Raw genomic sequence first — 230,686 nt, forward strand, 5'->3', positions numbered from 1 at the left:
CTATCCTCTTTTGATTCAACTTTATCCGCCATGCCTACATAACCTTTTTCTGAGCTGTATACTTCTCCATCGAGTGTAAGATATATGTATTCCGATTTATTAAGTTTCTCCAGATTTTGTTGTAGATCACTATTATTTTTACTCTTTAGTGATGTACTATCTGCTGTATTCAGTAGTTCAGCAATAGATGCTTTCGGATTAACGGTAATCTTGTGTTCTTGAAGCTCATGGACGATGGCCCGCTGTTTGAGATTTTCAAAAAACGAAGCATCGTACGTAGTGGACTTAGATTCCGCATAGGCGAGGCTTCCCGAGAATGCGGAACACATGAGGATAGTTGCTAACCCCATGCCAAAAAACTTATTTTTCCTAAACATACACAAACCTCCTAGTTATTTTTCAAAACTAGCATATCTCCACAAATATATAATGTCAACCATAATTTATAATTTTTACCTAAAAAGAGAACATCGCATTTTACATATCGTAGTGTATAGAAGGGTCAACTACGTATCAAAAGAAAGTGTGGAGCAGTGGCGTCAAGGTCGCTTAAATTCTAAAATCTTCCTTGTATCTATATAATTCATAAATACATTAATAATATTTATAAATATAAAGGTATTTAGCAATGAAAGCAGAATATATCTCTGTATTCCAATTTAGAAAGGGGAAAATGTGTATGATGAGAAGTTTTGTTAAACGTAAAGTCAGGAAAAGCATTGCAATAACACTAACATTATTATTAGCAATCGCAAGCGCACCATTAGGTGCAATAGACGCGGCGGCAACGGTGCCAGACCAGAACAATAAGCAGGATGCGCCAACCTTCTCTAATGTATCGGTTCATGACCCTTCCATTGTCAAAGACGGTGACACTTATTATGTATTTGGGTCACATATCTCTGCGGCGAAGTCAAAAGATCTTACAAACTGGACTTCTTTTGCAAACGGTTACACTACGCCTGGGAACACACTTTACGGGGATTTATCGAAGAATCTGGCCGGATCTTTCGCTTGGGCGGGTGAGAATGATGCGGACAGTAAGGGAGGATTCTCAGTATGGGCGCCCGATGTATTTTGGAATGAGCATTATGTCAATGAGGATGGGACAAAAGGGGCATATATGATTTATTATAGTGCATCTTCCACCTACATTCGTTCCGCGATCGGCATTGCAGTTGCACCCAAAATCGAGGGTCCATATCAATATGTGGATACCATTATCCACACTGGTTTTACGAAGGAGACTGCATTCGATAAAGATAGCAAGGTGGATAAAAAGTGGACAAATACGCCGATTCAACAACTCATTAAGGAAGGCAAGCTTGAGGGTCCCAGACCGGGATGGTTTAATACCGATGGTTCTTATGCGAATCGGATGTTCCCAAATGCAATCGATGCAAGCGTTTTTTACGATGCAAACGGGCGCTTGTGGATGACGTATGGTTCATGGTCCGGGGGAATATTTTTACTGGAGCTGGATAAGGCAACTGGCAAACCCATGTACCCAGGTAAAGATGGAACTACAGAAGACGGTCGGCTCATTGATCGTTATTTTGGCACCAAGATCGCAGGTGGATACGGTGAGTCAGGGGAAGGTCCATATATTGAATACAACCAGGAGACGGGTTATTACTATTTGTATGTAACCTACGGCGGACTTGCAGCGGACGGGGGGTATAACATGAGGTTATTCCGTTCCAAGAGTCCGACAGGACCTTATAAGGATGCCAAAGGGCAGAATGCTGTTCTGCCGGCAAACACCAAAAATACAACTTATGGCAACAAGTTGATAGGTAATTTCTTGTTCGATAGTAAAATAGGCGACCCCGGTACAGGCACTGGCTACGGCTATGTTTCCCCTGGACACAATTCTGTATACACCGATCCTGCTACTGGACAAATGTTTGTTGTCTTTCATACCCGATTCCCTCATCAGGGGGAGACACATGAGCTGCGTGTACACCAAATGTTCATGAATCAGGAGGACTGGCCTGTCGTAGCTCCTTATCGTTACGGTGGCGAGACGCTTACAAAGCTGGATGAGAAACAATTCATTGGCGATTATCAATATATTAATCATGGCAGTGATTCTTCAGCTACGATCAAGAATACACAATTCATTCAGCTTAGAGCAGATCATACCATCGAAGGCGATGTGCAAGGAACATGGCGCAAGTCGGGGGATGCGAATATCCAATTAACACTGGATGGTGCTGTATTGGATGGGGTGTTCTTAAGACAATGGGATCAGGTTACGAATCAATACATCCTGGCGTTTACAGTTTTATCGAATAAAGATGAGATGGCTTGGGGCAGTAAGCTCCCTGATATGACCGATACGACAGTAGTGGACAGTGTGTATGGTGAATTAGATCTTGGCGATACAAGTCGGGTGACGGCTAGCCTGAATCTTCCGAAGGAAGCCAGTCGGCAATCCCGAATTACCTGGAAAACTTCAGACCAAAGCGTCATTACGGATACAGGTGAAATCAAGCGTCCAGAAAACGGAGAAAAGGCTGCATCTGCCACTTTGACAGCTACCATTACCAAAGGAGAACGTAGTCGGGACAAAATTTTCAACATCACGGTATCCCCTTATGAGAAGGCAACATTGACTGCGTCATACACATTTGAAAATAATCTGGAGGATCAGCAAGATGCTTTTGCTAATGGCGAAGTTATCGGTGACCGAATCGATCGCCAGGGAGGAAGTGTGTACTACGCTGAAGGCGTAAAAGGCCAAGCTGTAGTCCTTGATGGAAAGTCAGGCATTGCTCTGCCTGAAGGACTCATATCCAGCTCAGCATATTCCGTGTCACTGTGGGTAAAACCAAGCGAATTGACTCTGCATACACCAACTTTTTTTGGAGCTATGGATAGTAATCACTGGATTAGCCTTTTACCCAGAGGACCCGAGAAGGATAACACAATGGTCTGGTCTGGCAGCTCACCTTGGTATACTGGCAGTACCGGCCTAAAGATCAATACAAATGAATGGACCCATCTCGCCTTCACTGTAGATCGTGGGGTGTTAGCTGTGTATGTGAATGGCAAGCTTCAATTTACGGGCTCAGGATTCCCAGATGTCTTTACCTCCAAATCTGGAACATTCAGCTTAGGTGTCAACTGGTGGGACCCTGCGTTCAAAGGATCTATTGATGAGCTGAATATATTTGAAGGTGCGCTCCCTCCTGCACAGGTGGCAGAGTTAGCGAAGATTAAAGTGAATTAAGACTAATGAATCGTGAGTATCGCTAGTACCGAAAAGAAAAGCTACAAAAAAGAGAGCGCTGAATAGCGCTCTCTTCCAATGAACCATATAAAATGTAAGAAATATTAATAGGCCAATGCAAAAAGTCCTTTGATGTGGGACAAGTAACGGATGTTACTGCCTTCCTTCATCAAAGTGGCTACAGCGCCTTTCAGTTGGGTGCCATTCGCACCTACAGTACCGATCGCGTCTGTTCTGCCCAAGCTGCCCAGTGTACCGGAGAATACTGGTGTAAAGCGTTCCATTTTCGCTCCGTTGAAATAAGCGAAGATGTTGTAACCAACTAATTCGCCCATTTGCCAAGCCAACTGTGCAGTTGGAGGGTATGGACGCTCGCCTTCACCCGGGAACACCACTGCGCTGTCGCCAGCGAGGAAGATGTCTTCGTGAGAAGTCGATTGCAGTGCACCATTCACAGTTGCGCGACCACGGTTTACTTCGATACCAGATGCGCCAACCAGTGCATTACCTTGTACGCCGCCTGTCCAGATCAGTGTGTTCGTTTTGATCGAACGTCCGTCTTTCAAGAGAACTTCGTCAGCTTTCATTTCTGTAATCGGTACACCCGCTACGATTTGAACGCCACGTTTTTCAAGGCTTGTTACTGCACGATCAACCAGTGGTTGAGGGAATCCTGCCAAAATAGATGGTCCAGCTTCTACGCAATACAAGTTGATGTCTTCGTAGTTAATACCTTTTTCGCGACAAATTGCAGGCAATTTGTCAGCATATTCGCCCACCAGCTCAACGCCAGTCAGACCGCCACCACCGATAACGATTGTAGCGTCCGCTTGGTTACCGGATTGCTTGTAAGCATCCAGACGAGCTTCCACATGTGCACGAATGCGATTGGCTTCTGCCACGGATTTCAGCGTGAAGCTATGCTCTTGCAGTCCTGGAATACCGAAGTAAGCCGTTTCGCTGCCCAGGGAAATAACGAGAGCGTCATAGCTCAACGTAGCGCCACTGGCCAAGGTTACTTTTTTATCGTCAGGCTTGATTTCGGAAACAGTATCCACTTTCAGGATAATTTCTTTGTTACGCAGCAGTTTTTCCAAAGGAAGCGCAACAGCTTTTTCAGCAATTGTACCTGCCGCCAAACGGTGCAGTTCCGTAATAATTTGGTGCGACGCAAAGCGGTTAACCACTGTAATGGTTGCTTGGCTAGCGTCCATATGCTGGCGTGCTGTAAGAGCGGCCAGCAATCCGCCGTATCCGCCGCCCAAGATCAAAATTTGCTTCGACATGTCCATCCTCCGTTCTTGATCAGGTAATTATTTGCTTTCGCGTTGGCGCTCATTCAGAATATCCAGGAAAGCCTGGCTGAAACGCAGCGTTTTTTGTACATTCGGATCTTTAAGCATTTTGAGCAGGCCAAACAGACCTACACTGCCGTCCGTAGTTTGTACACGGTCATTTGCTTCAATTGCAGCAGAAGCCAATCCTTTAGCCGAATCTGTAACAGGCTTCACAAACTCTCCCATGGAGCTTTTCATATCTCCGATAAAGACAGGGTCAGTCGCCAGACTGCGAGCTACATCATAAGCGTCGGTCATCAAAGTAACCATCTCAGTTAACTTGGGCAGATTTTCTACCAGCACGGTCAGCGATTGCTGAACCTCTGGTTTCATCAATTGGTCCAATACATCCCGAGACTCTTTGGTAGCTTCTTGTGTTACTGCCACCTCTTGTTGGTTTTCAGACATGCGTGAACGTCCTCCTTTACTGTGAAAATAGAAGTCCATTCCTTTCTCGTAACCTGTATCCATAAACTCTAGCAATAAAACGTTCATTGAATTCGCGCCCCTAAACATGCAAGAAGCACAGCTAAAACCGGCCTATACCCTAAAGGGCAAGACTGATTTATCGCAGATGCCAATTGTATATTGCTCAGACGGTATTCTGTTGTTACTGCTGCGGAATATCCCACGAAGCGCTCCTTCGTGACTACAACAGGCCGAAACGGAACCCTATACCTCTATATTACACCTTTCACAACACAATCGTCGAAGAAATTTTAAATTTGCACAAATTTCTGCAAAATTTTTATTGTTATTTTAGATAAAAATTAGAATAAGCTCGATTTTTGTCCAAGTTTCCCTTAAAAAAAGGGTCATTTTATGCTAGAGGAGGGTAATAGAGAGCGTACGTTTCAGTTCAACAATATGAAAATAACACAAAATATATTCATACGGAGGTTTACACGATGGCTAAAACATTTGGAGATATGGTTCAAGAAGCGAGACAGCACGTTCAGGGCATTGATTCACAGGAGGCACGTCAGCGAATGGAGGCAAATCCTGATACATTCGTTATCGATGTGCAGGACTCCCATGATGCAGGCGCTTGCGGTCTGATTCGCGGAAGCGCCAATATTTCATTGGGCATGCTGCCCATCCGCGCTGACTTGGAGGTTCCACAGGATTTGCGTGACGAACGTCTACGTGACCGCAACCGGCCGATTATCACCACTTGTGGGGCAGGCGGACAAGCTGCATTGGCAGCTTATACACTCCAGCAGATGGGCTTTACCAATGTAGCTTTTATCGAAGGTGGAACAACAGCCTGGAAGGAATCCGGCTTTGAAGTAGAACTGTACTAAGGGACCTACGCTCCAAGAATCGCCCTACGTATGCAGGGTGTCTTCAGAAGCATCAGGATTATCAGGTGCCTCGAAATCATCAGGAGACGGCTGCGGCACACCAGACTCAATGAACTCATCTACATCGCGGGCAGCCTTAACTTGATTGCATTCATTGCAAGCACATACACAATTGACCGGCGTCGTATGCCCCCCTTTTGCCCGAGGCAGTAAATGATCAATCGTGTCGCCGTAGCCCCCGCAAAAAAAGCAAGTATAGCGGTCACGCTTAAGCACATATTGACGAAACTCCTTATTGCTATACAGTCTGCGCACGGTGTATGGATTAACAATCACCGCCATACGCTCTCTGACCAAGGTCATGGCCAGATCAAGCTCAATCTCTTGATGCCAGCGTCTCCCCTGGTCGGTTTTGCCTCTTAGCCGAATCATGCCATTGCGATTGAGCCTCAACGCCCGGGTATCCGCAGGCTTCAGCCTGCTAAGCAGATGCCGAACCCGTTGCCGGTGGCGCTCACGCGCTTTATCCGTGACCGGCTTCCTGCGGGGGCGTTGTGCCTCCATAGGTAGTGACGCCTCCAGGCTGTGCGCAGCCGTATTTACTTCAAGGCTATGCTGCGTCACGGGAGCAGCCGAGGGGTTCGTTTCCTCGCCGGAAGGAGCGGACGTAGCCGCACGTTCTTGCGGGGCCAACCCCCGACAGGAACGGCAAGGACCACGCCGGGAATAAGGACCAGCCCGGCGACCCGTTCTGCGCTGAAAGTCCGTTAAAGGTTTCATCTCCTGACAATACGTACATTTTTTTATCAGCGGTTTGCTCGCTTCATCCTTGTTCTGCTGCGGTTCTGTCACGTCCACCCCTCCTTTCCTCTGTTGCTCGTGCTTTACGGTTTTCACCAAAACCCGAACTATTGTTAAGTTAGATTCATTTTACCGTTTTCACGTTCCCTTTTCTAGCTACCCGAGTCGTTGTGAACACTTAGGTATAACAAATTTTAATGATTTAGCATACGTTATACAGCGATCCTTGTTCTTCATTCAGCATCATATTGACCGTCTGACGTTTAGCCCCCCTCACTTGGTGGGTAACTTGTTATATATGAAGGAGGGACGCACATGAAAAGGAACCATACGATGATGCAATTTTTCGAGTGGAATGTCGAAGCTGACGGTTCTCACTGGAAGAAGCTTACCCGCCTGGCACCGGAACTGAAGGCCAAAGGAATTGACGCGATATGGATTCCACCTGTCACCAAAGGCCAATCGCCCGAGGATACGGGATACGGCGTCTATGACCTTTACGATCTGGGCGAATTTGACCAAAAAGGTGCGGTACGCACCAAATACGGAACCAGGGAAGACCTGCTGGAGGCTGTTGCCGCCTGCGTTCGCCACGGTGTGGCCGTCTATGTCGATCTGGTCATGAACCATAAGGCTGGCGCGGATGAAACCGAAGTGTTCAAGGTCGTCGAGGTCAATCCGGATAACCGCAATGAGGTCATTTCCGAGCCCTTTGATATCGAGGGCTGGACTAAATTTACGTTCCCCGGCCGTCAAGGTCAGTATTCCACATTTCAATGGAACTTTGAACATTTTAACGGAACCGATTACGATGCAAGCCAGGACCGGACAGGAATCTATCGTATTTTAGGTAAAAATAAAAGCTGGAGCGAAAATGTAGATGATGAATTCGGCAATTATGATTATTTAATGTTCGCCAATATTGATTATAATCATCAGGATGTGCGCAAAGAGATGATCCGCTGGGGCAAATGGCTGGTAGATACTCTGCAATGCAACGGATTCCGTCTGGATGCAATCAAGCATATTAATCATGAATTTGTACGAGAATTTGCTACAGAAATGATTAAAAAACGCGGACAGGATTTTTATATGGTAGGCGAGTTTTGGAAACCGGATCTGGAATCGTGTCAAAAGTTCCTGGATACCATTGATTATAAAATCGACCTATTTGACGTATCCCTCCACTACAAACTACATAGCGCTTCCTTGGGTGGCAAGGATTTCGATTTAAGCACCATTTTCGAGGATACGCTTGTTCATACCCATCCCCTGAACTCGGTTACTTTTGTCGATAATCATGATTCCCAGCCGCATGAAGCGCTTGAATCCTGGGTGGAGGACTGGTTCAAGCCTAGCGCCTATGCACTGATCTTGCTGCGCAAAGACGGTTATCCCTGCGTATTCTATGGCGATTACTACGGTATCCAGGGACAAACGCCCGTGAAAGGCAAGCAGGCTGAGCTAGACCCGCTTCTATATGCCCGGTACCATAAAGCTTATGGTGAGCAAAAAGATTATTTCGATGATCCCCATACGATTGGATGGGTTCGTCAAGGCGTTCCTGAGCTGGAAGGCTCCGGATGTGCTGTGGTGATCACCAACGCAAATGACGGGGAAAAGCGCATGTTCGTAGGCAAACAACATGCAGCGGAAGAATGGATAGATTTGACCGGGCGTCACGATCATACCGTAAAGATTGAGCAGGATGGCTACGGTATATTTCCCGTTCGTGCCGGCAGTGTATCGGTGTGGGCACTTCCCGCAGATGAAGACAGCCAGGAAACAGAAGAAGAAGCGAACGCTTAATCTATACCCAACACAAAGAGGACAGGATGCGAGGAAGCGCCCTGTCTTCTTTGTGTATGAAAAGTCACTCCGTTACCTTGCTTTGGTTGGCCACAGCCTGCTTCTTAGCCTCTACATGACTCGGATCACCGAGATAAAAGCGCCGGATGGGATCTATATGCTCATCCAGCTCGTACACCAGTGGAATGCCTGTCGGAATATTCAAATCCAGCAATGCGGTTTCGTCCAGATTCTCCATATACTTGATTAAGGCCCGCAAAGTGTTACCATGTGCAGAAATGATAACTCGATCCTTTTTGAGAATCAAAGGTACAATCCGCTGCTTCCAAAACTCACCGACCCGATGCACTGTGTCCTCCAGACTTTCCCCAAGCGGCAGCTCTTCTGGCTTAATATTGCGATAACGCTCTTCCCGATGCGGACTCCGCTCGTCCTTCTCATCCAGCATGGGTGGCCGCACTGTTAGGCTACGCCGCCAGATATGAACCTGTTCCTCGCCGTATTGCACGGCGGAATCCAACTTGCTAAGCCCTTGAAGAGCACCGTAATGGCGTTCATTCAGCTTCCATGACTTCTGCACAGGTATCCACAGATGATCCAGCTCATCCAAGATGTGATACAGCGTGCGGATAGATCGTTTTAGCACAGAGGCAAATGCCAAATCAAACGTATATCCAGCCTCCTTGAGAATACGTCCCGCCTCAATGGCCTCATGAGTCCCTTGTTCAGTCAGGTCCACGTCCGTCCAGCCCGTAAACAGGTTTTGTCGGTTATACACGCTTTCTCCATGCCTAACCAGCACCACTTGATACATATACTCACTCCTCTCCTGTCTGTCTTTATGTTTTACCCAACTTCTATGTATTTAACGTAAAATGCAATTTTTAAACCGTCTATTTAATTCAAAAAAGGACGGCATTCAGCCATCCTTTTCTTCTCACCCTGCACTTAGTCCCTCTTACTGAACTTGGCCAACAGATCCAAAATCCGTACATACAGCCATACTAGAGTCACCAGCAATGCAAAAGCACCATACCATTCCATATATTTGGGTGCACCTTGATCTGCTTGCTCTTCAATAAAATTGAAATCAACCAGCAGATTCAAAGCCGCAATGATCACGATAAACAAACTAATACCAATACCCAGCCAACCCGTTTCATGGATATACGGAACATTCATACCGAAAAAGTTCAAAATAAAATCAACCACCGTCACCAGAAAAATCGCCATCGTACACAGGACAACGAATGAGATAAAGCCGCGTGTCACCTTGATGATTCGCTGTGTGTACATAAAGAGCATCAAAAACAAAATACCCACGGTCAGCAAAATGGCATTGGCTACAATTCCAGGGTACTCATACTCCATAAAAGCTGAAATGCCACCCAAAGCAAAACCACTCAGAATCGCATATACAGGAGAGAGTAATGGAGCCATTTTTGGAAAAAAGGATATCGCAAGCGCTACGCCTGCCATACCAATAAATCCTGCCGTCAGCAAGGATAGTACCTCTACGGTTCCCTCGTAGGTCATGTACCAGGTAATGCTGCCAGAGACGATGAGCAGAACCAGCAGAAGCAACGTTTTGTTCACCGTTCCTCCGATGGTCATGCGTTGTTCGCTAACTTCTCTTTCATCTTCGCGCAAAAAGATGTCATCACGTAAAACCGGATTGCTAAAGCTCATACAGGGTACTCCTTTTCGATGTTGTTGTTTGCTATGCTATATGTATATATCGGCACAATATGAAAAAAGTTTCAGAAAATTTCAAACAAAAAAACTCTAACCTTGCCATACGGCAAAGCTAGAGTTAGAGGGTCAGGTCGTTACAGGTTAAAAATCAGCTGTCGCAATCTGGATCGTACCCGTAGCTGCTCCAGCTGCGGTAGTCTGCAGAGCAGCTACCAGCAGTAAAGCAACTTCTAACGTGAGGCTGTTAGTTGGAGGGATAACATAAGTGATCACAGGTGCATTGACACGAGTGACGACAAGATCGATCGGTGCCGGACCGTTATTATTAACGGTAATTGTAGCATTCGCGCCACCTTTCAAGTTTTCAAAGTATGATTTACCAATATTAGCAGCGAGAGAATAGAATTGCTGAGGTAATAGAATCGCCATAGGATTCACCTCCCTTGCACTTGATAGTGTATTCTATGCTTCCAATCTATGAGCGTAACGTTAAGTGACTCAGTAATAAGACACAATTCAAAAGACTCATAGATTAACGTACCCTAACCTATGCCAAAGAGGAGTTGCCCTCTCAGATCCCTTTCAGAATCTGCGGACAACTCCTTTTTTAAATAATGGAAGTCTCAAACGGTATACAAGCGGCTAGTAGGATTGTATGTTGCCTTTGCTTCCTTATTGCACGTGAATGCTCAATTCCTGCGGACTGAAACGGGAAGGGGCGGAAACTTTCACGCGGATATTGCCAGCCTCACCCTTCGTACGAATCCAGAATGCAATGCGTCCACCAATTAAGGATAAGCTTGAAGGACCGATCAATTCACCCACTCCCTCGACCTCCACCGAAACAGGATCTGCATAGAACGGCAGGGCATTGCCGTATTCGTCCAGAGCATCCACTACTACTCGGGTTACGTCCCAATCGCCAGCTTCCAGCACCATATCATCTGCAGCTACCCGTAGCTCTGTCGGCACCGGATTACGTGAATAGTATTTGCGGATCACTTCTTGCCCATCTACGTACCCAATGAATACAGCGTCTTCCCACTTCATGCCCCAGTGGCCTGTCAGCTCGTCGATCACGACAGGGGGGTGAGGAAGCGCCGGGTACTTCTCTCGGTTCGGACGATAAACACCTTTACGCTCGTCACCGTAGATGAACTCCACCTCATCGCAATTGGTGAACACCACCAGCGGCACGATGCCTCCGATATTCCGCTCGCCACGCGACCAGTAAGTGACCGGCTCCATAACGATTTCCTGTTCGACGTTCTTCTGGCTCCGGTACACACTCGCTGCAAATTTAGGCAGGCGGAACATATCCATGACACCGTGGTAGCAGATTTTATCACCGGAACCAAAATCGGCATGCGTGTTATAGTCAAAAGCACACCAGCCAATCGCTCCGGCAATGCCCTCATCGGCATAGGAAGCATTTTGGACCCGCGTATGGCGCAGTGCATGCTCCATTACCCGTTCCTCCTGGTCAAAACGCTTGGTCGGGTACATATGCCCGTTATATTCCGTTACCAGATAAGGGACCGGATAGTCCAGCTTTGTAACAAGAGACGGCTGGCGCAAGCCTGTCGTTTCGCCATCTACGCCTTCTGTATCGTCATACGTATCAAAATTGCGGATTTCCTTAGCCAAATATTTTTTGTGCCCACCATCATGAACAAAATCATTTATCGTATATACATCTTCCAATAGCTCACTGCCTACAATATAACGCACACCACCCGTAGCTCGGGTCGGATCTAGCTTTCGTGCTAGCTCATTGGTACGCGTGTACAGATCATGGTCATCCTGCGACTCATTAATTCGTACCCCCCAGATTACAATGGAGGGATGATTACGATCACGGATAATCATGTCCTCTACGTCCCTCACCGCCTGCTCCTTCCACGCTTCACCGCCAATGTGCTGCCAACCCGGAATCTCTTCGAAAACGAGCAATCCAATCTCATCACAACGGTCTAGAAAATGACGGGACTGAGGGTAGTGGGATGTCCGTACCATATTCAGCCCCAGCTCCTCCTTGAGCACATCTGCATCACGATGCTGCGCTCTTTTAGGCATAGCATAGCCAACGTACGGATAGGACTGGTGACGGTTCAAGCCAAGCAGCTTGATCTTCCGCCCGTTCAAGTAAAAACCGTCCGGCTGAAATTCGGCCTCGCGGAAGCCAAAGCGCACGGTCACCTGATCCAACTCTTCTCCGCCTCGTAGCAGCGTCAGCTTCGCTTCATACAGCTTGGGGTCATCTATATCCCAAAGCTGCAGGCCGCCCAGCTCTTTCAGCTCCAGCGTTACTTCCGCCGCCGTCACCGCTGCCAGCTTGGCCTCCGCCTTCACGCTCGCTCCGTCCAGCAATTGCAGCGCGACCGTCAAGTCGTCCTCCTGATCGCCGATCCCCTCCAGCTCCACGACCACGCGCACCGTCTTGCTTGCCGCAAGCGGATCTGGTGTCTGAATGAATACCGTTCCGAGGTGTACAGGCTCCACTATTCGCAGTTGCACCTCGCGGTAAATACCGCCGTAGGTCAGATAGTCAATGACTGCCCCAAAGGGAGGGATGTCGTCCCGTTCCGTGGAATCGACAATGACCGTGAGCACATTGGGGCCGCCATAATCGGCAAGTTCGGTCAATTCAACGTTGAACGGTGTATATCCACCTTTATGCTCCCCCGCTTTTACCCCGTTTAGATATACCTGGGCATAGGTCATGACTCCTTCAAAATCAACATACACTCGCTTACCTTTGGCATCTGCTGGAATGTTCAGCTCTCTTTTATACGTAGAAATAAACTGAAATCCCTTGTCGTCAAAATAATTATACGGAAGCTCTACATTGGTGTGTGGCAGCTGAATTGGCTCATACCGACTTGCATCAATGCCTGCGCTTACTTCGCTCTCGACATATTCAGGAAGATAAAACCATTGGTCATTCAACGGCAAAATGGTACGCATGGGCAGTCACCTCAACCTTTTATTTTTCACTCTTATACCACAGTAAAATATTTGAGTAAAAATAACGAGTAAAACTTAGTAAAATAAATATATGTTCAATGTAAGCATTTACAAGGCAATTGTCAATCCATTTTTTATATCTTTTTATACCAAAAAACAGCCCCGGTAAGCCGGGGCTGTCCAAATCAATAACGCCGATTTTATTGGGTATCGGTATGTAGCGGCGCACTGCTGTTGCGAATCATTAGCTCTGTCGGAATGATGACCTTGCGCCCCACCTCGTTTGCACCGTTGCGTACCGTATGCAGCAAGAGCTGAACGCCCGTTTCTCCCATCAGTTCGGTATGCGTTTTGACCGTTGACAGAGATGGGGTCAAATATTCCGCTGTCGGGATATCATTGAAGCCAACAATTGAGATACGTTCCGGCACCGCAAGGTGATGCTGCTCCAGCGCCTTCAACACCCCAATAGCCACCGAATCGCTCGCGACAAAGAAGGCTGTAGGCAGGCTTTCTGTTCCTGCCAGAATAGCCGCTTCCATCGCACGGAAGCCGTCTGCCGCCGTTCCGCCGCACACATGAATATCATCCGACGTGCACAGCCTGTGCTGTTCCTGATACCGCAAAAACGTTTCATAGCGGGCATCTAGCTCGACTCGTTCGGAATCATGGGACTGCTCATCCTTGCCCATACCTACATATCCGATGTGACGATGGCCCGCGCCCATCAAATAATCCAGTGCATCAGCCGCAGCGTGAGCAAGGTCAATGACCACATAGTCTGCCCCTGTACGCTCTACCGGATGATCCAGAAAGACGCAAGGAATGGGCAGTTCCAGCATACGTTCTACCTCTTCGCTGCTAAAATGCCCCAGCACGATCAGTCCATGTAGCCCTTCGGATGACGCCTTCAGCGCAGTCAGATCCTCTCTTCTGAAAATACGCTCCAGCTGCGCCCCGCTTTGGCGGCACTCTTTTTCCACGCCAAACCGGATAGACAGATAATAAGGGTCTTCCAGTTCCTCGTACGCGCTAAACCAGTGCACCATACCCAACCGGATGGGTCCCTCTGCCTTCTTGCGGGGCTGACGACCAATACCGCCATTTTTACGTTTAACAGTCGTATATTTCATGCGCTCGGCAACCTCAAAAATTTTACGCCGCGTTTCCTCAGATACAGACAGTGTTTCATCATAATTCAGCACTCGGGAGACCGTGGATATCGAAACCTCTGCCTCCTGGGCGATATCTTTTAACGTAGGCATTGCAGACTCCTTTAATGGTTTTACTCTATTTTTACTTTTATTTTACTATTATCTTACTCGTCTCCCCTGTGCAACACAACCCGTCATTCCTAAAAGGGTCAACCATTTTTTTCATATTATAAGCCTAATCATGATAAAATACGTACCATAATAGAAATGACACCAAGGAGGATACACACATGAAACAGGAACTGATTGACCGCCTGACTACATATGTTCAGGTAGATACCCAATCTGATGAAAGCAGCCACACTTGCCCCACTACACCCGGACAGCTCACATTGGGCAACCTCTTGGTGGGCGAATTGAAAGCCATCGGTATGACAGACGTGACCATTGATGATCATGGTTATGTGATGGCGACCCTTCCCTCCAATACGGATAAAGAGGTTCCCGTCATTGGTTTTCTCGCTCACCTCGATACGGCTACCGAGCTGACTGGCGCAGGGGTAAAGCCGCAATTGACGGAAAACTATGATGGGGGCGATATCACGCTGAATGCTTCGCTTGGTGTGGTTCTTTCTCCACGTGAGTTTCCCGAACTGACTCAATATAAAGGCCACACCCTGATCACAACAGATGGTACCACCCTGCTCGGTGCAGACAACAAAGCCGGGATCGCAGAAATCATGACAGCTATCCACTACCTGATTGACCATCCAGAAATTCAACATGGCAAAATTCGCGTTGCTTTTACACCGGACGAAGAGATTGGAAGAGGACCAGAACGCTTTGATGTAGCCGCTTTTGGCGCTGAATATGCCTATACGGTAGACGGCGGACCGCTCGGAGAACTGGAGTATGAGAGCTTTAACGCCGCAGCCGCCCATATTACCATTCACGGTGTGAACGTGCATCCCGGTACGGCTAAAAACAAAATGATCCACGCTGCTAAAATCGCTATGGAGCTACACAGTCGGTTACCTGCAAACGAAGCCCCGGAATATACAGACGGATATGATGGCTTCTATCATCTCTTGGAGTCTACAGGCACGGCAGAACAAGCTAAGCTATACTATATTATCCGTGATTTTGACCGCGAGAGCTTTGAAAACCGGAAAGCTTATTTAACAAATGTAGTCAAAGAGCTGCAGGCCGCTTATGGAGAAAACCGTATTGCGCTGGAGCTGAGAGATCAGTATTACAACATGAAAGAGAAAATAGAGCCTGTTAAGCATATCGTCGATGTCGCTTATGAAGCAATGACAAAGCTGAGTATCGAACCCATTATCAAGCCGATTCGTGGCGGTACAGACGGTTCACAGCTATCCTACATGGGACTGCCTACCCCGAATATTTTTACAGGTGGGGAGAATTACCACGGTAAGTTTGAATATGTGTCGGTGGACAACATGGTACTTGCTACCAAGGTTATTGTGGGAATCGCACAACTGTTCGAGCAACGCGGCAAGTGAACTACCTATACACAGCACTGACATGTTAAGATTAAATAGAAGGCATATCGTTCCGTAATGGAAACGGTATGCCTTTTTTTCTGAAGCTTTCATTTCACTTTAAATTTTCAATATCTTTATAACTTTTATCCGTCTTTAGACCGACAACTATATACGAGACTATAAAAAATATATCTAGTAAAGAAAGGTAGGTTATCTATTTGAATACAATAGATGCATTAATTGCAGCCATTCCCTACATACAACAGATTATGCGTGAGAAAGTGACCCTTGCTCTCTTTGACCGCACTCATGTCCTTATGTATACCCAATCGGAGGGTATGGATCTCGGCTTTGAAACAGGCTCGGAGCTGCTCGAGGACTATAAAGATTTTGCCATGCTTAAAAATGGACGTGAGCCCAGCCTGACCCACATTCCTGCTGAAATTCTAGGGTTTCCTCTTGATATGATCAGTATTCCTGTATTTGACGAGAAAGGTGAAGTCATCGCAGCATTTGCGGCCTCTTATAATTTGACTAACAAAAATCAACTGGATCAAATCGTATCCGAGAACCGCTCCATCACCGAGCAGCTCATTGATATGGTACAGCATGTGGCGGCTCATTCCGAGGAGCTTCAGGCAACCAGTGAACAGATTTTGAAAAACACCCAAATCGCCGTACAAAACTCGGGTAAAATCAATCAGGTAGCTGTGTTCATCAAGGAAATTTCCGATCAAACCAACCTGCTTGGATTGAATGCAGCGATCGAGGCCGCACGTGTTGGAGAAGCAGGAGCAGGCTTTGGTATCGTCGCTCAAGAGGTTCGCAAGCTATCCGTAGAATCCAAAAAGGCGACGGTCGATATTGAAGGAGCCCTTAAGGATGTACAAAACTCCATTCGTCAAATGGAGCAGGAAATTGAGCAAATTGTTTCTTCTTCTCAGGAGCAGGCGACTCTGGTAGGCTCCTTCACTGAAGTGATGGAGCGTATGCAAAAGGCGAGTGAAACGATGCAACATCTGGCCAATGACCTGACTTCGTATGCCGTAAAATAAATCTTCGGATAAAAAAGGGGAGCACACTGATCGCAAAATGCGTAAAAGTGTGCTCCCTTTATGTACAAAAGCCCTATCGGGCTTGAAGGTCTAAATCTGAAACTCAAGCAGTATAAGAAAAAACACCATGATTTGAAGGAAACACAGGGTCTAACCCTCCCAAAATATTTCCCACCGGAAGAGCAATACTAAGAAACGCCAAGACCATAGTTACCGAGATTAATGCCTTTTTCATTATGAAGCCCCCTTAATAAAATGGTTTGGTATTGCTCTTGCTGTGATGGTGTTGCCAAATCTCGATAAGTCTCAAACAGAGCAACCAATGTCCTGAAATCGGCATCCGCTTCTACATGGGCAGAGAATTGCAGAGAATCAAGGACATAATTTAAGGCAACGGAGTACTGCTTCTTCTTGAAATGATAAATGGCCAATTGGTTGACCAGTTTTAAATAATATACGCGGTTTGCTCTATCTTCATAACCTTCAAATATCTTAATATCATCAGCAAAATCATTCAGCAGGTCGTCTATATTCCAATTATTCAAGTTAGCCGCTTCGGCAATACCAACCAATCCTGGAAGTAGCTCCTCTTCATTGTCGTGAAGAAATTGAACGTACTCAGGCAAAAGTTCCCTTCTCCCCGAAAGTAATTCAATCGTAAATAAATTGGCCTTGGCGAGGAAACGGAATCTCTCTACTTCTTCGTGACCGCTCTGATCCAGCCCCATAAACCAGCCCATTTCGCTATACTTTATAATATAGTTCCTGGCTTCCTCATACTTGCCCATATTCTGATAGTAAATAGACTTCGCCAAATAACTGTAAGCATAATAAAACACTAGCGGGTGTTTGGTGTCCAATGTCTCATACTTACCGTCTGCAGCATTTCTCAGTTGGGTGTGATACAGGCTTTCAGCCAACGTATGCAGATAATCTGCTACTTTGTTCGCTTCATCCCAATCATTATGTGTGTAGCTGATTCTAAACAACTCACAAGCTTTATCGAGTTCGTGGCTGTCCGACAACAAATAAATGGCTTCCCTTTGGTTCAGGACCTCTTCCACTAAAACCCGCCTCCCTATCCTGAAAATTGCGATTACCCCTTAGCACAGCAGCTACTCTTCAGGGTAGTTATGCTCTTAGCCTCCATTTTTTACATACCAGTATATTACAAATATAGTCAAAACCTAACTTGAAGTCAATTCAATCATCGCTACCTTCTTTTTTTTGCAACCTTACATTGCTGTGTATGGTTATGGATTTTGCAAAATTCGATTTCAGTCGCTCCGAAGTGCAAGATATAGACGAACTAAACCATTTCGATCTATATCTTGTTCATTGGAAGTCGCTTATGGGATTTTTGCAAAATCCTTGGTTACGAATAATCGACTCCCCTTATAGAAATAATGCTAAAGAAGACAAAATGCAGGCTCTCTCATGAATGGTTTTTATGATGCTATAGTATCGTCTGGGTAACTACGTTACGAAATAGTGCGTACTTTTCAATCGGATATCGGGGCCTTACAATCAAACCTGTGCATGAAACCAAAGTATAGAGTAATACTCAACAGAGCATGTACCTGTTCATCAAAATATAAATTCACTTAAGGAGTGAAGTTAGTAACATGGAACTTCAATTGGCTTTAGACTTAGTAGATATCCCGCAAGGTATTGCATTGGTAAAAGAAGTAGAGTCGTATATTGATATCGTAGAAATCGGTACACCGATTGTCATCAATGAAGGACTTCATGCAGTAAAAGCAATGAAAGAAGCATTCCCGAATCTGAAAGTGCTGGCTGACCTGAAGGTTATGGATGCAGGGGGCTATGAAGTGCTAAAAGCTTCCGAGGCTGGTGCAGATATCGTTACGATTTTGGCTGTAGCTGAAGATGCAACAATTAAAGGTGCAGTAGAAGAAGCGAAAAAACAAGGCGGCAAAAAAATCCTGGTGGACATGATCGGTGTTAAAAACTTGGAGCAACGCGCGAAAGAAATCGACGCTATGGGCGTTGACTACATCTGTGTGCACACAGGCTACGATCTGCAAGCTGAAGGACAAAGCCCGTTCGAAGCACTGCAAACCGTCAAAAAAGTCGTGAAAAACTCCAAAACTGCCGTGGCTGGCGGTATTAAGCTGAGCACCTTGGCTGAAGTCGTGAAGGCTCAACCGGATCTGGTTATCGTCGGCGGTGGTATCACTGGCGAGGACGACAAAAAGGCTGTAGCTTCCCAAATGCAACAGCTCATCAAACAAGGTTAACCCCAATGGAAACCTCTCAATATTTATCTGAGGTACTCAAGGAGCTACAATTGGTTCCACAATTGATCAGTGATACGGAATCGGAACAGCTGATCCACTCCATCGCCACTGCGAATAAGGTATTCGTGGCAGGTGCGGGCCGCTCAGGGTTCATGATTCGCTCGCTGGCGATGCGGCTGATGCATATGGGGATTCAAGCCTACGTGGTCGGGGAAACTGTAACTCCCGGTTTGGGCGAGGGCGACCTGCTCATTATTGGTTCAGGCTCTGGTGAAACCAAAAGCCTGACCTCCATGGCAGAAAAAGCAAAGAAACTTGGTGCCTCTCTGGCGCTACTAACCACTTCCCCGGGTTCCACCATTGGCAAACTGGCCGATATCATCGTCAAGCTGCCTGGTGCACCCAAGGACCCGTCCAACAAGGATTACCAAACGATTCAGCCCATGGGCTCATTGTTTGAGCAAACCCTGCTGTTATACGGTGACGCATTGGTACTCAGAACGATGGAGCTGCGCAAGCTGACCTCCAAATCTATGTTTGGCCAACACGCCAATTTGGAATAAAACTGTAATTCCTTTACGATAGCAAAGCAGGCTGTCCTTTACATGTCACATGTGAAGGACAGCCTGCTTTTATGCTTGTATAAGGCGAATTTCCTATCTACACCGTTTGGACGTTTATTCTTCAGGTTTGGCTTATATGGCTTATATAGTCCAAGCCATCGTAGGAGAAATATTGAAAGTATGCGGGAGTCGCGGCGACAGATACCGATTCATCTACAGCGACGGTCGATACAGCATACATGCCAATCAGCGCTCCCGTGAAACCGCCATTGCGTTCAGGTGAGACAACAAAAGCCGGAACCGTAGCGAGCGGTACCCAGTTGCCTGGACGCACAGCATAGGATAAGGGGAAATGATACGCATCGGATAGGATGCGAAGCTCCATACCTTCACCGCTGGGTATATCAGGAGCGGCCAGCGGTACAGAGACCCATTCGGTTCGTTTTCCCTGATCTGCGACCGAGACCACTACAGTAAGCATGTCGTCTTCGCCAGCCCGACGAATACCCAGCGTAAAGTGACCGCGCTCATTAAGCCGTACCGCGAGGCCGGCTTCCTCGCCCTCATGCTGTGGTTGAAAATAAAGCCGGCTACGGACGGCGATCTGATGATGCCGCAGCCGGGTGCCGAGGAATACGCTCGGCGCTTCGTCCAGCAGCGTGTGGCGATTGCCGACGAGCGTTAGCCATCCGGGGCGTACTTCCAGGCTGATGCAGGCTTCACACAGCCTGCGCGGAGCAGCCCAGCGGAAGTCCAGCCGCTGACCACCAAAGTCATCGCGCCAGCTATGACGCTTTGCAGGCGCGAGCGGCGCAGAAGCAGGCGGGCGAGCCTGCTCCGCCAGACTGAATGGCTGACGGTCTACAGACATGTGCAATTGCACCATGCCTGCGTTGTTGTCAGCCATAGGCCATCCGTCCGTTGTCCAGCGGACGGGTGCCAGAAAGGTTTCGCGTCCGAGCACGCTATACGAAGTTGGTACGTCAGCCTGAGGCTCGACAGTCTCCAAGCGGTCAGCCACAGGCTCGATGTCTACCACCGGACGGACACCGAGAAAAAAAGCCCACCAGTCCCCGCGAGTATCCTCAACCAGTTCGGCATGACCTGTGTTCTGAATCGGATGCGCAGGGAGAGCGTTATGCGTGAGCATCGGCTCTGTCATACGCTCGAACGGACCGTAAGGGCCCTCCGCACGATACACGAGTGTTCGATGATCACGCCCCGTTCCGCCACATGCGCAGAGCAAATAATAGTGGCTGCCGATGTGATACAGATGCGGCCCTTCGGTCCATACGCCGCCATCCCCGTGAGCAATCGCTATAGGCTCTGTCAATGCCTGACCTGTAGTGATATCAATCTCATACTGGATAATATGCGACTCGGCATCAGCCCCGGATTGTACAGTCACATACACTTTCCCATCGTCATCCAATAGCAGAGACGGATCTATGTTCCCGTAAGGAATACAGATCGGGTCTGACCAAGGCCCAGCGGGGTTCACAGATGTGATATAAAAATTACCTATTCCCATCACATCTGTCGTAATCAGATAAAAAACACCTTGATGATAGCGCAGTGTGGGCGCATATATGCCTTCCGAGCTTTTCCGAGTGGACAAATCAATCTGACTGCGCCGGTTCAACGCATGCCCGATCTGCCGCCAATCGGTCAGGTTTCGGCTATGAAAAATGGGCAAGCCCGGCATGTATTCAAACGAGCTTGCCGCCATGTAATAATCTTCTCCGACGCGTATCACACTCGGATCAGGGTAAAATCCGGGAACAACCGGATTCGTATAGCGTAAGGTAGCCATAGCTCCAGCTCTCCTTTTGAACAGCTCTATTCCTCTGTTTCATTCAAACTATTCATTGGTTATTCCCCGCTGGCAACGGCGGGACTTTGGACGGATCAGCAAGTGCCCAATAGGCATATTTGGCCTTTAACCGTTCGTCGAATAGTAGCGGCTTATCCAACCGGGCTATTGGAAACGTGCTGAGCCACGTATTTCCATCATCCGTACCCCAAATCGTCACATTGCTGATATGATCCTGCTGCCTTGAAAACATATCGAACAGCGCCCGATAGCGGTGAGCCTGCCGGATCAGCATAGATTCTGGAATCGTTTCATAGCGATCTGTGTCATTGGAATAAAGGCCCATATCCAGCTCGGTAATCTGATTATCCAGACCAAGCGAAGCAAACTTTTCTATGGACTGCTCAATCTCGCTAATAGCGGGAAACTCCAGGCGGATATGCGATTGGTGGCCTACCCCGTCAATCGGTACACCTTTAGCGAGCAGATCACGTACCAAATTGTACAGAAAATCCTGTTTCTTCGGCTCATGCGTGTTGTAATCGTTAATGAATAGTCGTGCGTTCGGGCCCGCCGCTTCCCTCGTGACACGGAATGCTTTTTCAATATAATCAGTACCGGTAATCTGATACCACTTGCTGCGGCGCATGCCATCCGGCTGATCAGGATCAATGACCTCATTCACCACATCCCAATCGGTGATGACATTTTTATACCGGGCTGCAACAGCGCGAATATGCGTCTCCAGCCGATCCAGCAAAAGCTTTTTATTTTCAGCAGTCGGCGTCATCGGCTGTCCATTCTTATCCTTGAACATCCAATCCCCAGTTTGGTTATGCCACACCAAAGTATGGAAGCGAATCTCTAGTCCATGTTGCCTAGCAAACTGCACAATTTGATCTGCTTCCTCCCAATGGAACTGTCCCTCGGACGGTTGTAAGGAGATTGGCTTCATCGCATTCCCTGCAACGACGCTGTTAAAATGCTTCTGTACCAACTCTCCGTAAGCCCCTTCGGTCTGGAAAGCTTCAATCGCCGTGCCAATGCTAAACTGTCCCCCATATAATCCATGCAAAGAAGGAATGTCCTTTTCAATAGCCAGTGGTGGTACAAGTGACAGCTCGAAATCATCCATATAAAAGGAAGACGTTCCTTCTGCCGTTTCCAAATACATAGAAACAGTGTCTGCATCATGCGCAAGCGTATACGTACCAGACAAATGCATCCATCCCCCTATCGTAGTAGCCGTGTCGCCTACAACAGTTTCATACGCACTATCCCCTTGGTGATCACGCTGTACACTGAGCCTCACCTTGGCAGGCTGCTCACCCGGCGCCAGCTTCACCCAGGCACTGACCGTATATCGGCTGCCCTTTTGCATCGTAGCAGTCACATCCAGCTTGGGTCCGGCATATGTCTTTTGTCTGCCTGTTGTCAGCAGACTGTATGAGCCGCTTCGTGCATCGGCATCCGATACCTGCACGGTCTCGGCTCCCATACGGGACACCCATCCTTGAGCCGTACCATCTTCAAACCCGGATACGATACCATTAGTCGGCTCCGTTGGCGTCTTCGATACCTGTGTTATTTCTACCTCATCCACATAGTAGGCCTGCGCGGGATTCGAGCTTTCCACATACAGCTTCAATGCATCCATCCCCCCGGTAAAAGTATATTTCCCCTGAAGTTTAATCCACGATGTATCCGCCGTCTCCGTCTGCGCTACCGTCTTCCATGTCGTAGTCCCGCCTGTCGGCTGCTGCTCCACTGTAAGTTTAACCATGCTCGGAACCGCAGAATGACCATCTAGCTTCACATAGCCACTAATTTCATACTCTACATCCGGCTGCAACAGCGACTTCACATCCAGCTCCGCCCCATTCCAAGCCGCTGTGCGGGCGGTTGCCTTCAGACTGTGCGTGCCGCCATATGCTGCTTCCGTGACGGATGCAATTTGGGTATAAGTTCCCCGGGGCTTCCAGCCGTCGCTGTTCCCTTGCTCAAATCCATACGTTCCAATGGTCTTAAGGATATTACCCGCTGACAGCACCGTATCCGAAACGGGCGGGGAATGTTCTATAGACGTAGCTGCCTTCGCTACAGACGCTCCCCACCAACCAACAGGCGATAACAACAGCGCTCCAGCCAGTACCAGACAAAAAGGCTTAACCCAACATGACCGCAAAGCAATCCCTCCCGCACTCAAATTTTTTTGAATTCGTATTGGGCACCATTGGATTTCAGTTACTATCCTTTGACACCTCCCAAGGTCATACCCTTCACAAAGTATTTTTGCAAAAAAGGATAAACTAAAATAATAGGCACTGAAGCGACAATCGTCATCGTGGCCCGAATCGAGGTAGGCGTGACCGACTTCGCCAGATTTTCCGAACCAGCGAATTGGCTCGCATAGTCCTGAGTGTTAACAGACGTGTTGGAATTTTGCAGTATTTTCATCAGCTCATATTGAAGAGTGCTCCATTGCTCATATGACGAATTGTACAAAAACACATCGAACCAGGAATTCCATTGCGCGACCGCTGTAAACAGCGACACCGTCGCCAGTACGGGAACACACAGCGGCAAAACGATGCGCATAAAAGTGGCAAACTCCCCAGCCCCGTCAATACGCGCCGACTCTAGAATCCCTTCCGGCAATCCCTCAATAAAGGAGCGAATGACAATCACATTAAACACCCCGATCAATCCCGGCACGACATACACCCAGAAAGTCCCCAGCATCCCAAGCTCACGAATCAGGAGAAAGTTCGGAATCAATCCACCGCTAAAATACATCGTTAAAATAAAAGCAATCGAAACAAATTTGCGCAGCACATATTCCGGCCGGCTGATCGTATACGCCACCATCGCGCAGCAAAACACAGAGGTCACCGTACCCGCAACCGTACGTAATACAGAAATCAGCGTAGCATGGAAAATCGTTGCTTCCTTGAACACATATTCATAATTACTCCACGTGAATTCACGCGGCCACAAATAGATCCCGCCTCGAATCGAATCATTCGCTTCATTTAACGAAACCGCCAGCGTATTTAAAAACGGATACAGTGTGAACACCATCAGGCAGAGCATAAACACGATATTGCACGCATCAAAAATTCGATCCGAGGGGGCCCGAAATCGCCCGTGTATGGCCTTCCCTTTGCCCATGACTTCCGCTCCTTTCTAAAAAATAGCTTAAGCACCCAGCCATGTAATCCATTAGATTAATATTGTTGAAGCTGCTAGTGCTTTAATTGAAACGGTTATATTAGTGGCTACAATGATAGGAATTCGAGTAAAAATCTGAGTAGCTATTTGAGCAGACTCTTATTGATTATTAGTGGCAATTAGAAGTTGTAAGGTCAGCGAAGCGGCCTGCTAAAAATCCACTGACTTGCACCTGTAGTACGCATGAGCACGCACCTTCTGTTATCGCCTCGAATAGCACTGTCCCAAAGACACCCTTCAATGGCGATAGCGAAGCTGAGCCAGCTACCATGACGCATTTACCCAAGGAAGCGCGAATCACGTGCCTTCCTTAAGCTCTCCCCTGCCCCTACCCTCAGTTCTTAAAAAAGTGACTTTATGGCGGGCAACAGCGGAGCGGGCGGAATTGTTCTGAAGAAGCGGAGCGTTCGGCTAAAAGCTTTCCAGAGGAAAGCTCGCATCGTAAGCATAAGCTAGCCCCGGATTTTAACCTATAATCTTTATTCCAATAAGAAAATCCGGGGATAACAGCGATCGGAAGAACAATCCGCACGCGAAGCGACCTTCTCCCCCCATAACTCACTATTTTTTAGAACAATCTCTCCTCCCCTAACCGCTTCGCAATATGATTGGCGCTAAACAGTAAGATGAAGCTGACCACCGTTTTGAACATCCCCGCAGCAATGGAAAGCGAGAAATTACCCATCTGGATACCATATTTCAGCACGAAAATATCCAGATTCTCCGAGTAATCCACGTTCATACCGTTGCCCAGTAAGTATTGCGGCTCAAAGCCGGATTCCAGCAGATTGCCGATGTTCATAATGAGCAGGATGATAAATACAGGCTTCAATCCGGGTAATGTCACATGCCAAATCCGCTGAAAACGCCCTGCTCCATCCATCTCGGCCGCTTCATACTGCGAGGGATCAATCATCGTCATCGCGGCCAAATAAATGATGGTGTTCCATCCGACATTTTTCCATACCTCCGATGCACCGAGAATGCCCCAAAAATAGCTTCCCTCGCCCAGCCACAGAATAGGCTCCTTAATCAACCCCAGCCACATCAGCACCTCATTGATGATGCCGCCATCCGCAGACAGCGCCGTACTGATGATGCTAGCCGCGACCACCCACGAAATAAAATGCGGTAGATAGCTGATCGTCTGTACCACCCGCTTAAATACGAGCTGACGAAGCTCATTCAGCAAAACCGCTAATGTTATAGCGGTGACAAAGCCCAGCACCAGATTAATAAAGCTCATCGCCAGCGTATTTCGCATGACCCGCAGAAAGTGTTCATCCTGAAATAGAAAATGGAAATGCTTTAATCCGACCCATTGCTGATCGAGCAACTTGCGGGCAGGCTTAAAATCCTGAAAGGCAATCGTCCAGCCCCAGATGGGCAAATACTTGAAGATGAACAGCCAGATTAAAAAAGGGACGGACATCCATACCAGTGCCCGTTGCTGATTCAGCTTGTGCATAAATCCCCTAAAGCCGGTTCGCCGCGAGGGCGGCAAATGATCCGGGGAGATCGTGACTGCTAGTGGTGACGAGTGGCCCATAGCTGCTTCCTCCTTTATTTTTTACCGGGATTCTCGATTTTTTTGGCAACCTCCTTCGTGATCAGCTCCTCATACGCCTTTACATCCAGCTTGTTGAATTCAGTAGTGTATTCACTCCATATCGCATCAAACTGCTCCGGTGCAGACAGCACCAAACGCGGGAAATATTTGCGCTGCAGGTCCCCCTTCTTTTGCTGGAAGAGCTGCGCAGTTGAGCCTTGAGCAATTGGGATACTCCAGGCCGGATACCATGGACGTTCGTCAGGTGCAGAAAACATTTGTGAAAAGGACTCTACACCATAGACTTTTAGCAGCTTTTTATCTCCCTCGGTGTAGGACATACGCGCAACCTCCGGCTGCCGTCCGGCACCAACGGAGTTGCCGTCAGGCAGGGTAGAACCGCTACCGTATCGCGGCCAACTGTATTCAAAATATTTGAACCCGAATGATTCGCGGAACGCGTCCTGACCAGTCTGCTTAATTTGCTCCTCAGTCCGGTAAAAGCGTCCTTTTTTATCTACATCATAGGTTTCTCCCTTGATTCCCCAGTTGGATAACACCTGGTTTTCGTCGGTCAGCAGGTTGTCAAAAAATTTGATGATACGTACCGGGTCCTTGGCACTGACCGTAATTCCTATGCCTCGGTTATTAACGAATGACGACGGATCAATGTACTGATCCTTTATATTCTGGTCGTATACAACAGGCAGCCCTATATACTCCATATCATCATTGCCCGATTGCTTGGAAGCCTCCTGCAGATTATTCAGGGCCTGCCCCGCCTGCCAGCGGTAGTCGAAAAAGCCCAGCACCTTACCCGAGGTCAGCTTCGCCAGATATTGATCGTAATTGTCCACAAAGGACGATTTATCAAATAGGCCCTCTACATTGAGCTGATTTAGCTCTTTCAGATACCGCTTTGTGATTTCCATATCTCCATAATCCGTGGCCCGGTGTGTTTTCATATCAATAATCGTGCCGCCATCATTCGGATAGCCTGCCAGATGCATCGGCGCGTTCGTAAGAGCATAAAACCTATCCTGCGTGGTTAACGCCAGGTACCCAGTCAAGCCCTCATCTGCATGCTTTTTCGCATAGTTACGAATCAGGGCTAAATACTCGTCAAGTGTTTTGATTTTTGGATATCCCGCTTCTTTTAATACCCTGCGTTGCACCCAAAAGGCTCCTTGCTCTAAGTTAGGTGCAGGTAAATAATCGCCTACCACCGCACTGAGCGGCAGAAAGTAAATGTTCCCATCCTCCGCCTTCATCAAGTTGTAGTACGGTCCATATACACGCTTAATATTCGGTCCATACTTGTCGATCAAATCATTCAGGGGAATAAAAGCCCCGGCATCCAGCAGCTTATCGATCGTACCATCCGGTACTATCACATCCGGGTAATCGTTACTGGCAATAAATGTACCGATCTTCGTATTGGAATCACCCACCAAATGCTCCAGCTTCCAGTTTACCCCCGTCTGATCCTCCAGGATTTTGCCGATCCGCGTTTCTTTGGTATTAATGTCCCTCCCCGCAGTGGCATTAAAATACGTGAATGTGACCTTCTCCTTGCTATCTCCTGACGCCGGCTCCTTGCCCGAGCTCCCTGAGCAAGCAGCGATCATAGACGCCATCATAACCATTACCAGAGTGATGATTCCGAGCCTTTTGCTTGCCATGCCAGACCCTCCCCTTTCGTCCTCTTTTGTCGATTGTGTGTGAATATCGTGCGCACGTACCTCAAGCACTGAGAATCCCGCACACTCTAAATTGTAAGCACTTTCATTTTATAAAATGCTGTTCATTTCGTTCACCTGTCAATCTAAAGGTGTTACTTAGAAAACTATAGGTAAAGGTCCTTCAAAGCAAAATAGGTACTGCTCTCCACCTCACTCCCGATCCGCAGGAATCCTAATTCGAATCTCCGTGCCGTCGCCGGGTGCACTGCGAATGGCAAGCTCAAAGCGGCTCCCGTAGTAAAGTTTAAGACGATAGATGACATTTTGTAGACCTATACGCTCACCCATTTCTTCCTGCCTTTGCATGTAACCATATAAGCGTTGTACCTGTTCCTCAGACATGCCCACCCCATCATCCCGAACCGTTAGAATCAGTTGTCCTTTCTCATGCTCAAAATGAATCTCAATGCGTCCCCCATGCTTTAGCGGCTCAATGCCGTGGATGCTTGCATTTTCAACCAGTGTCAGCGCGACCATTTTGGGAAGCAGATTGTCCAGGTCTTCAGAGCGCGCTTGCACTTCGTACTGTATTCGCTCACCAAAGCGATATTGCTGGATTTCCAGAAAACAACGGATCAGCTCCAGCTCCTCCCGCAAAGTAACCCGATCCTTGTTCCACACCAGCGAATTGCGGAAAATCCGTGCCATGTTATGAATAATGCGTGCTGTCTCATCCTCATGCTTCATCAAGCTCCGCATGCGAATCGTCTCCAGCGCATTGAACAGGAAATGCGGGTTGATCTGGCTGTGAAGTGCATTCAACTGGGCATGTCTGCGCTGAATTTCCAGATTTTTTCGCTGAATATCGGCCATATACACATCGTTAATCAGTCGCTTTATTTTCAACGTCATTCGGTTAAACTCACCTGTTAATTGCCCGATTTCATCTCGCGACTCTGTACCAGGAATCAGCTCAAAATGCTGATTTTTCACCTTTTTCATGTGCTTTAAAATACGATGAATCCTCACGTTCAGCGAACGTGTAATCCAGATAATAATTAATGTTGGCAGCAGCATATTTACACAGGTTAACAAGAGCACAAAATTGCGGGATTTCTGCATTTCATACAGCACTGCATCTCTCGATACCGCAGCCACAATGCTCCAGCCATTCAGATTGCTCGTAAGCACATAATTCGTCTTGAACTCCATGGTGTCCTCTGGCAGCTTGAGGGTGCTATAGGACACAGTTTTGTGGTTTATATCCACTTTGGGGTCCGTTGTATATTCGATTTCCCCTCGTTCGTTTAGCAAAAAGAGACTTCCCTGCAAATTCAGGTTATTGAAAATCTCCCGAATGGACGACATTCGCAGTTCTATTTTTAGTATTTTTTCACGACCATTTTGGGAATAAAAATAGTTCATCCGCCGAATCAGGCTGAAAGGGTGCAGCTGTTCGCCTGTACTGTCATCGGTACGTACAAATATAGGCTTGGACTGGCGTCCAGGCGGGATTTTGGTATACCAGGGGAAGTTTCTGACTCTCTCATCTATAAAGCTGATTCCCCCGGAATTCAGCAGCGTTGAATTATCTGTGTAGATCGTAATTCCACCTACGGAATGGTATGCAGGACTGTAAGTATTGTTCAAGATACGACGTAAATAAGAGTCATAAGCGGCGATATAGTCAGCAGGGTGGGGATATGTTTCTTCCAATACCTCATTGAGTTGATGATCGGTATAAAAGATAGACGAGATTTCCATCGCATCTTCAAATTCACGGTGAAATTCAATTTTAATCTGTTCCAGTGCGCGCGAAATATCCTGAATACGCTGTTCTTTCACATTTTGCGAGGTAACATGGTAAAAAATCAGATTGGTCAGCACTACAGGCGTAAAAACACAGAGAAAATAAAGCAGCAGCATTTTATCCCGCAATCGCACATGATCAAGAGTCGTTCTCAGCATCTTCATTCGCTGGCCCTCTCTGGCTCATCGCCAATACTCAGGCTGTTGCGGTATTCACTAGGCGTGGCGTGCGCCATCTTTTCAAACTGGGTAACAAAATAGTCTGAACTGCCGAAGCCCACGCGCTCAGCAATTTCATAAATCCGTAAATCCGTCTGCCGCAACAAGCGTTTCGCCTCTTGAACGCGCAATTTCAGCAGAAATTCGTTAAAGTACACACCATACGTTTTTCTGAACAATTGACCGAGGTATACCGGGTTCATGTAAAAGCGAGCCGCAATACTTTTCAGGCTTATATTCTCGGCGGCATGCTGCTCAATGTAAGCACGGATGTGCTGGATGCCTCCTTGCTGACAATCCTTGCGCAGAGCCCCAATATACCTTCCACTTTCCTCTGCAAAAGCTGTAAACAATCGCTGTAGTTCACCCAGGGACAGGTTCATGTCCTGCCAGTTCATCATCGGTTCTAGTGACTGAAGTGAGCGCTCATCTCCCTGCATGTTTTGAATGACCCGAACGATACTAAGTAAGCATTGATGCAGACTCATTTTCATAGCCTCAGGAGCATAACACTCCTCCCGAAAGCTGCTAAATAAATAATCCACGGCCACACGCAGCTCATCCAACCGCAGTTCCTCGACTTGTTCCGTCAAGCGATCCAGTACGTCCTGAGGGATGGTCTTATAGTGGAGTGGTGGCATTTCCTCCTGTAGATATGCAACAATACCGCCATGGTCATAAATGTATTTATGGAGCACTGCTTCCTTCGCACAGGCGTAGGACTGCTGGATATCCTGCAACCGATTCACAGGCTTTCCTGCATAAACGAAAACTCGACTTCCCAGCTGATCTTTTAGTGTCTTCATCCCCTCTATCTCTCGTTGTAGCGCTTTCATAAAAACTTCGACCTTGCCTTCAAAACACCCCAAAAAGAAGTCCGGTACGATAAGACCAATCCGGTTACGATGCTCATGAACATAGAGAGGGTACTTGCCATCCATTAAACGATGAAGCGCTTGCTCTATAAGCTCCCTGAATTGGAAAAGCGATAACATGATATTATTGTCACCGGAGCGCCAGGGATGTTGGTCATTCAGCTCGACGAGCACATAGTACATATACGTGGCTTCCCCAAGCCATAGCTGCTGCTCCCACTGTGTCACCACTACATCATCCACTGGGTTCATCATCACAGTCTCTAACAGCCCACCTGCATGGTGATTCTGATATCGTTGTGCATTCTGTTGTTCACGATGCAGTCTTTCACTCAGCTTGCGCAGTGTAGCCGAAAAGTCACCCTCATCAATCGGCTTAAGCATAAAATCATGAACCCCATAGCGGATTGCCTGCTGCGCATAAGCAAAATCACTATAGCCGCTTAAGATAATAAACGCGGGATGTTCTGTACTCTGTTCGAGCACAGACCGAATCAGCTCTAATCCGTCCAGCACAGGCATACGAATATCGGTAATGACCAGGTCCGGGTGAATACGGCTGATTAGCTCCAGCGCATCCTCACCGTTATCAGCTTCTCCTACGATTTCAAAACCACAGGCTTGCCAATCCATGAGTTGAAGCAGCCCTTTACGAGTAAAGGTTTCATCATCCACCACAATGGCTCGATGCAGCTTCATAACACGCTTCCTCCTTTTGATGTATGCCTATTTTATTATTTTAGTTAACTATTCCAATGATCTCAGTCACTATGGTAATGTAAAACATCAGGAATTGGAAATTTTCGTTACACCTAATATATGACGAATAGAGGGGTGCAAAGCATGCGCACGCCAGCAGCCAAGCCAAAGCAGCAAATATACAAAAAGGAGACGAATCCCTGAATAGGGGTTCGTCTCCTTTATTGCTATTGCGTAAAAGCTTTATTATTCTCTTATTCGTGAATTCAGGCTATCGCTCAGCGATGATACTGACCGCTTGCAGATGGTCGGCGTACTTTACAAACTGCTTGCGCATACCCATAACCCTTGTCCGGGCAGCATGGTTACGCATAAGGTTAAAGGCAATTTTTCCAAATCTCAACCAGCCCTCGTCCTGAATGATACGTGGCAGATGCAATAAGTGCATGGGAACCGTATAGATTTTAACGACCTTAAAGCCTTCCTCTTTCAGCAGCTGCTCCCACTCTGACACCGTCAGCGGTGTCGCATTAACTCTCATGGCTACAGCCAAATCCTTGTAAATTTGTTTTCTGAGCGCAGGCTCAATATGGTTAGAAGCAAGGCACATCTCATGAATAGCATACTTCCCGCCTACTTTCAAAAGCCGCCTGGCTTCCGAAATAATCTGCGCTTTCTTGGCCCTTGTGTGCATCGTCAGCATGGCTTCCCCATATACCACCGTCGCAGAGGCATCCGGTAACGGAACCTGTTCAGCATCGGCAATAATGACTTCCCGGTTTGCTCCGCTTGCATACGTTTTTACAATAGAAGCCGCCTTCTCATTCTGTTCAATCGCAATATAACGGCGGGGATTAAGCCGCAGTGTGATTTGGGCAGTTATACCCAATCCGGGGGCAAACTCAATAACCTCATCCTGCCCGGTTACATCAAGTCCCTCTATCATCCAACGTGTCGTTTTTAACCCTCCGGGCCTAAGCACGCGCTTACCGAGACTTGCTAATATCCAGTGCCCTGGCACCTGTTTGTAATCTACTGTCTGCATTGGCTATTAACACCTCTTCTTAAAATTTGATAATGATATTCATTATCAATACGAGTGAAAAAAAATAACCATTTTCTTTTTTTTGATATGAGCATTTTGCATCATTCAATATCTATATATTGCTGATTGGAGACCCGCTCTTACGATTTATGCAAATGCTCCATTTATACAATGATGGTGCTGTGTCCTCTTTTATATGTTCTGCGCATAGCTTTCACTTGGCGTTTGGGTCAACACTACATGCAGACTGGAATTCGCCTCTGCACCGCCACGATAGGAAAAGTGCTCATCGCCCGTAACATGAATGATATCCCCTTGGACAACTTCCGTTGCTTCGCCGTTCACAGTTACAGTACCGCTACCTTCAAGAACAAGCAAATATACATTCGCTCCTGGGTGATTATGTGTTGGCAGCTCGGCATTAGGAGTAAAGTTGAGAATAAAAATTACATTGTCGGCTTCCTTATGCACAATTCGTTTTGTAAACGCAGCTTCTTTATATTCCTGAAATTGAATGAGGTTTGATTTTTTCATATTAGTTCACGCTCCTGTTTGAAATTAAATTTGCTTAAGATGGATTAATACCTTTATTGTATTGGATTATTTCGCTCGCCTTGTGATTGCAATCACAAAACTAAATTTAAGTAAAAATACTTTTAAAATATTTAAAAATTTGATTTCAATCATCTTTTTCATCGACACATCCAACTAGAATCAAATTGTGTTAGATAAACAAAACAAGCAGGAGGTTATTCCATATGAAGCCTGGATTCAAGCTCGCAAAGGATATTTATTGGGTAGGAAAAATTGATAATCGTGAGGTTCCCTTTCATCGTCTTCTACTATCTAAGGGCACAACCTATAATGCATATCTACTGAAAACTGGAAAGCCAACCATTGTGGATACCGTAGATATGGCGTTCGGTAGAGAATTTGCAGAAGCTGTAACCGAATTGATCGATCCATTGGACATTCAATATATCATCGTCAATCACACCGAACCGGATCACTCGGGTGGATTGGCGGCACTTGCTTCCAAAGCAACGAACGCCACGATTGTCTGCACTGAGATTGCCGTTCCGGAAATTCAACAAATGTACAAGCTTCAGCATCGTAACTTCCTCGTAATCAAGGACGGGGATCAACTGGATATTGGAGGCAAGACACTGCTGTTCAAGGAAACACCTTACCTTCATACAGAAGAAACCATGATTACGTATTGTATAGAAGATAAAATCTTGTTCCCTTGCGATATTTTCAGTACACACGTGGCTGTAGAGCATCTATTTGCCGATGAGGCTGGTTTTGATATCACCGAGGACTTTATCGGATACTACCAGGCTATTATTCATCCACATCGCAGATATGTGCGCACATTAATCGAAGCTGTTGCCGATCTGGATATTGAGATGATTGCACCTTCCCACGGCTTCGCGATCCGACATGATATTGCCAAGTTTATTGATTTGTACGCCTCTATGAGTACCGAAACCAAGGAGGATAAAAAAGTAGCGATTGTCTATGCCACCCTGAAAAATAATACTAAAAAAATGGCAAACATCCTGAAGGACTGCTTTTTGGAGAACCAAATCAAGGTGGAGCTATGGGACGTGGATAAAGCCGAAGAAACGGAAATATTGAATAGTATTGCCTCAGCGGATGCTGTTTTCGTCGGTAGCTCTACCAAATATGCCGACATGACAGGCAAATTGGAAGACCTATTGCAACAAATGCAAAAGATGAATCTGGAAGGCAAGCTGGCTGCTGCCTTTGGTTCCTACGGCTGGAGCGGGGAAGCCATTGAAGTTGTACAGGATTACTTGAACGGTACTAATATGAAGGTCCAAAGCACTTCAGAGGTAATCAAATCAACGGGTATGACCCATGTGGAATTCCCGGTACGTATTCGTTTCTCTCCTACAGAAGTTGAAAAAGTGAAGAAAATTAAAAATGCCGCTGAATTTGTCTCAGATCTACTGCTTAGTGTTATTTAAAACACAGTAGCGTATAGCGAATAGGAGAGATACTGAATGGGTAACCAACATTACGTTATTATCGGAGGCAGTGTCGCCGCCGTCAACGCGGCAAAAGCGATTAGAGATCATGATGATCTGGCCGAAATTTCTATTTACGGGGAGGAAGCATCCTTTCCGTATAACAGAGTCAAACTTTCCAAGGGACTATTCACTGATTTGCACAGTGACAAAATCCTGATCAAAAAGGAAAAATGGTTTGCCAATCAACGAATTCATGTGTATTCCGGCATCAAGATAACCGAGATACATCCAGAGGATTGTACTATCAAAACAATAGATGGACAAACCGTTGCTTATGACAAGCTGCTGCTGTGTACAGGAGCTCACAACCGTAAGCTTGTGCTAGATGGGGCTTCTCTAAGGAACGTTCACAATATCCGTTTTCGACAAGATGCAGATAGCCTTAAAGCGGAATTGCGACAGGGAGACCGGATATGTATCATCGGCGGCGGTATTCAAGGCGTGGAAACCGCCTGGTCCTTCCAGCAAGCAGGGTATTCTGTAACCATACTGGAAGCTTCGCATCGGCTTATGCCCCGTCAGCTAGATGAAAAGGCCTCCGCTATTTTGACCGATCGAATGACCGAACGGGGTACTCAGGTATGCCTTGGGCAAGGCGTAAAACGTATTAAAGGCACAGATCACGTAGAAGGTGTGGAACTACAGGACGGCTCTGTTATCCCCTGCGAGCATGTCGTGTACTCTATCGGAATTGTACCGAATACGGAGCTTGCTCGCCAAATCGGCCTTAATATTGGACAAGGCATTCTGGTGAATGCGCAGATGGAGACCAGCTCCGCCAATATCTATGCAGCAGGTGATGCAGCCGAATTTCAGAGTAGAGTAGATGGGTTATGGGAAAGCGCAATGGAGCAGGGAAAAATAGCAGGAGCTAATATGGCGGGCGCATCCGTCAGCTATCAGCGTCCCCTCCCTATAACCCTTTCGAACTGCTATGAATCTCCTCTCTTTTCCATCGGTCTAGTAGACGAACAAGTCTGCGACACCAGCCTGATTACTAAAAATCAAGCTTCTTATGCACGTATGTTCATACAAAACGGCTCTATCTGCGGCGTGATTGGCTTTGGGGATGCCCTTGCTTCACTACCATACAAAACAGCCATCATGCAGGGACTCAAACCGGACGCACCAGAGCTTACAAAAATTTTGAATGACAAGGAGAACTAGAGATGAAAAAATATGTATGTCAGCCCTGTGGATACATTTATGATCCTGCTATCGGTGACCCCGATGAAGACGTTATGCCCGGTACAGCGTTTGAGGATCTTCCAGAAGAATGGGTTTGTCCAGTCTGCGGTGAGGATCAAAGTCATTTTGCCCCAATAGATGATACAGAATAACAACCATGCGCTATAACCTGTAGTTTCCGGTTTATGAATGGAGTGAATGAATGTGAATGAGATGTCCTGTCCCTGCCAGTGCGAAAAGGAGCCCTGTGCCCGCAAAGTGCCTATCTTTTCCTCTTTGTCCTGCGAAGATTTGTGTAAGGTCAGCTCCATGATCCGACACCGAAAATATCAGAAAGGCGAGGCCTTGATTGTGGAGGAGCAGGCTTCCGATACGCTGTTCATTATTAAAAGTGGACATGTGAAGCTTCTGAAAATGACACCTCAGGGGAAAGAACAAATTCTGCACATTCTGACAACTGGTGATTTTTTTGGCGAGTTGAATATTTTTAACAGCGATGAGCTAAGTAATTTTAGTGCGTATGCCTTAAAGAATACGGATATATGCATGCTTACCAAGGATGATATGGAGCAGTTGATCCGCAACAATCCCGATATCTCTTTGAAGCTGCTCAAAACCATTACTAAACGCTTAGCACATACCGAAAACCTGGCTCAAAGCCTAGCTACCAAAGACCCGGAAATCCGCATCGCCTATATGATTCTTGAGCTTGGACATAAATACGGCAAGCCGGACGGCTCCTACATTAAAATAAATCTCCCCCTTTCACGCGAGGAAATGGCTAATTATGTGGGTGTCACCCGCGAAACCATCAGTCGCAAATTCGGAAAATTTGAACAGCTGGGGATTATTCATAGCAAGGGTACACGAGAGATCACCATCTGCGATGTACAGAAACTGAACGAATATATGGATTGAGACACATAGATACAATGTTACTCTAACATGAGGACAACAAAAAACCGCTTCTTTAACTTATGGATTGCAGTTGATCTATCAACCACTTCCATTTCGTTAAAAGGCGGTTTTTTCACCGTATTTTATACTCCACTAACTATCAATTGTCGTGTTCACACCTTGGGAAGACGCTCCCCATGCAGGCCGCGCTGAAGGAAGTTCTGGCGAAACTCTGTCTGTGGAAGGAGCAGTCTCAATCGTGGTCGATTTGGAGCAATCCCACACTACTTTGACCAAATACCCAAACAACAACACATTCAACAATGATGTCACACACAAAATAATACCGTATTGATCCCGAGAATTGGAGCTATAGAAGATATCAAAGGTGTTCAGGAAAATGGTAAGACTGAATCCACCCGCAAGCCACAAAAATCTGCGGTCTCGTAAATACAGATACGCCAGTACAGCTAACGCGGCCGCAGGGAACAAGTACCGTTCATGCATGCTGGAAGCGAAGGTAAATACACCTGCAATGAGCACCAGTGCAGCTGCCGCTGCAAATTGTGGTTTGCGACTGCGGATATACATCCACCATGTAAATAGAGTCACCAACACAATGCAGATCATACCCCACGTATGGTAACTGAACAGGAACAGCGTTGTAGTGTCCTGCGTATAATTGCCACCAATCAGTGCAAAAAAGTTATACGCGTTCACCGAAGCATACGGATATTCGCCAACCGTTCCCTTGTATAGATCTAGCAGCCATAACGGCTCCTGCCCCCACGAAAATGGCAATATAACCAGAATGGTCGTCACAACGGCACCGCCAATGGACAACAGCCAAGGCTGTATTTTACGTTGTCTCAGCAGCTCAAAGAACAGAACAGGCCCATAAATAATCCCCTGCGGCTTCATCAATACGGCTACCGTAAACAATACGGCTGACCAGCCGACCCGGTTTTCCACAAGCAGCACAATCATGCCCACAATCAGCATAGTAAAGAAAGAATCTACCTGCCCCCAGAAGGTCGAATTGATAAACACCGCCGGGTTAAACACGTAGAATATAGCCAATCCAAGGCTTATTCCATAGCCGACCCGTTTGCTCGCCAACCGGTACAGCATGTACGCTGTCACGATATCGGCTAATATATTGGGGAGCCGCAGCAGCACGGACATATAGGGACTGAAAGCATCCGTAGAGCCGATTTGACCGATCACATATAAAATATAAATATAGAACGGCGGATAATCACTTGATCCGTTCGTGTAAAAGCCCGATAAGCTATCCGCTGCAGTCGTAGCCCAGTTCCGGAATAGCATCAAATCCATATGACCCGAGATCCATGGGGCGATCGCCATTCTTAAAAGGAACCCCACACCCAGCACTGTCCACAGCATCAGTCCCCGATTACGTTCCCCGAGCTTCCATTCACGAGCCCGAAAACGGTACGCAATAAACACGAATGCACCGAAGAACAAAGCGGCGAAAATCGCCAGCGGAGTAGCATAAGCAGATGAGGAGTTGCCACTTCTTCCACCACCCATGCCACCGCCAGGACCGCCCATGCCAGATCCGTTACCAGACATGCCACCGGGGCCTCTGTGCTGTCCGTCTCCGGCAACACCACTGCCGCCCGAAGACGTATCATTCCCGGCCGTTGTACCTTTGTCACCCGATGTCGATGTCCCCTCAGTGGAGGAGTTGGTAGTTTGGTCTGTCGTTCCCTGATTTTTGCTGTCAGCACTATTCGCCGAATCCTGCTGATCTTGTCCTACATTTCCTGCTCCACGGTTCCCCGCGGTCTGACCGTCAGAGGGACGTTGCCCCGGTCCTCCCATACCTCCACCAGGTCCGCTTCCTCCTCCGAACCCGCCGGATGGGCCCTGCCTAACAGCCGCAGACTGGGACGCAGAACTACCTGAATAACTCCATAACGAAACGACACTAGCGACAGCACACAATATGAGACTAAATAGAAGTATATATTTCAGACCGTTCGCTTTCCAAACGTTCAAATCCGATGCACCTCTCTCTGTTTCTATTTTCCCATATTGTATCTGCCTTAGCTTAGGACTTTGTGAGTTCTGGCTGAATGTTGGCTGAATACGGAATCATCACACTGAAGATTGTCGTTCCATCTCCATAATCGCCCTTTCCAGCTGAGATTGTGGATGCTTCAGCATGTTACCGTGACCGACAGCTAATAAAGATGGATTGAAACTCGCCAGCTTTTTGGCGCTTTTCAGCGAAATTTCCTTGTTCCAGGTAGCCAGTGCCGGAAAAGGAAACAGCGGCTTAAGCCTTCCTGATACCGCTATACCACCTCGGGTCTGGAAGGCGTCGCCTACAATCAACGCACGGGTACGAGTATCCAAAAATGCCATCGAGCCCGGCGTATGTCCCGGTGCGCTGATCGCCAACAGCGAACCTACATGATCCCCATCCTCCAGTAAAACGTCAGGCTGGGTAAGGATATGTTTCGGTACATCGCCTCGAATAGGAGTATCCGGTTCTCCTGCCTCCAACGATACATCGCCCTGTAGCAGTGGTGCGTCCCGCCTTGAAATGAATACTTGCGCGTCAGGATACCTTGCCTTGAGCTTATCCAACGCACCCACATGATCCCCATGGGCATGGGTAAGTACAATTCGAATAATCGGCTGCCCGATCCGCACCGCAGCCTGCTCTATACCACGGGTACTGTATGGCAATCCGGCATCTACCAAGGTGAGCCCCTCTTTCTCCTCCACCAAATAACAGTTCACCGGGAACAGGCGGGGCATAAATGTCAATTGATACACATGCTGCACCTGAACAATACGCATTTTAGCTCATCTCCTTGTCTTAATTATAAACTAATTATATTAGTATTATAATTAATATAATTAGTTTTAAGCAAATATTTTTGCTGCTATTCACCCGGAGTTGGAGCTTGGAACCGCTACGGGGATGATCATACTGAGGAAACAGCAAAAAAGCATCCTCGGAAATCTGCTTCCGGGGATGCCTCTCAAAACAAGAATTAACCTTTTCCTCCTGTTATTAATAATGAAGCCTTCTTGGCTATTTCCTCTTTATCAAACGGAGTATTTCCAGATGCCCATAAATAACCAGCCTCATGTATGATATTGGCATAAATAGGTACATAAAAACTCTTCTCTGAGTCTGTACATATGTTATCTAAACTTTTCACTAAATATTTTTTCAGTTCAATTAACATTTTTTCTTTCAACAGAGGTGCAAGACTTAAATAGCTACGACGACATTGAATTTTCGGTTGTTGATGAAAGTCACATACTGCTAGAACGAGTTGGTTTATGGTGTCCTGATCGAACTCTACTACTCCTAATGTTCGTTTTTCAATGACGTTCGAAGCAGAGTCGTCAATCATGTAATCCAACATTTCGTACTTATCATTAAAATGGGCATAAAATGTAGCACGATTCACTTGGGCCCCTTTTGTTAGATCTGCTATTGTTATCTTTTCAAAATCCTTTTCATTCACTAAATTAACAAAAGCGTTAATCAAAGACCTTTTTGTATGTGTCATTCGCATATTTTTTACTTTTGTCCCCACGTTCTGCCCTCCTTATTTGGCACATTTCAATTTTTGTTTCTATAGCAACATTCTCATTTAATTGTTGGTTGTTCCATATATTAAGCGGGCTTATACTTACTAAAACAACATATGTTGCTTTAAAATATACCACAAATAAGGAGTTCATATAAGATGAAAACTATTGCAATAATTGGTGCAGGACTCGGGTTAGGTTTATCTATCGCGAAAAAATTCGGGGCGCAAGGGTTTAAGGTAGCTTTAGTTTCTCGTAATCCAGAAAAATTGGAAATCATCACAAATGAACTAAAAAGCCTGAATATTGTAGCGCGCTCTTATGTCGCGGATATTACGGATTTGAACGTTTTAAAACAAGCCTTACTGGCTGCTAAAGAAGACTTAGGTAGTATTGATGTACTCGAATTCAGTCCTTATGCAGGATGGAGTAATTTCACAGATATTTTAGAAACAACGCCCGCAAGCGTCTTGGAACAAGTCAACAGCATTGTGCTTCCTGCAGTTCTATCCGTCAATGAAGTATTGCCTGACATGATCAGCAATGGTTCAGGCGCGATTCTATTTACAACGGGCATATCTGCCATGTTCCCTTTGCCCAGTCTTGGGAATGGTGGTATCGTGATGTCCGGTCTTCGAAACTATGCAACTAACCTGCATAATGAACTGAAAGAAAAAGGAGTTTTTGTAGGACACCTTTCAATCGGCACTTTCATACAAGCTGGTACGGCAGGAGATCCAGATATCATCGCAGAAGCTTGGTACAACTTATACGAGAAAAAGCATAGCTTTGAAGAAACATTCCCAAAAGAAATGGATCCAACCAAGCTGTAAAATTATTAAAGCGAGAAGATGACCATGGATGGCCGTCTTCTCGCTTTTTTGTCATTTATAACGTCCTCTGTGCAACAACTTCATCCGTAATTATAGCCGGATTGCCTCAGCAATAGGCGTACTGCCAGACACCAAATTAATTGCACGATGATACGTCTGCTGTTCCTCCAGCGCTGCTACCACCGCTGCCGCCACATCTTCACGGGAAATGGTATGGCTGGTGAGCTCCTCACCAGTAGCAACTTTGCCGGTGCCCACAACATCCGTCAGACCACCCGGACGAAGAATCGTGTAGTCTAGTTTGCTCGCTTCCAACAGGCGGTCAGCGTAATGCTTCGCCACATAATACGGTTTAATGGATTCGGGCCACTGCTCCCGATTCTCCGCATGTAGGGCGCTGACCATAACGAAGCGTTGGATACCTGCTTGTTCGGCGGCTTCCATCGCCTTGACCGCTCCATCCAAGTCGATAAGCAGCGTTTTATCTGCACCTGTTTTCCCGCCGGAGCCTGCTGTAAATACGACAGCATCGCTGCCTTTTATAGCTGCGGCAATTTCGCCAACCGTCCCTTCGAGGTCAGCTACCACCGTTTCTGCTCCCAAACGTTCAAGCGCTTCGGCCTGATCCGAATTTCGGATCAACGCCTTTACGCGATGCGATTCATTTTGCCCCAATAGACAGACAAGATGTCTGCCTACTTTTCCATTTGCACCAATCACCAGTACGTTCACTCATACCCCTCCTGTATTCGCAGTCTCTCATCTACATTATACAGATGTATTTTACCCTTCGGGTCTGCGACGCAATCATGTTAGCTGCATCAGGTTGAAATCAGGCTTCTTTGGTAAGCTCGACATCTCGCTTTTGCCGCACACTCAGACCTGCCAAAAAGGTAGCCATCATCACCTCAATACTCCGGTCCACCTCCACAGGTAAACCAAAGCCGCCCTTTTGTTCAAGCGAGGCGAATCCATGAAGCAGACTACGGAATCCCCTCGCTGCATGAATGCAATCTTCTTCCTTGAAGCCATAACCACTGGACAGGACGGTAATGACCAGCTCGGCCACGCGATCCGCAGCCTGCCTCATTTCGGTATCATTTCGATCAGTTGCATACAGCATCGCTTCATACAAACCGGGTCGCTCGCGAGCATACCGCATATACGCCTTCCCCATAGCGGTCAGCGCATCTTCGCCCGCTCTACCCACCGCTGCGCTCATCAAAGCTTCCTCCAACTGTTCGAGACTGTGCAATGCCAGTACTTGGCGCAGTCCGTTCAATCCGTTCACGTGGTTATACAAGGACGGAGGGCGAATATGCAGCTGTTGCGCCAGCGTGGTGAGCGTGACATCCCCCATCCCTTGTTCATTGGCAATGTCCTCGGCAGCCCGCAGGATATCTTGGAGCTTTACTCCGTTTCTAGGCGACATCATCCTGTCTCCTTTCATCGAATTTCTATGTAATCCGGTTCCTTATACCTATACAGAATTGATCCAGATTCTATTTTAACTAATCCCGTTAGTTTATACAAAAAAGATGCCGTTTACAACAGCCAACCTGCATCAAAGCTTTTATAGAAGAGCATAGCAGTCATTACTGATATAATAAAAAAATAAGATCATAGAACGGATCTGATCCCTTTCTCGATCCCCTACAAAGGAGCTAGCTATATCTATGGAATCCAAGCCACTTCCAGCTATTGAATTCAATCACATCATCAAATATTTCACCGGGTCTGGACAGCAACGTGCGGTTCTGAACGGGATTACAGCAAAAGTTTCCCCCGGCAAAATCACCACGTTGGTCGGTCCATCGGGGTCTGGTAAAAGCACGTTGCTTTCACTGTGCAACCTCCTAATGACACCGGATGAAGGGGACATCCGTGTCCTCGGCAAACCTATATCGGAGTGGGAGATCTCTGAACTGAGACGGAGAGTAGCATTGGTTTTTCAGGATGCCCCCATGCTTCAGGGAACTGTCCTGTACAATCTCCAAACCGTAGAACGGCTGCACGGTACAGTGCTGGATGATCCTGCCGGCCTGTTGGAACGCGTAGGACTCACCCGCGACCTGTTGGAACAAAAGGCACAGGAACTGTCCGGTGGACAAAGACAGCGCTTGGCCTTGGCGCGGACGCTCGCGAACCGCCCGGATATTTTACTGCTGGATGAGATTACTTCTGCACTGGACCCTGCCTCGGTCAAAGAGGTTGAGGAACTGCTGCTGCAAATGAACAAAGAAGAGGGAACAACGATGATCTGGATTACGCATCATATGGAACAAGCCCGCAGGGTAGGCCACCAAACATGGCTGATGATCGACGGAAGACTGGTAGAACAAGCGGATACGGAGACGTTTTTTAATGCTCCGCAGCATAGTGAGACCCGCAAGTTTGTAGCAGGAGAATGGGTATGACGATTGTTGCCTTGATTCTCTCTCTCGGTTTTGTATTTATCGCCATCGTCATGTCCAAATCCTTCAAACTCGGTCTGGACCGAGACATTATCATCGCCACAATCAGAGCGTCGGTTCAACTGCTGGCGATTGGATATGTATTGCATTTGATTTTTGGGATGCAAAGCTACGGATTTATCGTATTATTCATTCTGCTCATGATTACCGTAGCCTCACAAAATGTTGCGCGCAAAGGACGATTTATCCCCGGTCTCATGTGGAAGTCATTCCTGACGCTGCTGTGTGTGGAAATCGTTACGCAGGCGTTCCTGATTGGCCTGCATATTATTCCGGCGACAGCCCGATATATGATTCCGATTAGCGGCATGATCATTGGCAGCTCCATGATTTTGTCCAGCCTGCTGGTGTCCCGGCTCAAGTCGGAAGTCCTGCTGCGCAAGCCTGAAATCATGCTCATTCTGGCGCTAGGCGGCACGCCTAGACAAGCCATCTTCCCTATACTCAAGGATTGCATACGTTCCAGTATGATTCCAACCATCGAGGGGCAGAAAACGTTAGGGCTTGTCCAGCTTCCCGGCATGATGACCGGACAAATCATCGCAGGTGCCAATCCGATTGCCGCCGTGCGTTTGCAATTGCTAATCGTATTTACTACCATGACCTCTGCTATTTTGACCAGCGTGCTGCTAAGCTTGTTCATTTATCCGGCATTATTTACCCGCCAGCAACAATTGAACACAGAAGCATGGGAACGCTGATCGAGGCGGATATATCCAGTTATTTACCAGCTTCTATAAAAAAGTAGACATGTTTAATTCCTGACATGAAGGTTAATAGATACACGAACACGCTTTACTAAAATTCGATGAGGAGTGATTGAACATGGCTAACAACAACCAAAATGGCAAACTGAGTCGCGAAGAGGCAGGACGTTTAGGTGGAGAAGCTACTGCTAAAAATCACGACAAAGAATTTTATCAGGAAATTGGCGAAAAAGGTGGCGAAGCCACTTCCAAAAATCATGACAAGGACTTCTATCAGGAAATCGGACGCAAGGGCGGTGAAGCCCGTGGCAATTCAAACCAGAGTGATAGCGACGGGAAAATGAGTAGGGAAGAAGCTGGCCGTAAAGGCGGCGAAGCCCGCGCACGTCAGCGTAGGGATAACTGATAATAGGGAATGTGTGGTCGGTGCAATTGTAATGTAGAGGCACAGACTGCGTATAAACACGAAGTATAGTGGACGTTTATGTTATAAAGCCTATCTGCCGTTGTTTTGGCAGATAGGCTTTTTGTGTGAAAGTTACTTTCATCATCGGATCATACACCTTACAATATACATAAACAGGTTAAATAACCAATCATGCATATTTTATTACAAATGAAAGAATGGATTATGGGAGGTTTGCGCGAATGTTGATTACAAAGAATAAAACGGCTGCAACTATTCTAAGAATTATATTTTTTTCACTGATTTTCAGCTGGATTTATTATTATTCAGGTCATCACTCAGCAGAAACCGCTAAATTAGTTAAAACTACAGATGATTACTTGGTCATACAGAGAGATGCTTCTAACGGAAGTGAATATAAAGAATTATATATTTCCTCAAAGTCTGTGATCCCTCCTCTGGTTATAGGCAAACAATATTATTTCGTGTCTGATCAAAGGTACTTTCAACGCCCATATATCCGTTATGTAGAGGAGTAAAATAGAATAAGACAACAGGGACTAACATAGCCCTTGATTAAAGTTCATGAATACAAAAGAGTGCATGCAACTCAAGTCAAATATTCCTGTATTCCGGCTGTTAAGATGGAGTCGAAAGGAGGGAACCCTCGTGTACGAATGGAACGAAATGGTTCAGCTCATGATCGATTGGATTGATAATAATCTTACTTCAGCACCTTCGTTGTTGAGAATGTCCGATCAGTTAGGCTACTCCCCTTACTACTGTACAAAACAGTTTCATTCTCTTACAGGAATGACGTTAAGGGATTATGTGTGGATGCGCCGGATTAGCCGTGCTGCACTGGAACTCCGGGATAGCAATGTCCGTATCCTCGATATTGCAGTAAAGTATGGGTTTTCTTCACAGGAGGCTTTTACACGGGCATTTGTAAAAGCGTTTGAGGTAACTCCGGCTGTATACCAGAAGGAGCCCCGACCTATTCCGTTAGCCATTCGTGTTGAGGTATTCTCTCCTTATCATTACCATTTGAAGGAGCGGGATAAGATGGTTAAGGATCATTTGCAAGAAGCTGAAGTCAAAATCGAGCGTATACCAGCACACAAATTTATTGGAATTTGGGATACTTCTTCACGAAACTACGGTGATTTCTGGAGAAACGGTCACAATTGTGATGAAATTTGCGGAACATTGGAAAGCATGTCTCATCTCAAGCTTCCCGAACAATTGGGCCAAACTGCGGGCTGGTTCTATCAGGATGGTCAGAAGGGCTATCTCTATGGAATACCGGTTGCCGCTGACTATGCCGGAGAGATCCCCGCAGGAATGAAGTGCCGGGACATCCCCGAATCAGATTACCTGGTGTTTTTCCACCCACCCTTCGATTATTTAAAAAACAATGGAGACGTTATGAGAACGGTGGAGGAGAAGGCTTGGAACTTTGACCCTAGCAGCCTGGGGTATGAATGGGATGAGGAAACGAAGCAGGATTATCAGCGGCATTTCCCAGAAGTTTACGGCTACGCAGTGTTACGTCCAGTGAAAAAAGTGTAGAGAAAAAGAATCCGAAGAAGCCGCTACGATCAGGATGCTGTTCATCCTCTTGCGGCTTCTTGTTTTTAGAATGGAATGGAGGTATAGGCAATGAAATCTTTTCGTGTTTGGCTGGTCCTAATCTCATGTCTAGTTATTACTGTAAATATTACGGGGTACGACGACTACAATATACTATTAGCTATTATTAGTCCGTTGGTTTGGATGTATGAATCATTTCGATTTGTGCGAGAGGCAGACATCCCCATAGCCATTGTTTACTTCACTACACTAGTTTTCTGGTATCTCATTGGATACGCTTTGGACCGTTTGATTAGAAAATTGAAAAATTAAAATCACTTGAAATTATCTTCCAAAATATTATCTACCTTCTCAGGCTCGTACTCGACCTTCTGTAGTCAGGAGATGAAGGAATCATATTGATCACAACATTTCTCATTTGTAGTTGGTACTTTCCTTATGGTTTAGTAATGTTTACATATGTAGTCTCATTTTTCAGGGTACTGTCTACAGTCGCACCCATAACCTCTGAAACAAACCTGAGAGGCACCATCACACGATTAGGCGATACTGGCATAACAGGCGTACCAGGCATTATTTTTTCTTTACCATTTACAAAAGCTACTTTACTTCCAATAGTCAGACGTACGATTTTATCATTTTCAGAACGGACTGTAACCTCCTGCTTCTCTCCATTCCAACTTACACTTTCACCCAAACTTTCTGATACAAATCTAATAGGAACATACGTTGTATCGGTTGCCCGTTCGATATAAGGATTTGCATCAGATGTAACATCAACATTGTTTACTTTAAGGACAAGATTGTACAAATATTTAGGGAGTGCAGCATTTGCCTGTTCTACGGTTACAAAGAGAATCACAGCAAAGAGTATAGTATGAACTGCTTTTTTCAACACACTACATCATTCCTTTTCTAGTAGAAACGGATTTATGGAACTCATTATTACTTAAACTCGAAACTCCTCTTGTTTCAGAAGGAGTGCTTTTTGTGAAATTAGACCATAACTGCCGCGCATCAAGCCTTTCCGACGTAACTCATTACATTTTTTGACTTTCAGATGTATTTTTATTTCATATAAGGCATTTTATAGATGACATGATATAATCAGTTCCATTACTCGTTAGAAGAATTAGTTTTGCATAAGGAGGGTTGGAAGATACGGTTGTGCTGGTTAATGAGTTCGTCCAAAAGCATAGATTGCTCAAGCACAGAGGCATGTTCGAAACCATACTGGTTATATAGATCATAAAGCCGCTGTCTTGCATTTTCTAATTGCTGATTTAACGTTTTATCTATATTCATCCATATCCCTCCTATTGAATCTTATTTTAGGGTGGAATGGGTAAATATGAATCATCCATTTTTCCATTCAGGAATCGGCAAAATAAAACAAAAAAAGACCAGCATATAAGCTGGTCCATGGTAATGATGCTTGGCTCAAGCTCCGCCAATGTGCCCTTGAGTTTGGATTGTGCTAGAGCTTGGATGCCCAGCTTGAACTGGTACTGCGAATACCAGCAATAAGCTAGTTACCGTCAAGAAGAAAGCCATCTTTTTGATCATTTCTTTCCCACACCTCCTGAGACATTTTTTCATACTGAGCCAGTGTTTCAGGAGCGACGTACGCTCTGAAACGATCAAACAAACCTGAACAGTTGGAAATAAGTAGTACATGATTTATTGTAACAGCTTTTTCAAAAGCGTTTATTAAACATTTGAAACCATATGGATATCTACCTTTATTTAGGCTGTACTTAGCAAGTTTGTACCAAAACCGCACGTATTCTTCTGGTAAAACTTGTTGAGTATACATGTCGGCAGATGACGGCTCACGATAAGCTGCAATTTGAAACTCAAATCGCTGAAGAATATGATCCACATCTATGTTGTAACGATTAGCGGCCTCTATGACATTTAAGAGTTCAGCAAAAATGTGTTGTTCGCCTGCCATATACTCTACATACTCTGGCAGCACACTACTGTCTCCTGACATGAGCTTGTTCACGTAGGTATTGATTTTCGCCCAACGCTGAAACAAACCAAGCCAATGAAGTGTATCCGGATCTCGCTCCTTCACCCAGCTTAAATCAGTATAAGCACGGATATGCTCTAAGCCTTGTGCATAATTACCTTTTGCATCACATGCATTTGCACACATCAGATCAGAATAAGCTATATATACAAAAAGTGGTCTACTTAGTTGCTCTAGTGACTGTTGTATCTCGCGTTTGGGGTTATGAGCCAAAACATATTGAATTTTCCCTAGTCGTCCCATTTCCTCAGCAAATATATATACCTTGTCCCACTGGCTCAATGATCTGTATACATTCACTAAGTCTTTCAAACCATCTAGTTGCTCCATTTCATTAAGCCGTCCGATAAATGGTTCAAAAAGGGTAGCGGCCTTGAGATTAATCGCTTGATCCTTCCCAATCGTGAGTTTAAACAAGCGATACTGGCACACCGCAAGTCGTTCGGAATGCTGCTGCTTTTCACTATCAGCCACATTTTTATAAAGGAACGCAGCTGCTTCATTGTGGCCTTCTTTAAAAATATCCTCGGCTACTTCAAAGAGTAACGGAGGATATATTGGATTATCCAGCAATAGAAATACAACGCGCTGCAAGCAATCGAGTCGGTCAAGCTCCACGCAGCGGTACAGAAAAGGACTAATTCTTCGCCAGTTCAGCGGGGCCTCTTCCACACATTCCTCAACATATCGGTCATAGAAATGGTCTGCTGGTAGCTCCATCGCTAAAGTTATACGGTCCAATTGATTAACAGAAATGGACCGATTGCCCGTTACAATACCACTCACGGTACCTGGGTTCAATCCTGCAGTATGTCCAAACTCGGTCTTGCTCATGTCTTTTTGCATTAGAAACTTTTCTAATTCTGCTCTTATCGTAGGTGTGATTTCCATGAATAAACCACCCTTTCAATGTGAACTCTGGGGTCTAGAACCTAGTAAATGAAGCTATGTAGTTCAAAAACTAATAATATTATGAAATGTTTTCCTTCTCATATCACCATAGTACCATCTTTTGGAACAACAATACATACTACTATTTTATTGCTTATCATCTTTTTTATGGGAGTTATTAGCATGATTAAATACTAAATACACCCCTATTCAACCAGAGGAGGGAGGTTCATTTAAATCCAAGGCCATTCTTTTAATATAATTTTATTTTAACGTTAATACTCACTGAACACCTTTGTTACCTTATGTAATGTCGTCTTCCCATCCTGTAAACTAAGTTCCATCAAGCGGTAACCGCTGGATCATAGAGAGGATGAGATATTTATGAGTTTGGATAATAGAGTTTTTGCGATACAAGCTGGTCTGGACGGACGTGTAAATGCAGTTATAGATCAAACCCTTGCCGAGAAGCGCCTGATCGGCGCAGTCGTCATGATATATATGGATGGTTCACCCGTGTATGTCCGAGCGGCGGGGCTGGCTGATCGAGAAGAACAACGTCCTATGCATGAGGATGCTTTATTTCGGCTTTCTTCTGTATCCAAACCGATTGTATCGACTGCGGCTTTGGTTTTGGCAGCCCAAGGTTTGATTAAGCTCGATGAATCTATTGAACGCTGGTTGCCCGATTTTCGCCCCCGATTAATCAGTGGTGAGCAGCCCTCCATTACAGTACGCCAATTGCTGACACATACTGCCGGGTTGACCTATGGCTTTTTAGAGGAAGAAGGCGGTGGTCCCTATCATCGTGCAGGCGTATCAGATGGCATGGATTTTTCAAATCTTACGCTGGAAGAGAACTTGCAACGTTTGGCTTCTGTGCCTCTGTTATATACACCGGGTAAAGCATGGGGATATTCGATTGCTACTGATGTGCTCGGCGCGATCATTAGCCGTGTATGTGGCACAACCCTTGATGCAGCTGTTAAAAAGCTCGTTACAGAACCTCTCGGTATGCACGACACCAGTTTCGCGGTCGCGGATGCTGGACGGCTTGCGGCTCCTTATGTCAACGATATATCAGAACCCCGGCGGATGCGCGAGCTTGAGGTTGCGCAGGTTTTTGAAGGCACCGCAGGACTTCGTTTTCAGCCTGCACGAGCCTTTGATCCCACGGCTTTCCACTCTGGTGGCTCTGGTATGATCGGCAGCGCAAAAGATTTCATGCGGCTGCTGGAAACACTGCGAAACGGCGGCAATCCGTTACTTTCAGAGGAATGGGTCCGTGAAATGGGCACCATCCAGACCGGGAACCTTCCCTTGGCAGGCTGGCCGGGGCGGGGCTTTGGACTGGGATTCACCGTACTCCAAAATCCCGACGAAAGCGGAACAGCAGAATCACCCGGAACGTGGCGTCTCGGAGGAGCTTACGGTCATTCGTGGTTCGTTGATCCCGCACTAAGACTCAGTGTGGTCGCCTTTACCAATACAGCATTTGAAGGGATGTCAGGTCCGTTTACAACCGAGCTTTGCCAAGCCATTTACGGTAGCTCAAATAGGGTCTAATAAAGTGGGGGTTACATGTTTATGGTCTACAGGCGAGGACAGGACAATTAACGTGGTAGAGTGCCCGTGCTTTCCACACTCATCCCCGAACTGCTCCAGCTTGAGCATAGACTCAACCATGACTTTCAGTAAGTAATTTTGCTCGCCGCTGATTCTATGGCACTCAATGACTTCAGGTGCAGATTGGCAAAACTCAACAAATGAATTGCATTGATTCGTGTGCACGAGCACGTGAGCCATGATCGGCTTTCCAACTTTCTCATGTGAAACTATGGCACGATACCCGGCGATGATGCCTTTATCCTCCATGCGCCGCACTCTTTCCGTTACGGCAGGCTGGGAAAGTCCAACCTCCTTACCCAGCTCGGTCATGGAGATACGCGCCTGGTTTTGTAGACACAACAAAATTTTATGATCCACTTGATCCATCAAATCCATCTCCTTAAGTCCAAGGTAATATTACAAAAACACAATTATTATTATGTAATATTCCGAATATTGCCTTATTATTTTATGATTTAATGAAATATTAGCATGCAAAATCAAGGACGTAAAGCAGGAAGAAGTGGAGAAGGAATGAAACTAATGAAATATAGTAAGCCCCTGCTTTTCATTGCGCTTGGCCTATTTGGCGTATACACGATCGAGTTCGGTGTCGTTGGCATTTTGCCGGTCATCATTGAACGTTTTCATATTACGGCAGCCCAGGCCGGGTTTCTTGTCAGTTCATTTGCATTGATCATCGCGCTGTTCGGTCCCTTCATGGTGCTATGGATGTCCAGGTTTAACCGCAAGCGAATCATGACAATGTCGTTGTTTGTTTTTGCCATAACAAGCTTGCTGTCAGCCTATACATCCAACTTTTATCTACTAGTAATTTTACGTATCATTCCGGCTCTGTTTCACCCGGTGTATTTCTCGCTTGCCTTTGTCGCCGCCACTGCGTTGTATCCCCCGGAAAAAGCAACGCAAGCTTCCGCCAAAGCCTTTCTCGGCACGAGCATGGGGATGGTACTCGGTATTCCAATTACGGCCTATATCGCCAATCAATTTTCATACGAGGCCTCCTTCTGGTTTACTGCGGTAGCGAATGGGATTGCAGGGATCGGTATTTTATTTATGCTGCCGGATACACCACAAGCCGAAATGTTCTCCTATCGGAAGCAGCTTGGCATTTTGCGTAAGGTATCGCTGTGGCTCAATATCGGGGCGGCTACTTTTATTTTTGCAGCTATGTTCTCGGTGTATAGCTATTCTGCCGAATATTTGGGGCAAAATACAGGGATGAGCAGCAATGTTATCAGTTTTCTGCTTATTATTTTCGGCATCGGCGGAATGCTCGGCAATCTGTTGGCTGGCAAGCTCATGGGCTTGCATAAGGTACGCACCGCTCTTTTTCATCCAGTATTCTTGGGGGGCACCTATTTGCTGTTGTACGGGATCAGTTCTTCATTTATCCCTACGCTCTTCATCATTATCGTGTGGGGGGCCGTTCATACCAGCGGACTGATTGTCGCCCAGATTTGGGTGATTGATGAGGCCAAAGAAGCTCCCGCGTTTGCCAACAGTCTTTATATCTCGTTTATTAACCTAGGGGTCTCACTGGGCTCGCTGGCAGGGGGATGGTTTATTGCCAGAGCGGGGATCCATGGGACGCTGTGGAGCGGTTTGCTGTTCGCCATGCTGGCGATGGTATGCATCGGGTCTAAAGTGATTTATCCACGTATTTTGCGAAAATATAAAGGGTTAAATGTGCAAAGCTAAAGATTTGCAAGAGGGCCAAGCCTGTTATCATAAAAAAAAACGGTTCAACACTTTGTATGGTGTTGAACCGTTTTTTGTTTAAAAATTGATTCCCGCCTGTCGGATTAGATCAGCGTATAACCGCCATCTGGGAACAGCACGCTTCCGGTGGTAAACTTGTTTGTCATCAGATACAACACAGTATGTGCGATTTCCTCATTATACCCCACTCGACGGAGCAAGGTTACTTCCTTGTATTCCTCAAAAGCCTGTGCCCGCTGCTCACCCTCAGGGCCGTCTCTCCAGATCGTGCCAGGAGATACGACATTAACCCGTACTGGGGCCAATTCTACTGCCAACGCCTTGCCCAAACTTTCAATCGCGCCGTTAGCCGCTCCATATGTAGCACCAAACCCCATCGGTCGTTGACTGAAAGCCCCGGACATGAGGACGATCGAGCCGTCCTTGGAGATATGTGGTACCGCATGCTTGGCAGCAAAATATTGCGGCCAGAATTTGCCTTCGAACGGGGTTTTAGCCTTTTCCGTGTCTATCGTGATCGGACCACGCGTGTAGCTGGCACCCGGTGTAAACAGATGGTCGAATGCTCCGACTTTTTCAAAAAACGCTTGAACCTCTTCCTCTATCTGATTATTCAGTTGGAAGGTTTCCACCGATTCGGCAGGGATGACCTTCTTCGCCTGCTCCAGCTTTTCTGCGGAACGCCCAGCGATCACAATGCTTGCCCCTTGCTTTGCTGCTTCTATGGCTGTTGCCAGCCCTATACCTGCACTGCCGCCAATCACGACGACACGTTGATTATGTAAATTCATATTATTCTCAGCTCCTTTATAAGGATTATATCATAACTATTTTAAAGACATACTTATTTTTATTCGAATAGGCTTTCCTGCACCGTGCTTTTGCGATAGGATGTCGGCGATTGGCCCGACCAGCGCTTGAACTGTCTGCTAAAATGCGCAATATCCTCATAGCCGAGCATATCGGCAATTTGTTGCACCGACCATTGCGGATCAGCCAACAGCAACTTGGCCTCATGCAGCACAAGCCCGGATAGATATACACGGGGAGATACGCCGAAAACGCTACGGAATACACGATTACAATGGGACACGCTAATACCTAGCTCGGATGAAATCCCCTCGATCCCATCCTGCTTTTCTACCGAGCCAGCCTGTCCATAAGGCTGATTCACTCTGCCCTGAAGACGACTGGCAATCTGATGGGCAAGCTCTGCCTGCACATATCCACGCCCCGGCAAATGGGCCGCTTCACTGGATACAGCCTCCCACAACGTCGCGAACAGTTCAAACACAGCAGATTGAATCCGCATTCGCTTTGCCACCGAATCACTACCTACTCCTATGTCTTCCGGCGTTGAAAGATCGAGCAACTTGCCCAGGGCTGGTCCCATCTGCCCTGCCACTGTTCCTTCAGCTGGAAACAGCACCTGCTCCAGACGACTCAGGAGCGAGAGAAACAGCTTATCATCAATGTCGAAATGCATACAAAAATACGTAAATCCCTCTCCGTTACTATGGCTGGAGTGGACAATCCCCGGTCGCAGCAGCACCAGATCACCCTGTCGCTGGGTATAGCTGCGACCATCTACAACCATGATCTGTTCTCCCGCAAGCACGATGTTAATCTCATATTGAGGATGCTCGTGTGGCGGATAGCTCCACTCTCTTCCGACACTTCGTGTATGAATAGCAAACAAATTGACTGTGGTCCGCACATCGGGAAAAAAGAATTCCTCTCCGGCAACTGTAAGGTCTGGATGATGGGGGCTCTTCGGTAAACGTGGTGTCGACATGTTTTCCCTCCTGGCTTACTTGCATGGATATACTCCAGTATATCGCTTTCAGCGCGATTTGGATAAATAGTTGAGCGATTTGACAATGGTTCCCCACCACATGACATGCTAGGCTCTAAGTGAAGTTACTCAAAGTTAAACTTTATTATGAAAGGGGTTTCATTATATGTCGAAAAATATATTCTATAACACACAGCATGCACCTATCGGTTCTTTTTCCAGCTTTACGCTTGGGTTTAAGGGCAATCGCGGCGGACTTGGTTTGGAGCTGAGCAAGCCTGCCGATGAAAATGTATATATCGGGCTGCAATCCAGAGATGGCGGAGTATACGAGGCGCTTCCCTTTTTTGCATCCACACAGGATGAAAGTGCCCGCTACGACGTGGAGAAAAAGGGTAAACGAACGGAACCGCAGCTTATGGCCTTTGCCGATTCAGACATTACCCGTGAGCTAAAAGCAGGAACGGATACATGGCAGGCTGGCGATTTGACGTTCCGGCTGTACTCTCCTGTTCGCCCGGTGCCTGAGCCGGGAACCGCGGGTATGGATGAGCTGCGGGCAGCGTTGGTCCCGGCGGTATTCGCCGAGCTAACCGTCGATAACACACAGGGGACTGCAGCGCGAAAAGCTTTTTTCGGCTATCAGGGCAGTGATCCGTATAGCGGCATACGCATTATAGGAGAAGATCCGCGCAGGGACGCTACTGATTCTACCCAATTGGGGGAAAGACTCACAGGCATCGGCCAAGGACGCAGCACAGCCATTGTGACCAACAGCAGTGAAGCGGTGCCTGCCAGCGGATTTACAATGGAGAAACTGCTTGGAGAGACCATGGCCGAGAATTTATCCTTTGGCCTGGGCGTAACGGGTGCGCTTCTGATGGACGTTCCCGCAGGTGAGAAGCGCACATATACCTTCGCCATATGCTTCTATCGTGGCGGCATTGTGACAACAGGCATCGAAGCGTCGTATTACTATACCCAGCTGTTCAAGGATATTGAAGACGTGGGAAGCTATGCGTTGAAGCATTTTTCAGACCTGACCGCAGCCTGTGTTAAGGCTAATCGCTGGATGGAGTCGGCCGACCTGAGCCCGGATCAGGAATTTATGCTCGCTCAGGCGATCCACAGCTACTATGGCAGTACCCAACTGCTTATTCACCAAGCGGACGGAGAACCGATCTGGGTTGTGAACGAAGGCGAGTATCGGATGATGAATACACTCGATTTGACGGCAGATCAGCTCTACTATGAATTGATTTTAAATCCATGGACGGTACGCAACGAGCTGGAGTGGTTTGTCCAAAGGTACAGCTATCGGGATGAGGTACGCTTTCCAGGAGAGGAACAGACCTATACCGGTGGTATCACGTTTACGCATGATATGGGCGTCGCAAACGTGTTCTCCCGGCAGGGGTACTCCTGTTATGAGCTGGCTGGGATTGACGACTGCTTCTCTTACATGAGCCATGAGGAACTGGTGAACTGGCTTTGCTGCGCCACGGTATATATCGAGCAGACACAGGATCAGTCATTTACAACACGTATGCTGCCTGTCTTGTGTGACTGTTTCGAAAGCATGCTGCGGCGGGATCACCCCGACCCGGCACAACGAAACGGCTTGATGGGCTTGGACAGCTCTAGAACCCAGGGAGGCGCGGAAATTACGACCTACGACAGTCTGGACGTATCTCTGGGTCAGTCCCGCAACAACATTTATCTAGGCAGCAAATGCTGGGCGGTATATGTTGCACTGGAAAAGATATTTGCCTCAAAAGGGCTTAACTCCCTCTCACAGGAGGCTGGCTTACAGGCGGACAAATGCGCAGCAGCGATCACAGCACATATGACAGACAAGGGCTATATTCCTGCAGTTATTAAGGAAGGTAATGATTCGCAGATTATTCCTGCCATTGAGGGGCTGATCTTCCCTTACTTTACAGGATGTGAGGCTGCGCTTAAGCCTGATGGACGGTTCGGTAGATATATCCAAGCACTGCGGCGTCATTTGGAAACTGTACTGGTACCGGGAGTTTGTCTGTTTGAAGACGGAGGCTGGAAGCTGTCCTCGACCAGTAACAACTCCTGGCTGAGCAAAATCTATCTGTCACAGTTTATTGCCCGCGAGCTGCTGGAGCTGCCTTGGGAAGAAGCTGGGCAGGCCGCAGACGCTGCCCACGTCTCATGGCTCCTTCACCCTGAGGAATCCTATTGGTGCTGGAGCGATCAGATACTCTCTGGCATTGCCCACGGCAGTAAATATTATCCGCGCGGAGTTACCGCTATTTTGTGGCTGTATGAAGGCAACGGAAACCGTCTGACTCTCCCTCAGCATATGAGTCAGGATCAGGAACAGCATGTCTGAGGATCATCTTCACCTGCCCAAAAGGAGGCTCCAATATGAGCAAGCTTATGGATATACCAAAAGAGAGCGGCTATGCGGCTTGGCTGCATTACAGCCGCAATAGTAAGGTAGAAAAGTTGCCCGCTTGGTGCAGGGTTATCGTGGTCCATGGGACAGATGAAGTGCTTCAATCGGCTGCGAGTGAGCTTCAGCACGGATTGACCTCCATGTTTGGACAGCAGCCGAAGATCAGCGCCGTTCCTGTGAATACGCCATTCATTGCGCTGGGTACGTTCCCAGAGCAGCCTTTGGTCGCAGAACGATTCAGCGCAAAAGAACAGGCAGAAGTGAACGCAGAAGGCTACCGAATTCGCGGGATAGAGATGCCAGATCTGGCATATTCAGCTTCGCACGGTAACGATGATATCAAGGGACAGTACGTTACAATCGCGGGGCAGACCTCCAAAGGCGTATTGTACGGAGTCTTTCATCTGCTGCGCTATCTGCAGGGAGGACTAGACGGGAAGTTGAAGCCCACCACCGAATCAGTGCACGTCCCCATTCTAGACCAATTATCCAACCCTGCTAATCCCATCCGCATGATCAACCACTGGGATAACATGGATGGTAGTATTGAACGCGGGTATGCGGGTGGCTCTATTTTCTACGACAATAATGCCTTTACTACAAATATGGAGCGCCTGCGAGACTATGCCCGTCTACTCGCTTCTGTAGGCATTCAAGCGCTATCCATTAACAATGTGAATGTCCATCAGGTAGAAACCGAGCTGATTACAGATAAATTCCTACCGGATGTGGCTAAAGTAGCTGCGGTATTTCGCGCCTATGGCATACAGATCTACTTGAGCATTAACTATGCCAGTCCTATTCAGCTCGGCGGGTTAACCACCGCCGATCCCTTGGAACCAGTTGTAGCTGAATGGTGGCAGACCAAAGCCCAGGAAATTTACGCCGCCGTTCCTGATCTGGGTGGTTTTGTGGTCAAAGCCGATTCCGAAAATCGGCCCGGACCGTTCAGCTACGGGCGCCATCACGCCGATGGAGCCAATATGCTGGCAGATGCGTTGCAGCCCTATGGCGGACGTGTGATTTGGCGCTGCTTTGTCTACAACTGCAAGCAGGACTGGCGCGATCGCAAGACGGATCGGGCCCGCGCAGCCTTTGATCATTTTAAACCACTGGATGGGCTGTTTCGGGAAAATGTCATTTTACAGATCAAAAATGGTCCCATGGATTTTCAGGTGCGGGAGCCTGTCTCCCCCCTGTTCGGTGCGCTGGAATCCACTCAGGTACTGCTGGAATTTCAAATTGCGCAAGAGTACACCGGGCAACAGAAACATCTATGTTACCTTGTTCCCCAATGGAAGGAAGTATTGGATTTTGACACCTACGCCCAAGGAAAAGGCTCCACCATCAAGCGTATCGTGAGTGGCGCTCTGCGTTCTCCCAAGCATACCAACTATGGAATAGCCGCTGTATCCAATATTGGTGCACACACCAATTGGACCGGACATTTGCTCGCTCAGTCCAATCTTTATGGCTATGGTCGGTTGGCATGGGACCCGGATCTGTCCGCAGACGAAATCGCTGATGAGTGGGTTCGGCTGACGTTTGGCAGACAAGGGAATAGCGACGGCGGCACAGATTTAATTTCTACCATTAAGCAGATGCTGCTCGATTCATGGAATATCTACGAATCCTACACCGCCCCTCTCGGGGTCGGCTGGATGGTCAGTCCCGATCACCACTATGGGCCGGATGTAGACGGATACGAATATTCCATGTGGGGCACCTACCATTTTGCTGATTGCCGGGGGATCGGGGTAGATCGCACGACCGCAACCGGAACGGGCTATGCGGGACAATACTTTTCTCCTCCTGCCGATATCTACGAATCTACGGACACCTGCCCGGATGAGCTGCTCTTATTCTTTCACCATGTTCCTTATACACACTTGCTCCACTCCGGCCAAACTGTCATACAGCACATTTATGATACCCATTTTGAAGGTGCAGAACGTGCGGCCCATCTCCGAGACACATGGGTTAGTCTACGAGGGCAATTGAATGATGCCATGTATGAACAGGTGCTGAAGCGGCTGGAGCATCAGGCAGAGCATGCCAAAGAATGGCGGGATCGGATCAATACGTATTTCTACCGTAAAAGCGGCATTGCCGACCAGAAGAATCGCCCTATTTATTAAGCAAGCAATTATTAAGCAAGCTGCCTCGGCAATACTTTCATACAGACTGGAACAAGGCTTTTATACGCTTAGGTTCACTTTCTCCTATACTGGCATTGGCTATCCGCACATCACTAAAAGGCATGCGTCTTACTCAGACCTATGCCTTATTTTTTTGCCTGGAAACTTTTAAGCACACGGTTGCTTACGTAAAATGTCATATTTGTCCACTCTGAGTGTGCAATAAATTCTTCTTTTTGTGCAACCGCTTGCTTTATACTGTTTTTGTAGACGTTTACAAAATGTTGTCGAATTAGACTATGCTTTGGGGAGGATGATCGGTTTGACCTTGTATCGAAGTCTATGGAACAAAGGGTGCCTGATTCTGCTAAGCCTTGTGCTATCTCTGACCGCCTTCATTGGCTCACCCTCCAATACGGCGAGCGCCGCGGTTGCTGATGATTTTCAAGCTTCTGTCATGGGACCGTTGGCGAAAATTAATGACTGGGGTGCCTTCAAAAAGCAACTGCAAACGCTGAAAAGTAACGGTGTATATGCCATTACCACCGACGTCTGGTGGGGCCATGTGGAGAGCGCAGGAGATAACCAGTTCGATTGGAGCTACTACAAGACCTATGCAGATGCCGTAAAAGAAGTGGGGCTGAAGTGGGTTCCTATTATCTCTACGCATAAGTGTGGGGGAAATGTGGGGGATGATTGCAACATCCCGCTGCCAAGCTGGCTGTCTAGCAAGGGCAGTGCAGATGAAATGCAGTTCAAGGATGAAAGCGGTTTCGCCAATAACGAAGCCCTCTCTCCATTATGGAGCGGGACTGGTAAACAATATGACGAGCTGTATGCCTCATTTGCTCAAACCTTTGCTAGCTACAAAAGCATCATTCCCAAAATTTATTTAAGCGGTGGGCCCTCTGGAGAATTGCGATATCCTTCATACTATCCGGCAGCGGGATGGAGTTATCCTGCACGGGGCAAATTCCAAGCCTACACTGAAACAGCCAAAAATGCGTTCCGCACGGCCATGAATGAAAAGTATGGATCAATGGACAAGATTAATGCAGCCTGGGGTACCAAGCTGAGCAGCCTTAGCCAAATCAATCCGCCGACTGACGGGGACGGATTTTACACGAACGGCGGGTATAATTCCACGTATGGGAAGGATTTTCTGTCGTGGTACCAAAGCGTGCTTGAGAAGCATCTGGGCGTCATCGGAGCTGCTGCACACAAAAACTTCGATTCCGTGTTCGGTGTCCGTATCGGAGCCAAGATTTCCGGTCTGCACTGGCAGATGAACAATCCTGCCATGCCTCACAGCACAGAGCAAGCAGGTGGATATTATGATTACAACCGTCTCATCGAGAAGTTCAAAGATGCGGATCTGGATTTGACCTTTACTGCTCTGGAGATGAACGACAGTGGTACAGCACCGAATTATTCCTTGCCGTCCACATTAGTAGATACTGTCTCCTCGATCGCTAATGCCAAGGGTGTTCGCCTAAATGGTGAGAATGCACTCCCGACTGGCGGTAGCGGCTTTCAAAAAATCGAAGAAAAAATCACAAAGTTCGGTTATCACGGCTTTACACTTTTACGCCTCAACAATCTCGTCAACAACGACGGTTCACCAACCGGTGAGATGAGTGGATTCAAACAGTATATCGTAAACAAGGCCAAACCCGGCGATAACGGTGGCGGTACAGGCAACAAGGTAACGGTATACTACAAAAAAGGCTTCAACTCGCCTTACATTCACTACCGTCCGGCTGGCGGAAGCTGGACTGCTGCGCCTGGTGTGAAAATGCAGGATGCCGAGATTAGCGGCTATGCCAAAATTACCGTCGATATCGGGTCTGCCTCCCAATTGGAAGCCGCTTTTAATGACGGCAATAACAGCTGGGACAGCAACAACACCAAAAACTACTCCTTCAGCACGGGCACTTCTACTTACACGCCCGGTAACAGCGGCAATGCGGGAACGATCACATCAGGCGCTCCATCGGGCACGGTTCCCGGGGATGGCGGCGGTACAACTAATAAGGTAACGGTATACTACAAAAAAGGCTTTAACTCGCCTTACATTCACTACCGCCCGGCTGGCGGAAACTGGACTGCCGTACCCGGTGTGAAAATGCAGGATGCCGAGATTAGCGGCTATGCTAAAATTACCGTCGATATCGGGTCTGCCTCCCAACTGGAAGCCGCTTTTAATGACGGCAATAACAGCTGGGACAGCAATAACACGAAGAACTACCTTTTCAGCACGGGAACCTCTACCTACACGCCCGGCTCTAACGGAGCCGCAGGAACTATCCGAACGGGGGCACCTTCGGGGAGCATCCTCAGCGTAGGGACTTCCACCTACACAACCAACCTCAACGAAGTTGCAGGACCTATCCAAACAGTGGAACTTTCGGGTGCATCCTTAAACGTAGGCACTTCTACGTACGTACCCAACTCTAACGGAGTTGAAGTAACTATTCAAACGGAGGCGCCTTCGGGCGCCTTCACTCCTTTAGATCTGGGTACCCTCTCCAAGCCCACTCCCCTCAACACAGACTGGAGCAAACAGAGCATTTATTTTATTATGACAGACCGATTTAGCAACGGAGATCCATCCAACGATAATTACGGTGGCTTCAATTCCAACAACAACGATCAGCGCAAGTGGCATGGTGGCGATTTTCAAGGTATTATTAACCAACTCGACTACATTAAAAATATGGGATTTACCGCCATCTGGATTACTCCGGTAACGATGCAAAAGAGCGAATACGCTTATCACGGCTATCATACGTATGATTTTTATGCGGTAGACGGGCATCTCGGTACAATGGACAAGTTCAAAGAGCTGGTTGGTAAGGCACACGACAAAAATATCGCTGTGATGCTGGACGTAGTCGTGAATCACACAGGTGATTTCCAACCGGGGAACGGCTTCGCCAAGGCTCCTTTTGACAAAGCAGATTGGTATCATCACAATGGCGACATCACAGGAGCAGACTACAGCTCCAACAACCAATCGAAAATCGAAAACGGTGATGTGGCTGGATTAGATGACCTGAATCAGGACAACCCTGCAACAGCCAACGAGCTCAAAAACTGGATCAAATGGCTGCTGAATGAGACGGGCGTCGACGGACTGCGAGTGGACACTGCCAAGCATGTATCAAAAGGCTTTTTGAAGGATTTTGACCAGGCCGCCAATACCTTCACCCTCGGTGAAATTTACAGTGGCGATCCTGCTTATGTGGGTGATTACACCCGGTATCTCGATGCCGCACTGGATTTTCCGATGTATTATACAATCAAGGATGTGTTCGGACACGATCAATCTATGAGGAAAATCAAGGAACGCTACTCAGATGATCGTCACTATCGCGATGCCCAAACCAACGGCGTATTTATCGACAATCATGATGTAAAACGTTTCCTGAATGACGCCTCTGGCAAGCCGGGTGCTAACTATGACAAATGGCCTCAGCTCAAGACCGCCTTGGGCTTTACTTTAACCTCACGCGGGATTCCTATCATCTATCAAGGCACCGAGCAAGGCTTTAGTGGCGGAGATGATCCTGCCAACCGGGAAAACGTTGTGTTTAACGCCAATCATGATCTGTATCAGTACATCGCTAAGCTGAACCGTGTGCGCAACAGCCACCCTGCCCTGCAAAACGGGAGCCAAAAGGAAAAGTGGGTAGACGACTCCTTTTACAGCTTCCAGCGCTCTAAAAATGGCGACGAGGCCATCGTACTTATCAACAACTCCTGGAACAGTCAAACCCGCACGATTGGCAACTTCGACAATCTGTCCAACGGCACTCGCCTGACCAACCAATTAAGCAACGACTCCATTCAGATTAACAACGGTTCGATCACCGTGACCCTCGCTCCAAAGGAAGTTAAAGTTTTCACCAAATGAGTTACATCGATTATTCAATTGTGCTAAAATAAATGATAGAAGGATATACTAAAAAAGAGCAAGGATGCTGGTAACATCCCTACTCTTGGCAACAGCCGCTTTGAAGAGCGGTCGGCTGAACAGGGCTAGCTCTATTAGAAATAGACCGTTTTCCCTTGTCCAGGGCGGTCTATTTCTTTTTGTTTTGGTTCAACGCAATAACAATCGTAACGATTAATCCGATCAACGCTACTAATAGCGTGCCGAACATCATCATTAATGTCAGAGCATCTTTAACCTCCACAGGCATCACCTCCCTTCCGGGAGACTTAGCCGACCGCCCACCTAAGCCATTCTGTTGTTACTAGAATTATAGCACGTAAATCCGTCCTTCGGCGACAACATCTACAGCTTCATTCAATCAACCTCATACGGGCACTCATCGTCATTTACTGCTTACACATTCTAGTTTTTTTCTATATGAGTATAACTTCTCAACGCCAAAAAAAGCCCAAGCGCGAAAATGAAACATATACTGATGATCCCTCCAGGAACATACGTGAATGTTCTGCCCATTTGTCCATGGGGAGAAAACAATAACGGCACTGTCCATGGATAAAAGGTATTCCCCGGTGCATTAACCAAAACAAAATTCAAACACATGACCGTACACATTCCCATAATGGCGGGTACAAATTTTTTCCAACGAATAGCGAAGAACGTGATGATCGGGATAAGCATTGCATGCATGACAATCATTTTAGCGAATATCCCAAGCTGATACATAACGATTTCAAAAGTTAGCGGTCTGGTCGTAATAATAGTGCCTAGTATCGCAGATAGCATAAATACCAACAGCAGACTGACAGCGATGTATATGTAAATAACGAGTAGCTTGCTGAAGTAAATCCGAGTTCGGCGAACAGGGGTTGTAAACAGTGCAATATGGGTGTTCTCCTGATGCTCTCTCGCATAGATATAGCAGGTCAAAATGTAATAGCTCATATACCCGGTCAGAAAATTAGTAAGAATCGCAACACTCATAAAGTAGTCGTTCCAACCATCACGGTCTATAGAGTACTTGGGACTCCCCGAGTAACTATAAAACTCTAAAACAATAGTTAATAATAAAATTATTACACTCAACCAAAGAATTTTAGTTCCTTTCAGCTTCAAGCACTCTGCTTTAAACAAGTCAAACATAGTAGCCCTCCTTTCAAAAAATCTAAATTTAGCCTCTTCTTTGATATGACCATATGGATAAAAATAGTCCCACAATAAAGGTAAGGGATAAGCTGAACCAGGCTATTGAGATATCGACATGTTTGACCATACTTCCTTCATTGGGAGATAAAAGATACGGAACAATCCACGGATACCATTCACTTTTGTAAATGAAATTTAAAAATACAGCAACACAAACTACGAGCACGACCCCCATAAGGCTTTTCCAACGTATAGCGAAAAAAGAGGCAATCGGAATTAACATCGCATGCATCACACACATCTTAGCAAACACTTGGATCTGGTATGCCCAGATAGCCGTCGTTAAGGGACGATCAGTAATCAACATTCCTAATAATGCAGACAAAAGCAGGATGGAAAATAAAGAAAAAATAATATATACGTAAATAACTATTAATTTACTAATATAGAACCTAACTCTGACTACAGGCGTGGTAAACATAAACAGATGCGTGTTTTCCTGGTATTCCCTTGCAAATATATGACCAGTTAATACGTAGTAACTGATAAACCCAGCTGCAATATTAACCATGAGGACAATATCCTCAAAATAGAAGTCCCAACCTTTTTTATCAATTGAGTATCTGTCAAAAATAGCGCCCAAACTGAACACCAACAGTACAACAGCCAGCAATATAATATAGCTCAAGAAAAAAGATTTAGAACCTTTAAGCTTAATGAGCTCTGCTCTAATCACGTCGCCCACCCTCTCCTGAAATGAGAGACAAAAAGTACTCCTCTAGCGTCTGCTTGGAGGTGTGTATCTCATAGACTGGAAAATGATATTCTATTAACTGTTTATTTAACGTGGCTGTATTCTCAATTGGACTATGAATTCTTAGTTGTTGTGGGGATATCACATTAGATTGAAGCTGCTGTCCCATATGCTCTTGCAGAAACGTTTGTACTGCTTTTGCATCGTTTACTTTTATGTCTGTGTATTGTTCAAATTCTTCCTCCAACCGACTCAAACGATCTTCTGTTAACAGCTTTCCATTATGTATAATCCCGATGTGTGTAGCTAACTGCTGAATTTCACTCAAGATGTGGCTGGAAATAAGAATGGTTTTCCCATTCTCCTCACACAACCGCTTCAATAGCTGACGAATTTCCTTAATTCCAGATGGGTCCAGTCCGTTCGTCGGCTCATCCAATATGAGCAACTCAGGGTCATGAACAAGCGCCCTCGCAATCCCTAATCTTTGCTTCATTCCTAGGGAAAAATCCTTAAACTTCTTCTTGCCGGTATGCTCTAATCCCACAGTAGTTAATGTTCTTTCAATTCTCCCATCATCCTGCACCCCCATGTACATACAGCAAATCCTTAAATTATCACGTGCACTCAAATTTTCGTATAAACCAGGCGTTTCGATAATTGTACCTATTTTCGAGAAAATAGAAGGATAGTTTTTCTCCAGCCGCTCGCCAAATAAAAAAACCTCCCCACTTGTAGGCTCAATTAGCCTCATTAGCATGCTGATAGTGGTTGTCTTACCAGCTCCATTTTCACCGAGAAAACCGTAGATACTGCCACGCTCCACATGTAAGGAAACATCGTCTACGGCTACCGACGTCCCAAACTGTTTACGGAGCTTTTTTGTTTCAATAATATATTCCACTTTCAAACCTCCTAATCACTAAATAATACAATTATACAAAATATAACCACTACTACGTGTAAGATTGCTTACACTGTACCATCTGTCCATAAAACAAAACAGGCACCTGACGAAGCGTACACTTCGTTGCAGGTGCCTTGTTTATATATAAACAACGTGGGGATTACTTAGGCCTCAGTAGCCACGTTGATATTGTTCAGGTACGGAAGGCTTCTCGCCGCGCAGCGTCACTGCTGCATGAATAGCCCAATATGGATCGCGCAGCAATCCGCGTCCCACAGCGACCAGATCGGCATCCTCGTTGCCGATAACGGACTGCGCCAAGGCTGGCTCATCTAGTGCGCCTACAGCGATCACCGGGATGTTCAGTGCCTCGCGAATTTGGCGTGCGAACGGCACTTGATAGCCCGGATAGTTTCCCGGCTTCCTGGTGCCTGCAGGGCCTTCCCCACCCGTGCTAACATGGATCACGTCTACGCCTGCAGCCTGATATGCACGGCTCAGCCCAATGGCATGATCCACATCGTACCCACCATCTACGTATTCCACTGCGCTGATGCGTAAGATTAACGGCATACCCGCAGGCATTTCCTTGCGTACAGCCTGAATGACTTCAACGCCGAAACGGGATATCTCCTGACCATACACGTCGTCTCGCTTGTTCGTAACTGGCGAATGGAATTGGTGAATCAAGTAACCATGTGCCCCGTGAAGTTCAATCGTATCCACGCCCGCTTGAACCGCACGCCGGGCAGCGTCTGCGAATTTTTGCACCATGCCACGGACTTCCTCCGTGGTAAGCGCGCGTGGCTGTTTATAATTCGCATCCGGGTATGCAATGGCCGAAGGAGCAACTGGCTCAGCTGCATCCTCAGCTTTACGGCCCGCGTGAGCAATCTGGATGCCTACCTTGGACCCGTGCGCATGAATGCCATCAACCAGCTTCTTATACGCCGGAATATGCTCATCTGACCAAAGACCCAGATCATAATCTGTAATCCGTCCATCCCGGTTCTACGTCCGTCATTTCTATAATAATCAGGCCCGTACCTCCAATAGCCCGACTCAGGTAATGAACATGATGCCAATCATTCGGAATCCCGTCCTTGGCTGTCACCGAGTATTGGCACATCGGGGGCATCACCACACGATTCTTTAATTCCAAATCTTTCAGTGTATACGGTGTAAACAACGAATTCGTCAAAACATTCATCTCCTTTTTACCTTTACCACATTAATGAAAATACGTTCCAAATTACACGGTCTATTATAAACATGATCGGCATAGTCCAAACGGAATAAAGAGATTCCCTCAAACGGGGGATCTCTCACATTTGCAACTTGCAGTCATTATGTATGTCGTATGTTGTAGATATATTGCACACAACCTATTATCCACAACTCAATAACTTTTTGCAAGTAAATATTTAAATATTATTAAATATTTTTTTGTCCACGACCTCTCCGCCTCCTAGCTATAACACAAAAAGACGCCCTTACGGACGCCTCTGCGGAACCAATCTTATTGTGCTGAACCTAATTGTACCCATGCCTTCTCAATCTCTGCAACCGCCTGATCCTTGTTCATGTTACCGCTGATATATGCTTGCATCAGCTCGCCAAATTTTTGGTGGAACGTATCCAGCGAGTAGTTAACAGACAGATCACCGGACTTCGACGTTTTCAAAATGCTTTCCATTTCCTTAGGCATTTCCAGATCAGGAAGCGGTGCATCCTTAATTGGAGGAATCACCTTCGCTACCTGGGAGAACCAGTTCTTGCCGTATTCCGAAGTGTACAGCCAGTTGAAAAATTCAATCGTTTCCTTCGATACTTCGGAATCCTTGTTGATACGCAGCGCCTGATCTGCACCGGTAATGATGACCGATTGATCAGCTTTGTCACTCACCGGATATCCCATGATGCCAATCTTAAGATCAGGATTAATTTTCTTGATTGCTTCCTCATCCCACGCACCTTTACCCGTCATAAACGCAGCTTTTCCGGATGCAAAATCACTTACTTCCGCATTGCTGTCCCGTTCCAGCGGCTTATCTGTGCCATGTTTCACCGTCAAATCAATGAAGCTAAAGAAGTTGTTGTACAGCACTGGATAGTCCTTGATTTTTGCTTTGCCTGCGATAAAATCACTAACGAGTTGCTTCGGTTCCACGCCTGCATCCTGCGCAGCAGCATCTACATAGTGTTGGAAGATATGTTTCCATACCCACCACTCTTTATATGCATTCGCAAATGGAGTAATGCCCTTCGCCTCCAGCTTGGTGACCGCATCCTGCATTTCTGCAATCGTCTTCGGCGGGGAGGTTACCCCAGCCTTAGTAAGCAAATCCTTATTGTAAATTAGCGTAAACAGGTTCCCCTTCACCGGGAATCCCAGCACTTTGCCGTCACTGGAACTCATATTCGCTCGAACAGCATCCGTCATGGCTGCTGCCAGCGGCTCATTGGTCAGATCGGCGCTATAATCCGCATACGTGTCGATGTCGCCTCCTGCCGTCGTTTGGAATACATCCGGTGTACTACCTGAGGCAATTTTCGACTTCAGAATCGTGTTGTAGTCTGCCTGCATGATCTCCAGATTAATCTTCACGTTAGGTTTGACCTTCTTATACTCCTCGATATACGCGTTAAAAGCATCGGTATACTCCGGTGAGGCTGTGAACATATTTATTGTAACCGTTTTCAAATCTTCTTTGCCGCCAGCACTTTCTTTCGACGCATCCGTACCGCCGCTGCTTCCACATCCGCTCAACAAACCGACCGTCAAAAGCAAACTGCCGGATAACGCCATCATCTTCTTTAACATGGATACTCCCCCATTTGTTTGTGATCAACGTCCATGCGCTCATTCTAAAAAATATACTCCAATTTAAAAAGGCAGATTAGTGAAGCGTTAAGGGTAAAAAAGTGGTTTATTGCAGGCTCACGCGATACTCAGACGGTGACACCTGATAATAATTACGAAAAGCCTTACTGAAATAATTTTTATCTTTGTAGCCGAGCATATCCGAGATTTCCTGTATTTTCAGGCTAGAATCACCCAGCAGCTCCTTCGCCTTGTCCATTCTAACCTTCTGTACATATTCGTGAATACCGTAACCAAACTGCTGCTTGAACAGCTTCATCAGGTATTCCCGACTCAAAAAATAGGTTTCAGCAAAAAACGAAATTTTGATATCCTCAAAATAATAACGGTCGATGTGCCTTTTGATATCCGTTATGTCAAAGGGCTGGTTCCCCGTTTGAGCATGTTGGACCCCAGCAATGTAAAGCTCCAGCATTCGATTCAATCTCTGACCGTAGTGGACAAAGCTCGTAAAATCAGCAGACAAATCGCCTTCACCCACGTGCTCCGGTTCTTCCAAAGCTCTATCTTGATTCAACGCTGACGTAGACGCACCCAACTCAATCGCAGCTTCTCTCAGTAAAAAATGGAACTCCTTCATCATTCGATCCGCATCCTGCAAACGGAAAATAGGGCCTGATGCCAATTGTTTCAGCAGATCGCCCAGCAGTACCTTTGCCCGGTTTGCCTGACCTGTCTGAGCATCCTTTTGGATCGACAATAGTCGCTCTGTCCATGACATTTCCTCTAACGTACCCATTTGCCGTGGCACTGTATGAAGAATGGACTCCCCTTCCAGCTTCAACACATCCGTGCTGTGGATGAGCGTCTTGGCATCCAAATAAGCAGACGCTAGCTCCAATACATCTGTACAGAGCTTACCCAATCCGGCAGCTACCACCATGCTGAATAGCCCATGCAGGTTCGCCACCGCCTTCTGTGTCACTTGTGCCAATAGTAAGGCCATATGTTCTTCTTGTCCTGGGGCCAGGGTACAGATCGAAACGACCTCACGCTCCCGTCGCGGATGGGAGAAGCTAAAACAACTCAACCGTTTATCTGACGTCTGAGCTAACACATTGGTCACGGCAAAATCCATCAGATCGGCATCGCCATGAAAACGCGTCCTGCGAATCTCATCCCTGTTCAGCAGCCGCAGCACGATCACCCCAAAGCGATTCCCCTTCTGATCCGCTCCGATCAATGGGAGCAACGCCGTATTGGCCTGCCTTTTAAAGCTACCGTCCAAAATGGACAAATATAGCTTCTCTTTCAGCTTCGGCAGTGACATATTCAGCGTAATGTTCTGGCTAATGAACTTGTTTTTGCTTTGCTCTCGACTTTCCAGAATGTCCACTGCTTTGTGCAGTGCCTGATTCAGATCCTGACGATTGATAGGTTTGAGCAGATAGTCCACCACCCGGGATTGAATCGCCTGCCGTGTAAATTCAAAGTCGTTGTAGCCGCTAATGACAATCGTCAGCAGATGGGGATATGCCTTTTCGATCGCACGAAGAAATTCGATACCGTTCAGCTCAGGCATTTTCATATCGACCATCACCACATCTATATGTTGCTGACCCAACAGCTCCAGTCCCAATCTTCCATTCGTCGCCTCATAAATATGTTCGATGCCCAGACGGTCCCAGTCCCCGATGATACGAATGGCTTCGCGCAACGGCTCTTCATCGTCAATAATCAATACGTTATACATGACTACTTCCTCCCCGGGGAATTTGCATTCTCATTTCCGTTCCCGTTTCATCCGTAAGTATGAATAATCCTGCCTGATCTCCGTACAAAAGCTTCAGCCGTGTGTTCAGATTTTTCAAACCAATATGCTCGCTCTCCCGTTCTTCCCATTTTTCATGGAATGAATCCAGCACCATTCTCAGCTTGTCCTCTGAAATTCCAGGTCCGTTGTCCCTGACTGCAATTGTGGCATTTGTAGAACTCGATTCGGCTGAAATGACGATCAGAATATCGCTTGATACTTTTTCCAACGCATGCTTGATAGCGTTTTCCACCAACGTCTGCACGGATAATCTCGGGATCGGCAGCTCCATCAGCTCTTCCTCCCATACCACTTCGACCCGCAGTCTCGCCCCGAACCTTGCTTTTTGCAGACCTATATACCGTTCAATGTGCTTGAGCTCTTCGCGGGCAACTACGATATCCTTGCCGTTGATGGAATACCGCAACGTTTGGGCCAATGCATCCACCATATCCGCCATGTCGAACATCTCCCGCTTTAATGCCTGTGTAGATATGGCTTGCAGGGCATTGTACAGAAAATGAGGATTAATTTCAGCCTCCAAGGCCTTGAGTATGGCGTTCTTTTCGACCAGCTTCATGCGATAGCGCTCATTAATAAGTTCTTCGGTTCTTTGGACCATTTCGTTAAAATGCAGCGACAAATATGCAATCTCGTCATGTCCCTTCACAGGAGCTGTTGCCCCAAAATCTCCGGTGCTAAACCGCTTCATCTGGGTGGACAGCTTATGTAAAGGTCGGGTAATGGCGTTCGAGGTCAGTGTCACTAATATAATAGACACACCTAAAAATAAAGCACCGATGGCATAGCTCCAATTCCGTGTTGTCGTAGCTGCTTCATAAATCTGGCGGTATGGGATGGGCTTGATGAGCTGCCACCCATCTTTTTCACCAGCATCATAGACGACCAAATACTCCTGATTGCCACTGCTATCTGACCACGTTACTCGCCCGCTTCCTCCCTTGCCAATCTGTGCCAACACTCCGGAATCACGCATCCGCTCATATAGCGGAAAGCTGTTCACATAAAAGGGAACCCCTTTAGGGCTCATTAGCATCAATTGGTCCCCTTTGCCCAGTGGGATGTTCTGCATGATTTCATCCACGGCGCTCGTATTGTAATAAAAGGACAGCACCGCCTGCGGGTGACGGGATGCAATCGACCTCAGCACTCGATGGTATGCCATAAAGCTGGCCTTTGGCGCCACATAGCCCATATCAGAGCGGGACCCCACAAAGGATTGAAATGATTCGTTCGTGGTACTAGCCATCGCCTCTTTATACCAAGGAAGCTTGGGAATATCCGTGTTTATTCCTTTGCGCACCGTAATGTTGTACGTCTCCCTGGTAACCACATAGTATTGATGTCGGTCCGCCACGTACAGATAGATCGCTTCCAGATCATTACGTGAATAAAACATGCTGCGCAAGTAATCTTCAATGACCATTCGCGAAGCATAGTCCCGGTTCTCATTGGCAATCGCGTTCATGATATCGTTATAACGTAGCTGTGGAAGAGCCAACTGCTGCATTCCCTCCAAGTAATCCTCCAAATTCTGATTGACCAGCAGCAGATTATTGGTCGTGCTGGCGATGCTATGGTTAACCGACTCCTTTTCAATCATCTGATAGGAAATAATTGTGAGTGAGCCCACCACCAGAATAATCACCGTGGTAAAAAGAAGAATGAGTTTGTTCACTAATTTTTGCGTGATCCTCCTCCACATGGAGCGAAGAATCGTTCCTACGCGCTCTGACATCATGATAACCGCCCCTTTTGAAAGCGTACACATTTTTACCCTCAACTGTTTTCTTAAATCCATTGGTCCGGCCCTAGGGGCTATCCTATACTTTCATTATATCTTAAACAGCTTGGAGCGAAAGAGCGGAAAATGTTGAGAAAAAGAGGTGCGTTATGCTGAAAAAAAGGGGAACCTGGGGCGACAAGGGTAGTAAACTGGAATTCGGTTTATTCACACTGCCCGTAATCTTGTGCATTACGATTGCATTTTATATTCCGTTTTTGATGACGATACGCTATTCCCTGACCAAGTGGAACGGCATATCCAAACATCCGAAATTTGTAGGTCTGGATAACTTCAAGCAAATCCTGCTTGGGGACGCCAATTTTGCACATGCAGCCTGGTTTACCGTCAAGTATGCCATCCTGTACATTGTATTGGTGAATGTGCTGGCCATTTTGCTGGCGCTCGTTCTCGATATGAAGCTGAAAAGCTCGGCTTGGCTGCGGGCGGCCTTCTTTATCCCGTATATCCTCAGTCTCGTGATTGTCGGATTTATATGGAAATTCATCTTCATGCAAGGCTTTGAGTCACTGGGACACAGTACAGGCTGGGGCATCTTCCAGCTAAGCTGGCTGGGTGAGGAAGGGCTCGCGTTTGTTTCCATTTTGGCAGTATCGATCTGGCAATCCATTGGATTTTACATGGTCATTTATATTGCAGGCTTACAATCTGTGCCAGAGGATCTAAAAGAAGCTGCCATTGTTGATGGCGCGGGGCCGATTCGGAGATTTTTCAGTATTATTCTACCGATGCTCGCACCTTCCATTACGATCTCAGTCTTCATGGCACTGACCAACTCGATCAAAGTGTTTGACGTCATTTTATCTCTGACCGGCGGTGGACCGGGAGGTACGACATACAGCATTGCGTATGATATTTACCGGGACACGTTCCAGAACAATCTGTATGGCTACGGAACAGCCAAAGCATTGATTTTATTCGTTGCAGTCCTGATCATTACGATTATTCAATTGTCTATTTTTAAACGCAGGGAGGTTGAAGCCTGATGCAACGCAGCCGTACGGGACGTATTTTGCTAGAAGCGGGCATGATTGTATTATCACTGTTATTTTTGTACCCGCTGTTTCTCGCCATTAACAATTCGTTCAAAAGCTTCGCTGAGGTCATGACCGACGTCATTGCGCTGCCCAAGCAGCTTTCGCTGGATAATTACGTATATGTATGGAAATTCATCGACTATCCACGCCTATTTCTGAATAACACCATTATTACCGTCGTCGGCCTGGCAGGTATCGTGCTGATATCTTCCATCGCGGCCTACAAGCTGGCAAGAACCAAAAGCAAATGGAGTTCCGTGATTTACATGCTGTGCATTATGCCGATGCTGATCCCATTTCAGTCCATCATGCTCACTGTCTTGCGACTGGCGAAAGACTTAAATTTGGCAGACAGCACTTGGGGCCTTGGCTTGCTGTATTGGGGCTTCGGCGCACCGCTGGCAGTGTTTATCTATCACGGCTTCGTGAAAGGTATTCCGGCTGAGATCGACGAAAGCGCTAAAATCGATGGGGCCTCGGGCTTCCGGCTTTTCTTTTCCGTGATTTTTCCCTTGCTGAAATCAGTCACCGCCACCATTGTCATTATCGACGTGATGTGGATTTGGAACGATTTTCTGCTTCCGCTTCTCATGGTTAACGGCTCACCTAGCACCAAAACGCTGACGCTGGCCGCCTACACCTTCGTTGGACAGTATACGTCCGACTGGCAATACGCCATGACCGCGATGGTAATGGCTGTGCTGCCTTCCATTATCGTATTTATTTTTCTGCAAAAATACATTGTCAAAGGCGTCGTCGCCGGAGCCGTCAAAGGCTGAGTCAAGTATTCGAAGCCAGATGCAAAAAAAGAGGACTTGCGTGTTGTTCGCGCAAGTCCTCTTTTCTTCGTGATATCCATCATGGGCTTCTGTACAGTATTCATTAAGCCTTAAACTGGCCTAGCGCTTTCAGCATCTCTTCCATAGCAAGCTGTAGATCAGCAGAGCAGGTATTTAGGCGGTTAATCTCTTCCATCTGGTCAGAGGCTGCAACCGACACTTCCTGTGAGCCGCCGCTCGTCCTGCGGGCGATGACAATAATTTCAGTAGCAGAAGCGGTAACTTCCTGCACACCTGCTGACATTTGTTCTGCGGTTGCTGCCATGCTTTCGATCCGTTCTGCAATGTGAGTGCTTCTTTCTACGATATGTTCGAAGCTGTCATGTGTCTCGTTCATCATCCGCAGCCCGCTGTCCACATGCGCTACCACATGTCCAATCGCTTCCGCCGAGCGCTGTACATCTCCATCAATGTTTTGGATGAGCTGCGCCACTTGACGGGAGGCTATTCCCGATTGATCTGCTAGCTTCCGCACCTCGGATGCTACAACCTCGAATCCTCGTCCCTGCTCACCTGCGCGAGCAGCTTCAATAGAAGCATTCAACGCCAGCAGTCCCGTCTGTTCAGATATTCCCTGAATAACCTGCATGATTCCGGTGATTTCACCTGATTGACGGTGTAGCGCTTGAATCAGAGCATCCGTATGCTGGATGGACGAATGCAGTTCCCCCACCTGTTCCACCGTGAGGCGTGCGGTTTCCGCGCCTGCCTCCGCCTGCTGCTTGGAGTAGATAGCAGCTTCGGCAATCTCCGAGGCGTTTTCCGCGACATTCTGAATGCCCTGAGCCATCTCTTCCATCGCCGTCTGATTTTCCAACACGCTTCGGGTCTGCGCTTCGGCTCCATCTGCAACCTGCCGGATGGTGTCTGCAATCCTATTGGCCTGTCTGGTCGATGCTTCAGCAATGACGGCAAGCCGCCCCGTTGAATCGGATACCGCTCCACAAGCATGCATGCCCTCGGAAATCAAAATGCTCAAATTTTCTCGCATTTCATTATAGTTGACACTCAGCCGCCCAAGCTCATCTCCACTCCGGTCAAGCAGGACAGAAGTAAAATCTCCCTGACCTGCCTTGGCGAGCGCTTGGCCTACACGGCTCAGTCTGCGGTTTACCCTGCTCATGTACCAGAGAATCACAGTTAGCGATATCGCAATGGCAATGGCAATCACAATCATAAACTGGCGGATAAACCCGCTAATGATCCCGTCAATAATCGATTGCGATGCACCTACATACAGAATGCCAATCACAGCACCGTCTGCACTGCGAATGGGTGTGTACGCAGCTTGATACGTTTTGCCAACTACCACCGCTTGACCATAATAGGGCTGACCCTGCTTTAAGACAACGGTAGCCACTTTCTCCGATACTTTTGTGCCTACAGCGCGTTTGCCCTCCAGCATGACATTCGTCGCTACCCGTTGCTCCCCTTGAAAGAAAGTCACCGTATCGCCTGTTGCCCCGCCAATTTCATCGACGATTTCCTCATTATTGTTAATCCGTTGGCTCCCCTTATATAATTGCCCGTCCTTGATCTGCCATGCCCCGCTATATTTGTAGTCCACTAGGCGGGTTGCCATATTCAAGTCATTTTTAGCCTTTTCGGTAGCAAAAGCCTCAATACCCTCCTGCATTCGGCTAGTAGCCACATAAGCGATCACGACAGACAACACTATCAAAATGCCGATCACCATACCACTAATTTTTGTGCCTATTCCTATTGTCCGCATGTATTGGATACGTCCTCTCTAATCTGACGCCATGCCGTCACAACGCTATACAACTTAAGCTGAATCTGTTCCATCATGGATACTTATTTTATCGTACAAATTACCTAAAATTTTAATTATTTTCGATTTGAAAATTAATACAGTTCTTATCAGGTGACCTTACCTTCCTTGACAATTCCTCTTAATAATGATTTACTAATTTTACTATTCGTAATTATTACGATTAAAGAAAGACAAAGAAAGCACATCTGCTTTCCTATCTCGCATGATAACCACTACAGCACATTCGACATTTCATGATACTTTCGAAGGGAAGAGTGATTACGTTGGCAAACGCTATGGAATTGGAAAAGAAAATACCGGTCACGGTACTAAGCGGGTACCTCGGCTCCGGCAAAACCACCCTGCTGAACTATGTGCTGAACAACCGGGAAGGCTTGCGGGTAGCCGTCATTGTCAATGATATGAGTGAGGTAAACATTGATGCTGATCTCGTTCGTGACGGTGGAGGATTATCTCGTGTGGATGAGAAGCTGGTGGAAATGTCCAACGGTTGCATCTGCTGCACCTTGCGGGAAGATTTATTAAAAGAGGTAGAACGACTGGCACTCGACAAAAGGTTTGACTATATTCTTATCGAGTCCACGGGTATAGGTGAGCCCATTCCGGTAGCCCAGACTTTCAGTTATGTAGATGAGGAAAATGGAATTGATTTGACCAAGCTGACCCGACTGGATACTATGGTCACCGTCGTGAATGCACCAGAATTTTGGAAAGACTTCTACTCTAGGGACTCCCTCAGGGATCGCGGACAGGAAGTGGCAGAAGAGGATGCACGCGGCATCGTTGATCTGCTCATAGAACAGGTGGAATTTTGTGATGTGCTGATCATTAACAAATGCGATCTGGTATCCCCTGAGGAGCTGGAACGATTGGAAAAAGCGTTACGCGGCATTCAACCAAACGCCAAAATCATCCGTTCCGAGTATGGTAAGGTGGACCCAAAAGAGATTTTGAACACGCATCGCTTCGATTTTGAAACAGCTAGTCAGTCGGCAGGCTGGATACAGGAAATGAACAAAGAAGAGCACGTACCGGAGACAGAAGAATATGGCATTGCTTCGTTTGTGTACAAGCGCAAAATCCCATTTCATCCCGAACGTTTGTTGAAATGGCTGGCTCAATGGCCTGCTGAGGTTGTACGTTCCAAGGGATTGGTGTGGCTCGCCACGCAGAACCGCACTGCTTTTACATTCAGTCAGGCGGGTAGCTCCAAACAATTCGCACGCGCAGGACTGTGGGTATCTGCTTTGACTGAAGAAGAACGCCAATACTATCTTGGCGAAGATTTCGAAAAGACACCTGACTGGGACGAAAAGTATGGTGACCGGGTGACCAAGCTCGTATTTATTGGTATCGATATGAACCGGGAAGAGATCGAGCGCACTCTGGATGAGACACTGCTGACCCCTGAAGAAATGGAGCAGGATTGGCGCAAGCTGCCTGACCCGTTTACGAAAAAAATATAATGAGGTTATAAAATAAAAGCGCCTTAAGTGAGGAATCCCCCCTCTTAGGCGCTCTTATATTATTTATGCTTAACCCATTGCGCGCTATCCACCGGCCAAAAAATCACATCCGCACGGCCAACGATATCTTTAATAGAAACAAAGCCAATAGCACGACTATCCCTACTATTATTGCGGTGGTCGCCCATCACAAAAATATAACCCTCAGGTACCTTGGAATCGGTTATGGTTCCATTTGGAAAATCGACATTGTTATATAGTTCTCCCTTGGCGTGCGCATCCTGAATAGCTCCCTGAATGTATGACTCCTCTACTTTCTTACCGTTCACATAAAGATGATCGCCTTGATACTGAATCGTATCCCCAGCCACTCCAATAACACGCTTAATAAAGTCTTTTTGTTCCTTTCTCACATGGAATACAACAACCTCACTCGGCTTGGGATCACGAAAATCATAAATCATCTTGTTCACGACCACTCGTTCATCTGTCTTGAAATTCGGTTCCATGGACGCTCCCTCAACAATAAATGGCGCAAATAATAGCCAACGTATAATGAACACGAGCACAATGGCTACAATAATGGCTTTAAACCAATCGATCATCTCATTTTTCACTCGTGGCTGCTTTTCCTGCAATTGTTCGACAGTTGGATCCGTCAAATGATTTCCACTCTCCATGCGCTAAACCCACCTTTTCTCACAGTTTTCATTTCTAGTATATGTATAATGTTTAAGTATAATCAAATTTTCCCAGTCTGGCAAAACTGCATTTTTAGTTGAAACAAAAGTGTGAACTTTTTTTCACAATATCAAAAAAACAGTAAAAAACTGTTGATGCAAACGTTAACATATATTACACTGTGCATATACTTCTTAGAGCGTTTTAGACATAGGTTAGATCAATCTGTCACCCCAGGAGGTGTCCTGTTTTTAGTGGAAAGACAGCATGAGCCACTTTTATAGATGCTATCTTCTTTTAAAATAAGAACTCAAATGAGGAGGAATTTACATGTTTAAACGGAATGATCGTCCAAAAAATGGGTTTAACGCTCTAAGGCTCGGTGTTTCTTTTGTTTTCGCTTCTTCTTGTCTTATTGGAACCGCTTACGCAGATACGTCATCCAACGACATCCCTTCTTCCGCACTCACAGAAGAGGCAGTTAGTACAACCGACGCAACAGCTGTCTCCACAACGTTAGCGGCAGGAGATTTGTATGTGGCGCCAAATGGTAACGTGTCCAATCCGGGTACAATATCCAGTCCTACCACGCTCGAAGCAGCACTTACACAAATTGCTCCTGGTAAAACTATTTATCTGCGCGGTGGTAACTACACTTACTCCTCAACGATTACAATTCAGCGTGAAAACAGCGGCAATAACGGCTCACTCAAAGGGTTGGTCGCTTACGGTAGTGAAAAGCCGGTACTTGATTTCTCTGCTCAAGCCTTTGGTTCAGCCAATCGTGGACTTCAGCTTAACGGAGACTTTTGGCTAGTAAAGGGCCTTGAAGTAAAGGGTGCCGGAGATAATGGTATCTATATCGGCGGCAGCAATAACCGAATCGAAAACGTGGAAACCCACCACAACCGGGATACTGGACTTCAGCTTGGACGTTACTCGCCTAATGCTTCCACTAGTGAGTGGCCTTCGAACAATTTGATTTTGAATTCTTACTCTCACGATAACGCTGATCCCGATAATGGTGAGGATGCCGATGGCTTCGCTGCCAAATTGACTGTGGGATCAGGCAATGTGTTTGATAACTGCTTGGCTGCGTACAACGTAGACGATGGCTGGGATTTGTATAGCAAAACCGAAACGGGTCCCATCGGCGAAGTAACCATTTTGAACAGTGTGGCCCACCACAACGGGCAGACCGCAGATGGAACGTCTACCGCGAACAGCGACGGCAACGGATTTAAGCTGGGTGGAGACAAAATCAAAGTCAACCATATTGTGAAAAACAGTATTGCTTTCCAGAACAAAAAACACGGCTTCACCTACAATAGCAACCCCGGCAGCATTACGTTGACCAATAATACCTCGTGGGACAATGGACAAAGTAATTTTGCTTTTGACAAGGGTGATCACGTGTTCATTAACAATCTTTCTTTTGAAGGAACAGCAAGTGATAAAACAAGCGGTACAGATCAGGACGACTCTAGCGTTTGGTGGAAAAACAAGAAATCGACGAATGCCAAAGGTCTGGTAGTCAGTGCAGACGACTTTGTTAGCCTCACGCCTTCTATCACTCGAAGTGCAGACGGTTCCATCCAGCTCGGTGATTTCCTTAAGCTGGCCAAAGGAAGCGATCTGATCGGCTCGGGTACTCCGAGCGGAAAAAATATAGGGGCACGTTAAAAGCCCCGCCTAATCAGGACGCCCTGGCCCATCTACCAACTTAGACAATTCTGCATAATATAGCGACCGGTGATTGTCCTCATAACCAGACAAAATATGAGGTGAACAGATCATGGAACGAAGAATCACACTGAAACATACACTCGCCTATGGAAGCGGTAACATGCTGGGAAGTGGCGCACTTGCGATTAGCGGTGCATGGTTAATGTACTTTTATACAACCTTTTGCGGACTGTCTCCCGTTCAGGCCGCGGCCATTTTCTCTGTTGCCAGCATCATAGATGCAGTCAGCAATCCGGTCATGGGCTTTATCAGCGATAACTTTCACCGGACCCGCTTGGGCCGTAAATTCGGCAGACGACGCTTTTTCATCATGATGGGTATCCCGCTGATGCTCGTGTATCCGATGCTTTGGGTAGATGGGTTGGGCTTCTGGTATTACCTGAGTACGTACGTACTGTTTGAACTGGTGTATACCTCTGTCATGGTGCCGTATGAAGCACTAGCGTCAGAGATGACCCGAGATTTCGGCGCACGCTCCAGATTGACCGGATGGAAGGCCATGTTCGGCAAAATCGCCAATTTTGCCGCTGCTTTTATCCCTGGTCGCTTTATTGCTGAGTATGGCAAAGACTCTCCATTGCCTTTCTTTTATACCGGTCTCGTTTTTGCGGCTATTCTGCTGATTGCGATGGCATTCTTGTATAAAAACTCCTGGGAACGTCCAAGTGAGGAACTGCAAAAGGAACTGGAAGGTGAAGCTCCGCTTTCCTTTATAGATTCGATGAAAAAGTTGTTTGTCGACATTTCCTCTACCTTCCGAGTCAAGACGTTCCGTCATCATCTCGGGATGTACCTGGGCGGCTTTTCAGCTGAGTGGCTGTTTACTTCTGCTTTTACGTACTTTATTGTCTTCTCCTTGTTCCAAAGCTCGGAGATGGTATCCAATTTGAACAGCTTTAACTCTGTCATTCAATTGATTTCTACCTATTTCTTCATCCAATTCTGTGTGCGTAAAGGGTTCCGTATGCCTTTCATCGCCGCCCTCGTTGTCGTTTGCTTTAGCGTAGCAGGTTATGGCCTGCTCTATATAACGGGAGCCTCTAATACGATGGTATGGCTATATGTCATCACACTGTTCATGGGACTTGGTACAGGGGGCGTCTACTACATCCCTTGGAATCAATACACGTTCCTTGCCGATGTGGATGAAGCGTTGACCGGCCGTCGCCGGGAAGGTATTTATGCAGGTATGATGACTTTTGCCGGAAAAATGGTGCGGGCCGTTGTCGTCTTCATTCTCGGCTGGGTATTACAGCATTTTGGCTTTGTATCTGGGGCCGATAGTCAGCCAGTCGCTGCTCAGCACGCCATCTTTTATGTACTCGTGGTCGGTACCATCGTTCTTGCGATCATCGGTATGATTGCGTCTGTCGTGATGAAGCTGGATATTGACAGCCACAAGAAGCTGATCGCCGAAATTGACCGTCTTAAAAATGGCGGCTCCATGAAATCAGCCAAACCGGAAGCACGAAAGGTATTCGAGGAACTGACAGGTTTCCATTACGATCGGTGCTGGGGCAACAATAATGTGGGCTTTAAGAACAAACCCGTTGACCCTAAAACACACACTCCGTCTATGTAATAACAATAACAAATACAGATTAAACATTTACTAAAGAGGTGACTGTATCATGGCAAATCCAACATCACAACCAACAACCAGTCCTACAAAAACAGATTCTTGGGCAGTACGTATGAGCGATTCCGTTCTACAACGGAGTCCAGAATTTTACGAAAAATGGGAATATGACCACGGCGTCATTTACAGAGGTCTGGAATGGGTTGGCGAACTGACAGGCGATCCCAAGTATATGGAATTTATAAAGAAACATATGGATCATTTTGTTGACGAAAATGGCGTTATTCAGCGCTATAAAGTAGATGAGTACAATATTGACCATGTGAATAACGGTAAGCTGCTCTTCTCTCTGTATCGTGCTACAGGAGATGAACGATATAAAAAGGCAGCCTACCAATTACGCAGTCAGCTGGAAAAACACCCGCGCACAAGCGAAGGTGCATTCTGGCATAAGCAAATTTATCCGTATCAAATTTGGCTCGACGGCTTATACATGGGCGCCCCGTTCTACGCTGAATTTATCCGTGAATTCGGAGATCCGTCAGAGTTTGACGATGTGACCCTGCAATTCAAGCTCTGCTACGAACATACACGTGATCCTAAAACAGGCCTGCTCTACCATGCCTGGGATGAGAAGGGTGAGCAGCATTGGTGCAACCCGGAAACAGGCTGCTCTAAGAATTTTTGGGGACGCTCTATGGGTTGGTTCGTTATGGCACTCGTTGACGTGCTGGACTATATTCCAGAGGATCATGCAGACCGTCCCGTCCTGATTGATATGCTGACGGAAACACTGGAAGCCCTGCTGAAAGTGCGTGATAAAGAAAGTGGAGTCTTTTATCAAGTGCTCAACCTGGGCCATGTGAAAGGCAACTATCTGGAAGCCTCTGCTTCCTGCATGATTCTCTATGCTATTGCCAAGGGCGTTCGCAAAGGCTATCTGCCAGAGCAGTATCGTCAAGAGGCAGAAATCATCCGTAAGGGAATTATCGATGAATTTATCACGATTACTGAAGAAGGACTCGTGAATCTGAACAAAACGGTGCAAGTAAGCGGTTTGGGTGGTAAAGATCGTCGGGATGGCACCTTCGCTTACTATATCAGCGAGCCGATTATAACCAACGATCCCAAAGGTATCGGAGCTTTCATTCAGGCGATGGGTGAAGCAGAACGCATCTAAACACGCGAGCTATAAACCTTAATTGCGAAAAGGACGGTGGCCATCAGCCCCGTCCTTTTCTTACATATAAACATATCCTACTTCATAACCTTAAACTCATATCCCTGTTTCTTTAGAAATTCTATAATTTGAGGCAACGCTTTTGCGGTTTCTTCTTTACCATAGGTGTCATGCATGAGTATGATTGCTTTTTCTCGACCTTTGACTGACCTTATAAACTGGTTGATTAGTGCCGGTGCCTTCTTGGATTTCCCCTCTGCATCCTTCGTTAATACATTCCAGTCCACCTGATGGTAATCCTTTTGAAGTAAAACCTTATCCAAAGCAGCCATTCCCTGTGGATCTCTTCTGTTCCATGTCATGTGCCCCCCGGGGAATCGAATCATTCTAGTGGAGAATTCTGGCCCCAGAATACTTTTTAGAACCTGATTGTTCTTCTCGATCTCCTGCATAACATGATCCGTATTTACTCGTCTGTTCGGATATAAATATTTATAATTATGTGAGTACGTATGGTTTCCTATCGCGTGACCCTCTTTAACAATTCTTTTGATAAGGTTCCTGGTATGCTCATTTTCATTGGCTTCTTTACCTACAATAAAAAAAGTTGCCTTGACCTTCTGCTTTTTCAGAATATCTAATATCTGAGGTGTGACCGTCACGGATGGACCATCATCAAAGGATAAGTAGGCCACTTTTTTACCATCAGCTCCATCGGGCATCTGCCCTAGCATTTGCTGTTTTAAATATTTTTCGACAAAGGCACCATCTTCTACTGCGGGGTCGCTTTTTGGAGAGACTACTTTACCATTTGCCCCCGCATTTACTTTACCTTTTGATGAGTCCTTGGATACGGAATCTGTTTTTTTTGCAAGCTCCTGTGTTGGCGCATGTGTTTTGTTATCTGAGACCTTTATCGCAATGAAAGTAATACAGCCTGCCACAAATAATATAATAGCAATTAAAATTAGTCTTTTTCTGTTCCTCTTCAAGCGGTGTTCTCTTGTCCTACTATGTGAATAGCCCTTTTCCATTAGCTTATGTACCTCCCACTAAAATAAGAAAAACCACCGGATCAGGGTTGATGTACACACCTTAGAATGGACATGGGAAAAACCCTTAGGTTTAGCCGATGAAAATTTAGGGATGCACTTCAACCAGAGGACAACCTACTCCCGGTGGCTTTCTTGTCTTGCATTTGCATAATTTATGAGTATCATTGCAGTTTATTACGATTGTTTCGTTAAGGCCTGAGCCAACAAGGACGCATAAGCTTTAGCACCACTAGGTTTTAAATGTACTCCATCATGCTCGAAATATGAATTTTTACCAGAGCTGGCTGCATACCAGTCAATCATTGTAATTCGCGGGTCCTGGGACGCTGCTTCGGCAAGGTGCTTGTTCACAATACTCTCCCACGGCCGAGGCACACGGGTATTCACGAGTATAATATGCTTCGTATCCTTCAGACTGGCCAGCAAATTCGCTAACTGATCCTTGGTGAAAGCGCCGTTCGTGCCCAGCTCAATAATAACTGTCTTACCCAGCTGTCCGTTCTGTCTTAGCTGCTCCAGTACGGCAGGCGCCTCCGCCATCTGACGGCCGATCCGTCCATCTACAACAGCTCCCGGGAAGGAATCCTGAATGTACGACTGTACATCCAACATGACAGAGTCTCCAATGGCGGTCACACTCGACCCATCACCTGTAATAGGCGTAGCTTCTTTGGGTTTGTCCGAAGGTTCCGACGGTTTCGTAACATCGTCCGTAGTACCAGCCTGGGCCGTCGTGTTTTTAGGCGTCTGGGATTGAGACGAGACTGGGGCCTGCACCTTGCTGCCCTCAGACCCTTGCAGCTTGATGGCTTTGGGCTCCTTGGAAGCCACGGATACCGTTCCGTGAAGCGGCGGCATCGCCTTTGCCTTTGCGACTGGCTTCTCATCACTTGATGCCGCCTGAATCGTTGCATCAGGAGACGCCACGTACAGGTGGACGGTACCCACGAGAATACCTGCAAAGAGCACAGCCGCTGTAGTTGTAGGCATCCATCTCCACTGCGCCTGTCTACGAACCGCTGAACGGATTTCTGTGATCCAGTGGCGGAATCCTCCATGGCGGATCGGCTCCTCGATATATTTAAATGAGAGAGACGCCAGCAATACGGTAGCTAGCAATTGTAAAATGATACGCATCACATGCACGCCATCGGTATCTACTTGAGGCGTCGTTAGCGTAATAACCGGAACATGCCACAGATACAGTCCGTAGGAACGGGCTCCAATCCAGCGTAGCGGCTTGATTCCAAGGAGACGACCAAGGTGGCTTACCGGATGTGCCAACGCTGCGACCACAATAGCAGTGACCAAAGCTATGCCCAGCAGGCCGCCCCGGTACAGAGATGGGTCATATTCATTCGAGGCCCACGCCCAGTGACAAAGCAGCAGCAAGCTTATTGCACCGATGCTGTCCAGAAGCATACGCGCCTTAGGAGAAGCTTGCTCTTTCAGCTTGCCGCTCGGCCACACCAAGGCCAGCGCCGCACCAATTAGCAGAGCAAATCCGCGCGTATCCGTGCCATAATACACCCGGCTCGGGTCGCTTCCTGGTACGTAAATCACTGCCATCAGGAGTGCAGAGATTAACGCCAGACAAGTCACCCAGCCTGCGAGCACAATACGCTTGGGCATGAATTTTAGCCCAAGCGCCAGTAGTAAAGGCCACAAGATATAAAACTGCTCCTCCACCGCCAGCGACCACAGATGCCCAAGCGGAGAAGGTGGGCCGAAACTTTCAAAATACGAAACCTGATGGAAGATAAACCACCAATTGCTCATATACACCAATGCGGCAGGTACATCTCCGCGCAAGGCCGTTAGCCGTGACGGATCGAAAAGAAACGAGCACAGGACAATGACAGCCACAACCGTCAACATGGCAGGCAGCAACCTTCTGGCACGACGCAACCAGAAATCTTTCATTTTAAAACTATGATATGTATCCCACTGACTCACCAAAATATCTGTAATCAGATACCCCGACAAAGTAAAAAACACGCCTACACCCAACAAACCACCCGGCAACCAATCCGGATTCAGATGATAGACAATGACTGCGATGACCGCCAGCGCTCTTAATCCATCCAAACCTGGCATATAACGACGTTGTGACGGCAATTGTTTAGACTTCATTTCAGCCGCCGTCCTTCTTGCAAATTCAAGCTCCCTGTCTGTTTCAATGCTCTTCTGCCCTTTCCCTCTCCTGCACATCGTCTGTGCGATGCCCTGTAGCCTTTTCATTCATTATATAAAACTTCATAATCGTAATGATTTCAATGAAGTTAAAATTAATGACAATGTTTTTATTATATCATTCCTTTCCACAGTTAGGTAACCACTGATAGATATACAAAAAAAGGCATCTCTTCCCTTAGGAAGAAAATGCCTTTTTATTAGTATTCTATTCTCTTAAAATTTGATGATACCTGAGGTATGAAGGAAGACCAACAACATCAGGATCGGTGCAACATACCGAAGACCGAATAACCATACGTTGAACCAGAAGGGTTTGATGTTCGCATGCTCAGCCGCAGTCTTCCAGTAATAACCTGTGAATATAACAATCAACAAACCGCCTAACGGTAAGAAGATGTTGGACGCGGTGAAGTCTACGAAATCAAAGAATGATTTATCCCCCACTTTTAATTCCGGCACCAGGCCCATGGACAATGCAGAAGGGACGCCCAGCATCAAGCACAGGACCGATACGACGATAACGGAGCGAACCCGGCTCCAACGCATACGCTCCATGACATAGGCTACTGGAACTTCCAGCAAGGATACCATAGAACCTAATGCAGCAACCGCCAGCAGTACGAAGAACAAACCGCCGAAGAATGCACCAAAAGGCATTGCCGAGAAAGCAGCCGGTAAAGCAATGAAAACCAGCGATGGTCCTTGAGCTGGGTTAATTCCGAAGGAGAAGGTTGTAGGGAAAATAATCATACCTGCGATAAACGCATAGATTAAATCTCCGCCACCAACTGCCAGCATGGCTCCACCCAGCGATTGACGGCGATCCACGTACGCACCGTACGTGATCATAATTCCCATCCCCAGTGAGAGTGAGAAGAAGGCATGTCCCAAAGCAACCAATGCAGACTCTATACTAAGCTTAGAGAAGTCGGGATTCAGAAAGAAGGATACGCCCGCACCAGAGCCTGGCAGCATAAGAGCGTTAATCATCAACACGAGCAACAGGATGACCTTGGCAGGAATCAAAATTTTATTGAACTTTTCAATCCCGTTTGATACCCCAAGAGTAACCACGACTGCTGTAAATGCAAAAACAACTAACAGCCAAACCAACGGCGCATACCCGGAGGAAAAAGAAGCGAACTGTCCAGCAAAATCATTATTTGAAAACAGATTTCCGCTAAATGCCTCTACGGCATAATGCAGTGTCCAGCCTCCTACAATGGCATAGAACGATAAGATAACAAAAGGCACGATAACAAACATGATGCTCATCTTGCCCCAAATCGGATGACCGCCTACTTTTACCATTGCAGAAGCAGCACTTCCTCGACCCGCACGACCAAGCGCAAGCTCTGCTAAAAGTACAGGCAAACCAACAAGCAACAGGCAGACAATAAACAATAAGAAAAATGCAGCTCCGCCATATTGTCCTGTAATATACGGAAATTTCCATATGTTACCTAGTCCTGCCGCACTCCCGATCGCCGCCAATATGAATCCAGCAGACGAGAAGCGTTCATTTTTATCAGACAGGCTATTCTGCCCCTTGCTCAAATTCATTATATCCCCCTCATTCTCTCTACTTACGCATAAACATGAGCATGCGTACATAAATAATTTTTACTCATTATAGCGTAAGTAGGATGTAAGGTCATGCATAATTTTTCACTATTACCGGATTTATTTTCATAATGTTCCGTATCTACAAAATACAACAGAAAACTACATATTTTCTTCAACATCCTTCTTTATTATGGTCTCTCCCATGCGATTAGATACTTTTTGATAAATATACGAAATCGCCAACAGTACAACACCAAAAGAGAAGTAGGCTACAATCGTGCTCCCCGTCGTTAACAGATGCAGATCATACAACAGCAGCTTACCTGTCGACAGCAAGGTCAAGCCCAACCCAAATCTGCGAATGTAGACCACTCGCTTGAGGAAGCCGTATACAATATACAAAATGGCCAGCAGCAAATACACCAGACTGAACACAAGACCAGCATCCCCCAGGCGGAACTGAACTCCGAGAAAGGCGGTTATGATGCCCAGCAAATATACACCCATAATGACCGGGTACAACTCATTACTTCTATAATGTCGGGTCATCAGTGCGTTCAGGAAATCCCTGCTGCTGAAGAATACCAGCACATTAAAGGCTGCGAGTACCACCAACGCCACATAATCAGCAGCCGTATTTTGCGCATAATTTTCATGCAAGGTTGGAACCGTTACGGTGACCACCAGTGCCAGCGCGTAGCCTATGACGTACAACGCCAAGCTGTAGTATTTAATCACCCGATCATACAGCAACCTCACCTTAGGCAGGAAATAAGCCAACACCAGCGATACGCAGGTGTACAACAACACTTTGTACAAGGTGTAATGGACAAACCCGTCGGATACAACGATGTTATACCAATGCCCGGCTTCATACAAAAGGTAGAAATACACGTTCACCAAAGCTACATATTTAAATCCTTGCATGATATGCATTTCGTACAAACGATTGTTTTTGAAAGCATTCGGACGACTAAATTGAATCGCATAGAAGACGGTAACGATCAACATTCCCAGTGTAATGAGCGTATATTTGAGTCCAAAATAATCCGTCTCAAATCCTGACAACAGATATATAGGGAAATCGACGAAAAAGAATGCGCCCAGACACAGTAATAAAATGCCCCAGCCAGCTCGTTCCAATTCCTTCAACCGGTAACGGTGGCCATATAATGTAAGAAGAACCGCTTCGATCAACCAGCCCATGGATAACCATCTAACTCCAAACTGGAACGGCACCATGAGGATGGCAAAGGTCAACGAAGTCGCATAAAATAATATTTTAGTTTGTTTCTCCTCTGGAATATATCGACGGACCCATTGTCCCAGACCCCCGTACACCAAGCAAAAGACGAGAGCCAGCAAGCCTTTATAATCATCCAGGCCTGCATCGCCGAACAGAGAATACAGAACAGAACAGCTCACGACTGTATTCAGAGCCAATAGGGAGAAATCTAGCCATGACAGTTTTGTTTTTAATCGGAACGGCACCCACAGCGTCATCCCGAGGTACATTGCAAATGTAATGACTGTATACAGCATGCTCGCTACGGCGCTTTCCGATAACCACGCCAGCACAATCATCAAGGGCGTATTAAGTAAAAAGCTGATATATTGCACGACGACCCACCGTTTGCGGAAGGATACAAGCAGAATCAGCAAGTTTAACAGGAACAAATAGCCCATGGCGATATACACGGCGTTCCCTTCCAGTCCGTTCGCTGCCATATAGGAAAAGAGCGGGAGATATCCCCCTACTAAACCGAAAGAGCATATCGTTCGGGATTCATACCTTAATGACAGTAGCACAGCGGTCACCGTAACGAGTACGGATAAGCCTATGCCTGTATACATTCCTATGATTTCTAACAAAAAGTAGCTGTAAAAAATCGATCCGTACAGTACAGAAATACCGCCGCCCAAAATACCGAGCGCAAAGGTCTGCTTCTGCTTGCGGTACAACCATTCCCCACCGCCTAGCATCAGCGCTCCTAGCAGAAAGAAGGCCACACCCTTCATATTTCCTGTAAACCAGTTCGAGTATGAGTATTTAAAAGCGGCTCCCACACCCAGTATAATGAGCAAAATCCCTAGCTTGTTGATCCAGTTCAAGCCTAGCTTCATTTCAAACTGATTTTGCTTCATGCGCTTCTGCATCGTTTCTTCGCTGATCTCTTCTTCTCCGAGCTGCTGGAACTCGCTTGCCGTCTGATGGAGCAATTTACGCTCGGCCTCCTGAAACCGCCCGCGTTGCTCCATGATTCGGTCACGAATCTCCTCTGAGAATAGTCGTAATCTGGCGACGATCTCGTCCTGATCTTCTTTAAGCTCATGCGTAGTTTGCTGAATAAGCTGGTCCACTCGGTTTTTAGCCCCATATTCAAAGGATGTCAGCCGATTTTCCCCTTCTGTGGTTCTGGAAGCAAAATAGGTCTCCAGCTTTTCACGCGAAATGCGGATCATATTCGCCTTTTCGCTCAGCATTTGCTCCGTCAGCGCAGTGCGCAGCTTTCCATTTTCCTGCTCAATATGTCGTACTCGCTCTTCCAAGTGAACGCAGCGAGCCTGATAATCCTCGAACTTTTTTCGCAGAACCTCATTCTCCAGAATGATATCTGAGGCTTCATAGTCCGCAATTAATGTTTGATACTCCTTGAGCAGCTTGTTCTGTTCTTGGCGGATCGTATGTAAACGATCTTTAAAATCCTCCATGTTCTCCTCCATCGCTGTCCATTTTGGTAATCATTACATTTTACATGAAATTAAAAAGGCATTATAGAGACTATAGCCCATTTTGAACGTTAAATTGGGGCTTTTACTTAAATATTCTTCCAGTTCCATCATCACAGGAAAAGTAGGACGGATATATATGAGAAATAAAGCCCACCTTTTCACTTCGCAAACATGAAACCCGCATGGATGTGTTGCAGAGTCATTTTCATTTAAAAGTTACGAAAAACAGGCTTATAATTGTTTTTTTTACATCGTCATGTTGTTTATTATCGTGATCTTTTTATTGCACAAAAAAGGAGAGATACACATGTATTCAATTAGTGGCACTATAGCTTTGATAGCAAGCATATCTATGTTTTGGCTTCTATACGATTTAAGAGTCACCCATTCCGCAGGATTTAATGATGCTTTTTACTTATTTCCACTTATCTTAATTACGCTGTGTATTTATTTTTATTGGAAAGACCATGATGAAAAAAGTAAGTCATAAAAAGAAATAAAGTAGAGTGTATAGTTCAGATTTATCTAAGCGTTCTAGATTTCCACAAAAAAAGGAAAAACCCCGTAGGATTCTTCCTTACACAAAATTAATACTTTTTCATGAAAGTCGTCACAGACTTTAGGGCTTTCTGCATGTCACATAAAATTAGCTTTCTTATTTTTTGTAATGAGTGTAAATTTTAACGATTGTATTCTTCCTTAACATAAGTACGTCATATGCAACAATTACTTTGGTTTTATCTGTAGCCTCTGGAACATTGTAAACCACTTCATTTGACTAAAGTTTTTTACAAATAATTCATCCTTCGTTTTGATTCTGTCAGGATGACTGAGAGGAGTAAAAGAAGTGATGAATATTGATAATCTCCAAAAGTTGATGGGCGCAACCTTTTGGATTATAATAATCATGTTTATATTTTTTGGGTTTATTACATAAAATTATAAAGGGTGATGACAATGAATAGGGCTGTGACAGGAACAATATTTTGTTTTATATCTGCTATGTTGTATTCTTCTTATTATCTTTGTGCAGCAATTACAGGAGCCGGGCAGTTAAATCCTTTTTATGCTCCGTTTGGTTCTTTAAAAGTTTTTGCCGTAATGGCTTTGATTATTGGAGTAGCTTACTTAATTATAAGTGAATATGGATATTTGAAAAAAAAGAAGAAGGCCTAGGCCTTCTTCTTTTACATTATAACTTAATAATTTAAGTACTAGAGCCTTCTTTCTACTACTGTGACTACACCTTGTACTTTACCACCCGCAAGTTTAACAGGTGATTTAATGGTAACATTTTTGATACGCTCTAATACCGTGCCCACATAATTATAACCAACCAGGTCCCCTCTAACTACTTTATAAATAGGGGTAAATTGTAGTTTCGCTTGATATCCAGGCTGAACAGTTAGAGAACTATTATAAAGATGGGTTTCAGTAGTCGACCAGCCACCTCCTAGAACTTGAGTTACTGCGTCATTCCATTTAGCGGAAATGGTCATATTCGCACTCCACGAAAAACTTTTTGACCAACCTACCATTTGCGTTAATGTGGTAGTTTTACTTGAATTTTTAATATAGTCAGTTATATCGGTTTTCTGATCTACTTGTAATTGTTGAGGATAATATGCGGATTGAATTAATTTACGCTTAAAAACAAAGTCAAGACCAGTATCAGCCATTGGACTAATCCTATTTCCGCTATCATAAACTTGAGCTGTGACTGTCTGTGGCTGTTCTTGAGAAAGGAGCTTTTGATACTCATTTAACGAGATTTCTTCCAAACCACTCTCTGTAGTTATGTAGGCTTTAACTACTTTGGGCTGTGAAGTAGCTGACTCACTAACAGCAATATTAGAATTAGTTACCTCAGCATTTGCAACAGATACAACCGGAACAGAAAATAGAGCTAATGATAGAGCAAACAATGCAATACTTTTCTTTTTCAAAGCAATCCCTCCAATAATATTATTTTATAGAAACTTTTTTTGCATAGAAACTCACAAAAAAAAGCGACTAACAACCCTAATAAATATGTGAGTATGTAATGTTATGTAATCGAGCAAAAAGTAAAGTGAAGAAAAGTCCATATAAAATCACAACATAAAATATTTCAATATTATTATATTTTTTAATCAATGGTAATAATTACAATAATTATTGTATCACAAAACTTCTGTTTTCCTACCATAAAATTCAATAACTCCCTATAAATAAGTCAACTTTCCTAGATAGCTAACTTTTCTAAGCTTTCAACAAGGCTGTACTGAAATTCCCTTTAGGTCAAAAGATAGATTTTATTGGTGATTGGTTGGTTTTTGAAATTAATATATGCATCAATTATTACCTATACCTTAAAATTAATTACATTTTATTACATTTTAATGTATTTTTCTTTAAAAAATCCATTATATAGAATGATTATATTAATTAGATGAGAGGAGGAATAGTTTTGCATAAGTCGAATCTGTTTCATTTATTTAAACGGAACTAGGCATAAGACAAGAAAAGCAATATAGCTGATGTGGATCTGAAAGCATGAGGATGTTTAGTTATATCATTTGGGTCAGCTTCTTGGTCTGAAACATACGGTTGTACTGATTAATCAGTTCATCCAAAAACATAGACTGTTCAAGCACACAGGCATGTCCGAAACCATACTGTTCGTACAGATCATGCAAGCGTTGCCGGGCATCTTCCAACTGTTGATTTAGCGTTTCATCTGTATTCATATCACGCCCCCTCCTAATCAATCTCATTTTAGGTTGGAATGTGGAAATATGAATTGCTATTTTTGCAATCAAAAATCAGCATAATATAACAAAAAAGACCAGTGTTTAGGCTGGTCAGTGGTAATGAAATTAGAACCTGAATCAAGCTGTACCAATTTGTTCTTGCAGTTTGGCTTTACCAAGAGTTGAGTCTTTAGCCTGAACCGGTAGTACCAATATCAGTAAAAAGCTAGTAGTTACCAAGAGCAAAGCCATCTTTTTGATCGATTTCTTTCCACACTTTTTGAAGTTTTCTTCCTGTTTCAAGGACAGCATTCACACTAAAGCGCTCAAATAATCGTGCACAATTCGTTAGTCGCACTCCTGCTCCAATGGTTAAGAAACCTGCGCACAAAGAAAAGAGAGTAAACCAATCATTACAAAAATTAATCCAACGCCTAAGAGAACTTCTGCATGAGCATCCCCATGCCAAGCAGGCCGAATATGCACAATGGCTTGGCGTGGCACAAGGCCGTATATCGCAGCTTAAAAAGTTATTGTAGCTTGATTAACCTGCCGAAAATCCGTATACTAACAAAAAAGCAAACGATATTATGCCTATGAAGAGCATCCAACTCGGAGGCGTTTACGCCAAGGACCATACGTTAGCGTAGGATATGGCGATATGTACCTAAGTAAACCGGAGCCGCCCGTTACAGCGGAGCAAAGTGGATTGGAGAGTTATGACATCTGTCATGCTGTCTGGTCAATTTGGGTGGCACCGCGAGATCAAAGCGCTCCTCGTCCCATGTGGATGAGGGCGCTTTTTGTATTTTTATCCGAAAAGGAGTGCGGTGTCATGTTGGATATCAAATGGATCAGAGAGCATCAAGAGCAAGTTCAGACGGCAGCAGACGGCAAAGGAATACAGGTATCGGTCGCGGAGCTGTTGACCCTGGATAATCGGAGAAAACAGCTACTTCAGGAAGTGGAACAGCTTCGACAGAAGCGTAATCAGTGTAGTCAAGATATTGGTGCGCTAATCCATGCCGGCAAGAGTGAACAGGCAGATGAGGCGAAGCGGCAGGTCAAAGAAATTAACGAACGGCTAGATCTTCTGGAAGCCCCGCAACAGGAAGTAGAGGAACAGTTTCAACAGCTTTTGCTTCTGATGCCTAATATCGTATCGCCAGATACGCCATGGGGGAGATCGGATGAGGATAATGTTGAACTGGAGCAGGTCGGGTCGGTTCCGAACTTCGGATTTGAACCAAAGGATCATATGACGCTCGGTGAGCTTCACAAGCTAATCGATGTCCCTCGGGGTGTCAAAACAGCCGGTACCCGTAACTACTATCTGACGGGAGCTGGGGTTGCATTGCATCGGGCTGTGCAGCAACTTGCGGTGGATCTGCTGACTGAACGTGGATTCCAGTTGCTGGATGTTCCGCTGATGGTACGTGCAGAGGCCATGCGCAGCACTGGTTTTTTCCCGCTCGGACTGGATCAGACGTACCGCATCACAGGAGAGGATCAGTGGCTTGTAGGTACTTCGGAAGTGCCGCTGGTCTCGTATTACAGCGGTGAGATCGTGGATGTTACGGACCCGATTCGGCTGGCAGCCGTGTCCGTATGCTTCCGCAATGAGGTTGGCTCGGCCGGAAGGGATGTGCACGGACTGTATCGTGTGCACCAGTTTGCCAAGGTTGAGCAGGTCGTCATCTGCGAAGCCAGCCTGGACGCTTCGGAACAGATGTTTCAGGAGATTACGCGCAATGCGGAAGACTTGCTTCAACTGCTGGAGCTGCCCTACCGTAAGATGGCTGTTTGTACAGGCGACATGGCGCAAAAAACCTACAAGCAGGTGGACATTGAGACATGGATGCCCAGCCGCCAAGCTTACGGCGAGACACATTCGTCGTCCCAGCTACTTGATTTTCAGGCGCGCCGTTCCAACATCCGGTACCGCAATGCGGACGGCAAGCTGAAATATTGTTACACGCTCAACAACACAGCGGTCGCTTCGCCCCGGATTCTGATCCCGTTGCTGGAGCATCACCAGCAAGAGGACGGTTCGATCCGTATTCCGGAGGCTTTACTCCCATATATGCCGCGAGGTATGGAATTTTTGTGTACTCCCTTGTTATGAAAACAGGAGCGCACTTTGAAAAGTAGTACCCAATGAGCAGGATTTCCCATTGTAATCATCGCAAAAAAAGACGAAGGACAACTATCCTTCGTCTTTTTTGATGTCTTATTGTGCTTCTGCTTCCCATGCGCTGGCAGGGCCAAAGAATTCATAGTGGATATCCGAAGCAGGGATATTCCACTCCTTCAACAAGCCGTATACCGATTGCATAAATCCCTCAGGGCCGCAAAAGTAATATTGTGCGTTACGTTCCGGTATCACGGATTGCAACCAGGCCAGATCCAAACGACCTTCCTTGTGAAAAGCCTGTGCAAGCCGATCTTGCTCCGTTGGTCTGCTGTAACACCAACGAACTGCAGCCTGTGCATCATGTGTGGCGACCAGCTTTTCCACCTCATTGCGCAGAGCATGGTTATCCCCGTTGACTGCTGCATGGACAAAGGTGATAGGCCGATGCGGAGCAGATTTCACCAAGGAAGCCAGCATACTGACCATCGGGGTTAGCCCGACCCCGCCGCTGATCAGTACGACAGGTCTGCGATCTGCCCGATCCAGCGTAAAATCACCCGCCGGTGCAGATACCTGAAGCACATCGCCCTCTTGCACCTGCTCATGCAGATACACGGATACTTTACCTGCCGGACGGGACTCTACAGCATCCTCTCGCTTTACAGATATCCGGTAGTGGGATTGGCCTGGGGCATCCGAAAGACTGTATTGACGAATGTGGGTATTATGTTCACCCGGAACTTCCATTTTTAAGCTTATATATTGCCCAGGTTCGAATTCAGGCAACACCTGTCCATCCTGCGGCACCAGATAAAAGGACGTAATTTGGTCGCTTTCCCTAACCTTTTTCTGCACAACAAAGCTCTTAAAGTCTGACCAGCCTCCCTGCTGCTGTCCAGCCTCCTTGTACATTTCAGCTTCCACGTCTATAAATACATTAGCGATCACACCATAGGCCTCGGCCCATGCGGCAATGATCTCGTCTGTAGCCGCATCTCCCAGTACGTCCTTGATCGCAGCGAGCAGATATTTTCCGACGATAGGGTAATGTTCCGGCTTAATTCCCAAACTGCGGTGCTTATGTGCAATCTGACGTACCACCGGAAGAATTTCCTCCAGACGGTCAATGTGCTGCGCGGCTGCGTATACAGCATTGGCCAGCGCTCCCTGTTGACGTCCTTGCTTCTGATTCGCGTGATTGAATATATTGAGAAGCTCGGGATGGGCCTCAAACATCATCTGGTAAAAACGCTTGGTGATTGTAGTTCCATGTACCTCCAAAACAGGTACCGTCGATTTGATCGTTGCAATGGTTTGCTCACTTAGCATCTTTGTATCCCTCTTCTCTCCAAAATAAGATCAACAAAGGGTGTTTCAACATTAGCACCCATTTGTAACCCTCAATTTAAAGCAAGTATACCCAGATAAAGTAACCGTTTATGTGATTCCAGTCACTTTAAATTTGAAATAATGTGAACGTGTCAATGACAAAACGCACATCTAAAAACAATTCCGATATAACTGACGAGCTTTCCCCAAGTAGGTAAAAAGGGAACGCCTTTCGGTCTGATCCAGGTTCTAAAGACTTCAATTTATTCCACTTGTAAACGCTTTCAATTAGGATAAAATCGAAGATGAGGTGCCGGACAAGCTGTTCCGGCTCATCCTATCCGAGTTAAAGGAGGCAGATGATATCGTGAAGTGGATCAACAGCAACAAATGGTTAGCCGCATGGCTTTGTATTATGTTCGCAGTGGCCAGTGCGGGTCTTCAACCCGATGCAGCACATGCCAATACAACAGGCGTTACGCAAGCAACCTACGGGACCGAGGTGAACCAAGCGCTGAATGGTTTGGACGTCCCCAATGCTGAACTATCCCTGAGCGCAACAGCAAGCACAGCCATTACGAACGGAATGGATTGGAAAGACACCGCAGGTAACCCGATTCAGGCGAACAGCGGTAATATCCTAAAAGTAGGTTCCACTTATTATTGGTACGGCGAGCACGCCGAAAACTGGAAATTTGAAAAAGTGAACGTATATACCTCAACCGATTTGAAAAATTGGTCCTTCCGCAGCAGTATTCTCACCAAAGATTCCGCCCCTGAGCTGAATTCGAGCAAAATCGAGCGTCCCAAAGTTATCTACAACAAAACCACCGGAAAATATGTACTATGGGCGCACTATGAAAATGGCACGGACTACTCACTAGGTCGTGTAGCCGTCGCTACCAGCGATACACCCGACGGAAATTTTGCCTACCAAGGCAGCTTCCGCCCACTGAATTACGAGTCTCGTGATATGACGGTGTTCACGGATACTGACGGTAGCGGCTACCTTATTACAGCTTCCCGTAAAAATGGCGGCGCCAATGATACGATGGCGATCTTCAAGCTGACAGCCGATTATACAGGCGTGCAGGCGTTCGTTGGCTGGATTTTTGAAAATGGCTATCGCGAAGCTCCTGCTGTTGTGAAAAAGAACAATACCTACTACCTGTTCACCTCGCAGGCATCTGGCTGGTATCCGAATCAGGGCGCTTACGCAACCGCCAGCTCCATGACTGGAAGCTGGTCTGCTCTGTCACCCTTCGGTGATCCGGCGGCTTACGGCTCGCAAATCCATTCCATCGCCACGATTACGGGTAGCGCAGGAACCAGCTACATCTATATGGGCGACCGCTGGAATCCGCTCAACCTGAGCGACCACAAATTCATCTGGTTGCCACTAACTCTGAATGACTCCAACAAAACAGCAACCCTGAACTGGTACAGTAGCTGGGATCTGGATGCTGCGACAGGCACGGTCATCCTACCATCCCTTGTGAATCACGCACAGGGCAAAACAGCGACTGCTAGCTCAGCCGCATCCAGTTCTCCAGCTTCACTGGCGAACGATGGCAACGCCCAAACCTCGTGGAAGGCTGCTTCCGCATCCTGGCCCGCTTGGTGGCAGGTCGATTTGGGCAGTACCAAGACCATCAGCGAAGTGGATATTTCATGGTTTATGTACAAAGGATCTGAAGCGTATTACAAATATAAAATTGAATACAGCACGGATGGAGTTAACTACTCCACGATTGATCGCACAGGTAATACCACGTATGGTTTTACCAGTGACAAAGTCAATTTTCAAGCTCGCTACGTGCGAATTAACCTTGTAAATGCAGTGCTATTCAATAATCCGAACAACTGGTATACCCCGACGGTGCATGAAGTAAGATTGCTTGGCAATTAACTTTCACACTTGGAATATTGCCTTAATCCTAAAAAAAATATCGCACAGCTCTTGCGCAATGTTGTACCCATTTGCAGGAGCTGTGCGATTTGTGTTGAACCGCTATGTTCGAGTGCCTCTCTTAGACTCCTGAAGTATCCCATGCCGGGCAGTGATAGTGAGTCGCAGATAATCAGATATCAAGCGCTGCATGATATCCTTGATATATTGCAGTCGTGATGGTAGATGCCTTAACGCAATCTCCGATTTGTGCGACATAAGGTGCACAATCAATTAACTCATCTACTACGTTTCTTCTTGGCCGTTGTCCAAGCGCACAAATGACTGAAGTACCTGGAACAAGATGTTCTTCACCATTTTGATCAGCGCAAACAACACCTTCTTGTGTAACACATAGCCCTTTAAATCCTAAATGAACTTGAATGTTATTCTTTTCGATTTCTTTTAACATAATGGGACGATGTCTAATATTAGCATCCGGAGCCAGCTCTGCTCTCATCTCTACCAGATGAACAGTCTTACCTTCCTGAGCAAGGTGAATGGCTGCTTCACAGCCTGCCAGACCTCCTCCCAATACGACTACGCTATCGCTGACCCTGTCCTGCTCCAGGTAGTAGTTATTAACAATGACTACGTTATCACCATTCAATCCAGGAATTGGAGGAACAATTGCTGCGGAACCAGCTGCTATAATTAACGCATCAACATTTTCTTTCTCTGCATACTCTTTAGTAACAGGTGTATTCAAACGGATCTCAACGCCAGCGTCTTTAGCCAGCTTTCCGAGAGTAACACCTAATTCATACATCTCATATTTAAAAGGAATCGCCTGCTCTCCCCTCAAAATACCGCCTACCTCGTCAGCCTTCTCACATAGAATAACTTTATGTCCGCGTTTGGCTGCAGTAAGAGCTGCATAAAGCCCGCCTGGGCCTCCACCGGCTACTAAAACCTTGCGTGGATTAGGGGAAGGGTAAATTTCTGTTCCATCCATCTCACGACCAATTAATGGGTTAACCGTACAGCGTCTTGTGGATGTTTCTGCACGTTCTGCCATACAGGTGAAGCATCTCAGACATTTAATAATGTCCTCGTCGCGGTTGCTCATCACCTTTCTTGGAAGCTCTGGATCAGCAAGCAGTGCGCGAGCCATTTCAACAACATCCGCCTGACCGCTGGAAATGATTTCTTCCATTTGAGCCGGGTCATTTAATCCGCCGACCGTTGCAACCGGAACACTTACATGCTTCTTAATCTCTGCTGCAAGATAAACGTTACTTCCATGAGGCAAGAACATCGAAGGATGTGTGATACCAAAGCCTGTCTGATAAGTTCCAGCAGATACATGGAGTAAATCGACTCTTGATTCGATTAATTTAGCAATTTCTATACCTTCTGTCAGGTCATAGCCACCTTCAAATAACTCCGAACCACTCATTCTAAACTCGATTGGGAAGCCAGAACCCACCGCTTCACGGACACTGTCCAGAACCTCCTGTGCAAAACGCACCCTGTTTTCCAAAGTTCCGCCATACTTGTCTGTTCTGCGGTTGAAATAAGGAGAAAAAAACTGATTAATCAACCATCCATGTCCGCCATGAACCATAATCATTTCATAACCTGCTCTCTTGGCCAGTCCAGCACATCTACCATAAGCTGCTACGATATCATCAATTAGTTCTTGCGAGAGTTCCTTTACTTCTCTGCCATCCGGGCGTACTCCGGGGCTGGGTCCCCACTGAGCAAGTCCTTGTTTCTTATTTTTGTCAGTCAGATAAGTTCCTGCATACTGTCCAGAATGAGACAATTCCACACTGGCAATTGCCCCGTGACGGCGAATAGCGTCTGCAGTATAGGTAAAACTAGCAAGAGAATCTACTGTCCCCAGATCCAGATGGTACATATGGGAAGCTTCCGTTTCGGGATGAACTACAACTTCACTGACCGTGACTGACGCAGCACCGCCTTTGGCTCTTAATTCATAAAAAGCTGTAGATTTCGGTCCAATAGTGCAGTCTGCTGTAATATCCGTACCTCCCATAGGAGAGCCAAACATTCTATTTCTGAAAGTCACATTTCCAATTGTGATTGGTTTACATAGATTGGGATATTTTCTTTGCATGATCTCATGCTCCTTATCTGTATTTATTGCTATGGGTTAATTGATAGCTTTCTGATTCATATCCACAGCCATCTTCTGATTTTTTCGGGTAGTCAACTTATATACAAATGTTAGAATAAGTCCGGCTATGCCAAGAACGGCCGCAATGACAAAAGCTCTCTGATAGCTACTGTCTGTGCTGTAAACATGACTCATAATGGATGGGCCAAAGTATCCTGCTGTTGCAAATCCAATAAACATAATTCCATAATTCACACTATTATTTCTCACACCAAACTGATCGGCAGTAAATCCAGGAAATACCCCCATCAGTGCACCAAAGCATAAACCAATAACTGAAATACCAATATAGAATGTCAACACACTACCTTCGCCTGAAAAATAAAGCAATGTGAGTCCTATGACCGAAAAGACAGAAGAAAAAGCCAGGGTATTGATTCGACCGATTTTGTCCGAAATATAGCCTGCAACGATTCGTCCGCCCGTGTTAAACAATGCCAATACGGAAACAACTGTCGTAGCGGCTGCCGCAGACATACCAATCATTTTCTGAGCTATAGGAGAAGCTTGTGATGTACACATGAGTCCGGCAAAAGCACCACACATTAATAACAAGATCATGATATAAAACAGAGGGCTTGAGAGCATGCCTTTCCAGTCTTTGTCGTTCTGAATAGAACGGCCAACATTTACAGTCTTGGGTGTCCATCCTGCAGGAACAAAATCAGATGGACATTTCTCAATGAAGAAAGAAGCAGCACATACAATAATAAGAAATGCTATACCGATGATAATGAATGCTGATGTCACACCAGACCTACTGATTAAACTATTGGCAATAGGAGGTATAATAACTGAGCTTATTCCATAAGCAGCCGTTGTTATACCGCCAACTAATCCTCTTTTGTCAGGGAAAAACTTAATAGAGTTGCTAATTGTGCATCCGTAAACCATTCCCGTTCCTAGGCCGAGTACGATACCGTAAGCCAATACCAGGTAACCTACAGATGTTGCAAATCCTGATAAAATCATACCGCCTCCAAATAGCAAGCCCCCTACAAAGATCACTTTCTTGGGCCCGAATCGATCATTAATCCAGCCACCTGAAATCATCGTGATAGGACCTACCGAATTTGTAATCGTAAATGCAATAGCCAAATTCCCCGGTGTTAAACTAAGTCCTGTGACGCTGCTCAAATATTCTGCCATTGGGGCAGAAAATACACTCCACGCGTAAATTGATCCAATACACAGATTAATAAAACAGCTTGCAATCAGAATAATCCATCTCTTTTTTGTAAGTTCCACTGAGATCTTCTTCTCCCTCGTCGTTGTATTGTGAAATCATTCACATATTTCGAATTAATATTAACACGTGCTTTTTAATATATCAACAGGAACATGTATGTATTTATATGTTTTATTAAATATGTATTATTAAATATGTTTTCAATAATATATCAATCTTATTGTGGACTCGCTAAATATGTTATACTTAACCAATAAACGACGAAAATGTTAGGAAGAATGCCTTATGAGAACTTTAAAATATGCCATTCTGGGCTTGTTAAATAAAGAACCTATGACTGGTTATGATATAGGTAAAGAATTCAGTAAAGATTTAGGCGAATTTTGGACTGCAAAGCATAGTCAGATCTATCCAGAATTAAAAAAACTGCTTAATGAGGGACTTATCGTCTACGAGATCCAAATTAGCGGAGAAATTTTAGAAAAAAAATTGTATTCGATTACGGAGAAAGGCAAAGAAGATTTTTTACAATGGCTAAAAAAAGCAGAGCCTATTGAACCCACTCCCAAAGATGTGTTTAGGCTGAGAATGTATTTTTCTAATCATCTGGATATAACAACCCGATTATATTTGTTGGAACATCAGCTACTTCAACATCAAGATAGGCTGGAACATTTACGCAAAAATAAAGAACGTTATGAAACTATTCCTCCTCTTGATAGTGATAATTTTGGCGATTATCTTGTATTAGATGGTGCTATTTTACGCGAAACTATAACCATACAATGGATAGAAAGTTTTATTGCTTATTGTAAAAAATAAAGCATCTCATTTTCCCTTAAACTTATTGTAAACACAAAAAAGCACAAGGATTCGAGAATATGTAGCTCGAACCCTTATGCTTATTTTTTTACTAATCAACGCATTCGATTCACTGTGGTAAACACAAATTTATCGTACCGATGCCGTGAGAACGAGTATTCAAATGGTATACCCGTATCCAGATAACCCACCTGCTCAATTTCCAAGATTGGATCATCCGCTGCGCAGTCCAAATGCTCCCGATCCAGTTCCGTCGACTTGGATGCCCGGATGGTACGGTGTGAACCGACAATATTAAGTCCCAGCTCCTCCTTAATATGTTTGTACACCGAGCCATACAGCACCTCCTCTGTAATACCGCTGATCAGCTTCGTAGGCATGTATGTGCGCTCGATAACATAGGGCTCACCCTCCACGACACGCAGACGAATCACATGATATACAGGAGAATTGGCATCAATAAATAGATGGGTCGCTACCTCTTCGGATGGAAATTGAACGTCAAAGGCGACGATTTTGTTTTTAATCTCTTTCCCGCGCAGTACGTTGGTTAACCCCAGCATTTCATTTACGACAACGTTAACAGGGCCATTGTGAACTGATTTGACGATAAAGGTTCCGTGTCCTCTTTTACGATTCAGCAACCCGTCCATCACCAATGTGTCCAATGCCCGCTTAATCGTCATCCGACTTACACGAAACTCTTTTGCCAGTGAGATCTCATCGGGAATCGGATCATCACTGCTATAGGTCTTATTCATAATCCGCTCTTTGACCTCTTGTGCAATCCGCTCGTATTTGTTCATCTGTCTACCACCTGTACTAAAAATTATTTTATGTCAGCATTTTACCAAAACATCGGTAGCGCTGGTTCTTTTTATTCTGCAGGCGGGACGTTAAGGTATTACGGTATAAGTAAGTATACCGAACATTATACTTTCTCACCAGCGGCGTACAGCACAGTTCTTTGACGATGATGAAGAAAAAAAGGCGGTCCGGAGGACCACCTTAGAATCCGTTATTCTCGATCACCTGTTTGAACCAGTGCCCACTCTGTTTAACGGATCTCTTGCCACCGTTCTGAAGATCGACAGACACAAAACCATAGCGATTCTTATAAGCATTCGTCCAGGACCAGTTGTCCATAAACGTCCATAAGTGATAGCCCTTTACATTGGAGCCTTCTGAGATCGCTCGTTGGACCCATTTGAGATGCTCACGGATAAAATCAATGCGATAGTCATCGCGGATCATGCCCTGTTCATCTCTGAACTTTTCTTCACCTTGAACGCCCATTCCGTTTTCTGAAATGAAGCATTCAATGTTTCCATAATTTTCTCTGACATTGGTCAGAATGTCGTAAATGCCTTTCTCATAAATCTCCCAGCCCCGCATCTCATTCATCTTGCGACCAGGCATGATGTAATAATCGAAGAAACGTTCCGGCACAAAAGGCGCATCCGGGTTTGGCAGACTTTCGCGAGCCTTGACTCTGCGTGGCTGATAATAGTTAATCCCCAGCAAGTCCACAGTGCCCTGGCGTATAATCTCCCGATCTCCGTCTTCCATGCTTGGTACATATCCCTCTTGGCGTAACAGCTCCACGAGCAAAGGATTGAATTCTCCCGTCACAGATGGGTCTAAAAAGGAACGGTTAAAGAACGCATCGCATATTTCAGCAGCCTGCACGTCTGCCGGATGCTGACTACGCGGATAAGTCGGCGTCAGGTTCAAAATAATTCCGATTTTGCCCTTATAACCGCCTTCTCTGTAAGCCTTAATGACACTGGCGCTCGATAACAGGGTATGATATCCCACCTGTACAGCTTTGCCGAAATCCACTTCATTCGGATAGTGGAAATCGTATAGATAGCCGCCTTCCACCGGGACAATCGGCTCGTTATGCGTAAACCATTTGGCTACACGATCCCCGAATAGCTCAAAGCAAGTGTTAGCGTAATCCACGTAAGCTTCGACCGTCTCCCGGTTCACCCAGCCTCCATTTTCCTGTAAAGCCATCGGCAAATCAAAATGATACAGATTCACAAACGGCTCAATACCCGCCTGATGCAATTCTTCAATGACGGAAGTATAGAATTGAACCGCCTGCTGGTTCATTGCACCTTTCCCTGCCGGAAACAGGCGTGACCAGGAAATAGAGAACCGGAAAGAGTTATGACCAAGCTCTTTCATGAGTGCAATATCCTCTTTGTAACGGGTATAGAAACGGGACGTATCGGCAGGGCCGACCCCGTCATAGAAACGGTTCGGCTCCTGCTCAAACCAATAATCCCAAATGTTCGGTCCTTTGCCGTCTCCCTCCACGGTTCCTTCTGTTTGGGTAGCCGAAGCTGAAGAACCCCACCAGAAGTCGGACGGAAAACGGTATTGAATGGTTTGCTGCTCTATATCTTTCATTTCGGTATGATTCACAGCTCTACTCCTCTCTCTTTTGCAATGAATAAGCTGCTAATCTAGCAGCTTATTCACATTACATTCCAATAGTTTGATCCTTACCTGCAACAGCTGCTTGGCTAAGCTCCTCTTCCTGTTCTTTACGAACATTAATCCGGTCAATAATTTTCAGGAATGGGAACCAGATGATAAAGACGACAGCCATATTAAACAGTTGCAGTACACCACCCATCAGTGAACCTGTACCCATCATTCCGCTAAAGAACAATGGCATCGTCCAAGGAACCTGTATTCCGTTTGGCGGTGGCACAATCCCCGTAGACATGGCAAAGTAAGTAATCAGCGTAACGATCATTGGAGAAATGACCCATGGAACAAAAATAAGCGGATTCATCACAATCGGCAGACCGAATATGACGGGCTCATTGACATTAAACAGACCCGGTCCAAGGGCCAGCTTACTGACCTGCTTCAATTGCTTGCTCTTCAGGAAGAACAGAATCGAGAGCACCACAGCCAGTGTCATACCTGTACCACCGATACCTACTGTATAAATATCAACAAACTGCTTGGTGATGATATGCGGCAGTTCCGCTCCTTTGGAGTACGCTTCATAGTTTTCAAGTGCCAGCGTATTCCAGATCGGGTCCATAACCGAGTTAATAATAATTTGACCATGCAGCCCAAAAAACCATAAGAGCTGAACAAAGAAAATAGCAATCAATGTAGGGATAATGCCACTACCCAAATGCACCAGCGGTGCCTGTACAGCATGATAGATCAAATCATGCAGGTTATTGTGAAGCGTCAAATTGACTACGACGTTGATAACCAAAAATACAGCTAGCGTGATACACGCAGGAAGCAAAGCGGCAAACGACTTGGCTACTGCCGGCGGAACACCCGGAGGCATTTTGATGATAAAGTTTCGCTGGGTCACCTTTCGGTAAATCTCAGCTGCTATAAAAGCGACGATCATGCCAAGGAACATGCCTTTGGCCCCGATCCGGTCGACCGGAATGACGCCTGCAATCGTAGCACCGCTCTCTTGAGTCAGCACGAATGGGGTCAGCATCAAGAAGCTGGCCAACGCGATCATCCCGCCAAATATGGGCTCGACCTTATAACTTCGAGATAGATAGTAGCCAATCCCGACGACCACGAATAAGGTCATGATGTTCAGTGTGGCATTTGGGGCAATATTCAGTAAATTTTGAAAACTCGTCAGATTGCCCTCGCCCATCCACCCTTTTAGAAACGGCAGATTAATAATAACGACGATAATGGAGCCAAAAACCGTTAATGGAAATGACAGCATAAATGCATCACGCAGTACAGTTAGATAGCGGTTATTGTTCAGTTTACCGGCAATAGGTATCAGTATCCGGCTTAATTTTTCAAACAAAGCCTATTCCTCCCCGCGAAGTGACTTGCATCAAATAGGTTTGCAACCTTTTCATGTCCCAAATTTCACAAACTTACATGTTTAGTTATAAATTTCTGGATTTAAACAACTCCAGCAATTCTAGAACCAGGTCCTTCATGGTAACCGTGGACATCAGATGATCCTCGGCATGCATCAGAAGGAGCGAGAAAGGAGTTTGGGTACCTCCCGCTTCCTTCTTAACCATTTGGAAATGGATATCATGCGCAGCACGTAAATCCTGCTTGGCTTGTTTGAGCAGTTCGTCCGCACCTTCTACATTCTCATTTCGGTATTCGGTTAGCGCCTGAATTACTTTACTGCGAGCGCTTCCACTATGAAGAATAAGTTGGAAACTAATTTGCTCTTCCGTCAGTTCAGCTATATTGACTTTATCCATTTTTGCGTTCCACCAGCTTCACGGCCTGTTCATAGGCTTTCTTACCATCAACCATTCCGTAGGCCATCATGTCGATCACTTCTACATGAATACCATATGGAGCTGCTTCCTTTTCCAGTTGTCCTTTCAGAAAACTCATTTGCGGGCCAATCAATACCGCGTCAGCCTTAGCCATGTCTTCTGCCGCCTGATCTTGACCTACTGCCCAAATTTCAGCCTCGTCCCCAATGGACTTAGCATATTCCTGCATCTTAGTAACCAGCAAACTTGTAGACATACCTGAGCTGCACGCCAGTAAAATTTTCTTCATGGTTATTCCTTCCCTTCAAGGTCTGATTGGATGTTAAGTACTAGAAAACGTTTACAGCGTAATTATAAATCCAGTCTTTTGATTTGTCTATACATTTAATATATATGTATAGACTTTTTTTAAAATGACACTACTTCTTCACTTTTTTTCTTGAAAATGAACGTGATCTCTTATCTTTAATCTCTCAATAGTAATCGATTTTGCGGGAGCATGTTCATTCACCGTCTAGGCACCAAAGCCTCGCTGGATATCACCGCAAGTGATATCGCCGGAGGCCAAGGTCCCGTATGAGTTTATGCGTAACGGCAACTCTCTGTTAAGCATCCAAAAGATATAGGGCGGGTTTAGGTGTAAAGGGAGCAAGCGATTAGCTTGCTCCCTTTCTGGTTATTGAGATGAGATTAGCAAGTGTCATACATGGAAGCAGAGCTTCCATGTGCTGAAAATTAGAAAATTTTAGAATATCAAGAAACATTCCTACATTTTTATCGTCTATATTATGGAAGACCTTACGTATGAGGATAAGATTTCCCGAAGCCTGAAGTTAAAAAGTCAACTCACAAAGGAGCTTATGCATGTTAAAAAAGTTAGGATTAGCTACATTGATTCTGGTTACTAGCCTCTCTGTTATTGGAACAGGCTGGGCCGCATCCAGCACAACAACCATTGAAGTTTCTAAAACTGCTCTGGATTACAACGTTGCTCGTCCGCTGAGCGATGGTGCTTTTCATGATGGCTTATTAGCTGCTGAAACATCCGCTGGAAACCTCGTATATTACAATTCCAAAGGAGAGAAAGCTTTCTCACTTCCCGCCGAGCTTAAACCCATTGGTGATTTTCATGAGCAGCGAGCCGTCGTGAAAAATACAAAAACCAATCTCTATGGATACATTAACACCAAAGGGGCACTGGTCATCCCTTGCCAATATACCGAAGCCAATTTCTTTTCTGAAGGAAAAGCCAAGGTTACCATAGCAGACACCAAAGAAAATGCAATTATAGATCGAACGGGAAAAATCCTTTCTCATTTTAAAGAAAATGTGGAGTCAGAATATGTATTTACAGACGGTCTGGCCCTCGCCTACGCCCCTAACACTGGCAAGATCGGTTTTGTGAATGCCTCTGGTCAAATAGCGATTCCTTATAAATACAAATACAGTCGTGGTTTCTCGGATAGCTTGGCTATTGTTCAGAATAGCAAGGGGCTATACGGGTATATCAATACAGCAGGGAAAGAAGTCATTCCTCCTCAATATAAATCCGGTGGAGACTTCTCGGAAGGATTGGCCCCTGTGCAAAATACCAAGGGGAAATGGGGATTCATCAATAAACAGGGAAAAGTCGTGATTCCCTTTAAATTTACAGATGCCCAGAATTTTAGTGAAGGCCTGGCGAGTGTGAAAAATGCAAAAAACGAAGTCGGATTTATTGATAAAAACGGAACGCTGGTCATTAAATATCAACAAAAATATGATGTTACTTCTCCGTTCAAAGAAGGCCTTGCTTTAGTCGGTAAACAAACACAATCATCCGTCTCAGACGGCAAATTCGGTTACATCAATCGTCAGGGGCAACTGCTGACTAAACTTGAGTACAGAGCGGAATCCTCCTCCTTCTCTAGTGGCTATGCTGTTGCTTTTATCAAGCCAGGCAAAGCGTTCATTGTATCTAAACATTCCGTTTCAAAATAAAAAAGACGACCCCGGAAGCAGATCGAGTGGATCTGCTTCCGGGGTCATTAGATTTCCAATATCTTGTATACAATTAGTCGTGTGTGTAGAATTTCACTCCAGGCAGATCTGCTGCCACCCACGAATAATTAATGGTATTACTGTTGTAATTTTTGGTCCCCGCCTGTGCAACCTGTACCTCCTTCAAAATCGTGATCGATGAACCCTTCGGTCTGACAACGACCACATGACCATGCCCATCCGCTTTTTTGATCCCGATGGTAGGATACCCTAGATTTGCTCTTTTTTGAGCATCCTGAAAGGTTACAGAGTCCCAGCCCGGCGCCTTTTTATTCAGTAAAGCATCAGCCATTTGATTGGCTAAACCACTTGGCAAGGAAGCCGACATCGCAGCCATCACATCTTGCGCAAAAATATTACATTTCGTTCCACCTACCGGCGAATACTTTTTGTTTGTTTCTACCTTAAAACCGTCAATTACAGATGCGTAAGTACTTGCACTTCTAGCCATTGAAATTCCCCCTGAATATAAGTTGTAGAGGAAATGACGGAGTCGCTTGAACATCTGAATGGCTCCACATTCATTGATGTTGGCCTCAATTCCCTCTCAACTATTAGGGTGATTTCCAGCTTACTTTAACAACGTAATACCACAAAAAATAAACTTCACTTCTATTTTTCCTATTTAAATTCCATCCACAGCAATAATCGGGGCCTCCGTTTCATTAAGCTGAGAAAATAAAACAACTTTCTCGTTAATCATCACAACTGAAGGCTTTCTTCACTGATTACGGTTGGAACGATAAGCTCAGGAGGAGTCGTAAGCTTAACTTGTGTTAAATAGTCTGCTGCCCCCACCATCAGAGCGATGCCGATAAATAGCACGATCCAATTACGATTCTTTTTCATCATCTGTACCTCTCATTCTTCACTCCGCCCGTTCAGCCACTTGAACCAATGGAGCAGATGACTGAATCGGTATTCATGCTGCGAAGCGTACGTCCATACTTCCGGCTCTTCACCGGGCTCCTTCCAGACGAGCATGGAAAAGTGACCTTCTTCCTCGCTCGCAACCGACAGCAGCGAAAGACAATCATCCCCGAATCGGTATGGAGCCGATTCCACCCAGTAATTCCGCATATCGCTGATCCAGCTGCGGAACTGCTCTGTACCTGCGATCCGCAGCACTTCATCTGGCAGGAGCAGATGCTCGTCGATATCCTTCCAATCCCCCGCATATCGGTACCGCGCTGCCAGCATTGGACTGAGTGGTCGGATTTTACCGGAAGCCAACGTAGGCATATAGGGGACGGGAATGACCGGACCGATACTCTGGATAGCATAAGACCGAGCTTCCTCCTCACTCATTCCGTAAGACATAGCCTCCACGAGAAAATCGTTCCGTCTTACCCCAAACTGATGCTGATACTGTGACATTTCATCCTGTAGCTCCAATACCATACCCTGTACCGTATCTGTTCCGATCATTCCCAAACACCTCTCATTCCAAAATATAGTCGTGCAGTTCCCGTTGCGCTCGATACTTAGCCCAATTGAATTCAGGCCAAGCCGATTCTTCTCTCGTCATGCTCGTCAAACGGGCTTGTAAAAACTCATCCAGCGCTCCATGTTCCTTACGGCTAAAGTCAATCAGCAGCGGAATCGCGTCTGCCGATAGCTCACTCAAATATTCCTTATCTATCACCGATGTCGTACGATACCGTTCGAGATTATTTTCAGCAATCCGTATATCAATGCCCACATAGTTCACGACGACATAGGCGACCAGAGCGAGTACAATATAATATTTCGCCAACGGCAGTTGACGGAAATGAATGCGCACTGCTGCAATAAGCAATAGTAAGCCCAGAAAAATCATAAACGCGTGTACCAAATAGCGGGTGTACGTATAGCCGTATGCTTCTTCGTACATAACCAGCCGGGTATATCCCGAGTACAGCATCACACCCGAACAACCCACGAGTATGTACAGCAGGCCGCTGTTCATTTTTTGCACTATACCTGAGCCAAATTCAGTCCACTTCAATACACTGATCATCAGCACAAAGTTGATACCTGTTACCATAACCAGCTCCCCGAATCCTCTTCTCGCATATTCAGCATACGAGGTTCCTTCGGGCAGAGCACCTTCCCATGCACCAAACAGATATCCGAACTGCAACACAACGAACACAACATACACCAAATTCATGACAATCAGCACCGTAGCGGTGATTACAGGATCAAACTTGATCGCAACCGGCTCGTGGTAAGGCACCATTGGTCGGTCAATCATCACTGAAGAGTGACCATCATGCTCGATGGTTTGGCCATTCGTGCGTTCATCTAACCCGTTCCTTAATTGGGTCTCTCTCTGCGTATTACGCGGAGCAGGCTGTACAAATCCCCACAAGTAGCAGAAGAAACAGAAGGTAAAAAAGCAGGTCCAGATCAGCCGCAGCATGCCACTCCCAAAGGACAGTGTGCCGATCCAATCGGGTATGCCAGATAATAGCTTTTCGAACATCCCATCTGCCGAAGCCAGCAAAGATATGATGATGAACAGTAGCGGCAAGGCAATAAGCAAACCGATTATCACTTTGCCCAATACACGCTTACGCTCATCCTTCACATTCCGAAAGGCTACTGTCTTGACCATCCGAAACGGGGTCACGATATGACGAAAGTTTTGATAAAACCAATGACTTAACGCCTGACCAATAATACCGGGTTCTGACCAGCCATACCTTTTCTCCCCAAACAGCAGCACCATATGTACGCTAATCAGAGCAGGTATCGCCAGCGCATTTAACATATATAGGACCGGATTATTGAACAGCGCATATGTCAATGCCAGCATGATAATGATCACAAACAGCAAACGCCCTATCCATGATCTGGGCTGGAAACGATCTCGATTAAAGGCATACATATAGGCGTAAAACACAATAACAAAAATTGGCATAGACACGCCCAGCCCATGTCCGTAAAACAGATATTGATGAACCAGCGCCAACACAATTGCGCCAGCAAAGGCGGACAGAAATGACGTTTTCGGCAAAGACGTTCCATTCATCTTGTCATGCATGGTAAATACCTCCACAAATATGCTTTATAACCCTTATTGTAGATGATAAAATAAGAAGATAAAGAGAAATTAATTCAAACAAAATTTCCTATTTTATAAAAGTGGCTACGCTTTTAATCAAATATAGGGGAAACGGAGCAACCTTGAATGAAACTCCATGCCCAATTTTTAAGGCTTCACTCACACGCAGCTGACGACAAGGACGAAAACCATACCATAGAGACGACGCTGGATGAGCTGGCGGCTATTTTTGACTGTACTCACCGCAACGCCTTGATGATCATTCAGAAAATGGGGCAGCATGACTGGATACAATGGACTCCCCGCCGAGGCAGAGGTCGCCGCTCCAGTCTGCGCTTCCTCATTCAGCCGGAAGACATTGCCGTGCAATCCATGATGCAAGCCATAGACCGCCATGATATCAAACGCGCGCTGGATGAGATCCGAGTCCATTCACGCTCCTCCACCATGCAGGAGCATTTGCAAGGCTGGCTGCTGAATTATTTTGGGCATCACGCGGAGGTGCGAAGTGATCAGCAGCAGATCGACACGCTGCGTCTGCCTATTCGCCAGCAGCTCTATACGCTGGACCCTTTGTACTTGAACTGGCTCGCCGAGTCCTTCGTATCCAGCCACGTCTTTGATGGTCTGGCCCGCCGGGCGAACGAAAGCGGCGAGATTTTGCCGGGATTGGCGCACGCTTGGGAGGTGGACACCACTCGTACACAGTGGACCTTTTTCCTGCGCAAAGAAGTGCTGTTTCATAACGGAAAAATACTGACCGCTGAAGACGTCGTCTATACGTTTGAGCGACTGAGTCGGGCGCCGGGAAGGAGACTTTATCATTTTATCGTCCGGCAAATTCAGCACGTCCAGGCGTTAAGTCCGACGATGGTACGCTTCGTACTAAAGGAGCCAAACGAGCTATTTTTATCCTTCCTGTGTACCAGCCGGGCTGCGATTGTGCCGCGTGAGCTGAATCAGGTGGGTGAAGCCGCCTTTGGCATCCGCCCTATCGGTACAGGGGCATTCAAAGTCACGGAAATGAACGAAAGCCTGTGTACACTGGAGGCATTCGCACCTTATTTTCAAGGCCGAGCTCATCTGGACCGAGTGGAAATTGTCCAACTCCCGTGGGCGACTAAGCTGGAATCATCGGATACGGAAGACACCGCTTCTTCTTTTCACATTATCCATAATCCCGTATCAGCGGGAGATACGGATACCGCATGGAGCCAGATTCACTCGGCGGCTTCGGTACGCAAATTTATCACATGTAATACACACAAGGATGGACCGTTGCGCAACCCAGAAATACGTGCCCGCATTGTAGCATGTCTGGATCATCGCTCCCTTCCTCCAGCAGTGGATTCATCTAACGATTCTTATGAACCACTAGCGGCGCTGCAAATTGCTACCATTCCCGAGTATAAAGCGGACGCAGACCGGGTTGCGGCTCAGCTCGAATCCTGTGGGTATACCTGTAACATCGTGGCCGCATCTATGAACGAATTCAAAAGCTCATCTATCCGTATGGAGTCAGACTTAATCATCTTTTCTCTCTTTCGTGACCGTGATGAGCAATTACGCCTGTTTGACTTGTATCTCAATGTATCTGGGCATGTGGAGCCTCATAGCCGTGTGGATATCGAAAGACTGCTGCGTGAAATTGCACGGGAGGCCGATCATCCTGTTAGGGCGCAGCAATTTGAACATATCGAAACTCGGCTCATGAATGAGCACCAGCTGCATATTTTATATGAAAAGCCCGTTCAGACGGCCTATCTCCCTTCTGTACGCGGTGTATCTTTTAACAGTCAGGGCTGGGTGGATCTGCGTCATGTCTGGTTTCCGCCTGCTCAACTTCCAACTCCCCACTCTTGACGGCAAAAGTGCTCCTTCAAATGCACTTCACATCAAAAAAAGGTATCCTCTTCTTCAGAAGAGGATACCTTTTGGAGTGCCGTTATCTAGAACCTCTAAGCCGATGGTTCAGGAGTTGAAAGTGCCCAGCCACCTACCCCATGACTGTGAACATCATTCGGATCTTCTACAGGGGGAGCAATAGGTGAAGAAGTCAGGATGATAAAAACGTTAAATACCAGCAGAGAAAAAACGAGCTTTTTTATCATGGAAGTATTCTACCTCTCCAAGTAGATTTTTATATTCTGCTTTGTCCTCAGAAGAGGCAGTATGCCGATATTTTTCGAATAATCCTACACATTTAATCGTTACAGGATTACCGTTCAGCACGACGGAATAGGAAAGGCTCTCAAGCAAGAATTTCATACCTTTGGTATAACGATGTTTGTTGAGATCATAACAAGCCATCTCTGCCAAAAATCGTGCATAGAGATCTGCTGACATTTGCTCCGTATAGGTGCCTACCTTGACATGCTGATCTGCAAATGCCGCAATTTGTTTTTCAAAACGTTGCAGTACATGATCCACATTAAAATCATAACGATTGGCTGCCACCATAATTTTGAGCAAACCTACCAGAATTTCGCCTTCGTTTCTTTCCAAATAGTCCACGTACTGTGGAATCACATCCAGACTGCCGGACATCAGCTGATATAGATACCCGTTGGCCTCAGCCCAGTTACTGCACTGATCCTTCAAACGACGCGCTTCCTCTGTATCCTCCTGTACCCAGCTCAAATCAGAATACAAGGATACATATTCCAGCGCTTTTTGATAATCCCCGCGCTCATCACACACCCCGGCACGCAGCACGTAAGAGTATACAATATACATAAACAAGGGACCTTTGGGTTCCTTGCCACGCTCGGATTTTCTCGTATTTCCGTATTTTTGTTCATATTGTACCTTGGCCCTGTGACCCATTTTTTCAGCTAACCACTCTACTTTATCCCAACGTCGCAAGGAAGCATAGGTATTCGCCAGGTCTTTTAAGGCATCCAGCTGATCTGCTTCACCCAATCGTTCCACAAAGCTTTCAAAGTGTGTGGCTGCCCATAAATTTTCGTCCTGGTCATCGCCAACGGCAATCGTAAATAAACGGTATTGGCAGAGCGCCAGACGCTCTGAATGTTGGTACTTCTCACTTTCCGAAACATTTTTATAAATAATCGCCGCAGCCTCGAACTTGCCTTCACTGAATAATTCTTCTGCTGTCTCAAACAAAGCTGGGGCGTATATGAGATAGTCCATCATAAACTCCACGACTTGCTTAATACAATCCAGTTTGTTCAGCTCTGCACAGCGATGCAAAAAGGGACGAACCCGTCGCCAATTCGGTGCCGTATTCCGTATAAATTCATCAATGTATAACTCATAGAGGCTTCCTTCTTCAAGCCCCATGCCTGCAGCAATCCGATCCAACAGCAACATCGCAATCGGACGATTACCGTTAATAATGGCACTGATCGTTCCTGCATTAATACCTGTGTTCTCCCCAAACTTACTAATCGTAATTCCTTCTCGTCTGATGTACTGCTCCAGCTCTGCGCGAATTGTGGTTGTTTCCTTCAAATCAGGCACCCCCAGGGATTACTTGCATGATTACAATACAAAAAAAGAAAATTCCCGTGAATATTCCCTTAATTATACAAAAGAAAGCCCGCTTAGCCAACCGCTCAAGTAAATTTATATCAAAAAATTCAATAATTCTCCGAATTGCCGTATACTACGGGGAGGTGAGCCGAATAGCTACACCCAATCGGTACGCAGGAAGGATACGACAAATGGACAACACCCCTACAACAGAACAAGAAATTGCACAATGGATGGTCGCGCAGATCCGTGAAGTGGGCACCCTGAAACAAGAAGATGCAATTGCATATGTACGCTCTGAGTATGGAGAGCAGTATGTGTTTATAAGCGAGCATGGTCATGTATCTCTGGAAAAAGAAATCAAAAAAGCATTCCGCAAGCTTCATGGTGGCAGAATTGCCTGGGATCGTGACGGATTTCTCTGGGCCTGGACTTAACAAAGCAAAAGCATCTGCCCTAGGCAGGTGTTTTTTTAATGATTTATCCATATATCCTCTGGAGTCGGTTAATTTCTTCCTTCACAAACTGTCGGAGTGCTACAGGCTCCACAACTTCAACCCTACCGATCCAATCCATAGCATCGCGACAGGCCACTTCATAACTATACATGTTGACCGTTAGAATGAAATGACTGCCTTCCTGTACAGACTGGATGATTTCCATTCTTTTCGCTATAATTCCCGCTTGCTTCTTATTCGTTCGGATCAGAACGGGATAGTATTCTTTCTCTGTACAAAGCTGCTTAAACGCGGTTTCTTGCCTCATCCAATGATGTTCCAGCGAAAAATCCACCGGAACCTCAAAGACTTCCGCAGACGGCTGAACCTCCTTGATTCGCTCACACTTAAAGGTCCGAATCTCCTGCCCAACTTCACAGAAGGCAATGAGATACCAATCTCCTTTTTTCACCACAAGTCCGTAGGGATGCACATGACGGGATGAACAGATTCCATCAGCTTTCTCATATTGAATGGTTATTTTATGGGACCCCCACACCGCAGCTCTTACGGATTCAAGACAAGGAATTGCTATACGTTCCGTCCACCACGGCGTATCATCAAAATAAAACCGCGCTTTGGCTTTCTTAATATCGGACTGATACGGGTCTGGCATCGTCTGTTCCAGTTTGAGCAGAGCATTCTTTAACTTCAAACCCGATTCGGTGGGCCCGCCTGTATAAATGCCCATCCCTGTTAAATACAACTGAATGACATCCCCGCCATTCAACTGTTTCAGGTTCGCCGTATAACCCTCCATTAAATAAATTCCGCCCTTCGGGCCGGATGCGGTAACAATCGGAACGCCGGCTTCAGCCAGGAGGTCGATATCCCTGTAAATGGAGCGTACAGAGGTTTCCAGTGCCAACGCCAATTCCTTGGCCTTCATTCTCCCTCTAGATTCGATACATAATAAAATCGCGATTAAACGATGCAGTCTCACAATCATACCTCCACAATAGATGGTTAACCCGAATTGAAAAGATGATGCAAAGATTGTTGACACCCTGTTGGCAGTAATAGGTGTGTATCATAGAAGTAAAGGGGTGTAATGGATGATGAATATTGGAATATTGGGGACGGGATTCGGCGCATATCATGCCTCACTGTTAAACAACCATCCCAGGGTAAACAGAATCATGGTATTTGGAAGGAACGAAACCAAGCTGCAAAAGCTGAAAGAGGAGCTAAACGTAGAAGTCACACAAAATATAGAGGATATTCTGCTGGATCCAGACGTGGATATCGTCGATCTATGCCTGCCCTCCCACCTGCATAGGTCATATGCTGTGGATGCGCTGAAGCACGGTAAGCATGTATTTTGTGAAACACCCGTTTGCTTTAATCTCGAAGACGCTCTTCTTATGCAACAAGCTGCGGAGCAATATGGCAAAAAGATTCTGGTCAACCAGTTCATTAAGTTTGATCCCGCCTATACCTATCTATATGAGGCATACCGCCAACAGAAATATGGGAAGCTCATTTCCTTATCTTTGAAAAGAGAAACGCCTCCTCTGTGGGGGGATCTTGGACTAAGCTCCATCCCTACTCAGTTCATGATTCATGAACTGGATTTATTGACCTGGCTATTAGGCCCCTGTGATCCATGTACAGTCTGGGGTACAGAAGTTACCCATCCTGAACAAGCACAGGTTCGGGCTTACTTTCAGCATCGGGATACATTCACAGAAGTCATCGCCTCATCCCACATGCCGGGAAGCTACCCCTTCACAGTGGCCTATGAGGCTTATTTCGAAAAGGCCAAGCTGGTATTTCATGAAAGCGACGAAAACGATCTTATACCTACCGCATTATATGAGTATACCGCATCAGGACAGCAAAAAATCAACCTCGAATCTGCCAATCCATACGAAAAAAGTTTGGATCATGCACTTGAATGCTTTGGCGGACATTCGGAAAGCCTGATTCCACTGGAATCGGCTGTACAAGCGCTGAAAGTGGCTATTGAGATTAAAAGCAGACTGGGGCAAGGCCAGCTTTAGCCCGGTATCTACGGAAATCAGCTTCCTATAAGGAAGCTGTATCCGCAGGCAGGGAAACTTCGTCCGCGTAGTTCGTTGCCATAATCTTGGCTACCCCGGCCGGATCGGTTGTCTGCCCCAACGCCCACATCATTTTCGTCACCAGCGCTTCCGTTGTCATGTCATACCCCGGAATAACACCCTTCTCCAGTACCTTTTGCCCCACTTCGTAAATCGTTAAATCCCCGCCCTCATAAGGACATTGAGTAGTCACGACAATACTCATACCGTCCTTCATCAGTTCCTCGATTTTACTGATCAGGCTTCTTTCTTTAAAAGGGACGCCGCCCATACCAAAGCCCTCAATGACGATACCTTTATAGCCCAGGCCCTGAATGGCATCGAAAATCGCCGGATTCGTACCCGGAATCAGCCTGAGCAGAAATACTTCGGAAGCATACCCGTCGTTGTATGGATGACGAACGGTACTGCGATTTGCAAATACGCCCTCCGTATAGACCACCTTACCGTTCTCCACAAGGCCGATGTACGGATAGTTAATACTCTCAAAGGCGTTATAGCTGCGTGTTCTGATTTTCGAGCTGCGGCTGCCGTTGATAATTTTGCCGTTAAACACGACAAAAACCCCGGCCACCTCGCCACATGCGGTCAGGAATGAGTCGATTACATTTTTTTTGGAATCGCTGTGCTCCGCCAAAATGGAAACTTGTGAACCTGTCACAACGACGGGTTTGTTTACGGTTCCCAGCATGAAACTCAAGGCTGAAGCCGTATAAGCCATCGTATCCGTACCGTGTGCAATGACAATGCCGTCGTACTGATCGAGCGAACGATGTACCATCCGGGCGATGGAAGCCCAATCCTCAGGTTGTGTATTTGTGCTATCAATGCTCATCAGATTATGGGCATCAATCTCGCAAATCTCCTTCAGCTCCGGAATTTCCGCTAAAATATTTTCAGCCGATTGGGTCGGTGTCAGGCCGTTTTCCTGATAGGAGGAAGAAATGGTCCCTCCGGTATTAATGAACAAAACCTTTTTCATATGCCAAGTTCCTTCCCGATTACATCTTCACTGTATTGTTCTTAGAATTTATCATGAATAAGTGTGATAAGCTACTTTGCAATGGAAAAGAATTTGGGATAAGAGGGGCCAAAAAAGCACGACAAACAAGCGCGGGCTTTCCTTCCTCCTGCGACTTGTCTAACGTGCTTTTTACTATAGGTGCAATAAGTCTACAGCGTTGTACATACCTATAACCCATCCACGTACTTTTTATGGGGATACAGGCTGCTCCTGTGGCGCTCTCTGTACCAACGCTTTGCCCAGAAACTGCCGTGTCCGTTCTTCCTTCGGATTGGTGAAAAACTGCTCCACGGGTCCCTGCTCCACGATCACACCATGCTCCATCAGCACAACCCGATCCGCTACATCTCTCGCAAAACCAAGCTCATGCGTGACAATAATCATCGTATTGCCTTCACTCGCCACCTTTTGGATCACGGACAGCACTTCATCCACCAGTTCAGGATCAAGTGAGGATGTCGGTTCATCGAACAACAACACCTGCGGATTTAGTGCCAAAGCACGGGCAATCGCAACTCGCTGCTGCTGTCCACCCGAAAGCTGGGCAGGATAATAGGTCATACGATCCTTTAACCCGACCTTTTCCAAAATGCCTTCACTGATCTCCCTCGCCTGCTTACGATCCAGCTTTTTCACACTGGTCAGACCAATCATCACATTATGGAGTGCATTCAAATTTTTAAACAACTGATATTGCTGAAATACCATTGCCGTTGCCATCCGTAGTCCGAGAATGTCCTTTTTTCCCGCCTTGGCGGCATCGACCTTTACACCGTTAATTTCAATGACTCCGCTGTTCGGCTGTTCCAAAAAATTAATACTGCGCAGCAGCGTGGACTTCCCCGATCCGCTTGGGCCCAGGATGACTACAACTTCTCCCTTGCCTACCGTCAGGTCTATGCCCTTCAACACATGATGCTGCCCAAAATGCTTATGAATTTGATGAAGTTGAATCATACCCTTACTCACTTCTTTCGTAAATTCGAATACGCTTCTCCAGCACGACAAGCCCGCGCTCAATAATAATACACACCAACCAGTAAATCAGAGACACCGCAACATATACCTCAAAAAAAGCCAACGCCCGCGCGCCCATAATTTTAGCCTGTCCCATCATATCGACGACACCGATCATAAAAATAAAAGACGTATCCTTCACCGTACTGATCAGCGTGTTTCCCAAATTGGGCAAAGCCACCGTCAACGCCTGTGGTAGCACAATTTTGAGCATAATCTGTGTTTGACTCATCCCGATGGAATTGGCAGCCTCAAATTGTCCCCGGTCGACTGAATGAATCGCCGCCCGGAACGTCTCCGACAGATACCCCCCGAGATTTAGTGAAAATGACAACAATGCGAAAACCTCGGGTGGAATCACGTAGATATTTAATTGCTGTAAGAAACCGTATTCGCTCTGAAAATAATATAAAAACTTGGGTATTCCATAATATACGAGAAACAGCTGCACAATGAGCGGTGTTCCCCGGATGTAGGAGACATACAGCGTAGACAGTTGCGCCAAGACAGGCACCTTGTATATCCGAATTAACGCCGTTGCCAACCCGATAATCGTACCAAGCAGCATGGACAAAAATGCAATCCATAGCGTAACGGGTAGATACTCAACGATCCGGGGAAGGCTTTTCAGCATATAATCAAGGTCAAACAGCTTTTCCATAGGAACCTCACTTTACCCTTTACATTGTTGTTACTGCGGGATATATTCTCCGCCTGTCCATTGTTCAGACAATTTTTTCAGTGTTCCGTCCGTTTTCAACTCTTTAATAATCGGGTCGATTTTAGCTTTCAGCTCTTCGCCCTGCTTATCCTTTTTGAACACCAGATTGATATCATCCGTTTGCACAGGATCACCTATCGCTTCGACCTGCAAACCTTCCTTCTTGATCGTAGCAGCCGTCATGACTGGATCATTCACATAAGCGTCCACCCGGCCATTTTGCACGTCTTGAAGGTTATCGGACGAAGTGCCTGTATCATTGTATTTCAAAATAATTTTATTCCCATTCTTCGCATTATATTGTTCCAGCAATTGTGTGTAGGAATCGCCTACTGATGCGGCTACCTTCTTGCCTTCCAAATCCTTGAGAGAGTGTATATCCGTTCTGCCTTTTTTCACAACAATGACGGATTGTGCCTGAAAGTAGGATTCATCCGAGAACAAATATTTTTGCTCGCGCTCAGGATTTTTGGCGATTTCATCTGCTACGACCTGAATCTTGTTCGATTCCAGCGCCATGAAAATTCCGTCCCAGCCAGAAGGTACAAACTCAAACTTGTAGCCGTCCAGCTTCTTGTCGATCTCCTTGACTACTTCCACATCGTATCCGGTCAGCTCGTTTTTTTCATTCGTAAAAGCAAACGGCGGGTAGTCATTTTGTGTGCCGACATAGATTACCTTATCCCCCGATGCCGCATCCTTCGAGGAACATCCACTCAAGGCACCCGTTAATAACACAAGAGACAGGCCAATCGCTGCTACCAAAGCAGATTTCTTCATATATGACATCCCCTTTTTAATATCCAAGTAATTTACTATGATTTTATATTATAACGGGTTATTCAAATAATACAACAAGTAAATTTCATTTCGATTATTTATCCATATGTTGCACAAAAAAAGGACCCTTGCGGGTCCACTGTTATCCATGAAGCGGAAAACGCTCTGCTGGATGTTCCGGCAAAATGGACGAGATCAACCGTCGTACAGCCGGATGAGCAGATTCAAAAATCTGATCCTTCTCATCACAGCGCTCAATCAATCTCCCCTGCTCCATCACAGCAATGCCATCACAGACGGCATATGCCGCCCGAATATCATGCGTGATGAACAGATATGACAATCCAAACGAAGATTTCAGTTCTCCCAGCAGGGATAAAATGTGCATCTGGTGAACCATATCGAGGCTGCTGACGGACTCATCCAGCACGATCAGCTTTGGCTTGAGCGCAATCGCTCGTGCAATATTGATCCGCTGCAATTGTCCGCCACTGAACTGATGCGGATATTTAATCCGGTCCTCTGGCTTGAGGCCGACCCGTTCCAGCAGGCTTTCGACCGTTCTTTTTTGTTCCTGCGCCGATAACCGTTCGTAATTGTCCAATGGCTCCCCAATAATCTGCCCGGCGGTCATTCGGGGATTTACAGCAGAGTAGCAGTCCTGAAATACGACCTGCATATCCCGTCGCAGTCCCCTGCGGACTTGGGGGCTCGCATTATAAATGTCCTGTCCCTGGAACAGCACCTGACCCTCCTGCGGCCTCTCCAGCCCCAGAATAACCTTGCCCAGCGTGCTTTTACCAGCTCCGCTGGTACCAAGTAAGCCCAGGCAAAACCCACTTTCTATAGTAAGCGAAACGTTAGCCAACACAGGAGGACGTGGTTCAGAGCGACCCAGCCATTTGCGCCTTCCGTAGCTATGAGTTACTTTCTTCACTTGTAGCATGCGCATTCGCTCCCCTTTTGAAAGTGTAACCGTCGAACAGGCGACTAACCACCTACCTGATTTATGCCCTGAATGGACAACTTGGGTCTGACATGCAGCAGCATTTTCGTATATTCATCCTGCGGGTGATCGAACAACTGATGGACCTCAGCCTGCTCAACAATACGACCCTGCTGCATGACAGCCACTTCATCCGCCAATTGGGAAATGACGCCCAGATCATGCGAGATCAGCAAAATGGACGTATCGTATTCCGTACGCAAGCGATCCAGCTCTCTCAGCACCTGTAGCTGATTGACCACATCGAGTGCCGTCGTTGGTTCATCCGCAAAAACCACTGCTGGCCGCAGACACATGGAAATGGCGATCATGACCCGTTGCAGCATCCCGCCGCTCAACTGAAACGAATAACGCTTCATCAGCTTGGCTGGATCGGGCAGATTCATATTTTCCAGAGCCGTTATGGCAAGTTCATGGGCCTGTCGTTTGGTTAATCCGGTGTGCGTGCGGACCGTTTCCATAAACTGAGCTCCGATCGTATACACTGGCGTAAAGGCACTCATCGGATTTTGCATAATAAACGCGATTTCCTTGCCCCGAATACGGCGCATCTCCTCGGCCGCCATTCCGTTCAGCTCACGCCCGTTCAGACGGACACTACCTTCCACGTCCATCGTCTGGTGATCCAGCAGTTGGAGCAACGCTTTACAAGTCACCGTTTTGCCGCTTCCACTCTCGCCGACAAGACCCAGTACCTGTCCCTTTTTCAGTTCAAAATGAGTTGGCTCCAGCAGAGATACCGCCCCGGCATCGGTTTTGAGCTTCACCTGTAAGCCGCTGACCTCCAGCACCTTCGCCCTGTCGTCCATCGTTGTAACTCACTCCCGTTTTACTGACGTTTGGCAATTCCGTATCGGTCGGACAGCGCCTCCCCCAATATATTGAAGGCCATCACCACCACCAGAATCATAACCCCCGGATATATCATTAATTCCGGATGACTGCGGATGTATCCCGTTCCCTCATGAATCATCGCTCCCCATTCGGGAGTCGGCGGCTGAATGCCTAGACCAAGGAATGACAACGCGGAAATATCCATGATCGCCCAGCCCATTTCCAGCGTACCAATGACCACAATCGGCCGCAGCACATTCGGAATAATATGCCGCCGGATAATGGCCCCTGAGGAGGAGCCGCTAATCCTTGCAGCAGCTATAAAATTCCGTTCTTTCAGACTGACGACCATATTGCGGCACATTCTGGCATAATACACCCACTGCACCATCATCAAGGCAAGCAGCACCTGCATGAGGCCCGGCCCAAAAATACCGACAATGCCCAGCACAAGCACCAAATTCGGAAACGCCATAATGCCCTCGCAAAACCGCATCAGCACACTATCGACCCAGCCGCCCACATAACCTGCTAGCGACCCGACCACAACGCCGATGCTAAGCGAGGACAGGAAAATTAATGTCGCAAAGCCGAGGGAAATCCGCGCTCCATACAGCAACCGGGATAAATTGCACCGACCCAAATGATCGGTCCCCAGCCAGTATTCTTTCGAAGGTCCCTCCAGCTTGTGCAGTAAATTGACTTTAACCGGATCATGGGGAGCCAGCCAAGGAGCTAGCGCCATAATGATAAAAAGAGCAGCCAGTACGACAGAGCAGACCACGATTACCTTTTGACCTTTGAACATTGTACGCAACCTTATCATCACTGCTCTGCTCGTCCCTTCGATGAAATTCGGGGGTCCATATACAAATGCACCAGATCAACGAGCAAATTGCATACGATGAACAGGCATGCCGCCAAAAACACATAGCATTGTATGACGGGAATATCCCGGTTAAAAATCGCTTCCACAAAATAACGGCCAAACCCGGGCCATGAAAACACTTGCTCCACAATAATTGTTCCAGTCAGAAGCTTACCCAGATTCATACCCATACTGGTAATCAGTGGAGCGATGGCAATTTTTAGTACATGCTTGAGCATGATCACCCGCTCACGTATTCCTCTAGTTCTGGCATACTGCACATACGTTTCCTGAAGCTGCTCCAACACACTGGAACGCAGCAGGCGCGTATATAAAGCAATCAGAACCAGCGACAGGGTCAACGTGGGCAACACCAGATGTTGCCACGTTCCTCGCCCCTCTACAGGGAGCCAATCCAATCGGACAGAGAAAAAGAAGATTAACAAATATCCCAGCCAGAACTGGGGTATAGACGCGCCAAAATATGAAATTCCTCGACTAAGCATGTCGATCCAGCCATTTTTACGCATCGCCGCCAGCACGCCCAGCGGAATACTCACCACAATAGATAACACCATACTGCTCACAGCCAATTCAAAAGTGGCGGGCAGCCGAACCTTGACCTCATCCCACACCGGCTTGTTGGTCAGATACGAAGTACCAAAGTCCAATTGACTGATTCTTTGAAGTGTATGCATATACTGCGTCAGCAAAGGCTGATCCAGCCCGAACTCATGTCTTTTCTGCTCCAGAATCTCTGGAGTAGGATAAATATGAGCAGCCGTCAAATAGGCCTCGGCCGGATCAACTGGTGAAATATGAATCAGTGCAAAGGTAACGAGGGTGGCAAAGAGAACAATAGGAATGACCGCTACCATTCGCTTCCCGATATAGCTGATCATGAGTTGTCCTCCTATCCTGTAAACTACCGTTACCTTTCGGTTTCAACTACTTTCCGATTTCAATTCCCTCAAACGGATTTTCATCCCGGTTGGCCGGGAATACAAAGTTTGTAATCTTTTTCTGGTACACTGCCGTTTTCTTAATATACGAAATAGGCACAATGGCAGATTGCTCCTGAAGCGTCTTCAGAATCGAAGCATACAGCTCTTGACGCTTGGTTTCATCTGTCGATGAGAGCGCTTCGTGTACTTGCTGATCCAGATCTTTCTTCATCGGAAGGGCACTCAGCACCTCGGAAATTCCGAAGCTCTTCTTAGCAATGACATTAATAAAGGAGTGCGGATCATAAGGCGCACCATAGTTGTACCAGAAGTACAGATCAAACTGGTTGGATCTAAGGCGCTTGATTTGAACCGTCAGCTCCAGTCCGGTCAGGTTCACTTTGACACCCAGTTCTCCCCATTCGGCCTGAATGGTTTCAGCCATCGCCTTTTGGATCGGATCGGTTTTATCAAAAATCAGCTCAAAATCCAGCTGTTGTCCGTCTTTTTCCCGTACCGTACCGCCTGCGGGCAGCTTCCAGCCAGCCTCATCCAGCAATGCTTTGGATTTTTCCACATCATAGCCAACAGGCTGTAAGTCCACATTCGTATACGGATAGTTTTTAGATAAAACCGTATCCGCTTTTTCCTCCAGCCCCGAGGTCACACCTTCCACCATTGCCTGCTTGTTAAAGCCATGCTGGAGTGCCAGACGTACCCGAAGGTCTGCCAGCTTGGGATTGGATGAGTTGAGTAACAGGCTTCTTGTACCGACAGGCTCGGACAGCGTGGTAACATACTGATTCGTGTCGCGAAGCTGTTTGAAAGCATCCAAACTAATGACACCCTCTCCATAAATCAGATCCAAGTCGCCTTTCTCAAAGGCCATTACACGGGTTTCACCATCGGGAATGATTTTTACCGTAATTTTATCCACCTTCGGTGCAGTACCCCAATAGTTCGGATTACGCTTAAAGGTTGCATATTCATCTTGCTTGTATTCATCTAGCATCCAAGGTCCTGTACCTACAGGTTTCTTAATTCCTTTGGACGTATCTCCATCATCCGGGAACCCAGCTTCACCCAGAAAACGGAACGGGCGAACGACAGACAAATCCTGAAGCACTGGGTAGTATGGCTCTTTGAGCGTCATTCGGAAGGTGCTGTCATCTACAGCTTCAGTTTTGTCGAGAACGCCTACTATACCAAGCCAGCTGTGCGTTTTCTCATTTTTCATGATAGCATCAAAGTTCTTTTTGACAATGGCCGCATTAAATAGCGTTCCATCCGAAAATTTCACACCTTTGCGCAGCTTAAACGTATATATTTTGCCGTCCTTGGATATAGTCCAGGATTCAGCCAAAGCAGGCTCCAGCTTACCTCCTTGCTTGTAGCTGACTAACGGCTCATAAATCATAGATTGTGCAAAAAGTTGGGAAGGATTGTATACGTGAGGATTCATCGTACCAATGTCACGCGGCCACGATAGTGTGATCGACTTTTCATTGGCAGCTCCGTCAGTTGAGGTGGATGCAGGCGTGTTCTCCTGCTTCGCACAACCCAAAACAACGGATAATAAGAGGAGCGCCACCAACATAAGGGTGGCAGTCTTGCGGTGTCGAACGGACATCAATGTATTTCCCCTTTTCTATATATGTGATAATGATTATCATAATCATATTTAGAATAGGTACCACGTTCTATTTTGTCAACAATATTCGACAAGCAATCCTCATATTTATTTTAAATTTGTTTAATATTAAATTTATGGCTTAATTCTCCAACGTTTGAAACAGAGTACGCGTGTACTCATGCTGTAACAAGTCTTCATCCCATTCCTTAAATATTTCCACGATCTCCCCCTGAACCATGACGGCAACGCGATCACAAAACTGACGAGTAGATTGGAGATCGTGAGTGATGAATAGGTAGGACAACTGACGTTCCATCTGCATTCTTTTGAGCATGTCCAGTACAGAAGACTGCGTTGTCGTATCCAGATTGGCGATCGATTCATCGAACAAGATAATATCCGGCTCCACCGCCAACGCTCGGGCAATACATACCCGCTGTTTTTGCCCGCCACTCAGCTGTGCTGGGTATTTTTCCAGACTGTCAGCCTCCAATCCTACTGATTCCAATAGGGACAGACAAATATCCAGCGCCTGCGCTTTTCGCTCAGGAAAATAGTTGTGGATCGGCTCCATTAAAATATCTCGAATCGTCATACGAGGATGCAATGAGGAGGACGAATCCTGTGCAACCAACTGGATTCGCTTGTACAGCTGAACGTCCTTCATCTTTTCGAAATGTATAGGCTGATGATCCAGCCAAATCTCCCCTGAGGTCAACGACTCCAGCCCTAGAATACATTGTGCCAGCGTGCTTTTGCCACTTCCACTTTCTCCTACCAGTCCAAGACATTCCCCCTGTCGTAACTCCAGACTCACCTTCTTCACGGCCTGCTCGCTATCTTGCGTGCTGAACCAGCCTTTTCTCCGTTTACGGACAGGGTATGCTTTGGTCACATTCTTCAATTCCAGCATCACTGGTGCATCCTTCCTTCCGGGCTCATCTCCAACACTCGATCCGCTATGCGACTCATACCCTGGCGATCATGTGAAATCAACAATATGGTGAGATCAAAGTCTTCTCTCAGCTGTTGCAGCAATGCCAAAACCTTGTCGCGGTTGATAACATCCAACGCCGTAGTAGGCTCGTCGGCAATAAAGAGGCTCGGACCGGAGCTTAACATTGCAGCCAGCAGCACCCTTTGACACATGCCTCCGCTTAGTTCAAAAGGATATGACGACAAAATATGCTCAGGATCTGCAAACCCAACCTTGCGGAGCAGAGAGCGCAAATAGGCCTCCCGCACTGGAGTAGCGCCTCCTCTGGCTATCTCCGTGGCACGGCTCAGCATCTGCCGCATCCGTGGCAGCACGCCCTGCGGGTGGACTTGCTGCGGTGCAGTGTGGGATGGGACAGCATCAGCGTGCTCCGGCACTATCTGGTCGTGCGGCATCGGACGCCGCCCGTGCAGTCTAAGCGTATCCATCAGTTGGGCGCGGACAGTCCGGATCGGATTCAACCCGCTCAGCGATTGTTGAATGAGCAGGGCAATATCCTCTCGGCGCAGCCTTTGCCAGCGCCGTTCCTGGAACGGGAGAATGTCTTCCCCGTTATAGTAGATACGCCCTTGCGTAACACCGATACCTGACTCCAGCATGCCTGCGATTGCGTGTGCGGTCAGGCTCTTGCCGCATCCGCTCGGTCCGGTCAGGGCCACAATCTCCCCTGAATATATGGAAAAGCTCACATCCCGCAGCAGTGGTTTGCTCCCGCTTCCGCTTGCTCCTACGCCTGTGCGGCAGACTTCCAAATGTTCCACGTGTAACAACGGTTTTCGCCCTGCCACTTGTTCTAACGTATCCTTGCCCCCAAGGGCTATTTGATCTTCCACTATTTGGCCGCCCCCTTTTCCGAAAAGCGGTCGCCCAAAAGCTGGCAGGCAAGTACGAATAGCATAATCGCCAAGCCCGGGAAAATCATGACATGCGGAGCCACCTGAAAATATGAGGTTGCATCATGCAGCATCACGCCCCACTCTGGCTTGGGCGGCTGCACACCCAGTCCAAGAAAGGACAGCCCAGCGATCATCAGCACCACGCGTCCGATATCCCATACCGCATAAACCAACAACTGCGGCAACGCTTGTGGCAATACATAACGTCTCAGTATACGTACGTGTGAATTGCCGGATAAACGGGCATACCGAACGTAGTCCTCCTGACAGGCTTTTTGAACCAGACTACGGATATACCGGACATAGCCCGCCCACCGTACCGCAATAATCGCAAGAGTCATGTTAACAAAACCCGGGCCCAAAATGCCCACAATTGCCACCGTTAAAATAATATCAGGAAAAGCCAGTACGCCGTCGATTCCCCGCATAATCAGCTGATCCACGCGTCCGCGCACATAACCAATGAGCAACCCTATAGGCAGACTGAAGCACAGCGTAGCTACAGTAATTGCACATGCGATTAGCACGCTCGTCCGAATCCCGTAAATTAGCCGTGACAGCACATCCCGACCCAGATGATCCGTACCGAAAGGATATTTCCGACTGGGTGGTGCCAGACGGTTCAAAAGATCCACTTGAAGAGGATCATGAGGAGCGACCCATGGAGCCAATAACCCAAGCAGCACAATCAGGCCAAACAGTACGCCTCCTGCCAGCAAGCTCCCTTGAAAGGAAAGCCGTATCTTTTTCATTTTCAGCTTCCCCCTTAACGCAAACGTAGCCTCGGATCTATCGCCGTCTGGACCACATCCACCAAACACTGAACTCCTACAATTAAAAATACGGCGAAAATAACATACCCCTGAATCACCGGATAATCTCGCTGTGTAATCGCATCTATAAAATACTTGCCCAACCCCGGCCATGAAAAAATGGTCTCGACGATGACATTACCTGCCAACATAAATGATAGATTGGTACCTAGCAGTGTAATCATAGGCAGAACCGCATGCTTAAATATCTCAAAAAATAGGATATGCATACGTGAAAAGCCTCGAGCCTTCGCTGCTTTCACAAAATTCCGGTCACCCAGTTCCAGCATTTGAGCGCGCAGTACACGGGCTTGCACAGCTCCCAAACCTGCGCCAAGAGTCAGCGCTGGGAGCACTAGATGTGTCCAGTCCTCCCTTCCCATGGATGGGAGCCAGCCCAAGCGAACGGAGAATAGATAGATCAACAGAAACCCAAGCCAAAAAGAGGGAATCGACGATCCCAGCAGGGCAAACAGCCTGCCCAGACGATCCAGTAGGCCGCTGATTTTTAGCGAGGCAGCCAGTCCCAGCCCCAGCGTAAGCACCGTCATGACGGCAAAGCCCGCAGCAGCTAGCTCCACAGTAGCAGGCAGTCTGTTCCATAGTTCGGCTAGCACGGATTCCTTGGATACATACGAGGTACCCCAATGCCCCGTGAACACATCTCGCAGCCAGTTCACATATTGAATATGAAGCGGCTCGTTTAAGCCCAGTTCCTGCCGTAGCGTCGTCAACGCCTCCTCAGAGGCAGGGACATTATGTGCGGTGAGCAAAATGGTAGCAGGGTCACCAGGAGCCAGCCTCATCAGTACAAAAGTCAGCGTGGATACAACGAATACAATGATGAGCAGCTGCGCCACACGTTCCAGTATAAAACGAATCATAGGATACGCAGCTCGTTATTCCGCAATATCGGATTGCGCTGTAATGTAGTAATACTCGATCGGATGGGGTGTAAAACCCTTCACCCCTTTTTTCACACCAAACACATTATCAGGATGCACAATGAACGACTGTGGCAAATCCGTATTGATGATATCCAGCGCTTGTAGTGTCACAGCATTACGCTGCGCTGTATCCTTCGCCAGCTTCAAGCGGTTAAGAATACTCTCTAGCGGCTTGGAACTATACCGGCTTACATTGGCTTCGCTTTTCGAAGAATAAAACATGTCCATAAAATATTGCGGCTCTCCTGTATGAGCAGTAAGCATACTGTACATAGCAAAATCCCAATCGTTTTTGGTCAACGCCTCATCGATATTTTCCACCTTGCGAATCTTGACCTGGATTCCCTCTTTCAGCAATTGGCTTTGGATGACCTCAGCCATAACAGAGAGCTCCGGACGCTGAGGGAAAGTCAGCAGCGTAACCTCGAACGGCTTGCCTTGCTTAGTCCATGTCCCTTGGGCGTCCTTCTGCCAGCCATCCTTCGTTAACAACTGCTCCGCCGTTCCGTCCAGCGCTTTACGCTCAACTTTACCGAAGGGAAGAATGCTCGGGAATGGGCTGCTTGCTTCCGTACCGAAGCCCCTCATGACGGCACTCACAATCGATGTGCGTGGAATTAGGCTGTCCACCACCTTACGGTTCGCCGCATCCTTGAATACTGGCGATTCCATATTGTACACGATCATATGGGTGCGCAAGGAGGGAGCCGACAGCACTTGTAGCTTGTCGTTCTTTTTCAGTACCTCTGCGTTATCAACCGGAATATCCGTCGCTACGTCCACCTCGCCGGATTGCAGCGCCATCAGGCGCGAATTCCCGTCCGTAATGAACTTCATCGTCGCTTCAGCCAGTCGTGCCTTCTCGCCCCAATATCCGTCATAACGCTCTACGACCAAGGATTGGTCCTTGTTGAACGCTTTGATTTTAAAGGCGCCTGTCATCGCTGGGTAACTCTGCTCATCTTTCATCGATGCCACATCCAGTACAATCGTCGATGGATCAGCCAGATTGGACACCAGCGCCGCGTTCGGCTGGTTTGTCGTGATTTTCAAAGCCAGCGGGCCGCTTACATCAATGGACTTCACATTTAGTAAATCCTTCGCCAGATGGCTTTTCTCGATAGAGCGCAGCAAAGACGCTTTTACACTTGCTGCATCCATACTCTTTCCATCATGAAAAGTGACTTTATCCTGCAAGCTGAACGTCCAAACTGTAGGACTATCCTGCTTCCACTCCTTTGCCAGCCAAGCCACAGGCTCCAGCTTTTCATTCAAACGCACCAGAGTCTCACCTGCACCGGATCGCATCACATCCCAGCTATTATCTCCGTGTGGGTCAACGCCTGACGGTTTCCATGTATACGCCATTACCAGCTTTTTACCTGCCGCTGTTTGTTGTGCTGACGCGTTTTCACCTTTGCCGGAGCTATCCGACGTCTTATTGCTGGCACATCCCGAAAGAGCCATAACTGTCAGCAACAGCATCACCCCTGTACATATCAACCATGAACGCCTGCTACGATTGCTAATCATTCGATGAATCCCCCTCTATCTTGTAAAAGCATATAAACCTAACGCAAAACGCGAAAAAAGCATTCCGGACTACTTGATCAGCAGTCAGAAATGCTTTCATTATAAAATGTCAAAACTCACCTCGAAGCCAACTCCAAAAACATAGAAGGGATCAGATCGGTTTCAGACATTCCGTATGCAGCACGCCTAACCACCTCCCCAGCATCCCGTGGGTCTGACAGTGATGTCAAAACAGGCAGGTCTCCTGACTCCAGGCGCATCTTTCAGGCCTTCCCGGTTCTTCACAGTTCCAGTGGCTGTTCTGAAAGCTCCAGCAGTATCCTGCTGATGCCTGTATACAGTGGCGGGCCCGTGTCGGAATCAACCGAACTTCCCTTTTAAGTGAACACGCTCAACAACCATCTACATGGTCTCAACAAAACCCCGTACATAGAGTCGTCCGGCTCACACCTGTTTTCTTCCTTTATTTCTTTCAATTACGATCTTATTTTGTTGTCACAGGCTTGTCAATAAATGCTGCACAATATTTTAAATTTGAATGATGTGGCGAGAATAAAGGTGATGTCTATTCATTGCGTGCACGAAATGAACGTGCTAAAATTAGGTATAGAGATAATCATCGTGTCCGTATACTAAAAAGAGTCTTCGCCGCGCCAACGGCAAAGACTCTAGGACTTGAAAGGCTGTGGATCACCACCACGGCGCGCTGCATAACTAAATGTTAATGCAAACGAAACCCACCGTTAGGGGCCAACCTAATTACGCGGTGGGTTTTCGCTTGTTCCGAAATTTTCGACGTAGCCAGCGATAAAGTTTACGAATACTAAACACCAGACTTAGTAACGTAACCACCCAACGCAACACATCGTAGCACGACACAAGTGTGACCATCGGCTTCACCCCCTTTCGGGAAGCTGCACCGTGGTCCGAAAACATCCACCACTATTCAAAATCCATAAGGTAAATTATACCACGACCTCGCCCACTACTCTAGCAAATTCCTCTAGTAAATAAATCAACTTAAGAGTTAACTTTAGCGCCACTGCACAGTCGGACAGGGCCAATATCTATATGTCCCCAGACGGCAAAAGGGTATCTACTATTTAGGCAGCGCCTCTCAGAAAAATCAGGAGGAAGGACGCGGCGTGTACTATTATGACTTTACTTCGAAAATCCAAACCCCGATCTTTATACAGGAAGAGGGTTTCATCAATAACTTCATGCTGCTTAATAAATAACTAGTTCTGGATAATTCCATGCCAAAAAGCCGGAAAAGAGGCATACGTCCTCTCTCTCCGGCTATCTTTATTTATTCCTAATCATCAAACCTTCTGTGGAACCTCCTGAACCGTCACGCTTTTGACCGATTCGCCCTGTTTTCTCGTCAAAACGATGTTCAAGACAATCGCTGTAATCGAGCCCGAGACGATACCATTTTGCAACAGCATTTTGGCAAAGCTCGGCAGCTGGTCGAACATTTGTGGCAGAACGGCAGAGCCTAGGCCCACGGCAATACTGCATGCTGCGATCAGCAGATTGCTTTCCTTCCGCAGATCCACTTCTGACAGAATAGACATGCCTGATGCAGCGACCGAGCCGAACATGACGATCATCGCTCCGCCCAGCACAGCGTTAGGAATCACTGTCGTTAAGGCAGCCAGCTTAGGAAGCAAACCAAGAACAACCATGATACCGCCCGCAGCAAAAATAACGTTCCGCGATTTGACACGTGTGAGTGAAATCAAACCAACATTTTGTGAGAAAGCTGTATAAGGAAACGCGTTAAAAATACCCCCAAGCATAATCGCAAGTCCTTCGGAACGCAGACCATTGACGATCTGCTTCTGCTCCACCTTCTGATCAATCGCTTTGCCTACTGCCAAATAAACGCCAGTAGACTCAACCATACTGACAATATTGACGATAATCATCGTACAAACTGCCATAATGCTAAACTCTGGCTTACCAAAATAAAACGGCTGCGCAACACTCACCCATGAGGCCTCCGCCACGGGAGCAAAATGCACCATTCCCATTCCATAAGCAACCACTGTGCCCGCGAACAACCCAATAAGCACGGAAATCGAGCGCAAAAAACCTTTTGCCAACCGATTCACAAGCAGAATAACCAGTAGTGTGACTAACGCCAACAGCAAATTACGTGGCTGTCCAAAGTCCGAACTGCCCTGGCCCCCTGCTACATTGTTCATCGCCACCGGAATGAGAGATAGACCGATAATCGTAACGACCGAACCCGTAACCACCGTCGGGAAAAAGCGTAGCAGCTTGCCATACAACGGTGCTGCTAACACCACGAATATACCAGACAAAATAATGGCACCATATGCTGTCGCTAAATTTGAGGTCGAAGCAATCGCGATAATGGGCCCTACTGCCGTAAACGTACAACCTAAAATGACAGGCAGTCTACTACCGAAAAAGCGTGTGCCCATAATCTGTAATAACGTAGCAATCCCGCAAGTGAACAGATCGGCAGCCACCAAATAAGCCATCTGGGCTGGCGTCAGGTGCAATGCTCCCCCTACAATTAGAGGTACAGCAATTGCTCCAGCGTACATCGCCATGACATGCTGGAAGCCCAGCGCGAATAACTTTTGTTTACTTAACATCCCACATTCTCCTTAACGGGAGGAATCACCGCGCCAGCTTCCTCTATAAAATGAACCTCGCCCGGTGCCATGGAAGCGATACGCGCAAGAGAACGTACGGCAATGCCTCTTTGCTCCAACAGTCCACGACCTTCCTGGAAGCTCTTCTCAATCACACAGCCAACCCCGGCCAGCTCCGCTCCTGCTTCCTTCACAATATCCGTAAGTCCGACCAAGGCTGCGCCAGTAGCCAAAAAATCATCTACGATCAGCACATGGTCGCTGGCATCGAGATATTTTTGGGAAATACTCACCTGATAGGTTTCCTGCCGAGTGAACGAATGAACCTCTGCGAAGTAGACCTGCTCATTCAGCGTGATTGCCTTCTTTTTCTTCGCATAAATGAACGGGACCCCCAAGGCAATAGCAGTAGCCATAGCAAATTGAATACCACTAGCTTCAATTGTAAGCACCTTGGTGATCGGAGCACTGCCGAAAAGGCGTGCAAACTCCTTACCAATCTCCAATGCTAATGCTGTATCTACCTGATGATTCAAAAATGAATCTACCTTTAATACGGTGTCAGATAAAATTTGTCCCTCTTGACGAATACGTTCCTCCAAAGCTTTCATTATGCGAGTATCGCTCCTTCTGTACTTTAAAATAGTATAAAACCTGCCAAAACCAAAAAAAGGACAGGCTCCCTTGAGTTGTTTCTCAAGTGAAGCCTGTCCTTGGGGTTGTAATCCCTGACGGATTGGCGCACAAATAAATGCCCGCATTCATCCAAAGCCGATGCGCTATCACTCATAGTCGGACGATTACAGTGGTCATCCGGTAGAAACTTTTGGGCCATATCCCCAATATTATACGAGTCATATGAAATTGATATCTTGTATACTACACCCTCTGGCGGGCGGTTTCAAGACTATTTTTCATACAGACAGCGGCATTTGGAGAACCTTCCACAATTGGAATATCGTAAAATCAAATCGACCTTTGTTCATGGTATATATATTGTAAGGACTTTGCATAATCCTGATTGTAGAAAACAGATAAAAAACAAAAATACATACAAAACAACATTTAATTTTAATTATAATTTTAGAAAACAAAAATAAAACCACAAATTATACTTCCGTTTCTGTTGACTGCAAAGAAAAACGGAAGTAGTATGGAGTTAGTTAAGAAAACAAAAGGCAGACTTTCAGGCTGCCAGTATTTTATCCATGCAAGGAGATTGGATATGAATAATTATCTTGCTGTTGATATTGGAGCTTCAAGCGGAAGGCTCGTAAGTGCAACTCTGCAAGGTGACCAGCTACACTTGCAAGAGCTTCACCGTTTCAACAACTCCTTTACCGAAAAAAACGGACACGATTACTGGAATATCGACGAACTATTGAATGAGATTATTCAGGGCTTGCAAAAAGCTAAACAGACGGGGATTCATTCCTGTACGCTCGGCATTGATACATGGGCTGTAGATTACGTGCTGCTTGATCAGAAAGGAAACCGCATTCAGGAGGTATACGCTTACCGGGATGCACGTACCCTCCATGCGCCCGACAGGCTGCACCAGATCATCAGTCGAGAGGCTGTGTATGAGAAAACAGGCATTCAGGAACTAAACTTTAATACCCTGTATCAACTGTTCGTCCATGATCGGGAACAGCTTGCCCAGGCGGATAAAATATTGATGGTCCCCGATTATCTGTACTATCGCCTGACAGGCATCATGATCAATGAAATGACGAATGCGTCCACGATGCAGCTTCTCAACGTGAACACCCGAGAGTTTGATGAAGAACTGCTGTCCCTGCTCCAACTGCGACGCAATCAGTTTTCAGAACTTGCCGAGCCTGGACGGGTTCTGGGTTCTCTTTTGCCGGAGCTTGTTCAAAAATACGATCTTCCGGACTGTCAGATCATTCTTGCGCCTACTCACGATACTGCATCGGCTGTTGCAGGTGTTCCGTCACAGCGGGAAGAATCTTGGGCTTTTATTAGCAGCGGAACGTGGTCACTACTAGGAATGGAACGATCCGAGGCCTTAAATACCAAGGCAGCCATGCAGGCGAACTACACGAATGAGTGGGGTGCTTACGGTACGTACCGTTTTCTGAAAAATATTATGGGATTGTGGATGATTCAGGAGGTTAGGAGAGAGGCCGGTTCCGCACATAGCTTTGCTGAATTGGCCGAACTGGCTTCAGCAGAGACACCGTTTGTCAGTCTCGTCCTCTGTAACCAGTCATCCTTCTTAAACCCGGATAGTATGACCCTTGAAATCCAGCGATTCTGTGAAGAAACAGGCCAGCCCATCCCCAGGACGCCGGGTTCACTCGCCCGCTGTATTTTTGACAGTCTGGCCTTAAGCTACCGCGATGCCTTACACGAACTGCAACGTTTAACAGACGAAACGATTACCAGATTGCACATTGTCGGCGGAGGCGCTAACAACGAATTACTATGTCAGCTAACAGCCGATCTCTTGGGAATTGAGGTTCAGGCAGGTCCTTCCGAATCTACGGCCATCGGCAATATTGTCGTGCAATTAATCAGCTCTGGTGTTCTTGAGGATCTCAAAGCTGCTGGCCGAACCATCGCCCGCTCCTTTCCGACTCGGCTATATGAGCCGAAATCGGTGGAAGGCTTGCAAGAACTCCTGGATCGCTGGGAGCGCCTCAAGATACAAGCAACATCCTCTATTCAGATATCTCAATAAAGGAGTAAAGCCATGAACAAAGCTATTGAAGCCAGTTATAACGAAGCGAAAAAGCTGTATGCCCGCCACGGTATTCAAGTTGACGACATTTTACAGAAGCTTTCACAAATCAAAATATCACTGCACTGCTGGCAGGGAGATGATGTCCGAGGATTTCTGTTCAAAGATAAACAGCTTAGCGGGGGGATTGCCGTAACGGGCAGCTACCCGGGCAGAGCAGGCACGCCGCATGAGTTGCGTCAGGATTTAGAAAAAGCTCTATCACTTATTCCGGGTAAACACAAGGTCAATCTGCACGCAATCTATGCGGACACCACTGAACAAGTGGATCTGGATCAACTGGAGCCACGCCATTTTCAGAACTGGGTAGACTGGGCCAAACAGCAAGGGCTCGGGCTTGATTTTAATCCAACTTTGTTCTCTCATCCCAAAGCGGAAGACGGCTTCACACTGAGTCACAAGGATTCAGAAATCCGTGATTTCTGGATCACACACTGCAAAAAATCACGCAGGATTGCAGAGCATTTTGGCAAAGAACTCGGTCAGCCCTGTGTCACAAACCACTGGATGCCGGATGGCTATAAAGATACTCCGGTTGATCGGTTGGCTCCAAGAGAACGTCTGCGTGATGCGCTGGACGAAATTTTCAGCGAGGAAATCAGCGAGGAATACAACATCGATGCGGTTGAAAGCAAGCTGTTCGGCATCGGCTCGGAAAGCTATGTCGTCGGCTCCCATGAGTTCTATATGGGCTACGCCCTAACGCGGGGTAAATCTATCTGTCTTGATTCCGGTCACTTCCATCCAACCGAAGTCATTTCGAACAAACTGTCCTCTGTGCTGATGTTCACCGACCAATTATTGCTCCATGTCAGCAGACCGGTTCGTTGGGACAGTGATCATGTCGTGACGATGGACGACGAATTGCTGGACATTGCCCGTGAGCTGGTTCGCGGTGAATTGCTTTCCCGAACCCATATCGGTCTTGATTTCTTTGATGGAAGTATCAATCATGTAGCAGCATGGGTCATCGGAACACGCAACACGATCAAAGCGCTGCTTCGCGCTATGCTCGAACCGATTGAAGCATTAAAGCAGGCGGAAGAGGAACGGGACTTTACCACTCGTCTTGCTCTGGTCGAAGAGTTTAAATCGTATCCGTTTGGTGCCATATGGGATTACTATTGCGCTCAAAACGGCGTTCCCGTTCGTGAGGAATGGCTGGCCGAAGTAAAAAACTATGAACAACAGGTACTGCTGAAACGGTAACTACTGCACTGATAATGCTTATATTCATATCATACAAAGGGAGAGATTATCCATGACTACTGTGCTGGAGAATCAAAAAGAACGCAAATCGGGACTGGATATCCCATTTGTTCGCGAGATGGCGGAAATTACACAAAACATGTGGAAATTCGGCTGGGATGAACGCAATGGAGGTAATGTAAGCTATATTCTGGATGAAGCTGAGGTTGCAAAATATATAGATATTCATCAGGTCATTCGGACGATTAAACCTGCTTTCCCAGTGAATGAACTGGCTGGTAAATATTTTATCGTCACCGGATCAGGAAAATATTTCAAAAACGTAATTGCAGATCCAGAAGCTAACTTAGGGGTCCTTCGTGTCTCCCAGGATGGTGAGCAATTGGAAGTCTTGTGGGGCCTCAAACATGGGGCAGTGCCTACCAGTGAGTTACCTTCCCATTTTATGGGCCACATTGAGCGCTTGAAGGTCGATCCTAACCATCGTGTTGTGATTCATAATCATGCTACCCATGTTATTGCCATGACCTTCATCCATAGTTTGGACGAAAACCAATTCACCAAAACGCTGTGGGAAATGTGTACCGAATGTATTGTCGTCTTTCCAGACGGTATCGGTGTAATCCCTTGGATGGTACCGGGTTCCAGCGAAATCGGCCGCGAAACGGCTAAAAAAATGAAGGATCATCATGCTGTATTATGGCCTCATCATGGCATTTTCGGAACGGGCAGCTCCATTGATGAAGCGTTTGGCCTGATTGAAACGATTGAAAAAGCGGCGCAAATTTATATGCTCATTGCTCACCATGATATTCAGCAACGGATTACAGATCAGGAATTGGCCGATCTGGCCAAAGCCTTCAACGTTACTCCAAAAGAAGGAATCCTGAACGTATAAATTGTAGGCTAATCTTCATCTCATAATACAGAACTTAAAAGGCTCCATGGCTCGTCTCCAACCGGCCATGGAGCCTTTGGCATACCTAGTTTTAATTATATAACCCTTAATTCCAATGAATTAACTTGTAATTATGCTTTCCTTTATATACAATAAAATCAAAATTCCCTTATCTCCACCAAAGGAGAGGTGACAAGTTATGAAAAGAGCAAAAAATGAAGATCACTTCGACATCGTGGAAGACCATTATTTCACAGCTACCGAACTAGAAAAATCCAGCGCCATTTGGCCAGTCAGACTGGGTATGGATATTTCGAAAACAAGCTGCCATGTTGGTCCCAAGGCTGTTCCTTATTTTTATTTGATTTTTGTACTTGAAGGTCAGGCTGAGTTTATTTATAAGCAACAGAAGTACCGTGTCCAAAAGTCTGATTTATTCTGCTTTTTTCCACATCTTGCCCATGAATATTACACCGATCACGAGCACCCGTTGCAAAAGGTATGGATTGCCTTTGAGGGACCCAAGTCCCTCGCGCTACTGGAGCGGATCGGAATTAATCCCTCTACGCCATTTATGGCTAACGCAGTGAGCGAGGAAATCCTCGAACTTATCTCCAACCTGTTTTCCATCGTAAACGACAACAACAGACAGGGTAGCGATCTGGCCCGCTTGATTACACTGCATCAGATCTTCGAGGAGTTGTCCCGCAACACATCTGACGTGCTGCGCAACTTTGTATGCTCTGATTATTGGCTCCAGCAGGGGAAAGATTACATTGAAATGCATTATTGTGACCGTGTTACGATTGAGCAAATTGCCGAGCATGTAGGTGTGGATCGTGCGCATTTTTCACGTAAGTTCCATTCCACCTTCCTCATCTCTCCCGCCAAGTATTTGCAAAACCTCAAGATTAACGAAGCCAAAAGATTACTGGAGCAGACAACCTACAATTTGTCGATCATAGCCCAGTCCATCGGCTATACCGATATGTCCACCTTTTCCAAGGCATTTAAGAAAACAGCAGGGATTCCACCGCGTGAGTATCGCTTCCGACATCAGTCCCGGCAAGAGATTCGTACCGTCAACGCTTAGTCGGAATCCAGTAACGTTAAAGAGAGCCACAGTATACGGTGGCTCTCTTTTTATGACCTGATCCTAATTTCCACTTGGTTCTGAGCCCTTTCAACGCTATAATAGGCATCAAACCAACAGGAAAGGTACGTGAAATCCATGCTGCGATTCAATGCGATACGTACGGGCTATCTGCTGGGCATCTCACTGATACTGGCCGCAATTATTTATTTTTTCGCCTCCAATTGGGGCGGACTGGATCGGACATCCAAGATTGTACTTGCTGCTGCGCTTATTGTTCTGTTCTATGGCTTGTCTTTTGTATTTGCACGGATACGTGCTGTTCCCGGCCAACAAGCTTTTCTGTCTAATATGTTTTTGGTGGCTGGCTGTATAGCCTTTGGCGTTTCCGTGGCATTGCTCGGTCAAATTTACAATTCCCATGCGGACAGCTACGGATTGTTTTTTATTTGGTCGGTGCCGGCTCTACTGCTTAGCTGGATTACTCGCTACAATCCTTTTTATATGCTGTCTTATGTACTAATTCATCTTGGTTTGTGGCTTTATTTTTACCCTACGATGCAAAGCGCGCCTTATAGCGAGCTGGTATCCTTGTCCATTGCCGGAATGTTCGCAATAGTCAATCTGCTGCTATTTTTATTGACGTTCCTTCATCGTATACACTCTGCTCCACTACAATATATGAGCTTTACGGTTTTCCATATAGCCATGTTGGCGATGACCAACTCTTTTGCATTTGATGAGTATGGCCTGATCATGAATATACCGCATATCGCTGTGATCGCTTTAGGATTTTATATATTTACCAAGGTGCAGCTGAATAAAACGCTACTGACCTTGAATGCATTGGCACTCTCGGCTTTTGCCGTCTTTAAATTTATAGAGCTGGCTGAGGCGTACTCCTCATCTCTGTTTTTTGTTTTTGGTTTGATTTTTGTGGCGTTGCTGCTGACGGGTAACGTGTGGTTTTTCCGTTATTTGAATCGTTTGGGAAAAACACCGCCGGAAGCAGGTGAGATATCCAATGAGGAAAAGGGAAGTATCGCGAAATCTGATACAGGGACAACGGACATCAGTACATCAAAGACTGAGACGACCGTTCCCGAGGAACGTGGCAGTGAATGGATCAGCAAAACCGTATCCCGTGTAATCAAAGTGGTTGGAGTGCTGATCGGTAGTATTTCTCTCATCGGATTGATTATGATTAGCACGAATGTAAACCACACCGAATATGTACTGTTGGTTGTGTCGTTGCTGCTTATGATTTCAATGATTGTCATACCGGAATCCAAGCTGGATTCGGTAATACGTTATACACTGCTGACCATTAGCTATATTACAGGCTTGGCGGCCATTCTGTGGTCAGATCAGACGTTGCTTTCGGTATTATTTCTGATCGTTTCCATCGCTGGATGGTTTCGCTCCAAGGGGAAAAGGCAGTTGTTTTTTGCCTACACCTTTGTAAACCTGAATCTGGCGACCATTTTATTTCAGCAGTATCAGGAGTGGGATGGTGGGAACTGGACCTATAAGTTCATCATTTTCTCTCTTTTCATCGTCAATGCCGTGTTATATGGGGTAAGTTACTTTATATTCAAGACGGAGTTAAAAGAACATCTGCGGAATAGCTCATTATTTTTCAGCTTGTTGTTCCTTTTTTGGGCGACGTTTTTCGAGGATGTCATTCCACACTCTTACATGTTCATTAACATTTTTTATTTTGTTATCGTTACCGGGATGGTCTTTGCCTTTGCCCGTCTGCAACAAAAATCGGAGGCCATCACGAGCGTAGTCTTCTGGTTTATTTTTATCGGCTTCAAATACTATGATTTATTGTGGACGCTACTGTATAAGTCTTTTACGTTGGCGCTTCTGGGAGTCATTGCACTCGGCTTGACCTGGTGGGCGGATCGGCGAATGGCCCATAGCGGCAAAGTAGCATTTGATGCCGACCACCGCAGCTTTAGCTTCATGCGCTTAAGCCCGTTACTCATCGCTATTGTCATCGTGCTACAGCTGGGGATCATCGGCTATCAGACGGCGAAAAGTGAAACCCTGCTCGCCACAGGGGCTTCCATTAAGCTCAAACTGGCTCCTATAGACCCGCGCTCCCTGCTGCAAGGCGATTATGTGGCACTGAATTACGACATATCTACCCCGCCTTCCAAGACCCCTCTTCAGGAGGAGGAATGGAGCCGAGGCAAGGTCAAAATCGTTCTCACACCAGATAGCCAAGGAGTATATGTCGCGGATCGCCTATATCAAGATGGTGAAAAACTTACCAGTCATGAGGTCGTTCTAAATGGACAATGGTATGGTTCTCGTATTCTGTACGGTATTGAGAATTATTTCATCCCTGAGGGAACCGGACGTACTGTAGAACAGAACGCACATTTTGCCCATATCCGGGTGAGCCGTAATGGAGACGCACTACTGGAACGTTTAGCGGAAAGCTGACCAGATCGGCGCAGGTAGTCACCGAAGCAGGATCCAAAAGATTTATCATTACAACAAGCAGGCTGAACCAAGCTGCTCCATTGCTGGAGCACAACTTGGTTCAGCCTGCTTGTTCTTTTTCGGGCCATCGAGTTACCTCTTATAGATAACCTTTATCCCTGTGCTACGCTTATCCTCGTTTATACATCTCTCGTCCATGATGCTATTTCCTCAATATCCAGCGGCTGAGTCCGGCAACAACCGCCAATCAGACGAGCTCCCGCTTCATACCATTGGCGGGCACTTTGTCCAAACGTCTCTGCACAAGTGCTGCCGTGCCATGTCTTGCTGACCGGATCATATTCCTCTCCCAGATTGGGATATACCACCACAGGCTTATCCGTGTGGCTGCGTATTTCGTGAATAAGCGATGGAACGAATTTCGGCAAAGTGCAATTGATTCCTACAGCAGCCACTTGCTCATGCCCATTCAGCCACTCAGCACATGCAGCGGCAGACTCACCATTGCTGATATGCTGTCCATCCTTTGCGCTAAAGCTGATCCAGGCATACGTGCCAGGGAATTCCTTCAGCAATCGGGCAATGGCCTTGGCTTCAACCAGACAGGGTATCGTTTCACAAGCTAAAATATCTGCACCCGCCTCGATCAGAGCTTTCATACGTGGCCTGTGAAACTCCACTAGCTGTTCCTCGCTCAGCTTGTAATCGCCGCGATACTCTGACCCATCTGCCAAAAACGCCCCGTAAGGGCCAACAGAGGCCGCGACTAGCGGCTTGGGACGATATCGCTGACTAGCCGTAGCCGTCACGTCAGCCCAAAACTCATCGCGTGCCTGCACAGCAATCCGCACCGATGATTGAATCAGTTCCAGCGCATCATTTTCGCTTAGGCCTCGTTTAACATAGCCTTCAACGGTAGCCTGATAGCTCGCAGTAATCGCACAGTCTGCCCCAGCTTCAAAATAATCCCTATGTACACGCTTGATCGACTCCGGATGCTCATGGAGGATTTTAGCTGACCATAAGCTATCGTTAAGATCATGTCCATGACGCTCCAGCTCAGTCGCCATTGCGCCGTCCAGCACGATAAGCTGAAATTCGTCCAGTATATGTTGTATCGGATTCATGCGGCCCCTCCTGCTCGTCTTTTCTATTTAACCCACTAATCAAGTGGGGTTTAATGATTTACATTATAGCACGGAAGTTGATGAGCACTCACAAAGCCAAGAAATAATCATTCCGTGAAGACATCCCCTCTCGTTTCATTTGCCATCTGATGTAACGTATAAATTTTTTAAATTAGTTTCATAAGTTAAATTAATTAGATATTGTTCTTTTTTTCACAAAGTCATTTTACTATAAAAGTGCAAACCAACACTTTGGCCAAAAGATCAGGGAATTGCATCGTCACATTCTGCATCGTTATTTATGTGAAAAAAGGTACAAGAGAGGGTTTTATTTATGTCTTTACTAGAAATGATTACAGCGACCTTAACAGATAACAAAATTCTCAGTTCTATCGCTTCCACCGTTTTTATTATTCTTCTTGGTTTCTTTTGCCGCAAAAAGGGGATTTTTAACGCAGCAGTAGGAAAGATGTTATCCAAGGTTGTTCTAACCGTGGCTCTACCAGCACTAGCCTTTAATTCTTTCATGCAGGATATTAATCCTACAATGTTAAAACAAGGCATGAATGTTTTAATATGGGGAATTCTAATTTATATTATTCTTATCTTTATTTCTAAACCATTCTTCCTGAGCTACAACAAGGATAAACAGGATGTTTTGCGTGTGTTAACCATTTTCGGTTCTACTACTTTCTTCGGAATTCCAATTGTCGGAGCCATTTACGGTCCTACCGGAGTGATGTACAGTTCCATTTTTAACATAGGGTACCGCATTTTCTTATACTCCTATGGCTATATCAAAATGAGCGGCTTGAAAATGGAGCTTAAAAATCTCAAAACCATGTTTTTGAATCCCATCGTTATCGCCACGTTTCTAGGCTTGTTTGTTTGGTTGTTTCAAGGTTATTTGCCACAGATGAGTGTAGCTACAGAGGATGGGGCCATTCAGCAATTCGCCTTTCTAAGAATTGATCAAACCGCTGTCTGGCTGTTCAAGCCCATGACCTACCTAGCTGGACTAGCTTCTCCATTAGCCTGGTTATCGATTGGCTCGACATTGGGGGAGATCAGCTTCAAGTCGGCAGCTACTGATAAGACCTCTTGGTATTACAGCATAGTTAAGGTTTGGCTTGTACCTATTGTTAACATCGTCTTGCTGGCTTTGTTGACTGTATCTCATATTCTGTCAGTCGATTCTGTCGCTTTAGCTACTATTGTCATTATGATGGCTACTCCTACAGCTACCGTAGCCGCAGCCTATGCCATCAGTTTTGATAAGGAAGCCATATTAACTTCTAATGCATCGCTTCTATCTACTATCACTTCTGTCGTCATGATTCCAGTGTGGATCATTACGCTCAATGTCATTGATAAAATTGGAATTTTCTAAATCAGGGGGAAAACAACATGTTAAAAATCATTTGCTATGGTGTCCGTTCTTATGAGAAACCCTATTTCCAGGATCTCAATAAATATAACTTCCAACTAACGCTAGTAGAAGAGTTGTTAACCACCAGCAATGCAGAATTGGCACAGCATCACGATGCCGTTTTGCTAAGAGGTAACTGTGCTGCCAATCGGGAAAATATCACAAAATTCAATGAATACGGCATTCAATATGTTTTCACCAGAACAGTCGGAATCAACCACATTGATTTGGATGCCTGCAGCGAATTCGGAATGAAGGTGGCACGCGTGCCATCCTACTCTCCGAATGCTATCGCCGAGCTCTCCCTAACCTTAGCAATGATGCTGTTCCGACACACCGCTTATATGACTACCAAAAGCTCGTTCAAAAATTTTATTGTGGATGAGCATACATTCAGCAAAGAGATCCATAACTGTAAAGTTGGGATTATCGGGGTGGGTCGCATTGGTCTGACGGAGGCCAAATTGTTTAAAGGATTGGGAGCCTCTGTTATTGGTTATGATGTGTACCAATCAGATGCGGCCAAGGAAGTCATTCCATTCACAACCTTGGATGAATTACTGGCAGAGAGTGATGTCGTTAGTGTGCACGTTCCTTATCTGCCGGGACAGAACGACAAAATGATTAACGCCAGCTTTTTAGCAAAAATGAAAAAGGGATCTATTCTCATCAATACCTCACGTGGAGAATTACAAGATAACCAAGCCATTTTGGACGCTTTGCTCAGTAACCATCTGGAAGGCTTCGCTACGGATGTCTTCCCTAAAGAAGATGAATTATTCTTTAGATCATTTGAACCATGGCAAATGCTCCCGGACCCAACGATCCAGAAGCTTGTGGAGCTGTATCCAAGAGTTTTGGTAACGCCTCATGCTGGCTCGAATACCGTTACGGCGTTATCCAACATGATTGAAACTAGCTACGACAACTTCCATGATATCGTTACAACTCATTCTTCGGATAACCTAGTCCCACTTCCTGTTCTCTCTATGAAATAATTAGGAAGCTCGGTACTCTTGTTGAACAAAAAAAGAACCGCTATTTCCAGATTACATCGGAAATGGCGGTTCTTTTATATCAGGATTCAACTGATAGAGCATTAGCGGCCTGCCAACCTTGTGGTATTCTATCGATTCAACTAGAAAGCCATCGTCCACCAGGAACTGAATATATTTTTTTACCGTGATACGGGACAAGTCCACTTCTCTGGCTAACGTTTCAACCGAGAATGGTCCGTCCAGCTCTTGAATACTCTTCAGTATCGTGGTCATGGTCAGTTTGGACAAATTTTTAGACAGGTTTTTCGGTAGATTATGCGATGGATGTTCAACAGGTTTTTTCTTTTCCACACCCGCATGCTCTTCTTTATTAAAATAATGGTCAATAACAGCCTGATTAATTCCGTTCCCTTCCTCCATCACCGTGGCCAGACGCTGGATTTTCTCAACAGCCAGTCTAAAGCGTTCGAATGTAAAGGGTTTAATTAAATAGTCTGCAACACCATAAAAAACAGCTTCCTTCACCGTCTGAATATCTTTTGCAGCCGTAATTAAAATAACTGAAGCATGATACTGATGCTCCTGCATATGTGATAATAAAGTTAGTCCGCTTTTTCCAGGTAAATAAACGTCCAGTAATACCAGATCCGGTGACCATTTTTGAAGGCAGTCCTGTGCTTTCTTGACGGTATCTGCCTTACATACAACGTCCAAATTGTCCATGCGCTCGATAAACTGTTGATTGAGCTCAGCAACCATCGGATCATCCTCAACAATTAGAACTTTCATTCATTTGTCACCTCCAATGTACAGGGCAACTCTACATATATACTTGTTCCGAGACCCGGTTGGCTATCAAGCTCAATGATTCCTTGATGATTTTCCACCATGGTTTTAACCAGATTCAAGCCGTAGCCTCTGTCTTCTCCTTTGGTTGAAAAGCCATGCTCGAATATCCTTTTTTGCATCTCAAAATCAATCCCCATACCATTATCTTTCACTTTCAAAATGAATACATTTCCCTCACACTCATAGTTCAATTTCAGTTCAATTTTGCCGGGTTCTTTCTTTTGTAAGATGGAATCTATGGCGTTGTCAAAAAAATTACCCAGGATGTGTATGACATCATGAACGATATCCTGCATCTCCACATTAGAGACATCCGAGCTTTCTGCAAGAAGAACCGAAATATTCTGTTCGCGTGCTTCGTTGATTTTACCCATAATAAAACCTGCTAATGCCGGAACTTTAATTCTCTCAGTCAGAAAGCCTACCTCATCTTGATACCGGTGATTTAGCTGCTGAATATATTGACTGACCTCCGCATATTTCCTCATTTCAATCAGCCCGGATATTACGTGCATTTTGTTCATAAATTCATGGGTCTGTCCGCGAAGGGAGTTAATATAATATTTTGTACCACTTAACTGGTTGCTGAGATGGATCATCTCGGATTGGTCGCGCAGCGTTGCAACTGCCCCAAAAAACTCATTTTCAATATATATAGGGGTTACTGTCGCAATGACTTCTATACCATTCACATAAAATGAGCGATCCTTGATTTTCTTTTTATCATCAAACACTCTCTTGAAGAGCACGTTATAAAAGTTGGTATCTAGCTGCTCGCCAATCGGGGCTTTCATCTCTTGGTTTGCCAGTTGATACTTGGCCTGAGCTTCTTTATTCATGAGCATAATTTTCTTGTCAGCCGAAATGGCTATAATTCCTTCAGCGACCTCATTTTCAATAATTTCTTTTTCGCGCAATCGTGTTGCTATCTCTTGCGGCTCAAGCCCAAATAAAATCGTTTTGATTTTCTGAGCCAGAATGATCGCGCCCAGAACTCCACTAAAGAGCCCCAGCATCAGCCCCCCAAAAATGGTATACTGCGCCTGCATCAAATCATGATTTAGGGTTCTCATGGTCAGCCCTACACATACAATGCCAATGACCTCATGCTGTTGATTAAATATCGGCGTAAAATATCGGTAACCTTTGCCCAAAATACCTATATTCTCAGAAAAATGTCCCTGACCGGATAGCGCTCTTCTGGCATCATTCAAATCAGAGAACGGTTTGCCAACCATCGTTGCATTCGGATGAGATAGCCGAATTAAATCGTGGTTCAAAATGACAACGAAATCCACATTAACGTTGTGCATGACTCCAAGCGAGTAGTCTTGGATCTGCTTCACAGGAACTCCCTGCTCAACATTACGAATAACATCGTTGTCACTGGCAACCATCTTGGCAATACCCGAAAGCTTTTCCTTCGTATTATCAAAATGCTTGTTAATCACGAAATTACGAATGAGAAGCAAGGATATAATTAAAGAAATAATGATAACTAAAACAACCAAAATAATAATCATGAATTGTAGTGAAACTTTGAATTGTCTTCTCGGTTTCGACTTACTTTTTAACCGCAACCCCATCACCTAGCTTCTTTGTTAAGCACTCCATTAAGAAGAAGAGCCTATCTCTGACCCTATATTCCCTTGATATTCGACATGGTTTGACAATTTCCTTCTTATTCTGCAAGCTCTGCGCGCTCCACCGACAACAAACGTAGCCTTTATCTGAAATAAAACGATATGCTGAATAAGGAAAGATCAATTCTCCATAATAAGGACGTATACCTAATGAAATGGAGGATATCGGATGATTGACAATCTCGAAAGCAATTACAACTGCGCTAATGCAGGACAAGACCTTCATCAGCTCAAGCAGGAACTCGCTGCGCTTCAGGAACAAGGTGCAAACGACCAGGCGTCCGAGGAAGCCATTCATCGACTGGAAAATCAAATTTCGTTCATCTTGAACAAGTGCGATATTAACCACTAGTTGAAGCTTGGCTATTTCAGTAAAATAAATAAAACCGACTTGTCTTTTAAAGACAAGCCGGTTCTATATGAACTAGTGTATGCTAAAAGGTTCCAAATTCACAAAATTCCCCGTATCTCATCCAATGACTGCACCTTTTCCCGCTGCATCCATTGTTCAAGGCCATGTACCAGCTCAGCCCCTGCATGTAAATGGACAAAATTGTACGTTCCCACCTGAATGGCAGCGGCCCCTGCCATGGTGAATTCAATAATATCCTCCACCGAGCTAATCCCGCCCATCCCGATCACCGGAATCGACACCGCCTGTGCCACCTGGTGAACCATGCGCAAAGCAATCGGCTTAATTGCCGGGCCGGAAAGACCAGCATACGTGTTGGCGAAGACACTGCGTCGCCGGCGTATATCTATTTTCATTGCAGAAAATGTATTGATCAGCGAAACTCCGTCTGCGCCTTCTTCCTCGCACATAACCGCCATCTGTGTGATGTTCTCTGCGTTTGGAGACAGTTTGACGACCAACGGAAGCGCCGTCACATTGCGCACCTGACGCACAACCTCCCGCGCTACCTCCGTCTGGATACCAAATTGCATTCCACCCTGCTTCACATTGGGACACGAAATGTTCAATTCCAGCATATCAACGCCTCTGCGGTTCATCGTGCGTCGTTTTTGCGCGTTTTCCGTAATCATCGCTACGGCCTGAACATATTCCTCCAGATTGGAACCACCCACGTTGGCAATAACAGCCGTGTTCCAGTGAGTCATGTCATCCAGCTCATCCTTCAAAAAGGCGGCAACACCCGGATTCTCCAGCCCCACACTATTGAGCATGCCCGATGCTGTCTCATGTATTCGTGATCCTGTATTACCAGCCTTCGGATGCAGGGTTAGGCCCTTGCCGACGATACCACCCAATAATTCAGGAGAATAAAATTCCGCATATTCACGTCCGAATCCAAACGTACCGGAAGCCATGATGATCGGGTTCTTGAACGGTACACCCGCAATATTACACGCCATGGAGATCATCGAACTCCACCTCCTCCACCGGGAATACAGGCCCTTCCTTGCATACCCTACGATTGCCTCCACGGGTACGCATCGTACAGCCCAAACATGCGCCAATACCACAGGCCATGTGTCTTTCAGTTGAAATATATAAACGGGATGACGTATCCACTGTTTTCATGGCGAGTGCTTGCAACATCGGAGTTGGCCCGCAGGAGAACATATTTGCATAGAGCGTCGGATCGACCTGTTCGACGATGCTTCCCCCTACCTTGACCTGCACAGATGCCGCCACAGCTTCGAACGCTTCAACCCCGAAGGCTTGCTGTGCAAACCCCAAATAAACGTGCGCATGCGGGTAATACTTTGCAGCCAACAGCAACGGAGCTGTACCCATGCCACCGCCGATCAAAGCCAAACTACCCTCTACCTGCGGAAAACCGTTTCCGAAAGGTCCTTCTAAATGAATCTCCTGACCAGGTTGTAATTGGGAAAACAAATTTGTCCCCTCTCCAACAACCCGGTACAAAAAGGAAATACTCTCTTCCCCGATATCATAAATGCTGATGGGTCTGGGCAGCAGTGGGTAACCTGTCCCGCTGCGCAGCATGTAAAACTGCCCCATGTTCCCTTTAAACTTTCCCTCTATTTTCATCACATAGATGCCCGGTACGAGCGCCACATTCGAAATTACGTTAGCCATATAACCCCTCCACTAACCACTCACTATAACGTAAAAGCAGCAACTATTACGTGACTATTTTCACATTTTCGGGTAACGTTTCGCCCTGCGGCTCGTGATATAAAAAAGCGTACTCCTGTTAGAGAGTACGCTTGTGTATTTAACTAATGGCTTCGCGCTCCGCATTGCGGCTACCCTTGGCATCCTTGCGGATTTGCTTGCTGCGTAGCTGTCCGCAGGCTGCGTCAATATCGACTCCATGCTCCAGCCGAACACTACAGCTAATGCCTTGTTTTTTCAGAACATCATAGAAGCCAGTAATCGACTCCGACTCACTCCGCTGGTATTGACTATGCTCATCCACCGGATTGTACGGAATCAGGTTTACATTGGCCAGATTACGGCGATGGCCCACCAGCTCAGCCAGTTCGAGCGCGTGCTCCTTACCGTCATTAACATCCTTCAGCAAGATGTACTCCAGCGTAATCCGACGATTTGTTTTGTCCAAATAATAATCAATCGCCTGCATGAGTTTCTCAATCGGAATCGCCCGGTTGATCTTCATAATGCGAGTACGAATCTCATTATTCGGAGCGTGGAGGGAGATCGCCAGATTGACATGCAGGTCGGAATCTGCAAATTCAATGATTTTATCAGCCAATCCACTTGTGGAAACGGTAATATGCCGCGGCCCAATCGCTAGTCCTTTGTGATCCTTAATGACCCGAATGAAATCGGACAGGTTCACGAAGTTATCAAACGGTTCGCCAATTCCCATCACAACAACATGACTGACCTGGTCGCCCGGGCGTTCCTGATCCAGATACAGCTGGACCTTCATAATTTGCTCTACAATTTCACCGCTGGACAGGTCACGGCTCTTCTTCAACAATCCGCTCGCACAGAAGCTGCACCCAATGTTACAACCTACCTGCGTAGTCACACATACGGATAAGCCAAACTTATGCCGCATCAATACCGTCTCAATCAAATTACCATCCTGAAGCCGGAACAAGAACTTAACCGTCCCGTCTGCTGACTGTTGCTTCACGTGTTCTTCAAGTGTTTCAATGGAAAAGTGCTCGGCCAACAGGCGAGTACAATCCTCATGAACCTCTGCCATCGCTGCAAAATCAGTAACCCGCTTCCGGTACAATGCGTCCCATACCTGCAATGCCCGGGATTTCTTATGTCCATGCTCGATGAGCCATGCTGTCAATTGATCTAGCGTTAATCCATAAATGGATTCTTTTTTCATGTTCGATCCTCTTTTCAAAACATTCAAATTCGTCTTCCTCTATATAAAACTAAGCACGCACCATTCGTCTCAACCATCATTGCATCATAGCATGTTTAAGCAATCTGCGCTATTTAAACGCCTCTTTCATTGTCCCAAATTTTAATTATGAACACAAGGGGGCAGGACATTGTTTCTCCAAAATTTTAGCGTGAAATTATATCTTGAAACAAAGTACAAGCCACATTAAACTAGGCGACAGAACCTGTTCAACAAGAGCACGCAAAGACAGGATTACAGATACTCCTAATGATATGATTACAACTAAGGAAGGTGATGCGGTTGGAATGGTTGCTTCGGATCAAGAACGCTCTGGATCTGATGGAAGAGAGAATGCAGCAGCCCCTTGATATCGATGAAATTGCAAAGGCAGCCTACTCGTCTCCTTTCCATTTTCAGCGTATGTTTCATATGCTAACCGGCGTCACGGTTGCAGAATATGTGCGCAAACGTCGATTGACCTTGGCTGCTCAGGAATTGAGTCTTTCTTCCGCCAAGGTGCTGGATGTAGCGTTCAAATACGGATATGATTCCCCCGAATCTTTTTCTAAAGCGTTCCGAAAGGTACACGGTATTTCTCCCTCTGAGGCCAGAAGCCCTGGGGTAAACCTGAAAGCCTTTCCACGCATCACCTTCCATCTATCCTTGAAGGGAGATCAGGAAATGGATTACAAAATTGTAGAGAAAGCGGCCTTTACGGTCATTGGCAAGTCCATTCAAGTCACCACTAAGAACGGCGATAATCTTCGAGAAATCCCAAAATTCTGGAACGAACTGAATGCGGATGGTACATCGGATCGAATTCATGCCTTGGGGACAGGCGACGATATCCTCGGTATTTGTTTGGATTTCAAACATGGAGAAGAGAAATTCACGTACCTGATTGCCGCAGAAGGCAGCGAAGACGTAGCGACCGCGAATGGGCTGGAATCCAGAACCATTCCGGCTTCAACCTGGGCAGTGTTTACATCCATCGGCCCTATGCCTCACTCGATCCAAAAAGTATGGCAAAGAATTTTTCAGGAATGGTTCCCTGCCAGTAATTATGAGCATTCAGGCGGCCCGGAACTGGAAGTGTATACTATGGGCGATTCACATACTGAAGACTACCGAAGTGAAGTTTGGATTCCGATTAAGAAAAAGTAAACAAACGAACCGACTGCCTATTGCAGTCGGTTTTATACCGTACTGCATTTACATCAGAAGGTGACAGAAAACACAATTCCCTGCATACTCGCTACTCTAGCTTAATGCTCCCAGGCAATCCCCCAAGCTCCTGCTTCAACATAGAATATAACCTTGAACCTGCCGGCTTTAGCGGATAGTCTGTTGCTTTGCAAAGAAGGCCGAAAGTCATATCGATCAGGCTACCGCTTAACTCCCTCACCGCTGTTCCTATCGGGACAGAACTGACCAGAATTTGTGGCACAAGTGCAATACCTAAACCGCTCTCCACATAAAATTTCAGAGCCGTCATGCTGCCAATTTCCATCGTGTTTAACGTGGTTATTCCATATTCCTTCATGACCATTTCAAGTTTGCGACGATATGGACAGGTGGCCGACGTAATAAGCAACCGCTGCCCCTGTAAATCCTCCGGCCCAATCTTTTCTTTTTGCGCAAGCGGGTGATTTTCAGGCATTAAAACTACAAATTTCTCCCTAAATAAAGGTTCAAAATATAGCTCTGTGCCCAAATCCGGTGCGGAGCACAGTGCTAAATCAATATCCCCCTTGAGAACACGCTCGCTTAGAGTAGGGGTGTTCCCAAACTCAACAGAAACCCGAATGTTCGGATAATGGGTTAAGAATCGTTTTAAAATTTCTGGTAGTCGGTAGCTGGCAGTCGGTTCGGTCACTCCTATACGAAGGTCGCCTGCGGTTCCTCTTTGCAGATTGTCCATATTTTCCTGCAATTGCTCCATATCCTTTACAATATGTAGACTTTGCTCGTAAAACATCCTGCCCGCTTCAGTTAACTTTATTTTCTTGCCCCGTTCGATCAGTTGAATTCCCATATCGGACTCCAGCTTCTGTATTTGCATCGTCACGGTAGATTGTGCGTAATTCAACTCTTCCGCTGCACGAATAAAACTCCCGTAATTCACAATCATTTGAAATGTTTTGAGTGTTTTAATGTCCATTCTCAAACTCCTATATACACAATTAATTCAATTTTATTGAATTGTAAATTCAGTTAATTCAATTATACAGAATACAATACATCCTCTACAATGATACATATCAGATCATATTATTTTTCAGACGTAAAATGAACTGGATGGGAAGGAGCGAATATATATGGATTTACATCAAAAAGTAGCACTGGTTACAGGTGGAGGTACAGGAATTGGGAGAGCCGTATGTATGGCCTTGGCAGATCGAAAAGCTACGGTAGTCGTAAACTATTCCCGCTCTAAAAAAGATGCTGAGGAAACTGTACGTATGATCCTTGAAAAGGGCGGACGTGCTATCGCATTACAGGCAGATGTTTCCCGAGATCAGGAAGTTCGAATTATGGTTGACCAGATTGTCCAGCAATTCGGTACGATTGATATACTCGTGAATAACGCTAGCATTACACATCACATTCCTATGGATGATCTGGAGGCAGCCACGGAAGAGGTATGGGATGATCTATTTGATGTAAATGTAAAAGGCATGTTTTACTGTGCCAGAGCCGTAGCTCCTTTTATGAAGCGTAGTAAACAAGGAGCTATCGTCAATCTGGGAAGTATAGCAGGGCAAACAGGGCTAGGTTCCTCGCTTCCCTATGCGGTATCCAAAGCGGCCGTCCACGGGCTGACCAAATCTTTAGCACGAGCACTGGCACCGGATATTCGCGTCAATTGCATCGTGCCGGGAGCCGTAGCGACAAGATGGTGGGCAGGCAAGGAAGAACAAATGAAGCAACTGTTTCCTCATTTGCTCCTACAGCGCATTTCTACGCCCGAGGATATTGCCAGCATGATCTGCTCTGCTTTGGAACAGGAAGCCATGACAGGCCAGATCATTACGGTAGACAGCGGACAAACACTGTAAAGATACTGGGACTTCTGCGTAAAAACAAGCCGCCTTCTCAGACAGAAGGCGGCTATTGAGCTATCGTATACCATCATTTGCCTCGGACGATGCCTCAATGATCTGCTTTTAAATCTAAGCCAAATCTCTTCAGCTCAATAAAAACACCTTCCAGTCGCTTCCCTTTTTCCGTTAACGAATATTCAACACGCGGGGGAACCTCGGCATATACCTTTCTTTCTAACAGGCCGTTATCTTCAAGTTCCTTCAGGCGTAGGGAAAGCGTTTTGGGACTAATCCCCTTCATGGATTTCTGAAGTTGGCTGAATCTCAGTGTTCCTTCGATAAGAAGGTCACGGATGATTAAAAAAGTCCATTTCGTTCCGATCAAATCAAGTGTTTGGGCAATAGGACACGGCTTGCCTGGTATTCCTTTGGTCAATTCAATAGGTTCTTGGGCGTGCATAGGAACTCCTCCAAAAAAATATCTGTTAAACCCAATGGTATCACAATAGTTCCCTTTAGGAAACTATATGAATTAAATATCACTACTTCCCTAAATAAACTTACTACATATACAATATCGCTGTAGCAAGTCATGTTTTCTCTAATACGAGGAGGTAAAGGAATAGAAAACAATGTACAGCTACAAGCCGTATTACATGATTAACAAATCCAGATGAACACTAGGAGGGAATCCATTTGCAAAACAAAAAGATTGTCATTATTGGTGGAAGCTCAGGTATTGGTTTAGAAACAGCTAAGCAAGTCATTTCGCTTGGAGCGGAAGTGGTAATCGCCAGCCGCTCGGAGGATAAATTGCACAAGGCCAAAGAAATGCTGGGCCCTCGTGCTGCAATATATGTGCTGGACACGTCAGATGAGCAGCAGGTAAAATCTTTCTTTGAAAAAGTAGGCCCCTATGATCATCTTATCGTTAGCGCGGCAGAAACCTCAGGTGGGTCATTCCTTCAGTTGGAGACGGATCAAGCCCGCAAGCTATTCGAAAACAAATTTTGGGGCCAGTATTATGCAGCTAAATACGGAGCTTCCCAACTTTCAACCAAGGGTTCCATTACTTTATTTTCAGGAGTGGTGGCATACAAGCCGATGATTGGCTCCTCTGCGCTCGGTGCTGTGAATGCAGCGGTTTCGAATCTTGGTCAAACCTTGGCGTTAGAGCTTGCTCCCATCCGCGTGAATGTCGTCTCACCCGGCATTATTGATACACCTTCACGCAGCAAAATGCCTGAAAATACGCGCAATCAATTCTATGATACGGTCGCGCATAAGCTTCCTGTGAAGCGAGTTGGACTTGCGGAGGATGTTGCACGAGGTGTAATTTATTTGATTCAAAATCAGTTTGTGACCGGAACAGTCCTTCATGTGGATGGCGGACACATTTTAACATAAAAGCTTCGTCCTAAATCCGTCAGTCATTTAACAAAAAAAACGGAGAACGCTCCCGCATCTTTGCTTGGGCGTTCTCCTCTTTTCTTATCAATGAATGATTTCGCAAACTTTATCCTAATGATGAATACGACGTTTGTTTCTCAAAATGTTGCGAATCATCTTGTGATTGGGGAGCTGCCTGAACAACATATGTCCGGGATGCGGATTGGCCTCGATAATCCAGATTTGACCGCTCTTTTCAATAGCAAGATCGATGCCCAGCTCGCGAACCGGATGATTTTTATCTATCGTGTCGGCAATGATTCTAGAAAGCTCGGTGATCTGGTCCAGAATCTCTTTCATTTTTGTTCTGTCATTTTCAAAGACCCTTAAAAGCACTTTGGACAACGGCGCCGCATGTCCTCCCTTCCGATAGTTAGTAACGACTTTTCGAGGTGCAGCGACACGGCCGGTTATTCCTGAAATGACCCATTCCGATTCTGGCTTCTGCATATACACTCTGGCATCAAAAATGGAACCTTTGTACTTGGCTAACTTAAGTCCTTGCTGTACCAAATAACGACGATGAGGTCTCCGATAGGTTCTAACTGCTCTTCTTACGGCGTGGGATCTAACGACTCTGCGACTGGAGCCACAACGAACCTCATATTTCCTCCCCAGCTTTTTCGCACGTATGATGCCAGTTCCTCCACTCCCATAATTAGGCTTGATGAAGACTGTGCGATAGGTATCCAGCATCCGTAAAGTCCTTGCATTACTGATCCAGCGGGTTTCGGGCAAGTGAGAACGTAAAATGGGATGTTGTCGCATTTCCTTGTATTGAATCATCTTTCCAATGGGCACGAATATCCCTCGATTCTGTTGGGTTTTTGCACACATTACATGAATATGCATCTATATTCTATCTTGGTAACGGCGAATGCCACAGTTTGCTATGAAAGAGGCAAATCTCCTACTTTCTTTAAGGCGAGTCTTCTTTGATTTCAAGAGAGAAATGGACAATGTGTTCTTTGCATGACGAAGTTATTGTAAATACCTATAAAGTTGATACCAATAATATATTAGACCAATAATAATTCCGGATATATGATGTATTAAAAAATAACGTGAGGAGGAACGTTAATATGTCTATTTATGATTTTCAGGCAACCTCAATTAACGGGAAACCGATTGAATTCTCAGACTACAGAGGAAAGGTGCTCCTCATTGTAAACACAGCCAGCAAGTGTAGCTTCTCCAGTCAATTCGCTGATCTGCAGAGGCTCTACGAAAGACGGAGGGAACAAGGTTTTGAAATCCTTGCGTTTCCTTGTAACCAATTCAACGAAAAAGAGCCGGGTAGCAGTTCGGAGGTTCAGGGATTCTGTCAAATTAACCATGGAGTAACCTTCCCGCTCTTTGAGAAGACGGATGTAAGAGGCTCATCTCCTCATCCTTTATTTCAATATCTGACCCAACAGGCACCGTTTCAAGGCTTCGATACCCAGACCAAAGACGGTCAATGGATGGAGGATTTCCTGCGGGATAAGTATCCAGAAATATACGCTGGCGACGGTATCAAGTGGAACTTTTCTAAATTCTTGGTCGATCGCGATGGCCATGTAAAAGGAAGGTTTGAAGTAACAACCGAGCCCTGTGCCATTGATCCTGTCATCGAATCGCTATTGTAATTTTTCTGTTCACTTCTTTGGATTCTTTAAAAAAAGAGTATCAAATGACAAAAATGAATATTTGTCACTTGATACTCTTTGTGTTATCCTGACTTCAAGGAGGTGACTCACACGGCACTTGACCGTGTCCCTATGGAAAAATCCTCAGATGTGCTAACCAAGGAACAGATTCTCATCGCTACAGAAGACACACTTAGACGTTTTGGTGTAGCCAAAACCTCCGTGACCGATGTTGCCAAAGTACTGGGAGTAAGTCATGGCACCATTTACCGACACTTTAAAAGTAAAGCCGAGCTTCTAGAAGGCGTGACCGAAAAATGGTTGAATGAAAAGATTATTGGCCCGTTAACGGAGGTCTATCAGAATTCATCTATACTAGGAGCGCCACATTTAAAACGATATATACAGACCTTGGTCGAACTTAAGCAGTATTATGCCCGCGACGACGAGGAAATGTTTGAGATGTATACGAGGGTCACCGAGCAAGCCGCTGATTTAATCGATCTGCATATCACACACATTGTGGATCAGCTCGCTGATATTATTGCACGCGGGGACATCACATCGGATCAGCCAGCCCAACTGGCGCGTACCCTTTTCTATGCCACAGCCCGTTTTCATCATCCCGCTCATGCTTACGAATGGAAGAGTCCCGTGATTAATCAGGAGTTTTCGGATGTGTGGATGCTTTTAGAAAAAGGAATCACTTAAAATAGATATGGAAAGAAGGACAAAGCACATATGAAGCATTTGGACGGAAAAACAGCAATTATCACTGGGTCCTCCAGAGGGATTGGACGTGCCATTGCCGAGCAACTGGCTGATCTGGGCGCTAATGTAGTCATCAATTATGCCAGCAGTCCGGACAAAGCCCAAGAAGTCATGGAGAGCATTATTCAAAAAGGCGGCAAAGCCATAGCACTTCACGCTGATCTGGGCAAAATGAGTGATATTGAAGCATTATTTACAAATACGATTGCTGAGTTCGGTAAAGTGGATATTCTGGTTAACAACGCTGGGCTGATGATCACCCAACCTCTGGCTGAGGTAACCGAAGCAGATTTTGACAAACAATTCGCACTCAATGTAAAGGGCACTTTCTTTGCCTGTCAGCAAGCCATGAAATATATGGAGAACTACGGAAGAATCGTGAACCTGTCCACATCCGTGATCGGACAAATGTTCCCGACCTATAGCGTATATGCAGGCACCAAGGGAGCAGTGGAGCAATTTACCCGTCAGCTAGCCAAGGAGTTCGGAAGCAAGCAAATTACGATCAACGCTGTGGCTCCCGGTCCTGTGAACACCGAGCTTTTCCAAGCAGGAAAAACCGAGCAGCAAATCGAAGGCATGAAAAAAATGAATGCTATGGGTCGGCTCGGCGAACCGGAAGATATCGCTGATGTGATTGAGTTCCTGGTCAGCGCCAAATCACAGTGGGTTACCGGGCAAACGATCCGCGTCAATGGCGGGTTCATCTAAAAGCCGGAATACATGGAATGGAGGCTGTTTACGTTCATGATATTACACAAAGGCGAGACCTTATTTCGACAAGGAGAATCCGGCCCTTTATATCACTTAAAGAGCGGCTTGTTAAAAATTGTCCGAGTCCATGAAGACGGCTCGCAAATTTTAGTTAATGTGATTGTGCCCGATGAAATCATCCCGCACCACTCCCTGATCAGCCCCAATCCTTATTATGGTACAGCGGTGGCGTTGGTAACCTCTGAGGTCGAGGTTCTGTCGCAAAAAGAATGGTATCAGGCGCTGGAGCAAGATCCGGCTCAATGTCGGGCTATCGCTTTGCAGCTACAGGACAAGTTGCGCATGATGCAGCAACGAATTGACCAACTCACCGAGGTGTCACCTGCCGAGAAGCTGCGGAAGCTCCAACGCTGGTTCCACTCCTACATCGCACCCGCCACGTTAACGGACGTGCTGACGCAGGAGGAAATCGGCCAGTTTATTGGGCTGCGTCGGGAGACGATTAATCGGCTATTGCGTGCTTCAAGCGCTCCTTCTGCAAAAGATGATGACGATAATGCATCTCAATGAGCTCAAACCACTCTCCAGCATTCAACGCACCAAAACTGGGATGAGAGACGGTGAACAGCGTTGTTGATTTCCCAACGGTCGGCTCAATCTCTCTCATCTTGCGGATCACGACGTTTAATCCCTCCACAATTTCTTCTTTGCTAGTGGGTTGTTGGGGAGTGTACTGCGGGGATGGTGGAACTTGGATACGCATTGGCGGAAAGCTCCCCAGATTAAAAATGGCCGTGCCTGCCTCCGTTTTAACTCCTGTCTCCCCATTAGGCTGTAGACAAAGATCAATGTTCTTAAGATGCATATACAGTGCAGAGTTCACCAAATGAAGATACATTTGTCCAAGCGACCATTGACCCTCCTGAGGTGTGTATTGCAGTTCCTCCAAGCTAAAGCTGTTCAATTCAAGAAGATAGTGTTGTGCCGTTTCTTCGAAACGCTGCAATGTTTCACTTGTATTCATATATTGTAATTGCTCCTCTCTATCAAAGTAGCTTTACTATACAAAAATGCTACTGACAGCATTATGTCAGTAGCATTTCAACATCTTTTCCACTTCCGCACGCATCCGCTCCCTGAGCGACTCAGGCTCCAGCACAACCATATCCGCGCCCCATCCAAGTATCCATTGCAGTAGTTCCTCGGGCTGTCTGACGCGGAAGAGTACATGCAGTCCATCTGCACGCTCCTCTATGGCCTCCATATAAAAGTTGTTCGCTTCCTTCACCTTATCTGCGATATCTGAACGTGCTAATATGCGAACAGTTACATGGCGGTCATCGGTTTGCTTGTAATCCTGCAAATGAAAATCGACAGGCAACTCAAACCTGTCCTCCAGCACGATAAGCTTGTCCATACGCGACAGACGGAAATGGCGAAGCTGCTGCCGCAATTCGCATTGCCCAATTAACACCCAAGAACCACGGAGCAGTACAAGACCATAAGGAGCGACCACGCGCACACTTTGACGATTCCCGTCAGCCTCTGGCATTCTTTTGGAGTAGCCAAACTGTACTTTCCGTTTTTCCAATACAGCGAGACGCAGCATTTCCAAACAGGTTTTCTCGCTATGGTTTGCCCCTTCACCCACCGCGAGCAATCTGATGGTCGTACGCACCCGGGAGACTTCCCTGCGAACGCTCTCCGGTAATATGGCTTCAATCTTCCTGCGGGAGGTTTGCGCCTTGATACCGTAATCTGTATCAAATTTTTGTTCGACAAAATCCGTTCCGATTAGCAACGCCACAGCCTCTTCTGCGGTAAAGCTCAGGGGGGGCAGGAAGTACCCCTCCATCAAGGAATATCCAATGCCCGGTGCTCCTACAATCGGTACACCCGATTCACTTAGAGCCTGAATATCCCGATAGATGGTCCTCACACTCGTTTCGAATATGGCTGCCAAATCCTCGGCTCGTAAAATATCCTTACGCTGCAACTCTAGCAAGATCGCTAGTAAACGATCTGTTTTATTCATACCACGGCCCCTCTCTGGAAGGATCTAAAATGCAGAAATACAAAAAAGCAATAAGGGCAGTACAGTCACTGCGACTTATTGCTCTTTTTTTCATACGGAAGTTACTTCATTACTTAAAAAATACTTTTTCGACGTTATATTTAGCCTTTTGTGAATTGATGATGTAGGTTTCATAGATTTCTCGCTCTACAGCATCTTCCACAATACAAACCTCAATAATCGCTACTTCGTTCCGCTTGTCCTTGATCGGCGATACGGTATCTTCAAAATGCTTTTTGATTCTTTGTCTCAGCTTTCTTGCTTTACCAACGAACAGCAATTCCTCCTGTGTGTTGTAGAACATAAAGATACCAGCCTTATCTCTAGGGATCAGGTGAAAGTCGGTAAATCCGTAAATATGGCTGAGCTCAGGGTTAACCTGTTTGGTAATTGTGATATCCGGAGTTGGAATTGTTATATTAATCACTATGTCACTTCCTCATTCTATATAGGTGTAAATATTATCACAAATCCCGATGTAACACCATTTAATAATCCTTGTCCCATGACTAAAACTCCCGACTTAGAAACTGTATGAGAAAAAGATGACTCTGATGAATACAGAGCCACCTTTTCATTTATGTTATCCATTTTTGTAATCCGTAATGCGGTAATACATCGTTTTATCCTTCAACTTACGGAAATGGGACCTTGCCGGATAAAGATTAGCCTCAATAATCCCGATACGTCCTTTCCGGTCTATTCCAATGTCCAGTCCATACATACGATGTCCCGGAAAAAAATTACTTAATCTCTTCGCGGAACGGATGGAAACACGATTAATATGGGACTCTAGGGCACTGGCAGACAGGTGCCGAACAGAAGATTGTTTTATGCCGGATTTAAAACGGAGTAAAGTTCCCTTACTCCGTGTATTGTTGGAAACAATATAACCTTTGCCTGCAACTTTGATAACCTTCCCTGTGACTACCCATACAGGTGAGCCGGTTCTCCGTTGAATGATGACTCTCATATCAAAAGGGCGTTTGTTGATGGTCGGGCGGGTAATTCTGCGTTGAACCATATAACTGGCGTTCCCGATTTTTCTTCTAATATAATGATACGTATTGGTTCTACCCCTTACTAAAACTCTTTTATTCTCGTAATGTACGATGTACTTATGGTTTCCTAACCAGGAGACCTGGAAGATCCCCCGTCCACGACTCCCCCACACCGGTTTCACAATAACATGCACGTACTTGGAGAGAAGTTTCGAGAAATTATGCCTATCCAGGAGCCTCGTCTCGGGGACATAAGACCTCAGAGACGCATACCTTCTCAATAACAAATATTTGTACCACTTATCTTTTGCTCCTGATGCCATGGGGACTCCACCTTTCTCATCCACATTTTATGCTACTGAGATAGCGTTCAAGCAATTCCAAAAATAACTCCATTTCCTTATACGTAATATCACCTATATTGGCAATCCGGAACGTATTTAGCTTCTCAAGCTTGCCGGGATAAATCATCATGCCTTTGCTGTAAAAATAATCATGCATAGATTGAAAATCATAACCTGCACAATGAGGTTCAAGAATGGAAGTAATAATCTTGGAATGATGCTCTTCGGGAATGATATAGGTTAGACCTAACCGGGCTAACCCGTTAATTAAGGTTTTCCAGGATGTCGCGTACCTTTCGTACCTTTTATCCACCCCCTCTTGCTTTAATTCTTCAATCGCTTGTCTAAGCGCATATAAGGTTTGGACTGGGGGAGTAAACCGCATCTGCCCATGTTCCACAAAATAGTTATATTGAGCATACAAATTCAAATAATAGCTTCTTGGTTTCTGGCCTTTCAAATTCTCCAATTTGCTTTTTTCGGCGATCACAAACGAAACCCCGGCCATTCCCTGTAAGTTTTTGTTGGAGCTTGCCGCCAGGTAGGCAATGTTCATTTCCTTCAATTGAATTGGAACGGCCGCAAATGAGCTCATGGCATCCACGATCATGTCGATTTGATATCTTTTGCACAATTCTCCGATATCCTTCACCTTGTTAAGCAGGCCAGTTGTCGTCTCATGATGTACGACGGCCAGATGGGAGACAGTGCGTTCGGAAGATTGGATATACCTTTCTAATTCGGCCAAATCAATAGCATCATCGGGAGAACTTTTGAACTCAAAATAATCCACTCCATAAACCTTCGCTATCTCGCACATCCGTTTTCCATAGGCCCCATTGCTGACAATGATTACTGCATCGTGATTCGGGACCGAACTGATGATGGATTCCACCGCTGCAGTACCTGATCCGCCAAACAATACGGTCGCATAATCATCCGGGTCAGCAACCAACCGGGTCAGTTCTGTAGAAATATACTCCATGATTTGGCCAAACTCGGCTTCACGAGGACAAATATCCGGAACCACCTGGGAACATTTCACACTTTCTGTAGTCGTTGCCGGCCCAGGGGTAAGCAAAATGTTTTTCTTGACGACAGAACTCATGAACCGCCCACTTCCTTGCCCTTCAAAGGATCGTTATGAATAAAACGCTGCAGACGTTCTTTTACTTCGTGAGGCTTCATATGCGGACGAGCAAGCTGATCCTTGGAATCTTTGGATATTTTCAGGCACAAAAACGTAAGTTCTCTATTCATTTTCCATTCTTGTAAAAAGACTTTTAGTTCCTCGAGACTGTGAACAAGAATCGACTTTGTATACCCACAGGAAGCAGCAATATCTATAAAATCAATATTATGCGATACCGTACTTTGCCCGCCTGTTGATTCATGGGCATTATTATCTAGCATAATATGAATCATATTGGCCGTATGGTAGTACCCGTTGGTTGCCAGGCTCCCCATACGCATCAACAGAGATCCGTCTCCGTCAATCACGACAATATTTTTGCTTGGTTGGCTCAGAGCTAACCCCAGTCCAAAAGAACCGATGCATCCCATAGAACCTACCATGTACAAGTTGTTATCTGCATCTTCAATTTCATATAGTTCGCGCCCGGTTTTACCAGTTGTTGCGAGCTGGATGGTATGGCTGTCTTTCATGGAGTTAATCGCACATAATGCATCATAGCGCGTAGGCATTTGATGATTCGCACGACCATGCTGCCGGATCTGATTTAAATGGATGGAGGTTTGCTGTTTTTTCAATGGCTCTTTGTCGAACGTGCCTTTCTTAACGACAAAAAAGAACGGGCGATTCCGGGCAATTTGCTCATTAGCCTGGATCAATTGATTTTTTACCTCCTCTAGATCCTTGGAGAGATACTGCCATTCCACATCCATCAAATCCAGCATTTGCGTTGTAATTTGGCCCATCAGTTCATGCTGAGGCTCGTCAGGTATCCCCGGTTCTCCGCGCAGGCTGACAAATCCAAGCAGAGGAATACGAAAAGGGTAGGTAAGGGAGGTCAATGGCGAAACAGCGTTGGTCAGCCCCGAATTTTGCATAAGGACTACCGATTTCTTCCCCCCTATATAAGCTCCGGATGCAATGGCGACCGCATCCCCTTCGTTAGCCGCTGCAACATAATCGCATTCGTTTATGGCATAATTGATCAAGCTTTTCAAGAAGGAGCATGGAACACCGCTGAAAAAGGTAAATCCTATTTTTTTCAGCTCTTCTCCTAACAATTTCGTGTCCATTATACGCGCTCACCCGAATCCGGTTCTGACGATGGAAGGTATTTCTTTTCCGCAGCTTGCAGCTCTTCGACCCCTTGAAGCCGGAATACTTCTTCGAGGGTTGCGACTTCCTTTTCGACATGAACAAGGCTTTCATCCCGATAAATTCGGCCAGATAATTGTTTCATGGCTTGAATGGATGCTCTCAAATTATGGTTTGCCCAAATCACAAGGCTAATCCCCATCTCCTGAAACCTGATGGTTGGAGTCGTATAGTATTTGGTAGGCACGATTACTACTGGCAATCTTCCAGCCCATTCTTTCATGAACGCTTCAATCTCTGCGGCATCCGATCTTTTGCTGTGTATAAATACGGCATCGGCTCCTGCCTTCCGATATGCCTCCGCCCGCTGCAGCGCCACTTTAAGCCCACTCCCGGTAATAAATGCCTCTACTCTGGCCACCACCGTAAAATCCGTGTCCGTCTGCGTATCTTTCATCGCTTTAATTTTCCCGGAAAACTCTTCGATATCAGCCAAAGTCTGCTCTTGACCGTTAATGAAAGAATTCGTTTTGGGGAACCGCTTATCTTCGATACATACCCCCGCAATATGGCGCTGCTCCAGTTTCTTCACCAAGCGCCTTGCATTGTTGAAGTTGCCGTACCCCGTATCTCCGTCCAACAAAATCGGGATGGAGGTAGCGTCACTCATGAATTCCAAAACATCCAAAACCTGCGTCCAGGAGGCCTCATTGTTGTCCCTTACTCCCATCGCTGCAGAGATGGATAACCCACTGGCCCAAATTCCTTTAAATCCTGCCTCCTCCACAATTTTGGCTGACAGACCATTATGAGCCTCCATGATAAACTCTGGCTTTTGTGAATTGACCAAGTCTCTAAGTTGCTTTGTTTTTTTCATTGAAACTTTCTCCTTCTCCCCTAAAAATAACGTGCATGGAATCTACTTTCGAATAAGACTCTTGTTTCTCATGATGGTGTTGATCATAGTAGGATCGGGAAATTGAGTAAATAGCATATGTCCTGGGTGTGAATTGGCCTCGATAATCCAAATATGACCTTTTTTATCTATGGCAATATCAACCCCCAATTCGCGAACCGGATGCCGTTCATTGATCTTTTTGGCAATAATGATGGATAGTTTGGAGATTCTACGAAAATAGGCATCTGCTTTCGCGCGGTTGTGCTTAAAAAGGCTGAATAGCACGCGATGCAAAGATACTGCATGCCCTCCTTTAAGATAATTGGTAACATATTTATGAGGTGCCGCGACACGGGCAGCCACGCCGGAAATAACCCATTTCCCCCTTGGCTTCTGTAAATATATCCTGGTGTCAAAAATCGACCCGTGGTACTTAGCCAACCGAAGTCCTTTCTGTACCAAATACCGGTGTCTGGATTTCCGGTATGACTTAATTGCTTTTAAGACAAAACGAGATCCAACAAACTTTCGACTTGAACCGCTACGAACCTCATATCCTTTTTTTAATCTCTTGACCCGGATGATCCCGCTGCCACCACTCCCGTGATTGGGTTTTATGAAGACCGATGAATAAGTATTCAGCATCCGCGAGGTCCTTGAATCCGTAAACCAGTGGGTTTCAGGTAAATGCGAACGCAAAACGGGATGTTGCAACATTTCTTTATGCTTTTTCATTTTTCCAATAGGCACTAGTCATCCCTCTTATCTTTTTGGGTTTTTTGCGCATACAGTATGCATATGCATCCAGATCCCCTTCTGCGTGGGCCGCTACCTCTGCTAGAAACCAAGATTTATGTCACAAAAAGGCATGTCCCAGCTGTTATAAATACGCCCCCCTTGGAGACACCCTTTCGGACAGACTCGGGGTTCGGACCACAGAAAATAGGCTGTCACACACTATACTTGAAATAAAACCCATTTTGACCGAAAATATAAAGGGTAATTATGTAATTAATTCAACTGTTTTGTTAGGAGGGATATGTATCATGTCAAATATCTTTAATCGGAAGATCTGGTTTAGTTTCTTACTCGTAGCCATCATTGCGTTCGTTATTCAAAATTCTACGGGAGACATTCATGTAGCCCGAGCAGCGGACAATGTAATTAATGCCAAGGATTTTGGCGTTAAAGCCAACTCGAATTCCTCACAGTCAAAGGAAATTCAGAATGCATTAAAGTATTTCTACGACCGAGGAATGGAGGGAACCGTCTATTTTCCAAAAGGAACATACTTGGTTGACGAATCTATTCGTTTATATGCCGGGGTTAGCCTGAACGGTGACGGAATGGGAAAAACGATTTTCAAAAAGACAGGGTCTAAAAGCCAATACGTCGTTGGCGATCCGATTCTACGAAGCAATTCTGACCGACTAGACGTGAAGTTATCTAATCTCACCATTGATGCAGACCGTGCGAACCGTGAAGCCCGTGGCGAAAGTCAGGTAGGCGGTATTATTATGGAAGTCGCCGTCTCTCACTTCACGCTGGATCGCGTGGAGATTTGCGATACAACGATCGGAGCCCTTCTTCGCAGAACAAGAGATTCAGAGATTACCAACAGCCGCTTTGACCGAAATAATGGACATGCTATTGCCACCGGACACGAGAGCTTTCCGGCAGGCGAGTTCCGCAACGTCAAAATTACGAATAACCAGATTACCAATTCGGGCGGCGGCAGTGGAATCAATTTATCACGCGCAACCTACACGACAGTCACCGGGAACCAAATTATTAACAAGACCCATCAATCTGATGGATACGCAGGCATTCGCATCCCTAATAATGGCGCCAACAATACTGTAAACAATAATGTGATTGAAAATTACCCGCGCGGGATCTTTGTCCTGACTGGAGCAACAGGTAACAATGTATACGGAAATACTGTAAAAAATGCATCCCTGCAAGGTCTTTTGGTCCAATCGGATGGCAATACGTTTACCGACAACGAATTTATTCAAACCAATTCCTCACTTACTCCAGAGGCAGTCATTCGCCTTGCTGACGCAAACAACAACAAAGTTATTGGTAACGAGATGACCACATACTCCGGGTTCTCCAATATAGGAATACGGGTCACCGATTCCAACTCCAATGAAATTAAGGACAACATCACAGATACTAGAGGCAAATCAGTCAGTATTGAAGGCGGGCGTAATAACGTCAATACAGGCAACCGCAATCGGTAGAAATTTTATGAATTACCTACTATGCGAGTACGTCGGTTTCCGTTACAATATGTCAGTGTGATTCTGGCATCGGCAGATTGACGCGTACTTGAACATTATTGGAGGCTTCTATTTTTTCATGCAAAACGAATCCCATTCTAACGTAAAAATCATAACGGCCGATCCGAGTGCGATCGGCCTGTTTGGCTTGGCTATTGTAACGCTTGTGGCTTCATCCCAAAAGCTTGGTCTCACCGAAGGCTTAAGCTTCATCATCCCTTGGGCTATCTTCCTTGGTGCCTTTGCGCAGCTGTTTGCCTCCATTCAGGATGCAAAACATAACAACACCTTCGGCATGACGGCATTTGGTGCTTACGCCTTCTTCTGGTTAGCCGTAGCTAGTAGCTGGATGATCAAAATGGGCGTATTCGGCTCAGAGCTGGCGTCTGCTGTAGATGGCAAACAGCTCGGCTTTGCCTTTGCGGGCTATCTCATCTTTACGCTCTTCATGACCATTGGAGCGATGGAGACGCATAAGGTTCTATTCTTTATTTTTGTGTTGATTGATTTTCTGTTCCTCGGTCTTAGCTTCGATGCATTCGGCGTTGCACCAGAGATATTCCATACCATCGCCGCTTATGCTGAAATGGGCATTGGTCTACTCTCACTGTACGGTACAGGAGCTGCCGTTCTGAATGCTCATTTTGGCCGTACATTCCTGCCCGTTGGACGTCCTTTCGGCATTTTCAAGCCACGTCCTTAACTGTATATGTAAACCTACAAAGCCGCCTTTCGCGCCGATCCGCGTTAAGAACGGCTTTATTTCTTTTCCATCACTCCCTCCGTATCAAAAAATACTAAAGAGAGTCGTTTAGTGAATATAAAAGCCCACAATGATAACAATATACATAAATTGTAGTCAAAGGGATATTTTAAAAATGACACAAGACGAATCTCGTACCACATTTCCGCAATTTCCCGAATCGTATTGGTTAGCTTCAACTGACATCCCCAATTTCTCCAAACTTAGTGAAAATATTCAGGTGGATGTTGCCATTGTAGGTGCGGGGATTACTGGCATTACCACTGCTTATTTACTTTCTAAAAAAGGACTAAACGTTGCAGTCGTCGACACAGGGCAGATACTTCATGGGACAACGGGCCATACTACCGCCAAAATTACCGCACAGCATGATTTGATCTACAGCGAGTTTCTTTCACATTTTGGCAAGGTTGAAGTCGAAAAGAGCCCTCCATGAAGAGCTACACCCCGGTAACCCAACCTTTTCATAGCTCTGAATAAACATAGTTACGCTGGACAACATACCTTTAAGAATCATAAAAGAAAGGTGATCCTATGATAAGCCAACAGTCTGCATTAGCGGCGCATGAGTCCCTAGAGATCCACGAAGCGCTTAATTTTAAAACGTTATGCTTAGCCAAGTCCAAATTAATGCAGGGCTTAGTATTCGATCAAGAGCTAAAGGATTTAATGGAAAAAGATGTTCAGCAATCTATACAAGCTATTGCCGATTTGCAAGCATTGTATGTTAAAGCACCGTTTCAGGCACCTGTTCCAGAATTCCGTCCCACACCAATATTAAATTGAGGTGAATGATGTGACATTAGATCAGATCCAGTCGACTAAAATGGATTATGTGGATCCAAAAAACTCATTAAATATGCCAGAAATGGCAGACACGACCTTAGCGATGGATTTTCTGATTCGCGTCAAGGAAGGGGTTCGAAATACAGCCATAGCCTTGACGGAAACCGTCTCTCCAGATGCTAGAACTCTGTTGCGCAATCAATTGCATCAAGGCAGCGCGCTTCATCAGGAAATCACTGATCTTATGGTACGAAAAAAATGGTTTCATCCCTATGATCTGCAAAAGCAGTATCAATTGGATCAACTATCAGCCAACAAGACGGTGGACATCAGTAAAATGAAACTGTTCCCAGACGATACCACCCGCAAGGGTATGTTTGATCGCACGCCCGATGAACATATGGGAGGAAACCAGGCATGAAAGCAGTGACCTACCAAGGTATCAAAAATGTTGTGGTTAAAGATGTTCCGGACCCGAGTATTCAAAAAGCCGATGATGCGATTGTCAGACTGACAACAACCGCTATTTGTGGTTCAGATCTGCATCTCATTCATGGAATGATTCCGAATCTACAAGAGAATTATGTAATTGGGCATGAGCCGATGGGGGTTGTAGAAGAAGTCGGCAGTGGCGTAACTAACTTGAAAAAGGGAGACCGCGTGATCATTCCGTTCAACATAGCGTGCGGTGAATGCTTTTATTGTAAAAACCATTTGGAAAGTCAATGTGATCATTCTAATGAGCATGGAGATATGGGCGGTTTTTTCGGCTATTCAGGAACAACTGGTGGATATCCGGGTGGACAAGCTGAATATTTACGTGTGCCTTTTGCCAACTTCACTCACTTCAAAATTCCGGAGAGTTGTGAACATCCTGACGAGAAGCTTTGCCTGATTGCTGATGCCATGACTACTGCATTTTGGAGCGTCGATAATGCCGGAGTGAAGAAGGGGGATACTGTCATTGTTATTGGCTGTGGGCCGGTAGGTCTGTTAGCGCAAAAGTTCGCCTGGTTCAAAGGGGCAAAACGAGTCATTGCGGCAGACTATCTGGATTATCGTCTGCAACACGCGAAGCGTACCAATCACGTGGAGATCGTTAATGTGGAATCGCAAGAAAACGTTGGCAACTACCTGAAGGAGATGACCAAAGGAGGCGCGGACGTAGTTATTGATTGCTCCGGCATGAGTGGTAAAATGTCTCCGCTGGAATCCTTGGCTTCTGGTCTCAAACTTCACGGTGGAGCTTTAGGAGGGTTGGTCATAGCCACACAAGCTGTCCGCAAAGGCGGGACCATTCAAGTTACCGGGGTATACGGCGGACGATATAACGGTTTTCCTTTGGGAGACATTTTTCAGCGAAATGTTAATTTACGTACGGGACAGGCTCCCGTTATTCACTATATGCCATATATGTATGAGCTGATTGATACGGGAAAGGTGGACCCAGGAGACGTTGTTACACACGTCATTCCGTTAAGCGACGCCAAACGTGGATATGAAATTTTCGATACCAGACAGGATAATTGCATCAAAGTTGTGCTTAAACCTTAAACTATATATTGGAGTATTGGAGGTAAACGTCATATGGTGTATGGCCTGCATGAAACCCTTGAAGTCCATGAACTGTCAGCGTTCAAAGCAGTATGTCTTTCCAAGTCCAAAACAATGCAAGCATTAATCTCTGATCCGACTCTCAAAGCTATATTACAGCAGGATGTTGACTTATCGACCCGCCAATTACAAGAACTCAGCACCCTCTTAGATCGAGCCATTTCACAGGAGGTTAAGCCATGAATACACTGTTGGAGCATTTGACCGGACTGCATACCTTAACGGACCAAGTCATTGCAGCCGATTTTCTGAACGCGGCCAAAAGCGGTGTGAGAAATTACGCTATGGCCGTAACAGAAGCGGGAACTCCAGAAATTAAGGCAATTCTCACAAAGCAACTGGATGAAGCTATTGATACGCATGAGCAAATTTCCACGTACATGATTGAACGCGGCTGGTATCACCCTTGGAACGTAAAAGAGCAGCTTTCGATGGATCTGCAAAATATCAATACTGCATTGCAAGCTCCCGTTTTGTAAAAAGATAACTTTGGCCGTATTTTTTGCTCGTTGGACGTCCCTTTGGCTTTATAAAAAGTACGTTCTTGCTTATCTATGAAACCCGCAAAGCCGTCTTTCACGCCGATCCGCGTGAAAGACGGCTTTGGGGTTTATCCCATTATCTTCATTATTCAGCTTGCCAATTCGGCATCCGCTCTGCAGGATAACGAAGGCCTGCTGCCATTCCTTTTGGAATGATTGCGTTAATAGCTTCCATTTCCTGTGTGGATAAAACAACATCGATGGAACCTGCATTTTCCTCTAAATACGTAACCCGTTTGGTTCCTGGAATCGGTACAATGCCCTCTTGCGCAAGTAGCCATGCCAACGCCAGTTGAGAAGGTTTGACCCCTTTTTGGGCGGCAAGGTCCTTAACATGCTGCACGAGGTCCAGATTTTTCTGGAAATTCTCAGGTTGGAAACGTGGCACCGAGCGACGGAAATCATCTTCTGCAAAATCATCAAACTTCTGAATTTGCCCGCTCAAAAATCCGCGCCCAAGTGGACTGTAGGCCACAAATTCGATACCCAACTCCTTACACGTCGGTATAACTTCATCTTCCGCTTCCCGGCTCCATAAGGAGTATTCCGTTTGCAGCGCTGTAATCGGATGTACCTTGTGAGCGCGTCGAATGAGCCCAGGAGAAGCTTCGGACAGCCCCAAATAGCGGACTTTTCCCGCCTGAACCAAGTCACTCATCGCACCCACCGTTTCCTCGATAGGTACATTCGGATCGACACGGTGCTGGTAGTACAAATCAATCACATCTACACCCAGTCTTTGCAGGCTGCGGTCACATGCCTCTTTTACATATTCAGGACGGCCACTTACACCCATAAATGCGCCATCTTCCCCACGCATAATGGAAAATTTAGTAGCCAATACGACTTCGTCACGGTGGCTCCGCAGGACTTGGCTAATCAGTTTTTCATTTTTCCCCACACCGTAGACATCGGCAGTATCCCAGAAGTTTATCCCTAGCTCCAGCGCACGATGAAGCGTTTTGATCGACTCCTGATCATTCAACTCACCGTAATATTCGGACATTCCCATGCAGCCCAGACCCAGTGCAGATACTTGAAGGTCGCTGTTACCCAGTTGTTTCTTTTTCAATTTCTATCACTCCTAAATATCAGAATAGTCATCGCATTTCCTAATCACCACGTCACATTCCGTATGTTACTACTTAAAGTTAACTTGAAGTCAAGCATTGTCTTGTATAAGCTATTTCAAAATTTTTTAGAAAAATTTGATTTCCGGGTTGTAAGAGGCCGCTGTAAATTTCCTATATATATGAGAAACGAATTATCGCGCGAGATTCGGTTTCAAAATAATCCAATTGGAGGTTTAACATGCCAGCAAACTACTCTTACACCAAAACGTCCGATGGTTTCCATGTTATCATCACGCCAGCTTCGAATATTCAAAATAAAAATATTCGAAGCCGGATCACACAGCAAACCGATTACGGGATTAATGGGGGCTTCTTTAACCCAATCAGCACAACAAAGGCGCCGACCGAATGTTTGTCTATCGCGGTCACGCCTAATAATACCCATGATACGAAGGCAAATGCCAAAGGAAACAGCCGTGGTACGGCATTTATCTACACAGATAGCAACAAAACAAAAATGGGAATTGTCCGTGCTTCAAGCGTAACGGATCTCAAAAAACAAATGGGGACTTCAGTTGCGTATAAGTCTATTATTAGCGGCGGCAGCTTGTCGCTGAAGAAAGAGGAAGAAGCATGGCTTAAGGATCTAAAAGATATTGAAAAATTTGATTTGAACGGAACGTTGCGATACACCGATTCCACCGGTCGAACTGGCCTGGGCTTCAAAGTCGTAAATAATGTTTGGCAGGTCTACCTGGTCGTTCATGAAAATGCAACGCTAAAACAACTTCGCAATTATTTTATTAAACAGGATTGCTTTGAAGCCATTCTTCTTGATGGTGGAGGCTCGTCCGGTATTCAAGTCAAAAACTCTGCAGGCACTATAGTTAAGTATGAGCAAACACGTTATATCTACAACATGGTGAAACTCATTAATATCACCTAAGCCCTATGATATAACGTGCTTTTATAGGAGTAAGGAGGCCTATCGGCCTCTTCTACAAATCCAGCACAACAATTTCCAATGCCAGGAAAACAGGTGTTACAGGGTACACATAAGAAACTTCAATCGGTTGCCCCGCTTGTAATTGTGCTGGATTGATTAATTGCCTCCGCTGACCATCCATCTGCTTATAAATATGTGTATCTGGGATAGATATATAGACTGATTGGATAGGTTTTTCCGTTGGATCATCACTTTGGGGTAGTTCTTTAGCAAATTGAACAGGCCGTTCAAATCGGATCAAATAGTCCATGGTAGGGGCTGCTAAGGGTTGTTCTACTTCTTTTTCAATCCTTTCAATACTTTCGATCTTGGCACGCCCTGTATATACTGTTGTACTTTCCAGACGATCCAAGTCAAAAATAGATTGAACCACCGCCCCATTAGATTTGTTAACCGGCGTAGCCGATTCTTTTGTAGAACATGCAGGCAGTAAAGCTGCCGCAAGCAAGGCAAAAACAAGAGCAGAAGCTCTATTTTTCATAAGTGATCCTCCCGAATCTGGTTTAAAGAATATGTTCATTATTAAGACGCAAACAGGAACAATTTGGTTGCTTTAATCTGTATTTATCTATTACATTCTGAAAGGTGTGCAATTATATGTTAAAAAAACTCGGTTTAGCAGTCCTCGCTGCATCAACACTTTTAGTAGGAAGCTCTATTACGGCAAGCGCTGATTCTACTGTAAATTACGATCATTTGCTCTCGGCAGGGACCACTAACGCTTTCCTGGCCATGGAAGATGGATCTTCATTTTATGCAACGGGAAGTAACGGTAATGGCAAGCTCGGCGTGGGCGCTGGCGGAGGGAATAATAAAACAAGTCCGATGCAGGCTCATGTATCTGATATCGCTATGATTGATGCCGGTGCTCTGCATTCCACCTTGCTCAAAAAAGACGGAACCATCTGGTCTTGGGGCTTTGCAGGTTACGGGGAGCTAGGAACAGGGATTAAAAAGGGTTTTGTAAATGAGCCTGTTAAAAACAAATATATTAATGATGTGAAGGAAGTGAGGGCGGGTGGTCAATTCACACTTGCCCTCAAAAATGACGGAACCGTGTGGGCCTACGGAGAAAACAACTTTGGCCAACTGGGCATTGGCACAAAAGGAGCTTCCGCCTTTTCCGTTAAGCCTGTGCAGGTACAGGGTTTGGAGAATATTGTAGCCATTGACGCTGGCGATAGCTTTGGGGCAGCCTTAGACAAAGATAATCAGCTATGGGTATGGGGGCGTGGTTATGATGGGGCAATGGGGCAGGATGATAAAGAAGACCAGCTCACCCCTGTTCAATATCGAATTGATGACATCAAAAATTTCACTGCCGGAGCTGACCGCATTTACGTATTAACGAATAGCGGAGAAGTATACGCTTCCGGTAGCAATACTTCAGGAAAGCTTGGGGATGGAACCTCTACTTTTAGAAGATCACCCGTATTGATCAATGTTTCCAATGTAAGTAGACTGAAAGCAGGCAAAACTCAAACTTTTGCACTTAAAAATGATGGAACTCTTTGGGGCTGGGGAACCAATAATGAGGGGCAGGTAGGTGACGGGACCGATGTATTTTCTGTTAAAGTCCCATCCCAAGTTGTAGATGACACAAACACGCCACTAACCGATGTAGTAGCATTCAGTGCAGCAGGAACCCACTCCCATGCTTTGACAGCCGATGGGACGGTTTGGTCCTGGGGATATAACAAAAACGGCGAACTGGGAATCGGTAGCACCAAAGAACAATATGCTGCCACGAAAACGAATTTCCCAAATCCTTTTTCGGAATAACCAATATTCTTATCCTTAATAAATTGTTTAAGGAATACGCTTAGCCCTCCGTTTTTTCCAACCCCAAAAAAGCAATAAGGGCAGTCCAATCAACTGCCCTCATTGCTTTTATTTTCATTTAGAGCTGCTTTATTACAAATAAAACTATGATTATGTATGAACAGAAGCGCTTCAGTAGCTTCTGGACGGTAGGGAAATTCATTTACAGAGCTAAGGCTTCTTCCGTAATCTTTTTGATATCAATGGATGAAGGCGTTTCTTCCTTGACCATATCGGGCAGGATATTTTCCAAAAAATAATCAACACAGTGTAACTGAATATTCTTGATTTTCACAAGCGCATTACGATACATGACTATAAATTCTTTTTCAGTATTTCCCCGCTGTAGTTCGGCAAATGCTTCGTACACCTGATCCATCTTGTCAGCAACTTCAAGGATCAAACCTTCTACTGAATTATCTTTGCCTTCCCGTAACTGTTTGCGAAAAATAGCTTTAAAATCCTCGGGAATATTCTCTTCAATAAAATACTCAATCATACCTTCTTCGACCTGCTGGATTAATAATCGTAGTTCCTTAGAGGAATGCTTAACAGGCGTTTTGATGTCCCCAATAAAAATTTCCCCGTAATCGTGACTGCTCGTAATCTCGTATAGCTTTTTCCAGTCAATACTGACACCATTTCTCTCTTCAATATCAGCCAGCGTTTTAGCGTATTGTACTACTTTCCAAGAATGTGCCGATACGCTGTGTTCCTCGAATTTAAACTTACCCGGACAACGGATGATTCTCTCCAGCTCATTTAGCGACCGAAAATACGTGTGAATCCCCATCATTGCATCCATCCTTTAATATATATGAGATAGTCAATATAAACCCCACTATAAACCTCAACTATTAACAGCAGATTATCGCAATATCAAGTTGAATCCACACATGTAGCACATATACAATTTTTGCTATACACTTTATAAAAGAGGAGTTTGCAAAAATCCAATAAAAGTAAAAGTGGTGAAATCGTTGTTCAAAATCTTACTAATTGAAGATGATGAAACTTTGTTCCATGAAATGAAGGATCGGTTAACTCAATGGAACTATGATGTGTATGGCATCCAGGACTTTAATAAAGTCATTCAGGAATTCACAACGATAAAGCCTGATCTAGTCGTGATAGATATTCAATTGCCGAAATTTGATGGGTTTCATTGGTGTCGAATGATTCGATCCCACTCTAACGTCCCCATCCTTTTCTTATCATCACGGGATCATCCTACGGATATGGTGATGTCGATGCAGCTTGGAGCGGATGATTTTATCCAAAAACCGTTTCATTTTGATGTACTCATTGCAAAATTACAGGCGACACTTCGCCGCGTATATAATTACAATACAGAGCCTGTCTCTCTGAAAACATGGCGTGGAGCGACAGTCGATTATGAAAAAAACGTAGTAGCCAATGAGGCTGGCTCCATCGAATTAACCAAGAACGAGATTTATATTTTGAAGCTGCTGATCGAACAAAAAAATAAAATTGTTGCACGAGAGGAATTAATTAAAAGCCTCTGGGATGATGAACGTTTTGTCAGCGACAATACCCTGACCGTCAACTTGAACCGCCTGCGCAAAAAATTGGACGAGCTGGATTTGGGCCGTTTCATTGAAACGAAAGTCGGGCAAGGCTACATGGCTACAGAAGAGGCACCTGCCTATGATTAAAAAATACCTTATAGAGAGGCGGAGCTGGATTCTACTGTTTGTGTGTCAGCAATTCCTGATCCTGTTCATTGCTTATGTGGATGCAGCAATTCCGTTAACGCCGATTCTTTATATCGTCTTCTTATCTATGATGATTTTCTTGGTTTTTTTAATCATTCGCTATCCCAAGGAAACCAGATTTTTTGCCACACTAGAAGAATGGGAGAGCCCTCTTGAACTAACGGGTATAGGCGAACCGGGGAGTCCGTTTGAGCAAATCATTGAACAAAAAATCACTGACCAGACCGAACGGTTACAACAGATCATCTCGCAAAATCAATTGACACTTGAACATGAAAAAGATGAATTGTTATCCTGGATTCATGAGGTAAAAACACCTTTGACCACCATGCATTTGATGATTGAGCGGTTGGACGATAAGCCCCTAAAAGCTCAGTTAACCTATGAATGGCTACGAATCCACTTACTGCTGGATCAGCAGCTCCATCACAAACGCATATCCTTTATTGAAAATGATCTGTATGTCGAGCAAGTGAATTTAAAATCTCTGGTTTTTAATGAAATCAAAGCATTACAGTCATGGTGCATCCAAAAAGGGATCGGTTTTGACATCCAATTGGAGCACATGGAAGTGCTGAGTGATGCCAAATGGCTGGCTTTTATCATCAGACAGCTCTTAACCAATGCCATCAAATATAGCGATGCCAGTGATATTTTCATTCATAGCTATGTACAAAGGGAGCGAATACAGCTTGAGGTCCAAGACTTTGGGCGCGGTATTGATCCGAAGGATATACCCCGTATTTTTGAGAAAGGTTTTACCTCCACAACCCAACATTCTGATCATACTTCAACGGGCATGGGGTTATATTTAACGAAAAAGGCAGCACAGTCCTTGCTCATACATATAGATGTGCACTCCAAACCGAATGTGGGTACAACCTTCACTTTAATTTTCCCCAAACGAAATGATTTCGTGAGCATGGTGAGCATGTGACAGAGATGTCACATGCTTTTATGTATTGTTCGCCCAATCAAAGGAAAAACATCGGCTCTATTTTTATAATAAGGCTACAAGAACAATAAGGAGTGCATCGAAGTGAATATTTTAGAAGCCCATAAAATCCATAAAAGCTACGGTAATAAGTTAAATATGCAGGAGGTTTTGCAGGGAATTGATATCCTTATTGAAGAAGGGGAATTTGTCAGTATTATGGGAGCCTCCGGTTCAGGTAAAACCACACTGCTGAATGTTCTTTCCTCTATTGATAAGGTGAGCCAAGGTTCCATTAAAATCAATGATATCGAAATGACGAAAATGAAAGAAAAGCAACTGGCTGAATTTCGCAAAAAGCATTTAGGTTTTATTTTTCAAGAATATAATCTGCTGGATACGCTAACTGTGAAGGAGAATATCCTCTTACCCTTATCCATCACCAAAACGCCTAAAAAAGAGGCTAACCGAAGATTTCAGGAAGTGGCTACAGAACTGGGGATTTATGAGTTGAAAGATAAGTACCCCAATGAAATCTCGGGTGGACAGAAGCAACGTACATCTGCGGCCAGAGCGTTTATTCATGAGCCCAGTATTATTTTTGCCGATGAACCTACAGGTGCACTGGATTCCAAGTCGGCTTCCGATTTATTAAATAAGCTGGGCCAATTAAACCAAAAACGCAAGGCAACCATTATTATGGTCACGCATGATCCTGTCGCTGCCAGCCATTGCAGTCGAGTCATTTTTATTAAGGATGGGCAGATGTATACGCAGCTTCACAAAGGCGAGCAGGAAAGACAAAGCTTCTTCCAGGATATCATGAAAACCCAAGGGGTCTTAGGCGGGGTCCAATATGAACATTAATCTGCTCATTCTAAAAAATTTGAAAAAAAACCTGAAAAATTATTACCTTTATGTTTTTGCTCTCATTTTCAGTGTTGCGCTCTATTTCGCTTTTGTCACATTACAATACGATCCTTCCATGGACGAAGTGAAGGGTTCTGTTAAAGGTGCAGCTTCCATACGGGCAGCATCCGTTTTACTGGTCGCCATTGTCTGCATCTTCCTTTTGTATGCTAATAATATCTTTATAAAAAGACGCAGCAAAGAAATTGGCCTATTTCAATTGATCGGAATGACTAAAAATAAAATTTTTCGCATCCTGAGTGCTGAAAACTTAATTCTATACTTCAGTTCACTATTCATCGGAATTGGGGTTGGATTTTCCTTTTCCAAATTAGTGATCATGATTTTATTTAAGACGACGGGCGTCGAAGCCATTGCCACTTTATATTTTTCTAACCAAGCATTGACTCAAACACTCATCGTTTTTGGTATCATCTACCTATTGATTATGCTCATGAATTATTCTTTTATCAAAAGACAGAGTATTTTGTCTTTGTTCAGAGTATCCTCAACCACCGAAGGGAAAATCAAGAAAATATCTATCTATGAGATAATCATCGGGATCATCGGAGTTTCATTCATCGCTTTAGGATACTATGTTTCTTCCAAATTGTTTGGTGGAGACTTTACATCCATGAATGAGTTATTTATGGCTATGGTGTTTATTTTGGGCTCTGTCATCATCGGAACACTCCTTTTTTATAAAGGATCTATCCGCTTTATTTCCAATATCATCAGAAAAAGTAAAGGCGGCTATTTGAACATTAATGAGGTGCTGTCTCTCTCATCCATTATGTTCCGTATGAAATCCAATGCTTTGTTGTTGACCATTATTACGACGGTATCGGCACTTGCCATCGGTTTACTCTCCTTAAGCTATATCGCCTATTATTCTGCGGATCAAGCAGCTGAGGACAATGTGCCTTCCCATTTTGCAATGACGAATCTACCGGATGCGGAGAAATTCAAAATGTTACTTCAGGAGCATGACATAAAATATCTAGAAAAGAAGATTGAAGTTATTCAAGTCAGCGTGAACACAGCGCAAATTATGGACACTCCTCTGGAAGGATTAAATATCGGTGCGAATTCCATGACGTTGCCTGTCATAAGCGATCAATCTGTGAAGGGTACGGATGTATCTCCAGGCCAAACGATTTTAACAGGCTATAATGATTTGTTACAGAAATTCATGTCCTTGAAAAACTCAGGTCCATTGGATTTGAAGGGAAATAAGGAAGTCATACACCAACAATATGTGGGTCTAAAAAAGGAGTACGTGATTCCCTACTATTTCACAGCCGGTGGATTACCCACTGTCATTGTAGACGAAACTATCTTTGAGCGGCTAAAGAAAGATGAAAATCCTGAGATTCAAAAGAAGTCATCCTTATATATTGGAATTGATATGATAAATGCAGAACAGATCAAAGAAGCCGATCGTCTCTTTGCAGCTGCGAATTTTAATGATCAACAAACATCACGCCTTGAAATGAGCAGCAATCAGAAGCGGAACATGGGAGTGATCATGTTTGTAGTTGGATTTTTAGGACTCACCTTTCTCATTACATCAGGCTGCATTCTTTATTTTAAGCAAATGGATGAGAGTGAAGACGAAAAAGCCAATTACACCGTGTTAAGAAAGTTAGGGTTCACCCAGAGCGACCTGCTTAGAGGCATTAAAATAAAACAACTCTTTAACTTCGGCATTCCACTAGTAATTGGCCTATCACACAGCTATTTTGCCGTCCAATCCGGCTGGTTCTTGTTTGGAACTGAAATTTGGATGCCTATGATCATCGTTATGGTGCTGTACACCGCCTTATATTCCATTTTTGGGATACTATCCATCCTGTATTATAAAAAGGTCATTAAATCAGCATTGTAATCGGCAAAAAGCAAAAAAAGCCCCAGGCGAAATGAAGTGAACCCTGTCAAGTAGACAGCTATCAAAAAGCAATAATTAAGCAGCCTGAGTCCTGTATTCATAAGGAGTCAGGTTGTTTAGTTTCTCTTGAAAGCGTTCATGGTTGTAGAAATGGATATACTTTTGAACAGCATGCTCCACCTGTTGAGCTGAATGGAAGGCGTGGAGATAGAAACACTCGGTTTTAAAATGACTGAAGAAGTTTTCTATACATGCATTGTCCCAGCAGTTCCCTTTTCGGGACATGCTGGCCTGTATTCCGTATCGCTTGAGCAGGTTGGTATATTGGCGAGAGGTATATTGAAATCCTTGGTCGCTATGCAGTAGAACACCTCGCGCATCCTGTCGCTTCCTTGCCTTTTTCACTGTATCCAACACCAGGCTCAAATCGTTTCTGCGGCTGATCTGGTAGGCAACAATTTCGTTGTTAAAAAGATCCTGAATCGCGGAAAGGTAGAGCCTCTGTCCATTGAATATGAGGTAAGTGATGTCTGTTACCCACTTTTGATTCAACTGGTCGGCCTTAAATTCCCGGTTTAGATGATTGCCAGAAATGACATAGGCTTCTTTCTTGCCGTAGTAAGGTCTCTTCCTACGAATGATCGCCTTGATTCCTAGTTCACCCATAAGTCTCCGTACACGCTTATGATTTATATGTATGCCATAGATTCGATTCAACCAAACCTTCACCCTGCGGTAGCCGTATATTCCTTTCAATTTCTCGTAACAAGCCATGATTTTTAGCTTCATGGTTTCATCTTCCCGCTGTTTTTGTGAAACGAACATCTTTCGCTTTATCCATTTATAAAAGCCGCTTTTGGATACTCCGGCCAGTTCACATAGTAGTACGATGCTATGTCCCTTACTAAGCAATTCTTGGATCACCGCAAACTTTTTACTCTTGGGTACAGCCTCCATTCCTCCTTTCACATCTGCAAGAGCTTTTTTAGCATTTCATTTTCTGCTTCAAGGCGTTTCAGCTTGACCTCCGGATCTTCGGGGCGTGTTCGAGGTCTGCCGATGCCAGGCCCTTTTGCTTTGCCTCGTTTTTCCTCTAGACCTTTCATTCCCTCGGCTTTGAAGTGTCTCACCCATCGGCGAACCAGCGAAGCGTCAATCTCCATTTCTCGTGCCACGTTTTTATATCCAATTCCCTTGTTGAGGTACAGATCCACTGTCTTTTTCTTGAAGCTCACATCGTAAGTTTTTCTTATTACTCCCATAGAAAAATCCCCTCCATAATAGACAGATTAGTCGGCTTGCTCTTTTCTGTCTACTATGAGGGGATCATATCAAAAGCGCTGGGGCTTTTCCAAATATTTGAGCATTTTTGTTCCTATGTGTACAATAAAATAACTATCATCGTAACCCCAAAGGGGGAGAGCTTATTTTATTATTAATCATCAATGGCATCGGCATCGTAGCCAATATCATACTCGGTTCCTCTGTAGGCGTGGCTATTATCGTAGGAATCGTCTTTTTCCTGATTGGCTTGCCTGAGTTTAAAAGATCGCCGAAACTCACGAAAAAGGCTAAAAAAGATATCACCTATATTATGTCAACCCTATTAACTCTCCTTATATTCGTAGTTATTGTTTCTTGGAATCTCCACACTTCAGGTGACCTGTTTCTTGAAGGTCCGCTAACACCGCAAATGAAATTTCACTGGGGACAAAAGGTGTTGATGCTAGGGTTACTCGAAGGCTTATGGGCTGTCATCAGCCTAAAATGGCTGTTGCCTATCTTTTTTGATCCGCTGGATCTCAGTAAGAAGCAAATCCTTGTTTTAGTAAGCGGGATTGTATTTAGTGTGGTTTCAGGTATTTATGCCATGCTTGAAGCAAGTTAAAAAGTCTCGCCCTTCTCTGTTACGCACAGGAAGAGCGAGACTTTTTTATTATTGGTTCCCCTCTACAGAGGCTTATGTGAATGCTTAACGCAAAGGTTCAAACCCCTCTGCTTGCTTCAGAATCCGCTCAATTTCCACGCATGCCTCCGGTTGCAGCGTCACGTCGACTGCTTTTACATTTTCTTCAATTTGTGCCGGTTTAGTGGCCCCAATGAGCGCAGCGCTGATACCCGGTTCTCTCAGAATCCAGGCAAGCGCGAGCTGTGACAGGGTGATACCCAAATCCTTCGCCAGCTTATCCAGCTCCTGGACACAGTTTAGAACGGTATCGTTCATGTAACTGCTGATGACATTATTGACAGATGCATCAGCCCCGCGGCTGCCCGTCGGTAAAGGTTGTCCAGGCTTGTATTTACCCGTGAGGATACCTTGGGCCAGAGGCGAAAATACAATTTGGCCGATACCTACCTGCCCGGATACGGGAAGTACCTCATGTTCGATATAACGTTCGAACATATTATAGATCGGCTGATTGGCAATCAGTGGCCGCAAATTCAGCCTTTTTCCAATCCCATAGGCATCCGTGAGCTGGGCAGCACTCCATTCACTGACAGCAGCGTACAGAATCTTACCCTGAGCCTGAAGGTCATCGAGCGCTCGCAGCGTCTCCTCCAAAGGAGTATCCGAATCATAACGATGACAGAAGTACATGTCGATATAATCCGTGCCAAGACGCTTCAGACTCGCTTCACATTGCTCCATAATGTGCTTGCGTGACAGTCCCCTGTCATTGGGACCAGAATCCATAGGGAAGTAAACCTTGGTAGATAACACATAGCTCTCTCTTCGATAAGGCTTCAAGGCAGCTCCCATAGCCTTCTCGCCTTCTCCCCGGTTATACGCGTTCGCGGTATCAAAGAAATTAATCCCGAGTTCAAAGGCTTTGGCAATACAGGTATGAGCTGCTTCCTGCTCGGCAGCTGTACCGTACGTTAACCAGCTCCCCAGACCGATTTCACTAATTTTAAGACCACTGTTGCCTACATTTCTATATTTCATATCTACTCCTTCTTTCATAAGAAGATCATATTTTTATATTTTAACATGTAAACCCTTTCATTAAAATCATTGATAAAGGACTCATGGAGTTATATGAAGGATATCTACCACCCTGACTGTTAGGGTGGTAGATGCTTATAGCCTCACAATCTCAAATCATATTTACTTGCTTCCTACAGGAAAAAGCGCATCATATGCAGGACAAGGTAGTTTGTCGAGAAACGCCTGAAGCTGCTTCGGTTTATTTTTGTAAATATCCTTTAAGGATGTTCCATTATAAATATTGCCGATGACCACAGGATGGCATAGCTCACAGATCAGGATGTCCCCGTTCCCGTGAAGATGGAGCTGTTTTTTACCATCAACACAGTTAGAAAAATAAACACCAGGCTGTTCCTTGAAGCCCAGCGCTTCTGCAAAACGGTCCATACAGGTGAAATACAACACAGTATCATCTTTTTTATGTGCAATCAGGTCATGAACGGAACGAACGAGCGCTTCCTTGGTGGAAATAGCATTCCAGTTCGTATGATCCATCACAATGCTGTTTTGGATTTCATGGATGCGCACACCGAGTTCATATACCTTTTCGCTAATCGCTGGCATGTTGTTCTGTGTCTCCGCAAACAGCAACGTCTCTAGCACCGTTTCCAGCTTGGCTTCGGTACATAACCGGATATTTTGAACGATTTTCTCATACATGCGAGGATGAACATGATAATAGGTTGCATATTTATCGGCATCCGTGAAGTTGAAAGAGATATGAATGTTGGAAAGTCCTGCATCACGTAGTTTCTCAATTCGTTCAGGGCTGAGCAAGCTGGCATTGGTATTGAGCTGGGTAGCGATGCCCTTGCTTGAACAGTGAGCCACAATGTCCAAACAATCCTCATACTTCAAGGTCACTTCTCCCCCGGACAGTCGCACACGTTTTAACGTTGGAATGTCATCAATAATATCAATGACCTCTTTGCTGCTAATGCATTGCCCATCGTTCCGCTGATACGCGCAGCAGTAATCACACTTGAAGTTGCAATTAGAGGTGACCCCGACTTCCAGTCCCTCCAGCTCGTAGATGCCCGGCGTTTCCAGTTCAAGTGCTTTATATTTGTTGTCTATACTCACTTTCTCATGATCCTCCCGATCTCAGGCTTATGTCTTGAATTCCCTTGAGATTATACAGAATAGGAGCGGTTTGTAGATATGACATTGGTAACGGTGGGGGCAAACAGATACAACAGCGGTAGCGACCTTGAAATTCGCTTATCAGCGCTGAAAAATTAATTTGACAAGTACTACCTAACTTTAGTAAATTCATATTAGTTAAGCCCTTAACTACATTTATGGTGGTGATCGTTTGAAAGACCTACAGGATTACGTACTTGATTTGCCGCTGCATTCTCTGGTTTTCTTTTCACTGGTGGAAACGACAGCCGGATTAGTTGATGTCTCAGAAAAATACTGGCATTCGAAGGGAACCAATGGAGCCAGAATTCGAATTCTGGTTGAAATCATGAAGGAAGGAGGTACAATTCTGCCATCTGTGCTCGCCCAAAGGATCGGTGTCACCAAATCAAATATTAGCCTGCTGCTCACCCCGCTCGAAAACGAAGGATTCATTCGCCGGGAAGGCCATCCCATGGACGGTAGAAAATCGGTAATTTCTATAACAAGCGAAGGGCAAAGCCTTCTGCTGCGTAATTTACCCGAAAACCGGCAGAGGATTGCGGAAAAAATGCAGGTGTTGAATGATCAGGAATTGAAGCAGCTCCTTTCCCTGCTCAACAAATTAAAGAGGACGTAACGGCTTTTCTACTCAATTGGTTAAGTCCTAAACTAAAATCCCATTTGTATAAAAAGGATGATATTCCATGTCGATCGTTATTACTGGAGCCAATGGTCAATTGGGGAGCCTAATCATACAACAGCTCCTTCAAAAAGTCTCACCTCATGAAATTACCGCTTGTGTTCGCCACCTTGAAACCGGAAAACACTATGAGGCACAGGGAATTACAGTACGATTGGGTGACTACGATCAACCCGATTCGCTTGAGCAAGCATTCGCGGGTGCTTCCCAACTGTTATTGATTTCAAGTTCACATCCCGACGATACGATTCGTATTCGTCAACATACCCATATCATAGAAGCAGCTAAAAAATGTGAAGTAGAACACATTTTATACACCAGCTTTGCCTTTTCTGAAGCCAGCTCTATCCCCCTCTCCAATCTGCATTTGGCTACAGAACACGCCATTTGTACCACCGGAATTCCTTACACTTTTCTACGGAATGCATTATATACCGATTTTGTCAAAACTCTCGACCTGAACGCCGCCATAGCGAAGGGCGCACTCGATATTTACCCTGGGGAGTGGGAATTTAACACCGTGACGCGTTGGGATCTTGCCAGAGGGATCGCAGCAGTGCTATCCGGTCCAGACCGCCATAAGAACAAGAAATATGAATTCGTCTCCTCCAGTCCCTGGACCTTTTCAGATTTGACAGCAGCTTTGACCGAGCTTACAGGCAAATCCATCTCCCTCCGTCAAGACCCTCAAATCAAAAATTGGATATTTGGGTTTTTGGGCAAAATAGATACGCGTTCCACGTCGGATAATTTGGAACAGTTGATCGGTGGTCCGCTCACTTCACTGAAAGAAAGCATCCGGCCCTTTATCTCCATATGAAAAGCAACGCTAAAAATTTTCTTGCCAACATCCACTTCATAAATTGTGAGCGATATGTGAACTGGGCATACTTCTCATTCCCAAATCCATACTGATTATATCTGTTGGTAATGGAGGCGGGAATTGTGGATAAAAGGATGAATCTGCTTATGTTCAGCGGCGATTATGATAAGGCAATGGCTGGACTGATTCTGGCAAATACAGCGCGGGAATTGGACGTGGACGTGACTATGTTTTTTGCGTTCTGGGGACTATTTCTGGTTCGTGATCCTGACAAGATGACGTTTGAGGACAAGACGATTTATGAAAAAATCATGGGCTGGATGACTCCAAAAGGACCCGAAGAGCTGCCATTATCCAAAATGAATTTTAGTGGTCTTGGCAAGCTGATGCTGACGGAAATGATCGAAGATAATGAAGCACCGAAGCTCATTCATTTCTTGAAAGGAGCGCGGAAGAAAAATGTAAAATTTTATGCCTGTAAGCTATCGGTCGATATTATGGGTTTTAAACCGGAAGAATTTATACCTGAACTGGAAATTATCGAGGCCAAAACGTATTTAAAAGATGCGCTCGAATCCGATATGCAGTTGTTTATATAAGATAGACTTGCGCCTTATCCGGCTGTTGGATGAGGCGTTTATTGTGACTAAATGATGACACTCGCCTATTTTTTTTAACCTATTCGGGCCTACCTACGTACCCTAAGAAGACAGAACGACTTGGGAGGCGCCGTATGCTCATGGCTCGAATTGGAAGCAGCAATTGTAGGTATCAGCCTTCTAACGAGGCTTATTTCCAAAGGTATCGTGAAAGTACAATCGGATATCACCAGACCTTTGAATCTCCATATGGGCAAAAAAAGCTGATTTATGCGGATTGGGCAGCCAGCGGCCGTCTGTATGGACCCATCGAGTCGAAAATAGCTAATGAATTAGGCCCTTTTGTGGCGAACACGCATACGGAGTCTAATTTGACAGGAACTCTGATGACCCAAGCCTATGAAGAAGCGAAACAAATCATTAAGAGCCACGTTCATGCCAATGAACACGATATCATCCTGTTCGCCGGGTCAGGTATGACAGGTGCAGTGAATAAGCTTCAGCGACTGTTAGGATTGAAAATACATGAAAAATTAAAGCCCCTCTACCCCATCGCCGAAAAAGAACGTCCCGTTATTTTCGTTACACACATGGAGCATCACTCCAATCATATTTCCTGGGCAGAAACCATTGGAGACGTTGTCTGTCTTCCTCCGGGTTCCGGCGGGATTGTCGATCCAACTTATCTCGAACGACTGCTGCTTCAATTCCAGCATCGCCCTATCAAAATCGGCGCCTTTACCGCCTGCTCCAATGTTACAGGGTTCGAAGTGCCGATTTACCAGCTAGCCCGCAAAATGCACGAACATGGTGGCGTTTGTTTCGTTGATTTCTCGGCAAGCGCACCTTATGCCGAGATCAACATGCACCGCACAGATCCCCTTGAGAAACTGGACGGGATTGTATTTTCACCCCACAAATTTCTTGGGGGTCCCGGTACAAGCGGCGTTTTAATTATGGATTCGAGGCTGTGCCTCAATTGTGCTCCGGATCAGCCAGGAGGGGGCACAGTTAGCTGGACCAATCCTTGGGGTGGATACGAGTATAAAGATAATACTGAAGCCCGTGAGGATGGAGGGACGCCTGCCTTTCTGCAGGCCGTCCGAACGGCGCTCTGCATTCGGCTGAAGGAACAAATGGGACAGAAGCGCCTGTTGGAGCGCAAAAAGGAACTGACATCATTATTACTAAAGAGCTTGAGTACCATACCAGACCTACACATTTTAGGAGGAAGTAGCCAAGAACGAATGGGAATCGTTTCTTTCGTTGTCGGCCATATTCACTATAACCTGATTGTAAAACTATTGAATGATCGGTTTGGCATCCAGGTCCGGGGCGGCTGCTCTTGTGCAGGCCCCTACGGACATTATTTGCTGGGCATCGACCAGCAAACATCTAAACAAATGACAGACCTGATCCATGCGGGAGACTTATCTCGAAAACCGGGCTGGGTGCGTCTGTCGCTCCATCCCATGATGACGAATCAGGAAGTCTCCTATATCGCCTCTTCCATACGGGCAATCGTGGAAAACATCATGACCTGGCAAAAAGAGTATACCTATCAACCAGAATCAAACGAATGGCGATCTATGAATGAACATCACAAAATAGACATCAGCAAATGGTTCAATTTCAGCGATTAAGAGACTCATGTCCATTTCCTTCTTTCAAAACTCTCATAGGATACACTGTAAATTACTATATGAGGAAAGAAGTGACGACAATGGGTCTCAATTTTCGCAACAGTACTAATGCGGCTATCTTTGTAGTCTTCGCCTACCCGGACTTCAGCTGTACTCCTGTTAACTACTCTAAAACAGGCTGGTACCGAGTTAACCCCGGACAGACTGTTCAGTTGTGGAGCGGCTACGCAGGAGGTAATACATTCTTTTATTACGCCGAAGATGATTTTGGACGCGAATGGAGGGGGACATACCTCACTCAAGTTCCTGAGAATGCCTTCAATTGGTGCTGGGATACAGGCTGTACCACTTGTAGAAGCGTGGGACTGCGGAGAATCGCAGTTAGTCCGTTCGTCTTGGACTACACCATCAACTTTGTAACGAGCAGCAGTCAAAGAAAACCTGCATCATCCACACTCCGCATGACATTGCCTTCCAAAGCAACCCAAGAGAAACCTATTTTGCGCAGAGTTCCTGCAACACCTAAGAGACTAAAACAGGGGAAGCCTCAATTACAGAAACGCATCACGCATAAAAAACGGACCAAATAAAAAATGATCTGATCAGCTCGCATATAGTTTTTTAGAACCCAAAAAAGGAGCGACCTCACCCCCATGGCCTGCTCCTTTCTCTTTTATCTATGAGGTAACCCGCTTATTTACTCTCGGATTCCCACTTGGATATCTCTTCACGAACCCGTGGTGCTACCTCTGTTCCCAATAGCTCAATAGCTCTCATGACATCATCATGCGGCATCGTACCGACGGGCACGTGCAACAGAAAACGTGTAATGCCTACCTGTTTACGCAGATGAATAATTTTTTGGGCAACCGTATCGGGATCGCCTACATACAACGCTCCTTCAAAGCTGCGTGCGGCATCGAAGCTGGAACGAGTGTAAGGGCCCCAACCACGTTCACGCCCAAGCACATTCATGCTCTGCTGAGTGGAAGGGAAAAACTTATCCGCTGCCAGCTCAGTAGTCTCTGCTATAAAACCATGCGAGTGTGATGCAACCGGAAGCAGCGATGCATCATGACCAGCATGCCTAGCGGCTTTTTTATACAGTTCTACCAACGGGGCAAACTGTACAGGGCTACCCCCAATAATCGCCAGAACCAACGGCAAACCGAGCAAGCCTGCACGAACCACAGATTCCTGATTCCCCCCACTCCCAATCCATACAGGCAACGGATTTTGAACTGGACGCGGATACACGCCCAAATTGTGAATTGCAGGCCGATGCCCGCCTTTCCAGGTGACTTTCTCGGAATCTCGGATTTTCAATAACAACTCCAGCTTTTCATCGAATAACTCATCGTAGTTATCCAAATCATACCCAAATAACGGGAACGATTCGATAAAAGAGCCCCGGCCTGCCATAATCTCAGCTCGTCCATTCGAAATACCGTCCAGTGTAGCAAAATCTTGAAACACACGTACGGGATCATCCGATGAAAGCACCGTAACTGCACTGGTTAACCGAATTCGTTGGGTCTGTGCTGCTGCAGCAGCGAGGATAACAGCCGGAGCAGATGCCGCATAATCTTTACGATGATGCTCCCCCACGCCGTACACATCCAGCCCTACCTGATCTGCAAGCACAATCTCCTCGACCACTTCACGTATACGTTGTGCGTGACTGATAACCTCACCCGTTTGGGGATCCGGCGTTGTTTCTACAAATGTGCTTATACCTATCTCCACTTGTTCTACCCCCTATTTTCATGTCTTTTTCTCATACGACTGCTTTCGAAGCCAATCATTTTAAAAACCGATATCTTTATATTGAACCTTTTTCACATCTTTTTCAAGCTCTCCTTTTTTGAGTCTGAAAACCAGCCAAGGGAAGTGTCCAGATTCGCCGCAGGAAAAGAAGTCTCTTTGTCGAATATTTTATGGAATAAAGAAGATTCCCATCCCCACAACATGAATACAACAAGGAGGCACATACATTTATGGCTTTTGTCATTAATAATTTAAAGGATAACAGCAATGTTGCCATCACTGACCAATTAGGTGGATTTACGGTACTGGAATACATAACAGATTTGAGTTCTACCTCGGTTATGGCTGCGAAAGACAATTACTATATGAGTAAAAGTAACATGCGCCGCAAACAGCTCATGATCGAAATCAACAATAGTGAGATTATGATGAAGGCGGGGGCCATGCAATATACTGTGGGTAGCATGGAAATGACTACCGGTGTAAAAGGCGTTGGAGGCTTGATGCGAAACTTGGTGTCCGGTGCTGTAACGGGAACAGGTGCCATTAAACCACACTATAGAGGCACGGGTACCATTATGCTGGAGCCTACCTACCAATATATTTGGCTTATTGATGTCGACAATGATGATATTGCCATCGAAGACGGCTTGTTTTTGGCTTGTGACACGACGCTGGACATTTCCGTCGTTGCACGTAGTAATCTTTCCTCTGCTGCACTGGGTGGAGAAGGGTTATTTAATTTAAGCGCCCGCGGAAAAGGAGTTCTGGCACTTCAAGCTCCAATCCCTTCCGAGGAAGCGGTGGTTATAGAATTGCAAAATGATGTGCTGAAGGTGGATGGTAACTTTGCCCTCATGTGGTCCAACACCTTACAGTTCACCGTCGAAAAATCCGGGAAAACCAAAATGGGCTCGGCTGCTTCTGGCGAAGGGCTGGTGAATGTGTACAGGGGAACGGGAACCGTATGGTTAGCACCATTGTAAATAAAAAAGGAGAAGCCCTCGGCTTCTCCTTTCTTGCATTTTAATTCTTTTTTACAAACTCCGATTTTAGCTTCATTGCTCCAAAACCATCAATTTTGCAGTCAATATCGTGATCGCCATCCACCAGACGGATGTTTTTTACTTTGGTACCGATTTTCAAGACGGATGAGCTTCCCTTCACTTTAAGGTCTTTAATGACAGTTACAGAGTCACCATCCTGCAGGATGTTACCATTCGCATCTTTGACGACCTTTACGTCTTCACTGCTTGCTTCTGACTCGGTAGACCACTCATGAGCGCATTCCGGGCAAATGAAAAGACTGCGATCCTCATAAGTGTACTCTGAATTACATTCAGGACAATTTGGTAAATTAGACATGGTATTATGTACTCCATTCATTTTCGAATTCTACTGCTATGCTAAGCTTCCTTGATAGACCAAGCCTGCTCCAAGTCTTCCTTGGAGTTCCCTACAAGTATATTGGATAATCCGTCACGATTCCACTCATCGATGAAACTAATCTGAGTATTGTTGTACCTTATATGTAAGCGCTCTGTCTGCTGAAAATGCCGAGAGGTAAACATGTAATTAAAAAGGATGCTGCCTTCCTAAGCAGCATCCTTTTTTACGGCACGTTTATTATGCTTGGGTTTGCTTAATCAGTTCGCTAATTCCTTGACTAAGCGGCGTAAGGGGGCGTTTCAACAGCTTCTCGAAATCGTTGCTTACGACATCCAAGGCTCCTTCACGAATCGCTTGTTGAATACCAACCACAATAGGGATGGCACCTTCCGGGACTCCCGCACCGAGCATAACCTCGGCATACGTAGCATCATCCACCTGCTGTACAGGAACGTCTTTGCCCAGAACCTCAGCCAGTATCGCTGCAAACTCTTCTTGGGTAATCGGCTTACCGGAGAGCTCGTATATTGTATTCTCATGCTCTTCGCCAGACAAAACAGTTGCAGCTGCTTGTGCATAATCTGCGCGGGTAGCCCACCCTACTTTACCGGACCCTGCCGAGGTTAGCCAAGGAGCCCCCGCGAGTACGGATTGGATCGTGCCTGCCTCATTTTCCAGATACCAATTATTACGCAGGAAGGAGTAAGGAATACCTGACTCGCGAATGAACTCCTCCGTGATGCGATGTACGGGGGCAAGGAATAGAGTGCTGTCAGCGGCATTGGCTGCGCTAGTATAAACGATGAAGCCTACTCCAGCACGCACAGCAGCATCAACAGCCGCTTTATGCTGACGGATTCTAGTATCATTATCCCCGTCTGCGGATATAATCAACAGTCGGTCTACTCCAGCAAATGCTTGATCCAGCGTCTCCGGTTTATCAAAATCGCCATGACGAACCTCAACGCCACGAGACCGTAAGTTCTCTGCTTTTTCTGGATTTCTTACACTAACAATAAGATCGTTTGTGGAGACAGATGTAAGCAACGTATCTACCACGATGGAGCCCAGTTGCCCCGTTGCTCCTGTTAATGCGATTTTCATATGAAATCCTCCATTCAGATTGTATTTACTTTTATATAGTAACTAAAAATATAACGCATGTCTAATCTAGAGTCTAAAGGTCTGCTTTTCGGGTAAGAGTTGGTACAACAAACTCTCCCCAGAGAAAGGAACATGTATATGAAAAAAGCTATGGTCATTGTAAATCCCTCTTCCGGCAAAGAGGAATCTCTCCAACATGTCAGAAGCGTAGAAGAAATTCTACGTGACCAAGGATACGTTGTTATGGTTAAAGAAACGGCAAAGGAACTGGACGCCACCCGTTTTTGCGTTAATGCGTGTGAGGAAGCTTGTGACCTAGTCGTTTCCATCGGCGGGGATGGCACACTTCACGAAACCATCAACGGCTTCATTGATCAAGACCACCGTCCAAGACTGGGGGTCATCCCCCTTGGGACAGTCAATGATTTTGCCCGTGCCTTGCAAATTCCGCTAAGTCCCGAGCTAGCGATCCGTACACTGACTTCTGCCCGCGTGAAAAACGTAGATATAGGCCTCTTAAACGGTCGGATGTTTGCCAATGTGGTTGCCACAGGTTCGCTTGCTGAATCGCTATCAGCTGTATCATCAGACGATAAATCCATGTTTGGCACGTTTGCCTACTTCAAAGAAGGCATGAAAGAGCTTATCAGCCATCCTGACCACTCACTTATCGTCAACTACGATGACAAAACCTGGGAGGGGAAATCCCCGCTCTTTTTGGCTACTTTAACCAACTCAGTTGGCGGATTCGAGAAACTGGCGCCCGATGCAGCTGTTAACGATGGTCTGCTTCACTGCTTTATTTTCAAAAACCTCAATATATTGAACACCGTGACGGCCAGCATATCCTTATTTTTAGGCAACCTGAAGGATCATAGTGATATCGTTTACTTTACCGCAAAGCATGTAAGTGTCAGCTCCGCAGAACCGGTCAGTACGAATGTAGATGGTGAGGAAGGGCCGTCTTTGCCTATCGAGCTTGGTATTTTACCGCGTCATATTGAGGTAATTGTGCCGGAAGAGGTTTAAGTAATGGGGTGCTGATCCTCAAGCTTGAGGATCATACTCGCTCAATTTCCCCTCGTAGATCAAATGGAATCGATCACTTTGCCGAAAATCGTCTGGCGTAACAAGAGCGGGTAGCTTGTTCCATATTTTTATGCCGGATCGCTGTAAAATTTCCGCGACGAATTGCGAACAAAAATAAGAATTGCTGAACTCGACTGGTTCTTTGAGTGCAATACCAATCAAACCCAGTAAGTTATACATATATTTTTGACGACTTCGGATAAATACATGTAAAACTCGCTTCATTTTTTCAACTTCACGGTCGGTTACTTGAAGCTCGTAGATAACACATGTTGTATTCGGAAATCTGCTGTATGTACCTGTCTTAATATCCTCTTTCACGAAACCACCATCCAGAGGGTTATTAGGGGTCTTTCTCCCGAAGCTGTATAACTCCGAAAGTTCCCGGTTGAAGGAAATGGAGGCGTGATTATATGGCGCTCTCGTATAGCTTTTAATGACTCTCGTAAGAAACGTTCCCGTATTCGTAAGCAAGATAAAGACGGATTGATCTGCTACCATTTACGAAATTTCCCCTTATCAAGTTTGAATTATTCCTTCATAATAACATAGGAACCCTAATGGAACCCTATTTCGCGATAAGTTGGTGAGTGGTAATGGATAGTTCGCTATTTACGTTAATCCTTATTTTTACAGCCTTATTGGTCATCCATCTGATTTACATAGTAGTAGTCAAAACACAGCCAGACAAAGACTATGCAGCTATTGGGCTTCGCATCAAGACATGGTGGGGTATGTTCTTTATCTTTTGCTTGGCAACTCTTTTCAATCCGATTGTTTCACTGCTTTCCCTGATGGCACTCACCTTTTTTGCGCTAAAAGAATACTTTTCTATGATTAGATCCAGAAAAGCTGATCGCAGATTGTTTCTATGGGCGTACTTGGCGATTCCCGTACAATTTTACTGGATTTATATCGGGTGGTACGGAATGTTCATTGTCTTTATCCCTATCTATGTATTCTTACTGCTACCGCTCCCACGATTGATCAACAAAGGAACGGTTGGATTTCTGCGCAGTGTCAGCTCGACCCAGTGGGGACTCATGCTAATGGTTTTCGGGTTGAGTCATCTGGCCTATTTTCAGTTTGCTACGCCGCAATACGGAGCGAAACTTGTACTTTTTCTAGTGGTACTGACGCAGCTCAATGATGTCGTACACTATCTAGCATCACTCTATTTCGGTAAGCGGAAAATCGTCCCGACATCCAATCCCAATATAACTTGGGAAGGCTTTGCACTCGCTTTTCCCGTAACTATAGCGGCTTCCTATTTCATCTATCCCTATCTGACGCCGTTTGACCTGAAATTTGGAATTATTTTCGGCATGCTGATCAGTTTGAGCGGTTTCTTCGGCAGCTTAACGGTTTCCGTGCTGAAGCGGGATTTATTAATCGGCGATGATGATAAGTTCGATGCTTTGAAAAAAAGCTACTTAAGTCGGGTGGATAGCCTGACCTACACCTCACCCGTCTTTTTTCACGTAATCCGTTATTTTTTTGACTTTATGTAGCGATTACATGGCTCAAACCTAGATGATCATGGAACACAATATCTTGTTGTGAAAAAAGCAGCCTATCCTCACGGGTTGTATTCCCGTCAGCACACTGTTGCTGTCCTATATCATCCTCCGTGAATCCCTCTCATTTGCTCATCTGGCTGGTGCAGGCTTTGTGTTTCTCGGCATCATACTTATATCACGCGGTGAACGCCGCTGACTCACGCAAAGACCTTCTCAAAAAAGAGGCTCCCGGCTGAAACTTCGGGAGCCTCTTTTCTTTGATTCAAGTTCTTAGCGCATTGAATTAATGCACCTGATCCAGCAATTGATATGCTTCTTCCTTCGTTGCAGCTGCTAGAAGCGCCTCTCGGAAATGATCGTCCATCAGCTTACGCGATAACATTTGCAGCACTTTCAGATGCGCATTTTCTTTGCTGTTGCGCGGTACGGCAATCATGAAAATCAGTTTTGCTTCACTTCCGTCTGCACTATTCCAGTCAACACCGCCCTGTTTGATGCCGAAGACCACGCTTGGCTTCAGGACAGCTTCCGATTTGCCATGAGGAATGGCAATATTCATTCCAATGCCTGTGGAGCCTTCTTCCTCTCTGGCTAATATCGCCTGTTTGAAATCACTGGCAGAGCTTACGGCTCCAGTTCTCTCAAGTGCTCCGATCATTTCATCAACCACAGCATCTCGTGTCGTTCCTTCCAGATCTAAATTAATCAGATCCATGGTTACAATATCCGTCAGTTTCTCAATGTGAATGGCTTGCGAAGATACGGCTGGCCCGTTATTTGTGACAGTTGTTGATGCAGATGACTCCGCAGCGGCCTTTGTAGTAATCGCAGATTGTCCAGCCCCTGCGGTAGAATGTCCAGGCATCGCTTCCCCAGCAACATCTGGAGTTACAGTTGCTACAATATCTTTTTTCAGCAAGCTTATCAGGACAACCGATACGGCTACGCCGACAATAACGGCGATAAAGAACATAAGCACATGGTCCACTGCACCAAGTACAGCTACAATCGGTCCACCATGAGCTACCTTATCACCTACATTTCCCAACATGGCGATGACAGAGCCGACCATGGACCCTACCATGATACTGGGAATAACACGTAGTGGATCTTGCGCCGCGAATGGAATCGCACCTTCGGTAATACCGAACAACCCCATCGTGAATGTTGCCTTCCCAGCCTCGCGTTCTTCAGGTGCAAATTTACGTTTGTTGATCATCGCTGCAAGTCCCATCCCAATCGGCGGGATACAAATCGCAACGGCGATTGGCCCCATAATTTCATAATTCCCTTCGCCGATCATAGCCGAACCAAATAAGAATGCGACTTTGTTCACAGGGCCGCCCATATCAAAGGAGATCATCGCACCTAGAATCAACGCCAGTAGAATTGAACTTGTACCTTGCATACCTGCAAGCCAACCTGTTAAAGCTTCAAACAATTGTGCGACTGGAGCACCAATCACAAAGACAAAGATTAACCCAACAATTAACGATGCCAATACAGGAATAATTATAATAGGCATGATCGGCTGTAATGCTCGGCCAACTTTAATTTTCCGAATCCCAAGTGCAACATAACCCGCCAGGAAACCAGCGATAATCCCGCCGATAAATCCAGCCCCCGCCTCACTTCCATAAAAACTGCCGTTCGCAGCAATGAATCCGCCAATCATACCCGGTGCAAGCCCCGGTCTATCCGCAATGCTCATCGCGATAAATCCGGCGAGGATCGGTATCATAAAGGTAAAAGAGGCCGAGCCGATATCCTGAACCGTCTTCCAGAATGAACCGTCCGGTATAACCAGACCGCCTGGTGTCTTCTCACCGCCAATCGTCAACGCAATGGCAATGAGCAATCCCCCAATGACGATGAAGGGTACCATATAGGATACACCGTTCATCAAGTGGCGGTAGATGGGATTTTGTTTCGGTTTGTTCTCCTGTGAGCTACCTTCAGCAGAACGTGACTCTGCTTGGTACACAGGTACATTACCCTTCATCACCCGCTGGATCAATTCTTCTGGACGGCGAATGCCATCCTGTACGCCAACGACCAGCAGTTTCTTACCGACGAAGCGGTCTTTAACCACCGTTTTATCCGCTGCAATAATAATGCCATCTGCCTCACGGATCTCCTGATCGGTCAGTTGATTTTCGACTCCAATGGAGCCTTGTGTCTCGACCTTCATCTCGATGCCCAGCTTTGCTGCTGCCTTTTGCAGATTCTCAGCTGCCATATACGTATGTGCAATTCCGTTAGGACATGAGGTAATCGCCAATATCTTCATAGTCATTCCCCTTCTCTCTGTTGTTTCCGCTTACATTGATAGTATAAACGCCTATCTTGCTGTTATCAGACGAACTTTTTACCGGAACTTTCGGAAAAACGGAATTATACCGACAAAAAGCAGGACTTATTTATAAGTCCTGCTCCAGAGCACTGCTTTTGATTTTAGTTTATCCCTTCATTTTCCCTAATAGTCTCATTGCATCGGTCTCCTTAGATAAGGCATGAACCAAAGCAGGTTGCTCACTGATCAGGGACAATTCCTTGAATAACTGGCGCATCTCTTCCCGCCCATCCTGTTTAACCGCAAGCAGGAACACAAGCTCTACTTTCTCGGTTCCCCAGGTAAGCGGCTGCTTCAAGGTAGCGATTACAATGGAGGACTGCCTTATCCACTCAGAACCGCCATGCGGGATGGCTATGCCTCCCCCAATCGTCGTAGCCGACATTTTTTCTCGCGCCAGTACGCTGTCCACATAACCGGGCTCCACATATCCTTTGTCCTCCAGTATTTGCGCCAGCTTGGAGATCAATTGTTCCGGATGCTGCACTTCCTGCTGGGGAAAGACCAAAAAAGGTGTTGTATATTTAAAAAATACAGATTCGTCTGCCGCCCTATGTTCCGGCTCATCCAGTCGTCGGATCACTTGCTCCAGCCGACGCTCGTCCTTGGCATCCAGCAAGGGAGAGACGAGAATGTGCGGAATGTTCATCTCTGGGAGATCTACAGTGGTAATGACGAGATCCACATCCTGGGCTGCCAGATAATCCTGGACTTCTGCTTTGGAAAGGGTTGTCTCTACATGTACAGCCGGAAATTTACGTTCCACCTTGGTGCGCAGCAGTTGGGACATACCGATGCCCATGTGACACACGATGATGGCTCTCTGGGGATGACTCTCTTTCTGGTGCAATCGCTCCACAGAAGCCTGAAAATGCAGCGTTAAATACGCCGCTTCCTCCTCGGGGAAGGATAGCCGGATCCATTTCCCCACCTCTTCCAGCGTAATAATAACCCGGTCGAACATGTAGGGGTACATCTTCTTGATCTCGGCCAGCATAGGATTGGACACGGTCAACCCATATTGAAGACGGTTCAGGGTCGTATATAAATGGACATTCAACCCTTTCAGCAACATCTTGTCCTTGGAAAAGGCCATCATATTCAGCTCGGACATCCGCCGGACTAACTGCTCAATCAACTCAGGCAAAAGCGGGTGACTATCTGCCAGCTCGCCTTGTTTTCCCCTTCTTTCCTCCTGCTGGTAACGGAACTTCCCACTAAGCAGATGCAGAGTTAAATACGCCGTCTCTTCCTTGGAAAAAGGCACGGCAAACAACTTTTGCAACTGCTGCAAAAAAGATGTAGCCCATGTAAATTCGCGTCTCTCCTGCAAAAAGGCAATGTCCTGCTTGGAGAGGGAAATGGGTTGTCCCATCTTGGTTCGTTTGACCATTAAAAGGATATGCAGCATTAGAGCTTCGAAAGCTTCGTCAGTAAAGCTGAGCTCATGGCGTTTTTGAAATGCTTTTAATTCATGATTTATGGTTGTGATCTCGTGCGATTCAAACTGTTTGCGCATCATCTGTCCCGTTAACTCAGGACTGTCAATCAGCTGGTTCATCCGCGCCAAAGCGATTCGCTTATTTTTCTCAGAGCCTTGAATGGTCAAGCCTACGCGCTGCTTGGTAATCAAGGCTAGATCAAAACTGTGCAGCCAGCCATCAATCTTCTCCATATCTCTACGGATCACCGTCTTGTTCACATAATACTGTGAAGCTAGATCCTGGATGGTCACAGGCTTGGCATTCATCAAGAGCCGATAGGCGAGATGCAGCACCCTTTCCTCATCCGACTCATGTTGGGCTGTACTCTCATCCGCATACAGTCGATGAAACAATTCATTCTGATCCGCTCTACCCATCTCCAAATAAATACCGCGTCCCGGCCTTCTCACCAGATTAGCATCAGAATGCTTGACGATATAATCTTCAATTACTTTCAGATCGTTACGGATCGTCTTTTCAGAGCAGTCGGTCAGATCCGCCAGATCCTGCGCTAACCACAACCGGTCCGGTTCAGTTAACAACATGCGTAAAATTTCCTTTTGCCTTTTATTCATTCCATTCTCCCATCTTCCAAAATAAAGAATGTCCAGGGCATTTCGAGTTATATTTTTTGCTGGTTTTGTGTTGACTTTAAGTATAGCTAAGCGATACTAATTGTAACCTTACAACAACATAAGGAGTGTATAATAAGACAATCCAAATATACTGGATTTTCAGGAGGAATAACAGTGATCACCTATATGAGATGCAATGATGTCAGCATGGAACACATATTTCAAGCATTTTCGCTTGGTTTCTCAGATTATTCCATTCGCCTGACCATGGATCAGGACGATTTCGTAGCACGTTTTTTTGGTCCAGAGGGTAATACACGGAATCACTCTTTCCTTGCCATGGATGAGAATCAACCGATCGGCTTAATTCTCGGCGGTGTCCGGCAGTTCGACGGGTACAAGACCATGCGTTGCGGTACGCTATGCGTCGCTCCGGCTTACCGTGGTCAGGGGATTAGCAACAAGTTGCTGGAATTACACAAACAAACAGCCATCTACGCGGGCTGCCAGCAGCTATGGCTCGAAGTCATCAAGGAAAATCATCGGGCCGTCAAATTATATGAAAAGCAAGGCTATCAGCCACGCTATACGCTGAAATACTACAACGGCACTCTGCCCTCCGCCCCACCCGCTGCCCTCTCATCTTCGTATATTCTTAAGGAAGTTACATTTGATGACGTCGCAGCTTTTCGTAAGACCCTCACCAACTGCCACATCCATTGGCAAAGTGACACACCTTATTACGCCACCAGTACACAGGAAGCTTTTCTCGGCATCTACGAAGTGAATCAAACGTGTCTCGGCATGGTGAGCATGAGTGCTCAGGGTAAAATCAACTTTCTTTGGGTCGATCCTAAGCATCGCAACCAAGGATTAGGATGTGCCCTCCTTCATAAAGCAGCAGAGATCCAAAAGATTGAGAAGGTGTACATCTGTCTGTCTGACAATGACTCTCTTGAAGGCTTTATCCAAAAAATAGGTCTCTCGAAAGACCCCATTGAGCAATATGAATTGTGTATGCCGCTGAAGGTTGATCATGTTGTACAATGATCAACCTTCTTCCTATCCATGCTCCCTCGCTTGATCCACCTACATCTATCATTTCTGAGAACGATTGATATACTCTGATTTGACCAATGCACACATGTAAAGATCATCATATTTCCCGGACGTCAATTCATATTGGGAGAGGAGCCCTTCTTGCCGAAAGCCTGCTTTTTCAAGCAAACGCAAGGATTGTGCATTCTCTGGCTCTACTAGCGCCTGAATGCGGTTCAATGAGAGGAAGGGATATTTATAATAATTTCTTTGTTTATAGAATGTTTTCCTAAACATGGATTGTAAAATGACCGTTAATATAAGGAGTGTGTTTTTAATTATTAAGAAGAGGTGTATTTTTTGGACGAACAGCACATATCACACAATCCGCAGTCAACTGCAAGACAGATGTACATTCGGCACGGTCAAAATTATGGGGTAGATCCAAACAGGATGGCCGAAATATCAAAAACGTACGGGAATTCTACTCTGTTTAGACGGTGGGGAGCAACGGTTTTTGATTTCATATTTTTTTTAATCGGGTATGTTTGTTTTTTTATTTCTGTCATTCAAATAACGGATAGATGGTTTTTGCCTTTAGCGATTGCATCCCGTTGTATTCTGCTTATTGCTTTCTTCAGCTATTATTTGCTTTTGGAAGGTTACACAGGCTATACACTTGGTAAGTTCGTTTTTCGTATTAAGGTGGTTAACGGGGAAGGAAAGCCTCCTGGTTTTCTTAAATCACTCATTCGTACGCTGCTCAGGCTAATCGACACCAATCCGTTGCTAATGGGTGGGATACCTGCTGGTATCAGTGTGTTAGTAACTGCATCAAGACAACGAATTGGTGATTTAGCTGCAGGTACATATGTTGTAAAGGTACGGGATTTAGAGCCGATTAGCAAAAAGACAATGAAACGTTCGCTCTTTATATTTTTTACCGCAATGGTGATCTTGGGAGCCTCGTTTGTAAATGCTATTTTTATACTTGCAGACAGTTACGTACCTCCTGAAGCTCCAGTGAGCAAGAAAGAGCAAAGCTATGTAAGTAAAGATGGACGTTTTCAGATCTCAGCCCCGCTAGACTGGTCAACAGACCCGGACCGTGAAAAAATAACTGATATTGCAATATTCAATCCGTACATTCAAAAATCCGTTGCGGTAGTATCCAATTCGAAAAAGGAATTGGGCAATGTAACTCTCCAGCACTACACAAAGAAAATTCAATACAACATGACCAAAGAGTTTAATCTCTCTACTGTAGGACCTTCATCTAACACAACGATTCATGGATATCCTGCCATTGAGTTTACGATTAAAGGACAAAAAGATGTGAACCATTATGTCACCCATGTAGCGATTATTGAGACCGAAAAGGATTACTACCAGGTGCTTGGATATGCACCAGCGTCTAAAGACGGCCGTTTAAAGCAAGAACTACACGACATTATCTATAGCTTCCGGGAGGTTCGTCATTAGTCAGCGTGGCTGGCAATAAAAAGGATAGACACAAAAAGCAGGTGCTCCTATGAGCCCTGTTTTTTGCGTACAACGATTCTTCACATCTATGATAAAATTGACTGACATGTTCAGCGACCTGCCTTATCATATTGTTCAGATGCACAATAAATTGGAAACCCTTTCATAAAGGTGGTACATTAAAATACACTATATCACTATAGATAAAGGAGGAATCCTGATTTGTTTCAGCTCTCCGTAAAACAAGCCCAAGACATCGTAGACAAAATGATGAAGGATATTCCATACAATATCAATATTATGAATGAACGAGGCATCATCATTGGCAGCGGCGAGAGTGAACGAATCGGAACCATTCACCAAGGCGCTGTTCAGGCGCTCGAAACTGGGAAAATGATTGAAGTGTGGCAGGACGGCCACTATGAGAAAAAGGGAACCAATGAACCGATTGTCATTCATCATGAGTTAGTTGGTGTCATTGGTATTTCAGGCAATCCTGATGAAGTGCGTCCTTTTTGCAATATTGTTAAAACGACGGTGTCTCTCCTGATTGAACAGCGCATCTCATTGGAGCATCTGGCCCACGAAGCCAACCGCAAAAAATCTGTGCTGGAAATGTTGTTAAATCATCAGGGAGCCTACACGCAAAAAATAAAAAAAGAAGCAGCTCAATATCATATTGATTTGCTTCTAAAAACTTCGGCTGTATATGTAAAGTACCTGCCTGCTGATCCAGCTCATTTAGCCGAGTTGTCCAATATATTCATGCAGCATCCGTCCTTTCGTATGGAGGAAGACTGTTATCTCATCCTAATACAAAATCAGGAGCCGACAGACAAACTGCTTGAGCCACTTGTGCGCAGCCATCCCGATGTGCTGATTACGGTCAGCAGACAGGAGCACAACATTGCGGATGTTTATATGCAAGCCAAGTCAGCTATGAATGTTTTACTGGCTTTGCGCCCGCCTGTGCAAAAAATTTCTTTTGCGGAAGTCGAATTTCTGGTCAGATTGAGTCAAACGAACCTGACAAACACGATCTATCTGGTTAGCAAGCTGGAAGATACCGTGGATTTGCTGGATACGCTGCGAAGCTTTATTAACCATAACGGTAGTGTCTCCTTTACCGCAGATGAATTAAATATTCACCGAAATACGCTGCAATACCGCCTGAAGCGCATCCATACCTTAACCGGTAAAGATCCCCGGAATCTCCTTCAGCTTTTTGAGCTTACGCACGGCTTATTGGCACTGTATCAATGAACTGCTGTATTCACGCCAGGCCATGCGCCAGTAATACCATATTTCCGCTCGCCGTCACTCCCACATTGCTCAGTCAATCCGGCTTTGGCTAAGTTCGGGATTACAGGCGAGCGCTCGTATTATATCCCGCTTCTCAATCTGTTCATTTCTCGCTGAATTGAAGTACTCTTGCGATATTCTCGCACGTACGCTCTACGTTTTGCGGCCCTTCGGCCAGCAGCTTACCGAGCTCCGAGGCTCCCGGTACGATGCCGAACACCGCATCTATTCCTTCCTTGTACAACGTGTCGATCCCTTCCCCGATATAACCTGCGACCGCAATGACCTTTTTGCCAGACTGTTTTGCCGCCTGGGCTACTCCATAAGGAGTTTTACCGAATTTGGTCTGAAAATCAATACCGCCTTCCCCCGTCAAAACGATATCGGCAGTGGCGAGCTTTTGTTTCAAACCGGTGTATTCAATCACAATTTCAATGCCTTTTTGCAGCGCCGCCTGAGTGAAAATCAATAAGCCCGCACCCAGTCCACCTGCTGCGCCTGCGCCTGGGAGATCGCGCACATCCTTGCCCAGTTGCTGCTTCACCACATCGGCGTAATGAGCAAGATTGGCATCCAATTGCTGCACCATCTCCGGAGTTGCCCCTTTTTGTGGCCCGAATACTTGAGATGCCCCATGCTCTCCGCACAGCGGATTTGTCACATCACAGGCTACAATTAGTTGTACCTGCTGCAAGCGGTCATCCAGTGATGAAATATCAACACTGGCCAGCTCGCCCAGACTACCGCCGCCGCGCGGAAGAGTGTTGCCTGTTGCATCGAGAAATCTGGCGCCTAGCGCTTCCGCCATTCCTGTACCGCCATCATTCGTCGCGCTTCCACCAATGCCAATGATAATTTTTCGAATTCCCTGGTTCAGACATTCACGGATTAACTCCCCTGTTCCGTAGGTTGTTGTTTTTAGCGGGTTTTTGTTATCCTTGTTCACCAAATGGATTCCACTGGCGGATGCCATCTCAATTGCCGCCGTAGTGCCGTCTCCCAGCAGGCCGTATGCAGCAGTTACAGGTCCTCCAAGCGGTCCTGTCACCTCGATATAACGAATCTGTCCGCCTGTCGCATCCACCAGTGACTGCACCGTTCCTTCACCGCCGTCCGCCATCGGTATGTGGACATAATTCGCTGCCGGGTAGACCTTGCGCAGTCCCTTCTCCATTGCAATACACACTTCTTTAGCCGTCATGCTTTCTTTAAAAGAATCTGGTGCCAGCACAAATGTTTTCTCTCTCATCTTCTCACCCCATCGTGAATATTAAAGTAAAAATCCATACATGAGTGTCGCTACAATTGCCATCGTTCCACCCACAATAGCTTCGTAAGGAATCAAACCCATCCGTTGTTTAATGCTCATTTTCATGCTGTCTGCCGTGACGTGAAAATAGTTGCCCTGCGGCAAGGAATCAATGACTGTAGCTCCTGTATGCACCATCACAGCTGCAGCGAGCGGGGCCGTTCCCATGTTCAGAATGGCTTCCCCAAACGAGCCTGTCGCCAAAATAACTCCCGTCGAGGTGGACGCCGTGGCAGCTGCCATCAGAATACCTGCAAGCGGTGCCAAAAATGTACCGGAAACTCCCGAAGCTTCAATCAGGCCAACCACCTGAGCAGACAAGTTGGAGGCAGAGATCAGACCCGCAATCCCGCCTGCACCGATCAAAATCAGCACGGTCGCCGTCATTTTATTCAAACCGGAGGCCGAATACTTCAAGATATTGCGCCCTTGCCCCATGGCCAGCATACCCACAATCCCAGCAATCGGCAAAATGTACATCGCATCCACCTTGAAACTCGAAAGTGCTTCAATACCAGAGATGGAACCAATCGGGTTAATCATCAGCAAAATAACAGCTACCAGCGGGGCTACAATCGCCCGTCCCAACGCCGGGTATTTCGATGTATCGACATCACTGTCCATGATATCCTGATCGGACACCTTCACACCTTTGGTTTTCAACATAGACGCCACCAAAACAGTCATGATTAAACCACATATCGCAGGAACCACACCCGCCAACATCACGTGGCTTAAATCCAGATTAAATCCGCGCGCCGCTGCAATCGTATTAGGATTGGGAGAGATGATGTTCCCCGCTTTTCCGCCTCCAGACAAAGCCAACAGGAGTGCCAGCTTGGAAATCCCCATTTTGTTACCGACCGACAATGCAATAGGTGCCACAATCAGCACGGCAACGGGAATAAATACACCTACCGCCGTAATAATCATCGTCGCCAAGGCTAGTGCGAGTATCGCTTTACTGCCGCCGAACTTCTTTACAATAGCCTGCGCAATCGTCTCCGCCGCCCCAGATTCCATCATTACGCCTGCCAATACACCTGCGGCAAGCACACGAATGACCGTCCCCATCACACTTTGCGTACCGCTTATTAACACGCTGATCGTCTGCTCCAGATTGGCTCCGCCCAATAAAGCGCCTACAATAGCTCCCAAAAATAAAGCGTAAACCGGATTCAGCTTTCTTAATATCAGAATAATTGCAATAGCCAGCCCTGCCAGAGCTCCTATCCAACTGATCGTCAATCCTTCCATCTGTCTAACCCCCCGGGCAATTTTTGATTACGCTTTCATTATATCGATTGTCGCACGTTAAAAATATTGAAGAACAGACGAAATTGATTGTGCATTTGCACATATAAAAAGGCCCATCTTCTCCAATCAGAATCCGGACTTACGAAAAATTTATATCTTCATATTAAATACTTGCGGCCACATAATATTCGTAAACCCATCAAGCTTAGAAAAATATCAGACGAACACACACAAATTTAATGTATACGCTTGCAAATTTAAAATTTCAGATTATAATACCTGTATACAAGTATACTTGATTAATTGAGAAGGTGAAATGATGGTCGAATCAGAATTCCTATATCCCTCCAAATGGCTTTTAAAAGCCTCTGCTGGTGATCGCGTAACATCCGAGCTTAGAATGCGCATTATTTCTGGCGGGATTGAAAGCGGTACCATATTATCTGAAAATAAACTAGCTGCTGATTTCACTGTAAGTCGCTCACCCATTCGTGAAGCGTTAAAAATACTGGCATCCGAAAATATCATTCGATTAGAAAGAATGGGAGCCGTTGTTAATGGCCTATCAGAAAAAGAAATAGAAGAAATTTATGATGTCCGTCTGCTAATAGAATCCTTCGTATTTGAACGTCTTGTAAAGATGGATACTAATGATTTGGCGAAGGAACTTAGTAAAATACTCGAAATGATGAAAGTCGCCGTCAAATATAGTGATGCTGATGAGTTTTCATATCAAGATGTCTTGTTCCATGAAACGATTATTCGTGCAGCCAATCATTCGCATATTCTGATGATCTGGAATAATTTAAAGCCTGTTATGGAAAGTCTCATTCTTTTGTCGATGCGTATGCGTTTCAAAGAAAAGTATGAAGATTTTACACGGATTATAAACAATCACGAACTTTATATTGAAGCAATCAAAGCAAAAGATAGAGACCTCATGATCAAGTCTTTACATGAAAACTTTGATGATGTTCAAGGTAAAGTAGAAGACCTATGGATGTCACAACAAATGCTATCTAAAGGAGTAGTGCAACAAAATGACTAACTATATGTTAGGTATAGATATCGGAACCACAAGTACGAAAGCCGTTCTATTTAGCGAAAAAGGTGAAGTCATCCAACAAGAGAATATTGGATACCCGCTTTATACACCAGATATAGCGACGGCTGAACAAAACCCAGAAGAGATTTTTCAGGCAGTCCTGCAAGCGACTTCGAATATCATGAAAGATCACTCACAAAAAAAGCTATCGTTTGTTTCATTTAGCAGTGCCATGCATAGTGTCATTGCAATGGATGAACATGACCGCCCACTTACACCTTGTATCACTTGGGCAGATAATCGAAGTGAAGCATGGGCACATCAAATAAAAGATGAGCTGAATGGCCATGAAGTGTATAAACGAACAGGAACACCCATTCACCCCATGTCACCCTTAACGAAAATAGCCTGGATTGTGAATGACCTTCCTGAAACCGCTGTCAAGGTTAAAAAGTATATCGGAATTAAAGAATATATTTTTAAAAAGTTCTTTGATCAATATGTAGTGGATTATTCCCTAGCTTCTGCCATGGGCATGATGAATCTAGAAAAATTAGATTGGGATGAAGAAGCATTAAAAATTGCTGGTATAACCCTTTCTCAATTATCTGAGCTCGTGCCAACAACCAGGATATTTACCAACTGTGATTCAGATTTAGCAAAAAAGATGGGGATCGATCCACAAACATCGTTTGTCATTGGAGCTAGCGACGGAGTCCTTTCTAATCTAGGTGTTAATGCGATACGAAAAGGCGAAGTTGCCGTCACAATCGGGACAAGCGGTGCCATTCGAACCATTATAGACAAGCCTCAAACAGACGAAAAGGGAAGAATATTTTGTTATGCCTTAACAGAAAAGCACTGGGTTATTGGGGGGCCGGTGAACAATGGCGGGATGGTCCTTCGCTGGATTCGTGACGAGCTTGCCTCATCAGAAGTAGAAACAGCGAAAAGACTAGGAATTGATCCATATGATGTACTAACCAAGATTGCTGAACGTGTAAGACCAGGATCTGACGGATTGTTATTCCATCCATACCTGGCTGGTGAACGTGCGCCATTATGGAACCCAGACGTACGTGGCTCATTCTTCGGTTTAACGATGTCACACAAGAAAGAACATATGATTCGCGCAGCCCTAGAAGGAGTCATTTACAATTTGTACACCGTATTTTTGGCATTAACTGAATGCATGGACGGTCCCGTGACCCGAATTCAGGCTACAGGAGGCTTCGCAAGGTCAGCTGTTTGGCGGCAAATGATGTCCGATATATTCTCATCTGAAGTCGTCGTTCCAGAAAGCTACGAAAGTTCTTGTCTAGGAGCTTGTATTTTAGGCTTGTATGCCACCGGAAAAATCCAGTCCTTTGAAGTCGTTTCTGAAATGGTTGGCAGTACCAACAAACATACACCAAAAGAAGAAGCAACCAAGGAATATAGGAAATTGCTGCCGATTTTCATTAACCTATCCAGAGTATTAGAAGATGATTATACACGGATTTCCAATTATCAAAGAAGCTTAATTAAACACTAAAAAGATAAAAACAGGGGGTAATTACAATGCCATTAGTTATCGTAGCAATTGGAATTTTAGCATTATTAGTTTTAATAATGGGTTTCAAATTGAACACCTTTATTTCATTAATCATTGTATCGTTCGGCGTCGCTTTAGCACTTGGAATGCCATTAGAGGAAATTGTCAAAACCATCGAAGCCGGATTAGGCGGAACCCTTGGTCACTTAGCGTTAATCTTTGGACTTGGAGCGATGTTAGGTAAGTTGATCGCTGATTCTGGCGGTGCTCAACGAATTGCCATGACCCTCGTAGACAAATTTGGTGAAAAAAATATCCAATGGGCAGTCGTAGCTGCTTCATTCATTATCGGTGTGGCGTTATTTTTTGAAGTAGGATTAGTATTGTTAATTCCAATCATATTTGCCATTTCAAAAGAATTAAAGGTTTCTATCTTATATCTCGGTATTCCGATGGTTGCAGCTTTATCCGTAACACATGGTTTCTTACCTCCACATCCAGGGCCAACAGTTATTGCTGGTGAATATGGCGCGAACCTTGGTGAGGTTTTACTTTACGGTTTCATTATTGCCATTCCAACTGTTATTTTAGCCGGACCTGTATTTACTAAGCTTGCCAAAAAACTCGTACCTGCATCATTTACGAAAACGGGTAATATTGCCTCTTTAGGTGAACAAAAAGTATTTAAATCCGAGGAAACCCCGGGATTTGGTATCAGTGTATTTACTGCAATGCTTCCTGTTATTTTAATGTCTATTGCTACGGTTATTACTTTGCTTCAAAAAACAATGGGATTTGAAGATAGTAGTTTACTAGCAGCGATCCGTTTTATTGGTGATGCATCAACTTCCATGTTAATTTCCTTACTGGTAGCTGTCTACACCATGGGAATAGCAAGGAAAATTCCAATCAAAAATGTAATGGCATCTTGTACAACTGCTATTACTCATATTGGGATGATGCTCTTAATCATTGGGGGTGGCGGAGCCTTCAAACAAGTACTGATTAATGGCGGCGTAGGTGACTATGTAGCTGAATTATTCAATGGAACTACATTATCACCCATCTTGCTTGCCTGGATCATCGCTGCAATATTACGTATTTCCTTAGGTTCTGCAACTGTTGCAGCTTTAACAACCGCTGGTTTAGTTATTCCGATGTTAGGACAATCCGACGTTAATCTTGCTTTAGTTGTGCTTGCAACGGGAGCGGGTAGTTTAATAGCTTCACATGTTAACGATGCTGGTTTCTGGATGTTTAAAGAATATTTTGGTTTAAGTATGAAAGAAACATTTGCAACATGGACATTGCTTGAGACCATCATTTCTGTAGCTGGATTAGGATTTATTTTAGTACTAAGTTTATTCGTATAAACCATGATTCCCGGGCGGTAGATCCCCCCACTTATTTTTCTTAGAATCTTCTAAGCCTATAAGTGAGGATCTACGGCCTATTCATTTCAAATAAAAGGAGCAGAAAAAATGTCCAACACAATTGGTGTCATTGGTTTAGGGGTAATGGGCCGTAATATTGCTTTAAACATGGCTGGTAAGGGTGAGCAAGTCGCTGTCTATAATTATACGAGGGATTTAACTGACGATCTTGTTAAAAAAAGTGAAGGTCACTCTATCCATCCCTACTACGAAATTCAAGATTTTGTTTACTCCTTAAAAACTCCAAGAAAAATCTTCCTTATGGTAACAGCGGGCAAACCGGTCGATTCGGTAATAGGTACATTAGTACCCTTCCTTGAAGCAGGCGATGTGATTATGGACGGTGGTAACTCCCATTACAAAGATACGGAACGTAGATATGATGAATTGAAGTCAAAAGGAATCGGTTATTTAGGAATCGGTATTTCCGGCGGCGAAGTCGGGGCTTTAAATGGACCTTCGATCATGCCTGGTGGAGATAAAAACGTATATGAAAAGGCAGCTTCTATTCTAACAAAAATAGCAGCCCACGTGGACGGAGACCCTTGCTGTGTTTATATGGGTCCAAAAGGGTCCGGTCACTTTGTAAAAATGGTACATAACGGAATCGAGTACGCAGATATGCAATTAATCGCAGAAACCTATACATTTTTAAGAAAAAGGTTACGTTTATCTGTGAATGAAATTGCTGATATCTTTGAAATATGGAATCAAGGGGAACTGAAAAGTTATTTAATCCAAATCACAGCAGAGATTTTACGGAAAAAGGATGATGTAACAGGCTTGCCATTAATCGATGTGATTCTTGATAAAACAGGGCAAAAGGGCACAGGTAAATGGACAAGTATTCAAGCAATTGATCATGGGATCCCCTCATCCATTATTACAGAGTCATTGTTTGCCCGTTACATCTCCTCTTTAAAAGAGGAGCGGGTTTATGCAGAAAATATCCTGACAGGCCCAGAGATTGATCAGCGAAGTTTAGATAAAGATGTGTGGATTGAGTACATTAGACAAGCGTTTTATATGGGTAAAATTTGTGCCTACGCGCAAGGATTTATACAATATAAAATGACTTCTGAGCTTTACGGATGGAATTTACCTTTACAGGATATTGCCCTTATTTTCCGTGGTGGTTGCATCATTCGTGCCGAATTCTTAAATGTAATAAGCGAAACATATCAAGAACAGCCGAATTTGGCTAGTCTATTAATCGCCCCGTATTTTGCTGAAAAGGTTAAAGAGTATCAAAAAGGATTACGAAAAGTTGTCTGTGAGGGTATTAATTCTGGCACTTCGTTTCCATGTTTAAGTGCTTCACTTACTTATTACGATAGTTACCGGACAGGCATTTCGAATGCTAACCTTTTGCAAGCACAAAGGGATTATTTTGGTGCTCATACTTATGAACGAAGTGATTTAGCAGGTTTCTTTCATACCAACTGGCAGTGAACCATAGTCGTAGTAACTCTCCAGTGCCCTAATGAAGTGGTTCTTTCCTTCATTAGGGCTCTTATTTTGAATACATTTTCCACACAATGCTCTTGTGTCTATATTATGTAACAGACGTTGAGATTCTGAAGGGCAAGGGGAATAAATAGAAGCTACATGACAAAACGATTAATACATGTGCTGATTCTTTATACGGACCAAAACCTTCCCAAAGCGCCCCCCTTGCTGAACAGGGATTCTCTTCCCTGCGTACGTCTTTCTTAAATAGGCTTCTGCTTTCTGTAGCGACTGTTCATCTGTTGGCATCCCGAAGAATGAGAACCAGCCTAATGTATGTTTTACCGCCTCGTCCACCGACATCATTACCGTTTGGGTTTCACGAGTAATCAGGGTTTGAAAAGAGTAGCCATATATATTTAATAGTTGGATAATATATGCCATATCTGACGTTTGTACTAGGTCCTCTTTTATTCCGACTACAGGGCGCAGTTCCTGAATCAGACTATGCTCCTTAGGCCCAGCACTCGTACTGATGTAACAAAACTGGCTGGCACAGGCGAGCGCCTTCTCTACCATTTCCCAACCGAAAATGGCTGGACACATGGATGCAAACACCAGATCAAATTTGTTTTGCCATCCGTTCGTCTCAATAGATAACTCCTCAAATTGTTCCCGCACGATTTTAACGTTTCCCTTTATCGATGGCTTAATATTCTCTTCCATTAAGGCTGTCAACGGTCCTGAAGGCTCAACGGCGGTAACATTTGCCCCTTCCTCTGCAAAAGGAATACTGAAGACACCGGAGGCAGCACCAATATCTAGGATAGAGGAGTCTTTAATGGTAACTCCCTGTGTCCTTAGCCATCCCATAATTCTGGCTGTTCTCTTTATTCCCTCTTCATTAAATGCCTGCTTGTGGAAGCTTCTTGCCCTTGAAATATCATCAAACGAATGAGCCGGTACCGTTCCCGCTCTAAGCATTCGATTTACACCAGCTTCTGGATCGTTTATCCAAGCAGCCTTCCATACTTCGGGATCAAATAAAGACTGGGTCATTAATTAGACTTCCCTTCTACTAAATAGATTTTAAAGTCTACTAATATCTACAATGATAAAAAATCATGTCATAAAAATTTAACCTGACGGTCCTTGTTGAACTCCTTAATCATAGAACTCTTTAATTATAGAACTCCCTCCTTCCGTATGTGGATATGGAACACTCTACAATAGACATTATAGACTTATTATATCCGTAATTCAATCAAAAAAATTTAAATGACTAAAATTCATACCCTCACGCCGTGCGGCACAAGAACTTTCTCGACGAATGCCCTTATGCCTTCAAGCGTGCTTGTATCCTCGGTCCGAAAATATTCATCTCATTTTTGAACGATTGAACTAGTTGCTTCTGTTGTAGCTTTTGCCTCACCATGTCCTGCACCAAATAGGTTCAGTACCACCACGCCAATAACAATTAAAGCAATACCTGCGATACTTCCTGTATTGATTTTTTCTTTCCAAATCAATACTGAAATAAGCGTTGTAGCAACAGCTCCTACACCTGACCAGATGGCATAAGTCATATTTAAAGGAAGCGTCTTAAGGGATAGAGAGATAAAGAAGAAAGAGATCACGAACGCAACAATTGTGAATAGAGTCGGATACAGTCTGGTAAAACCTTCTGAAGCCTTAAGCATCGAAGTTCCAATAAGCTCACCAACAATAGAGATTGCCAAGAAAAGATAAGCCATTATTCATTCTCCTTTATATATGTTTTTAATTCTTCCATCATTTTTTGCCTCATTTCCTCATTAGGAGGAGCAAGCCCAAACATTTCGGTAAACCACAAGCCGTCTATTGCTAATCGGACTATCGTGGAACGAACGGGATCCAATTCGTCGTTTTCAATTTTTTTTTGGATATTCTCGTACTCGTCCTGAAGTAACTTTAGCATTTGAGGGTTCGTAAACTGTGCTGCTGAAAGAGCGGTATACAGGTCACTTGCATTCCGATCGCCAGAAAATGATGTATTCATATACGCGCGAGTCCATCTTCCTTTGGAATGCATATCGTTTTCTGCTCTCTCATTAAATTCGGAGACAAAGCTGGTCGATAGTTGCTCAACCATTCCCAAAATCAATTCATCCTTATTCGGAAAATGGTAAAGCAATCCTCCTTTACTTATTCCCGCTTTCTTAGCTACCGCTTCTAACGTTAACTTCTCTACTCCTTGTTCATGCACAATTATGGAGGCCGCTTTAAGTATTAATTCTCTTTTTAATGTTTTTTTAGTTGTATTCATTTTGATCACCGCCCACTTTATTATACCGTCCAGACGGTTTTATCTCAAGCAGAAAATACGTTTAAGCTAAATAAAAAGAAGCCTTGGCGTACAACATTTCAGCCAAGACTTCTTCAAATAAACATCTATCCAGCCCAGACATTTGGCAAAAGTTCGCATCTGTTGGTGTTTAAGTGCCACCCATAACTTATCTTTGCAGATATTGTCTCAGCCATTGGAGCGCGGGACGTTCCGTGCCGTTAGAGTTCAGCAGATGTGTGTTCGGCTTCCAAGTTTGTCCCTGAATATACCCCCAGAGCGTAACTCCCTTCACTGAGGGATGCTGCCAGAGTACCGGAAACTTCTCCTTGTATCTGGCAAGCTGGGTATTGTCGTCGCCAGTTATATCCAGTTCCGACACATAGATTGGCAATCCTGTTGCCGCCAGCTTGTTCAGTACAGTGTTCATCGTGTTAACTGAGACATTGTCCATGCTAAACTGATGGCATTGAATGCCAATTCCGTCAATCAGGCCTCTGCTCTTGAGCTGATTAATAATGTTGACATATTGATCGGTTAACGAAGGATCGTTGATTATTCCATATTCATTGATCAGTAGCTTGGCATTCGGGAAAGCTTGTCTGGCCTGTTGGAATGACCATATAACCCAATCCCATCCGGTCGACCCGTCACCGCCTATGGCATTGCGGAAGGACGGCTTCTGATGCAGTGGCTCATTCACCACATCTACAAACTCCGCATTCGGATAGCGTTGACCAGCTGCTTTAATCCACTGGGTCACTTCCGCCTTCTGATCAGCAGCCGACAGCCCCCTAACCCAACCTGGCTCCTGGGCACCCCATACCAACGTATGGAACTTGAACGGGAAGCCATTGCTACGGGCATAATTGTAGGCGGTATCCGCCTGTGACCAGTTCATGTTGTTACGGTTGCCTTCAACCGATTCCCACTTAGTCGAGTTCTCCGGCGTCACTTGATTCCAGTATGTCCCGTAACTAGGAGGGACACTCCCCGCAATGACATTCCCCAGGAATTTGCCACCGTTCGCCATACTGGCACTAGCCGGGTTTATCAGAACTGATGATAACAACACACCCGCCAATGCCAAGCTGCTTACCAACTTGCCCACTTTAAATTTCGACATACAATCTCCTCCTCATACGTATAGTTTTTTAATATTCCCACCCTAAAATAAATCGCTTACATTTCCAATTATAAGAATGTAAGGTTATTATCTGCTACATGTAAAAGTAAAGATTTTACCCGAAAAACTTTACATCATTGCGGGGCGACTGGAAACCTGGTGCTCCTTTATCCCAAACAACTCCGAAATGACAAAAAAAGGTTGATGCAAAAAGTGATATGCTCCCCTTACAGTAGCAAGTTTTAACCTGTCTACTTTTTTGGAAGCATATCACTTTGGAGACTGCCCATTTAATAGTTTAAGGATTAAGCGCTCTTGCAATCGCGTCCACATAACTTTGGCTAGCACGCTGGCTTACTTCTGCTTGCGGAACCATCCCTTCAAAGTTGTGGAATGTGCGGGGATACAGATGGAATTCGACGTCTACCCCAGCTTGGGCAAGGCGTGTCACATATTCAATCGTCTCATCTCGGAATAAATCGAGCTGGCCTACGCACGTATAGGTCGGCGGTAGCCCAGCCAAGTTTTCCGCTTTCGATGGCACAGCGTATGGGGACACCTCGGTGTCTTCAGTACGATCGCCCAAGTACATGTTCCAGGCCGCCAAATTGTTCGTCCGGTTCCATGGTGCGTTATCGGCCGTAATTTCATGACTTGACGCCGTAATATTGCGGTCGTCGATCATCGGATACAGTGGCATTTGGAAGATGAGGGCTGGCCCGCCTTTGTCACGAGCCATTAAAGCAAGTGCTGCGGTCAGACCGCCGCCCCCGCTTGCACCGGCAATTGCGATCCGGTCCAAGTCGATGCCCAACAGCTCAGCTTCGTCGGTCATCCACGTCAAAACGGCATAACAGTCATCGATGGCAGCTGGATAGGGGTGCTCGGGAGCAAGTCGATAATCGACCGATACGACGACGCATTTGGCCGCCTGCACGAAGCGTTCGCACAAAGCATCGTCCATATCAGGATGCCCCATCACATAGCCTCCCCCGTGAATCCACAGCATGGCCGGAAGCCTAACGTCAGTTCGCTGGGCAGGTTCGTAGATTTTGACTAATATCTCGCCTGCTACGCTCGGAATCATCCGGCTTGTCGTGCGTACGTGCTCCGACTGCTCAATGGGAGAACTCGACAAATAGCTTCTACTCAGTTCTAAATTTTCTTCCAGTTGAAATCCAGGAAATTGTGCAATTACCGACCTAAATTCTGGGTACAAACGATTTTCAAAATCCATGTGAATCACTCCTATGTTTGGTTTTTATAATCTTTTTTCCGTCTCCGCTTCCCACTGGGCTATTTCCTTCCGAACTCGGGGTGCTACCTCTGTTCCCAGCAGCTCAATGGCTCTCATCACCTCGGCATGCGGCATTGTACTTAACGGAACATACAGCATAAAGCGTGTAACACCTACATGTTTGCGAAGGTGAATGATCTTCTGGGCAACAGTCTCAGGATCGCCAACATACAGCGCACCTTCAAAGCTGCGCGCGGCATCGTAGCTAGAACGATCATAATGCGCCCAGCCCCGCTCCCTGCCTAATCTATTCATACCTGCCATCGTAGAAGGGAAATATGTATCTGCAGCTCGTTCATTATTCTCTCCGACAAATCCTATCGAGTGCGATCCAACCTTAAGCTGCGATTCGTCATGGCCAGCGTGCGCTGCTGCCTTCTTATAAAGCTGTACAAGCGGTGCAAAATTCATCGGATTTCCACCAATGATCGCCAGCATCAAGGGCAGTCCTAACAGACCTGCACGGATAGCAGAATCCTGCCTGCCCCCGCTGCCAACCCATATCGGTAAAGGATTCTGAACCGGCCGTGGATACACACCCAAATTGTTAATGGCTGGCCGATGTCCGCCTTTCCAGGTTACTTTTTCGGACTCCCGTATTTTAAGGAGCAATTCCAGATGTTGTTCAAACAGCTCATCATAGTCTTCCAAGTCATAGCCAAACAGTGGAAAAGATTCAATAAAGGAACCTCGGCCCGCCATAATCTCCGCACGTCCATTCGAAATACCATCCAGCGTAGCAAAGTCCTGAAAAACGCGAACGGGATCAGCTGAAGAAAGCACTGTGACTGCACTGGTCAGCCGAATCCGTTTCGTCTGCGCTGCAGCCGCTGACAGCACAATTGCTGGTGAAGATGCCGAATAATCCTTCCGATGATGCTCACCTACCCCAAACACATCAAGTCCCACTTGATCAGCAAGGATAATTTCCTCGACAACTTCGCGCAATCTCTGTGCGTGACTTATCACTTCACCTGTCTGAACGTCAGGCTTTGTTTCTACAAACGAAGTAATACCTATCTCCATGGTCCATCTCTCCTATTCTAATAGCTTTCTTTGTATGCCAATTAAATACCGATAAAATATCATACCGATCGGTAATATATTTTTCCCAGTAAATATAACTCATTAAAAAGAATACTGTCAATAAATATAGTGAAAATACTTTGTTTTATCCTCATACTGATATCTCCTTGGTGCGATAAACCAATCAGCATTTGACAATATAACGGGCTAATTATAAGATAATAACATACTAATTGGTACGCAAATAAAGACCCCAGACAATTATAATCAGAGTTATTGAGTTAAGAATAAAATTACGAGCAATGAGAGGTATTGATTATGGGACGAATCCGCGAATTTGACGAAGATAAAGTATTAGATGCAGCAATGCAAATATTTTGGGAGAAGGGATATGAAGCTACCTCACTGAGTGATTTAACTTCCAGAATGGAAATTCAACGACCTAGTATATACTCCACTTTTGGGGGCAAAAAAGAATTGTTCGAAGCTGCGCTGCGCAAATACATGATGTCCCGTGCTTCTCTGATCCGAGCCAAGCTTCAAAGCAAACCATCTGTAAAAGAAGCATTTCGAGCTTTTTTTGAAGGTGTGGTCGATGAGGAATATACAGAAAACCCTAGAAAAGGATGCTTTTGCATCAATACAATGGTTGAACTTGCACCTCATGATGAGAAATTTGAAATTCTTACAAGGGAACATCAAATGTACCTATCGGTTATATTTCAAGAAACCATTGAACGAGGTATACAATCAGGTGAGCTTGAGATCGGGCTCAATGCGAAGGCTGTATCACAGGCGCTGGTCGTATCGTTAATTGGACTAACCGTAATGATAAAGTCTCGTCCAGAACGATCATTTATTGATAACACGATAGAGGTGACACTTACACTTCTTAAGTAATTCGGAGTGAATTCAATTTTAACGAATGGGTGTATTCTCGACGCACATGTCTCTCAGCGCAACAAAGGCTGCCGGATACATTTTCTCGGCAGCCTTTATCGCGCTCATATTACATACTTCTTCGCATTTGCATGAGTTCAAAAGATTCCTTCACTGATCTTAGTTTTGCATATATATACTTTATGATGTATATTAATTCAAAACTAGTGGAAAGGGAGTACATCTAATGTCATTTTTAATAAGAAACGCTAAGCCTGATGATTTAAGCAGTTTGACCGAGTTAATGTATGAATACATCGTTGGTTTTTATCAAAACCCTAGGCCACCTATCGAAAAAATTCATAATTTGATTCAAACCCTTTTTGAGCAGCAAAACGGTATACAATTTGTGGCGGAACAAAATGGAGAATTAATCGGCTTTGCTACATTATTCTTTACCTTTAGCACGATGAAAGCAGACAAAATCACCGTTATGAACGACCTATTTGTATTGGAACCATTTAGAGATACAGAAGTAGAATCACGGCTTTTTTTAGAATGTCAAAAGTACTCACAAAATCATGGACATGCTCATATGACCTGGATAACTTCTACTGAGAACAAACGCGCTCAAATTTTCTTTAAAAAGATGGATGCTATCCAAGGGAGAGATTGGGTTCACTTTTCATCGTAACAATACTTTTGATACGGTTTTCCGCGCTAACGGCAATTCAAAGGGCACCTAATTGGGTGCTCTTTGTGCGTAACATATGCTTTCACGCCATGCGGATATCGAAACATGCCAATACAATTGAAGATAAGTACTGGAAAACAGCAAGACAAAATTAATTCTCCATGAAATTGTTCAACGTAGATCCATATGGGGTAAAGTTTGTCGGTCGTTAAATTGCAAAATAGCTCAGTCGATCAACACATCAGATACCATACACGAGAAAATGGACGAGCCCTTCGTTAAACGCTCCAAGGATACGATTAGACAAACAGTTAATATGGATATGTATTAGAGTAAACCTGGATATAGAGTATACTAGATGAGTATAAGTTCGATACACGATGACATTATATATGTAATGGTATTCAAATACAGCGCAGAAGAGGTTGAAAATGAGTCAGAAGCATTTTACAGATTACGCATTAAGTGAAGAAATTGTAAGAGCGCTCAATAGCTTGGGCTATGAGACGCCAACAGAGATTCAGACGGAAGTCATTCCTGTTGCGCTTGAGAAGAAGGATCTTGTCGCCAAATCGCAAACAGGTAGCGGCAAAACAGCAGCATATGGTATTCCAATTTGTGAGCTAGTAGATTGGAATGAGAATAAGCCCCAAGCATTAATCCTGACACCAACCCGTGAACTCGCATTACAGGTCACCGAAGACATCACGAATATTGGACGCTTTAAGCGGATAAAAGCAACACCCCTTTATGGGAAACATCCTTTTCATATCCAAAAGGCTGAGTTAAAACAAAGGACGCATGTGGCTGTAGGTACGCCAGGACGTGTACTGGATCATATCGAACGAGGCACGCTATCGTTAGATCGGATTGCCCATCTCGTGATTGATGAAGCTGATGAGATGCTGAATATGGGCTTTATCGAGCAAGTCCAGTCGATTATTCAAGCGCTGCCTAGTGACCGGGTTACAATGTTATTCTCCGCTACCTTCCCTGAAGATGTAGCCACACTGTCACGTAAATATATGAAAAATCCTGTTAGAATTGAGATTAAAGCAACTGGTATAACGACCGCCACAATTGATCACTCTCTTATTCAGGTGAAGGAGTCAGACAAGCTGGCACTACTGCAAGATCTGCTCATTGTTGAGAATCCTGACAGCTGCATTATTTTCTGTCGTACGCAGGAGAATGTAGATACATTATTCAGAGCATTGGCTGATCTCGAATATCCATGTGATCGCATTCATGGTGGCATGGAGCAAGACGAGCGATTTGAGGTAATGAATGCATTCAGAAGGGGTCAATTCCGTTACTTGATTGCGACAGATGTCGCCGCCAGAGGGATTGATATCACGAATATCACCCATGTCATTAACTACGATATTCCCCTTGAGAAGGAAAGCTATGTTCACCGCACAGGACGTACGGGACGTGCTGGCAAAACGGGGAAAGCTATTTCCCTCATCACTCCTAAGGATGGCAGAAGATTAGCTGATATTGAAGCATATATTGGATTCGCGATTCCGCAGGTAAAGGCCCCCTCAGAAGAAGCTGTTGATCTCCGTAGAGAAGATTTTGAGCAGAAACTGCATGTAAAAACCGCACTCAAAAAAGATAAGCGCGAGCAATTAAACCAACAGATTATGAAGCTGAATTTTAACGGCGGTAAGAAGAAAAAACTTAGAGCTGTCGACTTCGTGGGGACCATCGCTAAGCTTGACGGAGTCACCGCAGATGATATCGGGATCATTACGATTCTGGATTATGCGACAGATGTTGAGATTCTGAATGGTAAAGGTCCACTGGTGCTTGAGATTATGAAGAATACAACCGTAAAGGGTAAGCTGTTAAAGGTACGCAAAGGGAATAAGTAGAAGATACGCTGCATTAAAGAGGGTGAGGCAATCCCGCCCAGCATAGCCGATGGTTATCGTTAGCTATACGGGCGGGATTGCTGAGTTTATCTCTTGATCGTTTAATTCATCTCTCCATTTTTTCTGCAATGCAATTAATGCCCTTCTTCTGACATATTCGTGTTCATCATTCGAGAGCTTAGACAAAAGACTATTTACTTCATCCCTCATTCCTTTTACTTCACCTAATCCATAGGCTATTTGCCATCTGGCTTCGTAATCAGAGTATGTAATTGCACTGTAGGCTAAAGACAAAAATATTTTGGGTTGTACAATTAACAACTGCAATACATTCTCAACTTCATTATCCATTGCCAGTGTATATAAGATCAGTTCATAAACTTCTGTCTGCCATTCAGCTAATGAAGTATGTTCTAACACTTCCTCAACAGCATTATAAAGCTTATCCCAATAAAGATAATTCGTTTCCCATTCTCCATGTTTTTCAGCTATGCTAGCCCCCCATTGTTTGAATGTTATGACTTGCTCTTGAAGAGTGCGGAATAAAGCATTTCCTCTATTATCATAAAACCCCATTTCCCATCTCCTTTTTTCTTTACAATCTATTTCCACTTTTTTGATAGGTATATTTTATCATTCTATTTATTTCCACAATAAAAATTCAAGCTCTATGAAATCAACAACGTTGGTGATAATTGTTCTGCTTTATCGTATTCTCTTAGAGAGTTGATTTATACTTAAAAAATTTTAGAAAAGGTGTCCCTTTCGGTCCTCTTCATTTGTTATACAGATATAGTTTTCTTTTTAATCAGAGGGGGTGCCTAAATCTTTGAATGAGGAAATCGAATATAGAATTAAACGGGTCCAAACTGGCGAGATCCAGGATTACGCCTACATTGTAAAGGAGTATCAGCGTCAGATTTTTGTGTACTGCTGGCGACTATTAGGCAGTGAACAGGAAGCGGAAGAGGCCGTACAGGATATTTTCGTTAGTGCTTTCGAGAAAATCAGTATGTACAAGCCCACAGTGGGTTTCTCCTCCTGGCTGTATAAAATGGCTTATCATCACTGCCTGAACCTGATTCGCAGGAAGAAACTACAGCGCAAATTTAAAATGACTCTGTTCACCTCAACTAACATGACTTCAGACAGCGCTGCGCAGGTTATGGAACGTCAGCTTTTCAGTGAACCGCTGAGCCGGGCATTGGACCAACTGAATGTAGAGGAGCGAAACCTGTTGGTGCTGCGCATTTTTGAAGAAAAATCGTTTGGAGAAATCGGGGAAATTATGAACAAAAGCGAGGAAGCTATCAAGAAAAAATACGGCAGAACAAAAACAAAGCTCAAAAAAATGATGGAGCCCATAGAGGAGGACCCAAAATGCGTGAATTACAAGACAGAACTCAGGAACAAGGCCTGAAATACCCCGATCTAAAAGACAGAGGCTTAAAAAACATGGACATGCTGACAGAACCAGAGAGTGTCCTAAAAATCCAGGCTTTTGACGTCTCTGACAAAGTGATGGAACAGGTCTACCAAAAGGCGAAACCCAAAAAGGGGTTCATTGTAAAAATGCGTCTTCAGCCGCGCATCACCGCTCCTATCATGATCTTGCTTTTTGTATTGGGCGCCTCTGTGACTGGATACGCCGCTTCGCAATATCTGGAATTCCGTAACAGTAAAGGCGATGTCGTATTAAATACCGCCAAAACACCTGCCGAAACGGACGCTTCCAAAACGTATACAACCACCTACACACAGTGGAACGAAGAGGTGACAGACCGTCTACAGCCTGGAGAGTATGCCGCCTATTACGTTAAGGACGATTCTATGAATCAACAAAATTCGTCTAATCCCGTCCTGTTTGCCTACAAACCGGCTGAAATTTCTAGCTTCAGCAGTCTGCAGGATGAAATCAAGCGGACAGAAGCTCCGCTGTTGCATAGTCCCACTCATCTGCCGAATGGCTACCGGTTTGATTTCGGATACGTCTATCCAGTCGCTGCATATCCTGGGATGATGAACAAAGAGGAATATCGCGCTTTAACGGATAAACTGACGCAACAGGCTAAAGCTGCACCGGAAGGTGAAAATCTGTTTATTCAAAAGCTGAGCTGGGACAAGTCAGACTTCACCCTCGCCCGGTATGCGAGAGGAAATGACTATATAAACATCACCGTCACCAAATACGCTCCCGAAGTCACAAAGACGACCGTCATGCAAAATGAACAGGATTCGGCTGAGGAACTGATGATTAAAGGAACCAAGGCCTATTACATCAGAGCAAGCGAAACAAGCAAGCCCTTGGAGGTAGGAAAAAATCGACTGGGATGGCTCGATGAGAAAAGACGTTTACACTACAACATATCTGATAACCAGGACAGCCCGCTGAGCAAAGAAGATCTGGTAAAAATAGCTGAAGATTTGCTTAACGGTTCACCGCAATAGTTATAAAAGAAAAGCTTTGAAAAGAGATCATCCCTTTTTTAAGGGTGGTCTCTCTTTGAAGAATAGTCCTTATACCTTTTCCTCACAAACTATTACGGCATGTTCCACAATCTTTTTACCTCAACTAATTCCTGATCATTGAATTCCATTCTGTATACGTCTGGCTTGGATGTCTGTAGTAAAAAATTCAAATCGAACTGCTTGTCATAATACTCCATCATTAAAGTCATTACAGCTCCATGAGTGCCTAATGCGACTTTCCGTCCTCGGTAGATTTTTAGCAATTCCTTTAAGACTGTTATACTTCGGTTCTGACAAACTGCATTAGACTCTCCTCCCGTTAAAGCAAAGTTGGGATCAGAAAATGACTTATCTAACAAAGGGAATAATTCATCATCGGGCATTCGGTTGTCTTCACTAGAAAAAATTCTTTCTTTAAGATCCTCGAATATTAAAACTTCTTGTCCTGAGACTTGAGCTAATTCTTGAATGGTCAGGATTGCCCGTTGATATGGACTTGAAACGAAAACCTCGACCCCCTCTCCTCTCAATAATTCAGTTATTTGAAAAGCATCTGACTTGCCTTTATCAGTCAAACCTCTTGTTCTTTCATTTCCTTCCTTCTTCGGTGATTCGCCATGTCTCACCATGTAAATGAAAGTTTTCATAGTATCCTCCATGAAGAGCTGATGAATTTTTATTACATGGTATTCGTGACTAACTACCAAGTCACCTTTTGCTAAGGTGGTTTTCTCTTGTTTCTTATTGCATAAATTTTTCTTGAAGGTGACGTTACGTCATTTGCTATACTGACTGAGAACGACATGCTAGAGCAATCAATTGGATGTGAGCAATGGATGGACAAAGAGAACTGTCTGACGACAGGACAGCTTGCCAAACGTACAGGGATAACGGTCAGGACATTGCGATATTACGACCAAATTGGACTTCTGAGTCCAGGAGGTCATCGTACTGGATCCATAAGACTGTACAACATGAAAGATATGGAAAGATTACAGCGAATTCAGATGTTGAAGTATCTAGGGTTATCGCTTCAAACAATAATGGACATTTTAGATGCAGAATCGCCATCCAACGGAGAGATCAGACACTCGTTGCAAGCACAACTCGATGTTTTACAAAGGAAAATTGCTCATACAGAGCACGTAGTACATGCAATACGAGATGCTATGGAAATGTCGGCTTATGGCTCCGATTGGAACCATTTGGCGGATGTTATTCAAACCGTGCAGAGTGAGCAAAATTGGGGGGAGCAATATCGGACGGCGAACCGTCTGCAAACGCGGATACATCTTTACGACAAGTACAGTACGAATCCCCAAGGCTGGCATCGTTGGATCTTTGAACAACTGGAGGTGCAACCGGGAGCACACATTCTCGAGTTGGGCTGCGGCGACGGGACCTTTTGGATAAGAAACGCCGAACGAATTCCAAGCAGCTGGCGTATCACGCTTACCGATATGTCAAGCGGGATGGTGGAAGAAGCACGTTGCCGCTTAGGAAGCAACAATCCGCAGTTTAAGTTTTTATCTGTTGACGCGCAACAGATCCCATTCCATGAAGAGCAATTCGATATGGTTATCGCTAACAACATGCTGTACCACGTGCCGGACATCCCTAGAGCAATCCGCGAGATGCACCGTATCTTAAAGCAAGGAGGTATAGTATGCACCTCTACAATGAGCACTCAACACCTACAAGAGGTCGAACACTTGGCGGTTTCGTTCGATCCTGAGCTTCATGTGTTGGATCATGCTATTAAACGGTTCCACCTGGATAACGGAGGGGACTTGCTGTCTTCTTGCTTTTCCGATCTTCGGTTGCTTCGATACGAGGACTGTCTGTTGGTCGACGAAGCGGAACCCCTGATCGAATATATAATTTCGACTCCGATGAACGCAAGAGAGCGACTTGTCGGAGCGGCTATTGACAAGTTTCGAGACCACGTCAATCGGCTTCTGCAGCAGAACGGAACTCTCGAAATGACTAAAGAGAACGGAATCTTTCTAGGGAGGAAATAAGATGAACGCACAACAGTATCACCCAAGAGTACGGATTGTAAAAGAGGAGCTTCTATCGGATAACTGGTACATCTTAAATAAGGTCACATTCGAGTTTGAAAAAAATAATGGACAATGGGAGACACAATCCCGTGAAGTGTACGATCGTGGCAACGGCGCAACGATCCTGCTCTATAATCAGCACAAACAAACCGTTGTGCTGACCAGACAGTTTCGGATGCCTACTTATCGGAACGGCAATGAAACTGGGATGCTTATCGAAACCTGTGCAGGACTACTCGATAAAGAAACACCGGAAGAAGGTATTCTTCGGGAGACGGAGGAGGAGACGGGATACCGTATCGACCGTGTGCAGAAAGTTGGCGAGGCCTATATGTCACCGGGCTCCGTTACCGAAATCCTTCACTTCTATGTAGCCGAGTATAGTGAAGATATGACAACGGGTGGCGGTGGTGGCCTTGAGGAGGAGCAGGAAAACATTGAAGTGATGGAACTCCCGTTTGCTCAAGTGCTAAACATGGTCGAAAGCGGCGAGATTCGTGACGCCAAGACAATAATGCTGCTCCAATACGCTCAGATCCAAGATCTCTTAAAAGTGAAATCGAAACCGCTTCATATCCTTATCGCAGGCCCGTATCGATCTGGAACGAATGATGATCATGTATTAATTGAGAAGAACGTCAACTACATGAATGAAATTGCTCTTCAAGTTTACGAGGCTGGTCATATGCCGGTGCTGGGGGAGTGGTATGCTTTGCCCCTTATCGCAACAGCTGGTTCCACTACTCCGGGAGACGAGACCTTTAACAGAATCTTCCATCCGTCTTCCATTCGCCTGCTTGATTACTGTAACGCCGTGCTTCGAGTTGGAGGACCCTCTCAGGGTGCCGATGAAATGGTAAGGGTGGCGAAAGAGAAAGGATTGTTGATTTACGAACGGCTCGACGAACTTCCGTTGGTGTGATATATCCTCTCTAAGCAGACCAAAGACAACTTGCCTCTGGGCATCCCCCACGGTTGTGTCGAGGACTGGGAGGACATGATTGATGTCAATATTAAAGGCGTTTTGTGCGGTATAGCCGCAGCACTGCCTATCTTGCACAAGCAGGGTTCCGAACATTTCGTGAACATCGCTTCTGTAGCAGGACATAAGACTGTGCCAAACCAGTCGGTCTACTCCAGTACGAAGTTCGCCGTGCGCGCCATCTCAGAGGGGTTGCGCGCTACATCATTACTGTGATCACTGTAGCAGACATTGAAAATGCAGAAGGATTGCAAAACTTTATATTGTTAAACAAGCATTTTAGCGGTGGGGGCTCCCCACCGCTTGGTGTTGTTGCTTATTCGACTTTAAAATATATCGTAAGATTACTGTACATTTTATTAAAAGGTAGTGGGATGATCCAGTTACCAGCTATGCAAAATCAACGATGAAGCGGCTCTTTTTCGCCCAGACCCAGCACCTCCGTTGTGGAATCATAAATTTCTTGGTAAAGCTCTGGGTTTTCCGCTAGTGACACCCCATAAGAAGGAATCATCTCTTTTATTTTGGGTTGCCACTCTTCCATATGTTGTGGGAAGCATTTTTCCAATACTTCCAGCATAACGTGAACAGCAGTAGAAGCACCCGGAGAAGCGCCGAGCAGTGCAGCTACCGAACCATCAGCGGCACTAACCACTTCCGTACCAAATTGAAGTGTTCCTTTACCGCCCTCCGTATCTTTGATCACCTGCACACGTTGACCCGCTACCACGATCCCCCAGTCCTCGATTTTGGCGTTCGGAATAAACTCACGTAATTCTTCCAGACGCTTTTCATTCGATAACATCACTTGCTGGATCAGGTATTTGGTCAATGCCATCTCTTTTGCGCCTGCCGCCAACATCGTGATGAGATTATTCGGTTTTACAGAACCGATCAAATCCAAATTTGAACCCGTTTTCAAGAACTTCGGTGAGAAGCCGGCAAACGGTCCAAATAGCAGTGCTTTTTGGTTACCGATGTATCTTGTATCCAGATGCGGAACAGACATGGGAGGAGCACCAACCTTAGCTTTACCGTATACTTTTGCATGATGCTGGGCGACAATCTTAGGGTTGTTACATACCATAAATAGTCCACTTACCGGGAATCCCCCGATATATTTGGACTCAGGAATACCAGTTCTTTGTAGCAAAGGTAGACTTCCACCCCCACCACCGATAAAGACAAATTTGGCATTATGGTATTCGATTTTACCGTTGTCCAGATTATGGACTTTAACTTTCCACGAGCCGTCGCTCGCACGTTTAATATCCTTTACACTATGCTTGTATTTGATGTCGACGTTTTTACTTTTTAAATGCTCGAACAACATGCGTGTTAAAGCACCAAAGTTGACATCTGTTCCAGAGTCGATTTTGGTTGCCGCGATTGGTTCATTCAATGTACGGCCTTCCATAATCAGCGGAATCCATTCCTTCAGCTTTTCAGGGTCATCGGAGAATTCCATGCCTTGAAACAGAGAAATAGTTGAAAGCGCTTTAAACCTTTTTTTCAAAAAAGATACATTTTTCTCTCCTGTTACCAAACTCATATGCGGTATTGGTTTGATAAAATCCTGTGGATTACGAATCAAATTGCTGTTTACAAGAAAAGACCAAAACTGTCTTGAAAGCTGAAACTGCTCATTAATGTCTACAGCTTTACGAATATCTATAGATCCGTCAGCTTTTTCGGAAGTATAGTTCAGCTCGCACAGTGCAGCATGGCCTGTACCTGCATTATTCCATTCGTTAGAGCTTTCTTCTCCTGCGTTTGCGAGTTTCTCAAACACTTTAATTTCCCATTCCGGTGCTAACTCTTTCAGCAATGATCCCAGAGTCGCGCTCATGACTCCGGCACCAATTAAGATAATGTCTGTTTTTTTCTGAATGCTATTCATAAAAACCTTCCTTATCTCTTATATTTGCAAAAAAGAGCAGGCCCTCCTGCTTAGGTGATCCAAGAAGCAAGGCTCCACTCAGGAACATATCTTTTCTGTCTCTATTATAACTAAAATATAATCTTTTAAAAATTATATTGTCTATTATCTGATAATTATAAATCATTTCTGCTAAAAAGTGAGAATTTTCTTTGCAGAAATAATAAGAATTGATCTCAACACGCTGTATTATTTGAGCTTCACTACTAGCAGTAATAACAGACACCGACAATTCTTCGGTAAACACACCCGTAGAGTCCATGTATATGAATAATTCGGTAAAATATGTCTTTACGGGATAGGCCCTTTCTAATTGCACTAACGTTTTCTGGAATGAGCTTCACGGTTTATAAATACTTCATCATGATATTCAAAACGGTCTGTTGTTGATTCACCCAATCATAATCTCACGCACATTCGGTTGCTTCAAATAGAACAAAATTGGATTTAACTCCTGAATTTGCTCCGCAATCTGTGATACATGCTGAATAAAACGATCATCTCCAGCATCATGCCGGGCGAGTAATGCACACCCTGGGTTCTGTAAAAAACAGCATTCGAGTATCATCAACTTTTCTTTTTCTCGCTGATCTTTAACAAAAGACTTCCAACGTTGAATCATCAACTCGCAGTGCTTTTCTACAGGTACTCCATCGTAGATTTCATAACGCCGGATTTCCTCATACAAACTAGAAGGAATTTCATTTTGAGCTGATTGCTGCGCAAGCACATAGGCGATTAAAGAGTCGTTGCCATTCAAAGATACAAAAGGATCAATGTAATGAAACACCTCGGAATAGATTGATCGAAGCCGATCAAGTTCTTCGTTTGGCATACATGCAACCGATTCATAATCAGCGGGATGTCGTAAGTTCCCTTCTAAAAATAGTTCCGATTCTATTTGATGTGTGTTTAACATGTCATGTATGTACCTAGATAATGTGGATTTGCCAGAGCCAGGTATACCTTCAACGATAACCAATTTCGTTTTCATAGCTGGTAAATTCGCCATAGTATCACATCCTTATGAATTAAATGATTACCTTAAGGAGAATCCTATTGTTTCGTTATATCGCCAGATAGCTTAAAAACCTTCCCTTATCTCGACATCCTTAGAAAAATCAATAAAAAGCATTGGGCCCTGAGGACTGACCCAATGCTTTTATAGATGACTATCTTCTAGTTACTTAATAATCACGTATTCCAGGTTAACC

The 230,686-nt window shown here is 45.5% G+C and carries 209 protein-coding genes, 3 pseudogenes and 2 riboswitches (2 of these 214 only partly in view); of the genes and pseudogenes, 91 read left to right on the plus strand and 121 right to left on the minus strand.

Annotated elements, in window-relative coordinates:
* On the minus strand, positions 1–377 hold the 5' portion of the coding sequence (locus tag KAI36_RS25535; RefSeq protein WP_220026352.1) for a hypothetical protein. 727 nt of this gene lie to the left of the window's left edge; only the first 377 of its 1,104 coding nucleotides appear in the window; its start codon is at positions 375–377; its stop codon lies off the left edge, out of view.
* Positions 378–679: 302 nt separating this feature from the next.
* Between KAI36_RS25535 and KAI36_RS25540 the strand changes: the two genes are divergently transcribed.
* Positions 680–3,235: a LamG-like jellyroll fold domain-containing protein gene (locus tag KAI36_RS25540; RefSeq protein WP_220026353.1), complete on the plus strand. Its 2,556-nt coding sequence runs from the start codon at positions 680–682 to the stop codon at positions 3,233–3,235.
* Positions 3,236–3,339: 104 nt separating this feature from the next.
* Here the strand turns inward: KAI36_RS25540 and KAI36_RS25545 are convergent, their stop codons facing one another.
* Positions 3,340–4,521 (minus strand): NAD(P)/FAD-dependent oxidoreductase, encoded by a 1,182-nt coding sequence (locus KAI36_RS25545; RefSeq protein ID WP_025721951.1) that lies wholly within the window; start codon positions 4,519–4,521, stop codon positions 3,340–3,342.
* Positions 4,522–4,548: 27 nt separating this feature from the next.
* Positions 4,549–4,980, minus strand: a complete 432-nt coding sequence (locus KAI36_RS25550) for a DUF1641 domain-containing protein (protein WP_013312528.1) — start codon at positions 4,978–4,980, stop codon at positions 4,549–4,551.
* 500 nt (positions 4,981–5,480) lie between these two features.
* On the opposite strand from KAI36_RS25550, the gene KAI36_RS25555 reads away from it, so the two are divergent.
* Positions 5,481–5,876: a rhodanese-like domain-containing protein gene (locus KAI36_RS25555; RefSeq protein WP_023990896.1), complete on the plus strand. Its 396-nt coding sequence runs from the start codon at positions 5,481–5,483 to the stop codon at positions 5,874–5,876.
* 24 nt (positions 5,877–5,900) lie between these two features.
* Here the strand turns inward: KAI36_RS25555 and KAI36_RS25560 are convergent, their stop codons facing one another.
* On the minus strand, positions 5,901–6,728 hold the full coding sequence (locus KAI36_RS25560) for an HNH endonuclease (RefSeq protein ID WP_025721950.1): 828 nt from the start codon (positions 6,726–6,728) through the stop codon (positions 5,901–5,903).
* A 264-nt stretch (positions 6,729–6,992) separates the two neighbouring features.
* Between KAI36_RS25560 and KAI36_RS25565 the strand changes: the two genes are divergently transcribed.
* On the plus strand, positions 6,993–8,486 hold the full coding sequence (locus tag KAI36_RS25565) for an alpha-amylase (protein ID WP_076292760.1): 1,494 nt from the start codon (positions 6,993–6,995) through the stop codon (positions 8,484–8,486).
* Positions 8,487–8,550: 64 nt separating this feature from the next.
* Here the strand turns inward: KAI36_RS25565 and gpmA are convergent, their stop codons facing one another.
* The 5 genes from gpmA to KAI36_RS25590 form a co-directional block, all read right to left on the minus strand.
* Positions 8,551–9,300, minus strand: a complete 750-nt coding sequence (gene gpmA / locus KAI36_RS25570) for a 2,3-diphosphoglycerate-dependent phosphoglycerate mutase (protein WP_025721385.1) — start codon at positions 9,298–9,300, stop codon at positions 8,551–8,553.
* A gap of 134 nt (positions 9,301–9,434) precedes the next feature.
* A complete protein-coding gene (locus KAI36_RS25575; RefSeq protein WP_220026354.1) occupies positions 9,435–10,175 on the minus strand; it encodes a Bax inhibitor-1/YccA family protein in 741 nt (246 codons plus the stop codon).
* Positions 10,176–10,322: 147 nt separating this feature from the next.
* On the minus strand, positions 10,323–10,610 hold the full coding sequence (locus tag KAI36_RS25580; protein WP_025721383.1) for a hypothetical protein: 288 nt from the start codon (positions 10,608–10,610) through the stop codon (positions 10,323–10,325).
* Between the two features lie 243 nt (positions 10,611–10,853).
* The gene (locus KAI36_RS25585) at positions 10,854–13,148 is read right to left on the minus strand and encodes a glycoside hydrolase family 2 protein (RefSeq protein WP_025721382.1); all 2,295 of its coding nucleotides are present in this window, start codon (positions 13,146–13,148) and stop codon (positions 10,854–10,856) included.
* Between the two features lie 200 nt (positions 13,149–13,348).
* Complete coding sequence (locus tag KAI36_RS25590) at positions 13,349–14,413, minus strand: LacI family DNA-binding transcriptional regulator (protein ID WP_025721381.1); 1,065 nt, start codon at positions 14,411–14,413, stop codon at positions 13,349–13,351.
* Positions 14,414–14,592: 179 nt separating this feature from the next.
* Here KAI36_RS25590 and pepT point away from each other — a divergent pair, with 179 nt between their 5' ends.
* The gene (gene pepT, locus KAI36_RS25595) at positions 14,593–15,828 is read left to right on the plus strand and encodes a peptidase T (RefSeq protein WP_025721378.1); all 1,236 of its coding nucleotides are present in this window, start codon (positions 14,593–14,595) and stop codon (positions 15,826–15,828) included.
* Positions 15,829–16,028: 200 nt separating this feature from the next.
* Positions 16,029–16,865, plus strand: coding sequence for a methyl-accepting chemotaxis protein (locus KAI36_RS25600; RefSeq protein ID WP_025721376.1), 837 nt, complete (start codon positions 16,029–16,031; stop codon positions 16,863–16,865).
* A 188-nt stretch (positions 16,866–17,053) separates the two neighbouring features.
* On the opposite strand, the gene KAI36_RS25605 is transcribed toward KAI36_RS25600, so the two are convergent.
* The gene (locus tag KAI36_RS25605) at positions 17,054–17,929 is read right to left on the minus strand and encodes a DNA-binding protein (protein ID WP_220026355.1); all 876 of its coding nucleotides are present in this window, start codon (positions 17,927–17,929) and stop codon (positions 17,054–17,056) included.
* A gap of 561 nt (positions 17,930–18,490) precedes the next feature.
* Between KAI36_RS25605 and hxlA the strand changes: the two genes are divergently transcribed.
* Both hxlA and hxlB read left to right on the plus strand, forming a co-directional pair.
* Positions 18,491–19,126: a 3-hexulose-6-phosphate synthase gene (gene hxlA, locus KAI36_RS25610; RefSeq protein WP_220026356.1), complete on the plus strand. Its 636-nt coding sequence runs from the start codon at positions 18,491–18,493 to the stop codon at positions 19,124–19,126.
* A gap of 5 nt (positions 19,127–19,131) precedes the next feature.
* Positions 19,132–19,689, plus strand: coding sequence for a 6-phospho-3-hexuloisomerase (hxlB, locus tag KAI36_RS25615; RefSeq protein ID WP_220026357.1), 558 nt, complete (start codon positions 19,132–19,134; stop codon positions 19,687–19,689).
* A 121-nt stretch (positions 19,690–19,810) separates the two neighbouring features.
* Here hxlB and KAI36_RS25620 read toward each other — a convergent pair whose 3' ends face one another.
* The 9 genes from KAI36_RS25620 to KAI36_RS25660 form a co-directional block, all read right to left on the minus strand.
* A complete protein-coding gene (locus KAI36_RS25620; protein ID WP_220026358.1) occupies positions 19,811–21,502 on the minus strand; it encodes a glycoside hydrolase family 43 protein in 1,692 nt (563 codons plus the stop codon).
* Between the two features lie 52 nt (positions 21,503–21,554).
* Complete coding sequence (locus tag KAI36_RS25625) at positions 21,555–23,687, minus strand: endo-1,4-beta-xylanase (RefSeq protein WP_220026359.1); 2,133 nt, start codon at positions 23,685–23,687, stop codon at positions 21,555–21,557.
* 62 nt (positions 23,688–23,749) lie between these two features.
* Positions 23,750–24,673: a carbohydrate ABC transporter permease gene (locus tag KAI36_RS25630; RefSeq protein WP_220026360.1), complete on the minus strand. Its 924-nt coding sequence runs from the start codon at positions 24,671–24,673 to the stop codon at positions 23,750–23,752.
* Between the two features lie 628 nt (positions 24,674–25,301).
* Positions 25,302–26,282: an ABC transporter permease gene (locus KAI36_RS25635; protein WP_220026361.1), complete on the minus strand. Its 981-nt coding sequence runs from the start codon at positions 26,280–26,282 to the stop codon at positions 25,302–25,304.
* 14 nt (positions 26,283–26,296) lie between these two features.
* Positions 26,297–27,964 (minus strand): ABC transporter substrate-binding protein, encoded by a 1,668-nt coding sequence (locus KAI36_RS25640; RefSeq protein WP_220026362.1) that lies wholly within the window; start codon positions 27,962–27,964, stop codon positions 26,297–26,299.
* Between the two features lie 210 nt (positions 27,965–28,174).
* The gene (locus tag KAI36_RS25645) at positions 28,175–29,938 is read right to left on the minus strand and encodes a sensor histidine kinase (protein ID WP_220026363.1); all 1,764 of its coding nucleotides are present in this window, start codon (positions 29,936–29,938) and stop codon (positions 28,175–28,177) included.
* Positions 29,935–31,566 (minus strand): response regulator, encoded by a 1,632-nt coding sequence (locus KAI36_RS25650; protein ID WP_220026364.1) that lies wholly within the window; start codon positions 31,564–31,566, stop codon positions 29,935–29,937. The genes KAI36_RS25645 and KAI36_RS25650 overlap by 4 nt, the downstream gene beginning before the upstream one ends.
* Before the next feature lie 271 nt (positions 31,567–31,837).
* A complete protein-coding gene (locus KAI36_RS25655) occupies positions 31,838–32,611 on the minus strand; it encodes a class I SAM-dependent methyltransferase (RefSeq protein WP_220026365.1) in 774 nt (257 codons plus the stop codon).
* A gap of 192 nt (positions 32,612–32,803) precedes the next feature.
* A complete protein-coding gene (locus KAI36_RS25660) occupies positions 32,804–33,145 on the minus strand; it encodes a cupin domain-containing protein (RefSeq protein ID WP_025721355.1) in 342 nt (113 codons plus the stop codon).
* A 224-nt stretch (positions 33,146–33,369) separates the two neighbouring features.
* On the opposite strand from KAI36_RS25660, the gene KAI36_RS25665 reads away from it, so the two are divergent.
* From KAI36_RS25665 to KAI36_RS25680, 4 genes are all read left to right on the plus strand, one after another.
* Entirely contained in the window at positions 33,370–34,605 is a 1,236-nt protein-coding gene (locus tag KAI36_RS25665; RefSeq protein ID WP_220026366.1) for an FprA family A-type flavoprotein, read from the plus strand.
* Positions 34,606–34,641: 36 nt separating this feature from the next.
* Positions 34,642–35,835: an NAD(P)/FAD-dependent oxidoreductase gene (locus KAI36_RS25670; protein ID WP_220026367.1), complete on the plus strand. Its 1,194-nt coding sequence runs from the start codon at positions 34,642–34,644 to the stop codon at positions 35,833–35,835.
* Between the two features lie 2 nt (positions 35,836–35,837).
* Positions 35,838–36,008: a rubredoxin gene (gene rd / locus KAI36_RS25675; RefSeq protein ID WP_220026368.1), complete on the plus strand. Its 171-nt coding sequence runs from the start codon at positions 35,838–35,840 to the stop codon at positions 36,006–36,008.
* A 61-nt stretch (positions 36,009–36,069) separates the two neighbouring features.
* On the plus strand, positions 36,070–36,774 hold the full coding sequence (locus tag KAI36_RS25680; RefSeq protein ID WP_220028207.1) for a Crp/Fnr family transcriptional regulator: 705 nt from the start codon (positions 36,070–36,072) through the stop codon (positions 36,772–36,774).
* Positions 36,775–36,906: 132 nt separating this feature from the next.
* On the opposite strand, the gene KAI36_RS25685 is transcribed toward KAI36_RS25680, so the two are convergent.
* The 3 genes from KAI36_RS25685 to KAI36_RS25695 form a co-directional block, all read right to left on the minus strand.
* Positions 36,907–38,601, minus strand: coding sequence for a glycosyltransferase 87 family protein (locus KAI36_RS25685; protein ID WP_220028208.1), 1,695 nt, complete (start codon positions 38,599–38,601; stop codon positions 36,907–36,909).
* 276 nt (positions 38,602–38,877) lie between these two features.
* The gene (locus tag KAI36_RS25690) at positions 38,878–39,588 is read right to left on the minus strand and encodes an MBL fold metallo-hydrolase (RefSeq protein WP_220026369.1); all 711 of its coding nucleotides are present in this window, start codon (positions 39,586–39,588) and stop codon (positions 38,878–38,880) included.
* A gap of 197 nt (positions 39,589–39,785) precedes the next feature.
* Positions 39,786–40,340 (minus strand): TetR/AcrR family transcriptional regulator, encoded by a 555-nt coding sequence (locus KAI36_RS25695; RefSeq protein ID WP_023990922.1) that lies wholly within the window; start codon positions 40,338–40,340, stop codon positions 39,786–39,788.
* A gap of 153 nt (positions 40,341–40,493) precedes the next feature.
* Between KAI36_RS25695 and KAI36_RS25700 the strand changes: the two genes are divergently transcribed.
* Complete coding sequence (locus tag KAI36_RS25700; protein WP_220026370.1) at positions 40,494–41,168, plus strand: SDR family NAD(P)-dependent oxidoreductase; 675 nt, start codon at positions 40,494–40,496, stop codon at positions 41,166–41,168.
* A gap of 90 nt (positions 41,169–41,258) precedes the next feature.
* Here KAI36_RS25700 and KAI36_RS25705 read toward each other — a convergent pair whose 3' ends face one another.
* Both KAI36_RS25705 and KAI36_RS25710 read right to left on the minus strand, forming a co-directional pair.
* A complete protein-coding gene (locus KAI36_RS25705) occupies positions 41,259–41,900 on the minus strand; it encodes an SDR family oxidoreductase (RefSeq protein ID WP_220026371.1) in 642 nt (213 codons plus the stop codon).
* Positions 41,901–42,000: 100 nt separating this feature from the next.
* Positions 42,001–42,600: a TetR/AcrR family transcriptional regulator gene (locus KAI36_RS25710; RefSeq protein WP_220028209.1), complete on the minus strand. Its 600-nt coding sequence runs from the start codon at positions 42,598–42,600 to the stop codon at positions 42,001–42,003.
* Positions 42,601–42,844: 244 nt separating this feature from the next.
* Here KAI36_RS25710 and KAI36_RS25715 point away from each other — a divergent pair, with 244 nt between their 5' ends.
* The 5 genes from KAI36_RS25715 (at position 42,845) to KAI36_RS25735 (ending at position 46,327) form a co-directional block, all read left to right on the plus strand.
* The gene (locus KAI36_RS25715) at positions 42,845–43,585 is read left to right on the plus strand and encodes an ABC transporter ATP-binding protein (RefSeq protein ID WP_220026372.1); all 741 of its coding nucleotides are present in this window, start codon (positions 42,845–42,847) and stop codon (positions 43,583–43,585) included.
* Positions 43,582–44,343: an ABC transporter permease gene (locus KAI36_RS25720; protein WP_025724094.1), complete on the plus strand. Its 762-nt coding sequence runs from the start codon at positions 43,582–43,584 to the stop codon at positions 44,341–44,343. Before KAI36_RS25715 ends, KAI36_RS25720 begins: the two co-directional genes overlap by 4 nt.
* A 124-nt stretch (positions 44,344–44,467) precedes the next feature.
* Positions 44,468–44,755, plus strand: coding sequence for a KGG domain-containing protein (locus tag KAI36_RS25725; protein WP_220026373.1), 288 nt, complete (start codon positions 44,468–44,470; stop codon positions 44,753–44,755).
* A 242-nt stretch (positions 44,756–44,997) separates the two neighbouring features.
* A complete protein-coding gene (locus KAI36_RS25730) occupies positions 44,998–45,294 on the plus strand; it encodes a hypothetical protein (protein WP_071643847.1) in 297 nt (98 codons plus the stop codon).
* A 130-nt stretch (positions 45,295–45,424) separates the two neighbouring features.
* Complete coding sequence (locus tag KAI36_RS25735) at positions 45,425–46,327, plus strand: AraC family transcriptional regulator (RefSeq protein WP_220026374.1); 903 nt, start codon at positions 45,425–45,427, stop codon at positions 46,325–46,327.
* Positions 46,328–46,784: 457 nt separating this feature from the next.
* Here KAI36_RS25735 and KAI36_RS25740 read toward each other — a convergent pair whose 3' ends face one another.
* The 3 genes from KAI36_RS25740 to KAI36_RS25750 form a co-directional block, all read right to left on the minus strand.
* Positions 46,785–47,246, minus strand: a complete 462-nt coding sequence (locus KAI36_RS25740; protein ID WP_220026375.1) for a copper amine oxidase N-terminal domain-containing protein — start codon at positions 47,244–47,246, stop codon at positions 46,785–46,787.
* A gap of 218 nt (positions 47,247–47,464) precedes the next feature.
* Entirely contained in the window at positions 47,465–47,653 is a 189-nt protein-coding gene (locus KAI36_RS25745) for an aspartyl-phosphate phosphatase Spo0E family protein (protein WP_071643855.1), read from the minus strand.
* A 223-nt stretch (positions 47,654–47,876) separates the two neighbouring features.
* Positions 47,877–49,274: a helix-turn-helix transcriptional regulator gene (locus KAI36_RS25750; RefSeq protein WP_220026376.1), complete on the minus strand. Its 1,398-nt coding sequence runs from the start codon at positions 49,272–49,274 to the stop codon at positions 47,877–47,879.
* A 384-nt stretch (positions 49,275–49,658) separates the two neighbouring features.
* Between KAI36_RS25750 and KAI36_RS25755 the strand changes: the two genes are divergently transcribed.
* On the plus strand, positions 49,659–50,840 hold the full coding sequence (locus KAI36_RS25755; RefSeq protein WP_220026377.1) for a serine hydrolase domain-containing protein: 1,182 nt from the start codon (positions 49,659–49,661) through the stop codon (positions 50,838–50,840).
* Here the strand turns inward: KAI36_RS25755 and KAI36_RS25760 are convergent.
* Positions 50,826–51,269 carry an Lrp/AsnC family transcriptional regulator gene (locus KAI36_RS25760; RefSeq protein WP_028540848.1) on the minus strand — a complete coding sequence of 148 codons (444 nt, stop codon included), beginning with the start codon at positions 51,267–51,269 and terminating at the stop codon, positions 50,826–50,828. The genes KAI36_RS25755 and KAI36_RS25760 overlap by 15 nt on opposite strands.
* Positions 51,270–51,425: 156 nt before the next feature.
* On the opposite strand from KAI36_RS25760, the gene KAI36_RS25765 reads away from it, so the two are divergent.
* Entirely contained in the window at positions 51,426–52,604 is a 1,179-nt protein-coding gene (locus KAI36_RS25765; protein WP_220028210.1) for an MFS transporter, read from the plus strand.
* A gap of 104 nt (positions 52,605–52,708) precedes the next feature.
* Here the strand turns inward: KAI36_RS25765 and KAI36_RS25770 are convergent, their stop codons facing one another.
* Both KAI36_RS25770 and KAI36_RS25775 read right to left on the minus strand, forming a co-directional pair.
* Positions 52,709–53,416 carry an SDR family oxidoreductase gene (locus KAI36_RS25770; protein ID WP_023990938.1) on the minus strand — a complete coding sequence of 236 codons (708 nt, stop codon included), beginning with the start codon at positions 53,414–53,416 and terminating at the stop codon, positions 52,709–52,711.
* Between the two features lie 59 nt (positions 53,417–53,475).
* Positions 53,476–54,420 carry a helix-turn-helix domain-containing protein gene (locus tag KAI36_RS25775; RefSeq protein ID WP_220026378.1) on the minus strand — a complete coding sequence of 315 codons (945 nt, stop codon included), beginning with the start codon at positions 54,418–54,420 and terminating at the stop codon, positions 53,476–53,478.
* A 166-nt stretch (positions 54,421–54,586) separates the two neighbouring features.
* Here KAI36_RS25775 and KAI36_RS25780 point away from each other — a divergent pair, with 166 nt between their 5' ends.
* The 3 genes from KAI36_RS25780 to KAI36_RS25790 all read left to right on the plus strand — a co-directional run bounded on the left by KAI36_RS25780 (position 54,587) and on the right by KAI36_RS25790 (position 62,905).
* Positions 54,587–56,785, plus strand: coding sequence for a glycoside hydrolase family 52 protein (locus tag KAI36_RS25780; RefSeq protein ID WP_220026379.1), 2,199 nt, complete (start codon positions 54,587–54,589; stop codon positions 56,783–56,785).
* A 35-nt stretch (positions 56,786–56,820) separates the two neighbouring features.
* Positions 56,821–58,989, plus strand: a complete 2,169-nt coding sequence (locus KAI36_RS25785) for an alpha-glucuronidase family glycosyl hydrolase (RefSeq protein ID WP_220026380.1) — start codon at positions 56,821–56,823, stop codon at positions 58,987–58,989.
* A gap of 322 nt (positions 58,990–59,311) precedes the next feature.
* Positions 59,312–62,905: a family 14 glycosylhydrolase gene (locus KAI36_RS25790; protein ID WP_220026381.1), complete on the plus strand. Its 3,594-nt coding sequence runs from the start codon at positions 59,312–59,314 to the stop codon at positions 62,903–62,905.
* Positions 62,906–63,074: 169 nt separating this feature from the next.
* Here the strand turns inward: KAI36_RS25790 and KAI36_RS25795 are convergent, their stop codons facing one another.
* The 8 genes and pseudogenes from KAI36_RS25795 to KAI36_RS25830 form a co-directional block, all read right to left on the minus strand.
* Positions 63,075–63,188: a putative holin-like toxin gene (locus KAI36_RS25795; RefSeq protein WP_010347020.1), complete on the minus strand. Its 114-nt coding sequence runs from the start codon at positions 63,186–63,188 to the stop codon at positions 63,075–63,077.
* Between the two features lie 161 nt (positions 63,189–63,349).
* The gene (locus tag KAI36_RS25800) at positions 63,350–64,087 is read right to left on the minus strand and encodes an ABC transporter permease (RefSeq protein WP_220026382.1); all 738 of its coding nucleotides are present in this window, start codon (positions 64,085–64,087) and stop codon (positions 63,350–63,352) included.
* 28 nt (positions 64,088–64,115) lie between these two features.
* Positions 64,116–64,826, minus strand: coding sequence for an ABC transporter permease (locus KAI36_RS25805; protein ID WP_104497606.1), 711 nt, complete (start codon positions 64,824–64,826; stop codon positions 64,116–64,118).
* Positions 64,819–65,748 (minus strand): ABC transporter ATP-binding protein, encoded by a 930-nt coding sequence (locus KAI36_RS25810; protein ID WP_220026383.1) that lies wholly within the window; start codon positions 65,746–65,748, stop codon positions 64,819–64,821. Before KAI36_RS25810 ends, KAI36_RS25805 begins: the two co-directional genes overlap by 8 nt.
* A gap of 174 nt (positions 65,749–65,922) precedes the next feature.
* A pseudogene (locus KAI36_RS25815) lies at positions 65,923–66,952 on the minus strand (NADH:flavin oxidoreductase/NADH oxidase).
* 318 nt (positions 66,953–67,270) lie between these two features.
* On the minus strand, positions 67,271–68,575 hold the full coding sequence (locus tag KAI36_RS25820; protein WP_220026384.1) for an ABC transporter substrate-binding protein: 1,305 nt from the start codon (positions 68,573–68,575) through the stop codon (positions 67,271–67,273).
* A gap of 106 nt (positions 68,576–68,681) precedes the next feature.
* Entirely contained in the window at positions 68,682–70,328 is a 1,647-nt protein-coding gene (locus KAI36_RS25825; protein ID WP_220026385.1) for a response regulator, read from the minus strand.
* Positions 70,321–72,180: a cache domain-containing sensor histidine kinase gene (locus tag KAI36_RS25830; RefSeq protein ID WP_220028211.1), complete on the minus strand. Its 1,860-nt coding sequence runs from the start codon at positions 72,178–72,180 to the stop codon at positions 70,321–70,323. The genes KAI36_RS25825 and KAI36_RS25830 overlap by 8 nt, the downstream gene beginning before the upstream one ends.
* A 122-nt stretch (positions 72,181–72,302) precedes the next feature.
* Here KAI36_RS25830 and KAI36_RS25835 point away from each other — a divergent pair, with 122 nt between their 5' ends.
* Both KAI36_RS25835 and KAI36_RS25840 read left to right on the plus strand, forming a co-directional pair.
* A complete protein-coding gene (locus tag KAI36_RS25835; RefSeq protein WP_013312582.1) occupies positions 72,303–73,199 on the plus strand; it encodes a carbohydrate ABC transporter permease in 897 nt (298 codons plus the stop codon).
* Complete coding sequence (locus KAI36_RS25840; protein WP_013312583.1) at positions 73,199–74,029, plus strand: carbohydrate ABC transporter permease; 831 nt, start codon at positions 73,199–73,201, stop codon at positions 74,027–74,029. The genes KAI36_RS25835 and KAI36_RS25840 overlap by 1 nt, the downstream gene beginning before the upstream one ends.
* Before the next feature lie 103 nt (positions 74,030–74,132).
* On the opposite strand, the gene KAI36_RS25845 is transcribed toward KAI36_RS25840, so the two are convergent.
* Entirely contained in the window at positions 74,133–75,821 is a 1,689-nt protein-coding gene (locus tag KAI36_RS25845) for a methyl-accepting chemotaxis protein (protein ID WP_220026386.1), read from the minus strand.
* A gap of 326 nt (positions 75,822–76,147) precedes the next feature.
* Here KAI36_RS25845 and KAI36_RS25850 point away from each other — a divergent pair, with 326 nt between their 5' ends.
* Entirely contained in the window at positions 76,148–77,350 is a 1,203-nt protein-coding gene (locus KAI36_RS25850; protein WP_276572452.1) for a GTP-binding protein, read from the plus strand.
* A 59-nt stretch (positions 77,351–77,409) separates the two neighbouring features.
* On the opposite strand, the gene lepB is transcribed toward KAI36_RS25850, so the two are convergent.
* Positions 77,410–78,030, minus strand: a complete 621-nt coding sequence (gene lepB, locus KAI36_RS25855) for a signal peptidase I (RefSeq protein ID WP_220026388.1) — start codon at positions 78,028–78,030, stop codon at positions 77,410–77,412.
* Between the two features lie 331 nt (positions 78,031–78,361).
* Between lepB and KAI36_RS25860 the strand changes: the two genes are divergently transcribed.
* The 3 genes from KAI36_RS25860 to KAI36_RS25870 all read left to right on the plus strand — a co-directional run bounded on the left by KAI36_RS25860 (position 78,362) and on the right by KAI36_RS25870 (position 82,536).
* Entirely contained in the window at positions 78,362–79,714 is a 1,353-nt protein-coding gene (locus KAI36_RS25860; RefSeq protein WP_025719367.1) for a right-handed parallel beta-helix repeat-containing protein, read from the plus strand.
* Positions 79,715–79,826: 112 nt separating this feature from the next.
* Positions 79,827–81,359: an MFS transporter gene (locus tag KAI36_RS25865; RefSeq protein WP_025719365.1), complete on the plus strand. Its 1,533-nt coding sequence runs from the start codon at positions 79,827–79,829 to the stop codon at positions 81,357–81,359.
* 49 nt (positions 81,360–81,408) lie between these two features.
* Positions 81,409–82,536 (plus strand): glycoside hydrolase family 88/105 protein, encoded by a 1,128-nt coding sequence (locus KAI36_RS25870; protein ID WP_220026389.1) that lies wholly within the window; start codon positions 81,409–81,411, stop codon positions 82,534–82,536.
* A 77-nt stretch (positions 82,537–82,613) separates the two neighbouring features.
* Here KAI36_RS25870 and KAI36_RS25875 read toward each other — a convergent pair whose 3' ends face one another.
* The 4 genes from KAI36_RS25875 to KAI36_RS25890 all read right to left on the minus strand — a co-directional run bounded on the left by KAI36_RS25875 (position 82,614) and on the right by KAI36_RS25890 (position 90,065).
* Positions 82,614–83,570 carry a polysaccharide deacetylase family protein gene (locus KAI36_RS25875; protein ID WP_220026390.1) on the minus strand — a complete coding sequence of 319 codons (957 nt, stop codon included), beginning with the start codon at positions 83,568–83,570 and terminating at the stop codon, positions 82,614–82,616.
* 195 nt (positions 83,571–83,765) lie between these two features.
* Entirely contained in the window at positions 83,766–85,724 is a 1,959-nt protein-coding gene (locus KAI36_RS25880) for an acyltransferase family protein (protein WP_258382226.1), read from the minus strand.
* A 276-nt stretch (positions 85,725–86,000) separates the two neighbouring features.
* On the minus strand, positions 86,001–87,350 hold the full coding sequence (locus KAI36_RS25885; protein WP_013312591.1) for a sodium-dependent transporter: 1,350 nt from the start codon (positions 87,348–87,350) through the stop codon (positions 86,001–86,003).
* 162 nt (positions 87,351–87,512) lie between these two features.
* The gene (locus KAI36_RS25890) at positions 87,513–90,065 is read right to left on the minus strand and encodes a DUF2339 domain-containing protein (RefSeq protein ID WP_220026392.1); all 2,553 of its coding nucleotides are present in this window, start codon (positions 90,063–90,065) and stop codon (positions 87,513–87,515) included.
* A 978-nt stretch (positions 90,066–91,043) separates the two neighbouring features.
* On the opposite strand from KAI36_RS25890, the gene KAI36_RS25895 reads away from it, so the two are divergent.
* The gene (locus KAI36_RS25895; protein ID WP_220026393.1) at positions 91,044–91,262 is read left to right on the plus strand and encodes a hypothetical protein; all 219 of its coding nucleotides are present in this window, start codon (positions 91,044–91,046) and stop codon (positions 91,260–91,262) included.
* A gap of 38 nt (positions 91,263–91,300) precedes the next feature.
* On the opposite strand, the gene KAI36_RS25900 is transcribed toward KAI36_RS25895, so the two are convergent.
* Together KAI36_RS25900 and KAI36_RS25905 are read right to left on the minus strand one after the other, a co-directional pair.
* Positions 91,301–92,032, minus strand: coding sequence for a hypothetical protein (locus tag KAI36_RS25900; RefSeq protein WP_220026394.1), 732 nt, complete (start codon positions 92,030–92,032; stop codon positions 91,301–91,303).
* Positions 92,033–92,635: 603 nt separating this feature from the next.
* Positions 92,636–92,815, minus strand: coding sequence for an aspartyl-phosphate phosphatase Spo0E family protein (locus KAI36_RS25905; protein ID WP_071643892.1), 180 nt, complete (start codon positions 92,813–92,815; stop codon positions 92,636–92,638).
* A gap of 371 nt (positions 92,816–93,186) precedes the next feature.
* Here KAI36_RS25905 and KAI36_RS25910 point away from each other — a divergent pair, with 371 nt between their 5' ends.
* Together KAI36_RS25910 and serS are read left to right on the plus strand one after the other, a co-directional pair.
* Positions 93,187–93,357 carry a hypothetical protein gene (locus KAI36_RS25910; protein WP_220026395.1) on the plus strand — a complete coding sequence of 57 codons (171 nt, stop codon included), beginning with the start codon at positions 93,187–93,189 and terminating at the stop codon, positions 93,355–93,357.
* A gap of 296 nt (positions 93,358–93,653) precedes the next feature.
* Positions 93,654–94,943, plus strand: a complete 1,290-nt coding sequence (gene serS, locus KAI36_RS25915; protein WP_220028212.1) for a serine--tRNA ligase — start codon at positions 93,654–93,656, stop codon at positions 94,941–94,943.
* A gap of 105 nt (positions 94,944–95,048) precedes the next feature.
* Here the strand turns inward: serS and hmpA are convergent, their stop codons facing one another.
* On the minus strand, positions 95,049–96,281 hold the full coding sequence (gene hmpA / locus KAI36_RS25920; protein ID WP_220026396.1) for an NO-inducible flavohemoprotein: 1,233 nt from the start codon (positions 96,279–96,281) through the stop codon (positions 95,049–95,051).
* Positions 96,282–96,648: 367 nt separating this feature from the next.
* Between hmpA and KAI36_RS25925 the strand changes: the two genes are divergently transcribed.
* On the plus strand, positions 96,649–98,190 hold the full coding sequence (locus KAI36_RS25925; RefSeq protein WP_220026397.1) for a family 43 glycosylhydrolase: 1,542 nt from the start codon (positions 96,649–96,651) through the stop codon (positions 98,188–98,190).
* Between the two features lie 172 nt (positions 98,191–98,362).
* Here KAI36_RS25925 and KAI36_RS25930 read toward each other — a convergent pair whose 3' ends face one another.
* Together KAI36_RS25930 and KAI36_RS25935 are read right to left on the minus strand one after the other, a co-directional pair.
* Positions 98,363–100,312 (minus strand): oxidoreductase, encoded by a 1,950-nt coding sequence (locus KAI36_RS25930; RefSeq protein WP_220026398.1) that lies wholly within the window; start codon positions 100,310–100,312, stop codon positions 98,363–98,365.
* A gap of 36 nt (positions 100,313–100,348) precedes the next feature.
* A complete protein-coding gene (locus tag KAI36_RS25935; RefSeq protein ID WP_103047193.1) occupies positions 100,349–101,620 on the minus strand; it encodes an L-lactate MFS transporter in 1,272 nt (423 codons plus the stop codon).
* Between the two features lie 226 nt (positions 101,621–101,846).
* On the opposite strand from KAI36_RS25935, the gene KAI36_RS25940 reads away from it, so the two are divergent.
* Positions 101,847–102,383: a PadR family transcriptional regulator gene (locus KAI36_RS25940; protein WP_053326400.1), complete on the plus strand. Its 537-nt coding sequence runs from the start codon at positions 101,847–101,849 to the stop codon at positions 102,381–102,383.
* Positions 102,384–102,478: 95 nt separating this feature from the next.
* Here the strand turns inward: KAI36_RS25940 and KAI36_RS25945 are convergent, their stop codons facing one another.
* From KAI36_RS25945 to KAI36_RS25965, 5 genes are all read right to left on the minus strand, one after another.
* Positions 102,479–103,189, minus strand: a complete 711-nt coding sequence (locus tag KAI36_RS25945) for a GntR family transcriptional regulator (RefSeq protein ID WP_023990962.1) — start codon at positions 103,187–103,189, stop codon at positions 102,479–102,481.
* A gap of 202 nt (positions 103,190–103,391) precedes the next feature.
* Positions 103,392–104,801, minus strand: coding sequence for a glycoside hydrolase family 1 protein (locus KAI36_RS25950; protein ID WP_220028213.1), 1,410 nt, complete (start codon positions 104,799–104,801; stop codon positions 103,392–103,394).
* Between the two features lie 73 nt (positions 104,802–104,874).
* Positions 104,875–106,203 (minus strand): PTS cellobiose transporter subunit IIC, encoded by a 1,329-nt coding sequence (gene celB, locus KAI36_RS25955; protein WP_220026399.1) that lies wholly within the window; start codon positions 106,201–106,203, stop codon positions 104,875–104,877.
* 85 nt (positions 106,204–106,288) lie between these two features.
* Entirely contained in the window at positions 106,289–106,621 is a 333-nt protein-coding gene (locus KAI36_RS25960; RefSeq protein WP_013312602.1) for a PTS sugar transporter subunit IIA, read from the minus strand.
* On the minus strand, positions 106,614–106,931 hold the full coding sequence (locus KAI36_RS25965) for a PTS sugar transporter subunit IIB (protein ID WP_029518773.1): 318 nt from the start codon (positions 106,929–106,931) through the stop codon (positions 106,614–106,616). The genes KAI36_RS25960 and KAI36_RS25965 overlap by 8 nt, the downstream gene beginning before the upstream one ends.
* Positions 106,932–107,506: 575 nt before the next feature.
* Between KAI36_RS25965 and KAI36_RS25970 the strand changes: the two genes are divergently transcribed.
* Complete coding sequence (locus tag KAI36_RS25970) at positions 107,507–108,622, plus strand: WG repeat-containing protein (protein WP_220026400.1); 1,116 nt, start codon at positions 107,507–107,509, stop codon at positions 108,620–108,622.
* A gap of 73 nt (positions 108,623–108,695) precedes the next feature.
* On the opposite strand, the gene KAI36_RS25975 is transcribed toward KAI36_RS25970, so the two are convergent.
* The 4 genes from KAI36_RS25975 to KAI36_RS25990 form a co-directional block, all read right to left on the minus strand.
* The gene (locus tag KAI36_RS25975; protein ID WP_071643906.1) at positions 108,696–109,133 is read right to left on the minus strand and encodes a hypothetical protein; all 438 of its coding nucleotides are present in this window, start codon (positions 109,131–109,133) and stop codon (positions 108,696–108,698) included.
* Positions 109,134–109,384: 251 nt separating this feature from the next.
* A complete protein-coding gene (locus KAI36_RS25980; protein ID WP_220028223.1) occupies positions 109,385–109,534 on the minus strand; it encodes a hypothetical protein in 150 nt (49 codons plus the stop codon).
* A 9-nt stretch (positions 109,535–109,543) separates the two neighbouring features.
* Positions 109,544–110,110, minus strand: coding sequence for a hypothetical protein (locus tag KAI36_RS25985; RefSeq protein ID WP_220026401.1), 567 nt, complete (start codon positions 110,108–110,110; stop codon positions 109,544–109,546).
* A gap of 13 nt (positions 110,111–110,123) precedes the next feature.
* Positions 110,124–111,710, minus strand: coding sequence for a DUF4153 domain-containing protein (locus KAI36_RS25990; RefSeq protein WP_220026402.1), 1,587 nt, complete (start codon positions 111,708–111,710; stop codon positions 110,124–110,126).
* A gap of 147 nt (positions 111,711–111,857) precedes the next feature.
* Here KAI36_RS25990 and KAI36_RS25995 point away from each other — a divergent pair, with 147 nt between their 5' ends.
* Positions 111,858–113,594, plus strand: a complete 1,737-nt coding sequence (locus tag KAI36_RS25995; protein WP_220026403.1) for an ABC transporter substrate-binding protein — start codon at positions 111,858–111,860, stop codon at positions 113,592–113,594.
* Between the two features lie 210 nt (positions 113,595–113,804).
* Here KAI36_RS25995 and KAI36_RS26000 read toward each other — a convergent pair whose 3' ends face one another.
* A complete protein-coding gene (locus KAI36_RS26000) occupies positions 113,805–115,205 on the minus strand; it encodes a helix-turn-helix domain-containing protein (protein ID WP_025721983.1) in 1,401 nt (466 codons plus the stop codon).
* A gap of 212 nt (positions 115,206–115,417) precedes the next feature.
* On the opposite strand from KAI36_RS26000, the gene KAI36_RS26005 reads away from it, so the two are divergent.
* Entirely contained in the window at positions 115,418–115,663 is a 246-nt protein-coding gene (locus tag KAI36_RS26005) for a DUF6953 family protein (protein WP_013312611.1), read from the plus strand.
* A 43-nt stretch (positions 115,664–115,706) separates the two neighbouring features.
* On the opposite strand, the gene KAI36_RS26010 is transcribed toward KAI36_RS26005, so the two are convergent.
* Positions 115,707–116,666 (minus strand): helix-turn-helix transcriptional regulator, encoded by a 960-nt coding sequence (locus KAI36_RS26010; protein WP_220026404.1) that lies wholly within the window; start codon positions 116,664–116,666, stop codon positions 115,707–115,709.
* A gap of 112 nt (positions 116,667–116,778) precedes the next feature.
* Between KAI36_RS26010 and KAI36_RS26015 the strand changes: the two genes are divergently transcribed.
* Entirely contained in the window at positions 116,779–117,726 is a 948-nt protein-coding gene (locus tag KAI36_RS26015; RefSeq protein WP_220026405.1) for a Gfo/Idh/MocA family protein, read from the plus strand.
* Positions 117,727–117,751: 25 nt separating this feature from the next.
* On the opposite strand, the gene KAI36_RS26020 is transcribed toward KAI36_RS26015, so the two are convergent.
* The 16 genes from KAI36_RS26020 to KAI36_RS26095 all read right to left on the minus strand — a co-directional run bounded on the left by KAI36_RS26020 (position 117,752) and on the right by KAI36_RS26095 (position 135,039).
* Positions 117,752–118,768 carry an asparaginase gene (locus KAI36_RS26020; protein ID WP_220026406.1) on the minus strand — a complete coding sequence of 339 codons (1,017 nt, stop codon included), beginning with the start codon at positions 118,766–118,768 and terminating at the stop codon, positions 117,752–117,754.
* Positions 118,769–118,999: 231 nt separating this feature from the next.
* Positions 119,000–119,767 (minus strand): amino acid ABC transporter ATP-binding protein, encoded by a 768-nt coding sequence (locus KAI36_RS26025; protein WP_103744489.1) that lies wholly within the window; start codon positions 119,765–119,767, stop codon positions 119,000–119,002.
* A 4-nt stretch (positions 119,768–119,771) separates the two neighbouring features.
* Positions 119,772–120,488 (minus strand): amino acid ABC transporter permease, encoded by a 717-nt coding sequence (locus KAI36_RS26030; RefSeq protein WP_023990975.1) that lies wholly within the window; start codon positions 120,486–120,488, stop codon positions 119,772–119,774.
* Between the two features lie 30 nt (positions 120,489–120,518).
* Positions 120,519–121,328 carry a transporter substrate-binding domain-containing protein gene (locus tag KAI36_RS26035; protein WP_023990976.1) on the minus strand — a complete coding sequence of 270 codons (810 nt, stop codon included), beginning with the start codon at positions 121,326–121,328 and terminating at the stop codon, positions 120,519–120,521.
* 142 nt (positions 121,329–121,470) lie between these two features.
* Positions 121,471–122,280 (minus strand): nickel import ATP-binding protein NikE, encoded by an 810-nt coding sequence (gene nikE / locus KAI36_RS26040; RefSeq protein ID WP_220026407.1) that lies wholly within the window; start codon positions 122,278–122,280, stop codon positions 121,471–121,473.
* Between the two features lie 38 nt (positions 122,281–122,318).
* Positions 122,319–123,143 (minus strand): ABC transporter ATP-binding protein, encoded by an 825-nt coding sequence (locus KAI36_RS26045; RefSeq protein WP_220026408.1) that lies wholly within the window; start codon positions 123,141–123,143, stop codon positions 122,319–122,321.
* Positions 123,144–123,163: 20 nt separating this feature from the next.
* On the minus strand, positions 123,164–123,994 hold the full coding sequence (gene nikC, locus KAI36_RS26050; protein WP_080682961.1) for a nickel ABC transporter permease subunit NikC: 831 nt from the start codon (positions 123,992–123,994) through the stop codon (positions 123,164–123,166).
* Entirely contained in the window at positions 123,994–124,938 is a 945-nt protein-coding gene (nikB, locus tag KAI36_RS26055) for a nickel ABC transporter permease subunit NikB (protein ID WP_071558037.1), read from the minus strand. The genes nikC (KAI36_RS26050) and nikB (KAI36_RS26055) overlap by 1 nt, the downstream gene beginning before the upstream one ends.
* A gap of 46 nt (positions 124,939–124,984) precedes the next feature.
* The gene (nikA, locus tag KAI36_RS26060; RefSeq protein ID WP_220026409.1) at positions 124,985–126,610 is read right to left on the minus strand and encodes a nickel ABC transporter substrate-binding protein; all 1,626 of its coding nucleotides are present in this window, start codon (positions 126,608–126,610) and stop codon (positions 124,985–124,987) included.
* A gap of 142 nt (positions 126,611–126,752) precedes the next feature.
* A complete protein-coding gene (locus tag KAI36_RS26065; RefSeq protein WP_220026410.1) occupies positions 126,753–127,529 on the minus strand; it encodes an ABC transporter ATP-binding protein in 777 nt (258 codons plus the stop codon).
* The gene (locus KAI36_RS26070; protein WP_220026411.1) at positions 127,526–128,443 is read right to left on the minus strand and encodes an ATP-binding cassette domain-containing protein; all 918 of its coding nucleotides are present in this window, start codon (positions 128,441–128,443) and stop codon (positions 127,526–127,528) included. Before KAI36_RS26070 ends, KAI36_RS26065 begins: the two co-directional genes overlap by 4 nt.
* The gene (gene nikC / locus KAI36_RS26075; protein WP_053326421.1) at positions 128,443–129,258 is read right to left on the minus strand and encodes a nickel transporter permease; all 816 of its coding nucleotides are present in this window, start codon (positions 129,256–129,258) and stop codon (positions 128,443–128,445) included. Before nikC (KAI36_RS26075) ends, KAI36_RS26070 begins: the two co-directional genes overlap by 1 nt.
* A gap of 14 nt (positions 129,259–129,272) precedes the next feature.
* Complete coding sequence (nikB, locus tag KAI36_RS26080; protein ID WP_220026412.1) at positions 129,273–130,202, minus strand: nickel ABC transporter permease; 930 nt, start codon at positions 130,200–130,202, stop codon at positions 129,273–129,275.
* Positions 130,203–130,217: 15 nt separating this feature from the next.
* Positions 130,218–131,798: an ABC transporter substrate-binding protein gene (locus KAI36_RS26085; RefSeq protein ID WP_220026413.1), complete on the minus strand. Its 1,581-nt coding sequence runs from the start codon at positions 131,796–131,798 to the stop codon at positions 130,218–130,220.
* A gap of 217 nt (positions 131,799–132,015) precedes the next feature.
* A riboswitch (cobalamin riboswitch) is annotated at positions 132,016–132,219 on the minus strand.
* Between the two features lie 901 nt (positions 132,220–133,120).
* The gene (locus KAI36_RS26090) at positions 133,121–134,428 is read right to left on the minus strand and encodes a nucleobase:cation symporter-2 family protein (RefSeq protein ID WP_025720185.1); all 1,308 of its coding nucleotides are present in this window, start codon (positions 134,426–134,428) and stop codon (positions 133,121–133,123) included.
* Entirely contained in the window at positions 134,422–135,039 is a 618-nt protein-coding gene (locus tag KAI36_RS26095; RefSeq protein WP_025720187.1) for a xanthine phosphoribosyltransferase, read from the minus strand. Before KAI36_RS26095 ends, KAI36_RS26090 begins: the two co-directional genes overlap by 7 nt.
* A 158-nt stretch (positions 135,040–135,197) precedes the next feature.
* Positions 135,198–135,301, minus strand: a riboswitch (purine riboswitch).
* 352 nt (positions 135,302–135,653) lie between these two features.
* Between KAI36_RS26095 and rhaB the strand changes: the two genes are divergently transcribed.
* The 5 genes from rhaB (at position 135,654) to KAI36_RS26120 (ending at position 142,852) form a co-directional block, all read left to right on the plus strand.
* A complete protein-coding gene (gene rhaB / locus KAI36_RS26100; protein WP_220026414.1) occupies positions 135,654–137,135 on the plus strand; it encodes a rhamnulokinase in 1,482 nt (493 codons plus the stop codon).
* Positions 137,136–137,147: 12 nt separating this feature from the next.
* Positions 137,148–138,404: an L-rhamnose isomerase gene (gene rhaA, locus KAI36_RS26105; RefSeq protein ID WP_220026415.1), complete on the plus strand. Its 1,257-nt coding sequence runs from the start codon at positions 137,148–137,150 to the stop codon at positions 138,402–138,404.
* A 52-nt stretch (positions 138,405–138,456) separates the two neighbouring features.
* Positions 138,457–139,302 (plus strand): rhamnulose-1-phosphate aldolase, encoded by an 846-nt coding sequence (rhaD, locus tag KAI36_RS26110; RefSeq protein WP_023990992.1) that lies wholly within the window; start codon positions 138,457–138,459, stop codon positions 139,300–139,302.
* Positions 139,303–139,501: 199 nt separating this feature from the next.
* Positions 139,502–140,395 carry an AraC family transcriptional regulator gene (locus tag KAI36_RS26115; RefSeq protein ID WP_104497567.1) on the plus strand — a complete coding sequence of 298 codons (894 nt, stop codon included), beginning with the start codon at positions 139,502–139,504 and terminating at the stop codon, positions 140,393–140,395.
* A 138-nt stretch (positions 140,396–140,533) separates the two neighbouring features.
* Positions 140,534–142,852, plus strand: coding sequence for a GDYXXLXY domain-containing protein (locus tag KAI36_RS26120; protein ID WP_220028214.1), 2,319 nt, complete (start codon positions 140,534–140,536; stop codon positions 142,850–142,852).
* A 179-nt stretch (positions 142,853–143,031) separates the two neighbouring features.
* On the opposite strand, the gene mmuM is transcribed toward KAI36_RS26120, so the two are convergent.
* Positions 143,032–143,979, minus strand: coding sequence for a homocysteine S-methyltransferase (gene mmuM / locus KAI36_RS26125; RefSeq protein WP_220026416.1), 948 nt, complete (start codon positions 143,977–143,979; stop codon positions 143,032–143,034).
* Between the two features lie 334 nt (positions 143,980–144,313).
* On the opposite strand from mmuM, the gene KAI36_RS26130 reads away from it, so the two are divergent.
* On the plus strand, positions 144,314–145,369 hold the full coding sequence (locus tag KAI36_RS26130) for an AEC family transporter (protein WP_023990996.1): 1,056 nt from the start codon (positions 144,314–144,316) through the stop codon (positions 145,367–145,369).
* A 17-nt stretch (positions 145,370–145,386) separates the two neighbouring features.
* Positions 145,387–146,406, plus strand: coding sequence for a 2-hydroxyacid dehydrogenase (locus tag KAI36_RS26135; RefSeq protein WP_220026417.1), 1,020 nt, complete (start codon positions 145,387–145,389; stop codon positions 146,404–146,406).
* A gap of 51 nt (positions 146,407–146,457) precedes the next feature.
* On the opposite strand, the gene KAI36_RS26140 is transcribed toward KAI36_RS26135, so the two are convergent.
* Together KAI36_RS26140 and KAI36_RS26145 are read right to left on the minus strand one after the other, a co-directional pair.
* Positions 146,458–147,195, minus strand: a complete 738-nt coding sequence (locus KAI36_RS26140) for a response regulator (protein WP_076292828.1) — start codon at positions 147,193–147,195, stop codon at positions 146,458–146,460.
* Positions 147,192–148,778 carry an ATP-binding protein gene (locus tag KAI36_RS26145; protein ID WP_258296477.1) on the minus strand — a complete coding sequence of 529 codons (1,587 nt, stop codon included), beginning with the start codon at positions 148,776–148,778 and terminating at the stop codon, positions 147,192–147,194. Before KAI36_RS26145 ends, KAI36_RS26140 begins: the two co-directional genes overlap by 4 nt.
* 289 nt (positions 148,779–149,067) lie before the next feature.
* Between KAI36_RS26145 and KAI36_RS26150 the strand changes: the two genes are divergently transcribed.
* Entirely contained in the window at positions 149,068–149,250 is a 183-nt protein-coding gene (locus KAI36_RS26150; RefSeq protein WP_013312637.1) for a hypothetical protein, read from the plus strand.
* A gap of 98 nt (positions 149,251–149,348) precedes the next feature.
* On the opposite strand, the gene KAI36_RS26155 is transcribed toward KAI36_RS26150, so the two are convergent.
* From KAI36_RS26155 to rlmN, 3 genes are all read right to left on the minus strand, one after another.
* Entirely contained in the window at positions 149,349–150,281 is a 933-nt protein-coding gene (locus KAI36_RS26155) for a dihydroorotate dehydrogenase (RefSeq protein WP_025719854.1), read from the minus strand.
* Positions 150,262–150,963, minus strand: a complete 702-nt coding sequence (locus tag KAI36_RS26160; RefSeq protein ID WP_023991002.1) for a dihydroorotate dehydrogenase electron transfer subunit — start codon at positions 150,961–150,963, stop codon at positions 150,262–150,264. Before KAI36_RS26160 ends, KAI36_RS26155 begins: the two co-directional genes overlap by 20 nt.
* Before the next feature lie 139 nt (positions 150,964–151,102).
* Positions 151,103–152,200 carry a dual-specificity RNA methyltransferase RlmN gene (gene rlmN, locus KAI36_RS26165; protein WP_023991003.1) on the minus strand — a complete coding sequence of 366 codons (1,098 nt, stop codon included), beginning with the start codon at positions 152,198–152,200 and terminating at the stop codon, positions 151,103–151,105.
* A 315-nt stretch (positions 152,201–152,515) separates the two neighbouring features.
* Here rlmN and KAI36_RS26170 point away from each other — a divergent pair, with 315 nt between their 5' ends.
* Positions 152,516–153,385, plus strand: coding sequence for an AraC family transcriptional regulator (locus tag KAI36_RS26170; RefSeq protein WP_220026419.1), 870 nt, complete (start codon positions 152,516–152,518; stop codon positions 153,383–153,385).
* A gap of 91 nt (positions 153,386–153,476) precedes the next feature.
* On the opposite strand, the gene KAI36_RS26175 is transcribed toward KAI36_RS26170, so the two are convergent.
* Entirely contained in the window at positions 153,477–154,382 is a 906-nt protein-coding gene (locus tag KAI36_RS26175) for a LysR family transcriptional regulator (RefSeq protein WP_220026420.1), read from the minus strand.
* Between the two features lie 157 nt (positions 154,383–154,539).
* Here KAI36_RS26175 and KAI36_RS26180 point away from each other — a divergent pair, with 157 nt between their 5' ends.
* Positions 154,540–155,280 carry an SDR family NAD(P)-dependent oxidoreductase gene (locus KAI36_RS26180; RefSeq protein ID WP_220026421.1) on the plus strand — a complete coding sequence of 247 codons (741 nt, stop codon included), beginning with the start codon at positions 154,540–154,542 and terminating at the stop codon, positions 155,278–155,280.
* Positions 155,281–155,374: 94 nt separating this feature from the next.
* On the opposite strand, the gene KAI36_RS26185 is transcribed toward KAI36_RS26180, so the two are convergent.
* Positions 155,375–155,725, minus strand: coding sequence for a winged helix-turn-helix transcriptional regulator (locus tag KAI36_RS26185; protein WP_013312645.1), 351 nt, complete (start codon positions 155,723–155,725; stop codon positions 155,375–155,377).
* A gap of 236 nt (positions 155,726–155,961) precedes the next feature.
* Between KAI36_RS26185 and KAI36_RS26190 the strand changes: the two genes are divergently transcribed.
* Complete coding sequence (locus KAI36_RS26190) at positions 155,962–156,672, plus strand: SDR family oxidoreductase (RefSeq protein WP_220026422.1); 711 nt, start codon at positions 155,962–155,964, stop codon at positions 156,670–156,672.
* 114 nt (positions 156,673–156,786) lie between these two features.
* On the opposite strand, the gene KAI36_RS26195 is transcribed toward KAI36_RS26190, so the two are convergent.
* On the minus strand, positions 156,787–157,515 hold the full coding sequence (locus KAI36_RS26195; RefSeq protein ID WP_233901786.1) for a YheC/YheD family protein: 729 nt from the start codon (positions 157,513–157,515) through the stop codon (positions 156,787–156,789).
* A 281-nt stretch (positions 157,516–157,796) separates the two neighbouring features.
* Here KAI36_RS26195 and KAI36_RS26200 point away from each other — a divergent pair, with 281 nt between their 5' ends.
* The 4 genes from KAI36_RS26200 to KAI36_RS26215 all read left to right on the plus strand — a co-directional run bounded on the left by KAI36_RS26200 (position 157,797) and on the right by KAI36_RS26215 (position 160,397).
* On the plus strand, positions 157,797–158,342 hold the full coding sequence (locus KAI36_RS26200; protein WP_220026423.1) for a glutathione peroxidase: 546 nt from the start codon (positions 157,797–157,799) through the stop codon (positions 158,340–158,342).
* A 132-nt stretch (positions 158,343–158,474) separates the two neighbouring features.
* Complete coding sequence (locus tag KAI36_RS26205; protein WP_220026424.1) at positions 158,475–159,053, plus strand: TetR/AcrR family transcriptional regulator; 579 nt, start codon at positions 158,475–158,477, stop codon at positions 159,051–159,053.
* A gap of 30 nt (positions 159,054–159,083) precedes the next feature.
* Positions 159,084–159,824 (plus strand): SDR family oxidoreductase, encoded by a 741-nt coding sequence (locus KAI36_RS26210; protein ID WP_220026425.1) that lies wholly within the window; start codon positions 159,084–159,086, stop codon positions 159,822–159,824.
* Between the two features lie 36 nt (positions 159,825–159,860).
* On the plus strand, positions 159,861–160,397 hold the full coding sequence (locus KAI36_RS26215) for a Crp/Fnr family transcriptional regulator (protein ID WP_076156685.1): 537 nt from the start codon (positions 159,861–159,863) through the stop codon (positions 160,395–160,397).
* On the opposite strand, the gene KAI36_RS26220 is transcribed toward KAI36_RS26215, so the two are convergent.
* The 8 genes from KAI36_RS26220 to KAI36_RS26255 all read right to left on the minus strand — a co-directional run bounded on the left by KAI36_RS26220 (position 160,330) and on the right by KAI36_RS26255 (position 167,181).
* The gene (locus KAI36_RS26220; RefSeq protein ID WP_220026426.1) at positions 160,330–160,851 is read right to left on the minus strand and encodes a DinB family protein; all 522 of its coding nucleotides are present in this window, start codon (positions 160,849–160,851) and stop codon (positions 160,330–160,332) included. The two genes, KAI36_RS26215 and KAI36_RS26220, sit on opposite strands and share 68 nt — an antisense overlap.
* 66 nt (positions 160,852–160,917) lie before the next feature.
* The gene (locus KAI36_RS26225) at positions 160,918–161,862 is read right to left on the minus strand and encodes a helix-turn-helix transcriptional regulator (protein ID WP_220026427.1); all 945 of its coding nucleotides are present in this window, start codon (positions 161,860–161,862) and stop codon (positions 160,918–160,920) included.
* A gap of 109 nt (positions 161,863–161,971) precedes the next feature.
* Positions 161,972–162,328 carry a nucleotide excision repair endonuclease gene (locus KAI36_RS26230; protein ID WP_023991017.1) on the minus strand — a complete coding sequence of 119 codons (357 nt, stop codon included), beginning with the start codon at positions 162,326–162,328 and terminating at the stop codon, positions 161,972–161,974.
* A 156-nt stretch (positions 162,329–162,484) separates the two neighbouring features.
* Positions 162,485–163,225 (minus strand): YheC/YheD family protein, encoded by a 741-nt coding sequence (locus tag KAI36_RS26235; protein WP_220026428.1) that lies wholly within the window; start codon positions 163,223–163,225, stop codon positions 162,485–162,487.
* Between the two features lie 16 nt (positions 163,226–163,241).
* On the minus strand, positions 163,242–164,354 hold the full coding sequence (locus KAI36_RS26240; RefSeq protein ID WP_220026429.1) for a 2-aminoethylphosphonate aminotransferase: 1,113 nt from the start codon (positions 164,352–164,354) through the stop codon (positions 163,242–163,244).
* Positions 164,351–165,511: a phosphonopyruvate decarboxylase gene (gene aepY, locus KAI36_RS26245; RefSeq protein ID WP_220026430.1), complete on the minus strand. Its 1,161-nt coding sequence runs from the start codon at positions 165,509–165,511 to the stop codon at positions 164,351–164,353. The genes KAI36_RS26240 and aepY overlap by 4 nt, the downstream gene beginning before the upstream one ends.
* Complete coding sequence (gene aepX / locus KAI36_RS26250) at positions 165,511–166,410, minus strand: phosphoenolpyruvate mutase (RefSeq protein ID WP_023991021.1); 900 nt, start codon at positions 166,408–166,410, stop codon at positions 165,511–165,513. Before aepX ends, aepY begins: the two co-directional genes overlap by 1 nt.
* 42 nt (positions 166,411–166,452) lie before the next feature.
* Positions 166,453–167,181, minus strand: coding sequence for a YheC/YheD family protein (locus KAI36_RS26255; protein ID WP_025719152.1), 729 nt, complete (start codon positions 167,179–167,181; stop codon positions 166,453–166,455).
* Between the two features lie 296 nt (positions 167,182–167,477).
* On the opposite strand from KAI36_RS26255, the gene KAI36_RS26260 reads away from it, so the two are divergent.
* The 8 genes and pseudogenes from KAI36_RS26260 (at position 167,478) to KAI36_RS26295 (ending at position 172,358) form a co-directional block, all read left to right on the plus strand.
* The gene (locus tag KAI36_RS26260; protein WP_025719154.1) at positions 167,478–168,677 is read left to right on the plus strand and encodes a right-handed parallel beta-helix repeat-containing protein; all 1,200 of its coding nucleotides are present in this window, start codon (positions 167,478–167,480) and stop codon (positions 168,675–168,677) included.
* A 118-nt stretch (positions 168,678–168,795) separates the two neighbouring features.
* Positions 168,796–169,419, plus strand: coding sequence for an acetate uptake transporter (locus KAI36_RS26265; protein ID WP_013312661.1), 624 nt, complete (start codon positions 168,796–168,798; stop codon positions 169,417–169,419).
* 175 nt (positions 169,420–169,594) lie between these two features.
* A pseudogene (locus tag KAI36_RS26270) lies at positions 169,595–169,906 on the plus strand (FAD-dependent oxidoreductase); the annotation flags it as partial.
* A gap of 107 nt (positions 169,907–170,013) precedes the next feature.
* Positions 170,014–170,265, plus strand: a complete 252-nt coding sequence (locus KAI36_RS26275) for a hypothetical protein (protein WP_061829797.1) — start codon at positions 170,014–170,016, stop codon at positions 170,263–170,265.
* Between the two features lie 40 nt (positions 170,266–170,305).
* The gene (locus tag KAI36_RS26280) at positions 170,306–170,686 is read left to right on the plus strand and encodes a spore coat protein (protein WP_220028215.1); all 381 of its coding nucleotides are present in this window, start codon (positions 170,306–170,308) and stop codon (positions 170,684–170,686) included.
* Positions 170,683–171,819, plus strand: a complete 1,137-nt coding sequence (locus tag KAI36_RS26285; protein ID WP_220026431.1) for a zinc-dependent alcohol dehydrogenase — start codon at positions 170,683–170,685, stop codon at positions 171,817–171,819. Before KAI36_RS26280 ends, KAI36_RS26285 begins: the two co-directional genes overlap by 4 nt.
* 33 nt (positions 171,820–171,852) lie before the next feature.
* Positions 171,853–172,062, plus strand: coding sequence for a hypothetical protein (locus KAI36_RS26290; protein ID WP_220026432.1), 210 nt, complete (start codon positions 171,853–171,855; stop codon positions 172,060–172,062).
* Entirely contained in the window at positions 172,059–172,358 is a 300-nt protein-coding gene (locus tag KAI36_RS26295) for a spore coat protein (RefSeq protein WP_025719163.1), read from the plus strand. Before KAI36_RS26290 ends, KAI36_RS26295 begins: the two co-directional genes overlap by 4 nt.
* A gap of 148 nt (positions 172,359–172,506) precedes the next feature.
* Here the strand turns inward: KAI36_RS26295 and KAI36_RS26300 are convergent, their stop codons facing one another.
* Positions 172,507–173,493 (minus strand): aldo/keto reductase, encoded by a 987-nt coding sequence (locus KAI36_RS26300; protein WP_023991025.1) that lies wholly within the window; start codon positions 173,491–173,493, stop codon positions 172,507–172,509.
* Positions 173,494–173,732: 239 nt separating this feature from the next.
* Here KAI36_RS26300 and KAI36_RS26305 point away from each other — a divergent pair, with 239 nt between their 5' ends.
* Entirely contained in the window at positions 173,733–174,440 is a 708-nt protein-coding gene (locus KAI36_RS26305; protein ID WP_220026433.1) for a phosphodiester glycosidase family protein, read from the plus strand.
* 52 nt (positions 174,441–174,492) lie between these two features.
* Here KAI36_RS26305 and KAI36_RS26310 read toward each other — a convergent pair whose 3' ends face one another.
* Complete coding sequence (locus KAI36_RS26310; RefSeq protein WP_220026434.1) at positions 174,493–174,981, minus strand: hypothetical protein; 489 nt, start codon at positions 174,979–174,981, stop codon at positions 174,493–174,495.
* Between the two features lie 116 nt (positions 174,982–175,097).
* Here KAI36_RS26310 and KAI36_RS26315 point away from each other — a divergent pair, with 116 nt between their 5' ends.
* A complete protein-coding gene (locus tag KAI36_RS26315; RefSeq protein WP_220026435.1) occupies positions 175,098–176,282 on the plus strand; it encodes an RCC1 domain-containing protein in 1,185 nt (394 codons plus the stop codon).
* Between the two features lie 202 nt (positions 176,283–176,484).
* On the opposite strand, the gene KAI36_RS26320 is transcribed toward KAI36_RS26315, so the two are convergent.
* Positions 176,485–177,114 carry a YfbR-like 5'-deoxynucleotidase gene (locus KAI36_RS26320; protein ID WP_023991029.1) on the minus strand — a complete coding sequence of 210 codons (630 nt, stop codon included), beginning with the start codon at positions 177,112–177,114 and terminating at the stop codon, positions 176,485–176,487.
* Between the two features lie 187 nt (positions 177,115–177,301).
* Between KAI36_RS26320 and KAI36_RS26325 the strand changes: the two genes are divergently transcribed.
* From KAI36_RS26325 to KAI36_RS26340, 4 genes are all read left to right on the plus strand, one after another.
* Positions 177,302–177,997 (plus strand): response regulator transcription factor, encoded by a 696-nt coding sequence (locus KAI36_RS26325; RefSeq protein ID WP_220026436.1) that lies wholly within the window; start codon positions 177,302–177,304, stop codon positions 177,995–177,997.
* Complete coding sequence (locus KAI36_RS26330) at positions 177,990–178,994, plus strand: sensor histidine kinase (RefSeq protein ID WP_220026437.1); 1,005 nt, start codon at positions 177,990–177,992, stop codon at positions 178,992–178,994. The genes KAI36_RS26325 and KAI36_RS26330 overlap by 8 nt, the downstream gene beginning before the upstream one ends.
* A 102-nt stretch (positions 178,995–179,096) precedes the next feature.
* On the plus strand, positions 179,097–179,858 hold the full coding sequence (locus KAI36_RS26335; RefSeq protein WP_013312666.1) for an ABC transporter ATP-binding protein: 762 nt from the start codon (positions 179,097–179,099) through the stop codon (positions 179,856–179,858).
* Positions 179,848–181,788 carry an ABC transporter permease gene (locus tag KAI36_RS26340; RefSeq protein WP_220026438.1) on the plus strand — a complete coding sequence of 647 codons (1,941 nt, stop codon included), beginning with the start codon at positions 179,848–179,850 and terminating at the stop codon, positions 181,786–181,788. The genes KAI36_RS26335 and KAI36_RS26340 overlap by 11 nt, the downstream gene beginning before the upstream one ends.
* A gap of 75 nt (positions 181,789–181,863) precedes the next feature.
* Here the strand turns inward: KAI36_RS26340 and KAI36_RS26345 are convergent, their stop codons facing one another.
* Positions 181,864–182,757: an IS3 family transposase gene (locus KAI36_RS26345; RefSeq protein WP_220025381.1), complete on the minus strand. Its 894-nt coding sequence runs from the start codon at positions 182,755–182,757 to the stop codon at positions 181,864–181,866.
* Positions 182,754–183,050 (minus strand): transposase, encoded by a 297-nt coding sequence (locus tag KAI36_RS26350; RefSeq protein WP_220025382.1) that lies wholly within the window; start codon positions 183,048–183,050, stop codon positions 182,754–182,756. The genes KAI36_RS26345 and KAI36_RS26350 overlap by 4 nt, the downstream gene beginning before the upstream one ends.
* 230 nt (positions 183,051–183,280) lie before the next feature.
* Here KAI36_RS26350 and KAI36_RS26355 point away from each other — a divergent pair, with 230 nt between their 5' ends.
* Entirely contained in the window at positions 183,281–183,676 is a 396-nt protein-coding gene (locus KAI36_RS26355) for a hypothetical protein (protein WP_220026439.1), read from the plus strand.
* 84 nt (positions 183,677–183,760) lie between these two features.
* Here KAI36_RS26355 and KAI36_RS26360 read toward each other — a convergent pair whose 3' ends face one another.
* Positions 183,761–184,735, minus strand: a complete 975-nt coding sequence (locus KAI36_RS26360; protein WP_220026440.1) for an aldo/keto reductase family protein — start codon at positions 184,733–184,735, stop codon at positions 183,761–183,763.
* A gap of 162 nt (positions 184,736–184,897) precedes the next feature.
* On the minus strand, positions 184,898–185,860 hold the full coding sequence (locus KAI36_RS26365) for a radical SAM protein (protein ID WP_220026441.1): 963 nt from the start codon (positions 185,858–185,860) through the stop codon (positions 184,898–184,900).
* 232 nt (positions 185,861–186,092) lie between these two features.
* On the opposite strand from KAI36_RS26365, the gene KAI36_RS26370 reads away from it, so the two are divergent.
* From KAI36_RS26370 to KAI36_RS26390, 5 genes are all read left to right on the plus strand, one after another.
* Entirely contained in the window at positions 186,093–186,539 is a 447-nt protein-coding gene (locus tag KAI36_RS26370) for a MarR family winged helix-turn-helix transcriptional regulator (RefSeq protein WP_076295181.1), read from the plus strand.
* A gap of 67 nt (positions 186,540–186,606) precedes the next feature.
* A complete protein-coding gene (locus tag KAI36_RS26375; protein ID WP_220026442.1) occupies positions 186,607–187,422 on the plus strand; it encodes an NAD(P)H-binding protein in 816 nt (271 codons plus the stop codon).
* Positions 187,423–187,547: 125 nt separating this feature from the next.
* Positions 187,548–188,024 carry a DsrE/DsrF/DrsH-like family protein gene (locus KAI36_RS26380; RefSeq protein ID WP_023991039.1) on the plus strand — a complete coding sequence of 159 codons (477 nt, stop codon included), beginning with the start codon at positions 187,548–187,550 and terminating at the stop codon, positions 188,022–188,024.
* Positions 188,025–188,158: 134 nt separating this feature from the next.
* A complete protein-coding gene (locus KAI36_RS26385; protein WP_220026443.1) occupies positions 188,159–189,667 on the plus strand; it encodes an aminotransferase class V-fold PLP-dependent enzyme in 1,509 nt (502 codons plus the stop codon).
* 80 nt (positions 189,668–189,747) lie between these two features.
* Positions 189,748–190,257, plus strand: a complete 510-nt coding sequence (locus KAI36_RS26390; RefSeq protein WP_220028216.1) for a DUF1036 domain-containing protein — start codon at positions 189,748–189,750, stop codon at positions 190,255–190,257.
* 103 nt (positions 190,258–190,360) lie between these two features.
* Here KAI36_RS26390 and KAI36_RS26395 read toward each other — a convergent pair whose 3' ends face one another.
* Positions 190,361–191,413, minus strand: coding sequence for an LLM class flavin-dependent oxidoreductase (locus KAI36_RS26395; RefSeq protein WP_220026444.1), 1,053 nt, complete (start codon positions 191,411–191,413; stop codon positions 190,361–190,363).
* A gap of 251 nt (positions 191,414–191,664) precedes the next feature.
* On the opposite strand from KAI36_RS26395, the gene KAI36_RS26400 reads away from it, so the two are divergent.
* Entirely contained in the window at positions 191,665–192,420 is a 756-nt protein-coding gene (locus tag KAI36_RS26400; RefSeq protein ID WP_025719198.1) for an AIM24 family protein, read from the plus strand.
* A gap of 40 nt (positions 192,421–192,460) precedes the next feature.
* Here KAI36_RS26400 and KAI36_RS26405 read toward each other — a convergent pair whose 3' ends face one another.
* Genes KAI36_RS26405 through KAI36_RS26415 form a run of 3 tightly spaced genes read right to left on the minus strand, consistent with a single transcriptional unit; the run spans position 192,461 to position 193,927 of the window.
* Positions 192,461–192,799 carry a zinc ribbon domain-containing protein YjdM gene (locus KAI36_RS26405; protein WP_013312677.1) on the minus strand — a complete coding sequence of 113 codons (339 nt, stop codon included), beginning with the start codon at positions 192,797–192,799 and terminating at the stop codon, positions 192,461–192,463.
* A 41-nt stretch (positions 192,800–192,840) separates the two neighbouring features.
* On the minus strand, positions 192,841–193,005 hold the full coding sequence (locus KAI36_RS26410) for a hypothetical protein (protein ID WP_220026445.1): 165 nt from the start codon (positions 193,003–193,005) through the stop codon (positions 192,841–192,843).
* A gap of 55 nt (positions 193,006–193,060) precedes the next feature.
* Positions 193,061–193,927 (minus strand): SDR family oxidoreductase, encoded by an 867-nt coding sequence (locus KAI36_RS26415; RefSeq protein ID WP_220026446.1) that lies wholly within the window; start codon positions 193,925–193,927, stop codon positions 193,061–193,063.
* Positions 193,928–194,065: 138 nt separating this feature from the next.
* On the opposite strand from KAI36_RS26415, the gene KAI36_RS26420 reads away from it, so the two are divergent.
* Positions 194,066–194,956, plus strand: a complete 891-nt coding sequence (locus KAI36_RS26420) for a diacylglycerol/lipid kinase family protein (RefSeq protein ID WP_220028217.1) — start codon at positions 194,066–194,068, stop codon at positions 194,954–194,956.
* A gap of 18 nt (positions 194,957–194,974) precedes the next feature.
* Here the strand turns inward: KAI36_RS26420 and KAI36_RS26425 are convergent, their stop codons facing one another.
* Positions 194,975–195,517, minus strand: coding sequence for a hypothetical protein (locus KAI36_RS26425; RefSeq protein WP_023991046.1), 543 nt, complete (start codon positions 195,515–195,517; stop codon positions 194,975–194,977).
* Between the two features lie 95 nt (positions 195,518–195,612).
* On the opposite strand from KAI36_RS26425, the gene KAI36_RS26430 reads away from it, so the two are divergent.
* Positions 195,613–196,527 (plus strand): phosphatidate cytidylyltransferase, encoded by a 915-nt coding sequence (locus KAI36_RS26430; protein ID WP_029518863.1) that lies wholly within the window; start codon positions 195,613–195,615, stop codon positions 196,525–196,527.
* A gap of 64 nt (positions 196,528–196,591) precedes the next feature.
* On the plus strand, positions 196,592–196,732 hold the full coding sequence (locus tag KAI36_RS26435; protein ID WP_258296574.1) for an EamA family transporter: 141 nt from the start codon (positions 196,592–196,594) through the stop codon (positions 196,730–196,732).
* Between the two features lie 87 nt (positions 196,733–196,819).
* Here KAI36_RS26435 and KAI36_RS26440 read toward each other — a convergent pair whose 3' ends face one another.
* Together KAI36_RS26440 and KAI36_RS26445 are read right to left on the minus strand one after the other, a co-directional pair.
* Positions 196,820–198,826 (minus strand): PTS fructose transporter subunit IIABC, encoded by a 2,007-nt coding sequence (locus tag KAI36_RS26440; protein ID WP_220026447.1) that lies wholly within the window; start codon positions 198,824–198,826, stop codon positions 196,820–196,822.
* Between the two features lie 169 nt (positions 198,827–198,995).
* A complete protein-coding gene (locus KAI36_RS26445; protein ID WP_220026448.1) occupies positions 198,996–200,948 on the minus strand; it encodes a BglG family transcription antiterminator in 1,953 nt (650 codons plus the stop codon).
* Between the two features lie 174 nt (positions 200,949–201,122).
* Between KAI36_RS26445 and KAI36_RS26450 the strand changes: the two genes are divergently transcribed.
* The 3 genes from KAI36_RS26450 to KAI36_RS26460 all read left to right on the plus strand — a co-directional run bounded on the left by KAI36_RS26450 (position 201,123) and on the right by KAI36_RS26460 (position 204,731).
* Positions 201,123–201,998: a GNAT family N-acetyltransferase gene (locus tag KAI36_RS26450; RefSeq protein WP_220026449.1), complete on the plus strand. Its 876-nt coding sequence runs from the start codon at positions 201,123–201,125 to the stop codon at positions 201,996–201,998.
* A gap of 348 nt (positions 201,999–202,346) precedes the next feature.
* On the plus strand, positions 202,347–203,468 hold the full coding sequence (locus KAI36_RS26455; RefSeq protein ID WP_220026450.1) for an RDD family protein: 1,122 nt from the start codon (positions 202,347–202,349) through the stop codon (positions 203,466–203,468).
* A gap of 222 nt (positions 203,469–203,690) precedes the next feature.
* Complete coding sequence (locus KAI36_RS26460; RefSeq protein WP_220026451.1) at positions 203,691–204,731, plus strand: CdaR family transcriptional regulator; 1,041 nt, start codon at positions 203,691–203,693, stop codon at positions 204,729–204,731.
* Between the two features lie 142 nt (positions 204,732–204,873).
* Here the strand turns inward: KAI36_RS26460 and KAI36_RS26465 are convergent, their stop codons facing one another.
* Both KAI36_RS26465 and KAI36_RS26470 read right to left on the minus strand, forming a co-directional pair.
* Positions 204,874–206,019 (minus strand): glycerate kinase family protein, encoded by a 1,146-nt coding sequence (locus tag KAI36_RS26465; RefSeq protein ID WP_220026452.1) that lies wholly within the window; start codon positions 206,017–206,019, stop codon positions 204,874–204,876.
* A gap of 21 nt (positions 206,020–206,040) precedes the next feature.
* Positions 206,041–207,336: a GntP family permease gene (locus KAI36_RS26470; RefSeq protein ID WP_025719225.1), complete on the minus strand. Its 1,296-nt coding sequence runs from the start codon at positions 207,334–207,336 to the stop codon at positions 206,041–206,043.
* A gap of 316 nt (positions 207,337–207,652) precedes the next feature.
* Here KAI36_RS26470 and KAI36_RS26475 point away from each other — a divergent pair, with 316 nt between their 5' ends.
* The 4 genes from KAI36_RS26475 to gnd all read left to right on the plus strand — a co-directional run bounded on the left by KAI36_RS26475 (position 207,653) and on the right by gnd (position 212,800).
* Positions 207,653–208,384, plus strand: a complete 732-nt coding sequence (locus KAI36_RS26475) for a GntR family transcriptional regulator (RefSeq protein ID WP_220026453.1) — start codon at positions 207,653–207,655, stop codon at positions 208,382–208,384.
* The gene (gene gntK / locus KAI36_RS26480) at positions 208,377–209,915 is read left to right on the plus strand and encodes a gluconokinase (RefSeq protein ID WP_220026454.1); all 1,539 of its coding nucleotides are present in this window, start codon (positions 208,377–208,379) and stop codon (positions 209,913–209,915) included. Before KAI36_RS26475 ends, gntK begins: the two co-directional genes overlap by 8 nt.
* Positions 209,916–209,941: 26 nt before the next feature.
* Entirely contained in the window at positions 209,942–211,288 is a 1,347-nt protein-coding gene (locus KAI36_RS26485) for a GntP family permease (RefSeq protein WP_023991059.1), read from the plus strand.
* A 108-nt stretch (positions 211,289–211,396) separates the two neighbouring features.
* A complete protein-coding gene (gene gnd, locus KAI36_RS26490) occupies positions 211,397–212,800 on the plus strand; it encodes a decarboxylating NADP(+)-dependent phosphogluconate dehydrogenase (RefSeq protein ID WP_220026455.1) in 1,404 nt (467 codons plus the stop codon).
* 168 nt (positions 212,801–212,968) lie between these two features.
* Here the strand turns inward: gnd and KAI36_RS26495 are convergent, their stop codons facing one another.
* From KAI36_RS26495 to KAI36_RS26520, 6 genes are all read right to left on the minus strand, one after another.
* Positions 212,969–213,856, minus strand: coding sequence for a class I SAM-dependent methyltransferase (locus KAI36_RS26495; RefSeq protein WP_220026456.1), 888 nt, complete (start codon positions 213,854–213,856; stop codon positions 212,969–212,971).
* A 323-nt stretch (positions 213,857–214,179) separates the two neighbouring features.
* Positions 214,180–214,551 carry a DMT family transporter gene (locus KAI36_RS26500; protein WP_053326462.1) on the minus strand — a complete coding sequence of 124 codons (372 nt, stop codon included), beginning with the start codon at positions 214,549–214,551 and terminating at the stop codon, positions 214,180–214,182.
* On the minus strand, positions 214,551–215,102 hold the full coding sequence (locus KAI36_RS26505) for a TetR/AcrR family transcriptional regulator (RefSeq protein WP_220026457.1): 552 nt from the start codon (positions 215,100–215,102) through the stop codon (positions 214,551–214,553). The genes KAI36_RS26500 and KAI36_RS26505 overlap by 1 nt, the downstream gene beginning before the upstream one ends.
* Before the next feature lie 187 nt (positions 215,103–215,289).
* On the minus strand, positions 215,290–216,246 hold the full coding sequence (locus KAI36_RS26510) for an endo-1,4-beta-xylanase (RefSeq protein WP_220026458.1): 957 nt from the start codon (positions 216,244–216,246) through the stop codon (positions 215,290–215,292).
* Positions 216,247–216,544: 298 nt separating this feature from the next.
* The gene (locus KAI36_RS26515) at positions 216,545–217,483 is read right to left on the minus strand and encodes an alpha/beta hydrolase (protein WP_220026459.1); all 939 of its coding nucleotides are present in this window, start codon (positions 217,481–217,483) and stop codon (positions 216,545–216,547) included.
* A 24-nt stretch (positions 217,484–217,507) separates the two neighbouring features.
* The gene (locus KAI36_RS26520) at positions 217,508–218,569 is read right to left on the minus strand and encodes an LLM class flavin-dependent oxidoreductase (protein ID WP_071558013.1); all 1,062 of its coding nucleotides are present in this window, start codon (positions 218,567–218,569) and stop codon (positions 217,508–217,510) included.
* 318 nt (positions 218,570–218,887) lie between these two features.
* Here KAI36_RS26520 and KAI36_RS26525 point away from each other — a divergent pair, with 318 nt between their 5' ends.
* The 3 genes from KAI36_RS26525 to KAI36_RS26535 all read left to right on the plus strand — a co-directional run bounded on the left by KAI36_RS26525 (position 218,888) and on the right by KAI36_RS26535 (position 222,019).
* Positions 218,888–219,469 carry a TetR/AcrR family transcriptional regulator gene (locus KAI36_RS26525; protein ID WP_023991067.1) on the plus strand — a complete coding sequence of 194 codons (582 nt, stop codon included), beginning with the start codon at positions 218,888–218,890 and terminating at the stop codon, positions 219,467–219,469.
* A gap of 226 nt (positions 219,470–219,695) precedes the next feature.
* Entirely contained in the window at positions 219,696–220,142 is a 447-nt protein-coding gene (locus KAI36_RS26530; RefSeq protein WP_220026460.1) for a GNAT family N-acetyltransferase, read from the plus strand.
* Positions 220,143–220,573: 431 nt separating this feature from the next.
* Positions 220,574–222,019 carry a DEAD/DEAH box helicase gene (locus tag KAI36_RS26535; RefSeq protein WP_220026461.1) on the plus strand — a complete coding sequence of 482 codons (1,446 nt, stop codon included), beginning with the start codon at positions 220,574–220,576 and terminating at the stop codon, positions 222,017–222,019.
* A 63-nt stretch (positions 222,020–222,082) separates the two neighbouring features.
* Here KAI36_RS26535 and KAI36_RS26540 read toward each other — a convergent pair whose 3' ends face one another.
* Positions 222,083–222,595 (minus strand): HEAT repeat domain-containing protein, encoded by a 513-nt coding sequence (locus tag KAI36_RS26540; protein WP_220026462.1) that lies wholly within the window; start codon positions 222,593–222,595, stop codon positions 222,083–222,085.
* Between the two features lie 253 nt (positions 222,596–222,848).
* Here KAI36_RS26540 and KAI36_RS26545 point away from each other — a divergent pair, with 253 nt between their 5' ends.
* Positions 222,849–223,439: an RNA polymerase sigma factor gene (locus KAI36_RS26545; protein ID WP_220026463.1), complete on the plus strand. Its 591-nt coding sequence runs from the start codon at positions 222,849–222,851 to the stop codon at positions 223,437–223,439.
* On the plus strand, positions 223,400–224,467 hold the full coding sequence (locus tag KAI36_RS26550) for a DUF4367 domain-containing protein (protein WP_220026464.1): 1,068 nt from the start codon (positions 223,400–223,402) through the stop codon (positions 224,465–224,467). Before KAI36_RS26545 ends, KAI36_RS26550 begins: the two co-directional genes overlap by 40 nt.
* A gap of 92 nt (positions 224,468–224,559) precedes the next feature.
* Here KAI36_RS26550 and KAI36_RS26555 read toward each other — a convergent pair whose 3' ends face one another.
* Entirely contained in the window at positions 224,560–225,135 is a 576-nt protein-coding gene (locus tag KAI36_RS26555) for a histidine phosphatase family protein (protein ID WP_220026465.1), read from the minus strand.
* A 156-nt stretch (positions 225,136–225,291) separates the two neighbouring features.
* Here KAI36_RS26555 and KAI36_RS26560 point away from each other — a divergent pair, with 156 nt between their 5' ends.
* From KAI36_RS26560 to KAI36_RS26570, 3 genes and pseudogenes are all read left to right on the plus strand, one after another.
* On the plus strand, positions 225,292–226,509 hold the full coding sequence (locus KAI36_RS26560; RefSeq protein WP_258382229.1) for a MerR family transcriptional regulator: 1,218 nt from the start codon (positions 225,292–225,294) through the stop codon (positions 226,507–226,509).
* Between the two features lies 1 nt (position 226,510).
* Entirely contained in the window at positions 226,511–227,473 is a 963-nt protein-coding gene (gene nudK / locus KAI36_RS26565; RefSeq protein ID WP_220026466.1) for a GDP-mannose pyrophosphatase NudK, read from the plus strand.
* Positions 227,474–227,530: 57 nt separating this feature from the next.
* Positions 227,531–227,731: pseudogene (locus KAI36_RS26570) on the plus strand (SDR family oxidoreductase); the annotation flags it as partial.
* Positions 227,732–227,933: 202 nt separating this feature from the next.
* On the opposite strand, the gene KAI36_RS26575 reads toward KAI36_RS26570, so the two are convergent.
* The 4 genes from KAI36_RS26575 to araA all read right to left on the minus strand — a co-directional run.
* The gene (locus KAI36_RS26575) at positions 227,934–229,433 is read right to left on the minus strand and encodes a malate:quinone oxidoreductase (protein ID WP_220026467.1); all 1,500 of its coding nucleotides are present in this window, start codon (positions 229,431–229,433) and stop codon (positions 227,934–227,936) included.
* Positions 229,426–229,719: a hypothetical protein gene (locus KAI36_RS26580; RefSeq protein WP_220026468.1), complete on the minus strand. Its 294-nt coding sequence runs from the start codon at positions 229,717–229,719 to the stop codon at positions 229,426–229,428. The genes KAI36_RS26575 and KAI36_RS26580 overlap by 8 nt, the downstream gene beginning before the upstream one ends.
* A 144-nt stretch (positions 229,720–229,863) precedes the next feature.
* Positions 229,864–230,466, minus strand: coding sequence for a P-loop NTPase family protein (locus KAI36_RS26585; RefSeq protein WP_258382230.1), 603 nt, complete (start codon positions 230,464–230,466; stop codon positions 229,864–229,866).
* Between the two features lie 189 nt (positions 230,467–230,655).
* Positions 230,656–230,686, minus strand: the 3' end of a protein-coding gene (gene araA, locus KAI36_RS26590) for an L-arabinose isomerase (RefSeq protein ID WP_220028219.1). Its footprint extends 1,394 nt past the window's final position; the window shows 31 of its 1,425 coding nt (coding positions 1,395–1,425); its start codon lies off the right edge, out of view — the gene reads right to left on this strand; the stop codon is at positions 230,656–230,658.

Origin of the sequence: Paenibacillus sp. S02 (assembly GCF_019454065.1) — a bacterium.
Taxonomy (GTDB): Bacteria; Bacillota; Bacilli; order Paenibacillales; family Paenibacillaceae; genus Paenibacillus; species Paenibacillus polymyxa_B.

Excerpts from the sequence above, each read along its gene's own strand:
- KAI36_RS25995 (WP_220026403.1), top strand. The coding sequence starts at position 111,858 with ATGAAACTCCATGCCCAATTTTTAAGGCTTCACTCACACGCAGCTGAC.
- KAI36_RS26005 (WP_013312611.1), top strand. The coding sequence starts at position 115,418 with ATGGACAACACCCCTACAACAGAACAAGAAATTGCACAATGGATGGTC.
- KAI36_RS26445 (WP_220026448.1), bottom strand. The coding sequence starts at position 200,948 with ATGAATAAAAGGCAAAAGGAAATTTTACGCATGTTGTTAACTGAACCG.
- KAI36_RS25780 (WP_220026379.1), top strand. The coding sequence starts at position 54,587 with ATGTCGAAAAATATATTCTATAACACACAGCATGCACCTATCGGTTCT.
- KAI36_RS25555 (WP_023990896.1), top strand. The coding sequence starts at position 5,481 with ATGGCTAAAACATTTGGAGATATGGTTCAAGAAGCGAGACAGCACGTT.
- KAI36_RS26020 (WP_220026406.1), bottom strand. The coding sequence starts at position 118,768 with ATGAAAAAGGTTTTGTTCATTAATACCGGAGGGACCATTTCTTCCTCC.
- KAI36_RS26375 (WP_220026442.1), top strand. The coding sequence starts at position 186,607 with ATGTCGATCGTTATTACTGGAGCCAATGGTCAATTGGGGAGCCTAATC.
- KAI36_RS25890 (WP_220026392.1), bottom strand. The coding sequence starts at position 90,065 with ATGGAGGATTTTAAAGATCGTTTACATACGATCCGCCAAGAACAGAAC.
- KAI36_RS26200 (WP_220026423.1), top strand. The coding sequence starts at position 157,797 with ATGTCTATTTATGATTTTCAGGCAACCTCAATTAACGGGAAACCGATT.
- KAI36_RS26290 (WP_220026432.1), top strand. The coding sequence starts at position 171,853 with ATGGTGTATGGCCTGCATGAAACCCTTGAAGTCCATGAACTGTCAGCG.
- nikA (WP_220026409.1), bottom strand. The coding sequence starts at position 126,610 with ATGTCCGTTCGACACCGCAAGACTGCCACCCTTATGTTGGTGGCGCTC.
- KAI36_RS25875 (WP_220026390.1), bottom strand. The coding sequence starts at position 83,570 with ATGGAAAAGGGCTATTCACATAGTAGGACAAGAGAACACCGCTTGAAG.
- KAI36_RS25835 (WP_013312582.1), top strand. The coding sequence starts at position 72,303 with ATGCTGAAAAAAAGGGGAACCTGGGGCGACAAGGGTAGTAAACTGGAA.
- KAI36_RS25620 (WP_220026358.1), bottom strand. The coding sequence starts at position 21,502 with ATGGCTACCTTACGCTATACGAATCCGGTTGTTCCCGGATTTTACCCT.
- KAI36_RS26015 (WP_220026405.1), top strand. The coding sequence starts at position 116,779 with ATGATGAATATTGGAATATTGGGGACGGGATTCGGCGCATATCATGCC.
- KAI36_RS26330 (WP_220026437.1), top strand. The coding sequence starts at position 177,990 with ATGATTAAAAAATACCTTATAGAGAGGCGGAGCTGGATTCTACTGTTT.
- rhaB (WP_220026414.1), top strand. The coding sequence starts at position 135,654 with ATGAATAATTATCTTGCTGTTGATATTGGAGCTTCAAGCGGAAGGCTC.
- rhaA (WP_220026415.1), top strand. The coding sequence starts at position 137,148 with ATGAACAAAGCTATTGAAGCCAGTTATAACGAAGCGAAAAAGCTGTAT.
- KAI36_RS25690 (WP_220026369.1), bottom strand. The coding sequence starts at position 39,588 with ATGCGTATTGTTCAGGTGCAGCATGTGTATCAATTGACATTTATGCCC.
- gnd (WP_220026455.1), top strand. The coding sequence starts at position 211,397 with ATGTCCAACACAATTGGTGTCATTGGTTTAGGGGTAATGGGCCGTAAT.
- KAI36_RS25940 (WP_053326400.1), top strand. The coding sequence starts at position 101,847 with ATGAGAACTTTAAAATATGCCATTCTGGGCTTGTTAAATAAAGAACCT.
- KAI36_RS25970 (WP_220026400.1), top strand. The coding sequence starts at position 107,507 with ATGTTAAAAAAGTTAGGATTAGCTACATTGATTCTGGTTACTAGCCTC.
- nikB (WP_071558037.1), bottom strand. The coding sequence starts at position 124,938 with ATGATCAGCTATATCGGGAAGCGAATGGTAGCGGTCATTCCTATTGTT.
- KAI36_RS26400 (WP_025719198.1), top strand. The coding sequence starts at position 191,665 with ATGGCTTTTGTCATTAATAATTTAAAGGATAACAGCAATGTTGCCATC.
- KAI36_RS25635 (WP_220026361.1), bottom strand. The coding sequence starts at position 26,282 with ATGGGCCACTCGTCACCACTAGCAGTCACGATCTCCCCGGATCATTTG.
- KAI36_RS25905 (WP_071643892.1), bottom strand. The coding sequence starts at position 92,815 with ATGAATACAGATGAAACGCTAAATCAACAGTTGGAAGATGCCCGGCAA.
- KAI36_RS26315 (WP_220026435.1), top strand. The coding sequence starts at position 175,098 with ATGTTAAAAAAACTCGGTTTAGCAGTCCTCGCTGCATCAACACTTTTA.
- KAI36_RS26285 (WP_220026431.1), top strand. The coding sequence starts at position 170,683 with ATGAAAGCAGTGACCTACCAAGGTATCAAAAATGTTGTGGTTAAAGAT.
- KAI36_RS25985 (WP_220026401.1), bottom strand. The coding sequence starts at position 110,110 with ATGATCGGAACAGATACGGTACAGGGTATGGTATTGGAGCTACAGGAT.
- KAI36_RS26150 (WP_013312637.1), top strand. The coding sequence starts at position 149,068 with ATGATTGACAATCTCGAAAGCAATTACAACTGCGCTAATGCAGGACAA.
- KAI36_RS25800 (WP_220026382.1), bottom strand. The coding sequence starts at position 64,087 with ATGTTTGACTTGTTTAAAGCAGAGTGCTTGAAGCTGAAAGGAACTAAA.
- KAI36_RS25745 (WP_071643855.1), bottom strand. The coding sequence starts at position 47,653 with ATGAATATAGATAAAACGTTAAATCAGCAATTAGAAAATGCAAGACAG.
- nikB (WP_220026412.1), bottom strand. The coding sequence starts at position 130,202 with ATGATTCGTTTTATACTGGAACGTGTGGCGCAGCTGCTCATCATTGTA.
- KAI36_RS26550 (WP_220026464.1), top strand. The coding sequence starts at position 223,400 with ATGCGTGAATTACAAGACAGAACTCAGGAACAAGGCCTGAAATACCCC.
- KAI36_RS25845 (WP_220026386.1), bottom strand. The coding sequence starts at position 75,821 with ATGCGGACAATAGGAATAGGCACAAAAATTAGTGGTATGGTGATCGGC.
- KAI36_RS25770 (WP_023990938.1), bottom strand. The coding sequence starts at position 53,416 with ATGAATTTACATAATCAACGTGTCGTCGTGATTGGCGGCAGTGCAGGT.
- KAI36_RS26205 (WP_220026424.1), top strand. The coding sequence starts at position 158,475 with ATGGAAAAATCCTCAGATGTGCTAACCAAGGAACAGATTCTCATCGCT.
- KAI36_RS25715 (WP_220026372.1), top strand. The coding sequence starts at position 42,845 with ATGGAATCCAAGCCACTTCCAGCTATTGAATTCAATCACATCATCAAA.
- hmpA (WP_220026396.1), bottom strand. The coding sequence starts at position 96,281 with ATGCTAAGTGAGCAAACCATTGCAACGATCAAATCGACGGTACCTGTT.
- KAI36_RS26530 (WP_220026460.1), top strand. The coding sequence starts at position 219,696 with ATGTCATTTTTAATAAGAAACGCTAAGCCTGATGATTTAAGCAGTTTG.
- KAI36_RS26115 (WP_104497567.1), top strand. The coding sequence starts at position 139,502 with ATGAAAAGAGCAAAAAATGAAGATCACTTCGACATCGTGGAAGACCAT.
- KAI36_RS26305 (WP_220026433.1), top strand. The coding sequence starts at position 173,733 with ATGCCAGCAAACTACTCTTACACCAAAACGTCCGATGGTTTCCATGTT.
- pepT (WP_025721378.1), top strand. The coding sequence starts at position 14,593 with ATGAAACAGGAACTGATTGACCGCCTGACTACATATGTTCAGGTAGAT.
- mmuM (WP_220026416.1), bottom strand. The coding sequence starts at position 143,979 with ATGAATCCGATACAACATATACTGGACGAATTTCAGCTTATCGTGCTG.
- KAI36_RS26280 (WP_220028215.1), top strand. The coding sequence starts at position 170,306 with ATGGATTATGTGGATCCAAAAAACTCATTAAATATGCCAGAAATGGCA.
- gntK (WP_220026454.1), top strand. The coding sequence starts at position 208,377 with ATGACTAACTATATGTTAGGTATAGATATCGGAACCACAAGTACGAAA.
- KAI36_RS26585 (WP_258382230.1), bottom strand. The coding sequence starts at position 230,466 with ATGAAAACGAAATTGGTTATCGTTGAAGGTATACCTGGCTCTGGCAAA.
- KAI36_RS25700 (WP_220026370.1), top strand. The coding sequence starts at position 40,494 with ATGAAAACTATTGCAATAATTGGTGCAGGACTCGGGTTAGGTTTATCT.
- KAI36_RS26025 (WP_103744489.1), bottom strand. The coding sequence starts at position 119,767 with ATGATTCAACTTCATCAAATTCATAAGCATTTTGGGCAGCATCATGTG.
- KAI36_RS26390 (WP_220028216.1), top strand. The coding sequence starts at position 189,748 with ATGGGTCTCAATTTTCGCAACAGTACTAATGCGGCTATCTTTGTAGTC.
- KAI36_RS26440 (WP_220026447.1), bottom strand. The coding sequence starts at position 198,826 with ATGAAGATATTGGCGATTACCTCATGTCCTAACGGAATTGCACATACG.
- KAI36_RS26425 (WP_023991046.1), bottom strand. The coding sequence starts at position 195,517 with ATGGTAGCAGATCAATCCGTCTTTATCTTGCTTACGAATACGGGAACG.
- KAI36_RS26430 (WP_029518863.1), top strand. The coding sequence starts at position 195,613 with ATGGATAGTTCGCTATTTACGTTAATCCTTATTTTTACAGCCTTATTG.
- KAI36_RS25545 (WP_025721951.1), bottom strand. The coding sequence starts at position 4,521 with ATGTCGAAGCAAATTTTGATCTTGGGCGGCGGATACGGCGGATTGCTG.
- KAI36_RS25895 (WP_220026393.1), top strand. The coding sequence starts at position 91,044 with ATGAATAGGGCTGTGACAGGAACAATATTTTGTTTTATATCTGCTATG.
- KAI36_RS26215 (WP_076156685.1), top strand. The coding sequence starts at position 159,861 with ATGATATTACACAAAGGCGAGACCTTATTTCGACAAGGAGAATCCGGC.
- KAI36_RS25910 (WP_220026395.1), top strand. The coding sequence starts at position 93,187 with ATGGTTAAGAAACCTGCGCACAAAGAAAAGAGAGTAAACCAATCATTA.
- KAI36_RS25670 (WP_220026367.1), top strand. The coding sequence starts at position 34,642 with ATGGGTAACCAACATTACGTTATTATCGGAGGCAGTGTCGCCGCCGTC.
- aepY (WP_220026430.1), bottom strand. The coding sequence starts at position 165,511 with ATGGACACGAAATTGTTAGGAGAAGAGCTGAAAAAAATAGGATTTACC.
- KAI36_RS25590 (WP_025721381.1), bottom strand. The coding sequence starts at position 14,413 with ATGCCTACGTTAAAAGATATCGCCCAGGAGGCAGAGGTTTCGATATCC.
- KAI36_RS26135 (WP_220026417.1), top strand. The coding sequence starts at position 145,387 with ATGTTAAAAATCATTTGCTATGGTGTCCGTTCTTATGAGAAACCCTAT.
- KAI36_RS25965 (WP_029518773.1), bottom strand. The coding sequence starts at position 106,931 with ATGAAGAAAATTTTACTGGCGTGCAGCTCAGGTATGTCTACAAGTTTG.
- KAI36_RS26160 (WP_023991002.1), bottom strand. The coding sequence starts at position 150,963 with ATGGCTAACGTAATTTCGAATGTGGCGCTCGTACCGGGCATCTATGTG.
- KAI36_RS25755 (WP_220026377.1), top strand. The coding sequence starts at position 49,659 with ATGAGTTTGGATAATAGAGTTTTTGCGATACAAGCTGGTCTGGACGGA.
- KAI36_RS25660 (WP_025721355.1), bottom strand. The coding sequence starts at position 33,145 with ATGAAAAAATCAAACCTCATTCAATTTCAGGAATATAAAGAAGCTGCG.
- KAI36_RS26170 (WP_220026419.1), top strand. The coding sequence starts at position 152,516 with ATGCGGTTGGAATGGTTGCTTCGGATCAAGAACGCTCTGGATCTGATG.
- KAI36_RS26360 (WP_220026440.1), bottom strand. The coding sequence starts at position 184,735 with ATGAAATATAGAAATGTAGGCAACAGTGGTCTTAAAATTAGTGAAATC.
- KAI36_RS26500 (WP_053326462.1), bottom strand. The coding sequence starts at position 214,551 with ATGGCTTATCTTTTCTTGGCAATCTCTATTGTTGGTGAGCTTATTGGA.
- KAI36_RS25930 (WP_220026398.1), bottom strand. The coding sequence starts at position 100,312 with ATGCAAAGAAAATATCCCAATCTATGTAAACCAATCACAATTGGAAAT.
- KAI36_RS25785 (WP_220026380.1), top strand. The coding sequence starts at position 56,821 with ATGAGCAAGCTTATGGATATACCAAAAGAGAGCGGCTATGCGGCTTGG.
- rd (WP_220026368.1), top strand. The coding sequence starts at position 35,838 with ATGAAAAAATATGTATGTCAGCCCTGTGGATACATTTATGATCCTGCT.
- nudK (WP_220026466.1), top strand. The coding sequence starts at position 226,511 with ATGAACGCACAACAGTATCACCCAAGAGTACGGATTGTAAAAGAGGAG.
- KAI36_RS25655 (WP_220026365.1), bottom strand. The coding sequence starts at position 32,611 with ATGCAGACAGTAGATTACAAACAGGTGCCAGGGCACTGGATATTAGCA.
- gpmA (WP_025721385.1), bottom strand. The coding sequence starts at position 9,300 with ATGTATCAAGTGGTGCTGGTTAGGCATGGAGAAAGCGTGTATAACCGA.
- KAI36_RS26495 (WP_220026456.1), bottom strand. The coding sequence starts at position 213,856 with ATGACCCAGTCTTTATTTGATCCCGAAGTATGGAAGGCTGCTTGGATA.
- KAI36_RS26505 (WP_220026457.1), bottom strand. The coding sequence starts at position 215,102 with ATGAATACAACTAAAAAAACATTAAAAAGAGAATTAATACTTAAAGCG.
- KAI36_RS26155 (WP_025719854.1), bottom strand. The coding sequence starts at position 150,281 with ATGATCTCCATGGCGTGTAATATTGCGGGTGTACCGTTCAAGAACCCG.
- KAI36_RS25640 (WP_220026362.1), bottom strand. The coding sequence starts at position 27,964 with ATGGCAAGCAAAAGGCTCGGAATCATCACTCTGGTAATGGTTATGATG.
- serS (WP_220028212.1), top strand. The coding sequence starts at position 93,654 with ATGTTGGATATCAAATGGATCAGAGAGCATCAAGAGCAAGTTCAGACG.
- KAI36_RS26540 (WP_220026462.1), bottom strand. The coding sequence starts at position 222,595 with ATGGGGTTTTATGATAATAGAGGAAATGCTTTATTCCGCACTCTTCAA.
- KAI36_RS25750 (WP_220026376.1), bottom strand. The coding sequence starts at position 49,274 with ATGGAAATCACACCTACGATAAGAGCAGAATTAGAAAAGTTTCTAATG.
- KAI36_RS25880 (WP_258382226.1), bottom strand. The coding sequence starts at position 85,724 with ATGAAGTCTAAACAATTGCCGTCACAACGTCGTTATATGCCAGGTTTG.
- rlmN (WP_023991003.1), bottom strand. The coding sequence starts at position 152,200 with ATGAAAAAAGAATCCATTTATGGATTAACGCTAGATCAATTGACAGCA.
- KAI36_RS25960 (WP_013312602.1), bottom strand. The coding sequence starts at position 106,621 with ATGGATAAAGTCAATATAGCTGAACTGACGGAAGAGCAAATTAGTTTC.
- KAI36_RS26210 (WP_220026425.1), top strand. The coding sequence starts at position 159,084 with ATGAAGCATTTGGACGGAAAAACAGCAATTATCACTGGGTCCTCCAGA.
- KAI36_RS26035 (WP_023990976.1), bottom strand. The coding sequence starts at position 121,328 with ATGAAGAAATCTGCTTTGGTAGCAGCGATTGGCCTGTCTCTTGTGTTA.
- KAI36_RS25990 (WP_220026402.1), bottom strand. The coding sequence starts at position 111,710 with ATGCATGACAAGATGAATGGAACGTCTTTGCCGAAAACGTCATTTCTG.
- KAI36_RS26275 (WP_061829797.1), top strand. The coding sequence starts at position 170,014 with ATGATAAGCCAACAGTCTGCATTAGCGGCGCATGAGTCCCTAGAGATC.
- KAI36_RS25645 (WP_220026363.1), bottom strand. The coding sequence starts at position 29,938 with ATGAAGATGCTGAGAACGACTCTTGATCATGTGCGATTGCGGGATAAA.
- KAI36_RS25860 (WP_025719367.1), top strand. The coding sequence starts at position 78,362 with ATGTTTAAACGGAATGATCGTCCAAAAAATGGGTTTAACGCTCTAAGG.
- KAI36_RS26555 (WP_220026465.1), bottom strand. The coding sequence starts at position 225,135 with ATGAAAACTTTCATTTACATGGTGAGACATGGCGAATCACCGAAGAAG.
- KAI36_RS25730 (WP_071643847.1), top strand. The coding sequence starts at position 44,998 with ATGTTGATTACAAAGAATAAAACGGCTGCAACTATTCTAAGAATTATA.
- hxlB (WP_220026357.1), top strand. The coding sequence starts at position 19,132 with ATGGAAACCTCTCAATATTTATCTGAGGTACTCAAGGAGCTACAATTG.
- KAI36_RS25945 (WP_023990962.1), bottom strand. The coding sequence starts at position 103,189 with ATGAACAAATACGAGCGGATTGCACAAGAGGTCAAAGAGCGGATTATG.
- KAI36_RS25980 (WP_220028223.1), bottom strand. The coding sequence starts at position 109,534 with ATGATGAAAAAGAATCGTAATTGGATCGTGCTATTTATCGGCATCGCT.
- KAI36_RS26225 (WP_220026427.1), bottom strand. The coding sequence starts at position 161,862 with ATGAATAAAACAGATCGTTTACTAGCGATCTTGCTAGAGTTGCAGCGT.
- nikC (WP_053326421.1), bottom strand. The coding sequence starts at position 129,258 with ATGAAAAAGATACGGCTTTCCTTTCAAGGGAGCTTGCTGGCAGGAGGC.
- KAI36_RS25650 (WP_220026364.1), bottom strand. The coding sequence starts at position 31,566 with ATGAAGCTGCATCGAGCCATTGTGGTGGATGATGAAACCTTTACTCGT.
- KAI36_RS25725 (WP_220026373.1), top strand. The coding sequence starts at position 44,468 with ATGGCTAACAACAACCAAAATGGCAAACTGAGTCGCGAAGAGGCAGGA.
- KAI36_RS26410 (WP_220026445.1), bottom strand. The coding sequence starts at position 193,005 with ATGTTTACCTCTCGGCATTTTCAGCAGACAGAGCGCTTACATATAAGG.
- KAI36_RS25885 (WP_013312591.1), bottom strand. The coding sequence starts at position 87,350 with ATGAATTTGAGCAAGGGGCAGAATAGCCTGTCTGATAAAAATGAACGC.
- KAI36_RS26130 (WP_023990996.1), top strand. The coding sequence starts at position 144,314 with ATGTCTTTACTAGAAATGATTACAGCGACCTTAACAGATAACAAAATT.
- KAI36_RS26220 (WP_220026426.1), bottom strand. The coding sequence starts at position 160,851 with ATGAATACAAGTGAAACATTGCAGCGTTTCGAAGAAACGGCACAACAC.
- KAI36_RS26090 (WP_025720185.1), bottom strand. The coding sequence starts at position 134,428 with ATGTTAAGTAAACAAAAGTTATTCGCGCTGGGCTTCCAGCATGTCATG.
- KAI36_RS26310 (WP_220026434.1), bottom strand. The coding sequence starts at position 174,981 with ATGAAAAATAGAGCTTCTGCTCTTGTTTTTGCCTTGCTTGCGGCAGCT.
- KAI36_RS26045 (WP_220026408.1), bottom strand. The coding sequence starts at position 123,143 with ATGGACGACAGGGCGAAGGTGCTGGAGGTCAGCGGCTTACAGGTGAAG.
- KAI36_RS25775 (WP_220026378.1), bottom strand. The coding sequence starts at position 54,420 with ATGTCGACACCACGTTTACCGAAGAGCCCCCATCATCCAGACCTTACA.
- KAI36_RS26560 (WP_258382229.1), top strand. The coding sequence starts at position 225,292 with ATGCTAGAGCAATCAATTGGATGTGAGCAATGGATGGACAAAGAGAAC.
- KAI36_RS26520 (WP_071558013.1), bottom strand. The coding sequence starts at position 218,569 with ATGGAGATAGGTATTACTTCGTTTGTAGAAACAAAGCCTGACGTTCAG.
- KAI36_RS26030 (WP_023990975.1), bottom strand. The coding sequence starts at position 120,488 with ATGGAAAAGCTGTTTGACCTTGATTATATGCTGAAAAGCCTTCCCCGG.
- KAI36_RS25580 (WP_025721383.1), bottom strand. The coding sequence starts at position 10,610 with ATGGCGATTCTATTACCTCAGCAATTCTATTCTCTCGCTGCTAATATT.
- KAI36_RS25665 (WP_220026366.1), top strand. The coding sequence starts at position 33,370 with ATGAAGCCTGGATTCAAGCTCGCAAAGGATATTTATTGGGTAGGAAAA.
- KAI36_RS25830 (WP_220028211.1), bottom strand. The coding sequence starts at position 72,180 with ATGTGTACGCTTTCAAAAGGGGCGGTTATCATGATGTCAGAGCGCGTA.
- KAI36_RS26415 (WP_220026446.1), bottom strand. The coding sequence starts at position 193,927 with ATGAAAATCGCATTAACAGGAGCAACGGGGCAACTGGGCTCCATCGTG.
- lepB (WP_220026388.1), bottom strand. The coding sequence starts at position 78,030 with ATGGAGAGTGGAAATCATTTGACGGATCCAACTGTCGAACAATTGCAG.
- KAI36_RS26510 (WP_220026458.1), bottom strand. The coding sequence starts at position 216,246 with ATGTCGAAATTTAAAGTGGGCAAGTTGGTAAGCAGCTTGGCATTGGCG.
- KAI36_RS26145 (WP_258296477.1), bottom strand. The coding sequence starts at position 148,778 with ATGATTATTATTTTGGTTGTTTTAGTTATCATTATTTCTTTAATTATA.
- KAI36_RS26575 (WP_220026467.1), bottom strand. The coding sequence starts at position 229,433 with ATGAATAGCATTCAGAAAAAAACAGACATTATCTTAATTGGTGCCGGA.
- nikC (WP_080682961.1), bottom strand. The coding sequence starts at position 123,994 with ATGATAAGGTTGCGTACAATGTTCAAAGGTCAAAAGGTAATCGTGGTC.
- KAI36_RS25765 (WP_220028210.1), top strand. The coding sequence starts at position 51,426 with ATGAAATATAGTAAGCCCCTGCTTTTCATTGCGCTTGGCCTATTTGGC.
- KAI36_RS26385 (WP_220026443.1), top strand. The coding sequence starts at position 188,159 with ATGCTCATGGCTCGAATTGGAAGCAGCAATTGTAGGTATCAGCCTTCT.
- KAI36_RS26295 (WP_025719163.1), top strand. The coding sequence starts at position 172,059 with ATGAATACACTGTTGGAGCATTTGACCGGACTGCATACCTTAACGGAC.
- KAI36_RS26120 (WP_220028214.1), top strand. The coding sequence starts at position 140,534 with ATGCTGCGATTCAATGCGATACGTACGGGCTATCTGCTGGGCATCTCA.
- KAI36_RS25680 (WP_220028207.1), top strand. The coding sequence starts at position 36,070 with ATGTCCTGTCCCTGCCAGTGCGAAAAGGAGCCCTGTGCCCGCAAAGTG.
- KAI36_RS25975 (WP_071643906.1), bottom strand. The coding sequence starts at position 109,133 with ATGGCTAGAAGTGCAAGTACTTACGCATCTGTAATTGACGGTTTTAAG.
- KAI36_RS25720 (WP_025724094.1), top strand. The coding sequence starts at position 43,582 with ATGACGATTGTTGCCTTGATTCTCTCTCTCGGTTTTGTATTTATCGCC.
- KAI36_RS26515 (WP_220026459.1), bottom strand. The coding sequence starts at position 217,483 with ATGGATTTTGAAAATCGTTTGTACCCAGAATTTAGGTCGGTAATTGCA.
- KAI36_RS26340 (WP_220026438.1), top strand. The coding sequence starts at position 179,848 with ATGAACATTAATCTGCTCATTCTAAAAAATTTGAAAAAAAACCTGAAA.
- KAI36_RS25575 (WP_220026354.1), bottom strand. The coding sequence starts at position 10,175 with ATGAGCTTTAGCAATCCGGTTTTACGTGATGACATCTTTTTGCGCGAA.
- nikE (WP_220026407.1), bottom strand. The coding sequence starts at position 122,280 with ATGCGCATGCTACAAGTGAAGAAAGTAACTCATAGCTACGGAAGGCGC.
- KAI36_RS25760 (WP_028540848.1), bottom strand. The coding sequence starts at position 51,269 with ATGGATCAAGTGGATCATAAAATTTTGTTGTGTCTACAAAACCAGGCG.
- KAI36_RS26465 (WP_220026452.1), bottom strand. The coding sequence starts at position 206,019 with ATGAGAGAGAAAACATTTGTGCTGGCACCAGATTCTTTTAAAGAAAGC.
- KAI36_RS26235 (WP_220026428.1), bottom strand. The coding sequence starts at position 163,225 with ATGGCATCAGGAGCAAAAGATAAGTGGTACAAATATTTGTTATTGAGA.
- KAI36_RS25630 (WP_220026360.1), bottom strand. The coding sequence starts at position 24,673 with ATGGGCAAAGGGAAGGCCATACACGGGCGATTTCGGGCCCCCTCGGAT.
- KAI36_RS26175 (WP_220026420.1), bottom strand. The coding sequence starts at position 154,382 with ATGGACATTAAAACACTCAAAACATTTCAAATGATTGTGAATTACGGG.
- KAI36_RS26470 (WP_025719225.1), bottom strand. The coding sequence starts at position 207,336 with ATGGAAGGATTGACGATCAGTTGGATAGGAGCTCTGGCAGGGCTGGCT.
- KAI36_RS25565 (WP_076292760.1), top strand. The coding sequence starts at position 6,993 with ATGAAAAGGAACCATACGATGATGCAATTTTTCGAGTGGAATGTCGAA.
- KAI36_RS26260 (WP_025719154.1), top strand. The coding sequence starts at position 167,478 with ATGTCAAATATCTTTAATCGGAAGATCTGGTTTAGTTTCTTACTCGTA.
- hxlA (WP_220026356.1), top strand. The coding sequence starts at position 18,491 with ATGGAACTTCAATTGGCTTTAGACTTAGTAGATATCCCGCAAGGTATT.
- aepX (WP_023991021.1), bottom strand. The coding sequence starts at position 166,410 with ATGAAAAAAACAAAGCAACTTAGAGACTTGGTCAATTCACAAAAGCCA.
- KAI36_RS26180 (WP_220026421.1), top strand. The coding sequence starts at position 154,540 with ATGGATTTACATCAAAAAGTAGCACTGGTTACAGGTGGAGGTACAGGA.
- KAI36_RS26350 (WP_220025382.1), bottom strand. The coding sequence starts at position 183,050 with ATGGGAGTAATAAGAAAAACTTACGATGTGAGCTTCAAGAAAAAGACA.
- KAI36_RS26140 (WP_076292828.1), bottom strand. The coding sequence starts at position 147,195 with ATGAAAGTTCTAATTGTTGAGGATGATCCGATGGTTGCTGAGCTCAAT.
- KAI36_RS25685 (WP_220028208.1), bottom strand. The coding sequence starts at position 38,601 with ATGGGAGGACCGGGGCAACGTCCCTCTGACGGTCAGACCGCGGGGAAC.
- KAI36_RS25585 (WP_025721382.1), bottom strand. The coding sequence starts at position 13,148 with ATGCGTACCATTTTGCCGTTGAATGACCAATGGTTTTATCTTCCTGAA.
- KAI36_RS26240 (WP_220026429.1), bottom strand. The coding sequence starts at position 164,354 with ATGAGTTCTGTCGTCAAGAAAAACATTTTGCTTACCCCTGGGCCGGCA.
- KAI36_RS25825 (WP_220026385.1), bottom strand. The coding sequence starts at position 70,328 with ATGTATAACGTATTGATTATTGACGATGAAGAGCCGTTGCGCGAAGCC.
- KAI36_RS25820 (WP_220026384.1), bottom strand. The coding sequence starts at position 68,575 with ATGTTAAAGAAGATGATGGCGTTATCCGGCAGTTTGCTTTTGACGGTC.
- KAI36_RS26320 (WP_023991029.1), bottom strand. The coding sequence starts at position 177,114 with ATGGGGATTCACACGTATTTTCGGTCGCTAAATGAGCTGGAGAGAATC.
- KAI36_RS25540 (WP_220026353.1), top strand. The coding sequence starts at position 680 with ATGATGAGAAGTTTTGTTAAACGTAAAGTCAGGAAAAGCATTGCAATA.
- KAI36_RS26085 (WP_220026413.1), bottom strand. The coding sequence starts at position 131,798 with ATGATTAGCAATCGTAGCAGGCGTTCATGGTTGATATGTACAGGGGTG.
- KAI36_RS25950 (WP_220028213.1), bottom strand. The coding sequence starts at position 104,801 with ATGAAAGATATAGAGCAGCAAACCATTCAATACCGTTTTCCGTCCGAC.
- KAI36_RS26535 (WP_220026461.1), top strand. The coding sequence starts at position 220,574 with ATGAGTCAGAAGCATTTTACAGATTACGCATTAAGTGAAGAAATTGTA.
- KAI36_RS26185 (WP_013312645.1), bottom strand. The coding sequence starts at position 155,725 with ATGCACGCCCAAGAACCTATTGAATTGACCAAAGGAATACCAGGCAAG.
- KAI36_RS25870 (WP_220026389.1), top strand. The coding sequence starts at position 81,409 with ATGGCAAATCCAACATCACAACCAACAACCAGTCCTACAAAAACAGAT.
- KAI36_RS25550 (WP_013312528.1), bottom strand. The coding sequence starts at position 4,980 with ATGTCTGAAAACCAACAAGAGGTGGCAGTAACACAAGAAGCTACCAAA.
- KAI36_RS25710 (WP_220028209.1), bottom strand. The coding sequence starts at position 42,600 with ATGTCGCCTAGAAACGGAGTAAAGCTCCAAGATATCCTGCGGGCTGCC.
- KAI36_RS26095 (WP_025720187.1), bottom strand. The coding sequence starts at position 135,039 with ATGAAAGCTTTGGAGGAACGTATTCGTCAAGAGGGACAAATTTTATCT.
- KAI36_RS26525 (WP_023991067.1), top strand. The coding sequence starts at position 218,888 with ATGGGACGAATCCGCGAATTTGACGAAGATAAAGTATTAGATGCAGCA.
- rhaD (WP_023990992.1), top strand. The coding sequence starts at position 138,457 with ATGACTACTGTGCTGGAGAATCAAAAAGAACGCAAATCGGGACTGGAT.
- KAI36_RS26485 (WP_023991059.1), top strand. The coding sequence starts at position 209,942 with ATGCCATTAGTTATCGTAGCAATTGGAATTTTAGCATTATTAGTTTTA.
- KAI36_RS26420 (WP_220028217.1), top strand. The coding sequence starts at position 194,066 with ATGAAAAAAGCTATGGTCATTGTAAATCCCTCTTCCGGCAAAGAGGAA.
- KAI36_RS25865 (WP_025719365.1), top strand. The coding sequence starts at position 79,827 with ATGGAACGAAGAATCACACTGAAACATACACTCGCCTATGGAAGCGGT.
- KAI36_RS26405 (WP_013312677.1), bottom strand. The coding sequence starts at position 192,799 with ATGTCTAATTTACCAAATTGTCCTGAATGTAATTCAGAGTACACTTAT.
- KAI36_RS26475 (WP_220026453.1), top strand. The coding sequence starts at position 207,653 with ATGATGGTCGAATCAGAATTCCTATATCCCTCCAAATGGCTTTTAAAA.
- KAI36_RS25840 (WP_013312583.1), top strand. The coding sequence starts at position 73,199 with ATGCAACGCAGCCGTACGGGACGTATTTTGCTAGAAGCGGGCATGATT.
- KAI36_RS26265 (WP_013312661.1), top strand. The coding sequence starts at position 168,796 with ATGCAAAACGAATCCCATTCTAACGTAAAAATCATAACGGCCGATCCG.